215 protein-coding genes, 3 tRNA genes, 2 pseudogenes and 1 riboswitch (1 of these 221 only partly in view) are annotated in these 229875 nt (G+C 71.3%); of the genes and pseudogenes, 109 read left to right on the top strand and 111 right to left on the bottom strand.

Annotation, left to right across the window (positions count from 1 at the left end):
* Together BGP79_RS07575 and BGP79_RS07570 are read right to left on the bottom strand one after the other, a co-directional pair.
* On the bottom strand, window positions 1-710 hold the start of the coding sequence (locus BGP79_RS07575) for an MDR family MFS transporter (protein WP_083701683.1). 880 nt of this gene lie to the left of the window's left edge; the window shows 710 of its 1590 coding nt (coding positions 1-710); it begins with the start codon at window positions 708-710; the stop codon falls past the left edge of the window.
* Window positions 711-881: 171 nt separating this feature from the next.
* Entirely contained in the window at window positions 882-1427 is a 546-nt protein-coding gene (locus BGP79_RS07570) for a hypothetical protein (protein WP_076694256.1), read from the bottom strand.
* 147 nt (window positions 1428-1574) lie between these two features.
* Here BGP79_RS07570 and BGP79_RS07565 point away from each other — a divergent pair, with 147 nt between their 5' ends.
* Entirely contained in the window at window positions 1575-2957 is a 1383-nt protein-coding gene (locus tag BGP79_RS07565) for an MFS transporter (RefSeq protein WP_076694254.1), read from the top strand.
* Between the two features lie 31 nt (window positions 2958-2988).
* Here BGP79_RS07565 and BGP79_RS07560 read toward each other — a convergent pair whose 3' ends face one another.
* The 4 genes from BGP79_RS07560 to BGP79_RS07545 form a co-directional block, all read right to left on the bottom strand.
* Window positions 2989-3216 (bottom strand): sulfurtransferase TusA family protein, encoded by a 228-nt coding sequence (locus tag BGP79_RS07560; protein ID WP_076694252.1) that lies wholly within the window; start codon window positions 3214-3216, stop codon window positions 2989-2991.
* A 35-nt stretch (window positions 3217-3251) separates the two neighbouring features.
* Entirely contained in the window at window positions 3252-4316 is a 1065-nt protein-coding gene (locus BGP79_RS07555; RefSeq protein WP_076694250.1) for a YeeE/YedE family protein, read from the bottom strand.
* A gap of 96 nt (window positions 4317-4412) precedes the next feature.
* Window positions 4413-6452, bottom strand: a complete 2040-nt coding sequence (locus BGP79_RS07550) for a penicillin-binding transpeptidase domain-containing protein (RefSeq protein WP_083701682.1) — start codon at window positions 6450-6452, stop codon at window positions 4413-4415.
* A 48-nt stretch (window positions 6453-6500) separates the two neighbouring features.
* Entirely contained in the window at window positions 6501-7373 is an 873-nt protein-coding gene (locus BGP79_RS07545) for a shikimate 5-dehydrogenase (RefSeq protein WP_076694248.1), read from the bottom strand.
* A 113-nt stretch (window positions 7374-7486) separates the two neighbouring features.
* On the opposite strand from BGP79_RS07545, the gene BGP79_RS07540 reads away from it, so the two are divergent.
* Window positions 7487-8398, top strand: coding sequence for a cation diffusion facilitator family transporter (locus BGP79_RS07540; RefSeq protein ID WP_076694747.1), 912 nt, complete (start codon window positions 7487-7489; stop codon window positions 8396-8398).
* Between the two features lie 81 nt (window positions 8399-8479).
* Here BGP79_RS07540 and BGP79_RS07535 read toward each other — a convergent pair.
* The 11 genes and pseudogenes from BGP79_RS07535 to BGP79_RS07490 all read right to left on the bottom strand — a co-directional run bounded on the left by BGP79_RS07535 (window position 8480) and on the right by BGP79_RS07490 (window position 18073).
* Window positions 8480-9978: pseudogene (locus BGP79_RS07535) on the bottom strand (aminobutyraldehyde dehydrogenase).
* 52 nt (window positions 9979-10030) lie between these two features.
* Window positions 10031-10915 carry a dihydrodipicolinate synthase family protein gene (locus BGP79_RS07530; protein ID WP_076694246.1) on the bottom strand — a complete coding sequence of 295 codons (885 nt, stop codon included), beginning with the start codon at window positions 10913-10915 and terminating at the stop codon, window positions 10031-10033.
* Window positions 10912-12387 carry an NAD(P)/FAD-dependent oxidoreductase gene (locus tag BGP79_RS07525; RefSeq protein WP_083701732.1) on the bottom strand — a complete coding sequence of 492 codons (1476 nt, stop codon included), beginning with the start codon at window positions 12385-12387 and terminating at the stop codon, window positions 10912-10914. Before BGP79_RS07525 ends, BGP79_RS07530 begins: the two co-directional genes overlap by 4 nt.
* Before the next feature lie 131 nt (window positions 12388-12518).
* Window positions 12519-12827: an MFS transporter gene (locus tag BGP79_RS17035; RefSeq protein WP_255363072.1), complete on the bottom strand. Its 309-nt coding sequence runs from the start codon at window positions 12825-12827 to the stop codon at window positions 12519-12521.
* Window positions 12809-13933, bottom strand: coding sequence for an MFS transporter (locus BGP79_RS07520; RefSeq protein WP_255363071.1), 1125 nt, complete (start codon window positions 13931-13933; stop codon window positions 12809-12811). Before BGP79_RS07520 ends, BGP79_RS17035 begins: the two co-directional genes overlap by 19 nt.
* A 265-nt stretch (window positions 13934-14198) precedes the next feature.
* Window positions 14199-14921: a GntR family transcriptional regulator gene (locus BGP79_RS07515; protein WP_076694244.1), complete on the bottom strand. Its 723-nt coding sequence runs from the start codon at window positions 14919-14921 to the stop codon at window positions 14199-14201.
* A 117-nt stretch (window positions 14922-15038) separates the two neighbouring features.
* Window positions 15039-15323 (bottom strand): YciI family protein, encoded by a 285-nt coding sequence (locus BGP79_RS07510; protein WP_076694242.1) that lies wholly within the window; start codon window positions 15321-15323, stop codon window positions 15039-15041.
* 122 nt (window positions 15324-15445) lie between these two features.
* Complete coding sequence (locus tag BGP79_RS07505; RefSeq protein ID WP_076694240.1) at window positions 15446-16126, bottom strand: VOC family protein; 681 nt, start codon at window positions 16124-16126, stop codon at window positions 15446-15448.
* A 165-nt stretch (window positions 16127-16291) separates the two neighbouring features.
* Window positions 16292-17140: an NAD(P)-dependent oxidoreductase gene (locus BGP79_RS07500; protein WP_076694745.1), complete on the bottom strand. Its 849-nt coding sequence runs from the start codon at window positions 17138-17140 to the stop codon at window positions 16292-16294.
* Between the two features lie 32 nt (window positions 17141-17172).
* Entirely contained in the window at window positions 17173-17427 is a 255-nt protein-coding gene (locus tag BGP79_RS07495; RefSeq protein WP_076694238.1) for a hypothetical protein, read from the bottom strand.
* Between the two features lie 25 nt (window positions 17428-17452).
* A complete protein-coding gene (locus tag BGP79_RS07490; protein WP_076694744.1) occupies window positions 17453-18073 on the bottom strand; it encodes a MarR family winged helix-turn-helix transcriptional regulator in 621 nt (206 codons plus the stop codon).
* A 101-nt stretch (window positions 18074-18174) separates the two neighbouring features.
* On the opposite strand from BGP79_RS07490, the gene BGP79_RS07485 reads away from it, so the two are divergent.
* Window positions 18175-20403, top strand: coding sequence for an MMPL family transporter (locus BGP79_RS07485; protein WP_083701681.1), 2229 nt, complete (start codon window positions 18175-18177; stop codon window positions 20401-20403).
* 83 nt (window positions 20404-20486) lie between these two features.
* Here BGP79_RS07485 and BGP79_RS07480 read toward each other — a convergent pair whose 3' ends face one another.
* From BGP79_RS07480 to BGP79_RS07465, 4 genes are all read right to left on the bottom strand, one after another.
* A complete protein-coding gene (locus tag BGP79_RS07480) occupies window positions 20487-21347 on the bottom strand; it encodes an anti-sigma factor (RefSeq protein WP_076694235.1) in 861 nt (286 codons plus the stop codon).
* On the bottom strand, window positions 21328-21897 hold the full coding sequence (locus BGP79_RS07475; RefSeq protein WP_076694233.1) for an RNA polymerase sigma factor: 570 nt from the start codon (window positions 21895-21897) through the stop codon (window positions 21328-21330). Before BGP79_RS07475 ends, BGP79_RS07480 begins: the two co-directional genes overlap by 20 nt.
* Window positions 21898-21979: 82 nt before the next feature.
* Window positions 21980-22738: a class F sortase gene (locus tag BGP79_RS16150; RefSeq protein ID WP_083701680.1), complete on the bottom strand. Its 759-nt coding sequence runs from the start codon at window positions 22736-22738 to the stop codon at window positions 21980-21982.
* Window positions 22739-22877: 139 nt separating this feature from the next.
* The gene (locus BGP79_RS07465) at window positions 22878-23693 is read right to left on the bottom strand and encodes a DUF4397 domain-containing protein (protein ID WP_076694231.1); all 816 of its coding nucleotides are present in this window, start codon (window positions 23691-23693) and stop codon (window positions 22878-22880) included.
* A 230-nt stretch (window positions 23694-23923) separates the two neighbouring features.
* Here BGP79_RS07465 and BGP79_RS07460 point away from each other — a divergent pair, with 230 nt between their 5' ends.
* The gene (locus BGP79_RS07460; RefSeq protein WP_198928444.1) at window positions 23924-25150 is read left to right on the top strand and encodes a multidrug effflux MFS transporter; all 1227 of its coding nucleotides are present in this window, start codon (window positions 23924-23926) and stop codon (window positions 25148-25150) included.
* Window positions 25151-25218: 68 nt separating this feature from the next.
* On the top strand, window positions 25219-25548 hold the full coding sequence (locus BGP79_RS07455) for a hypothetical protein (protein WP_076694229.1): 330 nt from the start codon (window positions 25219-25221) through the stop codon (window positions 25546-25548).
* Between the two features lie 2 nt (window positions 25549-25550).
* On the opposite strand, the gene BGP79_RS07450 is transcribed toward BGP79_RS07455, so the two are convergent.
* Entirely contained in the window at window positions 25551-26498 is a 948-nt protein-coding gene (locus BGP79_RS07450; RefSeq protein ID WP_076694227.1) for a phosphotransferase family protein, read from the bottom strand.
* A 75-nt stretch (window positions 26499-26573) separates the two neighbouring features.
* Entirely contained in the window at window positions 26574-26864 is a 291-nt protein-coding gene (locus BGP79_RS07445; RefSeq protein WP_076694225.1) for a DUF1905 domain-containing protein, read from the bottom strand.
* Window positions 26865-27010: 146 nt separating this feature from the next.
* Between BGP79_RS07445 and BGP79_RS07440 the strand changes: the two genes are divergently transcribed.
* Window positions 27011-28444 (top strand): D-alanyl-D-alanine carboxypeptidase family protein, encoded by a 1434-nt coding sequence (locus BGP79_RS07440; protein ID WP_083701679.1) that lies wholly within the window; start codon window positions 27011-27013, stop codon window positions 28442-28444.
* 100 nt (window positions 28445-28544) lie between these two features.
* Complete coding sequence (locus BGP79_RS07435) at window positions 28545-29192, top strand: 4a-hydroxytetrahydrobiopterin dehydratase (protein ID WP_076694223.1); 648 nt, start codon at window positions 28545-28547, stop codon at window positions 29190-29192.
* A 75-nt stretch (window positions 29193-29267) separates the two neighbouring features.
* On the opposite strand, the gene BGP79_RS07430 is transcribed toward BGP79_RS07435, so the two are convergent.
* Complete coding sequence (locus tag BGP79_RS07430) at window positions 29268-30284, bottom strand: alcohol dehydrogenase (protein WP_076694736.1); 1017 nt, start codon at window positions 30282-30284, stop codon at window positions 29268-29270.
* A 114-nt stretch (window positions 30285-30398) separates the two neighbouring features.
* Between BGP79_RS07430 and BGP79_RS07425 the strand changes: the two genes are divergently transcribed.
* Complete coding sequence (locus BGP79_RS07425) at window positions 30399-31184, top strand: DUF899 family protein (RefSeq protein ID WP_083701730.1); 786 nt, start codon at window positions 30399-30401, stop codon at window positions 31182-31184.
* A complete protein-coding gene (locus BGP79_RS07420) occupies window positions 31181-31675 on the top strand; it encodes an SRPBCC family protein (RefSeq protein ID WP_076694221.1) in 495 nt (164 codons plus the stop codon). Before BGP79_RS07425 ends, BGP79_RS07420 begins: the two co-directional genes overlap by 4 nt.
* On the opposite strand, the gene BGP79_RS07415 is transcribed toward BGP79_RS07420, so the two are convergent.
* On the bottom strand, window positions 31672-32448 hold the full coding sequence (locus BGP79_RS07415; protein ID WP_076694218.1) for a phosphotransferase: 777 nt from the start codon (window positions 32446-32448) through the stop codon (window positions 31672-31674). The two genes, BGP79_RS07420 and BGP79_RS07415, sit on opposite strands and share 4 nt — an antisense overlap.
* Before the next feature lie 11 nt (window positions 32449-32459).
* A complete protein-coding gene (locus BGP79_RS07410) occupies window positions 32460-33101 on the bottom strand; it encodes an NAD(P)-dependent oxidoreductase (RefSeq protein ID WP_076694216.1) in 642 nt (213 codons plus the stop codon).
* Between the two features lie 178 nt (window positions 33102-33279).
* Here BGP79_RS07410 and BGP79_RS07405 point away from each other — a divergent pair, with 178 nt between their 5' ends.
* Window positions 33280-34710, top strand: a complete 1431-nt coding sequence (locus tag BGP79_RS07405) for an MFS transporter (RefSeq protein ID WP_076694214.1) — start codon at window positions 33280-33282, stop codon at window positions 34708-34710.
* A 316-nt stretch (window positions 34711-35026) separates the two neighbouring features.
* Here the strand turns inward: BGP79_RS07405 and BGP79_RS07400 are convergent, their stop codons facing one another.
* Both BGP79_RS07400 and dnaB read right to left on the bottom strand, forming a co-directional pair.
* Window positions 35027-36742: an RNA-binding domain-containing protein gene (locus tag BGP79_RS07400; RefSeq protein WP_076694211.1), complete on the bottom strand. Its 1716-nt coding sequence runs from the start codon at window positions 36740-36742 to the stop codon at window positions 35027-35029.
* A 99-nt stretch (window positions 36743-36841) separates the two neighbouring features.
* Window positions 36842-38212, bottom strand: a complete 1371-nt coding sequence (dnaB, locus tag BGP79_RS07395) for a replicative DNA helicase (RefSeq protein WP_076694209.1) — start codon at window positions 38210-38212, stop codon at window positions 36842-36844.
* 559 nt (window positions 38213-38771) lie between these two features.
* On the opposite strand from dnaB, the gene BGP79_RS07390 reads away from it, so the two are divergent.
* Complete coding sequence (locus tag BGP79_RS07390; protein ID WP_083701678.1) at window positions 38772-39119, top strand: hypothetical protein; 348 nt, start codon at window positions 38772-38774, stop codon at window positions 39117-39119.
* Between the two features lie 138 nt (window positions 39120-39257).
* Here BGP79_RS07390 and BGP79_RS07385 read toward each other — a convergent pair whose 3' ends face one another.
* Entirely contained in the window at window positions 39258-40037 is a 780-nt protein-coding gene (locus BGP79_RS07385; protein ID WP_083701677.1) for an IclR family transcriptional regulator, read from the bottom strand.
* A gap of 120 nt (window positions 40038-40157) precedes the next feature.
* On the opposite strand from BGP79_RS07385, the gene BGP79_RS07380 reads away from it, so the two are divergent.
* The 5 genes from BGP79_RS07380 (at window position 40158) to BGP79_RS07360 (ending at window position 45315) form a co-directional block, all read left to right on the top strand.
* Window positions 40158-41489, top strand: a complete 1332-nt coding sequence (locus BGP79_RS07380; protein ID WP_076694208.1) for a CaiB/BaiF CoA-transferase family protein — start codon at window positions 40158-40160, stop codon at window positions 41487-41489.
* 28 nt (window positions 41490-41517) lie between these two features.
* Window positions 41518-42318: a crotonase/enoyl-CoA hydratase family protein gene (locus BGP79_RS07375; RefSeq protein WP_076694206.1), complete on the top strand. Its 801-nt coding sequence runs from the start codon at window positions 41518-41520 to the stop codon at window positions 42316-42318.
* Window positions 42319-42383: 65 nt separating this feature from the next.
* Entirely contained in the window at window positions 42384-43127 is a 744-nt protein-coding gene (locus tag BGP79_RS07370; protein WP_076694204.1) for an acetoacetate decarboxylase, read from the top strand.
* On the top strand, window positions 43124-44101 hold the full coding sequence (locus tag BGP79_RS07365) for a 3-hydroxyacyl-CoA dehydrogenase NAD-binding domain-containing protein (RefSeq protein WP_083701676.1): 978 nt from the start codon (window positions 43124-43126) through the stop codon (window positions 44099-44101). The genes BGP79_RS07370 and BGP79_RS07365 overlap by 4 nt, the downstream gene beginning before the upstream one ends.
* Window positions 44098-45315 carry an acyl-CoA dehydrogenase family protein gene (locus tag BGP79_RS07360; RefSeq protein ID WP_083701675.1) on the top strand — a complete coding sequence of 406 codons (1218 nt, stop codon included), beginning with the start codon at window positions 44098-44100 and terminating at the stop codon, window positions 45313-45315. Before BGP79_RS07365 ends, BGP79_RS07360 begins: the two co-directional genes overlap by 4 nt.
* A 77-nt stretch (window positions 45316-45392) precedes the next feature.
* Here the strand turns inward: BGP79_RS07360 and rplI are convergent, their stop codons facing one another.
* The 11 genes from rplI to BGP79_RS07310 form a co-directional block, all read right to left on the bottom strand.
* The gene (gene rplI / locus BGP79_RS07355) at window positions 45393-45842 is read right to left on the bottom strand and encodes a 50S ribosomal protein L9 (protein WP_076694202.1); all 450 of its coding nucleotides are present in this window, start codon (window positions 45840-45842) and stop codon (window positions 45393-45395) included.
* A gap of 18 nt (window positions 45843-45860) precedes the next feature.
* Window positions 45861-46100 carry a 30S ribosomal protein S18 gene (gene rpsR, locus BGP79_RS07350; protein WP_076694200.1) on the bottom strand — a complete coding sequence of 80 codons (240 nt, stop codon included), beginning with the start codon at window positions 46098-46100 and terminating at the stop codon, window positions 45861-45863.
* A 156-nt stretch (window positions 46101-46256) separates the two neighbouring features.
* On the bottom strand, window positions 46257-46862 hold the full coding sequence (locus BGP79_RS07345) for a single-stranded DNA-binding protein (RefSeq protein ID WP_076694198.1): 606 nt from the start codon (window positions 46860-46862) through the stop codon (window positions 46257-46259).
* 67 nt (window positions 46863-46929) lie between these two features.
* A complete protein-coding gene (gene rpsF, locus BGP79_RS07340) occupies window positions 46930-47235 on the bottom strand; it encodes a 30S ribosomal protein S6 (RefSeq protein WP_076694196.1) in 306 nt (101 codons plus the stop codon).
* Between the two features lie 225 nt (window positions 47236-47460).
* Window positions 47461-48324, bottom strand: a complete 864-nt coding sequence (locus BGP79_RS07335; protein WP_076694194.1) for an ABC transporter permease — start codon at window positions 48322-48324, stop codon at window positions 47461-47463.
* On the bottom strand, window positions 48321-49250 hold the full coding sequence (locus tag BGP79_RS07330) for an ABC transporter ATP-binding protein (protein ID WP_076694192.1): 930 nt from the start codon (window positions 49248-49250) through the stop codon (window positions 48321-48323). Before BGP79_RS07330 ends, BGP79_RS07335 begins: the two co-directional genes overlap by 4 nt.
* 50 nt (window positions 49251-49300) lie before the next feature.
* Window positions 49301-50500, bottom strand: coding sequence for an MFS transporter (locus BGP79_RS07325; protein WP_076694190.1), 1200 nt, complete (start codon window positions 50498-50500; stop codon window positions 49301-49303).
* A 131-nt stretch (window positions 50501-50631) separates the two neighbouring features.
* Window positions 50632-51036: a hypothetical protein gene (locus BGP79_RS07320; RefSeq protein WP_076694189.1), complete on the bottom strand. Its 405-nt coding sequence runs from the start codon at window positions 51034-51036 to the stop codon at window positions 50632-50634.
* Between the two features lie 60 nt (window positions 51037-51096).
* Window positions 51097-52581: a glycosyltransferase family 87 protein gene (locus tag BGP79_RS07315; RefSeq protein WP_076694187.1), complete on the bottom strand. Its 1485-nt coding sequence runs from the start codon at window positions 52579-52581 to the stop codon at window positions 51097-51099.
* Window positions 52582-52785: 204 nt separating this feature from the next.
* Window positions 52786-52908, bottom strand: a complete 123-nt coding sequence (locus tag BGP79_RS17030; protein WP_255363069.1) for a hypothetical protein — start codon at window positions 52906-52908, stop codon at window positions 52786-52788.
* Between the two features lie 683 nt (window positions 52909-53591).
* Entirely contained in the window at window positions 53592-55040 is a 1449-nt protein-coding gene (locus BGP79_RS07310) for a CCA tRNA nucleotidyltransferase (protein ID WP_076694185.1), read from the bottom strand.
* 120 nt (window positions 55041-55160) lie between these two features.
* Between BGP79_RS07310 and BGP79_RS07305 the strand changes: the two genes are divergently transcribed.
* From BGP79_RS07305 to trxA, 4 genes are all read left to right on the top strand, one after another.
* On the top strand, window positions 55161-55664 hold the full coding sequence (locus BGP79_RS07305) for an NUDIX hydrolase (protein ID WP_076694183.1): 504 nt from the start codon (window positions 55161-55163) through the stop codon (window positions 55662-55664).
* A gap of 47 nt (window positions 55665-55711) precedes the next feature.
* On the top strand, window positions 55712-57454 hold the full coding sequence (gene murJ / locus BGP79_RS07300) for a murein biosynthesis integral membrane protein MurJ (RefSeq protein WP_233121251.1): 1743 nt from the start codon (window positions 55712-55714) through the stop codon (window positions 57452-57454).
* A 184-nt stretch (window positions 57455-57638) separates the two neighbouring features.
* On the top strand, window positions 57639-59288 hold the full coding sequence (locus BGP79_RS07295) for a hypothetical protein (protein ID WP_076694181.1): 1650 nt from the start codon (window positions 57639-57641) through the stop codon (window positions 59286-59288).
* 167 nt (window positions 59289-59455) lie between these two features.
* A complete protein-coding gene (gene trxA / locus BGP79_RS07290) occupies window positions 59456-59782 on the top strand; it encodes a thioredoxin (protein WP_076694179.1) in 327 nt (108 codons plus the stop codon).
* Window positions 59783-62022: 2240 nt separating this feature from the next.
* Here trxA and BGP79_RS07285 read toward each other — a convergent pair.
* The 8 genes from BGP79_RS07285 to rpmH form a co-directional block, all read right to left on the bottom strand.
* Window positions 62023-63225 (bottom strand): ParB/RepB/Spo0J family partition protein, encoded by a 1203-nt coding sequence (locus BGP79_RS07285; RefSeq protein WP_369800179.1) that lies wholly within the window; start codon window positions 63223-63225, stop codon window positions 62023-62025.
* A 761-nt stretch (window positions 63226-63986) separates the two neighbouring features.
* Window positions 63987-64844: a ParA family protein gene (locus tag BGP79_RS07280; RefSeq protein ID WP_076694727.1), complete on the bottom strand. Its 858-nt coding sequence runs from the start codon at window positions 64842-64844 to the stop codon at window positions 63987-63989.
* Between the two features lie 600 nt (window positions 64845-65444).
* Complete coding sequence (gene rsmG / locus BGP79_RS07275; RefSeq protein WP_076694725.1) at window positions 65445-66068, bottom strand: 16S rRNA (guanine(527)-N(7))-methyltransferase RsmG; 624 nt, start codon at window positions 66066-66068, stop codon at window positions 65445-65447.
* Between the two features lie 95 nt (window positions 66069-66163).
* Window positions 66164-66823, bottom strand: coding sequence for a R3H domain-containing nucleic acid-binding protein (locus BGP79_RS07270; protein WP_083701672.1), 660 nt, complete (start codon window positions 66821-66823; stop codon window positions 66164-66166).
* The gene (gene yidC, locus BGP79_RS07265) at window positions 66820-67779 is read right to left on the bottom strand and encodes a membrane protein insertase YidC (RefSeq protein WP_076694177.1); all 960 of its coding nucleotides are present in this window, start codon (window positions 67777-67779) and stop codon (window positions 66820-66822) included. Before yidC ends, BGP79_RS07270 begins: the two co-directional genes overlap by 4 nt.
* A 14-nt stretch (window positions 67780-67793) precedes the next feature.
* Complete coding sequence (yidD, locus tag BGP79_RS07260; protein WP_076694175.1) at window positions 67794-68213, bottom strand: membrane protein insertion efficiency factor YidD; 420 nt, start codon at window positions 68211-68213, stop codon at window positions 67794-67796.
* Window positions 68210-68551, bottom strand: coding sequence for a ribonuclease P protein component (rnpA, locus tag BGP79_RS07255; RefSeq protein WP_076694724.1), 342 nt, complete (start codon window positions 68549-68551; stop codon window positions 68210-68212). The genes yidD and rnpA overlap by 4 nt, the downstream gene beginning before the upstream one ends.
* Before the next feature lie 46 nt (window positions 68552-68597).
* A complete protein-coding gene (rpmH, locus tag BGP79_RS07250; RefSeq protein WP_076694722.1) occupies window positions 68598-68735 on the bottom strand; it encodes a 50S ribosomal protein L34 in 138 nt (45 codons plus the stop codon).
* A 552-nt stretch (window positions 68736-69287) separates the two neighbouring features.
* On the opposite strand from rpmH, the gene dnaA reads away from it, so the two are divergent.
* From dnaA to BGP79_RS07180, 15 genes are all read left to right on the top strand, one after another.
* Entirely contained in the window at window positions 69288-70721 is a 1434-nt protein-coding gene (gene dnaA / locus BGP79_RS07245; protein WP_076694173.1) for a chromosomal replication initiator protein DnaA, read from the top strand.
* 537 nt (window positions 70722-71258) lie between these two features.
* Window positions 71259-72383 carry a DNA polymerase III subunit beta gene (gene dnaN / locus BGP79_RS07240; protein ID WP_076694171.1) on the top strand — a complete coding sequence of 375 codons (1125 nt, stop codon included), beginning with the start codon at window positions 71259-71261 and terminating at the stop codon, window positions 72381-72383.
* Between the two features lie 89 nt (window positions 72384-72472).
* Complete coding sequence (gene gnd, locus BGP79_RS07235; protein WP_083701671.1) at window positions 72473-73438, top strand: phosphogluconate dehydrogenase (NAD(+)-dependent, decarboxylating); 966 nt, start codon at window positions 72473-72475, stop codon at window positions 73436-73438.
* A 4-nt stretch (window positions 73439-73442) separates the two neighbouring features.
* Window positions 73443-74642 carry a DNA replication/repair protein RecF gene (recF, locus tag BGP79_RS07230; RefSeq protein ID WP_076694169.1) on the top strand — a complete coding sequence of 400 codons (1200 nt, stop codon included), beginning with the start codon at window positions 73443-73445 and terminating at the stop codon, window positions 74640-74642.
* A 131-nt stretch (window positions 74643-74773) separates the two neighbouring features.
* Window positions 74774-75313 (top strand): DUF721 domain-containing protein, encoded by a 540-nt coding sequence (locus BGP79_RS07225; RefSeq protein WP_076694167.1) that lies wholly within the window; start codon window positions 74774-74776, stop codon window positions 75311-75313.
* 410 nt (window positions 75314-75723) lie between these two features.
* The gene (gene gyrB, locus BGP79_RS07220; protein ID WP_076694720.1) at window positions 75724-77769 is read left to right on the top strand and encodes a DNA topoisomerase (ATP-hydrolyzing) subunit B; all 2046 of its coding nucleotides are present in this window, start codon (window positions 75724-75726) and stop codon (window positions 77767-77769) included.
* A gap of 124 nt (window positions 77770-77893) precedes the next feature.
* Window positions 77894-80617, top strand: a complete 2724-nt coding sequence (gene gyrA, locus BGP79_RS07215) for a DNA gyrase subunit A (protein ID WP_076694165.1) — start codon at window positions 77894-77896, stop codon at window positions 80615-80617.
* Entirely contained in the window at window positions 80614-81288 is a 675-nt protein-coding gene (locus tag BGP79_RS07210; protein WP_233121249.1) for a DUF3566 domain-containing protein, read from the top strand. The genes gyrA and BGP79_RS07210 overlap by 4 nt, the downstream gene beginning before the upstream one ends.
* Before the next feature lie 157 nt (window positions 81289-81445).
* Window positions 81446-82318 carry an iron uptake transporter permease EfeU gene (efeU, locus tag BGP79_RS07205; RefSeq protein WP_076694163.1) on the top strand — a complete coding sequence of 291 codons (873 nt, stop codon included), beginning with the start codon at window positions 81446-81448 and terminating at the stop codon, window positions 82316-82318.
* 3 nt (window positions 82319-82321) lie between these two features.
* Window positions 82322-83512 (top strand): iron uptake system protein EfeO, encoded by a 1191-nt coding sequence (gene efeO / locus BGP79_RS07200; protein WP_083701669.1) that lies wholly within the window; start codon window positions 82322-82324, stop codon window positions 83510-83512.
* A gap of 40 nt (window positions 83513-83552) precedes the next feature.
* On the top strand, window positions 83553-84794 hold the full coding sequence (efeB, locus tag BGP79_RS07195; protein WP_076694161.1) for an iron uptake transporter deferrochelatase/peroxidase subunit: 1242 nt from the start codon (window positions 83553-83555) through the stop codon (window positions 84792-84794).
* An 81-nt stretch (window positions 84795-84875) separates the two neighbouring features.
* Window positions 84876-84949 (top strand) — tRNA-Ile (locus BGP79_RS07190).
* A 29-nt stretch (window positions 84950-84978) separates the two neighbouring features.
* Window positions 84979-85098, top strand: coding sequence for a DLW-39 family protein (locus BGP79_RS16915; protein ID WP_233121247.1), 120 nt, complete (start codon window positions 84979-84981; stop codon window positions 85096-85098).
* A gap of 11 nt (window positions 85099-85109) precedes the next feature.
* Window positions 85110-85182 (top strand) — tRNA-Ala (locus tag BGP79_RS07185).
* Between the two features lie 134 nt (window positions 85183-85316).
* On the top strand, window positions 85317-86102 hold the full coding sequence (locus BGP79_RS07180; protein ID WP_143588337.1) for a GAF domain-containing protein: 786 nt from the start codon (window positions 85317-85319) through the stop codon (window positions 86100-86102).
* Between the two features lie 227 nt (window positions 86103-86329).
* On the opposite strand, the gene BGP79_RS16395 is transcribed toward BGP79_RS07180, so the two are convergent.
* From BGP79_RS16395 to BGP79_RS07165, 3 genes are all read right to left on the bottom strand, one after another.
* The gene (locus BGP79_RS16395; protein ID WP_143588336.1) at window positions 86330-86557 is read right to left on the bottom strand and encodes a hypothetical protein; all 228 of its coding nucleotides are present in this window, start codon (window positions 86555-86557) and stop codon (window positions 86330-86332) included.
* A 123-nt stretch (window positions 86558-86680) separates the two neighbouring features.
* Window positions 86681-89239: an AAA family ATPase gene (locus BGP79_RS07170; protein WP_076694156.1), complete on the bottom strand. Its 2559-nt coding sequence runs from the start codon at window positions 89237-89239 to the stop codon at window positions 86681-86683.
* Window positions 89240-89552: 313 nt separating this feature from the next.
* Window positions 89553-90275, bottom strand: coding sequence for a hypothetical protein (locus BGP79_RS07165; RefSeq protein WP_076694154.1), 723 nt, complete (start codon window positions 90273-90275; stop codon window positions 89553-89555).
* A 160-nt stretch (window positions 90276-90435) separates the two neighbouring features.
* On the opposite strand from BGP79_RS07165, the gene BGP79_RS07160 reads away from it, so the two are divergent.
* Together BGP79_RS07160 and BGP79_RS07155 are read left to right on the top strand one after the other, a co-directional pair.
* A complete protein-coding gene (locus BGP79_RS07160; protein WP_076694152.1) occupies window positions 90436-90978 on the top strand; it encodes a peptidylprolyl isomerase in 543 nt (180 codons plus the stop codon).
* Window positions 90979-91071: 93 nt separating this feature from the next.
* The gene (locus tag BGP79_RS07155; protein ID WP_369800173.1) at window positions 91072-91857 is read left to right on the top strand and encodes a rhomboid family intramembrane serine protease; all 786 of its coding nucleotides are present in this window, start codon (window positions 91072-91074) and stop codon (window positions 91855-91857) included.
* Between the two features lie 235 nt (window positions 91858-92092).
* Here BGP79_RS07155 and BGP79_RS07150 read toward each other — a convergent pair whose 3' ends face one another.
* The 3 genes from BGP79_RS07150 to BGP79_RS07140 all read right to left on the bottom strand — a co-directional run bounded on the left by BGP79_RS07150 (window position 92093) and on the right by BGP79_RS07140 (window position 96126).
* Entirely contained in the window at window positions 92093-94669 is a 2577-nt protein-coding gene (locus BGP79_RS07150) for a glycoside hydrolase family 65 protein (protein ID WP_076694149.1), read from the bottom strand.
* Window positions 94666-95376: an HAD family phosphatase gene (locus BGP79_RS07145; RefSeq protein WP_076694147.1), complete on the bottom strand. Its 711-nt coding sequence runs from the start codon at window positions 95374-95376 to the stop codon at window positions 94666-94668. The genes BGP79_RS07150 and BGP79_RS07145 overlap by 4 nt, the downstream gene beginning before the upstream one ends.
* A gap of 309 nt (window positions 95377-95685) precedes the next feature.
* Window positions 95686-96126, bottom strand: coding sequence for a VOC family protein (locus tag BGP79_RS07140; RefSeq protein ID WP_076694145.1), 441 nt, complete (start codon window positions 96124-96126; stop codon window positions 95686-95688).
* Between the two features lie 140 nt (window positions 96127-96266).
* On the opposite strand from BGP79_RS07140, the gene BGP79_RS07135 reads away from it, so the two are divergent.
* From BGP79_RS07135 to BGP79_RS07115, 5 genes are all read left to right on the top strand, one after another.
* The gene (locus tag BGP79_RS07135; protein ID WP_076694143.1) at window positions 96267-97856 is read left to right on the top strand and encodes an MFS transporter; all 1590 of its coding nucleotides are present in this window, start codon (window positions 96267-96269) and stop codon (window positions 97854-97856) included.
* Window positions 97857-97965: 109 nt separating this feature from the next.
* Window positions 97966-98631 carry an SDR family oxidoreductase gene (locus tag BGP79_RS07130; protein ID WP_076694141.1) on the top strand — a complete coding sequence of 222 codons (666 nt, stop codon included), beginning with the start codon at window positions 97966-97968 and terminating at the stop codon, window positions 98629-98631.
* 161 nt (window positions 98632-98792) lie between these two features.
* Entirely contained in the window at window positions 98793-100664 is a 1872-nt protein-coding gene (locus tag BGP79_RS07125) for a Na+/H+ antiporter (protein ID WP_143588335.1), read from the top strand.
* Window positions 100665-100707: 43 nt separating this feature from the next.
* Complete coding sequence (locus BGP79_RS07120; protein WP_076694139.1) at window positions 100708-101991, top strand: M18 family aminopeptidase; 1284 nt, start codon at window positions 100708-100710, stop codon at window positions 101989-101991.
* 63 nt (window positions 101992-102054) lie between these two features.
* Complete coding sequence (locus tag BGP79_RS07115) at window positions 102055-102819, top strand: TipAS antibiotic-recognition domain-containing protein (RefSeq protein WP_076694716.1); 765 nt, start codon at window positions 102055-102057, stop codon at window positions 102817-102819.
* Between the two features lie 24 nt (window positions 102820-102843).
* Here BGP79_RS07115 and BGP79_RS07110 read toward each other — a convergent pair whose 3' ends face one another.
* Window positions 102844-103698 carry a hypothetical protein gene (locus BGP79_RS07110; RefSeq protein ID WP_083701668.1) on the bottom strand — a complete coding sequence of 285 codons (855 nt, stop codon included), beginning with the start codon at window positions 103696-103698 and terminating at the stop codon, window positions 102844-102846.
* Window positions 103699-103838: 140 nt separating this feature from the next.
* Between BGP79_RS07110 and ribA the strand changes: the two genes are divergently transcribed.
* The 3 genes from ribA to BGP79_RS07095 all read left to right on the top strand — a co-directional run bounded on the left by ribA (window position 103839) and on the right by BGP79_RS07095 (window position 106870).
* On the top strand, window positions 103839-105161 hold the full coding sequence (gene ribA, locus BGP79_RS07105) for a GTP cyclohydrolase II RibA (protein ID WP_076694137.1): 1323 nt from the start codon (window positions 103839-103841) through the stop codon (window positions 105159-105161).
* The gene (locus BGP79_RS07100) at window positions 105158-106324 is read left to right on the top strand and encodes a hypothetical protein (RefSeq protein WP_076694135.1); all 1167 of its coding nucleotides are present in this window, start codon (window positions 105158-105160) and stop codon (window positions 106322-106324) included. Before ribA ends, BGP79_RS07100 begins: the two co-directional genes overlap by 4 nt.
* 144 nt (window positions 106325-106468) lie before the next feature.
* The gene (locus BGP79_RS07095) at window positions 106469-106870 is read left to right on the top strand and encodes a hypothetical protein (protein ID WP_076694133.1); all 402 of its coding nucleotides are present in this window, start codon (window positions 106469-106471) and stop codon (window positions 106868-106870) included.
* A 69-nt stretch (window positions 106871-106939) separates the two neighbouring features.
* On the opposite strand, the gene BGP79_RS07090 is transcribed toward BGP79_RS07095, so the two are convergent.
* From BGP79_RS07090 to BGP79_RS07075, 4 genes are read right to left on the bottom strand one after another with little or no spacing between them, the layout of a single operon-like run.
* Complete coding sequence (locus BGP79_RS07090; RefSeq protein WP_076694132.1) at window positions 106940-107812, bottom strand: hypothetical protein; 873 nt, start codon at window positions 107810-107812, stop codon at window positions 106940-106942.
* A 31-nt stretch (window positions 107813-107843) separates the two neighbouring features.
* Window positions 107844-109010: a glycosyltransferase gene (locus tag BGP79_RS07085; protein ID WP_076694130.1), complete on the bottom strand. Its 1167-nt coding sequence runs from the start codon at window positions 109008-109010 to the stop codon at window positions 107844-107846.
* 9 nt (window positions 109011-109019) lie between these two features.
* Window positions 109020-109412: a 6-carboxytetrahydropterin synthase gene (locus tag BGP79_RS07080; protein WP_076694128.1), complete on the bottom strand. Its 393-nt coding sequence runs from the start codon at window positions 109410-109412 to the stop codon at window positions 109020-109022.
* A gap of 13 nt (window positions 109413-109425) precedes the next feature.
* A complete protein-coding gene (locus BGP79_RS07075) occupies window positions 109426-110415 on the bottom strand; it encodes a zinc-binding alcohol dehydrogenase (protein WP_076694126.1) in 990 nt (329 codons plus the stop codon).
* A 135-nt stretch (window positions 110416-110550) separates the two neighbouring features.
* Here BGP79_RS07075 and argE point away from each other — a divergent pair, with 135 nt between their 5' ends.
* Window positions 110551-111732, top strand: coding sequence for an acetylornithine deacetylase (gene argE / locus BGP79_RS07070; RefSeq protein ID WP_076694124.1), 1182 nt, complete (start codon window positions 110551-110553; stop codon window positions 111730-111732).
* 50 nt (window positions 111733-111782) lie between these two features.
* Complete coding sequence (locus BGP79_RS07065; protein WP_076694122.1) at window positions 111783-113108, top strand: MFS transporter; 1326 nt, start codon at window positions 111783-111785, stop codon at window positions 113106-113108.
* Between the two features lie 124 nt (window positions 113109-113232).
* Here BGP79_RS07065 and BGP79_RS07060 read toward each other — a convergent pair whose 3' ends face one another.
* Window positions 113233-113973: a transglycosylase family protein gene (locus tag BGP79_RS07060; RefSeq protein ID WP_233121245.1), complete on the bottom strand. Its 741-nt coding sequence runs from the start codon at window positions 113971-113973 to the stop codon at window positions 113233-113235.
* Between the two features lie 520 nt (window positions 113974-114493).
* Here BGP79_RS07060 and BGP79_RS07055 point away from each other — a divergent pair.
* Complete coding sequence (locus tag BGP79_RS07055) at window positions 114494-115120, top strand: hypothetical protein (protein WP_076694118.1); 627 nt, start codon at window positions 114494-114496, stop codon at window positions 115118-115120.
* A gap of 5 nt (window positions 115121-115125) precedes the next feature.
* Complete coding sequence (locus BGP79_RS07050) at window positions 115126-115767, top strand: DNA-3-methyladenine glycosylase I (RefSeq protein ID WP_076694116.1); 642 nt, start codon at window positions 115126-115128, stop codon at window positions 115765-115767.
* Window positions 115768-115782: 15 nt separating this feature from the next.
* On the opposite strand, the gene BGP79_RS07045 is transcribed toward BGP79_RS07050, so the two are convergent.
* The 6 genes from BGP79_RS07045 to BGP79_RS07020 form a co-directional block, all read right to left on the bottom strand.
* Window positions 115783-116361: a hypothetical protein gene (locus BGP79_RS07045; RefSeq protein ID WP_076694114.1), complete on the bottom strand. Its 579-nt coding sequence runs from the start codon at window positions 116359-116361 to the stop codon at window positions 115783-115785.
* A gap of 29 nt (window positions 116362-116390) precedes the next feature.
* On the bottom strand, window positions 116391-116972 hold the full coding sequence (locus BGP79_RS07040) for a DUF6286 domain-containing protein (protein WP_076694112.1): 582 nt from the start codon (window positions 116970-116972) through the stop codon (window positions 116391-116393).
* Window positions 116969-117361, bottom strand: coding sequence for a hypothetical protein (locus tag BGP79_RS07035; protein ID WP_143588334.1), 393 nt, complete (start codon window positions 117359-117361; stop codon window positions 116969-116971). The genes BGP79_RS07040 and BGP79_RS07035 overlap by 4 nt, the downstream gene beginning before the upstream one ends.
* Entirely contained in the window at window positions 117358-117549 is a 192-nt protein-coding gene (locus BGP79_RS07030; protein WP_076694108.1) for a DUF2273 domain-containing protein, read from the bottom strand. Before BGP79_RS07030 ends, BGP79_RS07035 begins: the two co-directional genes overlap by 4 nt.
* A complete protein-coding gene (locus BGP79_RS17115; RefSeq protein ID WP_369800172.1) occupies window positions 117546-118394 on the bottom strand; it encodes an Asp23/Gls24 family envelope stress response protein in 849 nt (282 codons plus the stop codon). The genes BGP79_RS07030 and BGP79_RS17115 overlap by 4 nt, the downstream gene beginning before the upstream one ends.
* A gap of 348 nt (window positions 118395-118742) precedes the next feature.
* On the bottom strand, window positions 118743-118976 hold the full coding sequence (locus BGP79_RS07020; protein ID WP_143588333.1) for a hypothetical protein: 234 nt from the start codon (window positions 118974-118976) through the stop codon (window positions 118743-118745).
* Between BGP79_RS07020 and BGP79_RS07015 the strand changes: the two genes are divergently transcribed.
* Window positions 118966-119529 carry a hypothetical protein gene (locus BGP79_RS07015; RefSeq protein ID WP_143588332.1) on the top strand — a complete coding sequence of 188 codons (564 nt, stop codon included), beginning with the start codon at window positions 118966-118968 and terminating at the stop codon, window positions 119527-119529. The genes BGP79_RS07020 and BGP79_RS07015 overlap by 11 nt on opposite strands.
* A gap of 95 nt (window positions 119530-119624) precedes the next feature.
* On the opposite strand, the gene BGP79_RS07010 is transcribed toward BGP79_RS07015, so the two are convergent.
* On the bottom strand, window positions 119625-119921 hold the full coding sequence (locus BGP79_RS07010) for a cell division protein CrgA (protein ID WP_076694103.1): 297 nt from the start codon (window positions 119919-119921) through the stop codon (window positions 119625-119627).
* A gap of 221 nt (window positions 119922-120142) precedes the next feature.
* Between BGP79_RS07010 and BGP79_RS07005 the strand changes: the two genes are divergently transcribed.
* Window positions 120143-120781 carry an aminodeoxychorismate/anthranilate synthase component II gene (locus BGP79_RS07005; RefSeq protein WP_076694101.1) on the top strand — a complete coding sequence of 213 codons (639 nt, stop codon included), beginning with the start codon at window positions 120143-120145 and terminating at the stop codon, window positions 120779-120781.
* 116 nt (window positions 120782-120897) lie between these two features.
* Here BGP79_RS07005 and pknB read toward each other — a convergent pair whose 3' ends face one another.
* The 7 genes from pknB to BGP79_RS06970 all read right to left on the bottom strand — a co-directional run bounded on the left by pknB (window position 120898) and on the right by BGP79_RS06970 (window position 130937).
* The gene (gene pknB, locus BGP79_RS07000) at window positions 120898-123018 is read right to left on the bottom strand and encodes a Stk1 family PASTA domain-containing Ser/Thr kinase (protein WP_076694099.1); all 2121 of its coding nucleotides are present in this window, start codon (window positions 123016-123018) and stop codon (window positions 120898-120900) included.
* Window positions 123019-123134: 116 nt separating this feature from the next.
* Window positions 123135-125099, bottom strand: coding sequence for a protein kinase (locus BGP79_RS06995; RefSeq protein ID WP_076694097.1), 1965 nt, complete (start codon window positions 125097-125099; stop codon window positions 123135-123137).
* Entirely contained in the window at window positions 125096-126535 is a 1440-nt protein-coding gene (locus BGP79_RS06990) for a penicillin-binding protein 2 (protein WP_076694095.1), read from the bottom strand. The genes BGP79_RS06995 and BGP79_RS06990 overlap by 4 nt, the downstream gene beginning before the upstream one ends.
* On the bottom strand, window positions 126532-127995 hold the full coding sequence (locus tag BGP79_RS06985; protein ID WP_076694092.1) for an FtsW/RodA/SpoVE family cell cycle protein: 1464 nt from the start codon (window positions 127993-127995) through the stop codon (window positions 126532-126534). The genes BGP79_RS06990 and BGP79_RS06985 overlap by 4 nt, the downstream gene beginning before the upstream one ends.
* A complete protein-coding gene (locus BGP79_RS06980; protein ID WP_076694090.1) occupies window positions 127995-129674 on the bottom strand; it encodes a PP2C family serine/threonine-protein phosphatase in 1680 nt (559 codons plus the stop codon). The genes BGP79_RS06985 and BGP79_RS06980 overlap by 1 nt, the downstream gene beginning before the upstream one ends.
* A complete protein-coding gene (locus BGP79_RS06975) occupies window positions 129674-130147 on the bottom strand; it encodes an FHA domain-containing protein (protein ID WP_076694088.1) in 474 nt (157 codons plus the stop codon). Before BGP79_RS06975 ends, BGP79_RS06980 begins: the two co-directional genes overlap by 1 nt.
* A 1-nt stretch (window position 130148) precedes the next feature.
* The gene (locus BGP79_RS06970; protein ID WP_076694086.1) at window positions 130149-130937 is read right to left on the bottom strand and encodes a DUF3662 and FHA domain-containing protein; all 789 of its coding nucleotides are present in this window, start codon (window positions 130935-130937) and stop codon (window positions 130149-130151) included.
* 282 nt (window positions 130938-131219) lie between these two features.
* Between BGP79_RS06970 and BGP79_RS06965 the strand changes: the two genes are divergently transcribed.
* Window positions 131220-131306, top strand: a tRNA-Leu gene (locus tag BGP79_RS06965).
* A 330-nt stretch (window positions 131307-131636) separates the two neighbouring features.
* Window positions 131637-133562, top strand: coding sequence for a hypothetical protein (locus tag BGP79_RS17065; protein WP_076694084.1), 1926 nt, complete (start codon window positions 131637-131639; stop codon window positions 133560-133562).
* Window positions 133563-133690: 128 nt separating this feature from the next.
* On the opposite strand, the gene BGP79_RS06955 is transcribed toward BGP79_RS17065, so the two are convergent.
* Complete coding sequence (locus tag BGP79_RS06955) at window positions 133691-134434, bottom strand: MBL fold metallo-hydrolase (protein ID WP_076694082.1); 744 nt, start codon at window positions 134432-134434, stop codon at window positions 133691-133693.
* Between the two features lie 208 nt (window positions 134435-134642).
* Here BGP79_RS06955 and BGP79_RS06950 point away from each other — a divergent pair, with 208 nt between their 5' ends.
* From BGP79_RS06950 to BGP79_RS06930, 5 genes are all read left to right on the top strand, one after another.
* A complete protein-coding gene (locus tag BGP79_RS06950; protein WP_076694080.1) occupies window positions 134643-135473 on the top strand; it encodes a VOC family protein in 831 nt (276 codons plus the stop codon).
* Window positions 135474-135600: 127 nt separating this feature from the next.
* Window positions 135601-136320 (top strand): SOS response-associated peptidase, encoded by a 720-nt coding sequence (locus tag BGP79_RS06945; protein ID WP_076694078.1) that lies wholly within the window; start codon window positions 135601-135603, stop codon window positions 136318-136320.
* The gene (locus tag BGP79_RS06940) at window positions 136317-137642 is read left to right on the top strand and encodes an AI-2E family transporter (protein ID WP_233121242.1); all 1326 of its coding nucleotides are present in this window, start codon (window positions 136317-136319) and stop codon (window positions 137640-137642) included. Before BGP79_RS06945 ends, BGP79_RS06940 begins: the two co-directional genes overlap by 4 nt.
* Before the next feature lies 1 nt (window position 137643).
* On the top strand, window positions 137644-138291 hold the full coding sequence (locus BGP79_RS06935) for a phosphatase PAP2 family protein (protein ID WP_083701665.1): 648 nt from the start codon (window positions 137644-137646) through the stop codon (window positions 138289-138291).
* 92 nt (window positions 138292-138383) lie between these two features.
* On the top strand, window positions 138384-139043 hold the full coding sequence (locus tag BGP79_RS06930; protein WP_076694076.1) for a DUF1345 domain-containing protein: 660 nt from the start codon (window positions 138384-138386) through the stop codon (window positions 139041-139043).
* A gap of 23 nt (window positions 139044-139066) precedes the next feature.
* Here the strand turns inward: BGP79_RS06930 and BGP79_RS06925 are convergent, their stop codons facing one another.
* Window positions 139067-140101: a diacylglycerol kinase family protein gene (locus tag BGP79_RS06925; RefSeq protein WP_076694074.1), complete on the bottom strand. Its 1035-nt coding sequence runs from the start codon at window positions 140099-140101 to the stop codon at window positions 139067-139069.
* A 102-nt stretch (window positions 140102-140203) separates the two neighbouring features.
* On the bottom strand, window positions 140204-142834 hold the full coding sequence (locus tag BGP79_RS06920) for an ATP-dependent DNA ligase (protein ID WP_076694072.1): 2631 nt from the start codon (window positions 142832-142834) through the stop codon (window positions 140204-140206).
* A gap of 82 nt (window positions 142835-142916) precedes the next feature.
* On the opposite strand from BGP79_RS06920, the gene BGP79_RS06915 reads away from it, so the two are divergent.
* From BGP79_RS06915 to BGP79_RS06905, 3 genes are all read left to right on the top strand, one after another.
* Window positions 142917-143798, top strand: a complete 882-nt coding sequence (locus tag BGP79_RS06915) for a Ku protein (protein WP_076694070.1) — start codon at window positions 142917-142919, stop codon at window positions 143796-143798.
* Between the two features lie 175 nt (window positions 143799-143973).
* Window positions 143974-145287: an ATP-binding cassette domain-containing protein gene (locus tag BGP79_RS06910; RefSeq protein ID WP_083701664.1), complete on the top strand. Its 1314-nt coding sequence runs from the start codon at window positions 143974-143976 to the stop codon at window positions 145285-145287.
* On the top strand, window positions 145287-146147 hold the full coding sequence (locus BGP79_RS06905) for an ABC transporter permease (protein WP_076694068.1): 861 nt from the start codon (window positions 145287-145289) through the stop codon (window positions 146145-146147). Before BGP79_RS06910 ends, BGP79_RS06905 begins: the two co-directional genes overlap by 1 nt.
* Window positions 146148-146251: 104 nt before the next feature.
* Here BGP79_RS06905 and BGP79_RS06900 read toward each other — a convergent pair whose 3' ends face one another.
* From BGP79_RS06900 to BGP79_RS06890, 3 genes are all read right to left on the bottom strand, one after another.
* Complete coding sequence (locus BGP79_RS06900) at window positions 146252-147352, bottom strand: NADH:flavin oxidoreductase/NADH oxidase (RefSeq protein ID WP_076694066.1); 1101 nt, start codon at window positions 147350-147352, stop codon at window positions 146252-146254.
* A 120-nt stretch (window positions 147353-147472) separates the two neighbouring features.
* Window positions 147473-147880 carry a hypothetical protein gene (locus BGP79_RS06895; protein ID WP_076694064.1) on the bottom strand — a complete coding sequence of 136 codons (408 nt, stop codon included), beginning with the start codon at window positions 147878-147880 and terminating at the stop codon, window positions 147473-147475.
* Window positions 147877-148461: a hypothetical protein gene (locus BGP79_RS06890; protein WP_369800171.1), complete on the bottom strand. Its 585-nt coding sequence runs from the start codon at window positions 148459-148461 to the stop codon at window positions 147877-147879. The genes BGP79_RS06895 and BGP79_RS06890 overlap by 4 nt, the downstream gene beginning before the upstream one ends.
* Window positions 148462-148549: 88 nt before the next feature.
* Here BGP79_RS06890 and BGP79_RS06885 point away from each other — a divergent pair, with 88 nt between their 5' ends.
* The 5 genes from BGP79_RS06885 (at window position 148550) to BGP79_RS06865 (ending at window position 152389) form a co-directional block, all read left to right on the top strand.
* Entirely contained in the window at window positions 148550-149425 is an 876-nt protein-coding gene (locus BGP79_RS06885) for a CPBP family intramembrane glutamic endopeptidase (protein ID WP_233121239.1), read from the top strand.
* A gap of 172 nt (window positions 149426-149597) precedes the next feature.
* A complete protein-coding gene (locus BGP79_RS06880; protein WP_076694705.1) occupies window positions 149598-150638 on the top strand; it encodes a low specificity L-threonine aldolase in 1041 nt (346 codons plus the stop codon).
* 39 nt (window positions 150639-150677) lie between these two features.
* Entirely contained in the window at window positions 150678-151235 is a 558-nt protein-coding gene (locus BGP79_RS06875; RefSeq protein ID WP_076694063.1) for a DUF456 domain-containing protein, read from the top strand.
* Window positions 151236-151295: 60 nt separating this feature from the next.
* Entirely contained in the window at window positions 151296-151862 is a 567-nt protein-coding gene (locus tag BGP79_RS06870) for an NUDIX hydrolase (protein ID WP_198928440.1), read from the top strand.
* On the top strand, window positions 151859-152389 hold the full coding sequence (locus BGP79_RS06865; protein ID WP_233121236.1) for a metallophosphoesterase family protein: 531 nt from the start codon (window positions 151859-151861) through the stop codon (window positions 152387-152389). Before BGP79_RS06870 ends, BGP79_RS06865 begins: the two co-directional genes overlap by 4 nt.
* 211 nt (window positions 152390-152600) lie before the next feature.
* Here the strand turns inward: BGP79_RS06865 and BGP79_RS06860 are convergent, their stop codons facing one another.
* The 6 genes from BGP79_RS06860 to BGP79_RS06835 all read right to left on the bottom strand — a co-directional run bounded on the left by BGP79_RS06860 (window position 152601) and on the right by BGP79_RS06835 (window position 157124).
* Entirely contained in the window at window positions 152601-153965 is a 1365-nt protein-coding gene (locus tag BGP79_RS06860) for a molybdopterin molybdotransferase MoeA (RefSeq protein WP_076694061.1), read from the bottom strand.
* Entirely contained in the window at window positions 153962-154369 is a 408-nt protein-coding gene (locus BGP79_RS16145; protein WP_076694059.1) for a DUF6457 domain-containing protein, read from the bottom strand. The genes BGP79_RS06860 and BGP79_RS16145 overlap by 4 nt, the downstream gene beginning before the upstream one ends.
* Window positions 154366-155160, bottom strand: coding sequence for a molybdenum cofactor guanylyltransferase (locus tag BGP79_RS06850; RefSeq protein WP_198928439.1), 795 nt, complete (start codon window positions 155158-155160; stop codon window positions 154366-154368). Before BGP79_RS06850 ends, BGP79_RS16145 begins: the two co-directional genes overlap by 4 nt.
* Window positions 155157-155414, bottom strand: a complete 258-nt coding sequence (locus tag BGP79_RS06845; protein WP_198928438.1) for a MoaD/ThiS family protein — start codon at window positions 155412-155414, stop codon at window positions 155157-155159. The genes BGP79_RS06850 and BGP79_RS06845 overlap by 4 nt, the downstream gene beginning before the upstream one ends.
* Window positions 155415-155416: 2 nt before the next feature.
* The gene (moaA, locus tag BGP79_RS06840) at window positions 155417-156502 is read right to left on the bottom strand and encodes a GTP 3',8-cyclase MoaA (RefSeq protein WP_076694057.1); all 1086 of its coding nucleotides are present in this window, start codon (window positions 156500-156502) and stop codon (window positions 155417-155419) included.
* A 76-nt stretch (window positions 156503-156578) separates the two neighbouring features.
* Window positions 156579-157124 (bottom strand): thioesterase family protein, encoded by a 546-nt coding sequence (locus BGP79_RS06835; RefSeq protein ID WP_076694055.1) that lies wholly within the window; start codon window positions 157122-157124, stop codon window positions 156579-156581.
* Between the two features lie 116 nt (window positions 157125-157240).
* On the opposite strand from BGP79_RS06835, the gene modA reads away from it, so the two are divergent.
* The 9 genes from modA to BGP79_RS06790 all read left to right on the top strand — a co-directional run bounded on the left by modA (window position 157241) and on the right by BGP79_RS06790 (window position 165616).
* Window positions 157241-158044 carry a molybdate ABC transporter substrate-binding protein gene (modA, locus tag BGP79_RS06830; protein WP_076694053.1) on the top strand — a complete coding sequence of 268 codons (804 nt, stop codon included), beginning with the start codon at window positions 157241-157243 and terminating at the stop codon, window positions 158042-158044.
* 100 nt (window positions 158045-158144) lie between these two features.
* Window positions 158145-158987 carry a molybdenum ABC transporter permease gene (locus tag BGP79_RS06825; protein ID WP_083701663.1) on the top strand — a complete coding sequence of 281 codons (843 nt, stop codon included), beginning with the start codon at window positions 158145-158147 and terminating at the stop codon, window positions 158985-158987.
* Between the two features lie 75 nt (window positions 158988-159062).
* A riboswitch (guanidine-III (ykkC-III) riboswitch) is annotated at window positions 159063-159127 on the top strand.
* An 11-nt stretch (window positions 159128-159138) separates the two neighbouring features.
* Complete coding sequence (locus BGP79_RS06820; RefSeq protein ID WP_198928437.1) at window positions 159139-159453, top strand: multidrug efflux SMR transporter; 315 nt, start codon at window positions 159139-159141, stop codon at window positions 159451-159453.
* 117 nt (window positions 159454-159570) lie between these two features.
* A complete protein-coding gene (glp, locus tag BGP79_RS06815; RefSeq protein ID WP_076694696.1) occupies window positions 159571-160890 on the top strand; it encodes a gephyrin-like molybdotransferase Glp in 1320 nt (439 codons plus the stop codon).
* A 177-nt stretch (window positions 160891-161067) separates the two neighbouring features.
* Entirely contained in the window at window positions 161068-161625 is a 558-nt protein-coding gene (locus BGP79_RS06810; RefSeq protein ID WP_076694049.1) for a dihydrofolate reductase family protein, read from the top strand.
* Window positions 161626-161777: 152 nt separating this feature from the next.
* Window positions 161778-162278: a cyclic pyranopterin monophosphate synthase MoaC gene (gene moaC / locus BGP79_RS06805; RefSeq protein ID WP_076694047.1), complete on the top strand. Its 501-nt coding sequence runs from the start codon at window positions 161778-161780 to the stop codon at window positions 162276-162278.
* Entirely contained in the window at window positions 162275-162814 is a 540-nt protein-coding gene (locus tag BGP79_RS16735; RefSeq protein WP_076694045.1) for a MogA/MoaB family molybdenum cofactor biosynthesis protein, read from the top strand. The genes moaC and BGP79_RS16735 overlap by 4 nt, the downstream gene beginning before the upstream one ends.
* Window positions 162804-163298, top strand: coding sequence for a molybdenum cofactor biosynthesis protein MoaE (locus BGP79_RS16730; RefSeq protein WP_198928436.1), 495 nt, complete (start codon window positions 162804-162806; stop codon window positions 163296-163298). Before BGP79_RS16735 ends, BGP79_RS16730 begins: the two co-directional genes overlap by 11 nt.
* A gap of 128 nt (window positions 163299-163426) precedes the next feature.
* Window positions 163427-165616, top strand: a complete 2190-nt coding sequence (locus tag BGP79_RS06790) for a catalase (RefSeq protein WP_076694043.1) — start codon at window positions 163427-163429, stop codon at window positions 165614-165616.
* Between the two features lie 210 nt (window positions 165617-165826).
* On the opposite strand, the gene BGP79_RS06785 is transcribed toward BGP79_RS06790, so the two are convergent.
* Entirely contained in the window at window positions 165827-167011 is a 1185-nt protein-coding gene (locus BGP79_RS06785; protein WP_076694041.1) for a zinc-dependent alcohol dehydrogenase, read from the bottom strand.
* 321 nt (window positions 167012-167332) lie between these two features.
* Window positions 167333-169909 carry an ATP-dependent Clp protease ATP-binding subunit gene (locus BGP79_RS06780; RefSeq protein WP_076694039.1) on the bottom strand — a complete coding sequence of 859 codons (2577 nt, stop codon included), beginning with the start codon at window positions 169907-169909 and terminating at the stop codon, window positions 167333-167335.
* A gap of 127 nt (window positions 169910-170036) precedes the next feature.
* Here BGP79_RS06780 and BGP79_RS06775 point away from each other — a divergent pair, with 127 nt between their 5' ends.
* Together BGP79_RS06775 and BGP79_RS16895 are read left to right on the top strand one after the other, a co-directional pair.
* Window positions 170037-170501, top strand: a complete 465-nt coding sequence (locus BGP79_RS06775) for a cyclase family protein (protein ID WP_233121234.1) — start codon at window positions 170037-170039, stop codon at window positions 170499-170501.
* 30 nt (window positions 170502-170531) lie between these two features.
* Window positions 170532-170669 (top strand): hypothetical protein, encoded by a 138-nt coding sequence (locus BGP79_RS16895; RefSeq protein ID WP_233121232.1) that lies wholly within the window; start codon window positions 170532-170534, stop codon window positions 170667-170669.
* 21 nt (window positions 170670-170690) lie between these two features.
* On the opposite strand, the gene BGP79_RS16595 is transcribed toward BGP79_RS16895, so the two are convergent.
* Window positions 170691-173522: a right-handed parallel beta-helix repeat-containing protein gene (locus BGP79_RS16595; protein WP_076694038.1), complete on the bottom strand. Its 2832-nt coding sequence runs from the start codon at window positions 173520-173522 to the stop codon at window positions 170691-170693.
* Between the two features lie 269 nt (window positions 173523-173791).
* Between BGP79_RS16595 and BGP79_RS06765 the strand changes: the two genes are divergently transcribed.
* A complete protein-coding gene (locus BGP79_RS06765) occupies window positions 173792-174088 on the top strand; it encodes a hypothetical protein (RefSeq protein ID WP_233121230.1) in 297 nt (98 codons plus the stop codon).
* A 167-nt stretch (window positions 174089-174255) separates the two neighbouring features.
* Entirely contained in the window at window positions 174256-175533 is a 1278-nt protein-coding gene (locus BGP79_RS06760) for an APC family permease (protein WP_076694036.1), read from the top strand.
* A 54-nt stretch (window positions 175534-175587) separates the two neighbouring features.
* On the opposite strand, the gene BGP79_RS17060 is transcribed toward BGP79_RS06760, so the two are convergent.
* The 3 genes from BGP79_RS17060 to BGP79_RS06745 form a co-directional block, all read right to left on the bottom strand.
* Window positions 175588-177369 carry a hypothetical protein gene (locus BGP79_RS17060; RefSeq protein ID WP_076694034.1) on the bottom strand — a complete coding sequence of 594 codons (1782 nt, stop codon included), beginning with the start codon at window positions 177367-177369 and terminating at the stop codon, window positions 175588-175590.
* Entirely contained in the window at window positions 177366-177857 is a 492-nt protein-coding gene (locus tag BGP79_RS06750; protein WP_143588331.1) for a hypothetical protein, read from the bottom strand. The genes BGP79_RS17060 and BGP79_RS06750 overlap by 4 nt, the downstream gene beginning before the upstream one ends.
* A 191-nt stretch (window positions 177858-178048) precedes the next feature.
* A complete protein-coding gene (locus BGP79_RS06745; RefSeq protein WP_076694030.1) occupies window positions 178049-178636 on the bottom strand; it encodes a hypothetical protein in 588 nt (195 codons plus the stop codon).
* Window positions 178637-178862: 226 nt separating this feature from the next.
* On the opposite strand from BGP79_RS06745, the gene BGP79_RS06740 reads away from it, so the two are divergent.
* Window positions 178863-179348 (top strand): DUF2231 domain-containing protein, encoded by a 486-nt coding sequence (locus BGP79_RS06740; RefSeq protein ID WP_076694028.1) that lies wholly within the window; start codon window positions 178863-178865, stop codon window positions 179346-179348.
* A 28-nt stretch (window positions 179349-179376) separates the two neighbouring features.
* On the opposite strand, the gene BGP79_RS06735 is transcribed toward BGP79_RS06740, so the two are convergent.
* Both BGP79_RS06735 and BGP79_RS06730 read right to left on the bottom strand, forming a co-directional pair.
* On the bottom strand, window positions 179377-179697 hold the full coding sequence (locus BGP79_RS06735) for a putative quinol monooxygenase (RefSeq protein WP_076694026.1): 321 nt from the start codon (window positions 179695-179697) through the stop codon (window positions 179377-179379).
* Between the two features lie 10 nt (window positions 179698-179707).
* Entirely contained in the window at window positions 179708-180421 is a 714-nt protein-coding gene (locus BGP79_RS06730; RefSeq protein ID WP_143588330.1) for a hypothetical protein, read from the bottom strand.
* Between the two features lie 267 nt (window positions 180422-180688).
* Here BGP79_RS06730 and BGP79_RS06725 point away from each other — a divergent pair, with 267 nt between their 5' ends.
* The 3 genes from BGP79_RS06725 (at window position 180689) to BGP79_RS06715 (ending at window position 183784) form a co-directional block, all read left to right on the top strand.
* Window positions 180689-180973 carry an FmdB family zinc ribbon protein gene (locus BGP79_RS06725; protein WP_076694022.1) on the top strand — a complete coding sequence of 95 codons (285 nt, stop codon included), beginning with the start codon at window positions 180689-180691 and terminating at the stop codon, window positions 180971-180973.
* Between the two features lie 44 nt (window positions 180974-181017).
* Entirely contained in the window at window positions 181018-182268 is a 1251-nt protein-coding gene (fmdA, locus tag BGP79_RS06720; RefSeq protein WP_076694020.1) for a formamidase, read from the top strand.
* A gap of 382 nt (window positions 182269-182650) precedes the next feature.
* Window positions 182651-183784 carry a glutathione-independent formaldehyde dehydrogenase gene (locus tag BGP79_RS06715; RefSeq protein ID WP_076694018.1) on the top strand — a complete coding sequence of 378 codons (1134 nt, stop codon included), beginning with the start codon at window positions 182651-182653 and terminating at the stop codon, window positions 183782-183784.
* Window positions 183785-183867: 83 nt separating this feature from the next.
* Here the strand turns inward: BGP79_RS06715 and BGP79_RS06710 are convergent, their stop codons facing one another.
* The 5 genes from BGP79_RS06710 to BGP79_RS06690 all read right to left on the bottom strand — a co-directional run bounded on the left by BGP79_RS06710 (window position 183868) and on the right by BGP79_RS06690 (window position 186495).
* Window positions 183868-184083 (bottom strand): hypothetical protein, encoded by a 216-nt coding sequence (locus BGP79_RS06710; protein WP_076694015.1) that lies wholly within the window; start codon window positions 184081-184083, stop codon window positions 183868-183870.
* Window positions 184084-184114: 31 nt separating this feature from the next.
* Window positions 184115-184333, bottom strand: a complete 219-nt coding sequence (locus BGP79_RS06705) for a hypothetical protein (protein ID WP_076694013.1) — start codon at window positions 184331-184333, stop codon at window positions 184115-184117.
* Window positions 184334-184456: 123 nt separating this feature from the next.
* Window positions 184457-184888: an OsmC family peroxiredoxin gene (locus tag BGP79_RS06700; protein ID WP_076694011.1), complete on the bottom strand. Its 432-nt coding sequence runs from the start codon at window positions 184886-184888 to the stop codon at window positions 184457-184459.
* A gap of 120 nt (window positions 184889-185008) precedes the next feature.
* Window positions 185009-185749, bottom strand: coding sequence for an MgtC/SapB family protein (locus tag BGP79_RS06695; RefSeq protein ID WP_076694692.1), 741 nt, complete (start codon window positions 185747-185749; stop codon window positions 185009-185011).
* On the bottom strand, window positions 185749-186495 hold the full coding sequence (locus BGP79_RS06690; protein ID WP_076694009.1) for a VOC family protein: 747 nt from the start codon (window positions 186493-186495) through the stop codon (window positions 185749-185751). Before BGP79_RS06690 ends, BGP79_RS06695 begins: the two co-directional genes overlap by 1 nt.
* A 165-nt stretch (window positions 186496-186660) precedes the next feature.
* On the opposite strand from BGP79_RS06690, the gene BGP79_RS06685 reads away from it, so the two are divergent.
* The 7 genes from BGP79_RS06685 (at window position 186661) to BGP79_RS06655 (ending at window position 195052) form a co-directional block, all read left to right on the top strand.
* Window positions 186661-187245: a GNAT family N-acetyltransferase gene (locus tag BGP79_RS06685; RefSeq protein ID WP_076694007.1), complete on the top strand. Its 585-nt coding sequence runs from the start codon at window positions 186661-186663 to the stop codon at window positions 187243-187245.
* Window positions 187246-187459: 214 nt separating this feature from the next.
* Complete coding sequence (locus BGP79_RS06680; protein ID WP_076694005.1) at window positions 187460-188569, top strand: DUF1524 domain-containing protein; 1110 nt, start codon at window positions 187460-187462, stop codon at window positions 188567-188569.
* 478 nt (window positions 188570-189047) lie between these two features.
* A complete protein-coding gene (locus tag BGP79_RS06675) occupies window positions 189048-190493 on the top strand; it encodes an MFS transporter (protein ID WP_076694003.1) in 1446 nt (481 codons plus the stop codon).
* Between the two features lie 30 nt (window positions 190494-190523).
* Window positions 190524-191516 carry a nucleoside hydrolase gene (locus tag BGP79_RS06670; RefSeq protein WP_076694001.1) on the top strand — a complete coding sequence of 331 codons (993 nt, stop codon included), beginning with the start codon at window positions 190524-190526 and terminating at the stop codon, window positions 191514-191516.
* Window positions 191513-192463 carry a ribokinase gene (locus BGP79_RS06665; RefSeq protein ID WP_076693999.1) on the top strand — a complete coding sequence of 317 codons (951 nt, stop codon included), beginning with the start codon at window positions 191513-191515 and terminating at the stop codon, window positions 192461-192463. Before BGP79_RS06670 ends, BGP79_RS06665 begins: the two co-directional genes overlap by 4 nt.
* 88 nt (window positions 192464-192551) lie before the next feature.
* Window positions 192552-193790 (top strand): M20 family metallopeptidase, encoded by a 1239-nt coding sequence (locus tag BGP79_RS06660; protein WP_083701660.1) that lies wholly within the window; start codon window positions 192552-192554, stop codon window positions 193788-193790.
* Window positions 193791-193819: 29 nt separating this feature from the next.
* Window positions 193820-195052 (top strand): alpha-hydroxy acid oxidase, encoded by a 1233-nt coding sequence (locus tag BGP79_RS06655; protein WP_076693997.1) that lies wholly within the window; start codon window positions 193820-193822, stop codon window positions 195050-195052.
* A 77-nt stretch (window positions 195053-195129) separates the two neighbouring features.
* On the opposite strand, the gene BGP79_RS06650 is transcribed toward BGP79_RS06655, so the two are convergent.
* Together BGP79_RS06650 and BGP79_RS06645 are read right to left on the bottom strand one after the other, a co-directional pair.
* Window positions 195130-195690: a hypothetical protein gene (locus BGP79_RS06650; RefSeq protein ID WP_143588329.1), complete on the bottom strand. Its 561-nt coding sequence runs from the start codon at window positions 195688-195690 to the stop codon at window positions 195130-195132.
* Window positions 195687-197630, bottom strand: coding sequence for a primary-amine oxidase (locus BGP79_RS06645; protein ID WP_076693993.1), 1944 nt, complete (start codon window positions 197628-197630; stop codon window positions 195687-195689). The genes BGP79_RS06650 and BGP79_RS06645 overlap by 4 nt, the downstream gene beginning before the upstream one ends.
* A gap of 151 nt (window positions 197631-197781) precedes the next feature.
* Between BGP79_RS06645 and BGP79_RS06640 the strand changes: the two genes are divergently transcribed.
* The 4 genes from BGP79_RS06640 to BGP79_RS06625 all read left to right on the top strand — a co-directional run bounded on the left by BGP79_RS06640 (window position 197782) and on the right by BGP79_RS06625 (window position 202718).
* Entirely contained in the window at window positions 197782-198384 is a 603-nt protein-coding gene (locus BGP79_RS06640) for a TetR/AcrR family transcriptional regulator (RefSeq protein ID WP_076693991.1), read from the top strand.
* Window positions 198385-198592: 208 nt separating this feature from the next.
* Complete coding sequence (locus tag BGP79_RS06635) at window positions 198593-199570, top strand: helix-turn-helix domain-containing protein (RefSeq protein ID WP_076693989.1); 978 nt, start codon at window positions 198593-198595, stop codon at window positions 199568-199570.
* 135 nt (window positions 199571-199705) lie between these two features.
* Window positions 199706-201226 (top strand): APC family permease, encoded by a 1521-nt coding sequence (locus BGP79_RS06630; RefSeq protein ID WP_076693987.1) that lies wholly within the window; start codon window positions 199706-199708, stop codon window positions 201224-201226.
* 67 nt (window positions 201227-201293) lie between these two features.
* Complete coding sequence (locus tag BGP79_RS06625; RefSeq protein ID WP_076693985.1) at window positions 201294-202718, top strand: aldehyde dehydrogenase family protein; 1425 nt, start codon at window positions 201294-201296, stop codon at window positions 202716-202718.
* 484 nt (window positions 202719-203202) lie between these two features.
* On the opposite strand, the gene BGP79_RS06620 is transcribed toward BGP79_RS06625, so the two are convergent.
* Window positions 203203-204204 (bottom strand): AsnC family protein, encoded by a 1002-nt coding sequence (locus BGP79_RS06620; RefSeq protein WP_076693983.1) that lies wholly within the window; start codon window positions 204202-204204, stop codon window positions 203203-203205.
* A 121-nt stretch (window positions 204205-204325) separates the two neighbouring features.
* Between BGP79_RS06620 and BGP79_RS06615 the strand changes: the two genes are divergently transcribed.
* From BGP79_RS06615 to BGP79_RS06605, 3 genes are all read left to right on the top strand, one after another.
* Window positions 204326-205603, top strand: coding sequence for a M20 family metallopeptidase (locus BGP79_RS06615; protein WP_076693979.1), 1278 nt, complete (start codon window positions 204326-204328; stop codon window positions 205601-205603).
* A 62-nt stretch (window positions 205604-205665) separates the two neighbouring features.
* Window positions 205666-207045: an MFS transporter gene (locus tag BGP79_RS06610; protein ID WP_076693977.1), complete on the top strand. Its 1380-nt coding sequence runs from the start codon at window positions 205666-205668 to the stop codon at window positions 207043-207045.
* Window positions 207046-207179: 134 nt separating this feature from the next.
* Window positions 207180-208043: an SDR family oxidoreductase gene (locus tag BGP79_RS06605; protein WP_076693975.1), complete on the top strand. Its 864-nt coding sequence runs from the start codon at window positions 207180-207182 to the stop codon at window positions 208041-208043.
* A gap of 69 nt (window positions 208044-208112) precedes the next feature.
* Here BGP79_RS06605 and BGP79_RS06600 read toward each other — a convergent pair whose 3' ends face one another.
* The 7 genes from BGP79_RS06600 to BGP79_RS06570 all read right to left on the bottom strand — a co-directional run bounded on the left by BGP79_RS06600 (window position 208113) and on the right by BGP79_RS06570 (window position 217660).
* Complete coding sequence (locus BGP79_RS06600) at window positions 208113-209615, bottom strand: amino acid permease (protein ID WP_076693973.1); 1503 nt, start codon at window positions 209613-209615, stop codon at window positions 208113-208115.
* Window positions 209616-209671: 56 nt separating this feature from the next.
* A complete protein-coding gene (locus BGP79_RS06595) occupies window positions 209672-210883 on the bottom strand; it encodes a zinc-dependent alcohol dehydrogenase (RefSeq protein WP_076693971.1) in 1212 nt (403 codons plus the stop codon).
* A 68-nt stretch (window positions 210884-210951) separates the two neighbouring features.
* A complete protein-coding gene (locus BGP79_RS06590) occupies window positions 210952-212328 on the bottom strand; it encodes a glycosyltransferase 87 family protein (RefSeq protein WP_083701659.1) in 1377 nt (458 codons plus the stop codon).
* Window positions 212329-212339: 11 nt separating this feature from the next.
* Window positions 212340-213743 (bottom strand): 23S rRNA (adenine(2503)-C(2))-methyltransferase RlmN, encoded by a 1404-nt coding sequence (rlmN, locus tag BGP79_RS06585; RefSeq protein ID WP_369800168.1) that lies wholly within the window; start codon window positions 213741-213743, stop codon window positions 212340-212342.
* Between the two features lie 106 nt (window positions 213744-213849).
* The gene (locus BGP79_RS06580) at window positions 213850-215136 is read right to left on the bottom strand and encodes a glutamate ligase domain-containing protein (protein ID WP_076693967.1); all 1287 of its coding nucleotides are present in this window, start codon (window positions 215134-215136) and stop codon (window positions 213850-213852) included.
* A 116-nt stretch (window positions 215137-215252) separates the two neighbouring features.
* Window positions 215253-216989 carry an MDR family MFS transporter gene (locus BGP79_RS06575; protein WP_076693966.1) on the bottom strand — a complete coding sequence of 579 codons (1737 nt, stop codon included), beginning with the start codon at window positions 216987-216989 and terminating at the stop codon, window positions 215253-215255.
* On the bottom strand, window positions 216986-217660 hold the full coding sequence (locus tag BGP79_RS06570) for a TetR/AcrR family transcriptional regulator (RefSeq protein ID WP_083701658.1): 675 nt from the start codon (window positions 217658-217660) through the stop codon (window positions 216986-216988). Before BGP79_RS06570 ends, BGP79_RS06575 begins: the two co-directional genes overlap by 4 nt.
* Before the next feature lie 327 nt (window positions 217661-217987).
* On the opposite strand from BGP79_RS06570, the gene BGP79_RS06565 reads away from it, so the two are divergent.
* The 12 genes from BGP79_RS06565 (at window position 217988) to BGP79_RS06510 (ending at window position 225896) form a co-directional block, all read left to right on the top strand.
* The gene (locus BGP79_RS06565) at window positions 217988-218629 is read left to right on the top strand and encodes an ABC transporter permease (protein ID WP_076693963.1); all 642 of its coding nucleotides are present in this window, start codon (window positions 217988-217990) and stop codon (window positions 218627-218629) included.
* Window positions 218622-219899, top strand: a complete 1278-nt coding sequence (locus BGP79_RS06560) for an ABC transporter ATP-binding protein (RefSeq protein WP_076693962.1) — start codon at window positions 218622-218624, stop codon at window positions 219897-219899. Before BGP79_RS06565 ends, BGP79_RS06560 begins: the two co-directional genes overlap by 8 nt.
* Window positions 219896-220723 carry an ABC transporter permease gene (locus BGP79_RS06555; protein ID WP_083701657.1) on the top strand — a complete coding sequence of 276 codons (828 nt, stop codon included), beginning with the start codon at window positions 219896-219898 and terminating at the stop codon, window positions 220721-220723. Before BGP79_RS06560 ends, BGP79_RS06555 begins: the two co-directional genes overlap by 4 nt.
* Before the next feature lies 1 nt (window position 220724).
* Complete coding sequence (locus tag BGP79_RS06550) at window positions 220725-221723, top strand: glycine betaine ABC transporter substrate-binding protein (protein ID WP_076693960.1); 999 nt, start codon at window positions 220725-220727, stop codon at window positions 221721-221723.
* A 391-nt stretch (window positions 221724-222114) separates the two neighbouring features.
* Complete coding sequence (locus BGP79_RS06545) at window positions 222115-222636, top strand: Asp23/Gls24 family envelope stress response protein (protein ID WP_076693959.1); 522 nt, start codon at window positions 222115-222117, stop codon at window positions 222634-222636.
* Entirely contained in the window at window positions 222633-222824 is a 192-nt protein-coding gene (locus BGP79_RS06540; protein ID WP_076693957.1) for a DUF2273 domain-containing protein, read from the top strand. Before BGP79_RS06545 ends, BGP79_RS06540 begins: the two co-directional genes overlap by 4 nt.
* Window positions 222821-223135, top strand: a complete 315-nt coding sequence (locus BGP79_RS06535) for a hypothetical protein (RefSeq protein WP_076693955.1) — start codon at window positions 222821-222823, stop codon at window positions 223133-223135. The genes BGP79_RS06540 and BGP79_RS06535 overlap by 4 nt, the downstream gene beginning before the upstream one ends.
* A complete protein-coding gene (locus BGP79_RS06530; RefSeq protein ID WP_076693953.1) occupies window positions 223132-223713 on the top strand; it encodes a DUF6286 domain-containing protein in 582 nt (193 codons plus the stop codon). The genes BGP79_RS06535 and BGP79_RS06530 overlap by 4 nt, the downstream gene beginning before the upstream one ends.
* Window positions 223714-223751: 38 nt before the next feature.
* Window positions 223752-224330 (top strand): hypothetical protein, encoded by a 579-nt coding sequence (locus BGP79_RS16885; protein ID WP_233121227.1) that lies wholly within the window; start codon window positions 223752-223754, stop codon window positions 224328-224330.
* A 35-nt stretch (window positions 224331-224365) separates the two neighbouring features.
* Complete coding sequence (locus BGP79_RS16880; RefSeq protein WP_233121225.1) at window positions 224366-224944, top strand: RNA polymerase sigma factor; 579 nt, start codon at window positions 224366-224368, stop codon at window positions 224942-224944.
* A complete protein-coding gene (locus BGP79_RS06515; protein ID WP_143588328.1) occupies window positions 224941-225531 on the top strand; it encodes an Asp23/Gls24 family envelope stress response protein in 591 nt (196 codons plus the stop codon). Before BGP79_RS16880 ends, BGP79_RS06515 begins: the two co-directional genes overlap by 4 nt.
* Complete coding sequence (locus BGP79_RS06510; protein ID WP_076693947.1) at window positions 225528-225896, top strand: hypothetical protein; 369 nt, start codon at window positions 225528-225530, stop codon at window positions 225894-225896. Before BGP79_RS06515 ends, BGP79_RS06510 begins: the two co-directional genes overlap by 4 nt.
* 295 nt (window positions 225897-226191) lie before the next feature.
* On the opposite strand, the gene BGP79_RS06505 is transcribed toward BGP79_RS06510, so the two are convergent.
* Complete coding sequence (locus BGP79_RS06505) at window positions 226192-229641, bottom strand: DEAD/DEAH box helicase (RefSeq protein WP_076693945.1); 3450 nt, start codon at window positions 229639-229641, stop codon at window positions 226192-226194.
* Window positions 229642-229726: 85 nt separating this feature from the next.
* A pseudogene (locus BGP79_RS16390) lies at window positions 229727-229875 on the bottom strand (integrase core domain-containing protein); the annotation flags it as partial.

Raw genomic sequence — 229875 nt, 5'->3', positions numbered from 1 at the left:
GCGCCGTAGGCCAGCGCGGCGAGCGCGATCGGCAGCACGAAGACGAAGACGAACCGCCAGGAGAAGGACTGCAGAATCAGACCGGACACCGTCGGGCCCAGCGCCGGGGCGACGGAGATGACGATGCTGAGGTTGCCCATCACGGCCCCGCGACGGCTCAGCGGGACGAGGGTGAGGATCGTCGTCATCAGCAGCGGCATCATCATCGCGGTGCCGCCGGCCTGGACCACGCGGGCGACCAGCAGCACCCCGAAGCCGGGGGCGAGCGCGGCCAGCAGCGTGCCCGCACTGAAAAGACCCATCGCCGTGACGAACACGGCCCGGGTGGAGAACCGCTGCAGCACGAAGCCCGTGATCGGGATGACCACGGCCATGGTCAGCAGGAAGCCGGTGGAGAGCCACTGCACGGTCGTGGCGCTGACGCCGAGGTCGACCATCAGGCGCGGCAGGGCGACGTTGAGGATGGTCTCGTTCAGGATGACGACGAACGCGGCCACGAGCATGGTGACGATGACGGCGACGCCGCCGGCCGGGATCTTCTCCTGCTCGGCGGGGCTCGCGCCGGCCGGTGAGGACAGGGTGCCGCCAGCGGCGGTGTCGACGGAGGCCGCCGGGACGATCGGCTGGACCCCGGACTGCGGATCGGGTTCGCAGATGACCTGGGTGCGGCCGGTGCGGGGCGCCGGATCCTCGGGCAGGGCGGAAGGCATGAGTCGTCCTCAGAACGAAGGTGGGGAGTCGATGAGGGCAACGCCGCCCGCGCTCCCATTCTTCCCCATGACGCCCGTTCCCGTCCCGGGCGACGGGTGTTCGATCAGGGAGACGACGACGGGGCCCGGTGCGGCTGATGCGCACCGGGCCCCGTCGGTCGGGCAGAGGCGTCAGCGACGCTTCTTGAGCAGGCCCTTCGCCACGTTGGTGGGACGCTGCTGCTCGCCCTGCTGCGCGCCGAGCACGATCACGGTGCCGCTGACCACGGGAATGGCCCACTGCAGCACCTTCAGCTGCTGCTGCGCCGACTTCAGCTCCGGGGAGGCGTCCGGCCGGGGCTCCGTGGCGCCGACGGCACCCTGGTCGGCGAGCTTCGCGATCTTCTGGCCGAGGAGACCGGAGTAGAGCGAGAGCCCCATGCCGACCACCGTGACGGCGCTCTTGACGACGGTGTTGGCGCCGGCGCCCTGCTGACCGACGACGCGGCCCTTGTTCTCGATGATGAGGCCGATGCCGCCGACGGCGTGGGCGGCGAAGGCGCCGATCACGACGGGGGTCCACTTGCCCCAGCCGACGGTGGAGAGCCGGGTGCGCTCGGCGGGGTCCTTGGCGGCGGCGGCGGCGCCGTTGACGCCGACGGCGCCCATCAGCGAACCACCGAACCAGGCGGCGGCGCTCAGATCGTGGAGGGAACGGGAGAACAGTGCGTTGGCCATGGAATGCTCCTGGGGTTGACGAACAGGTTCACCACCCACACTAGTCAGTGTGCTGATGTTTCGTCCATCGAGAGACCCCTCGGTTTTGAGTGGTTGCTCACCTGTTCAGCCGCCGGCTTCGTCGGTGGTCCGCTCTAGGCTGGCGCTGTGCAGGCTCCGGCCGCGTTCGCGCCTTTCAGGAATCGCCAGTACCGCGTGCTGATCGCGGGACTCTCGGCGTCGATGGTCGGCGCCGGGATGTGGGCTGTGGCGATGGTCTACCAGGTGATCGCCATCGGCGGCGGTGCCCTCGAGCTCTCCGTCGTCGCCACCGTCAACAGCGTCGGCATGATTGCCTTCATCCTGCTGGGCGGTGTCACGGCCGACCGGCTGCCCCGTCGCCGCGTCCTGATCGCCGTCGAGGCGGCCAACCTGGTGGCGGTGAGCTTCACCGCGGTCCTGTCCGTGACGGGCGTCCTGACCCTGGCGCCGCTGTGCGTGTCCGCGTTCGTGCTGGGGGTGTCCCTGGCCTTCTTCTACCCGGCGTACTCGGCGCTGCTCCCCCAGATCCTGCCGGCCCGGCAGTTGCTCGCGGCCAACGGCATGGAGGGTACCGTCCGGCCGGTGCTGCAGCAGGCGGCCGGCCCGGCGCTGGCGGGCGTCCTGGTCGCGGCGCTCACGCCGGGTCCGGCGATCCTCGCCATCGCCGCCTGCCACGCCGTCGCGCTCGTCGTCCTGACCGCGGGCCTGCCGCGCGCCCTCGACACCGCACCGCTGCGCTTCGAGGACAACGCGCCGACCCCGTCCGGCCCGGTCGCGGACCCACGGATTCCGGCGCCGATGGACGGTCCGGTCGAGCAGAGTGCGGACGGCGACGACGACGCCGAGCACGGCGATCCAGCGCCGCCGCGCTCGGTGTGGGCGGACCTGCGTGAGGGCGTCGCGTTCACCGTGCGCACCCGCTGGCTGTTCTGGACGCTGTGCTGGGCGGTGTTCGTCGTCCTGCTGTTCATCGGCCCGCTCGAGGTCCTCCTGCCGTTCCTCGTGCGGGACCAGCTCGGCGGAGGCAGCCAGACCTTCGGGTTCCTGCTGGCGATCTACGGGGTCGGCGCCGCGGCCGGATCCCTGCTGACGGCATCGCTGCCCCTGCCGCGCCACTACCTGACGGTGATGATCGCCGTCTGGGGCTTCGGCATGCTGCCCCTCGCCGTGCTCGGCTACACCGACCGATTCGCCGTGATGGCCGTGGCCCTGTTCGTGTGCTCCTTCACGGGCGGCGTCGGTCAGGTGATCTGGGGGACCCTGCTGCAGCGTCGGGTGCCCCCGGCGCTGCTCGGACGCATCTCGAGTCTGGACTTCTTCGTCTCGCTCGCCCTGATGCCGGTGTCGATGGCGCTGGCCGGCCCGGTCGCGCAGGTGGTCGACGTCGGGACGATCTTCGTCGTCGTCGCCGTCGCGTCCCCGCTCCTCGGCATCATCGCCCTCGTGGCCGGCCGGCTCCGCCGTGACGAGCGCGAGCACCCGCTGCGGGAGGAGGCCGCCCTGGCGTGACCCGACCGGACGGTGATGGTCGGTCTGGGGCTCAGGCCTTCTGCACCGTGATGGTCCACTCCGCGGCGCCGCGCTTGGCGAAGTTCGTCACCGGGTAGCCCTCGTCGGCGGCCCACTGCGGGATCGCCTCGGTGGCCTGGGTGCAGTCGAAGTTGATCACCAGTTCGTCGCCGAGGGGCAGGGCGTCGATCGCCTGCTTCGCCTCGACGAGCGGGAACGGGCAGACCTGACCGTCGGTCTCGAGAACGTGCTGCGTCATGGGACTACTCCTTCGTCAGGGAAAGCGGGCCTGGTTCAGGCCGGGACCGGTGCAACGGACGCCGCCGTCGCCGTCGAGCGCGTGCGACGTCGGCCGGTGATGAAGATGCGGGTCGCGACGCCGGTGCCGAGCACCATGAAGATCAGCGACACCCAGCCCTGGTAGCCGAAGGTCGCGGTGTTGACCATGGCGTTGCCGATGGTGCAGCCGCCGGCCCACGAGGCGCCGAGGCCCATCAGGGCACCGCCGGCGATCGAGCGGACCGTGGTGCGGGCGTCGGGCACCCGGATCTTGAACTCGCCGCTGGCCTTGGCCGCGATGAACGAGCCGACCAGCAGGCCCGCGATGAGGAACACGCCCCAGTCGATGAGGTCGGTGTCGCCGGTGGTGAGCCAGGTCAGTGCGTTGGCGGACGGGGTGGTGATGCCCAGCCCCGAGTGCCGCCCGGTGGCCCAGCTCAGCGGCCACGCGGCGATCGCGAGGACGCCGATGACGACGGCGGTCGCGAAGGGGTGCCACGGCTTCTCGAGCAGGAGGTGCGCGAGGCCGGTGCGCTCCGGCGGGAGGGTGGCGACGACGCGCCTGGGCCGGGTCAGGTGGTGCCGGACGGCGAGCCCGACGCCGGCGACGAGCAGCAGCACCAGCAGCCACGGGGAGACGCCGAGCGATCCGGTGATGGTGGCGGCGGGCACGGAGACGGACCGGAACGCCTTGGTCGACGGCCCGAGCGGCCCGTACTTGGCGACGGCCGCGACCAGCATGTACATCGCCAGGGCGATCCAGGAGCCGACCAGGCCCTCCCCGGACCGGTAGAACGTGCCGGTCGCGCAGCCGCCCGCGAGGACGATCGCGAACCCGAAGACGAACGCGCCGACGATGGTGGCCAGCCAGGCGAAGTCCGGGGTGGTCAGGTGGATGACGCCGAGCCCGTCGAGCGCGAACACCCCGACGCTCTGGATCGCGACGACCACCATGAACGCCGTGAACCATCGCGTGTTGCGGGTGATCCACAGGTCCCGGAACGCGCCCGTGACGCAGAAGCGCCCGCGCTGCATGACGAAACCGAGGGCGGCACCGACGGCCAGACCGGAAAGAAGCATTCGTCGAGGCTAACCACGCGCCCCGCTCCCGGTCACGGCCGTGTGAACCCGCGTGACGCAGGCCGGCCTCACCTCACCGCGTCCTGACCTGAGCCGCTACTTCGCCAGGTCCGTGAACATCCGGGCCGCGATCGGGGCGCTCGTGATGGCGCCGTGGTCGCCCACCTCGACGAACACCGCGACGGCCAGGTCGCCCTGGTACGCGATGATCCACGAGTGCGTCTGCGGGGGTGAGTCGTTGCCGAACTCCGCCGTGCCGGTCTTGGCGTAGACCGGGCCGCCGGGCACGTTCTTGAGCGGGTCGACACCGCCACCGGTGACGACGGACCGCATCAGCGTGCGCAGACCGGCGACCTCGCCGCCCGTGAGCGGGACCGCGGGAGCCGCCGAGGCCGACGGGGCGGCGGACGGTGTCGTGGACGGTGTCGCCGACACGGATGCGCTCGCCGAAGCCGAGGCCGACGCCGACGCCGCGGGAGGCGCCGTCGTCGCGTCCGTCACCAGCCGCGGCGTGACCGTGGCTCCGTGCGCCACCGAGGCGGCCATCGTCGCCGCCGCCAGCGGGGAGACGAGCACCTTGCCCTGGCCGATCATCGACGCGGCGTGGTCGGTCTTCCCGACGCCAGTGGGCACGGACCCGAGGAACGCGGCGGCACCGGTCTGGTTGGGCCGGCCGACGCCGAGGCTGGCCGCCGCCGAGGTGAGCGCGGCGTCGTCGATCCGGACCTGCTGCGAGATGAACGCCGTGTTGCAGCTGAAGGTGATCGCGGTCTGTAGCGGGACCCTGCCGAGCGCCGAAGCCGGGTAGCCGGGGAAGTTCTTGAAGGTGCGCCCGTCGACGGTGACGCTCGGGGTGCAGGGCACGGCCGTCTTCGGCGTCGCCCCCGTGCGCAGCAGGCCGAGGGAGGTGGCCACCTTGAACGTCGATCCGGGGGCGTACTGCCCGAGCATCGCGGTGTTGTATCCCTTGCTGCCCGGACCGCTGGCGGCGGCGAGGATCTCCCCGGTGCTCGGCTTGATCGCGACGAGCGCGCTCGCGGGCTCCTGGTCGGCGAGCAGGCTCTCGGCCAGGGTCTGCAGCGTGGGGTCGAGGGTGGTGCGGACGTCGGACCCGGGCTGGGGCTGGTTCTCGAACAGGACGCGCGGGTCGCCCTTGGCGGGCACGGCGAGGACCCGGGCGCCGGGCGTGCCGGCGAGCCGGTCCTCGTACTGCGCCTGCAGGCCGGAGAGGCCCGCGGTGTCCCCGGCGCGGTACCGACCGTTCGACTGGGCGACCATCTCGGCCGTCACGGGGCCCACCGTGCCGAGCACCGCCCGGGCGAATCCGGACGTCGGGGCGAGCGGGATCGTGTCGGCGACCTCGACGGCGCCTGTCACGGCGGCCGCGCGGCGGCGTTCGGCGTCGTGGTTGCTGTCGTCCCGGTAGGTGATGGCCTCGACGAACGCCTGCTTGCCGGCACCCTTGACGGCGGCGGCGTAGGCGGCGCCATCGATGTCGACGGCGGCGGCGAGCGCCCGGGCGGACCGGTCCTGCTGCGCCGCGGGCACCTTGGCCTTGTCCAGCCCGACGTGGACGACCGGGCGGCCCGTGACGATCCGTGCGTTGCCGGCACCGAGGATGTCGCCGCGCTCGGGGGCGACCCGCCGCAGCGCGAGCTGCTCCCCTGACTCGAGCGACGGGTCGATCAGCCCGTCGCCGTTGGTGACGGACCAGTGCCCGTCCTTCCGGGCCAGCTGCGCGGTGACGGTGTAGACCCAGTCCCGGTCCGTGGCGTCGACGTCCCAGGTGACGTCGAGGGCGACGTTCGCCGCGTCGTCGTCGGGCCGGTCCACGCGGGCGACCGTGACCTTCGGTGCGAGACCGCCGAGCTGCTCGGACCGGGTGGCCAGCTGCTTCGTGACCGCCGCGCCGGTGGTGCCCGTGAAGGCGATCTGGTCCGCGTTGCGCGCCGAGAGGGCGGCAGCCAGCCGGTCCGCGGCGGGCTGGATCGGATCCCCGTTGTCCGTGCACGCGGTCAGCGAACCGGTGAGCACCCCGACCGCGACGATCGCGACGGCGACTCTTCGCGCGCGGAGGCGGCGCGAGGACGGAGTGCGCCGCCGGGCGCGCGGTGCCGGTGCGGTCGTGGGCTGCATGGCACCAGTCAAGCGCATGGAGCCGGTGATTCGGCTCGGTCCACGCCGTCAGCCGGCGGCCGCGTACGCCTCCGCCGCATCGACCTGCTCGGGGGTGGGGCGCGTGCCGGTGTAGAGCTCGAACTGGGCCGCGGCCTGGAGCGCGATCACCTCGCCGCCCGTGATGACCGTCTTCCCCGCCGCCTGCCCGGCGACCACCAGCGGCGTGCGGACCGGCATCGCGACGACGTCGAACACCACCGTCGCCGCCTCGATCACGGCGGGGTCGAAGGAGAGGGCGCCGGCATCCTCGCCCGCCATGCTCCGCTCTCCGGCCATGCCGATGGGCGTCACGTTCACGACGACGTCGGCCCGCGCGTCCGCGCTGTCCGCCGCGTCCGCGGAGACCCGGTGGGCGAAGCCGTAGTGGGTCGCGACGGCGGCGCCGGCGTCGGCGTTGCGCGCGAGGATCGTCACGTCGGTGAAGCCGGCATCGGCGAAGGCCGCGGTCACCGCCTTGGCCATGCCGCCGGAGCCGCGCAGCAGCACCGAGGACGCGGGGTCGACGCCGTGCGTCGCGAGCAGGGACGCGATGGCCAGGTAGTCGGTGTTGTAGGCGGTCAGCCGGCCGTCGTCGTTGACGATCGTGTTGACCGAATCGATCGCGGTGGCGGAGGCGTCCATCTCGTCGACGAGCGGGATCACGGCCTCCTTGAACGGCATCGAGACGGAGCAGCCGCGGATGCCGAGCGCCCGCACGCCGCCGATCGCCGCCGCGACGTCCGTGGTCGTCATCGCCTTGTAGACGAAGTCCAGGTCCAGTTCGTTGTAGAGCCAGTTGTGGAATCGCGTGCCGTGGTCGGAGGGGCGCGCGGCCAGCGAGATGCACAGCTGCGTGTCCTTCGTCAGCGCGCGGGCGTGAGCGGCGGGGTTCTCGGGCATGGTCCTATCCTGCCGGACGGCCGACGGAAGTGACCCGCATCGCGTGGCGCCCGCCCGGATCGGCGGTCACACTGGAGGCAGACTGCTGAGCTCGACGACGGAGGGAGGTGACCGTGGCGCACGATCACGCGCACGGCCACGCGGGCGCCGACCGCGGCCGGCTGCTCGTCGCCTTCGGCATCACCGCACTCATCCTCGTCGCGGAGGTGATCGGAGCCGTCGTCACCGGCAGCCTCGCCCTGCTCGCCGACGCCGGCCACATGTTCACCGACGCCGCCGGGCTGCTGATCGCCGTGATCGCGGCGACCCTCGTGCGCCGGCCCCCGACCATGCACCGCACCTGGGGCTACGCCCGCGCCGAGGTGCTGGCCGCCGCGCTGCAGGCCGGCCTGCTGCTGATCGTCGGCGTCTTCGTCATCGTCGAGGCGATCCGCCGTCTCCTCGAACCGCCCGAGGTGGCGTCCGGCGCCATGGTCTGGTTCGGCGTCGCGGGCCTGGCGGGGAACATCATCGCGATGACGGTCCTCGCCGGTGGCCGCGGCAACTCGCTGAACACGCGGGCGGCGTTCCTCGAGGTGGTCAACGACGCGCTCGGGTCCATCGCCGTCATCGTCGCCGCCCTCGTGATCGCGGCGACGGGCTGGACCGGCGCCGACTCGATCGCGTCCCTGCTGATCGGGGCGCTGATCATCCCCCGCACCCTGCGGCTGCTCAAGGAGACCACCGACGTGCTGCTGGAGAGCACGCCGCGCGGGCTCGACCTCGGCGACGTGCGGGAGCACATCCTCGCGATGCCGCACGTGGTGGACGTGCACGACCTGCACGCGAGCCTCGTCGGCAGCGGCACACCGGTGCTGTCCGGTCACGTGACCCTGGAGGACGAGTGTCTCCGCGACGGGCACGCGCCGGGCATCCTGTCCGACCTGCAGCGCTGCGTCGCCGAGCACTTCGCGGTGCCGGTCGAGCACTCGACGTTCCAGCTGGAGACGGCCGCTCACCGGGACCAGGAGCACATCCCTCACTGAACCGGGATGGACACGGGACGGCCCGCGGTGCCGCTCATCGACGCGCACCGCGGGCCTCTCCCCGACAACCGTGACCCTCCCCTACCCCCGGGCGAGGCTGTGCATCACGTGCTTCGTCCGCGAGTAGTCGTCCAGCGCGTACAGCGAGAGGTCGCGCCCGTAGCCCGAGCTCTTGAAGCCGCCCCAGGGCGCCTCGGTCGCGATCACGAGGTGCGTGTTCACCCACACCGTGCCGAAGTCGAGCTTCGCGGGGACCTGGAGGGATCGGCGCGCGTCCTCCGTGAAGACGGACGCCGCAAGCCCGTAGGGAACCTCGTTCGCCCGGCGGATCGCCTCCTCCTCCGACTCGAACGTCTCGACGGTGACGATCGGCCCGAACATCTCCTCGAGCGCGCACTCGGCATCACCCGGGACGTCGACGAGGACGGTCGGGGCGATGAAGAAACCGGGGCCGTCGAGGGGCTCACCGCCCACCGCGGCGCGGATGCCGGCGTCCTTCGCCCGCTCCAGGAACCCCTTCACCCGCTCGAAGTGGGCCTCGGAGATCATCGGCCCGAGTTCGACATCGTCGGCCCCGGGCTCCCCCACGACGATCTCCGAGACCTCGCGCACGAGGTGCTCGGTGAACTCCGCCGCGACCGAGGAGTGCACGAGCACCCGGCACGCCGCCCCGCACTCCTGTCCCGAGTTCCAGTACCCGGCCGACCGCAGGCTCGCCGCCGCGGCCTTCAGGTCCGCATCCGGGAAGATCAGGACGGGCGCCTTGCCGCCGAGTTCGAGGTGGACGCGCTTGAGCGACTCCGCCGCTGCACGCGCCACCGCGCGGCCCGAGCCGACGGAACCGGTGATGGCGATCATGTCGATGTCCGGGTGGTTCGACAGGCGCGCGCCGACCACGGAGCCCACGCCGTGACGACGTTGAGCACGCCCGCGGGCAGCAGGTCGGCGGTGAGCTCGGCGAGCTTGAGAGTGGTCAGCGGCGTCTGCTCGGACGGTTTGACGACGAGCGTGTTGCCGGCCGCGAGGATGGGCGCGATCTTCCACACGCCCATCAGCAGCGGGTAGTTCCACGGCGTGACCACACCGATCACGCCGAGGGGCTCGCGCAGGATGACCGAGAGGTGATCGGCGGCGTAGTTGCCCGCGGCCTCGGAGGTGATCGCGCGCGCGGCGCCGGCCATGAACCGGAACGAGTCGATCGTGCTGGTGATGTCGTCCTCGGTCACCGCCGCGGGTTTGCCGGTGTTGGCGGCCTCGAGCCGCTCGAACAGGTCGCGGTTCTCCTCGATGCGGTCGGCGACGGCGAGCAGGACGCCGGCACGATCCCGCGGCGTGAGCGCCGCCCAGCCGGGCAGGGCACCGCGTGCGACCGCGACCGCCTCGTCGACGTCGGCGGCCGTGCCGCGCGGGGTGCGGGCGATGGTCTCGCCGGTCGAGGGGTCGACGACGTCGAACGTCTCACCGGAGGCGCCGGCGCGGAAGACGCCGCCGATGAAGTGCTCGGTCGGCGGCAGATCGCCGTCACGCAGCAGGGGCGTACCGGTCCCGCGACGGATGCGGGTCTGGGTGTCGGGGCTCATGGTGATCTCCAGTCGGTGGTCTCGGTCGACACAGGTCTCGGATCGAGGCGGGTCAGCGGAACGTGCTCGCGAGGGCGCGGATGTGCTGGGCTTCCTCGCCCCCGAGCGGCAGGAAGGGCTCCCGGGGATCGCCGACGGGGAAGCCGACCGCCTCCATGGCGAGCTTGACGGCCCCGACGAAGTTGACCTGCAGCGTGGCGTCCAGCAGCGGGTAGATCCGCGCCCAGTGCTCGCGCGCGAGATCGAGGTCGCGCGCCTGTACGGCGTCGTACACCGCGACGATCTCGGCCGGCACGATGTTGGCGGTGCCGGTCATGACGCCCGCCGCTCCGGTCGCGAGCGAGGCGAGGATCAAGCTGTCCCAGCCGACGAAGGTGCCGAGCAGATCGCCGTAGTGGGTGATCAGCTGTGTCGACTGCGCCATGTCCGGAACCGTGTTCTTGACGTAGCGGATGTTCTCGACGTTGGTCGCGAGCTTCGCGATCGTGTCGGGCTCGAGGTTGACGCCCGTCGCCGCCGGCAGGTTGTAGACCATGACGGGCACGCTCACGGAGCTCGCGACGCGGGAGAGGTAGCGGACGGTCTCGTCGATCGAGAGCGCCTCGTAGAAGGGGGCGACGGGCATGACGACGTCGGCGCCGGCGGCCTCGGCGTGCCGGGTCAGCTCGATCGCGGTGGCCGTGCTGGTGGATCCGGTCTGCGCGACCACGGGCACGCGGCCCGCGGTCTGGTCGATGACGGTCTCGACGACGAGGCGTCGCTCGGCGTCGGTGAGAGCGGCGAACTCGCCGGTCGAGCCGCAGGCGACGACGCCGTGCACGCCGCCGTCGATCGTGCGGTCGACGACCTGGCGCAGTCGCGCCTCGTCGACGGCGCCGTCGGGGGTGAAGGGGGTCGCGAGGGCGACGAGGACACCGTGCAGGGAGGAGGAGGTCATGAGGCGTGCCTTTCGGAGCTGGAGCTGATGGAGGTCTGGTGCTGACGCGGGTGGCCGACGACGGCGGGCGGGGCGGGCACGGCGGGCTGAACCTGCTGAACCACCGGCCGGCCGGCTCGCTGGCGATCGGTCGCGAGCAGGCTCATGGCGTCCTGCGCGGCGGAGAAGCCCGTCGTGATCGACGTCTCGGTGTAGAGCGTGCCGAGGTAGTCGCCGGCGAGGAAGACGCGGCCGGAGGGCCGGGTGAGCGCGGACTGCAGGGTGCCGCGGCCCGGGAAGCTGTAGGGCGAGCCCTGCGCCCAGCGGGACGCGTGTGCCTCGACGACGCTCGAGGAGAAGTTCCGGTCGAGCACCTGGTCGAGGTCGCGCAGATGGCTCTCGACGATCTCCTCGTCGCTCTTGTCGAGCAGGGCCCGGCCGAGGTTCGCCGGAGAGAAGGTCATGATGCTGCCGCCGGGACGGCGTTCCGACTCGGTGCCGCGCACGATGCTCGCCTGATTCAGCGCGATGGCGAACGAGCGCTTGGGCGCGGCGATGGCGTAGACGTCGTCCCAGCGCCGTGGTCCCTGCTCGTCGGTGAGGAAGGCGGCGCTGACGTGCGGCCCGTAGACGATCCGACCGAGCGCGTCGCGCACGTCGTCGGGCAGGTCGACGGCCACCCGGTGCGAGACGTTCGCGGTGGTGGCGAGCACGACGGTGCGCGCCTCGGCCTCGTGGTCGACGCCGTCCTGCCGGTAGCGCACGAGCACCGAGTCCTTCCGGTGCACGACCTCGTGCACCTCGGCGCCGAGCTGCACCCGGTCGCCGATCGCCGCCGAGATCGCCTCGATCAGCGTCGACGGCCCGCCCACGATGCCGCGGTCGAGGCCCGCGCCGAAACCGAGCACGAGGCTGAAGTAGCCGATGCCGGCACCGGCCGAGATCTGGTCCATCTCGCCGGCGGAGCGCGTGACCGTCGTCTTGATCAGTTCGGTCGCGTCCGGCGGCATCGCGCCGACGAAGTCCGCGAAGGTGCGGCTGTTCTCGAAGTCGTAGATGCGCTGCTGGCGCTGAGCACCGGACTCCCCCGGCCGCACCCGCACGACGTCGGCGACATAGCGCAGCACCGACGCGGCGATCTTCGCCCCCTTGGTCAGGACCGCGAGCCGGGCGTCCAGCGGCATGGGCACGCGCAGCGGGTACGTCGCAATGCTGCCGCCGCGCAGGAGCCGGCCGTTCATCGACAGTCCGGCGAGCGAGCCGGGCAGGGCGACGGCGGTGACGCCGACCTCGCTGAGCAGCAGGTCGGTCGACGTGCCGGCGCCGGCGAAGAGGTGGCCGCCCCAGTTGAGCCAGTACGCGCCCCGTCGCTCGGACCGGATGCGCCCACCCAGCCGCGTGTCCGCCTCGAGCACCTCGATGTCCCAGTGCCGCAGCCGCCAGGCCGCGGACATGCCGGCGAGCCCGCCGCCGATGACAATGACGTCCTTCATGAACTGCTCGTCCTTCTCTGGCTCGTGGACCGGCCGCCGGGACGGCGACATCGGTCGATCGGGTCGATCCGACGGCGCCACGGGGGTGTCCGGCTCCCGCGGCGCCGTCGGATCGAGTGAGTTCAGTGGATTCAGTGGGAGAAGCCCTGGGCCGTCTCGGCCAGGGACTTGCCCTTCGTCTCGGGGGCGAGCCACTGCGAGAGCAGCGCACCGACGAGGGCGAGGCCGGCCGCGATGACCATGGTCGTGCCGGCTCCGAGGTTCGTGATCGACCACGGCAGCGCGAAGGTCCCGAGAGCGGCGCCGATCCGGCTGACGGCGGCGGCGAAGCCCATGCCGATGCCGCGCACCTCGCTCGGGAACAGCTCCGACGGGTAGATCTGCGTGAGCGTGTTGTACATCGCGTTGACGAACGAGAACGTCAGGAACAGGACGAGCACGAGCCAGGACGGCGCGCCCGACCACAGGCCGATGATGAGCAGCAGGCCCGTCGCGACCACTGCGTGGGCACGGTCAGGACGCGCCGGCCCACCTTGTCGACGAGGAGGACGCTCGTGACGACGCCGGCAGCCGCCAGCGCGGACAGCCCCACGCCGCTGGCCCACGTGTTGTCGAGGCCGTAGTTCTTGAGCACCTCGACGGCGAAGGTGGCGATCGCGAAGTACGGCGTGACCGCGCAGAACCAGAATCCCGCGGTGAAGAGGGTGGCCCGCCAGTACTGCGGCGAGAACAGGGTCGCGAAGGACGCGTTCTTCAGCTGCGTCTTGTCCCGGGCGGCCTGCTCCTCCCGGATGAGCCGGAGGTCGATCTCCTGGGTGATGCTCTCGTGCATCTCCGTCGACTCCACGTAGCGGCGGGCGATGGTGAGGGCCTCGTCGCGGCGGCCCTTGGTGATCAGCCAGCTCGGCGATTCCGGCAGGCCGAGCCGGGCGACGAACAGGACGAGTGCGAGCAGCGTGCTGGTGCCGATGATCACCCGCCACGGCACGCCCATCTGCTGCAGGAGCGTGCCGACGATGAAGGCGATCATGAAGCCGACGTACCAGGCGACCACGGTCACGCCCAGCAGGCGTCCGCGCAGCTTGGGCGGCGCGAACTCGGACAGCAGCGGCCACCCGATCGCGTACTCCCCCCCGATCGCGATGCCCATCGCGAGCCGGATGAGGAACAGCTGGATCGCTGCTCCCTCGCCCGACGTCACGAAGAACTGGAGCGCCGAGGCCACCGTGAACAACCCCATGTCGAGGATGAACATCGGCTTGCGACCGAACTTGTCGGTGGCCCAGCCGGCCAGGGGTGACCCGATGAAGATGCCGAAGAGGGGACCCGCGGCGATGAGTCCGATCCAGATGTCGTCGAGATTGACGTCCTCGCGGATGAGCCCGGTGATGGGGCCCAGGATGCCGAGGATGTAGCCGTCGAGCACCATGCCGCCGATGAGCACGGCGATCAGCCGGACCATGAAGCGCTGCTTGAACTGGGGCGTTGTCGTCGAGCCGGCGGCGGTCGCCACGCCGACGGTACTTCCGGGTCGATTCACTTCCATGACACTGATCCGTTTCTGTGGAGTGGTGGTCGCCGCCCCCTCGTGGATGAGGAGGCTCCTGTCTGCATCAGTTGGACCGCGGCCCCTCCCCCGAGCTGCGCCCGTCCACGCTTCCCCGGTGCTGCAGCACTCCACCGACGGGTGAGAGCCGCGCGAGTGGTCGGAGTGTGGGATGGGTCTCATCGTACGCATGTGATCACAGATCACACAAGAGGCGAAACGAAGACGGCGCTGATCCACTCATCGGTCATCTCGGGTGGCGATGTCAGCGGACGTGTGCCGGCGAAGCAGCTCCGTCGACGCGGCTGTGCGAGGACTCCGAGCGCAGCAGCGCGTCCCGGATGCGGTCCGTGGCGCTGACCAGGGACTGGTTGTTGATGTCGGCGGCGGCGTCGGCGTCCTGCCCGGCGACCGCCTCGATCAGACGTTCCTGGAAGGCCGACAGGATCGCGGGGTCCCCGGCTTCGAGCGTGTTGCGAGCACCGACGATCTTGTAGGGACGGCAACGACGCCAGAGCGTCCGGATCGTGTCGACGATGACGCGGTTGCCGGAGGCGGCATAGAGGATGCTCAGCAATTCCTCGTCATGGTCCAGGAGGGTGACGACCCGGCCCTCCTCGAGCGCCTGGCACATGGCTCGGTAGTGCTGCCGCATCCGGTCGACGTCAGCGGTCGACACCCGTGCGGCCCCCAGACGCGCCGCCTCGACCTCGAGCAGGCGGCGGACGTCGTAGACGTCGAGGAGTTCCTCCAGGCTCAGCCCCTTGACCACGGCCCCCTTGTAGGGAACCTTCTCGGCCAGGCCGGCCTCCTCGAGTCGATTGATCGCCTCCCGGACCGGCATGACGCTGGTGCCCAGCTCCTCGGCCAGATCCCGGATCCGCAGCCGGTACCCGGCGGGGAGGTCACCCTTCATGATGCCCTCGTGGATGGCGTCGAAGACCTGGTTCGCCAGGGACGTGCCGGGTTCGAACTTCTGCAGCGCCATGGTCCTCATTCTAGATTTCGCCGCGGCCCACTCCGGCACGCGGCGGGAGGCGTTCCGGGGCCATCGACGGCGCGGCGGGCGGGCCGACGCGGGACGGTCAGTGCCGGCCGGGCCGGCTCACTCGGTGTCGAGGCTGCCGATCACGATGGTCCAGGGCTGGACGGTGCGCTCGGCGATGAGGCCCTCGAGCCGGAACGGGTCCTGATCCAGGTCGGTCTCGACGGCCTCGGCACTGTCGGCCTCCATGATGATCAGGGCGGTGGCGCCGCTGTCGGTCGGTCCGGACAGTCGCAGGCGGCCCTGCTCGTGCAGCCCGCGCAGGAAGGCCCGGTGGGACGGCCGGTGCTCGTCGAGGCGGGCGGTGTCGTCGGCGTAGCGGTAGGTGACGGCGAAAACGGCCACGGTGGGCTCCTTCGGTGGGTGGACGGTGACCGGGCGCCAAGCGGCACCCGACCCTCCGCCCATCCTGCCGCCGGTACGGCGATCCGCCCAACGGTGACCAGTCCGGCGGGACGGCTCACACGTCAGGCGACGACCGTCGCGGCGCCGAGCCTCACGGTCACGGCGCTCACCCCGGGCTCGTCGCGGTCCACCCGGATGGTCGACGGTGCCGCGACGGCGCGCCGATCGCGGGTGGGAAGCCAGGGGCGGCCCTCCTCGGCGAGGATGAGCAGGCCGTGGTCGTCCCCGACGGCGGCGAAGTCAGGTCCCTCGGTGCCGGCGAACGGGGTGAGGCCGGCCGTCTCGGCGAGCGTACGGACGGCGGCGGGCACATCGGGCACCGCGATGCCCACCTCACTGATGCCGAGCAGGTACTCCGGCCCGAAGGGCGCGCTCCCTGCCCGGTCGGGCAGCCGGCGGCGGGCGATCAGTTCGAGGACCGCCCCCGACGGCCCGACGAAGTAGAGGGAGCGGCTGTCCCAGCCCGGCGGCCCGTCGAACTCGTCCTGGCCATCCCGGTCGAGCAGGTCGCATCGTTCGGTCAGCCAGCGCCGGGCGGCGTCGAACGCGTCGGCGGGGATCGCGAGCGCGAGGTGGTCGGCGACCGGGCCGTCGGGCCGCAGCTCCAGTGTCAGCGACGTCGTGCCCACGCTCACGTGCAGGGCGCCGTCGACCCGGTCGACCGGCAGCCGCAGCACGTGACGCCAGAACCCCTCCGCCTCGTCCAGATCGGTGACGGTGGTGGCCACCTCGGTGATCAGCATGGCTCGGAGGCTACGCCCGGCCGCGCCACCGGGACCAAGGGCTACACCGAGTGGGACCGGTGGGGCGGCTGTGACGCCGACGGGCTGGCTCGCGCCACTCCCGTCACACTCGGTGTGGCCGTTGCATCGGTTTCAGGTCGACGCGATTCCGACGCCCGACCGGGCTCAGACGTGGTCGCGCCAGGAGTGCTCGGGCGCGTAGCCGAACAGCCGCTTGGCCTTGGCGCTGGAGAGCAGGCTCTCGTGCTCACCGAGCTCCTTGGTGACCTTCACGTCCGGGAACCGGGTGGCGGCCAGCTCGGCGCTGCTGCGGGACATCACGCTGTCGTCGTTGGCGATGACGAACGTCTCGTACCCGGTGTGCTGCCAGGTCAGCGCCTTGCGCACCGCCTGGGCACCGTCGCGCCGGTCGATGTAGGCCCACAGGTTCCAGTCGCGGGAGGTCGGATCGGCGTCGAAGCCCGGGAACTGGGCGTAGTCCTCGACCGCCATCACGTTGGAGAACCGCAGCCCGACCATCTTCAGATCCGGGTTCCAGCGCACGAACTGGTGCGCCATCGTCTCCTCGAGGTGCTTGACCAGCGAGTACGTGGACTCGGGCCGCACCGGGTACTCCTCGTCGACGGGCAGGTACGGCGGGTCCTGCGCGAAGGGGATGCCGAGCAGGGTCTCGCTCGAGGCGTGCACGATGTTGCGGATGCCCAGGCGCAACGCGGCGCGGAAGACGTGGTAGCTGGCGAGGATGTTGTTCTCGAAGGTCGTCACGTCCGGCGCGAGACCGGCCGAGGGCAGTGCGGCCAGGTGCACGACCGCATCGATCCCGTCGTACCGGTCCTCGATACCGCCGAGGGCGTCCACCGTCTGGCCGTAGTCGGTCAGGTCGACGCGGGCACCGGTAGACGGGTCCGCGGGCTTGACCTGGTCCAGGGTGATGACCTGGTGCCCGTGGGCGGTCAGGTCCTCGACGACGGCGACGCCGAGCTTGCCGGACGAGCCGGTCACCGCCACCCGCAGCGGGGTGTCCGAGTGCGTGCTGGTCTCCTGGGTCACGTGCGATCTCCTGTCTGAAGAACCGGGGTCGCGGCTGCGACCTCGGAAGGCATGCGTTCCGCACCCGCCGCGAAGCCGTACCCGGCGTCGGTCAGGGCCACGCGCAGCAGGCGCATCGCCTTCGGGCCGACACCGTGCAGCGAGGCCACCCAGGCCTCCGGGTAGGTGCTGAGTTGTTCGAGCGTCGCGATGCCCTGCGCGGTCAGGGCCCGGTGAGCGGGGGCGCTGGTGACCGGCAGGGGCGTGCTCATGTGCCGACGCTAGTGCACGCCGCGCTCACGGCACAGGGCCGTCCACCTGCCGACCTCGCCCGCCGCCACGGCTCGGGTCCGCAGCGGATCCGGGCGCGTCGGCCTCCGGTCCGGCGAGCGCCGTGGCGGTCGCGTCGAGGAACCGGATCACCGTCTCCCGCTCGTCCGGCGTGAGGTCCGCCGCCGCCCCGTAGCGGCGCGACTGCACCCGCCCGACCGTCGTCGTCGCCGCCTCCTGCGTCCGTGGAGTGACGCGGACCGCCTGCGACCGCCGGTCCGTCGGGTGGGCCGTACGGGTGATGTGGCCGCCGGCCTCGAGCCGGTCGAGCAGCTTGGTCGTGGACGCGCTCGCGATGCCCAGGTAGCGAGCCAGTGCTCCGGGGGTGACGGCTTCGTCGCGGTACGCGGCGACGACGAGGAAGTGGATGGCCCGCATGTCCGTCGCGTTCAGGCGCATGTACTGCTGGGCCTGGTCGGCCATCCGCCGTTCGACGTCGTTGAGGCGCCCCACCGCAGCCATCAGCCGGTCGATCTGGGCGACGTCCGCGGTGGTCAGGCCCGTGCGGTCGACGAGGCGACCGTGCGGGTCGCTCGCGTCGAGCCGGTAGACCGAAGCGGCATCGAGCTCCGCGTCCTGCTCCGTCATCGCCATCACCTCCGGCGACCATGGTAAGCCGGGCTTCCATCTCGCCGAGCGATTTGCTAGCTTGGCGAGAGATCAGACGAGGTCGACGAGAGAGCAGAACGATGAGCACGCGAGCACCGGACGTCACCCGAACGAGCAGGGGGACCGGCTGGCGCCCCGGCGGCCGCGTGGTCCGCGTCGTCGTCCCGGCGCTGCTGATCCTGATCTGGCTGGTGGCCGCCGGGGTCGGCGGACCGTACTTCGGCAAGGTCGACGAGGTCTCCTCCAACGACCAGACGAGTTTCCTGCCCGCGAGCGCCGACGCCACGAAGGTGCAGAACCGGCTCGGCGACTTCACTTCCTCGGACGCCCTGCCCGCCGTCGCCGTCATGACGGCCGATCGGGCGCTGACCGCGCAGGACCGGCAGGCGCTGACCACCGCCGTCGCCGGCCTGACGGAGGTCGACGGCGTCGAGGACGGCGTCTCCCCCGTGATCCCCTCGGAGGACGGGCGCGCCGTCGAGGCCTTCGTCCCGGTCAGTTCCTCGGGCGAGATCGCCGACGTCGTCGACCAGATCCGCGAGCGCCTCACCGAGGCCGCTCCCGACGGCGTGACCGTGCACGTCACCGGGCCGGCCGGGTTCACCGCGGACCTCGTCGGCGCGTTCGCCGGCATCGACGGGGTGCTCCTGCTGGTCGCCCTGGCCGCGGTGCTCGTCATCCTCGTCATCGTCGACCGGTCCCTGCTGCTGCCGGTGGCCGTGCTCGCCACCAGCATGTTCGCCCTCTGTGTCGCCCTGCTGGTGGTGTGGTGGCTGGCGAAGGCCGGCATCCTCACCCTCACCGGCCAGACCCAGGGCATCCTGTTCATCCTCGTGATCGGCGCGGCGACGGACTACTCGCTGCTCTACACCGCCCGCTATCGGGAGGAGCTGCGGTCCAATCCGGACAAGGGGGCCGCCACGCTCGCGGCCTGGCGCAGCGCCGTCGAGCCGATCGCCGCCTCCGGGGGAACCGTGATCGCGGGCCTGCTGTGCCTGCTGCTCTCGGACCTGAACTCGAACAAGTCGCTCGGACCGGTTGCCGCCCTCGGCATCGTCTTCTCCATGCTGGCCGCCCTCACCCTGCTGCCTGCCCTGCTGTTCGCCTTCGGCCGCGCCGCGTACTGGCCGCGCCGGCCGAGGTACGAGCCGGAGCACCGGCACAACGCGATCGACCCGCGCGGCCTCTACGCCCGGGTGGGCCGGCTCGTCGCCCGCCGGCCGCGGACGGTGTGGATCACCTGCGTCGTCCTGCTGCTCGCCGGGGCCGCCGGCATCACCGGCCTGCGCGCGGACGGTGTCCCGCAGAGCGACCTGGTGATCGGCACCTCGGACGCACGCGACGGACAGAAGGCTCTCGCCGAGCACTTCCCCGGCGGCTCCGGTTCGCCCGCCTCGGTGATAGTCGCCCGCGGGGACCTGCAGCGCGCGGCGGACGTGCTGCTGGCCAACGACGGCGTCGACGCCGTGACCGTGACCAGCGCCGACTCGCCGTCGGGTTCCGCGCCGGTGACGGAGCGGGGCATCGGCGCGGTCGGGCGGCCCGGCACGCCGGCGCCGGCTCCGACGGTCGCGGACGGCGACGTGCTCCTCCAGGCCACCCTGACCGATCCGGCGGACAGTGCCGCCGCCGAGAGCACGGTGCGCTCCCTGCGCTCCGACATGGCCGGATTCGCCCTCGTCGGCGGCGAGACGGCGACGGCGATCGACACCAACGACACGTCGATCCACGACCGGACGCTGATCATCCCGATCACCCTGGTGGTGATCCTGCTGATCCTGATGCTGCTGCTGCGATCGGTGCTGGCCCCGGTGCTGCTCATCCTCACCACGGTGATCTCCTTCGCGACGGCGCTCGGCGTCTCCGCGGTGGTGTTCAACCAGGTGCTCAACCTGCCGGGTGCGGACCCGTCCGTGCCGCTGTTCGGCTTCGTGTTCCTGGTGGCGCTGGGGATCGACTACAACATCTTCCTCATGACGCGGGTGCGGGAGGAGTCGTTGCGACACGGCACCCGGCCGGGCATCCTGCGCGGGCTCGCGGTGACGGGCGGCGTCATCACGTCCGCCGGCGTGGTGCTGGCGGCGACGTTCGCGGCACTTGCGGTGATCCCGGTGCTGTTCCTGCTGCAGATCGCGTTCATCGTGGCGTTCGGCGTGCTGCTCGACACCTTCGTCGTCCGCACCCTGCTGGTCCCGGCGCTGACGTACCAGATCGGGCCGGCCATCTGGTGGCCGGGCCGGCTCTCGCGCCCGTCCGGCCGGCACGCCGCGGCGGAGCCGCCAGCGAACCAGGCGCCGGCTCGTCAATAGATGTCGGATCCGGGCGGAATTCGGGCTCGTTCGTGCCTCTGTTGACGAGTTGGCGGGTCCTGCAGCCGACGTGAGGGCGTCTGTCAGAACGCGAGCGAGCCACGCAGGATCGAGTCGCCGGAGTGGGCCGGATTTCCGTCGAAGGGCTCGTCCGAGACGTCCACGGTGGCGTAGTCGTGCACGTCCAGGCCGGCCGGCACCGGCAGCACCGCCGACCCGCCCTGCAGCGTGCCCAGGCTGACCATGCGCTTGCCGTCCTTCGCGATGAGCCACACCTCGGGGTAGCCGCGCACCCGGTCGCCGTCGGTCTGCAGCCGCAGTTCCTCGACGCCGTCGGCCGTCCGTTGCAACTCCGCGGAGCCGGAGCCGGTCGAGCCGGTGGAGGAGGCCAGCGGGGCCAGATGGGCGGAGGCGAGGACCTGATCGGTCGGCCGGACGGCGATCGTCCAGACGACGGCGACGACGACGAGCGCGGCCACGACCGCACCAGCCAGGAAGCTCCAGGTCCGCGCCCCCGGGCGGCGCCGACGGCGGCCGGGCGGCCGGGTGGACGACGAGGCTGCCGCCCGGGATCGCGACGCGCCCGGTTCGGCGGGCGGGCCGGCCGGCCGTGCGCCCGGCCGGGACGCGGGCCGAACGCTTGCCTGCCGGGACGTGGCGGCGGCCGACGGCTCGGCCCCGGCGACACCGGGATGCTCACCGGCCGCGCCGGCCCCGGCGTCGTCGTCGATCCGCGTGCGGATCCGCGCCCACACGGCGTCCGAGGGCGGCTCGAGGTCCGGGCCGGAGCCCGGTCGCGCCGCCCGCGCCGCGTCGGTGAGGGCGCGCAACTCGGCCACCTCGGCCCGGCAGCGGGCACAGCCGTCCAGGTGGGACCGGGCGTCGGCGCCGACGTCCTCCCCGAGGGCGAGGAGAGCGATGGTCTCACCATCCAGATGATTCACGGCTCGCCTCCATCCGTCGTCTCAGGTCGAGCAGCCCCCGGCGCAGGTGGCTCTTCACCGTACCGAGCGGGACGCCCGTGCGGTCGGCGATCTGCCGGTGGGTCAGGTCCTCGTAGAAGGCGAGGTGCAGGAAGGAGAGCGGCGGGTCCGGCAGGGTGGCGAGCACGTCGCGGACCACGAGCCTCGTGACGGCCGACTCCACCTCGTCCTCGGTCGGCACGGCGGCGTCCGTCCCGGGGTCCAGGTCCGTCGTCCGGTCCCGGTCGCTGGCCACCTGCCGTGCCCGGTCGACGATCACGCGGCGGGTGATGCCGATGATCCACGCGGGCAGAGCAGCCCGTTCCGGGTCGAAGCTCGCCCGATAGGTCCAGGCGCGCACGAACACGTCCTGGACGACGTCGTCCGCCAGGTGCGGGTCGCGGACCGCGCGCAGGGCCAGGCCGCGCACGACGGCGCCGCAGTGCCGGAACGCACGCTCGAGCACCTCCGGGTCGCCCTCCCGGAACCGCGGATCGGCCGCGGCGTCCCACACCGGCGCGGTGTGCGTCATGCCGACTCCCGTGCTCGACCGCCCCGATCCATGCAGTCGGGGCCGGACGCGTGCCTGCTTGCGGGCGAGTATACGGAAGACCTCACCGGAGGGGTTCGGCGGTGACGACGACGTTGTCACGGTAGTCCTGCCGGTCCGGCAGCCACGGGCCGCCGCAGGTGACCAGGCGCAGCACGGGTGCACCGTCGCGCCGGAACAGATCGGTGTCGCTCAGGCGCGTCTTCGCGACGGCGTCGACGGCCCGGACCCGGTACGGCAGCACCCGGCCACTGCTGAGCAGGACGTCGACGGTGTCGCCGGGCCGCAGATCCTTGATCCGGTACAGCGGCGTCTTCCCCCAGGGCGCATCGACGTGACCGGCGAAGACGGCAGACCCTGCCGTGTCACCCGGCGCCGGCCCGTACCGGTACCAGCTGATCCGCCCCGGTGTCCGCGGGATGGCCAGGGCACCGCGGTCGTCGACGCCCATCGGGTCGACGGGCAGGACCAGGTCCTGGCCGGCGGCGCGCACTTCGACCGGCGTCGCGGTGACGCGGGGCGGGCGGGGCGCGGCCGGGACCACCGGAATGCGGCCGAGGACGAGCGACTGCGGCGCGGCGGTCGGCCGGACCGGCGGCTGGCTCGAGAGTGTCGGCCGGCCCGGTGCCGGCACGCTGGCGGACGACGACGTCGGGGCGGCGAGGGTGAGTCCGTCGGGCGCGCCCGGTTCGGGCGCCGGGAGTGCGGCCACCGAGACGGATCCGAGCAGGGTGAGACCGGCGACGGCGAGCGCGGCAGCGCCGCGGGTCGGGAGGAAGGAGGGGAGCGGGCGGTCCTGCGGGTCCCCGCCGCTGCCCGCCATCGCACGTGGGGCATCGCGGAAGGCCCACGCACGGGCCCTGGACGCGCGGGCCCTCGACGGGGAGGGAGAACCCTGCCGGTGCCGTGGGGGAACGGCACCGGCAGGGTCGTGGGGATGGGTCACGGACCGGAGCCGGGCGTCAGGCGCGGGCGCGGGCAGCTCGCCGGGAGAGCACGAGCGCGCCGCCGAGCGCCGCCACACCGAGGATGCCGCCGGCCACCAGCGCCGGGCTCGGTTCGGCCGCGGCACCGGTCGTGCCCGCCGGCACGCCGTTCGGGTTCTGCTGCATGCCGCCGACCGTCTGGGTCGCCAGCGCGAGGTTGCCGTCGGCGGCCGAGCCCCACGCGTACACGACGGTCGTCGTGCCCTCGCCGAGGGCGAGGTCCGCCGGCCCGATCACCGGCTGCGTGGTGCCGGCGAGCGCGACGGCCGCCGGGACGGTTCCCGCGGGCACTTCGAGTGATGCCTCCTTCGGGTTGGTCAGCCCGCTCAGCACGGCCTTGCCGCCGGCGAGCACGTCGACCGCGGGCGCGGCGGCGACGTGCCGGACGGTGAGCCGCGCCTGACCGGCGGGCACCGTCGACGTGTCGTTGGTGAACAACGTCGCCCCGGGCTTGCCGGCGGCGGTGAGGTGCGCGACGGCCGTGTAGTCGCCGCCGGCCTTCAGGTCCGCGGCGACCGGTCCGATGATCGGCGACGACGCGTCCGCGGCGTCGGGCGCGGTGATCGCCAGCTGATGGGAGCCGGCCGGCACGGGTAGCGGCCCGGCCAGGGAGCCGGGGGTGAAGTCATCGAGCGTGAGCGCACCGTCGACGTAGACGTCGACGGTCGTGCCGGGCACGGCGTGCAGGACGGAGAGCTGGGCGTCACCGTCGGCGGCGGTGGCGGGAGCCGCGGCGGCGAGGGTGACGGTGGCGAGGCCGAGAGCGGCCGCGGCGGCGAGGGTGGTGCGCATGGTGGTTCCTCCGGGAGAAGGGAACCGGCGCGTGAGCCGGTCCGAGGGGGTCGGGACACTCCTGCTACCGCCCGCGGGTCCCCTCCGGATGCACCCACCTCCCTGTCCGCTTGGGGAGGCGTCAGCAGGCTCGCGGCCGTGCGGCCGGTCACGAGGTGCCGCGGACATCCACGGTCCGCGGCCGGCGTGCTAGAGATGGAGGCGACGCGCCTCCCTGCCCGAAGGACCCCATGACCTCCGCGACCCCCGACGAGCCCGTGCAGTCCCGCCTGCGTCTGACTGGCGGCCGGGATCGCGCGGTGCTGATCGGTGCGCTCGGGATCCTCAGCGCGGTCAGCCCCCTCGCCACGGACATGTACCTGGCGTCGATGCCGGGGTTGAGCACCTGGTTCGGCACCTCCGCCTCGGCCGTGCAGCTGACCCTGACGACGTACATGGTCGGCATGGCCCTCGGCCAGTTCTTCATCGGACCCGTCTCGGACGTGCTCGGTCGCCACCGGCTGCTCGTCGCCGGCAACGCCCTCTTCCTGCTCTGCTCGGTGCTCATCGTCTTCGCGCCGAGCATCGGCGTGATGATGGCGCTCCGGGCCCTGCAGGGCGCGGCCGGGGCCGCCGGCGTCGTCATCGCCCGGGCCATCGTCGCGGACATCGCGACCGGTCGGCAGGCCGCCAAGCTCTACTCGATCCTGGCCACGATCACCTCGGTGTCCCCCGTGGTCGCGCCGCTGCTCGGCGGGGTGATCGCGACGGTGGCCCCGTGGCAGGCGGTGTTCTGGGCGCTCACCGTCTTCGGGCTGCTGATGCTGGTCTGCTCGGTGGTCGTGGTACCCGAGACCCTGCCCCCGGCGGCCCGGCACCACGCGCTGCGCAGCGTCCTCGGCCTGTCGATGCGGGTGATGCGGAACGGGTCCTTCATGGCGTACGCCCTCACGTTCGCCTTCTCGTTCGGCTCCCTCTTCTCGTACATCTCCGCGTCCTCGTTCGTGATCCAGAACGTGCTCGGCTTCTCCGCCCTGGCGTACTCCGTGGCGTTCGCCGTCAACGCGTGCGGCGCCATCGCCGGCGGCCTGATCAACGCCCGCCTCGTGGATCGCGTGGAGCCGGCAGCCATCCTGCGCGTCGCCGTCACGGTGATGGCGGCCGTCAACCTCGTCGGCCTCGTACTCATCCTCAGCGGCATCACCGGGTGGATGACCCTGGTGCAGCTGCTGATCGGGCAGACGGCCATCGGTTTCATCATGGGCAACGCGGTGGCCCAGGCACAGAGCCGGGTGCCCGGGCTGGCCGGCGCCGGTGCGGCGGTGCTCGGCCTGCTGCAGTTCGTGCTCGGCGGCCTGGTCAGCCCGCTGACGGGCATCGCCGGGCAGCACACCGCCGTCCCGATGGCGCTCTCGATGGCGGTGTGGTCCGTCCTCGCCCTCGGCACCGCGTTCCTCGCGCGCCGGCTCAGCCGCTGACGCCGGCACGGCACGGGCACAACCCCGGGCATGGCATGACCTCGGCACGGCGGCGGCATGATGGAGCCATGACCACCTCCGCCTCGACGGGATCACTCGCCTCCCTGGGCTCCGCCGGGTCCATCGCCTCAGCAGGCTCCATCGGGTCCATCGCCTCGGCAGGCTCCATCGGGTCCATCGCATCGATCGGCTCCATCGGCTCGGTCGCCTCGATCGGATCCGTCGCATCGATCGGCTCCACCGGCTCGATCGCGTCCATCGGGTCGGTCGGGTCGGTCGCGTCGATCAACAGCTTCGGCGGCATCGGCGTCATCAACGGGATGCCGGTGCTCGTCCTCGCCGGCCTCGCGGCGATTCCGGCCGCCCTGCTCCTGCGGGCCCGGCGGCGCCGGCACTGACCTCAGGTCCGGTCGCCGATCCAGGCGGCCAGGGTCGCGGTCTTGGGCCTCCAGTCGGCGGGCCGGTCGGTGATCACCCAGGCCCACTCGGACGCCATCCGCAGCACCACGTGCAGGGTGAGCCGGGACTGCGCGGCGTCGTCCAGACCGCCGTACGCCTCGAGCAGCGTCGACACGAGGCCCTCCTCGCCCTCGTGCATCAGGTGGATCACCGTCAGCGCCAGGTCGTGGACCGGGTCCGCCCACTCGGCGCGCTCGAAGTCCACGACTCCGCTGATCCGGGGAGGTCCTCCGGGATCACTGCTCAGCAGGATGTTGCCGCCGTTCAGATCCTGATGGCAGAACGCCGGCGGCACCGCGTCGTCCAGAACGGTCGCCGCCGCCAGCCGTTCGACACCGGATGCCAGGTCGTCCGGGCCGCCGGCGGCCCGGAACGTCGCGACCGTCCCCTCCACCAGGGCCCGGGTCCAGTCGGTCAGCGACGGGTGGACACCACCCCCGCCTGCGAACGGGCCGAAGCGGTCGTCGGTCACGGCGTGCAACCGACGGGCGAGCACGCCGACCTGCGCGACCACACTCGCGCGCTCCGCCGTCGTCAGGGCGGGTCGCCGGTCCGCCCAGCGGTCCCCGGGCAGTCGGCTCATGAGGAGGAAGGACGTGCCGCCGGGCAACCGGCCCTCGGTACGGACCCGGGGCACGATGCCGCCCGGCAGGCCTGCGGTCGCGATCGCTCGGGCCTCGGTGACCGCCCGGTCCCGGGCGGCCGGCGGGAAGAGCTTGACGACGAGGGGAGCGTGCTCGGCCTCGAGGCGCATGCCGAGCAGATGGCCGACGGCGCCCTGCACCGGCGGACGCCAGCCGGGGTCCAGGCGCGCCGCACGGCCGGTCGCCACCGTCACGGCCGCGGTCAGCGCCGTGACCAGCTCGTCCGTGATCGTCGTGGTGGCCATCGCTCGATCGTCCCACGCGACCGCTTCACCGCAGCCGAAGGTGTGCAGCGGAGTCAGCGCCGGAGCCGACGCGGCTCACGTGCCCGGGACGTCGAGGAGGACGGTGACGGTATCCCCGAGGTCGATGCTCTCCGCCCGCCGCACCGCGTCCTTGACCGGGAGCGCGTACGTACCGTCCTTGGCATACATGGCCGTCGACCACGTCGTCGCGCCGATCCGTGCGCGGGCAGGGATCATGCCCCAGCCGTAGGTGACGTCAGCGGCGAGGTCGCGGACCTGCTCCGCGACCGCCGGCGGGAGGCTGACGAAGTGGAAGGGCGCGGGGCCGCGCCAGTGCCAGACCTCCGCATCGAACCGGCTCTGCATGGTCGCCCTCCCATCGCGAACGGCCGCGTCATCCGTCCGCGCCCATCCTGTCCCGCCGCCGGTCCCGCCGCCACCCTCCGCGAGTAGGCTGACGGCGGGTCGCACCGCCAATGGGGGCGTGTGCATCGAGTCGATGAGGCATCGCCATGGTCGCTGCTGACCACCTTCTCCCTTGTTCCTCGAACCCGGCGGCCGTGGGGCGCCGCCGCTGGTCCGCCGTCGCGCCGCGTCGTCTCGCGGCGCTCGTCGCCGTGGTCGTCGCGGCCCTGCAGCTGGTCGGCATCGGCGGTGCCGTCGCGGCCACGCCGATCAGCGACCCGACCAACGTGCAGGTGCTGGTGAACAAGCAGCGGCCGCTCAACCCGCTGCGCTACGTGCCGCCGGACCTGGTGTGGGGTCCCGGCGGTCACCAGATGCGGTCGGTCACCTCGTCCGCCCTCGGTCGGCTCTACGCCGGCGCGGCCGCGGCCGGGTCGCCCCTGGCAACGGTCAGCGCCTACCGCTCCTACGACCAGCAGGCCGCCCTGTTCGCCAGCTACGTCAACCAGTACGGCCTGGCGTACGCCGAGACGATCTCCGCGCACCCCGGGCACAGCGAGCACCAGACCGGACTCGCCGTGGACGTCGGCAACGCGGACGGCAGCTGCTTCGGCAACACCCCGGGTGGCCGCTGGGTCGCCGCGAACGCGTGGCGGTACGGCTTCATCGTCCGCTACCCGAACGGCTACACCGCGATCACCGGGTACACGTGGGAGCCGTGGCACCTGCGCTACGTCGGCCCCGCCCTGGCCGCGGACATGCGCAACCGCGGCATCGCGACCATGGAGCAGTACTTCAGCACGCCGCCACGTCCCGCCTTCGCGACGGCGGCCGACCTCGGCGCGATCGACCCCGCGGGGACCCTCTGGAGCTATCCGGCCACCGGGCGCGGGACGCTGGGAGCCCGGGTCGCGGTCGGCACCGGCTGGGGCGGCGTGACCAGCGGCGCCGTCGTCGACTGGAACGGTGACGGCCGGCTCGACGTGATCGGCCGCCACACGGACGGCACCCTCTGGTTCTATCCCGGTCGATCGACGCCGGGCCTCGGCGCGGGAGTCCTGCTGGGCACCGGCTGGAACGGATGGGCCATCACGCCCGGCCCCTGGGTCAACGGACGCGCGACGTCGATCATCGCCCGCGGCCCGGACGGGGTGCTGTACCAGTACCCGAACGTCGGCAACCGGCTCGGCGCCCGCACGGTGATCGGGCGCGGGTGGGGCACGATGACCACGACCATGGTCGACGTCGACGGGGACGGCCGCCAGGACCTCATCGCCAAACGCACCGACGGGCTACTGCTGCTCTACCGCGGCAACGGCGCGGGCGGCTTCGTGCCGGAAGCCCGGGCCGTGCTGGGCCGTGGCTGGAACGGCATCTCGTCCGTCTCCGTGGTGTTCGGCTTCGCCGGAGCCGGCAGTACGGGTGTCCTCGCCCGGACGGCGGTGGACGGCGGCCTGTCCTACTACCCGCTGATCGGTGGCCGGTTCGCACCGCGCATCCTCGTCGGATCCGGGTGGAGCACCTACCGCATCCTCACCTGAGGCACCCGCTCGCCGGCGAGCGGGAGGACGGTTCCGCACCGCGGACCGGAACTGACCGCCCTCCCTGTCCGCGTGCGCCGATCCCTGCCACGATGACGGCATGGAGACCCTCACCGTCAGCCAGATCCTCGACGCTTCCCTGACCGACTGGCGGCGCCTCGCTCAGGGCCTGCACGCGCGCTACCGGACGCGGGAATTCCGCACCGGGCTCGCGCTCGTGGAGGCCGCGGGACAGGCGGCCGAGCAGGCCGATCACCATCCGGACATCAGCCTGCACTACGGCTCGGTCGAGTTCCGCCTGCTCAGCCACGACGCCGGCGGGGTGACCGACCGCGACGTGGACCTGGCGCGTCGCATCAGCGAGATCGCCGCCGGGCTGGGCGTCGAGGCGACGCCGCACAAGCTGGCCCTCGTCGAACTCGGACTGGACACCGCGGACGTCGCCGCGCTCGGGCCCTTCTGGGCGGCCCTGCTCACGGGGTCGGCCAAGAACGTGGACGGCGAGGACGTGGTGGACCGGACCGGACAGACGCCGCTGGTCTGGTTCCAGCACACGGATCCGCACGAGACGCCGCGGCAGCGGTTCCACCTCGATGTGTGGGTGCCGCACGACGTCGCCGAGGAGCGCATCGCGGCCGCCGTCGCCGCCGGGGGCACGGTCGTCGACGACTCCCCGGCACCCACCTTCACCGTCCTTGCGGACGCCGAGGGCAATCGAGCGTGCGTGTGCACCTGCCTGGGCCGCTGAGTAACGGGGACGGAGAAGGGACATGCCGTATGCCCCATGAGGCATACGGCATGTCGCCTACTCAGTCGTCGGCGATCACTCGCCGGTGGTGAGCACCATCCGGAACCGCGCGTCGCCGGCCATCATCTTGTCATAGGCCGCCTGGGCGTCCTTGAGCGGCATCGTCTCGATGGAGGGCCGAACGCCCGTCAGGACGCTGAACTTCAGCGCGTCCTCGGAGTCCTTCGAGGTGCCGGAGGCGTGACCCTGGACGGCGGTGGACCCGGGGATCAGCGCGAAGGGCGGCACCTGCATCGGGTCGGCGGAGGCACCGACGACCACGAGCTGGCCGCGCGGGCGCAGACCACCGAGGGCCGGCGTCATCGCGTCCGGCACCGTCACGGTGGCGAGCACGACCGACGCGCCGCCGAGCTTGTTCAGTTCCTCCGCGACGTCCGACGCCGTGGAGTCGATGTAGTGATGGGCGCCGAGGTCGCGGGCGAGGGACTCCTTGTCGGTGCCGCGGGCGATCGCGACGGTCTCGAAGCCCATCTTGGCGGCGTACTGGATGCCGAGGTGGCCGAGGCCGCCGACGCCGAGGATGGCGACGACGTCGCCGGGCCGGGCGACCGACTCACGCAGCGCGTTGAACGTCGTCACACCCGCGCACAGCAGCGGGGCGGCGTCGACGTCGGAGAGGTCGTCGGGGATGCTCACCAGCGCCTCGGCGGGCGCGATCATGTACTCCGCGTAGCCACCGTCGTAGGCGATGCCGGCGACCAGACCGTTCTCGCAGGAGATGAAGTCGCCGCGGCGGCAGGAATCGCAGGTGAAGTCGCAGCCACCGAACCAGCCGACGCCGACCCGCTGGCCGGCCTTCCAGGCGCTCACCCCGTCACCCAGGGCATCGATCTCGCCGGCCACCTCGTGGCCGGGCGCGCGCGGGAAGTCGTTGCCCATGGCACCGGCCACGGTCAGGGAATCGGAGTGGCACACACCGCAGGCGCGCACGTGCACGCGGACCTGGCCGGGACCCGGTTCGGGGACCTCGACCTCGGTGATCTCGAAGGGAGCGTTGGCCTCGGGGACCCGGGCAATCGTCATGGTGGTCATGCTGGCGATGCTACCCATTGAACCTCCGCCAGGCCTGTGCCACTGTATGTGTACAGTGTCCACATTGGCGCTGCATCCGGCGATCTGTGACTCACGACCGATGAGGAGATGGACATGAACGCCACCCCTACCGCACTGCCTCCGGTGGTCGACGCGGACACCTGGCGGGAGCAGCTGGACGAGCTGCGCCTCCGCGAGAAGGCGGCGACCCACGAGCTGGACGCCATCGCCGCCCAGCGCCGCCGGCTGCCGATGGTCCGGCTGCCCGAGTACACCCTCGCCGGTGAGGACGGACCGGTACGGCTGGCCGACGTCTTCGAGGGCCGGTCCCAGCTGATCACCTACCACCACATGTGGTTCCCCGGGGAGCAGTGGCAGTGCGGCGGGTGCACCGGCTTCACGTCCCAGTACACGAGGCTGGACTTCCTGGACACGTACGACGCCCGGTTCGTCGTCGTCACGCAGGGGGCGATCGACGAGGCCCTGGCCTACCGCGACACCGTGGGCAACAAGATGACCTGGTACTCCACCGCCGACAGCCCGTTCGGCGCGGACATGGGCGCCCCCGCGGGCGCCGGGTTCGCGGTCAACGTGTTCCTGCGCGACGGGGACACCGTCTACCGCACCTGGCACACGGACGGTCGCGGCACCGAGCAACTGACGCACACCTTCCCGCTGATCGACCTGCTCCCGTGGGGCCGGCAGGAGGAGTGGCAGGACTCCCCCGCCGGGTGGCCGCGCAACACCACGTATGAGGGGTGGCTGGACTCCCCCGACATCGCGCGGCTGTACGGACCGGACGGCACGTCCGATCCCACGCCGGCGCGCACGAGCGGCACGACCAGCACCGCTGCCACCGCCGGCGAGCGCGGCGCGGTCGCCCCGCAGGTGACCCGATGACGCAGGCGCCCCCCGAGGAGCGGTACGTCCGCTCCCGCACGATCGATGCCCCGCCCGCGGCGGTCTTCGCCGTCCTGACCGACCCGTCCCGCCACCAGGAGACCGAACCTACCGACTGGGTGCGGGACGCGCGGGACACGGAGCGGCTGACGGCGGTCGGTCAGGTGTTCGCGATGAACATGTTCCACACCGGGGCGGGCGGGGACTACGTCATGCACAACACGGTGATCGCGCTCGAACCGGACCGGACGATCGCCTGGCGGCCCGGCCAGGAACACGACGGCGCCGTCCGCTCCGGCGGCTGGACGTGGCGATACGACCTGCAACCGACCGGCACCGGCACCGGCACCGGCACCGAGGTGACGCTGACCTACGACTGGTCGGCCGTACCCGAGAAGCTGCGTCAGTACGTCAACGTCCCGCCGTTCGAGCCCGAGTTCCTCGACCGGTCCCTGGCGGCGCTGGAGACGGCGGCGACGACGCCCCGCTAGGGGGCCGACAGCCGGGCCCGGATGGCCATCGCGTCGCGTTCGTAGAGCGCGGCGTGGTCGGCCAGCTCCGGGTTGTCCAGCTCGACCGCCTTCGCCACGGAGAACACGGCGAGCTCGTCGAGTCGCTCGGCCGCCGTCTCGAGCAGGCGATCGGCGGTGATGGCCGGCTCGCCGTACGTCGTCAGCACACGGTTCAGGCGCGCCTGGCGCTGGGCGTCGGTGAAGCCGTCCGCCCGGTCGATGGTCAGCGGGACGATCCGGTACGCGAGGTAGGCGAGGTCCCAGATCCGCGGACCGGGCGAGGCGTGGTCGACATCGATCAACCCCACCGCGCGGCCGTCCCGGAACACCATGTTGTACGGAGCCGCGTCGTTGTGGCAGACGACCTCGACCGGCTCGTGGACCGCCGAGCGCCACGGGCCGGTCCGGTCCGCGGTCGCGGACACCCGATGGAAGCGGCGCAGCAGGTCGACGGCGGAATCGAGGGCCTCGGGGGTCCACGACCAGGGCGGCATCGGGTAGGCGGGCACGTCCCCGTCGACGTACTCGAGCACCTCCCGCTCCCCGTGCCGCTCGTCCGTCTCGACGCCACGCGGCTCGGGCACGCCGTCCATCCCCTGCGCACGGCAGTGGGCGAGCAGGTGGTGGACCGCCGGGGTCCACGGGCCGGTGGTCCGCAGGACGACGTCGCCGCGCCGGCTCACCGGTCCCATGTTGCCGCCGGCGAGCACCCGCTCGGCCTCGTGCGCGTGCTCGCCGCCCGGCGTCGTCATCGGCAGCGGCCTCAGTACGCGACCGTGAACCGCTGCCGGTGGTGGACCGGCTGCTCGATCTCGTCGACGATCGCGGTCGCGAGGTCGGCCCCGGAGAGATCCGACTGGCCGTTCTCGTCGGTCAGCAGCACGTCGCCGCCGGTGCGATAGGTTCCGGTGGCCTCACCGGGCGCGTAGGCGCCGAAGCCGGCGGCCGGGCTGACGAAGAACCAGTCCAGCGCCTCGTCCTGCTGCTGCAGCCAGTCGAGGACGTCGGTCAACTCCTCGGCCTCGGCCTTGAAGGCGTCGGGGAACTCGGCGGTGTCCATCAGCCGGGGTCCGTCCGGCGCCACCCGCAGCGAACCGGCCCCGCCGATGATCCCGAACCGGGTGCCGTTGCGCTGCGCGTGCCGGGCGACGTTCTCGGCGGCGGGCGCCACCTGCCCGGCCATGGTGCCCCGCGGGGAGACGGTCACGATGACGACGTCGGCGTCCACGGCGGCCGCGGCGACGGCGTCGTCGGTGATGGATCCCGCCCGGTAGGTGACGCCGTCGAGCTGCTCGTCGGGGACGGTGCGGCTGATCGCGGTGACGGTGTGTTCGCGGCGGGCGGCCTCGGCGACGAGGTGGGCGCCGGCGTACCCGGTGCCGCCGATCACGGTGATGCGTGCCATGTGTTCTCCTTCACGATGGAGCGGGATGCTCACCCATCACAAGGCCGCCCGGAGGCCCGGCATTCCCGGGATGGGGGACGTTTTCACGGCGTTCCGGGCCCCTGCCGGCCGATCCCGCCCGGGCGTAGGGTGGACCTGCTCCGCCCGGGAGTGGTTCCCACGAAAGGCAGCGGTCCCCATGTTCGGTCCCGATAACGTCCGTCGACGGTGGCGCGTCGAGGACATCACCGTCACGAAGCCCGACGTGATCAAGCGGGCCATCGCGGCCGCCGCCATCGGCAATGTCACCGAGTGGTACGACTTCGGCGTCTACGGCTACCTGCAGACCACCATCGAGGGGGTCTTCCTGCCCAAGGACGCGGGGGTGGCGGGTGGCATCATCGTCGCGGGTCTGTTCGCCGTGGCCTTCCTGGTCCGCCCGTTCGGCGGGATGTTCTTCGGACCGCTGGCGGACCGCATCGGGCGCAACAAGGTGCTCGCGGTGACCATGATCATGATGGCGCTGGGCACCTTCGCCATCGGCGTGCTGCCGAGCTACGCCGCCATCGGGATCGGCGCCCCGTTCCTGCTGCTGGCCTGCCGGCTGGTGCAGGGCTTCTCGACCGGCGGCGAGTACGGCAACGCGATGACGTTCATCGCCGAGTACGCGCCGGACCGCCGCCGCGGCTTCCTCGGCAGCCTCCTCGAGGTCGGCACCTTCGTCGGCTACCTCCTCGGCGCCACCATCGCCACCCTCGTCGGTCTCCTGCTGCCCGCCGAGGCGCTGACGTCCTGGGGCTGGCGGCTCCCGTTCTTCCTGGCCCTGCCCCTGGGTTTCGTCGGCGTCTACCTGCGGTCCAAGCTCGCGGACACCCCCGCGTACCTGCAGCTGGAGAAGGAGTCGGAGGACCGCGAGAAGGAGCACAAGGTCGCCGGCGAGTTCAAGAAGATCTTCTCCCTGTGGCCGAACCTGCTCGCCTGCATCGGCCTCGTGCTGGCGTGGAACGTCACCAACTACATGCTCACCGCGTATATGCCGACCTTCTTCCCCGACATCGAGCGGGTCCAGGGCTCGGTCAGCATCTCCCCGGTGACGTCGCAGATCCTGCAGATCATCGTGATGGCCGTGTGCGTGGTGATGATCCCCATCATCGGCAGGCTCTCCGACCGGTTCGGGCGGAAGCTGATCGTCCGCATCGGCTCGGTGGCCCTGATCGCGCTGTCGATCCCGTCCCTGCTGCTGATCCGCGGCACCGGTGAGGTCAGCGTCCTCGCCGGGCTGCTGATCATGGGCTTGAGCCTGATCTGCTTCAGCGCGACGATGCCGTCGACGCTGCCCTCGCTGTTCCCGACCGTGGTGCGGGCCGGCGCCCTGTCGATCGCGTTCAACATCTCCGTCTCGCTGTTCGGCGGTACGACGTCGACCGTGATGAAGGCGCTCGTCGGCGCGACCGGTGACCTGATGTGGCCGGCCTACTACCTGATCACCGCCGGCGTCATCGGCCTGGTCTCCATCCACCGGGTGCCCGAGTCCAACGGGCAGGCCCTGTGGGGCTCCACCCCGTCCGCCGGGTCGAAGCAGGAGGCCAAGGAGATGGTCGCGGACCTGAAGGCGGAGGCCGCCGGCTGAGCCGGTGGTGTGTCGTAGGCGCCTGCCATCGCCGCCGGACCGTCGCGGTCGGATGGCTTGGAGGTAGCCCGCGTTGTGATCTCGGGCGGTGCGTTCCTTCACCGCGGCGAGGTCGGACGGCCTTTCACGGTGTCTCGTTCAGTGGTGCCACGATCGACAGACCTTCCCGTGAACCTTGTGCAGCGTCACAGACACCGGACGCCGTTGGTTCTGGCAGCGGCCGGCATCATCGGCCTCGTTATCGTCCGCCGACCGGACGGTGCTGCGGCTCGAGACACAACTGCTGACAGGTCCGGTCACACAGCACCCCTCTCCATCATCGGTCCTTCTTCGCCTTTGCTGGGAGCCAGCGGATCGCGGGGCCCCGGTTCGGACCGTCAGGATCTTTGACCAAGACGTTGGCCGCTCGAAGCTCATTGAGGACTTGATTGGCCTGTTGAACGTCCAGGTCGAACATGTTCCGAATCGTCTTGTTGGTGATCCAGCCGTACTCCCTCAAATGCGCCTCCACGCGCGGTCGTGCCGAACTCGCACGTGCACGATGCTGCACAGCGGTTCCCAGTGCGCGCGCGACGTTGGGCCGTAGTCTCCATCTCTCGCCCCGGCGTGCGTCGCCATCGCGATCAAGCAGAGCCGAGGGACCCGAAGCCAGCCCATCGAGTCGATCTCGCGCTTCGGGTGCGGTGACCTGCAGTAGCCGGGTGGCGTCGATCAGCGTCAGGGTCGAGCGTTGGCACAGGTGCACCAGCGAGAGCATGGCATCGACGTTCTCGCGCAACGAAGTTGGCAGAGTCGCTATGTAGCCAGCGAACGCTCGGTTTGGAGCACCGCTGGAGAAGTAGACCTCAAGCGAGTACTCATCAGCGCGAATCCCTGGAACCTGCTGACCAACACGCACTTGCTCGCGGAACATTCGATCGATGCCGCGGGAGGCGCGCTCCGCCAGTCCGAGTTGTTGCATGGCCGACATGAGCGTTGGGTTTCGGGGCGTCGAGACGGTGCTCAGCAGTCGATCCTCCGTGACGCCGAAGGGCAGACCACCGGGAGACCATACACGCAAGGCTGTAGGGGAATGATCGATCACCACCCGCTCGGGCCGGGAGTAATCGCGATGTACGAGTGCGTTGGTGACCGCCTCGTCTACCGCGATCGGAGAGAAGTCGGGAAGTGCAACCTCCTGTCCACCGCTCAGACCGATATGCGCCACTTCCGGATCGATGCTGCCCCGCGTCGCTTCGAGCGCGCGAGGTAGGAGCAGCACCAGGGGTTCGCGCAATCGGCGAACGGAGGGCTCAGCACCCGCAGCTGATCGGGTCAACAGGTCAAGCGCGTCCTGCTCGGGATCACAAAAGAGGGTCTCGCCGGCGATCAACAGTCGATCGTCGCGGTCGACCACGTTGAGTGCTCGGAGCAGTGTCAGGTCATCTAGGTCTGCCATCTGGTGCCGGAGGTCGGTCATCCGCTTCAGGAATTCTCTCGCCTGCCGCATCGCTGCCGCGGATACGTCGCGCCAACTTCGATCGGACGGACGGGCTGTGAGATCAGGATTGCGACGTTCGTGGGCCAACGCCCGCCTGGCATCCTCGGACAGGGGCGCGCAGGACGTTCCATTACGACCCAGCGCCTTGCCCTTGGTGTCAGTGACCAAGTCAAGACCCTCAGGAACCGTGATCACGAGAAGGCGGGTGCCCGCAAACTCCACCTCGTCGATCGGTACGGTCAGCTGTGGCCTGGTGTTGTTGTAAACCTTGCTCCGCAGGAATGCGGGGTCGACCTTAGTGCCGAGAAAGGCATCCGGGCCTGGCAAGCGATCGTCGACTCCGAGTACGATCCGACCCCCTCGAGCGTTGGCGAAGCAGACCACGGCATCGACCAACTCCTCGACAAGGCGTGCTTGAGGGTTGCCCGGCGCCCCCGGGCCGGTCACCGTGTGCGGATCTCGCTTGAAGTCCAGCACGTCGGTTTCAAGAGAACCTGCGGTGGCGCCGTCGACGATCTGCTGGAGCGAGTCCGCCAAGGTGGCAAGTTTCATGGGAAGTTTCTATCACGACATGACGCTCGATGAAGACAGAAACTCACGAGAAACTCAGCGCGTTGCGCGCACGGACCCTGCATCCGGGCTTCGCGGTCCCTACATCCCATCCGGGGCCATGTTGTTGAACCGCGAGTAGTGGCCCTGGAAGGCGACCTCGATGTTCTTCGTCGGGCCGTTACGGTGCTTGGCGACCATGATGTCCGCGCTGCCTGCCTTCTCCGACTCCTTGTTGTAGAGGTCCTCGCGGTGCAGCAGGATCACCATGTCCGCGTCCTGCTCGATCGAGCCGGACTCACGCAGGTCCGAGACCATCGGCCGCTTGTCGGTGCGCTGCTCCGAGCCACGGTTCAGCTGGGAGAGGGCGATCACCGGGATCTCCAGCTCCTTGGCCAGCAGCTTCAGCGCACGGGAGAACTCGGAGACCTCCTGCTGACGCGACTCGACGCGCTTGCCCGAGGACATCAGCTGCAGGTAGTCCAGCACCACGAGCTTGAGGCCGTGGTTCTGCTTGAGGCGCCGGCACTTGGCGCGGATCTCCATCAGCGACATGTTCGGGGAGTCGTCGATGAACAGCGGCGCGTCGTTGAGCTTCTGCGACACGGCCGCGATCTTGGTCCAGTGCTCCTGCCGCAGCGATCCCTTGCGCAGGTCCTGCAGGTTGATGGTCGCCTCTGCTGAGAGGATGCGCATGGCGATCTCGTTGCGGCTCATCTCAAGAGAGAAGACGACGGTGGGCAGCTCGTGCTTGATCGCCGCGGACCGGGCGATGTCCAGGGCGAACGTCGACTTGCCGACCGCCGGACGTGCGGCGATGACGATCATCTGGCCGGCCTGGAACCCGTGGGTCAGCTCGTCGAACTCGTAGAAGCCGGTGGGCACACCGAGCATGCCCTCGCTGCGGCCCGACGCGGACTCGATCTCGTCGATCGTGTGCTCCATGATCGCCGAGAGCGGCGCGTAGTCCTCGTTGGAGCGGGTGTCCGCCACCGAGAAGATCTCCGCCTGCGCGGCGTTGACCAGGTCGTCGACCTCGCCGTCGCTGGAGTAGCCGAGCTGCACGATCTTGGTGCCCGCGTCCACGAGCCGCCGCAGCACCGCACGCTCACGGACGATCTCGGCGTAGAAACCGGCGTTCGCGGCGGTCGGCACCGAGGAGATGAGGGTGTGCAGGTAGGCGGGGCCGCCGATGCGGGACAGCTCGCCGCGCTTGTTCAGCTCGTCGGCGACGGTGACGGCGTCGGCCGGCTCGCCCTTGCCGTAGAGCGTGACGATCGAGTCATAGATGTTCTCGTGCGCGGGCCGGTAGAAGTCGCTGCCCTTGAGCACCTCGACGACGTCGGCGATGGCGTCCTTCGAGAGCATCATGCCGCCGAGGACGCTCTCCTCGGCCACCAGGTCCTGCGGCGGGGTGCGCGAGAACTCGTCCTGCCTCGACCGCTGTTCCCGATCCAGTTCCCCGATCGACACGCCGACCCCTCTGCTCCTGATGTACGTCCTGCTGTCTGTCCTCACGACGGGCGTCCGCGAGGACTCCGTCCGTGGTACTCCCGGTCTACCGCCGTCCACCGACAGAACCCGCAACCCCATCCCGCACCCGATCGATCACGGCGATCCGGAAGGCGATCACGAGGGTCCGATCGAGCCCATCACGAAGGTGTGGACGACGACTGCCGAGGGGAGGACAGGGCCACGCTAGCCCCCACCGGCGGGAGCACCAACCTCACCGTCCACCGCCCGGCGGCTGCCCTGTGGGCGACACGCCGCACACTGTGGAAAACGCCGTGGACAACTGTGCACGCCATGGGGACGACGATGTGGATTCACCAGTGGATAACTTCGCATACCCGCTCTGACAAGGGAAAAGACGGCGCACATCCTGTGGACGACGAATACCTTGCTGGCGTGTCCGATCCACAGCAGGCTTGTTGACAACGAGGCACTCCGCCCCGTATCACGGTCTGAACAGCACGCGATCCACCGGCCCGAGAGGTGCATCACGACGACCCCAAACGCCGGAGTCCGCTACGTGCGCGCTCTGGCAGCGAAGGACCGCACCGCCTTGGCCGCGGTGCTCTCCCCCGACGTCGACTTCCGGGCCATGACGCCGCACCGCTTCTGGGAGGCGGACCACGCCCAGGAGGTGGTGGACGTCCTGCTCGGCCACTGGTTCGAGGACGCTGACGAGATCACCGCCGTCCTCGGGACGAGCGAGGACGACGTCGTCGACCGGCACCGGATCAGCTACCGGATGACCGTCCGCAATCCCCGAGGTGACCATGTCGTGGAGCAGACGGCGTACTACGACCTCGACGGCGACCGGATGACGCTGCTGCGCGTGATCTGCTCCGGGTTCATCCCGACCACCAGTCCCTGAGACCGGCCCGCACGCGGGCACCGACCTCGCACCCGGTCCCGAACTTCCATACCGATTGCGGGGATCTGGCGCGAGGCCCCGAACAGGGACGAACGTACTCGGGACCTGATGCGGCTCGGGCGGCATCCGGGGACCGCGTCAGCGCTGCGCCCAGCGTTCCGCCTCGGCCCGCAGCAGCCGTCGGTGCGCCGTCAGGGCGCGGTCGCTCACCGAGGAGCGGTGATTGGTCAACGACACCGCCGCCACGGCGTGGCCGCCCTCGAGCACGGGCACCGCGATGGCCCGGGCCTCGGGCAGCCGCGCGCCGGAGAACCCGAGTTCGTACCCGCTCTCGCGGATACCGGCCAGCCGATCCAGCATCCGGACCGCCTCCTCGGGCGGCAGGTGCGCCGCGACGATCCGACGCCGCTCGCCCGGCTCGAGGTGGGCGAGCAGCACCCGACCCACCGCCGTTTCGGTCAGGTGCGCCCGGCTCTGCATGCTGATCTGGAAGCTGAAGGCCTCGTCCGTGCTCGCCCAGTCCATGTACACGGACTCCGCGCCCACCCGCACCGCCAGGATGGCCGAGGCCCCGGTCTCCGCCCGCAGCCGTTCCAGGTCGGCGTGCCGCACGCTGAGCACCGGTGGCCGCGCGGCGGCGCGGTGCGTCAGGTAGAAGACCGCCGGTCCCAGCGTGAAGCGGTGGTTCGACTCCGTCACGTACCCGGTCGCCACCAGACCGTTCACCAGCTTCTGCACCGAGGACACCGGTGCTGTCAGCTCCCGCGCCAGCTCGGTCAGCGTCGCCCCGTCCGGCACCGCGACGACGAGTTCGAGGATCCGCACGACGCGGTCCACGGTGCGGTGATGCGTCCGCCGCGTCGAGTCGCCCGCGTCCGTGCTTCCGCCGGTGCCAGCGTCGCCGTCGTCCTCAGCCATCCATTGAGCCTAGCTCCGCGGGTTACCCATATGGGTAGCTTTATCGCCATTTGCGAAAGATTACGCCTAGCGTGATTCCTGGATTCAGTGAGACAACCTAAGCATCACGAAAGGTGCGGCATGACGCCCGACCAGACCCCCCTCACCCCCGGCGCCCTCGACGGCGTCCGGGTCATCGACCTCTCCACCGTCGTGATGGGCCCCTACGCCACCCAGCTCCTCGGCGACCTCGGCGCCGACGTGATCAAGGTCGAACCGCCCGCCGGCGACGTCAGCCGCCGCACCCAGCCCCAGCCCGGGGAGGGCATGGGGCCGCTCAGCCTCAACGTCAACCGGAACAAGCGCAACGTGCGGCTGAACGCGAAGGACCCGGACGGCCGGCAGGCGATCCTCGATCTGATCGCGACCGCCGACGTGCTCGTGACCAACATGCGACCCGCCGCCCTTCGCCGCCTCGGCTTCGACCACGAGAGCCTCGCCGAGGTCAACCCGAAGCTCATCCACTGCAGCGCGCAGGGCTTCCGCTCCGACTCCGCCCGCGCCGACCACGCGGCGTACGACGAGATCGTCCAGTCCGCCGGCGGCATGACCGACCTGATGCGCCGTGCGACCGGCAGCCCCACCTACGCCCCGACGATCCTGGCCGACAAGGTGTGCGCCCTGACCATCGTCTACTCGGTCCTCGCCGCCCTGCTCCACCAGCGCGCCACCGGCCGCGGCCAGCACATCGAGGTCCCCATGACGGACGTCCTGCTCTCCTTCAACCTGGTCGAACACCTCGCCGGGCAGACCTTCCAGCCGGCACTCGGCCCGGCCGGCTTCCCCCGGTCCCTCTCCGCCGGCCACAGTGCCTACGAGACCGCCGACGGCTGGGCCTGCATCCTGCCCTACACCCCGAAGAACATCCACGACTTCTTCGCCGCGCTCGGGGAGGACGACCTCGCCGACGACGAGCGGTTCTCCACCAACGCCGCCCTCGCCCGGCACTACGTCGACCTGTACGCCCTCATCCGCGAGCGCGCGTCCCAGCGGACGACCGCCCAGTGGGAGGAGCTGTGCGTCGCCCGCAGCATCCCCTTCGCCGCCGTCGCGGACCTGGACACCGTGATGGACGACGACTACGTCACCAGCGGCGGCCTCGTGCCCGTCGTCGAGGACGAGACGCTCGGCGCCTTCCGGTCCCCACTGCCGGGCATGATCTTCTCCGACACCCCGGTGACCATCCGCCGGACCCCGGCCGCTCTGGGCGCCGACACCGTCGACGTCCTGCGCACCCTCGGCTACGACGACGCGAGGATCGCGGCGCTGACCCGCGAGGCCGAGGACAGCACCGCCGGCCGCACGCCGATCACCGCGACGGCCACCGCCCGCGAACACGGCGACGAAGACACCGAATACACCGCCACCGACGACGCCGCGACCGGGCTGGCCGCGACCGGCACGTCCCACTGACGACCCTCGACACCCGGAGAATCGCCCCATGAACAGCACCGACGTGAACCCCACCGACACCACCGACGACCGCCCGCTGCTCGTCACCGAACACGGCGCGGTGATGGTGATGACGATCAACCGCCCGCACGCCCGCAACGCCATCGACCTCGGCCTGGCCACCGCCCTCGCGGAGGCGACCACCGAACTCGACGCCCGGCCGGACCTGCGCGTCGGCGTCCTGACCGGCAGCGCCGGCGTCTTCAGCGCCGGCATGGACCTCAAGGCCTTCGCCGCCGGGCAGACCCCCACCGTGCCCGGCCGCGGCTTCGGCGGCCTGGTCGAGGCGGAGGTCGCCACCCCGCTGATCGCCGCGATCGAGGGATACGCCCTCGGCGGCGGACTCGAGCTCGCCCTCGCGTGCGACCTCGTCGTCACCGCCCGGGACGCCCGGCTCGGGCTGCCGGAGGTGACCCGCGGCCTCGTCGCCGGGGCCGGCGGCGTCTTCCGCCTGCCGCGCCGCATCCCGCGCGCCCTCGCCCTGCAGATGATGCTCACGGGCGAACCGATCGACGGCGCCCGGGCCGCCGAGCTCGGGCTGGCCGTCGAGGCCACCGAACCCGGCCAGTCGCTCGAGGCCGCCCTCGACCTCGCCGAGCGCATCGCCACCAGCGCACCGCTCGCCCTCGCCGCCGTCACCCGCATCCTGCGGGAGACCGAGGGCCTCTCCGACGCCGAGGCGTTCGCCGTCCAGCGGCCCATCATCGCGTCGCTCAAGGACTCCGCCGACGCCGCCGAGGGCGCCCGCGCCTTCGCCGAGAAGCGACCCCCGCAGTGGACCGGTCGCTGAGGAATCCCTCGCTGACCGGCCCCGTCCCACCAGAACACCAGCACCACCACCGAGAGAAGCTGAGCATGACCCTCGACGACGTCATCGCCGCCGGCTCGACCCCGCTGACCGCCCCCGCGTACTCGCGCCGGCCGCACCGGTTCACGAACCGTGAATACCTGACCATCACCTACCGCACCGATCCGGAGGCCCTGCGCGCCGCCGTCCCGGAGCCCCTCACCCCGCACCCGGACGCGCTCGTCCGCTTCGAGGTGATGCGGATGAACCAGGTCACCGGCTTCGGCCCCTACACCGAATCCGGCCAGGCCATCCTCGTCACCTTCGACGGCGAGGAGGGCGAGTACCTGCACGCGATGTACCTGGACCACTTCGGCGCCACCACCAGCGGCCGCGAGCTGTCCGCCTACCCGAAGGCTCCCGGCAGCCCGCGCCTGCGCATCGAGGCCGAGGCCCTGGTCGGGACGCTCGACATCGGCAGCGAACGGGTGGCCACCGCCACCATGCGCTACCAGGACCGGCCGCTGGACCCCGCCGAGGCCGCCGCGCAGATCGGTGTCCCGACGTTCATGGTCAAGATGATCCCGGGCTACACCGGGCCGACGGCCGTCGACCTGGTCCGCACCCGGATCACCGACCTCACCGTCACCGAGGCGTGGACCGGCGACGCGCGGCTCGCACTCCACCCTCACGTCCTCGCCCCGCTGGCCGACCTGCCCGTCCGGGATATCGTCGCGACCAGCCACATCCTCGCCGACCTGACCCTCGCACCGGTCCAGCCGGTCTTCTCCTACCTGGAGGCAACCCGATGAATCACTCCACCCCGTCCGCCGTCCTGCCCTCGCGGGCAGCGATCGTCGGCGCCGGCACGATCGGCCTGTCCTGGGCCCGGCTGCTGGCCGACCACGGCATCGACGTCCGCATCAGCGACCCGCGGCCCGACCTGGCCGAGGCCATCGACCGGGCCTTCACGGCCGACGGGACCACCTCCCCGGCCGCGGCCCGGTCCCGGGTGAGCACCGCCGACGACGTCGAGACGGCCGTGGCCGGCGTGGACCTGGTCATCGAGGCCGGCCCCGAGCGCCTGCCGTTCAAGCAGGAGCTCTTCGGGCGGATCGCGGCCGCCGCGCCCGCCGAGGCCCTGCTGACGACGTCGACGTCGGGCATCCTGCCCACGGACATCGCCCGGGACCTGCCGGACGACGCCGCCGCCCGCCTGCTCGTCGCCCACCCGTTCAACCCGCCGCACGTGCTGCCGCTGGTGGAGATCGTGCCGGGTGAGCGCACCGCCCCGCCGGCGGTCGAGAGGGCCATGGCCCTGTTCGCGGCCCTGGGCAAGGAGCCCGTGCTCGAGCGCCGGGAGATCGAGGGCTTCATCGCCAACCGGCTGCAGTCGGCGATCCTGCGGGAGTCGTTCTGGCTCGTCCAGCAGGGCTACGCCACCGCCGCGGACCTCGACCGCATCGTCACCGCATCACTGGGCCCCCGCTGGGCCGTGCACGGACCCTTGGCCAGCTTCCACCTCGGCGGCGGCGCCGGCGGCGTCCGGCACATGCTCGACCACCTCGGACCCGGCATGCTCGCCAAGTGGGACACCTACGCCAGCCCGGACCTCGCGCCCGAGGCGGTCGCCCCGATCATCGCCGAACTCGAGCAGACCTATCCGCGGGACGGGTTCGCCGCGACCACGGCCGCGCGTGACGCCGCCCAGCTCGCCGTGATCGCCGCCCGCGACGGCAGCGCCAACAGCGCCAGCAGCACCACCATTCCTCAGGAGGACGCATGACCGACACCATCACCACACAGACCAGCCAGACGGAAACCGCCTTCGCCCCGCACCTCTCGGACAGCTTCGGCTACGAGAACCTGCTCGACGACCAGCAGCGCGAGATCATCCTGCGCGTGCGGGCGTTCCTGCGGGAGAAGGTCGCCCCGATCGCGGACGACGCCTGGGAGCGGGCCGAGTTCCCGCACCACCTGATCCCCGAGTTCGGCAAGCTCGGCGTCGTCGGCCTGACCTACCCCGAGTTCACCGACCGGGTGCAGAGTCGGCTCTTCTCCGGCTTCCTCAACCTGGAGATGTCCCGGGTCGACCCGTCGATCAACACCTTCTTCGGCGTCCACTCGGGCCTGGCGCTGTCCAGCATCTACCTGTGCGGCTCGGCCGAGCAGCGCGAGCGGTGGATCCCGTCGATGCTGGACTTCGGCACCGTGGGCGCCTTCGGCCTGACCGAACCGGAGCACGGCTCCGACGTCGCCGGCGGCCTGGCGACCACCGCCCGCCGGGAGGGCGACACCTGGGTGCTCAACGGCGCCAAGCGCTGGATCGGCAACGGCACCTTCGCCGACCTCGTCGTCATCTGGGCGCGAGACGAGGAGACGAACAAGGTCCTCGGCTTCGTCGTCGAGAAGGGCACACCCGGCTTCTCCGCCACCGCCATCACGGGCAAGATCGCCCTGCGCACCGTGCAGAACGCGGACATCGTGCTCGACGACGTGCGGATCCCCGCCGCCAACAAGCTCGCGAACGCCAACTCGTTCCGGGACACCGCCCGGGTGCTCAAGGTGACCCGCGGCGGCGTCGCCTGGGGTTCCGTCGGCCTGCAGATGGGCGCCTACGAGAAGGCGCGGCAGTACGTGCTGGACCGGCAGCAGTTCGGCCGACCGCTCGCGAAGTTCCAGCTGGTGCAGGAGCACCTGGCCACGATGCTCGCGAACATCACCACGTCGCTGGGCCTCGTCGTCCGGCTCGCGCAGCTGCAGGACGCCGGTGAGGACACCGACGACCAGGCGGCCCTGGCCAAGTCCACCGCCACCCTGGCGATGCGGGACACCGTCGCCCGCGCCCGGGAGGTGATGGGCGGCAACGGCATCGTGCTCGAACACGGCGTCGCCCGCTTCTTCGCCGACGCGGAGGCGATCTACTCGTACGAGGGCACCAAGGAGGTCAACCAGCTCATCGTGGGCCGGGCGATCACCGGGATGGGCGCCTTCGTCTGATCCGCACCGGGACGCACGAAGGGCCGGGCACCGTGACGGTGCCCGGCCCTCGACGTGGAACCGTCAGGTGAGTCCCGTCAGAGGGGGACGACCTGCAGATCGATCGTGGCGGAGACGTCCTCGTGCAGACGGACGGTCGCCTGGTAGGTGCCGGTGGACTTGATGTGTCCGGGCAGCTCCAGCGTGCGCTTGTCGATCGAGCCCAGCCCGGCCGCGGACACCGCCGTGGCGACGTCGTCGGTCTTGACCGTGCCGAACAGGCGGCCGGACTCGCCGGTCTTCACCTTGATCTGCACGGGGGTGGACGCGAGCTTCGCGGCCAGCGCCTGGGCGTCGGCCAGCGAGGCGACGGCACGGGCCTTGCGGGCCGCGCGGATCGACTCGACCTGCTTCTCGCCACCGCGGGACCAGGCCAGCGCGAAGCCACGCGGGAGGAGGTAGTTACGGGCGTACCCGTTCTTGACCTCGACCACGTCGCCCGCGGTACCGAGCCCGGTGACTTCCTGGGTCAGAATCAGCTTTGCCATGGGAATGGTTCCTTTCGCTCAGCCGCGGCCGGCGCCGGAGTAGGGCAGCAGGGCGACTTCGCGCGCGTTCTTGATCGCCAGCGCGATCTTGCGCTGCTCCTGGACGGACACGCCGGTCACGCGACGGGCGCGGATCTTTCCGCGGTCGGAGATGAACTTGCGCAGGAGGGCGACGTCCTTGTAGTCGATCACAGTGACGTCGGCCGCCTTGAGCGGGTTCTGCTTCGGTTTCGGCTTGCGGATCTCAGCCTTGGCCATCGTGGTGCTCCTTCATCTTTCGTGGAGCCCGCGGACACGGTCCGCGGGATGGGGTGAATGGTGATGATGGGGTGACGACGTGCGTCACCCGTTCGTCCCGGCGCGGGGCCGGGACGTGACGATCGGAAGGGCCGCTCGACGAGGGGCGGCCGACGATCAGAACGGAGGCTCGGAGTCCGCGCCGTTGCCCCACCCCGAGGAGGTGGAGGTCCCGGGCGTGGCCCACGGGTCGTCGCCGCCCTGCTGGCCGCCGCTGGAGTTGCCGCCGCCGTAGCCACCCTGACCGCCGCCGGAGTTGCCTCCGAAGCCGCTGGAATTGCCGCCGGCGTTGCCACCGCCACCGCCGCCGAAGCCGGAGTTGCCGCCGCCGAAGCCGCCGCCTCCCTGGCCGCCGCCGCGGGCGTTGCGGTTGATCTTGGCCGAGGCGTACCGCAGCGAGGGGCCGATCTCGTCGACCTCCAGCTCGATGACGGTGCGCCGCTCGCCTTCCTTGGTGTCGTACGACCGGGACTTCAGGCGACCCTGGGCGACCACGCGGGTGCCCTTGGTCAGCGTCTCGGCGACGTTCTCGGCCGCCTCACGCCACACCGACGCGCGGAGGAACAGCGTCTCGCCGTCCTTCCACTCGTTGGCCTGGCGGTCGAACGTCCGGGGGGTGGACGCGATCGTGAAGTTCGCGACGGCGGAACCGGACGGTGTGAACCGCAACTCCGGATCGGCCGTCAGGTTGCCCACGACGGTGATGACGGTCTCGCCTGCCATCTGCCCTGCCTTCCGTGATTGACGTGAGTGGATCGATTCGACCGGGTCGGGTGACTCGGTCGCGGGATCACTCGGCGCTGACGCGCTGCTCTTCCGGACGGGTGATCTTGGTCCGCAGGATCGTCTCGTTCAGGTTGAGCTGACGATCGAGTTCCTGGGCGCCGGCGGGGGTCGAGTGGAAGTTGACGACGGCGTAGATGGCCTCGTTCTTCTTCTGGATGTCGTAGGCCAGGCGACGACGGCCCCAGATGTCCACCTTGTCGACGGTCCCGCCGTCGTTGCGGACGACGTTGAGGAACTTGTCCAGCGACGGCTGGACGGAGCGCTCCTCGACCTCGGGGTCGATCAGAACCATCAGTTCGTATTCACGCATGTGTGAACCCACCTCCTTCGGGCTAACGGCCGCGGTCCTTCCGCAGCAGGAGGTTCGTGCGTTGGTCGGTGCGGGCGGGTGATCGCGTCGCGGCGGCCATGGACGGACGCGCGCGGACAGGACCGTGCCCAGCACAGACTTCCCCATCCTACCAGTCGGGCGTCGCCGCGGCAGACGGGAGGTCGGCCGATCGGAGGCGCCACCGGGCGCGAGACCGCCTGCGGGTCAGACGTCCCGCGTCTGGATGAGTGCGATACCGGCGCCGATCAGGACGACCGGCCAGGCCGCGATCACCGCCCAGGAGCCGGCGGCGTCGAGCTTGCCCGACGCGGTGGGGTCCAGGGCCTGGGTGTGCGCGGTGCTCGGCAGGAACGCGGCGACCCACTCGACCCAGTCCTGCCGGAAGATGGCGACGAGGATCGGGAAGACGAGCAGGATCGCCACGAGGACGACGATCGCCGCCGCCGTGTTCCGGATCAGGGCGCCGAGGCCGAGGCCCATGACCGCAACGGCCGCGGCGTAGAGGCCGGAGAGGAAGACGATCTGGGGCACGAGCCGCGCGTCGAACGGGAAGTCGAGGTCCGCCGGGGCGAGCAGCGGCTGCGCGACGACGTAGCCGAGCAGCTCGCACACGGTGATCGTCACCCAGGAGACGACGGTGAGGACGATCGCCTTGGCGATCAGCACGGGCCAGCGTGCGGGCACCGCGATCATCGTCGCCGTGATGGACCGGTTGCCGAACTCGCCGGAGACGAACATCGCCCCCATCGAGCCGAGCACGAGGATCGCCAGGGTGAGTCCGGACGACGGGACGGTGTGCACGAAGTCGGTCCCGCCCGCGGCGGCCGGGCCCCCGGGGCCACCGGGACCGGCGCCCCGGCTGTCCTGGCTGAAGGAGGCGATGCCCCAGGCGCTGAGTGCGGCGAAACCGACCATCAGGACGACGGTGACGAGCAGCAGCACCCAGGTGGAGCGCAGGCCGAAGAACTTGATGGTCTCGGCGGCGAGCACCCGGCCGAAGGACGGGCCGGCGCCGGGCCGGCTGCCGGCGCGGTGCGACGGTGCGGGGGCGGAGGTGGCGGCGCTCATCGGGTCTTCCCTTCGGCGACCGGCTCGGTCGCGCGGTAGTCGACGTGGTCGTGCGTCAGGCGCAGGTAGGTGTCCTCGAGGGACGCGCGCAGGGGCGTGAGCTCGCTCAGCAGGAGGCCGTGGTCCAGAGCCGCCCGGGAGATCTGCAGCGGGTCCCGGCCGGTGACGACGAGGGCGCCGTCCGTGCGGGTCTCGACGGTGACGCCGTCGCCGTCGATCGCGTGGCTGAGCCGCTCCGCGTCGGGGGACCGGACCAGCACCCGGGCCTGTCCCTCCCCCGCGAGCATCTCCTCGATCGGGGCGTCGGCCATCAGCCGGCCCTGCGCGACGACGACGAGGTGGTCCGCGGTCTGCGCCATCTCGCTCATCAGGTGGGAGGAGATGAGCACCGTGCGCCCCTCGGCCGCGAGCGCCCGCGCGAGGTTGCGCACCCAGATGACGCCCTCGGGGTCCAGCCCGTTGACCGGTTCGTCCAGCACGAGCACCCCCGGGTCGCCCAGCATGGCGGTGGCGATGCCGAGCCGCTGCCCCATGCCGAGCGAGAAGCCGCCGATCCGCTTGCCGGCGACGTCGGAGAGACCGGTCAGACCGAGCACCTCGTCGACGCGGCGGGTGGGGATGCCGTGCGTGGCGGCGAGGGCGCGGAGGTGGTTGCGGGCGGTGCGGCCCGGGTGGACGGCGCGCGCCTCGAGCAGGGTCCCGACCTCACGCAGCGGGGAGGCGAGCTCCTGGTAGCGCTTGCCGTCGAAGGTCACCGATCCGGACGTGGGCCGGTCGAGGCCGACGGCGACGCGCATGGTGGTGGACTTGCCGGCCCCGTTCGGGCCGAGGAACCCGGTGACGGAACCGGAACGGACGGTGAAGGAGAGGTCGTCGACGGCGACCTTCTCCCCGAATCGCTTGGTCAGGTGGTCGACCTGGATCATGCCGCTGCCTCTCGTGTCCCTCGTGGGGTGACGGGTCGGTGGTTCCCACGCTACCGAATGCGGTCGCCGCTCTCGACGGTGGGCTGCGGCACCGGGTCGGGCCGCGCGGCCCGGACCGCGAACGTGGAGGCGAGCGCGACGGCCCCGACGGCCAGCAGGGCGGTCCGGATGCCGACGTGGTCCCCGAGGAACCCGAGGAGGGGCGGCCCGGCGAGGAACGCCGAGTACCCGATCGTCGTGACCACCGAGACGCGGGCGGCGGCACGCCGGGGCTCGTCCGCGGCGGCGGAGATGCCCAGGGGGAAGCCCATGGCCGCGCCGGCGCCCCACAGCACGGCGCCGATCAGGGCGGGCACGATGCCGGGCCCGAGGACGAAGAGCACGACGCCGATCAGCCCGGTGGCGAAGCTGGCGTAGAGCACGACCACCCGGCCGAACCGGTCCACCAGGGCGGAGCCGGCGTACCGGAACACGGTCATGGACAGGACGAACGCGGCGAAGGTCAGCGCACCGGTCGCCTGGTCGACGCCGAGGCCGTCGACCGCGGCCTTGGCGATCCAGTCGTTCGCGGCGCCCTCCGTCAGCGCGGCGCCGAGCACGATCAGGCCGAGCACGAGAGTGCGGGGTTCCTTCCACGCATCGAGCCGTCCGGGGGCCGGACCCTGGTGGGGTTCGTGCACGGTGTCCGGCAGGAACCAGCGCGGGATCACGGCCATCGCGACGATGGCGAGGACGACGATGCCCCACAGGTGCGCGGGGAGGGCGACCCCTGCGCCGGCCATGCCGGCGCCGACGAGCGCGCCGATGAAGGCGCCGCCGGAGAAGCCGGCGTGCAGCTTGGGCAGCACGGTGGCCCGCAGGGCCCGCTCCACCTCGGTGCCCTGGATGTTCATCGCCACATCCCACAGGGCGATCCCGGCGCCGAGGACGAAGAGGGCGACGCCGGTCAGGGGAACGGAGGCGGCGGTCAGGGCCCCGCCGAGCGCCGCGGCACCGACCGCGGCGATGACCGCGCCCACGCGGACGCTGGACGCCGATCCGAGGCGGTTGACGATCGCGCCGCTGAGCGGCAGGGAGATCAGGGAGCCGACGGCGCCGAAGAGGAGCAGACCGCCGATCTGGCCGGAACTGAGGTGGAGCAGTTGCGCGGCGGCGGGGATGCGGGCGGCCCAGCTGGCGAAGAGGAAGCCGTTGAAGACGAAGACGACGAAGGTGGCGACGAGTGCGGCGCGGGTCGAGCGGGTGGACACGCGTCCAGCCTAGGGCGACCCGGCGTGGCCGGACCGCTCCGCGTCGTCCCGGGACGCCGATCGGCGCACCGCCGGGACGAGGCGGTGCGCCGATCGTGATCACTCAGGGAGGAAGGGAAGCCGTCGATGAATCACCCCCGTCCCTTGCGCGGGGGCAGGGAAGCGGTGGACCGCACCAGCTGGATGGGAACCGTGAGGGTGGCCGGCTGCTGCTGCGCGATGACGGGGGACGACGAGGCACTGCGCGCGGCGTCGGAGGCCGCCGCCTGGGCCGGCAGGGCCGAGCCGGTGGCCAGCGTCGCGGTCAGCACGGCGGCGGCGCCGAGCCGGCGCCACAGGCGGCGCGGGCGCTGCCGCGCCGCAGGGGTGGCCCTACCGGTGCGCGGCCGGGTCGCGGCGGACGCCGCGTCGGCACGGTCCATAGCGATCGAGCCCGTGGTGACCAGGCCGTTGGCGGCGACCAGGGACGGGGTGTGGGCGTAGCTGATGAGGGCTCGCGGCTGGGTCGCTCCGTGACGGCCTGGGTGCTCTGACATGACGTCCTCCGGTTCTGCTGGGCTGGTGTTGTCCATTCCAGGTCCCGGAGTTGGGTCGGGTCACAGACGGGGCTGTGGGTCTCCTGTGTCCGTCGGAATCCGCGTCGTACCGGCCTCGACCGTGCCCGCGCTCCGCGTCGCCGACGTCGCCTGACGCCGTCTCACGGTGATCCAGGGCAGCACGTCGACCGCACGGGAGAACGGTCCGCCCTGGGGGTCGTCGATGCCTTGCTGGCGCACGACGTCGAGGTCCGGGCGGAGCATCTCCCGGACGACGGCGGCCATCAGGTAGAGCAGGGCGACCATGTGCGCGATCACGGCGAGGGAGTAGTAGAGCTTGTCGATGTTGTGCTGGGCGTTCCCGCCTGAGGTGAGCTGGCCGAGGTAGAGCCAGGTCGCCGCCCAGTGCTGCACCTCGATCACCTGCCACCCGAGGAAGCTGCGCCAGCGTGGCCGCGCGAGCGCCAGGAGCGGGACCAGCCAGAGCACGTACTGCGGGGAGTAGACCTTGTTGGTCAGCACGAAGGCCGCGACGACGAGGAACGCCAGCTGCGCGATCCGGGGGCGCCGGGGGCTGGTCAGACCGAGCAGGGCGACGGCCAGGCAGCACAGGACGAACAGCCCGGTGCTCAGGGTGTTGACGGTGTCGATCGGCAGCGCGGCCAGATGGAAGCGGTCCGCCATCACCTCCTGGACGTACCAGAAGGAGGAGAAGCCGGCAGGCCGGTCGCGGGTGAAGTCGAGGAAGTACCGCCAGCCCGGGTAGTCGATCAGCATGAGCGGCAGGTTCACGGCCAGCCAGCTCACGGCCGTCCCGAGGGCGGCGAGCGCGAGCGGGCGCCAGCGCCCGGTGCGGATCGCGAGGACGAGGATCGGCCCGAGCAACAGCAGGGGGTACAGCTTGACGGCGGTGCCGAGCCCGATGAGCACGCCGGCGAGCACGGGCCGCTCCCGCGCGAACGCGAGCATGGCCAGCGCGGCGAGCATCACCGCCCAGAAGTCCCAGTTGATGGTCGCCGAGATGATCACCGCCGGCGCCACGGCGAGCATCGCCGCGTCCCACGGGCGGCGGTGACTCATCCGCGCGGTCGCCACGACGGCGACGATCCACGTGGCAGCCACGAGGACGGCGTTGATGTCGAAGTAGGCGGTGCTGCGGGCCACCGATGCGCCGCTGCCGGGCACGACGAGTGCGGTGAGGCCGGCGAGGGCGCCGAGCAGCACGGGGTACTCGAACCGCTGCCCCGGCGTGATGAACGGCAGGACCCCGGTGTCGAGGCCACGCTGGTGGAACAGCTCGCCCCAGTCGGAGTAGCAGGCGGCGTAGAAGTGGTCGGGAGTGTGCCAGCCGTTGACGCGGCAGTACTGCTTGACGACGACGGAGAGCACCGCAGCGAGCACCGTCAGGAGAACCAGGACGCGCTCGACGGTGAAGAAGCCGGGGGCGACGAGCCCGGGGGCACTGTGGCGGCCGAGGACACCGCCCACGCCCTCGCTCAGCCGGCGCAGCACCGGGTCGGCCCGGGTCGGGCTGACGATGCGCATCACGCGGAGGCGACCCGGCCGCGCAGGCCTGGACGGGCGCCGACGGCCGGAGGGGCCGTTCGTCCGACCCGGAGGGTGCTGCGCGGTCATCACGTCCTCTCGGGCTCGGGCCCGGCCCCGGTCGGGGTCGGACGGCGTCGGGTGGGCCGGGCACGACGCGCGTGCCCGGCCCACCGGACGGTCTCGGTTTCGAGCCTACGGCAGTCACCGGATCTGCATCCGGTGCAGCGGGTGCAGGTGATCGGCCGGGCGCGTCGGCGAGGGAGCCTCGGCCGGAGCGGCCAGGGCGACCAGCAGCCGGTGGAGCAGGCGAGCGAGCGTGTGCATCGTGTCCTCCTCTCGGGCACGAATCGGAATGAGGCGTCGCCCCGACCCGGGATCGGGCAGCACGACATGGCCCCGGCGACGGCGAGAAGAAGCGTCGAGGGCACAACGGAGAAAGCGTGAACAATGGCGGCGGGAACGCACCGGAAATGCCCGGACAGAAATGGGCGTGCGCCATCACGGAAAGAGGAAGCGGAATAAATCGAGCGATATCCGCCGATCACCTGAACCCAGGTAGGGGTGAGGCGATCGGACGAGATCGATGCTCGATCGATCAGGACGGCGGCCGCCCGCGACCCGGCAACGACGACGCGCTCGGCGCACCACCGGTCGAGTCGGCGGAGGTCGTCAGCGAGTCAGCGGCTCAACTGAGCGGTGCGACTAGTCAGCGGTGCGACTACCGAGCGGCACGACGGCGGGTCGAGCGGCACGATCGGCCACGGGACGCAGGGCCACCAGTACGGTGGCGTCGGGACGGCTCTCAGCAGCCGCCCGTAAAGCCACCACGCCGGCGGTCAGCAGTCATGGTCGGAAGAGAACGACGGATGATCATCACCTGGCTGCCTCCTTGGGACATCGACGTGGCGGGAAAGGCGGGAAAAACGTTCTCCCGGCCGGTGAATTCCGTCAGGGAATCACCGGAATCGACAGTACGGCATCATGCCGGAAGAAAGCAACGGTCGGCGCTATTCTTTTTCGTCCTTCGCCGGCGTCATGAATTCGTCGTGATGCTCGGCCCACCAGCCGCGCAGCAGTTGTTCCACCTCGTCGGCCGGAAGAGGACCCTGATCCATCCGCACGCCGAGCAGGTACTGGTACGCGCGGCCCACCACGGGCCCCGGCGGGATGTCGAGGATGCGCATGATCGCAGTGCCGTCCAGGTCCGGACGGATGGACGCCAGCTCCTCCTCCTCGGCGAGGGCCGCGATCCGCTGCTCGAGGTCGTCGTAGGCGAAGGCGAGCCGCTCGGCCTTGCGGCGGTTCCTCGTGGTCACGTCCGAGCGCGTGAGCCGGTGCAGCCGCTCCAGGCTGTCCCCGGCGTCGGTCACGTACCGGCGCACGGCGGAATCGGTCCAGCCCGCCTCGCCGTAGCCGTAGAACCGCATGTGCAGCTCGACCAGGTGCGAGACCGCCTTGATCGTGTCCTTGTCGAAGCGCAGGGCCCGCATCCGCCGCTCGGTCAGCTTGGAGCCGACGACGTCGTGGTGGCGGAAGCTGACCGCCCCGCCGGGCTCAAACCGTCGCGTGGCAGGCTTGCCGACGTCGTGCATCAGGGCGGCGAACCGCAGCACGAAGTCGGGCCCGGGCACGGGTCCGTCTGGTCCGGTCTCCAGCTCGACGGCCTGCTCGAGCACCGTGAGGGAGTGCTCGTAGACGTCCTTGTGCCGGTGGTGCTCGTCGGTCTCCAGCCGCAGGGCGCTGACCTCGGGGAGGATCCGGTCGGCGAGGCCGGTGGAGACGAGCAGGTCGATGCCGGCGCGCGGGTCGCGGCCCCGGATCAGACGCACGAGTTCCTCCCGCACGCGTTCGGCGGAGACGATGTCGATCCGGTCCGCCATCGCCGCCATCGCGGCCTGGACGTCGTCGTCGACCGTGACCATGAGCTGGGAGGCGAAGCGGGCCGCTCGCATCATGCGCAGCGGATCGTCGGTGAAGGAGGACTCCGGACTGCCGGGCGTGCGCAACCGGCGTTCGTGCAGGTCCCTGACGCCGCCGAACGGGTCGACCAGGTCGAGGGAGGGCAGGCGCAGCGCCATGGCGTTGACCGTGAAGTCGCGGCGGGAGAGGTCCTCGGTGAGGGAGTCCCCGAAGGCGACGACCGGCTTGCGGGAGTCCGGGTCGTACGCCTCGGCCCGGTAGGTGGTGACCTCCAGCGTCAGGCCGCGCCGACGCATCCCGATGGTCCCGAACTCGCGCCCGATCTCCCACCAGGTGTCGGCCCAGGGCTTGACCAGGGCGACGATGTCGTCGGGTCGGGCGTCGCTGGTGAAGTCGAGGTCCGGGGAGGTGCGGCCGAGGAACAGGTCGCGGACGGGGCCGCCCACGAGGGAGATCTCGTGGCCCGCCGAGCGGAAGAGGTCACCGAGTTCCAGGACGACCGGGTCGATCCGGTTCGCGTCGATCAGCTGCGCCATAGTCCTTCAAGGGTGCCAGACGGCCGGGCCCCCGCGCGCCGCGACCGGGGCACGCAACCGGGTGCCGGGCCCGGCCCGGCGGGTTCAGGCCGGGATGCGATCCTCGTTACAGTGGGGGGCATGGCCCATCCCGTCCCCAGCGCGCCGAAACGGAACTCCTTGTTCGTTTCCGCCGCGCTGCCGACGGTCGAGGAGGTGTCCGCCGGCGGCGTCGTCGTCGACCTGGAGGACGACGGCCGGCGCGTGGCCATCATCGCCCGGATCAACCGGGGCGGTCGCCTCGAGTGGTGCTTGCCGAAGGGCCACCCCGAGAACGAGGAGAGCGCCCAGGAGGCCGCGACCCGCGAGATCGCGGAGGAGACGGGCATCGAGGGCCAGATCATCGCCCCGCTGGGGAGCATCGACTACTGGTTCACCGTCACCGGACACCGCGTCCACAAGACGGTGCACCACTTCCTGCTGCGGGCGATCGGGGGCGACCTGACGATCGAGAACGATCCCGACCACGAGGCCGTCGACGTCGCGTGGGTTCCGCTGGCCGATCTCGCGGCCCGCCTGTCGTTCCCGAACGAACGCCGCATCGTCGACCTCGCCCGCGGGGTCCTCGCCGACGACCGGGGCTGAGCATGTCGGATCGGCCTGACGCCGCCGAACCTGAGACGATGACGACGATGTCCACCGACGAGCGCGCCTTCTCCCCCGAGGGGAACACAGCACAGAACACGGCAGGGAACTCGCCGGAGAACCCGCCTCCGCCACCGACCGCCGCCCGTTCCAGCGCCATCATGGCGGCCGGCACGCTGGTGTCGCGGATCCTCGGCTTCCTCAAGGTGATCGCGCTGGGGTACGCCCTGAGTGCCACCTCCGCGCTGTACGACACGTTCTCGGCGGCCAACAACCTCCCCAACCTCGTCTACGTCATGCTCGCGGCCGGGGTGTTCAACGCGGTCCTCGTGCCGCAGATCATCCGCGCGAGCAAGCAGCCGGACGGGGGCGTGGACTTCACGAGCCGGCTGGTGACGCTGATCGTCCTGCTGCTCGCCGGCCTGACCGTCCTCGTCACCCTCGGCGCCGGCGTGCTGATGCACCTGACCACCCAGGGGTGGACGGACGTGCAGCTGAACCTCGGCATCGCCTTCGCCCTGTGGTGCCTGCCCCAGATCTTCTTCTACGGCCTGTACGCGACGCTCGGCCAGATTTTGAACGCCCACGGGCGGTTCGGCTGGTACATGTGGGCGCCCGCGGTGAACAACGTCGTCGCCATCGCCGGCCTCGTGGTGTTCGTGCTGACCATGGGCCGCAACGGTGACGCGACGCCGCACACGGTGGCGACCTGGACCCCGGCCCAGACGGTGCTGCTGGCCGGCAGCTCGACGCTCGGGGTGGTGTGCCAGGCGCTGATGCTGCTCTGGCCGCTGCGCCGGCTGCGCCTGGGGCTGCGGCCTCGGTTCGGATGGCGCGGCATCGGCCTGGCCGCCACGGGTCGGGTGGCCGGCTGGACCATCCTCACCATGATCGTCAGCAACGGCGTCTTCCTCTTCGCGACCTACCCGACGGCGTCGATCGCATCCGGTGCGAAACGGGTCGGCGACAACATCGCCGGTCAGGGCGTGCTGGACACGGCGAGCATGATCTACACCCTGCCGCACGCGATCGTGGCGCTCTCGATCGCGACCGTGCTGTTCAACCGGATGTCCGCCGCCGCATCGAGTGGCGACGTCGTCGCGGTCCGGGCGGCTCTGTCCCGGGGACTGAGGACGACGGCCGTGGCGACGGTGTTCGGTGGGGCCGCGCTGCTGGTCCTCGCCGGTCCGCTCGGCATGCTGTTCGCCGGTGGCCGGCCGGCCGACGGCGCGATCATGGGGCAGACCGTGGTGCTGCTGGCCGTCGGGGCCCCGTTCTTCAGCATCGCCTACCTGATGGGCCGCGTGTTCTACGCGGAGGAGGACGCCCGCACGCCGTTCTTCATCCAGTGCGGCCTCGCGGTCTTCGGGATCGCCGCCGCCGTCGGCATCCAGGTGGCCTACCACGCGGGCGTGCTGCCGGCGAGCCGGCTGATCTTCGCGCTCGCCCTGAGCTACACCGTGCAGAACATCCTGGCCGTCGTCATCACCCACCCCCTGATCAAGCGCCGGCTCGAGGGCGACTACGACGGGGCCCGGATCCTCGACTCCCACCTGAAGATGAGCATCGCTGCGCTCGTCTCCGCGCTGGTCGGCGGCGCCCTGATGCACCTCGCGGGCGGGTTCACGGTCGGCGGCTTCCCCTGGCACAACCTGCTCACCGCGTCGGTGACCATCGCCGTGACCGGGCTCGTCATGCTCGGCGTCTACCTGCTGTTGCTTCGCGTGCTGCGGGTGCGGGAACTGGGCAGTTTCCTCGACCCGATCCTCGGCCGTCTGCGCCGTCGCTGACCGCGGCGCGGGGTGACGAACCGGCGAGGTACGGAACGTCTCCTGGACCGGCCCACCGGTGTTCGATGGCGCGCCGCGCCGCACCCGAGCCGCAGGGTCGGCCTTCGGTAGGATCGGAACGATCATCGACTGATCGGTGGGTCCGGCCGGTCCCGCCGTCCACCGAGAGGAAGCGGGAATCTCCGTGACGCAGCCTGTCGACGTCGGCGCCATGCTCGGCGGACGTTACAAGGTCACTGGACAGGTGCTCGTGTCGGCCGACGCCGACTACGTCTTCGACGGTGTCGACCAGACCCTCAGTCGCAAGGTCTCGATCCTCGTTCCGGCCGAGGAGCACGCGGAGGACATGGCGCACCACGCTCGCCAGGTGGCCGTGGGCGAACGCAGCGACCCGCTCCAGGTGCTCGACCTCGGTCGCACCCAGGGACACCCCTACCTCGTCACCAATCGCGCTTCCGCCGCCGAGCTGCTCGACCTGCTGCTCGCGGAGGAGGCCGCCGAGTCCGACGACGATCACCACGACGGCCGGCCCTTCGACGTCGAGCGCGGCGTCGGCGCCTCGGCCGCCCCGGCCACCGAGATCACCCCCGTCTCCCGCTACCGGCCCGAGGAGCGCGACGAGGACGATCGCCGGCTCGAGTCCGAGATCCTGGACGACGACGAGTCGGGTGACCGGGCCCAGGACGACACCGACGTCCGGCCCGCACGTGGCCGTGGCCGCTGGGGCCTGGGCCGCTTCGGTGCCGCGGCCGCCGCGGGTGCGGCCGCCGGGGCGATCGGGTCCCGGGGGCGCACGGCGGCGCCGGAGTTCGAGCGCGATGACAGCGCCGACGCCGTCGACACCACCTCGTTCGACACGATCGACCACCGCGGCGACACCGACCAGGGCGACGCGGACTACCGGGACGCCGACTACCGCGACGAGGGCGAGACCTGGGACGAGGACGGGTACGACGACGAGAACGGCTATGCCGACGTCGACGACCGTGACCGTCGTGAAGACGACCAGGCTGATCTGGACGACGACCTGCGTGACGACGAGGATCTGCGCGATCGCCGTCACCGGGACGAGGCGTGGGACGACGATGCCGCCGCCGGCGCGACGGGTGCCGGTGCCGCGGCGGCGGGAGAGCGGTACGACGATGACGACGACGAGCTGGAGGACGACGACCGCGAGAACGACCCGCGCTTCTCCCGTGCGCTCGTCGGGCTGCTCGTCGTCGCGCTGATCCTGGCCGGTGTCTTCTTCGTGTTCACGCAGCTGGGCAACCTCACCGGTGGAGGGACCCCGGCCGCCCAGGCGTCGTCGGGAAGCGCGCCCGCCTCCGCGGCGGCCACGCCCCGTCCGTCCGGCGCGTCCAGTACACCCGCGGCACCGACCGCTCCGCCGCGCATCATCGGCGTCGCACGCGAGATGAAGAACAACCAGTACCCGGACATCGCGTCGCTGGACCGCCTGCTGCCCCGCCTGTACGACGGCAACGACACGACCGACTGGTTCAGCTCGACGTACTCCAGCCCGGCTTTCGCCGGCCTCGCGGACAACCTGGCGCTGGTCTTCACGCTCCAGCAGCCGGCCAAGGTGTCCCGCGTCGACATCACCCAGCAGGGTGGTCAGGGCGGCAGCTTCCAGATCATGGTCAACGACCAGCCGACGATCGACGGGGCGCGGCAGGTGGCGCAGGGCAGCTTCACCTCCCCCAACGTCTCCGTTCCCCTGCCCGGTGGCACCCCCTCGGGCAAGTTCCTCATCGTCAACTTCACCGAGCTTCCGCGCATCAACGGGGGGCAGTACCCCTACGGCGTGCGGATCAGCGAGATCGCCCTCAGCTGACGTCGGATGCACCGACTCGGGCGGTGTGGACGCAGTGTGGATAAGACTGTGGATTTCCGCATCGGAATACCGGCGGTGGACGCGCCGTTGAGCAGACAGAAGGTGATCGACCCGCCGTGCAGACACAGCCGGCACCGATCACCGCGACACTCACACGAGGAGGCACCATGAGCAACGCCAAAGAGGTCACCGATAGCAGCTTCCAGGCCGACGTCCTGCAGGCGGACAAGCCGGTGATCGTGGACTTCTGGGCAGAGTGGTGCGGTCCGTGCCGCATGCTCTCGCCGATCCTCGATCAGATCGCCGAGGAGCACCAGGGGAAGGTCGAGGTCGTCAAGGTCAACGTCGACGACAACCCCGGTGTCGCCTCGAAGTACGGCATCACCTCGATCCCCGCGGTCTACGTCTTCAAGGATGGCGACGTGGCGGCCACCAGCATCGGCGCCCGTCCGAAGCAGCACTTCGAGCAGGCGTTCGCCGAGTTCCTCGGCTGACACACTCGGTCGGTTCAGGTCATCGCGACCAGGGACCGCTGGAGCATGACGAGGGGGCGGGGTCCGACGGACTCCGCCCCTTCTGCTGTGTCAGGCCTTCCGGCGGCCACGGGTCCCGATCTCTCCACAATTCACCATGGCGCTGTCGATCAACTGAGATCGCTTTATTCTGGCGCTCTTGGCCTGTGCACTAGCCGATTGACGGTGACGGCAACGATTGGCCGGCGTCATCGACTCTCAGGTCGCGCGGTGTTCGAACACTGATGTCCTCGTCCGCCGTCCTCGGCCCACCGTAAGGCCTGAGTTCTCCTGCCGTCGGCTGGAACCGACAGCCGGGGATGATTCACTCGATGAGGCCGGTGTCACCGTGAGTCGATGCGAGCGTGGCCGGTACGCGGGATTCATCGGCGGTCGCCCGGCTGTGTCGTACGCTGCTCGTGACGGTCCCATAATGACGAGCTGTACGCCCGTCACCCTGCCGACCGTCATGTGTCCTGACGAACGACGAGCTTGATCGGCCGGTATCAAGCCGTCGGCCGCTGCGCGCGTGACCTTGCCCTGGGCCGCCGGCGCCTCGAGAATCTTGCGCTCGACTTGCCCACCAATGCACGACCCCGCTTCGGTCCATGGGCCGTCACCGACGGTGCACCGTGTGCGAGAGGCGCACGGTGTTTCACGTGAAACACGCTGCGAAGTCGACGGTCGGGTACAGCGCGTGGCACCTACGCATGTTCGCCATCGTCCTGAACAAGCTGGATGGTCTGCTGATGGGAGCAAGGCCGAGTGGCGAAGCGTGGTCATCTCGTCATCGCGCGATGGAGAGGTCAAGGCGCCGAGGATTCGGGGACAGCCCGGCCTGCCGGGAGATTCGATGCGGCCGCCTGGCACCGGAAAGAGCTGCCCGTGTGCAGCGCGCGGCCGGCAGCTATCAGTGGGCGCTGCCCACTCGCCGGCATTCATGTCGGCTGCCTCCGACACCGCTACACTCAAGCAGGCCATTCGGCCCTCATGTGCACGAGTCCTCGCGTCGACGTGGCGATCGATATCGGGAAGTGGCCTCGGACCGCTTCCCGCACCACGGCTAGGGTCCGACGACATCCGGGCAGCTGGGCGTCGGCACGAACGGCCTGGCCGTCGGCTATAGCGTGCCGAGGACCGATTCCCTGAACAGACGGGGCGTGTGCTCGGTTTCACGTGAAACCGACCGCGGCGTCCTCCTTGAATCGATGATCGGGGTTTGAACTGGCTGACTATCGACGTTTCACGTGAAACACACTACCGGGCTCACTCACGGCGCCTGCCACGCCACATCCAGGCTCAGCACACCAGCGGATCGCGACCCATTGTGCGATCAGCGGCGAAGCTCGACGTGATCAGGGCACAGCGGCGAGCTTCAGGAGCATCTCGGCGATAGGTCGGATAACCAGGACGGCCACCTCCGCGGGAAACCGTGCGATGGACAGCGACCGCACCGCCTCATTGACCGAACTCTGACAAGAACCAGCGGCCCGATCACGGCTGTCGACACACGTCGGCGGTATGTCCATCACGTCTGCAAGTCGTCCGCCGACCGTAAGTTTGACGCCATCACTGGCGTGCGGCGGCCGCAACGATCATCCACCTGGTTTTCGAAGGAACCCGCGTCCTTTGGCAGTCGCGGTAACACCCCGATTCCGCCAGTATGCTCGGCTCGACGCGCTACCCACACGGGCCAAGGGCGCGACCAAGAAGCGTCTGGTCAGAAGAGTGCTGATGCCATCGCGACACCCCTGGCGCTCAAGCAGAGCCGACAGCCCCCGCGCCTGGTTGAACCGTCATGTTTCACGTGAAACCGACCGGAGTCTGCACATGCGCCCCCAGCACTCGCTGCACTACGTCATCGATCATTGGCACTGGTCTGTGGCCGGCGCAGCAGACACGCGGGCGGTGCCTCATCGGAGCATCAACCATGACGATCCGTTGGGTCATCGTGACGGTTTCACGTGAAACGCCGAGGCGCTTGGCGGCGGCTGGCGCGGTCATGAACCCCAAGTCGACCAATAAGCTCTGTGGCAACAGCGTCAAGGACAGATACGGAAACGATCGATGAACCGCGCAAACAACGCTCCTGGACCGTGCGCCGTGCTCGGCCTTCAGCCGGTACCGCCAACGATCGTATCGAATTGAGGCCACCCCCAACCCACCTGGATACGAAGAAGGTCCAGTTTCACGTGAAACAGGACCTTCCGTGGTGATGCAGACTACTGGCGAACGTCCGGGCTGATCATGTCGATGATGCGGTTCAGATCCTCGACACTACCGAACTCGATGCTGACCTTCCCCTTGCGCGCCCCCAGGCTCACCTTGACGCTGGTGTCCAGGTAGTCGGAGAGCGATGTCGCGAGGTAGTCCAGACGCTCATGACGCACGGAGTTCCTCGGGCTCGACGCTCGAGGGGCTCGCTTCAATCCGTCCGACAGTGCCACGGCTTCCTCGGTCGCTCGCACGGACATGCCCTCGGCCACGATGCGCTGAGCCAGCTTCTCGATCTCCGCGGCGTCCGCGAGCGACAGCAGCGCCCGCGCATGGCCGGCGGACAGCACACCAGCTGCAACCCGACGCTGGACCAGCGGAGGCAGCTGCAGCAGACGAAGCGTGTTCGAGATCTGCGGACGCGACCGGCCGATCCGCGTGGCCAGCTCTTCGTGCGTCGTAGCGAAGTCGTCGAGCAACTGCTGGTAAGCGGCAGCTTCTTCAAGTGGATTCAGTTGACTGCGATGCAGGTTCTCGAGGAGCGCGTCGCGCAGCATGTCGGTGTCGTCGGTAGTGCGCACGATGGCAGGGATCGTGTCCAACCCGGCCCGCTGGGTTGCACGCCACCGACGCTCGCCCATCACCAGCTCATAACCGGTTCCGGTCGTGCGGCGCCGCACCACGATCGGCTGCAGCACCCCGATCGTCCGGATGGAGTGGACGAGTTCACCCATCTCGTCCTCGTCGAACACGGAGCGAGGCTGGCGCGCGTTGGGTTCGATCTCTCCGACGGGGATCTCCGCGAACACGGCACCCGGGACCTCGACGAGCGTTTCACGTGAAACCTCGGTCTCCGTGTCCTGCACGCTTTCCCCGACGTTGTCCACAGATGTGGACAGTGCCGGGGAACGATCGTCGCGCGCGTCCACGGATGTGGAGGGAGAAGCGGACGTCGTGTCCTCGTCGTCGTCGTTCGTTTCCGACGCAATGTCTTCTTCCGGCGCGGTTGTGCGCGGACCGAGCGAGCGACCCGCTCGACTGCCTCGGGCCAGCGCGTTCTCCATCGCCTCGGCCGAGACGGCACGCCGACCGCGTCGGTTAGGTGACTTCCCCGACCTTGCGGCGGCGGACGGGTCGTCTGCCTCGTTCTCGTTCGCCTGGTCCTCGTCCGCACGGGCACGGGTCGGTGCACCGTCGAAGAAGATATCCACGGGGCGCTTCGGTCGAGAGGTTCCGCCCCGCGGCGCCTCGCCCCGCGTTGTGGAAGCCGAATTGTCGTCCACTGCCGGCGGCGCCGCGTCCTCGGCCGGCGCGTGACTCCTCGGGGGAGTGCGTCGACGATCAGCGGCCTTCGATGACGCCGAACGGGTCGTCGTCTTCTCGGCTGCGGCCGGCCCCGACACTGGGGCATCAGCGCGGTCGTCGTCGTCCACCGTGACCGACGCCTGAGCGGTCGTGCTGGTGGGCTCCTCCGTCGTCGTCGGGAGGTCCGCCGCGTCGGCGGTCGCCGGAGCTGCGCCCGCGTCCTCCTGTGGTGTCGAAGGGATGAGCGCACCCAACCCGCGTCCGAGGCCTCGTCGCCGTTCCGCCATGTGTGCCGTCCTGTCCTACCGCCCTGAAACGTACCGACTCAGTCTAGTGTTCAGGATCCCGGGCCGCCCGCTGCGCCACCTGTCCGCTGTCCGCACGACTTCCTGCGCTGGCATGCTGCGGGATCACGAAGATCAAGTGAAGACAGTTGATCAACAACCTCGAGCAGCATCGATGGTCGCGGTTTTCAGGGATCCCATCAAAGCCGCGAACGCCACCGGTAGCCACCGCAGCGACCGGTCGCACCGACAATCAGGCATTCATGACCACCGACACCACGGCACTCTGCCTCGACCCATCCAGGGCGACGTCTCACGAGAGCCGGCGCGGCGCCCTCCTGGGGAGCAGGAGGTTCAGCAACCTCGCGGCGGGCGGAAGGCGATCAGGAGGAAGCGGAACGCTCGTTGATCTCCGTCGCCGCTTCCTGGTAGGACAGCGCACCGGAGGAGGAGGGGTCGTACGTGATGACCGTCTGCTGGTAGCTGGGTGCCTCGGAGATCCGCACCGAACGCGGGATCACGGCGTCGAGCACCTCGTGCGGGAAGTGCTCGCGCACCTCGGCAGCCACCTGCGCGGCCAGGTTGGTGCGGCCGTCGTACATCGTCAGCAGGATGGTCGAGACCTTGAGGTTCGCGTTGAGGTGCTTCTGGATCATCGAGATGTTGTTGAGCAGCTGGCTCAGGCCCTCGAGCGCGTAGTACTCGCACTGGATGGGGATCACCACCTCGCGGGCGGCGACGAAAGCGTTGACCGTGAGCAGCCCCAGGCTGGGCGGGCAGTCGATGATGACGTAGTCGAGCCGCTCCTGGCCGCTGTCCGCCCGGTGGGTCTCGTACTGGTCCAGCGCGCGGCGCAACCGCTGCTCCCGCGCCACCAGCGATACGAGCTCGATCTCGGCACCGGCCAGGTGGATGGTCGCCGGCGCGCACAGCAGGTTCTCGATGTCGGGGCAGGGCACGAGCACGTCCGCCAGGGGCACGTCGTCGAGCAGCACGTCGTAGATGCTGTCGACGTCGGCCGAGTGGGGGATGCCGAGCGCAGTGGAGGCGTTGCCCTGGGGGTCGATGTCCACGACCAGGACGTTCAGCCCCGCGCGCGCCAGTGCCGCGGCGATGTTGACCGCCGTCGTCGTCTTGCCGACGCCGCCCTTCTGGTTGCTCACCGTGAGGTAACGAGTGGCCGGCGGGCGCTTGATGTCCTTCGCCTTCAGCCGCTCGCGGCGACGGTTCTCGTTCGCCAGCTGACGGGCGAGCGGGGTGCTCTCGTCCGTGGCGGGCGACGGAGCCGCTGCCGGAGCCGCCGCCGCAGGTGCGGCCGGGGTATCGGTGGCTACCGGGGTGATGGCATCGGCGGCGTCCTCACCGGTCGATCCGTCCGTTGACGCATCGGAGGACGACGTCGGCCGATCGGCCTCGTCGGATTCGGCAGCGGCGGCGTCGGGGTCTACGGAAGCCGGGTCGGCCGACGTGGGCTCTGCTGCGGGGGTCGCGTCGACGGTCGGTTCCGCCGCGGCGCCAGCCGTGTCGGGGGAACCGGTCGAGTCGCTGGCCGCCGTCGACGCCTTGACTGCGTCGGCCGGAGCGGTCGCCGTTTCCGGCGCGGTCTCGACCGCCGCCTCCGTCGTCTCGGCCTCAGCCGCCGTGGTCTCCGATGTCTGCACGCGGGTCCTCTGCTCGGGGTGGCGGTCGGACGCCTGGCGACGGCCGGTGAGGAATGAACTCAACGACGCGAAGGTGGGGACGCGCTGCCCCGACTCGGTACTGCTCACGTGCTCGCTCTCCTCGTTGCGGTCGGCTTCCAGCCTAACGGTGCCGCGACCCCGCCCCGGGGAAGCGGGGGGTCATCGCCCCGCGCGCGTGGACGGAGCCCGTCCGGGAACAGCGTCGACGGACACCACGGTGGTCGGCACCGGCAGCAGGCCCTCGCCCGCGGTGAGCACCCGGGGATTCGCTCCGCCGGCGCGGCGGATCGCCTTCTCGGCCTTGACGATCTCCTCCGTGGCACTGCGGCCCTTGATCGCCAGCATCCGGCCGGACCCGTGCAGCAGCGGCATGCTCCACGGCACGAGCGTGGTCAGGGCGGAGACCGCCCGAGAGGTGACGACGTCGACGTCGATGGTCTCCGCGACGTTCTCGGCGCGGTCACGGTGCACGCTCACCTGCGTCAGCCCCAGGTCCTCGATCACCTCGCCGAGCCACCGCACCCGCCGTTCGAGCGGTTCGATCAGCTCGATGCGCAGGTCCGGTCGTGCGATGGCCAGGGCGACGCCGGGCAGGCCGGCACCGCTGCCGATGTCCGCGACGTGCAGGTCGGCGGGAATCAGCTCGCCGAGGACGGCGCAGTTGAGCACGTGCCGCTCCCACAGTCGCGGGACCTCCCGCGGGCCGAGCAGTCCTCGCTCGATCCCGGACGTGGCCAGGTGAACGACGTAGCGCTCTGCGAGCTCGAGGTGCGAGCCGAACACCTGCGCGGCGGCACGCGCTTCCTCCGCCGTCGGCGCCGGGGGCGCACTCGGGACGGCGGTCGGGGCGGCGGCTGTGCGCCGGTCGGCGGATCCGGTCACTGCTCGGGCAGCGACACCACGACGTGACGGGAGGCGCCCTCGCCCTCGGACTCGCTGATCATCCCGAGCTCGGCGATCGCGTCGTGCACGATCTTGCGCTCGTAGGCGCTCATCGGCTTCAACGCGACGGCGTCGCGGGTGTCCCGCGCCCGGGTCACTGCCTCCTCGGCCAGGCGCTGCAGCACGGAGGCGCGATCACCGCGGTAACCGTTGATGTCGAGCACCAGTCGGCTGCGGGTGTCGGTCGAGGCGAGGACCGCCAGCCGGACCAGTTCCTGCAGCGCGTCCAGCACGGCGCCGTCACGGCCCACGAGCGCCTCGAGGGGGGCGTTGTCCCCGTCGCTGACGATGGACAGGTGGGTGCGGCCGGCGCGGACCTCGATGTCGATGTCGCCGTCGATGTCGGCGATGTCGAGCAGTTCCTCCAGGTAGTCGGCGGCGACGTCGCCCTCCTCCTCGAGGCGCCGGCGGGTCGTGGACCCACCCTCCTCGGCGGGGGCGTCCGCCCCTTCGGAGGTCTCCGCGGAATCCTCGTCGGAGGAGGACTCGGCAGTCGCGTCGGTCGTGGCGTCAGCGGTGTTCTCGTCGACGGTGTCCGTCGTGGCCTCGTCGGGGGCCGAGGGGGCCTGCGGCTCCGTCACGCTGTCGGCGTTCATCGCTTTCTCCTGTTCTTCCGCTGCGGCTGGGTCCGCTGCGGAACGCGAGGCAGGGTCTCCGCCTCGGCCGTCGCGACCGTCGCACCGGGCGTCTTCTTGGTGGGCTCGAGCTTGCCGCGGGCCCGCTGGCGCTCCTGCCAGGCGCGGTAGGCGGGCGAGCCGGGCGTGGGCATGTTCCGGATGACGACGAACTGCTGGACCATCGTCCACACGTTCGTGGCCGTCCAGTAGATGAGGACGCCGATGGGGAAGTTGATACCGCCGACGGCGAAGACGAGCGGCAGGACGTACATCAGCATGCGCTGCTGGCGCATGAAGGGGCTGGCCAGCGCCTGCTCGGACATGTTCTTCGACATGATCTGCCGCTGCGTGATGAACTGCGACGCCGTCATCGCCAGGATCATGATCACGCTGAGCACGATGACGGTCGCGTTGCCGCCGTTGTTCAGGAACGTCGAGGACAGCGGCGCACCGAAGATGGTGGCGGCGTTGAACTGCTGGACCTGCTCCGGGTTGAGCGCACCGATGTGGCTGTTGTTCTGCGCCGCGTGGCCGATGCCATTGAGCACCGTGAACAGGGAGAAGAAGAACGGCATCTGCACGATGAGCGGCAGGCACGCCGAGAACGGGTTGGTCCCGTGCTTCTTGTACAGGGCCATCTGCTCCTGCGCCATGGCCTGGCGGGAGAGCTGATCGGTCTTGCCCTTGTACTTCTTCTGCAGGGCGAGCAGTTCGGGCTGCAGCTCCTGCATGCCGCGCTGCGCCTTGATCTGCTTGACGAACAAGGGGATCAGGGCGCCGCGGATGACGATGACGAGGCCGATGATCGACAGCGTCCAGTTCCATCCCGAGGCGTCGGAGATGCCGATGAAGTTGAACGCCTCGTGGAAGCCGATCAGGATCACCGACACGATCCACCGGAACGGCGTCAGGATCATGTCAAAGAAGTCGAACATTCAGCTTTCTCTCCTCAAGCCGCGCGATGGCGGTGCTCGATCGGGGATGTCGCATCCGGCCCGTCCTGATCGGCGGGGATCGGGGGATGGTTGAGCACGACGATGCGGGGCGTGTGGCCCTCGGGCCAGCTCCGCTCCCCGTGGGGCACGTGATCCACTCCACCGCGGTGGAAGGGATTGCAGCGCACCAGACGCCGGACGGTGAGCCAGGAGCCGCGCACGGCGCCGTGCACCGTCACTGCTTCCAAAGCATAGGCGGAACAGCTGGGATAGAACCGGCACACCGGTCCGTAGAGGGGCGAGATCACGGTGCGCCACCCGATCAGCAGTCCCATCAGGATCCACCGCGGCACCGAGACGATCGCCCGGACACCGGAGCGCAGGGCCGTCGCGACGCGTGCTGAGCCCGACGCCGGGGCCGGTCGGGCCGTCATCGCCGGTCCCGGGCGGCACGCCGCCAGGCGCGATCGACGTCCTCGGCCAGCTCGTCCCAGCTCACCTGGGCGGCCGCCGGGAGGGCGCGCACGACGACGTCGGCGTCCGGGTCGTCGGACCAGTGGCTGCTGATCAACGACCGGAGCCGGCGCTTGACGAGATTGCGGGTGACGGCATTGCCGACGGCCCGGGAGACGATCAGCCCCGCACGCCCCGGCTGGGCCGCTTCCGGACGCCGGAGGTGGAGGACGACGCTTCGCCGGGCAGCCTTGTGCCCACCACGGATCACCGTGGTGAAGTCGGCCGGGGTCTTCAGACGCCGATCGGCCGGGAACATCAGCACACCGCCGGCGGCGCGGAGTCAGCGCGAGGCGTGATCCGGATCAGGCGGAGAGCTCGGTGCGGCCCTTGGCGCGACGGGCGTTCAGGATCGCGCGACCGGCACGCGTCCGCATGCGAGCACGGAAGCCGTGCTTCCGGGCCCGACGACGGTTGTTCGGCTGGAAAGTCCGCTTGGTCACGGTGTTCACTCCAAAGCTTCATTCGGCGCCGAGTCGAACGAGGGGAAAGCAGATCCGGCGCGGTGTGCGGCGACCCGGGGTCCGTGCCCTCGTCGGGTCGACGAGACGCGATCCGGTCAGCTTCCCTCGCGGGGCGACACGGGCCGGCTCGGGCGATCGAGAACAGCACGAACTGTGGTCACACAGGACCATCCAACGCTAGTGGACGCGTCGCACGGCGTCAAACCGGCTCGCCGCCGTCCAGGCCGCCCACAGGCCGCGGTGCCGGGGGTTCTCATTCTCCGTCCACAGGCGCGCGAGCAGCCGATTCCGCATGGCCCCGCGCCTGGACCGGCCCGCCCGACGAGGACCGGACGTGATTGTCCACACGCGGTGGACAACCCTGTGGATTACGGTGGCATCGGAAACGTGGTGGACAATGGACGCCGGATCGCGTGACCGTTGACAGCGTCCCCGCGCCCCCGGAGCATCGGTCTGCACACCCGGCGCCGCGCGCCGCAACAGCGCCCATCAGCAGCACCACGACGCACGTCTTTCAGGAGGATCGGCCGCATGAGCCAGGACGATACGGATGACCTCGGTACATCCTGGCGACGTGTGGTCGCGGCCCTGGAGGACGACCGCCGGGTCAGCGGCCGTCACCGCGGCTACCTCCCGCTGGTCCAGCCGCAGGGGATGTTCGGCAACACCCTGATCATCTCGGTGCCGAACGAGACCACGCGCGACGTCTTCCAGAACAACCTGCACCAGCCGCTCACCGACGCCCTGCGGGCCGAGCTGGGCCAGGAGATGCAGGCCGCGGTGGTCATCGACACCGAGATGTCCCCGCCCGAGGCCCCGCGGGCCGAACCGGAGCCGGCGCGTGCTCCCGACCCGGCTCCCGCCCCCGCGACCTCGAACCGTGCGCCCAGTCGCTCGATGCCGCCCGCCGACGTCGACGCCCCGGACATGGGCCGGCTGAATCCGAAGTACATCTTCGACGCCTTCGTCATCGGCCAGTCCAACCGGTTCGCCCACGCGGCGGCGGTCGCGGTCGCCGAGGCGCCGGCCAAGGCGTACAACCCGCTCTTCATCTACGGGGACTCGGGCCTCGGCAAGACCCACCTGCTGCACGCCATCGGTCACTACGCCCGACGGCTCTACCAGGGCATCCGGGTGCGGTACGTGAACTCCGAGGAGTTCACCAACGACTTCATCAACTCCATCCGCGACGACGAGGGCACCAGCTTCAAGCAGCTCTACCGCAGCGTGGACATCCTGCTCATCGACGACATCCAGTTCCTCGCGGGCAAGGAGCACACGCAGGAGGAGTTCTTCCACACCTTCAACGCCCTGCACAACCACGACAAGCAGGTCGTCATCACCTCGGACCTGCCGCCCAAGCAGCTGACCGGGTTCGAGGAACGCATGCGGTCGCGCTTCGAGTGGGGCCTGATCACCGACGTGACCATGCCCGAGCTGGAGACCAGGATCGCGATCCTGCGGAAGAAGGCGATCCTCGAGGGGCTCAAGGCGCCCGACGACGTCCTCGAGTACATCGCGTCGCGGATCTCCACCAACATCCGCGAGCTGGAGGGCGCCCTGATCCGCGTCACCGCGTTCGCGTCGCTGAACAAGCAACCGGTGGATCTGCCGCTCGCGGAGATCGTGCTCAAGGATCTGATCACCGAGGACGGGGCGAAGGAGATCACCTCCGCCACGATCCTCGGACAGACCGCGGCCTACTTCCATCTGAGCCAGGAGGAGCTGTGCAGCAAGTCGCGCACCCGCACCCTGGTGACCGCCCGGCAGATCGCCATGTACCTGTGCCGTGAGCTCACGGACATGTCCCTGCCGAAGATCGGGCAGGAGCTCGGCGGCCGCGACCACACGACGGTCATCCACGCGGACCGGAAGATCCGGCAGCTGATGGCCGAGCGTCGGCACATCTACAACCAGGTGACCGAGCTGACCAACCTGATCAAGCAGACGCAGCGCGACGGCTGATCTCCGCCGCGATGTCCCTCACATCGACGGACGCCCGGGTGCCGATGCGCCCGGGCGTTCGTCGTTTCATCAGCATCCTGCTGTTTTCCACGCCTGTGGACAACGCTGTGCAGAACCGGGTGCCGGCCGTGGACAACCGGTCGAAGAACCTGCCCCCTGGATGTGGACGCGGAAACCGCCCTCCCTCGTCGTCCACCGGTGAGGGACGGTGCGCCCCGTCGCCGACCACAGCTCGTCCACACCCCGATTCGGCGTGCGACCGGCCTCGACGCCGCTTCTCCACAGGATCCACAGCTGTTAATACCTCTACGAATCCTAGAAATTCATGAGGTTCTTCCGAGAACATCTTCCCGACCGCCCCACGGACCAACGCCCTGCGAGCATCCTTCGGGCAGGCCGGTGCCCGTCCCGTCGACCCTTCGCTAAGCTGTCCCCGGACACCGTCCCGGCCGTCAGGCTGCCGCGACGGGATCGACCTGCCGCACCGGGAACCGTGGGCTCCCGACATGACAACGCTGAAAGGCGGATGCATTCTCCGTGAAGTTCTCCGTTGACCGGGATGTCCTCGCCGAGGCTGTCACCTGGACCGCACGCTCGTTGTCCCCCCGTCCGCCGGTCCCGGTCCTCTCGGGGCTCCTGCTCAAGGCCGAGTCCGGAGCCGTGAGCCTCTCGAGCTTCGACTACGAGATCTCCGCGAATCTGCAGTTCGCCGCGGACGTCGCCGAGGAAGGCACCGTGCTCGTCTCGGGTCGCCTGCTCGCGGACATCTGCCGCAGCCTGCCCTCCGCGCCGGTCGAGATCGCCACCGACGGCGCGAAGATCACTCTCAGCTGCCGCAACTCCCGGTTCAACCTGGCGACGATGCCGGAGAACGACTACCCGGAGCTGCCGGCTCTGCCCCCGATCGGCGGCGTCGTCGACGGTGGTGCGTTCGCGCAGGCCGTCTCGCAGGTGATCATCGCCGCGAGCCGCGACGACACCCTGCCGATTCTCACCGGCGTACGGATCGAGTTCGAGGGCGAGACGATGACGCTGCTCGCCACCGACCGGTACCGGCTGGCCATGCGCGAGCTGACCTGGCGGCCGAACAGTGCCGGCCTGTCCACCAGCGTGCTGGTCAAGGCCCGCACCCTGAGCGAGGTCGCCAAGACCCTCGGCTCCGGTGGGGACCTGTCGATCGCGCTCTCCGACGCCAACGAGCTGATCGGCTTCGAGAGCGGCGGCCGCCGCACCACATCGTTGCTCGTGGACGGCGACTACCCGAAGATCCGCTCGCTGTTCCCCGACGTGACGCCCATCCACGCCTCCGTGCGCACCGCCGATCTGGTGGAGGCCGTCCGCCGCGTCGCCCTCGTCGCCGAGCGCAACACCCCCATCCGGATGGCCTTCACCGAGGGCACGCTGTCCCTGGATGCCGGCACCGGTGAGGACGCGCAGGCGTCCGAGGCCATCGAGGCGAACCTGACGGGCGATCCGATCACCGTCGCGTTCAACCCGCACTATCTCAGCGAGGGCCTGAACGCGTTCGGGACCGAGTACGTGCGGTTCTCCTTCACCACCCCGCCCAAGCCGGCGGTCATCTCGGCCCAGCAGGAGTCCGAGGGCGACGAGCAGGACGACTACCGGTACCTGCTGATGCCAGTTCGCCTGCCGAACCAGTGACGCTGCCCAACCAGTGACGCGACTGCGCTGAGCCGGCACCGACCCGGCGCGGGGACAGACCCAGGGAACCGACGGAAGGGACGGACACGATGCACATCGGCATGATCGGGCTCGGCAAGATGGGCTTCAACATGCGGGAGCGGCTGCGTCGCGGTGGCGTGGAGGTCACCGGGTACGACCGCAATCCCGACGTCACGGACGTTCCCGACACGGACGCCCTCGTGGCGGCGCTGCCGTCACCCCGCGTCGTGTGGCTGATGCTGCCGGCCGGCAAGATCACGGCGGACGTGGTCGACGAACTCGTCGGCAAGCTCGACTCCGGTGACATCCTCATCGACGGCGGCAACTCCCGCTTCACGGACGACCAGGCCCATGCCGACCACGCCGCCGAGCGCGGCATCGGCTTCGTCGACGTCGGTGTCTCCGGTGGTGTCTGGGGCCTCGAGAACGGCTACGGCATGATGGCCGGCGGCACCGACGAGGAGATCGCCACCCTGATGCCGGTGTTCGACGCGCTCCGCCCCGAGGGCCCCCGCGAGGAGAGCTTCGTGCACGTCGGCGCGGTCGGCTCCGGCCACTACGCCAAGATGGTCCACAACGGCATCGAGTACGGCGTGATGCAGTCCCTCGCCGAGGGCTACGAACTGCTGGCCAAGAAGAGCATCGTCTCCGACGTCACCGGCACGTTCCGCGCGTGGCAGAAGGGCACCGTCATCCGGTCCTGGCTGCTGGACCTGATGGTCCGGGCGCTGAACGACGACCCGGGACTGGAGAAGATCTCCGGCTACGTCGAGGACTCGGGCGAGGGGCGCTGGACCGTGGAAGAGGCGATCGCCAACGAGGTCGCCGCCCCCGCGATCACCGCCGCCGTGTTCGCCCGGTTCGTGTCCCGGCAGGACGACTCCCCCGCGATGAAGGCCGTCGCCGCCCTGCGCAACCAGTTCGGTGGCCACGCCGTGCGGCCCGCCGGGCAGCGCATCGAGGGCTCGGGCACCCCGAGCCCGGGCAGCGAGAACACCGGGACCGATCCGTCGACGGCGGCGGGCCCGAGCTGACGACGTGCACCTCGCGGCTCTCTCCCTCACCGACTTCCGCACCTACGCCCAGCTCGACCTGACCCTCGAGCCCGGCGTCACCGTCTTCGTCGGCGCCAACGGACTCGGCAAGACCAACATCGTCGAGGCCGTCGGCTATCTCGCGACCCTCGGCTCGCACCGGGTCAGCCAGGACGCCCCGTTGATCCGGTTCGGCGCCGACCAGGCGCTCGTGCGGGCCCGCCTGGTGCGCCGGACGCAGCAGCTGAGCCTGGAGATGGAGATCAACGCCCGCGGCGGCAACCGGGTGCGGATCAACCGGGCCAACCCGGTCCGTGCCCGGGACGCGCTCGGCCTGTGCCGCACGGTGCTGTTCGCGCCGGAGGACCTCGAGCTGGTCAAGGGAGACCCGGGCAGCCGTCGGCGGTTCCTCGACGAGCTGACCGCGACGCTCTTCCCGTCCCAGGCCACCCTGCGGGCGGAGTACGACCGGGTGCTCAAGCAGCGCAACGCCCTGCTCAAGTCGGCGCGGGCGGCCGGGCGCTTCACCGAGAACCACCGGGCCACGCTGCAGGTGTGGAACGAGCACCTCGCGGCCACCGGTGCCCAGCTGCTCCAGGCGCGCGTGACGCTGCTCGAACGGCTCGCTCCGCACCTGGCCGACGCGTACCGGCGGCTCACCGACGGGAGCAAGGAGCTGACGGCGCGGTACCGCAGCACCGTGGTCGGCCACGGGCAGGACGACGGCGACGACGTGCTCCCGCCCGGCTCGGCCGGCCTCGCGGACGCGGGGTCCGACCTGGCGGGCCTGGACACCGAGACCATCCGGCGCGCCTTCCTCGACGCGCTCGAGGCCGGGCAGAACCGGGACCGGGAACGCGCGTTGACGCTGACCGGACCCCACCGCGACGACGTCGAACTCGTCCTCGGGCAGGCGCCGGCCAAGGGATACGCCTCCCACGGCGAGTCCTGGTCGGTGGCGCTCTCCCTGCGGCTGGCGGCGTACGAACTGCTGCGCGAGGACGCCCTGACCGAGGGTGGGGAGCCGATCCTCCTCCTCGACGACGTGTTCGCCGAGCTCGACGCCGACCGCCGCAACCGGCTGGCCGCCATCGCCGCCGACGCCGAACAGGTGCTCATCACCGCGGCCGTCGTCGAGGACATCCCCGCGAGCCTCATCGACCGGCAGCTGCGGGTCGGGGCCGGGGTCGTGGAGGCGGCATGAGTCCCCGGGCCGACAGCGGGAGGTCTCGTCCCCGCGGTGCGGCGACCACGCCCGCCGGGGCAGCCGAACCGACGCCTGCGGCCGGTCCGGCCGGTGGGCGTGATGCGACGGCATCCGGGAACACTCCGGCCGTGAACGAATCCGGCGTCGGCCAGAGCGCGCCGGAGGAGGCCATCGACGCGGCCGCGGCCGCCCTCCTGCGGGCCCGCGCCGCCGCGGAGGCCCGTGGCGAACGGCGCGTCCGCTCCGCTGCGGCCCTGCGCCGCAGTGCGGACCGCGCGGCCGCTCGCACGGGTGCGTCCCGCCGCCGTACCGGCCGGGATCCGCTGAACCTGGGCTCGGTCGTGGACCGGATGGTCAAGGACCGGGGCTGGAGCACGCCGGTGTCGGTGGGATCGGTGATCGGCCGCTGGCCGCAGATCGTCGGCCCGGACATCGCCGCCCACTGCCACCCCGACGCATTCCGGGAGACGACGCTGCACGTCGTGTGCGATTCGACGGCCTGGGCCACCCAGGTGCGGCTGCTCGTGCCGACCTTGCTGGCCCGGTTCGACGCGGAGATCGGCGCCGGTATCCTGACCGCGATCAAGGTCTCCGGACCCACGGCGCCGAGCTGGCGGAAGGGTCCCCGGACCGTGCAGGGCCGCGGTCCGCGCGACACATACGGGTGACCGCAGGAGCCGAATTCGGCGGACGCCGAAATCCGCCGAGAGAGCGTCTGGGACCCCGGCGGACGAGGACGGCCCCGTCCGGACCTCTGTTGATCGGCCAGATCCGGCAAAGAATTGTGCCCAGGGCATGATGAGCGCGTTCCCGCCCCAACCACACAGTAGAATGGTCAACGTGTGCCGGAAGGTTACCGTGCGGTAGCCCCTGTGCCCTCCCTCTGGAGGCGCGCCACGGCACGTGTCATGGTGCGCGCGGCTACCGCCGTCGCGCACGTCTCGATCACGAGGAGCCGGACGCGCCTGTGTCAGCGAACCTTCCCGACGACGGAACCAGTCAGCCCCAGCCCACGGATCTCCCGGCCGAGTCCCCGGCGTCGCCGTCGTCGGAGGTGAACGGCGCAACCCCGACCTCGGTGCAGGACGACGCTCCCGCGACCACGCCGTCGCCCCGCCCCGGGATCACCGACGGCCAGTACGGCGCCAGTGACATCACCGTCCTGGAGGGCCTCGAGGCCGTGCGCAAGCGGCCCGGCATGTACATCGGCTCCACCGGTCCCCGCGGTCTGCACCACCTGGTCTACGAGGTGGTCGACAACTCCGTCGACGAGGCCCTCGCCGGTCACGCCACCCACATCGAGGTCACGCTGCTGGCCGACGGCGGCGTCCGCGTCGTCGACGACGGCCGTGGCATCCCCGTCGACATGCACCCGACCGAGAAGAAGTCCACCGTCGAGGTGGTCATGACCATCCTGCACGCGGGCGGCAAGTTCGGCGGCTCCGGCTACGCCGTCTCCGGCGGCCTGCACGGCGTGGGCATCTCCGTCGTCAACGCCCTCTCCCGGCGGGTGGACACCGAGGTCCGCCGCCAGGGTCACGTGTGGCGCCAGTCGTTCGGTGACGGTGGTCAGCCCCGGACCGACCTGGTCAAGGGCGAGGTCACCGATGCCACCGGCACCACGCAGACGTTCTACCCCGACGACTCGATCTTCGAGAGCGTCGACTTCGACTTCGAGACCCTTCGCGCCCGCTTCCAGCAGATGGCCTTCCTGAACAAGGGCCTGAAGATCACGCTCACGGACGAGCGGACGCTGGAGGAGGCCGGCGAGGAGATCGCCGAGGCCGAGGACGCGTCGGCCGAGCCCGCCGAGGCGAAGCACCGCGAGGTCGTCTACCAGTACGAGAAGGGCCTGCTGGACTACGTCACCTTCCTCAACTCCTCCAAGCGCACCGAGGTCATCAATGACGAGGTGATCGCGTTCGAGTCCGAGGACAAGGAGCGCAAGATCGCCCTCGAGCTCGCGATGCAGTGGACCACGGCGTACTCGGAGAGCGTGCACACGTACGCCAACACGATCAACACCCACGAGGGCGGCACCCACGAGGAGGGCTTCCGCGCGGCGCTGACCACCTTGGTCAACCGCTACGCGCGCGAGAAGAACATCCTGCGGGAGAAGGACGACAACCTCACCGGCGACGACATCCGCGAGGGTCTGACCGCCGTCATCTCCATCAAGCTCGGCGAGCCGCAGTTCGAGGGGCAGACCAAGACGAAGCTCGGCAACTCCGAGGCGAAGACCTTCGTCCAGCGCGTGGTCTCCGACCAGCTCGGCGACTGGTTCGAGCGCAATCCCGGCCCGGCCCGCGACGTGATCCGCAAGGCCATCCAGGCGTCCCAGGCCCGCATCGCCGCCCGCAAGGCGCGCGAGTCGACCCGCCGCAAGGGGCTGCTCGAGTCCGGTGGCATGCCGGGCAAGCTCAAGGACTGCTCGTCGAAGGACCCATCGAAGAGCGAGATCTACATGGTGGAGGGCGACTCCGCGGGCGGGTCCGCGGTCCGCGGCCGGGATCCCATGACCCAGGCGGTGCTGCCCCTGCGCGGCAAGATCCTCAACGTCGAGCGGGCCCGGCTCGACAAAGCGCTGAACAACGCCGAGGTCCAGTCGATGATCACCGCGTTCGGCGCCGGCATCGGGGAGGACTTCGACATCACCAAGGCGCGGTACCACAAGATCGTGCTGATGGCCGATGCGGACGTGGACGGCCAGCACATCACCACGCTGCTGCTGACCCTGCTGTTCCGGTACATGCGTCCCCTGATCGAGCACGGCTACGTCTACCTGGCGCAGCCCCCGCTGTACAAGATCAAGTGGTCCAACGCCGCGCACGACTACGTCTACAGCGACCGGGAGCGGGACGCCGTCGTCGCCGACGGTCTCTCCCACGGTCGCCGGATGCCGAAGGACAACGGCATCCAGCGCTACAAGGGTCTCGGTGAGATGGACTACACCGAGTTGTGGGAGACCACCATGGACCCGGACCACCGCACGCTGCTGCAGGTGACCATGGACGACGCCGCCGCGGCGGACCAGGTGTTCGCGGTGCTGATGGGCGAGGACGTCGACTCCCGGCGTGCGTTCATCCAGCAGAACGCCAAGGACGTCCGCTTCCTGGACATCTGACCGGCGCCGACAGCTGACCGCCGCCGGTCATCCCCGCACCGCACCCGTCACCGTCGAGCCGCCGTCCTGCACGGCACCGGTCCGCACGTGAGCCGAGAGACGTAGAAGAAGAAGGATCCCGAGTATGAGCGACGAGACCCCGGAGAACCCCGAGGGCATCGAGGAGCCGACCCCGGTCGAGGGCGAAGTGCTGACGGATCGTGTCGAGCAGGTCGACCTGCAGACCGAGATGCAGCGCTCGTACCTGGACTACGCGATGGCCGTCATCATCGGCCGCGCGCTGCCCGACGTGCGTGACGGCCTCAAGCCCGTGCACCGGCGCATCCTCTACGCGATGTACGACGGCGGCTACCGGCCGGACCGGGCGTTCAGCAAGAGCGCCCGCGTGGTCGGCGACGTGATGGGTACCTACCACCCGCACGGTGACCTGGCGATCTACGACGCCCTGGTCCGGCTCATCCAGGACTGGACGCTGCGCTACCCGCTCGCGCTCGGGCAGGGCAACTTCGGTTCCCCGGGCAACGACGGCGCGGCTGCCCCGCGGTACACCGAGACAAAGATGGCTCCCCTGTCGATGGACCTGGTCCGGGACATCGAGCAGGAGACCGTCGACTTCCAGGACAACTACGACGGCCGCGACCAGGAGCCGACGGTCCTGCCGGCGCGCTTCCCGAACCTGCTGGTCAACGGCTCCTCCGGCATCGCCGTCGGCATGGCCACGAACATCCCGCCCCACAACTTGCGGGAAGTGGCCGACGGTGTCCAGTGGTACCTCGAGCACCCCGAGGCCACGAAGGACGAGCTGCTCACCGAGTTGCTCAAGCGGATCAAGGGCCCGGACTTCCCGACGCACGCCCAGATCCTGGGCCACAAGGGCATCGAGGACGCGTACCGCACGGGCCGCGGGTCCATCACGATGCGCGCCGTCGTCAACGTCGAGGAACTGCAGGGCCGCACCTGCCTCGTCGTCACCGAGCTGCCCTACCAGGCCAACCCGGACAACCTCGCGATCAAGATCGCCGAGCTGGTCAAGGACGGCCGGATCTCCGGCATCGCCGACCTGCGGGACGAGACCTCGGGCCGCACCGGCCAGCGTCTGGTCATCGTGCTCAAGCGGGATGCGGTCGCGAAGGTCGTGCTGAACAACCTGTACAAGCACACGTCGCTGCAGGAGAACTTCTCCGCGAACATGCTGGCGATCGTCGACGGGGTGCCGCGCACGCTCTCGCTCGACGCGTTCATCCGGCACTGGGTCACCCACCAGCTGGATGTCATCGTCCGGCGCACCCGGTTCCGGCTGCGCAGGGCCGAGGAGGAGGCGCACATCCTGCGCGGCCTGCTGGCGGCGCTGGACGCGCTCGACGAGGTGATCGCCCTGATCCGGCGCTCGTCCACGGTCGAGGACGCCCGGAACGGGCTGATCGAACTGCTGTCCCTCGACGCGCTGCAGGCGCAGGCCATCCTCGACATGCCGCTGCGCCGCCTCGCCGCCCTCGAACGGCAGAAGATCCAGGACCGGTTCGCCGAGCTGGAGGCCGCGATCGCGGACTACCACTCCATCCTCGAGTCACCGGAGCGGCAGCGGCGGATCGTCAGCGAGGAGCTGGCGGAGATCGTCGACCGGCACGGGGACGACCGGCGCACCCAGATCATGCTCGGCTACGACGGCGACATGAGCATGGAGGACCTGATCCCCGAGGAGGACATGGTCGTCACCATCACCCGGGGCGGGTACGTCAAGCGCACCCGCACCGACCAGTACCGCACGCAGCAGCGCGGCGGGAAGGGCGTGCGCGGGGCGCAGCTGCGCGCCGATGACGTGGTCGACCACTTCTTCGTCACCACCACCCACAACTGGTTGCTGTTCTTCACCAACCTCGGCCGGGTGTACCGGGCGAAGGCGTACGACCTGGTGGAGGGCGGCCGTGACGCGCGCGGCCAGCACGTGGCCAACCTGCTGCCGTTCCAGCCGGACGAGACGATCGCCCAGGTGCTGGCGCTGAAGGACTACACGCAGGCGCCCTATCTCGTGCTCGCCACCCGCAACGGCCTGGTCAAGAAGACCCGGCTCGCGGACTACGACACGAATCGGGCCGCGGGCGTCATCGCGATCAACCTGCGCGACGGGGACGAGCTGGTCTCGGCCAAGCTGGTCTCCGAGGAGGACGACATCCTGCTCGTCTCCCGCAACGGCCAGTCCCTGCGATTCGCCGCGACGGACGAGGCGCTGCGGCCGATGGGCCGCGCCACCTCGGGCGTCACCGGCATGAAGTTCCGCGACGGCGACGAGCTGCTCGCCGCAGACGTCGTCACCGAGGACTCCTTCGTCTTCGTCGTGACCGACGGCGGCTACGCCAAGCGCACCCCGGTCGACCAGTACCGCGTGCAGGGCCGAGGTGGCCTGGGCATCAAGGTGGCCAAGGTCGTCGAGGAGCGCGGCGAGCTGGTGGGCGCGGGCATCGTGCAGGAGGACGACGACGTGCTCGTCATCATGGAGCGCGGCAAGGTCGTCCGCTCCGCCGTCAGCGGTGTTCCCGCCAAGGGCCGCGACACGATGGGCGTCATCTTCGCCAAGCCGGACAAGAACGACCGGATCATCGGCGTCGCCCTGACCTCCGAGTCGCGGATCGAGGAGGAGGTCGCGGCCGCCGACGGGGTGCCCGTCGACGGAGCCGACACCACGGCCGGGACGGCTGTCCCGACCAAAGCTGCGGGTACTGATGAAGTACCGTTGGACCAGCAATCCGAGGCGGTCGCGACCGCCGATCCCGACGACGGCGACAGCGCGGACGGCTCGTCCGCCGATGCGTCGTCCGACGGCAGCGTCGACGACGGAGGTAGGCAGTGAGCTCCAACAAGCCCAGCGGTGACGGCCGCGGCGGATCCGGCCAGCGGTCGGATGCCCTGGAACGGATGAAGGCCAAGAGTGCCGGCGTCCGCGACACCGCCACCGGTCGCGCGCCCAGCCGACCCGATCGCGCCCCGTCGACCTCCGGTCGTACCGGCACCAGCGTCCGCTCCGCGGCTCCGTCGTCCGCGGCCCGCACGCAGACCGCTCGGCCGGCCGCCCGCCCCGCCGCTGCGGCCACGTCCGGCCGGGACGGCCGGGAGAGCGCCGCACGGCCCGCGCCGAAGCTGGTGCGCCCGCCGCAGAAGACCAAGGTGCGTCGCGCCCGCCTGCTGGTGAGCAAGATCGACCCGTGGTCGGTGCTGAAGATGGCGTTCCTGCTGTCCGTGGCCCTCGGCATCATCACCGTGGTCGCCTCGATCGTGCTGTGGACCGTGCTGGACCTGACCGGCATCTTCTCCCGGATCAACCAGATGCTCGGGGAGGTGGGCGGCAGCAACAGCTTCGACCTGCGCACCTACGCCTCGCTCGGCCAGGTGGCCTCGTTCGCGACCGTCGTGGCCGTGACGAACATCTTCCTGCTCACCGCGCTGTCCGTGCTCGCGGCCGTGCTGTACAACATCACCTCGACGCTGGTCGGCGGCATCGGCGTCACGCTCACCGACGACTGATCAGGCTGGACCGGCCGCCCGCGCGGCCGGTCCTGCTCATCCTGTCCACCGGCGCTGACGCAATACGGAAGCTTCGTGTTGTGTAATGTGCCCGTGGCGGTCTAGTCTCGCTTTCGGGTGAGGTAAGGCTCACCTGAGTTGAGGTGAGGAGACCACGGTGACCGGGAACTACCTGATCGGCCTGCGCGAGGGGCTGGAAGCAGCCCTGCTGCTCGTGCTGCTGCTGGCGTACCTGCGCCGGACCGGGCGGACCGCCCTGATCCCCCGGCTCTGGGCCGGCGTCGCCGTCGCGGTCGTCCTCAGCGCCGCCTTCGGTGCTTTCCTCACCTTCGGCCCCCAGGGCCTGACGTTCGAGGCCCAGGAGGCCATCGGCGGCGGCCTCTCGATCCTCGCCGTCGCCCTCGTCACCGGCATGGTGTTCTGGATGGCGCGCACGGCTCGCACCCTCGGCAGCACGCTGTCCACCCGGATGGACGCCGCCACCACGGCCGGCGGCTGGGCGGTGGCCGTCGTCGCCGCCGTCACCGTCGGGCGCGAAGGCCTCGAGACCGCGCTGTTCCTCTGGGCCGCGGCCCAGTCCACCGGCCAGACCTGGCAACCGCTCGTCGGCTCTCTGGCCGGCATCGCCACCGCCGTCATCATCGGCTGGCTGATCGGGCGCGGCACGATCAAGCTCAACCTCGGCGTCTTCTTCCGCTGGACCGGGGCCCTGCTCATCGTCATCGCCGGTGGCGTGCTCGCCTACGGGATCCACGACCTGCAGGAGGCCCGCATCCTCCCGGGCCTGAACGCGCTGGCGTTCGACCTGACGTCCGCCATCCCGCCGGCCAGCTGGTACGGCACCCTGCTCAAGGGCGTGTTCAACCTCTCCGCGGAGACCACGTGGCTGCAGGCGGTGGCGTGGGTGCTCTACGTCGGCATCACGTTGGCGATCTACCTGCGCGTGGTCCGCCGCCCCTCGGGCAGCAGCCCCGCTGTCGCCCGCTCCCGCACCGTCCGTGCGGGTCTGCCCGTCGCGAAGGAAGCCTGATCCGTGCCGCTCGTTCTCCGTCGCTTCGGCCTGCCCGCCGTCGCTGCCCTGGTCGCCTCGGCGGCCCTGGCGCTCACGGGCTGCACCTCGAACACTCCGCAGGCCGCCTCGTCCGGCGGTAGCGCCGAGGCCGGTGCCGTGACCGTCACCAGCACCGACGACGCGTGCACTCTCTCCGCGACCCAGGCGCCCAGCGGCAACGTGACCTTCCGCGTGTCCAACCAGGGCAACCAGGTCACCGAGTTCTACGTCTTCGCGCAGGACGGGGTGCGGATCGTCGGGGAGGTCGAGAACATCGGGCCGGGCCTGAGCCGCGACCTCATCGTGCAGGCCCCCGCGGGCAGTTACAGGACGGCGTGCAAGCCGGGCATGAGCGGCGAGGGCATCCGTGCCGGCTTCACCGTGACGGACTCCGGCAAGCCGGTGTACGCGGACGCCTCCTCGCAGCAGCTGCTGACCTCCGCCACGACGCAGTACCAGGCGTACGTGAAGGAGCAGACCGAGCAGCTGGTCACCGGGACGACAGCGTTCGTCACCGCCGTCAAGGCCGGGGACACCGCGGCCGCACGCAACCTCTACGCGTCCACCCGCAGCCACTGGGAGCGGATCGAGCCGGTCGCCGAGTCGTTCGGCGATCTCGACCCCCGGATGGACGCCCGCGAGGCGGACCTGGAGAAGGGCCAGACGTGGACGGGCTGGCACCGGCTGGAGAAGGACCTGTGGGCACCCGCGTCCGGCTACACCCCGCTGACCGCCGCTCAGCGCACCAAGGTCGCGGACCAGCTGATGGCGGACACGAAGGAACTCGCCACCCGGACGAAGTCCGTGAAGCTGACGCCCGCGCAGCTGGGCAACGGCGCGAAGGAGCTGCTCGACGAAGTGGCCACCGGAAAGATCACAGGCGAGGAGGAGACCTTCTCCCACACCGACCTGTGGGACTTCCAGGCCAACGTCGACGGCGCCCGGATCGCCTTCACCAACCTGCGACCGGCGCTCGAGGCGAAGGACAAGGCCCTGGCGACCACGATCAGCGCCCGGTTCGACGCGCTGCAGAAGGAGCTCGACCGGTATCGGAAGGGCGACGGGTTCGTCTCCTACACCGCGCTGACGCCGGCGCAGGTGAAGGCCCTGTCCACCCGGGTGGACGCCCTGAGCGAGCCGCTCGCGAAGCTCACCGGCGCCGTCGTCGCGTGATGCGTTCGTTCGTCGAGGCCCGCTCGCTGCTGGGTTCGTCGTGAGTCGTCTCGGTCGGCGCTCCTTCCTCGCCCTGGCCGGTACCGGTGGGGTCACCGCGGCCGTCGGCGCGGTCGCCGCCGTCGCGTCCGGCGGGGACCGAGCGCGGGTTGCCGCTCCGGTCGCGTCCGTCGTCCCGTTCCACGGCGAGCATCAGGCCGGCATCGTCACGCCCGCGCAGGACCGGCTGCATCTGGCTGCGTTCGACGTCGAGACTGACTCGCGGGACGAGCTGATCGCGCTGCTGCAGCAGTGGACGGACGCCGCGGCGACGCTGACCGCCGGCGGTTCTCTGACGCCCGACGCCGGGTACGACTCCCCGCCCACCGACACTGGTGAGGCGCTCGGGCTGAACGCGGCCAACCTGACCATCACGATCGGCTTCGGCGCCGGTCTGTTCACGAAGGACGGCAAGGACCGGTTCGGCCTGGCGAAGCACCGACCCGCGGCACTGATCGACCTGCCGCACTTCCCCAAGGACGCGCTCGAGCCCGCGCGCACGGGCGGGGACCTCGTCGTGCAGGCATGCGCGGACGACCCGCAGGTGGCCGTGCACGCGATCCGCAACCTCGCGCGGATCGGCTTCGGCACGGTGAGCGTGCGCTGGTCGCAGCTCGGCTTCGGCCGCACGTCCTCGACGAGCACCGCACAGGCGACGCCGCGGAATCTGTTCGGTTTCAAGGACGGCACGGCCAACCTCAAGGCCGAGGAGTCGGACTCGCTGGCCGAGCACGTGTGGGTGGGCGGTGACGCCGGCTGGATGGCCGGTGGAACCTACCTCGTCGCCCGGCGGATCCGAATGCACATCGAGACCTGGGATCGCACCTCGCTGCGCGAGCAGGAGCAGGTGGTGGGGCGGGACCGCACCGAGGGGGCGCCACTCTCCGGCGGCACGGAGTTCACCGAGGCCGACCTGACGCGGGCCGGGAACGATGGCGCGCCGTTGGTCGCGCGGACGTCCCACGTGTCAATCGCTCATCCGTCGCGGAACGACGGCGTGCGGATGCTCCGGCGCGGGTACAACTACACGGACGGCTCGGACGGGCTGGGCAAGCTCGACGCCGGGCTGATGTTCCTTGCGTTCGTCACCGACCCGCGGACGCACTACGTGCCGATGCAGACGGCGATGGCACGCAACGATGCCATGGCCGAGTACCTCCGCCACACCGGCTCCGGACTGTTCGCGGTACCCGGTGGGGTGGCCCCCGGCGGGTACGTCGGACAGCGGCTGTTCGAGGCCTGATCCCGGGGCTCGCACGGTCCCGCGGATTTGGGAAGGTGCCCGGCGATACGGTATCGTCGTGTCTCGGCCCAACGGGTCTGGGGGCGTATAGCTCAGGCGGTTAGAGCGCTTCGCTGATAACGAAGAGGTCCCAGGTTCAAGTCCTGGTACGCCCACTCCCACCCTCTCGTCTCGTGAGGAATCCATGAAGAAACTGCTGGCCATCGCGGCCGCGGCCACCGCCGGTGTCGTTGCCTGGCGCCGGTACCAGGATGCCGAGGCCGAGAAGAAGAAGTGGCGCGACGCCACGGACACCATCGACTGACCCACCTACCCGGGGACTTAGCTCAGTTGGTAGAGCGGTAGCTTTGCAAGCTTCAGGTCAGGGGTTCGATTCCCCTAGTCTCCACGCACGTTGAACACGAAGGCCCGGTCCACTGCGGACCGGGCCTTCGTCGTGAGTTCTGACGCAGAGTTTATTACATTCAAATTGGATGCGCATGGCTCGACCGTGATCTGGACTCGAGGGCATAGAATCCGCCTGTGCCTAAGAAGAGACCCCGCGGGTGGGTGTGGGACGTGGTATCCGTGGTCCTCCCACTGCTCGGCACCTTTGGTGGCGCTCAGCTGATTTCGTGGGGAGTTCGAGAATCGGGAGAGCGCCAGGTTCAGCTTTACTGGCTTGGCTGTTTAGCGCTTGTCATCGCAGTTGGCATTACGGCGGCCGCAAAGATTGTCGACTTCAAGCGAGGCGTATTAGCTGACGACGCGAAGCGGACTCAAGTCGTTAGACTGAAGGATGAGTTGATGCCGTTTGCATCTACCATGGCTGAAATGGCCATTCAGCCGCACTCTGTTCGACTTGCGTATTTAATGGCCGTATCGAAGACAGCGGCAAATGCTCTTCGAAACCTGGTGGGTGAGCACGTGGCTCGACCACGTGCAGTTGTCTATATGCTAGACGCTGATGCGAACCCTGTGATCATGGACCCTGTTGGCCACAGCGGACGGGGGGAACGTCCGGGTCCCTTTAGGGCGGGGACACCTAGAGGAGATTTCGCTCTCCAGTTCCTCAACAGGCGAAAGACAATGCACTTCGCTGACTTGAATAAGAAGAAGCCGAATGGTTACGACGGGTCAATGGCGGGATATAGGACGTTTGTTGCCGCGCCGATATGGACTGAGACGGGAGTGTACGGGATGGTAACGCTCGATGCGCCGACACCCAAGGCGTTTGACGAAGGAGATGTCGCTCTTGTGGAGCTGACGGCGGAGATGATGTCGATCGCATTCGAGATCGGCCAGGACCAAGACGCGACGGGGCACTGACGGTGCTCCGTTCGATTGTCCTCTGTGGCGCGTAGAGTGGGACATATGGCGAAGCAAGGTAGTTGGCAAGTCGTCAAGACCTCAGGCGGGTACGGGGTGCTGAAGAGCACGTCGGGGTCGCGAGTCACGAAGTCCACTGTCGTCCGACCGACGACAGTCGGGAAGAACGAGCGGAGTGCCCCGAAGTCATAGCTGTGTGTGTCGGCCCTTCTCCTACAGCCACGGTGTCAGGACTGCAAGGTGCCCGTCGTGCCCGAGGTCGGCGCCTGAGCGCCTGGGGCCGGAGCCGCCGGGATGGTGGAGGCGGTGTCCGCCATGTGCTTGCGGTCGCCGCCGGAGACCGTGGTGGTCACCCGCGGGGAGGCAGGCTGCGCGGTCTTCCGTGGGTCCTCGACCGGCTTGGAAGCGCGCCAGGCGGAGACGCCCGCGACGCCGGCGGCTTTAGGAGGCTTCACGCCAGACGACGAGTACGGGAGCTAACCAGGCGACGCCAGCCTCGTTACAAGACGCCTGCGTCTACGCGTTGAACCGGAGGACGTAGTGCCGGGACGCCGCTGGCGGGTGCGCACCCACTCACGTCAGCTCGCCTGGTATCTCTTGACGCTCTTCAGCCACTCATCGAGCACGTCGATCTCGGCAGTGAGGGTGTCCACCGATGGTGGCGTGTAGTTCAGTTCGGGGTGAGGATCGTGACGGGAAGCCCAACCAGAAATCCTGCTGTAGGAATCGTCGTACGTTTTGATGTCGTTAGTAGTGACTCGTCCGATCACCCTCAATTTCCCCACGCGGACTTCCAGGGCTCGATAGTCCACAAGCGGTTCGGCCAGCACTTGGCTAATAATGCGTTCCCATGTCTGGGACATGTGACCCGCAATCTCCTCGGTGGCGCGCTGGTAGTCCGGATCGGACATGCCTTCCTCGTGACGGCGCAGCGAAGCGACTTCTTGCCTCAGAGTCTCCACGCGTTGCGCGGCGTCCTGCGCCGTCCAGGGATGTTTGAGAGTGGTGAAGCCGGGGCCAATCTTTCGCTTGCGTTCGATGCCGCGGGTCGCGAAGGGGACGTCCGCTGCTTCTGCTGTCTTTCGAAGGACCATCGTGAAGGCGATGTCATGCGTGAAGACGATGACCTGCCGTTCTCCCGCCAGGTCGACGATCCGGTTGGCGACCGCCTCTCGCCGCATATGGTCGAGCGAGGACACGGGGTCGTCGAACACCAGCGCCGACTTGCTGGTGTCGAAGTGTACTTCGGTGAGGAACCCTGCGAAGCCGAGCGCCGTCTGTTCGCCCTCGGAAAGTACGTCGCCGAGGCGCGCGCCCGCACGCGCGTTCAAGAAGTCGGCCTTGTGAAGCAGGCCCATCCCTTGGCGCGACCTGGTTGCCTTGAAGGTGACCCGCTCCAGTTCGAGCCGGTCTGTCTCGCGAGTGAAGCGGTCTCGGGCTTCTTCGGTCACGTACTTCCTCGTCAGCTCGCCCACCTTGTCGGTGATTGCGCGCGTGTTTGTCTCGGAGAATTTGTCACTGAGCACCGCTAACTCGAGCAGGCGGGCGCGTTCCGACTCGATCAGGGGCCTCCCCTCCCGCATCGCAATCTGGTCGCGCAGCCGGTTCTCTTCAGTCTGCGCCTGAGCGAGACGTCCGGCGAAATCAGCGGCATCGATGGAGCCGGCCTGGTCGCGGAGGCCCCTCTCCTGGGCGGCAAGCGTGGCGACCTCCGCTGCGACGCTTACGTCCGCCGGCTGCTCATCGGCGATCATGGCTGCCTGACGCGCACGGAATGCGTCGAACAGCCTCTGGACCCGCTTGGCGAATCCCGGTTCAGACTGATCGAACGAGGCGATGGCGACCGCCACGGTTTGGCTCTCGACCGGCTGCCGGCCGAGAGCCGCGACGAACGCTTCGAGCGCCTTCTTGGCCGACTCGGCGTCTCTAGCTGTCGCGTCCGAGACGAACTTGTGAAACCGCTTCAGCCGCGCCGCCCCTCCTCCGTTGAGGGACTGCTGGCATAGCACGCAGACTGCTCCGTCGTCTGAATGCGGGAAGTCGTGTTCCGGGTAGACGACGCGCGAGTAATCTTCCGCCGCTTGCCACAGCGCTTTCCAGACCGGCGATCCGATGGCGGCGAGTGGCTCGTCTCCGAACGTGGTCAAGGAAGCCGCGTCCGCCGCTTCCTGGGCCGACTTCGCGCTCGCGCGCAGCGCTTTGAGCTTCTCGTGCACCGCGGAACCGAACGAGCTGTCGAGGCCGGCGAGGTGACTCGCGACCCGATTAAGCGCATCGGCCGCGCGGATCAGCTTCTGCTTCTCCTGCCGAGGATCAGCGGTCCGGAGCCGAGCCACTTCCTCGACCTGATTGCTCAGCTTCTGGTCGACGTCGTGAGGGCAAGCGGTGGCCGCGTCGATCTCTGCGTCCGTCGTCTTGGTCGTGAGAGCGCTCAGGAATGTCGCCGCCGATCCGCGATCGTCGACGACGGGGAGAGTTCCGGGCGCGCCCTTCCCGGTCTTCCATCCGTCGATGACACGTCGCACGCCGGCGGTCACTGTCGAGAGGTCGTCAAGAAGTTGCACCGCAGAAGGCCGGTAGGAGATCTCTGCTTCCGAGTTGAGGTACGTGTCTCCGCAGTGCTCGTCATAGAGGGCGACGCGCCCGAGAGCAGGATCGGCGGTGGACCCGAGGGACGAGGTGAACTCGGTCGCCGAGACGAGGAATGTCACCTCGCCCGACTGCTCCCCCGGGGACTCAGCGAAGACGTCAGGGAGGATGTCGGCCCGGTGGCGGGCGCGCACCATGGACTGCAGGATGCGCGCGTACCCAGACTTCCCGCTGCCGTTGTTGCCGTACACGACGGTCAGGCCTTCAGGCGCGAACGTGAGCTCCTGATTCTCAGCGAGCCGATTGACATTAGACACGCCTCTAACGGAGAGGATCCGCACCGGCTCGTCATTCGTGCTCTGAGGAGCGGTGACCGACGCGAGCCAGCCCCCCTCCGGACCAGCGGGCGGCTTCTCGAACAGGCTCTTGGCGATCTCCTCGTACTCGATCTCGCCGATCGTTTCACCGCTCGCGATGCGCGCCAAGGCGCGCTGCTGCCACCAAGGTCGGGTAGCGATCCAGTCGAGTACGTCTTCGTAAGCGGTCACTCTGTCTCGTTCTGTCGGAGGGCGTTGCCGGGGAAGGCTCTGCGCACGCTGCTGGACGTGCTGAAGTGGACGGTGCTCACGGTTTCGCGAAGGCGTTGTCGGCCACCTTCAGGGCGCTCGTGGCTTCCCTGACTAGTCCAGGCACACTTCCGCCGACAGGACCACGAAGGTCCAGCCGAGACCGCAGGGACTCTCGACCGTGCATCGCGACCGCGCATTCGTCATGGTACGACGCGCGACCGATGCCGCAGGAGACACAGAAGGGCCCGGTGACCGTGATAGTCACCGGGCCCTTCTCGTTGGAGCTACGGCGTCACGCCTGCGGCGCGCTCGGGTTGCTCGGCGGCACCTGCGCGCCCGCGGCCGGGGCCGTCGGGGCGGTGTCCGCCACGTGCTTGCCGTCGCCACCGGAGACCGTGGTGGTCACGCGCGGGGCGGTCGGCTGCGGCGTCTTCCACGGGTCCTCGACCGGCTTGGACGCGCGCCAGGCCGAGAAGCCCGCGACGCCGGCGGCGGTGATGGCGCCGAGGACGAGCCAGCCCTTGCCCGTCTTGCCGCTGGAGCGCCGGGCGTTCTTCGACGTCGTCTTGGCAGCGTCGACCAGGGCCTTCTGCGCCTTCTTGACGGCCTTCTTGTCACCGGTGATCTTCGCCACGATGAAGTCGAGCTGCTCCGGCGTCTCCACGCCGCCCAGCTTCCTGGCCACCTGCGCGGCGATGTCGCCGATCTTCAGCTGCGCGGCCGGGATGTACTGGTCGACCACCTTGTCGCGCGCGGTGTTCAGCGCGGGGGTCGCCCGGTCCAGCTGCTTCTGCAGGGCGGGGCCGGCGTTGTCCATGGCCTTGGAGATGCGCGGACCGGCAGCGTCGAGGCCGTGCTGCAGCTTCGGCGTCAGGGTGGCGACACCGTCGGCCAGCTCGTGACCCGCGCGGCGGGCAGCATTCTGGACGGCGGGCGAGGCGGTGTCGATCCCCGCCTGCACGCGGGAGACCGCCCACTCCAGGGCGCCCTCGGGGGATTTGACCTTCTTGCTCACATCTACCTCCGTCAAAGGGTGTGGTTGTCCGCCCCTAGCCTACGGGGTCGCGTCAGACTCGCACTATCGGCCGCGGACGCCGTTTCACTGTCCGCTGAACGGGGCCGTGAGAGCCGTCCTGACCGGGATCCTGTCAGTGCCGCATGGAACAATCGGGCCCATGAGTGCACAGGCAACGCAGAAGGCGACCATCCACACCACCCAGGGCGACATCGTCGTCGAGCTCTTCGGCAACCACGCCCCGAAGACCGTGGCGAACTTCGTCGAGCTGGCCACCGGCAAGCGCGAGTGGACCCACCCGGCCACCGGCGAGAAGACCACCGACCCGCTGTACGACGGCGTGATCTTCCACCGCATCATCAAGGACTTCATGATCCAGGGTGGCGACCCGCTCGGCCGCGGCGTCGGCGGCCCCGGCTACGAGTTCGACGACGAGATCGCCCCCGACCTCGACTTCACCCAGCCCTACAAGCTGGCGATGGCGAACGCGGGCAAGCGCGGCGGCCACGGCACCAACGGCTCGCAGTTCTTCATCACCACCGTGCCCACCACCTGGCTGCAGGGCAAGCACACCATCTTCGGTGAGGTCACCGACGCGGACTCCCGTGCCGTCGTCGACAAGCTCAACAACGTGGCCACGGACCGGGGCGACAAGCCGGTCGACGACGTCAGCATCACCAGCATCGATGTCGAGGACGTCTGAGTCCGGCCTGAGGACGACGCGACGATGAGCTTCGGACAACCGGCGGTCGGCGGGACCGACACGGAGCCGCGGTGCCCTCGGCACCCGGACGCCGTGTCGTACGTGCGCTGTCAGCGCTGCGGGCGACCCGCATGCGCCCAGTGCCAGCGTCCCGCCGCCGTCGGTGTCCAGTGCGTCGACTGCGTCGCCGAGCAGGCGGCCGCCACCCCGACCCCGCGCACGTCCTTCGGCGGTGCGGTGCGGGAGGGGCGGCCCGTGGTGACGTGGAGCCTGATCGGCGTCTGCGTCGTCGTCTTCCTCCTGCAGTACCTGCTCCCGGGCCTGACCTATCAGTTCGGGTACGCGCCCGTGCTCACGGCCAGCGAGCCGTGGCGGATGATCACCAGCGGGTTCCTGCACTCGCCGGGCCTGCTTCTCCACATCCTCTTCAACATGTACGCGCTGTGGGCGCTCGGCCAGACCCTCGAGCCGGCGCTCGGCCGCGCCCGCTTCCTCGCCGTCTACGGGCTGGCCCTGATCGGCGGCGGCGTCGGCGTGCTCTGGCTCAGCGATCCGCTGGTCCTGGTGGTCGGCGCGTCCGGTGCCATCTTCGGCCTCTTCGGCGCCCTGTTCGTGATCCAGCGCCGCATCGGCGCGGACACGAAGGGCCTGCTGATCGTGCTCGCCATCAACGCGGCGCTCGGTTTCTTCTACACCTCGATCTCCTGGCAGGCCCACCTCGGCGGCCTGCTCACCGGCGCACTGGCGGCCGTCCCGCTGGTGTGGGCGCCACGCGGGCCCAGGCGCGCCCGTGTGCATTGGCTCGGGCTGGCCGGCGTACTCGTGCTGCTGGTCGCCCTGACCCTGCTCCGGCTGGCCCTCGCCCCCGGGCTCGCCTGAGTCCGCCGGTTCGAACCCATCGATCCGAGATCCATCCACGCCCCCGGCTGCTGCCGGGGGCGTTCGGCGTTCCCGGCTCGAACCGCCGTCGTCGTTGTCCACAGGACCGTCCACACTGTGCACAAACCACAGCGGTGTCATTCGGTACGGATCGCCGTGTCCCCGCCGGTGTGCCGTTGTCCACGCCTGTGCGCGACACGCCCACAGGTTTATCCACAGGTGTGGACGACGGACCTCAGGCGCGTTCGGGGGTCGGCCGCTCGTTCGGTCGGATCTGCTCCAGAGGAGCGGTGTCCGTGGGCAGGGCGGCGGTGATCACCGAGCCGTCCTCGCGCGTGCCACCGAGCACCGGGGTGCGCGGACCACGTCCGTGCCGTGGCCCCTGCCCGTTCAGCGCGACGACGAGCGGGACGTCCTCGGTCACCTGCAGCTGCTCCCCGCGGACGGTCAGGTCCACCGGACCGGCCCCCTCCTCGATGGAGATGGTGAGCTGCTCCTGTTCGACCTCGACGCGCATCCGCACCCCGACCCGGCGGATCCGGAAGGTCAGCTTCGACCAGGACTCCGGCAGCCGGGGGTCGAAGCCCAGGCCCACGCGCAGGTCCATCATGCCGCCGAACCCGTACACCAGGCAGTTCCACACCCCGCCGGCGGAGGCGATGTGCACGCCGTCGACGGTGTTCCGATGCAGGTCGGCCAGGTCCACGTACAGGCCGTGCAGGAAGTAGTCGAGCGCGGACCGCTCGTAGCCGACCTCCGCGGCGATGATCGACTGGACCACCGCGGAGAGGGTCGAGTCCCCCGTGGTGATCGGGTCGTAGTAGTCGAAGTTCGCCTTCTTCTGCGCCTCGGTGAAGCGGTGCCCCTGCAGGAACATGGCGAGCACGACGTCGGCCTGCTTGAGCACCTGGAACCGGTAGATCACCAGTGGGTGGTAGTGCAGCAGCAGCGGCCGGCGGTCCTCCGGGGTGGCCGGCAGATCCCACAGTTCGCGGTCGAGGAAGTGCTCGTCCTGCGGGTGGATGCCCAGTTCCTCGTCGTACGGGATGGTCATGTGCGCCGCGCAGTCCAGCCACCGCCCCGGCTCGGCGGGGTCGAGATCGAGCCGGTGCACCATCCGCTCGTAGGCGGCCGTGTCCGACTGCCGCAGCGTGCGCACCGCCGCGGCCGCCCGCTCGAGGTTGTACCGGGCCATCACGTTGGTGAACAGGTTGTTGTTGACCACGGTGGTGTACTCGTCCGGGCCGGTGACCCCGTGGATGTTGAAGACGCGGTGCTCGTTCTCCCGCCAGAAGCCGAGGTCCTCCCACATCCGGGCGGTCTCGACCAGGATGTCGATGCCGTTGACGCGCATGAACGCGACGTCCCCGGTGGTGTCCACATAGCGGCTGACGGCAAAGGCGATGTCCGCGTCGATGTGGTACTGCGCGGTGCCCGCGGCGTAGTACGCGGACGCCTCCTCGCCGTTGATGGTCCGCCACGGGTAGAGCGCGCCGCGCTGAGCGAGCTCCCGGGCGCGTTCGCGGGCCTTGTCCAGTTGGTTGACGCGGAACCGGAGCGCGTTCCGGGCCAGGCCGGGACAGGTGTACGAGAGGAACGGGATGACGTACACCTCGGTGTCCCAGAAGTAGTGGCCCTCGTAGCCGGAGCCCGTCACCCCCTTGGCCGGCACGCCGAGCTGATCGGCGCGGGCGGAGGCCTGCGCCAGTTGGAACAGGTTCCAGCGGATGGCCTGCTGGGTCGCGTCGCTGTCTCCCTCCGGCCCGCCGTCGCTCTCCACCTCCACGTCCGCGTCCGCCCAGAACCGGTCCAGCCACGCGCGCTGCGCGTCGCGGCTGACCTGGGCCCCGTCGGCGCGGAACCGGTCCAGGGTGCGGCGGCAGCGGTCGAACAGCTCCCGCACCGGCACGCCGCGCGAGGAGTGGTAGGCGACGGCCTTGGTGATGGTGATCGGCCGGCCGGCGGTGGCGTGGATCCGGTAGACCTTCTTCCCCAGGTCCGGCTCCGTGCTGATGAGTTCCTCGAACTCGTTCTCGGTCTCGATGTGGTGATCGGCGCCGACCGCGAGCGTCATCCTCGACGACGCGCACTGGTAGCCGAGGATCATCCGCCGCCCGCTGGCCCAGTCCCCGCGCGGCTCGAGCACCCGGGTGTGCAGCCGGGCACCCTTGCGGGGGTCCGTCCCCTCGCCCATCGCGGCCGCCGCCACGTGATACTCGTCGACGCCGTCCTGCCGGTTGAGGATCTGCGAGGAGACGGCCACCGGGGCGTCGCCGTCGAGCATCGTCACCTTCAGCGTCATCACCGCCAGGTGCCGCTGATCCAGCGAGATCATCCGGGTCGACTCGACCATGACGCGCTGGCCCGCCGGTGTGCGCCAGATGAGGTTGCGCCGCAGGACGCCGTCGCGGAAGTCCAGCGACCGCTCGTAGTGTTCCAGGTCCGCGACCGAGAGCAGCAGCGGTTCGTCGTCCACGTAGAGCTTCATCAGCTTCGAGTCCGGGACGTTGACCATCGTCTGCCCGGTGGTCGCGAAGCCGTAGGCGGACTCGGCGTGCCGGATGGGCCACGTCTCGTGGAAACCGTTGATGTAGGTGCCGTGCGTGTGCGCGTCCCGGCCCTCGGGCGGGTTGTCCCGCATCCCCAGGTAGCCGTTGCCGACGGCGAAGAGGGTCTCCGTGAGCGGCAGATCGGCCGTGGTGGGCCAGGTCTCCGTCAGCCGCCACGGGTCGGCCGGGAAGCGGTCCCGGTTCAGCGGGTCGGTGAACGGGTTCGCCCCGTCCTCGACGCCGCGCGTGTGCCCCGGGTTCACGGCAGCACCTCGTCCAGCTCGGTCACGACGACGTCGGCACCCGCGTCGGTCAGCGCGTCCGCGCCGGCGCCGCGGTCGACGCCGATCACGCGTCCGAAGTGCCCGGCCCGTCCGGCGGCGACGCCCGACGTGGCGTCCTCCACGACGACGGCGCGGGTGGGGTCGACGCCGAGCAGCGCGGCGGCGCGCAGGAAGGTGTCCGGGGCGGGCTTGCCCGCTAGGTGCTCCGTGTCCGCGACCCGGCCGTCGACCACGCACGCGAAGTCCCCGGCAATACCGGCCGCGTCGAGCACGGGCCGGGCGTTGCGGGAGGAGGAGACGACCGCGAGGGCGGTGCCACGCTTCCGCAGAGCCTCCAGCAGCTGCACCGACGCGGGATAGGGGGCGATGCCGTCGCGGGCGAGCACCGCGTTGAAGGCGGCGTTCTTGCGGTTGCCCAGGCCGTTGACGGTGGGCGCGTCCTCCGGGTCGTCCGGATCGCCGTCGGGCAGCGTGATGCCGCGCGAGCCGAGGAAGGCGCGCACGCCGTCGGCACGCGGACGCCCGTCCACGTGGGCGAAGTAGTCCGCGTCCGAGAACGGAGGCTGATCACGTCCCTCGAGGAAGGCGTCGAACATCTCGGCCCACGCGGTCCGGTGGATCTGCGCGGTCGGGGTCAGGACGCCGTCGAGGTCGAACAGGACGGCGTCGAAGTCGCTCCAGTTCACGGCACCATGCTAGAGGCGCGCTGACGCCCGGTGAAAGCGCTTACGTTCCACGCGCGTCGGCGCTCGCGACGATCGAGGCGGCAGTTTCCCACAGGAGTTGTCCACAGTGTGGAGAACTTACACGGCTGTGATTCGCGAGAGCGATGGGCGAGCGGGATCGGGACGCTGCCGCCATCCAGGCGCACGACACCGGAATCCGCCCCGTTCCGGCCCGGAACGTTGTCCACATCGTGCACAACCTGTGGAGAACAGACGGTGTGGAACCTGTTGACGACGCGCGGAGGCCGGGGGACGCCCCTGCACGCGGGCTCACGCCGGCGCCGGTTCCGGCTCGTCGAGGAACAGGCAGAACGGGTGACCGGCCGGGTCGAGCATCACTCGGACGTCCTCCTGCGGCTGGAACGCCGCGACCCGTGCCCCGGTGCGTTCGGCGAAGACGACGGCGGCGTCGAGGTCGTGGACCGCGATGTCGAGGTGGATCATCATGGCGGGATCGCCCTCGCCGGCGGGCCAGACCGGCGGCACCCAGTGGGCCTCGTACTGGAAGGACAGGCCGGCACCGGAGGGGGAGCGCAGGGTCACCCATTCCGGTTCGCGGCTGCCGTAGGACCACCCCAGCAGCCGGTGGTAGAAGTCCGCCAGCGCCGGGGGATCGTCGCTGTCGAGCACGACGCCGGTCAGCTCGAGGAACGGACGGTCGACAGCGGGTTCGTCCGAGGGGGTGTGGTCGCCCTCCGGCTGTGTCACCATGCCCCGAGCGTAGGGGACGGCGACACGATCTGATCCGCGCCAGCACGGGTCTACGGACCGGGTCTGTCCGCATCTCGAATAGGAGACCGGTCCACCTCCCGGTAGGCTCGACGGGTTTTGTCAACGACCCGAGAGGTAACATGCCGCCCGAAGCCAGCAGTCCCCAGCAGTCCGACCATCGCCCCGACCACGCAGCCGAGAGCGGCGCCGGACGCCGTCGCGCCCGGCGCCGGGAGCTGACCGTCGCCGACGTCAACGTCGTCGACCCGCCCCAGTTGCGCAAGGCCGTCAGCGGCACCGTCGTCGGCAACGCCATGGAGTGGTACGACTTCGGCATCTACGGCTACCTCGCGGTGACCATGGGCCAGGTGTTCTTCCCGGCCGAGGATCCGGGCGCCCAGCTGCTCGCCTCCCTGGCCGCCTTCGCCGTCAGCTTCCTGATGCGCCCCCTCGGCGGTCTGGTGTTCGGCCCGCTCGGCGACAAGATCGGGCGGCAGCGCACCCTCGCGGTGACCATGCTGATGATGGCCGCCGGCACCTTCGTGATCGGCCTGCTGCCCTCGTTCGAGCAGGTCGGCGTGCTCGCGCCCGTCCTGCTCGTGCTGATGCGCATGATCCAGGGCTTCTCCACCGGTGGCGAGTACGCCGGTGCGACGACCTTCGTCACCGAGTACGCCCCCGACCGCCGCCGCGGCTTCCTCTCGTCCCTCCTGGACGTGGGCAGCTACCTCGGCTTCGCCGTCGGTGCGGCCACCGTGTCGATCTTCCAGATCGCCCTGGGCGAGCAGGGCATGCTCGACGGCGGCTGGCGCTGGCCGTTCCTCATCGCCGGCCCGATCGGCCTCATCGGCCTGTACTTCCGCCTCAAGATCGAGGAGTCCCCCCAGTTCGAGGCCAGCCAGGCACTGCGTGAGAAGACCGAGGCGGCCGCGTCCTCGTCGGGTGACGCCGCGGCCGAGCCGCGACTCGGCCTCGTCGGCATCGTCCGCGCCCACTGGCGCGAGCTGGCCATCGCGATGTTCCTCGTCGCCGCCGCCAACACCGTCGGCTACGCGCTGACCTCGTACATGCCGACCTACCTGACCGACACGCTCGGGTACGACGCGCTGCACGGCACCGTGCTGACCATCCCCGTGCTGATCGCGATGTCCGCCGGCATCCCCTGGACCGGCCGGCTCTCCGACCGGTTCGGCCGCCGCCCGGTGCTCGCCACCGCGGCCATCGCGACCATCGTGCTCATGATCCCGGCGTTCAGCCTGCTGGCCGTCGGCGAGCTGTGGTCCACCATCCTCGGCCTGTGCCTCGTGGCGCTGTGCGTGATGCCGTACGTGGCCAACCTGGCCTCCTCGCTGCCGGCCCTGTTCCCGACGGCGAGCCGGTACGGAGCGATGGGCGTGGCGTACAACTTCGCCGTCGCCATCTTCGGCGGCACCACGCCGCTGCTGGTGCAGGGCCTGATCCAGCTGACCGGGCAGGACATGGTGCCGGCCTGGTACCTCATGTTCTTCTCCGTGCTCGGCCTGATCGCCATCTGGCGGATGCCCGAGACCGCCGGCCGGCCCATGCTCGGCTCGATGCCGAACGTGCAGTCCGAGCAGGAGGCCGCCGAGCTCGTCGCCGGTCAGCACGACAACGACCGGCTGGACCTGGAGGCCCTGCCGTTCGACGACACGGTGTCCTCGAGCGCGACGCCGGACCCCGACGCGGGCACCCTCACGCCCAGCCGCTGAGGCGGCAGGCGCCTCCATCGAGCGCCGCAGCAGCACGGGCCGGGAATCGAATGATCCCGGCCCGTGTTGCCGCCTGCGGAACCCCCACTCGATGACACGGAGGAGAAGCATGTCCCGCATCGCCATTCTCGGCGGCCACGGCAAGGTCGCCCTCCTGCTCGCCCGTGACCTGACCGACGCCGGTCACGAGGTCACCTCGCTCTTCCGCAACCCGGAGCACACCGACGAGGTCGCCGGCACCGGTGCGACGCCCGTCGTGTTCGACCTCGAATCGGCCGGCACGGACGAGATCGCCACCCGGCTCTCCGGGCACGACGCCGTCGTCTTCTCCGCCGGTGCCGGCGGTGGCAGCCCCGAGCGCACGTACGCCGTCGACCGCGACGCCGCGATCCGCTCCATCGACGCCGCCTCCACGGCCGGCGTCCACCGCTACGTGTTGGTGTCCTACCTGGGCGCCGGGCCCGACCACGGCATCGACCCGTCGGACGGGTTCTTCGCCTACGCCGAGTCCAAGGCCGCTGCGGACGCCTACCTGCGCGAGAGCTCCCTGAACTGGACCATCGTCGCCCCCGGGTCGCTGACCCTGGACGAGCCGACGGGCGCCATCGAGGTCGACCCGTCGGCGGATCGTGCCGACCGTGCTGGCTCCTCACGCGCCAACGTCGCCCTCGTCATCGCCGCCGCCCTGGCCGACTCGGCCTCCGTCGGACGTACGATCGGCTTCACGGACGGGTCGACGCCGATCGAGCAGGCCGTCGCCGCTCCCTCCGCCTGACCGGGTCACGCGCCCGGAGACACCGGCCGGTGCGCTGACCCGTCTGCTCACCTGCGCGTGGAGCGCACGCACGACCCGGACACCGCCCTGCCACCGCGGGCGGACCGGCACACACTGATCAGCACCGGACGCATTGGTGCGTACCGAGGGAAGGAGGGCGCGTGGGCGAGGGCATCTGGATTCTCCTCATGATCGCCGCGGTGCTCGTCGTGGCCCCGCTCGCCCGGCGCCTCGGCGTCGCTGCCCCGCTCGCGCTCATCGTCGTCGGCATCGGCGCGTCCTTCCTGCCGTTCGTCCCGCACGAGCCGATCGACCCGGAGATCATCCTCACCGGGTTGCTGCCGCCCCTGCTCTATGCCTCCGCGATCGGCGTCTCGCTGCTCGACGTGCGCTCCGAGGCCCGGCCCATCCTGCTGCTCTCCGTCGGCCTCGTCGCGTTCACCGCGTTCGGTGTCGGACTGACCGTGTGGTGGCTGCTGCCCGTCGGCTTCGCCGCCGCGCTCGCGATCGGCGCCGTCGTCGCGCCCCCGGACGCCGTGTCCGCCTCCGCGATCGGCCGCACGATCGGCCTGCCCCGGCGCGTGCTGACCATGCTCGAGGGCGAGTCCCTGCTCAACGACGCCACAGCGCTGGTGCTCTTCGGCACGGCCCTCTCGGCGATGACCGGGGCGGCCTCCTTCGGCTCCGTCACCGGCGGCTTCCTGCTCAGCGCCCTCGGCGGCGCGGGCGTCGGGGTCGTCGTCGCGTGGGTGATCGGCCAGGTGCACGTGCGCGTGGCCAACCCCTCGGTGAACACCGGGCTGTCCTTGATAACCCCGTGGCTCGCGTTCGAACCGGCCGAGGCGATCCACGGCTCGGGCGTCCTCGCCGTCGTCGTCGCCGGCCTGATCATCGCCCACCGCTCCCCGATGCAGCAGAACGCCCTGAGCCGCATCAGCCAGACCACCAACTGGCGCACCGTCCAGTTCCTGCTCGAGAACCTCGTCTTCCTGATCATCGGCCTGCAGCTCTCCACCATCCTCGCGGCGGTGGGCGAGACGCAGATCGGCGCCCTCGACATCATCCTGCTGTGCGTCGCGGTGTTCGTGGCCGTCGTCGCGCTCCGTTTCATCTGGGTGTTCGTCACCCGGTACGCCGTCGTCCTCGGTCGCGGCGCCGAGGGCCGGCCGCTCAGCGTCCCCGAGTCGTCCGTCCTGGCCTTCGCCGGCATGCGCGGGGTGGTGACCCTGGCCGCCGCGTTCGCGCTGCCGCCGGAAACGCCGCGCCGCGAGGTGCTCGTGCTGATCGCGATGGTCGTGGCCGTCGGGTCCGTGATGATCGAGGGGTCGTTGCTGCCCGCGTTCTCCCGGTGGGTGGGCGTGCGGGGTCCCGGCCGCTCCGAGGACGCCCTGCAGGAGGCCCATGCGGTGCAGCGGGTGATGGAGGCCGGGGTGAAACGCCTCGACGAGATCGACGAGGCGCACGCCCTGGACCCCGACACCGTCGACGAGCTGCGCAGGATGGCCGAGCGCCGCATCAACCGGTCCTGGGAGGCGCTCGGCTCGCAGACCGCGCACAAGACCCCGGCGCAGACCTTCCGCGCGCTGCGGATCAAGATGCTGCGCGCCGAGCGGGAGGAGGCCCTGCGGATCCGGGCCGACCGCGGCGTCGACCACGCCGTCCTGCAGCGGGTCATGACCTCGCTCGACATGGAGGAAGCGGTCGTGCTCGCCGCCGGCGAGGAGGTGGACACCGAGGAGGAGGACGACGTCGTCACCCCGGACAGCATCGCGGGCGAGTGCGAGCACCTCGACGAGGCACGCGACCGCGACCAGCCCGACGCCAACGCGGACCACTGCCTGGACTGCGACCGGGAGGGCACCCCGACCGTCCACCTACGCATGTGCCTGACCTGCGGCAATGTCGGCTGCTGCGACTCCTCGCCCGCGACGCACGCGCGCCGCCACCAGGAGGAGACCGGCCACCCCGTGATGCGCAGCATCGAGCCGAACGAGGCGTGGCTGTGGTGCTACCCGGACGAGCTGCTGGGCTGACCGTCCGCGCCGACCGGTCCGGCCGTCTCCCTAGACTGGCCTCATGACGGAGCAGCCGAGCGTGGACGAGTACATCGACGACCTGAGCGCGTTCGTCACCGCTTCTCCCTCCTCCTTCCACGCGGCCGCCGAGGGCGCACGGCGGCTCCAGGAGTACGGTTTCACCGCCCTGGACGAGCGCGACGACTGGTCCGATCTCGGGCCGGGCCGCTACCTCGTGGTCCGGGACGGTGCCCTCGTGGCGTGGGTCGTGCCCGACGGTGCCGTCTCCACGACGGGGTTCCGCGTCATCGGCGCCCACACCGACTCGCCCGGCTTCATGCTCAAACCGCACCCGGACGTCGGGGTCCTCGGCTGGCAGCAGGCCGGCGTCGAGATCTACGGCGGCCCGCTGCTGAACTCCTGGCTGGACCGGGAACTGTGTTTCGCCGGCCGGGTCACCACGCGCGACGGCGCCGAGCACCTGATCGCGACCGGACCCGTTGCCCGGATCCCGCAACTGGCCATCCACCTGGACCGGACCGTCAACGAGGGCCTCGCCCTGGACCGGCAGACCGGCGTGCAGCCCGTGTGGGGAGCCGGCGATCCCGGAGGCCTGATGGACCGGCTGCTGCGCGACAGCGGCATCGATCCGGACGACGTGGCCGGCTGGGACATCGTCGTCGCCGACACACAGCCGCCCCGCCGCTTCGGCGGCGCCGAGGAGTTCCTCGCGTCCGGCCGGCTGGACAACCTCTCCGCCGTGCACGCCGGGCTGCGGGCGCTGATCGCCGCGCCGAGCGACGGCCCCGTGATCCCGGTGCTCGCCGCCTTCGACCACGAGGAACTCGGCTCGCAGTCCCGGTCCGGGGCGTCCGGTCCGCTGCTGGCCGACATCCTCGAGCGCGTCACCGCGGGGCTCGGCGGCGACGCCGTCGACCTGCGCCGGGCGCTCGCCGCGTCGCTGTGCCTCTCCGTGGACGCCGGGCACCTCGTGCACCCCAACCAGCCCGGCCGGCACGACCCGGTCAACCGCCCGCGGCCCGGCGGCGGTCCGCTGCTGAAGGTCAACGCCAACCAGCGGTACGCCACCGACGCCGTCGGCGCGGCCGTGTGGGCGCGCACGTGCGCCGCCGCCGGCATGCCCTGGCAGGACTTCGTCTCCCACAACGGGGTGCCCTGTGGGTCCACCATCGGACCGCTGACGGCCACCCGGCTCGGCATCCGCACCGTCGACGTCGGCCTCGGGCTCCTGTCGATGCACTCGGCGCGGGAGATGTGCCACGTCGACGACGCGGTGGCCCTCGGCGCCGCCGTCACGGCGTACCTCACGCTTCCCGTCGACTGAGGATCCTGCCGCCGCAGACCGCCCCTTGACCTTGACGCAGCGTCAACTCCTAGCGTGGTGGTCATGGAATGGTCCATCCACCAGCTCGCGCGACTGGCCGGCACCACCAGCCGCACGCTGCGCCACTACGGGGACGTCGGCCTGCTCGAACCGAGCCGGGTCGGCGCCAACGGCTACCGCTACTACGACCAGACGGGCCTGCTGACCCTGCAGCGCATCCTGCTGCTCCGCCAGCTCGGGCTCGGCCTGCCCCGGATCCGCGAGGTGATGGCCCGGCAGACCGACCCGGACGAGGCCCTGGCCGGACATCTGCGGTGGCTCCGCCTCGAGCAGCAGCGGCTGGACGACCAGATCACCGCCGTGCAGGCCACCCTGCAGCGGCTCGCGGAAGGAGAGGGCCTCATGGCCGAGGAATCACTGCACGGATTCGACCACACCCAGTACCGACAGGAGGTCGTGGAGCGCTGGGGCCAGGAGGCGTACCGCAGCTCCGACGCCTGGTGGCGGGGGAAGAGCGAGAAGGAGCGGACGGACTGGCAGCAGGCCAGCGAGCGGCTGCAGCGGGACTGGGCGGACGCCGCAGCCGCCGGTGAGGACCCGGACGGCGAGATCGCCCGCGCGCTCGCCGCACGGCAGGCCACCTGGCTCGCCTCGATCCCGGGCACGCCCGGCGCGTGCACGGGAGCCCCGGACGCCGGCTACCTGCGCGGCCTGGCCGAGATGTACGTCGCCGACGAGCGCTTCGCCGCGAACTACGGCGGGGTCGAGAACGCCACCTTCGTCCGGGACGCGCTGCTCCGCTATGCCGACGGTCTGGACGGCGCGTAGAGAAGGCCCGTGACGGGTGGGGCGTCAGGCGCCCGGACGGCGCCGGCGGTCCCAGCCCGCGGCGGCGCGTGTCGCCGCCATCGCGGCCGCGCTGCCGAGTGCGTCCGCCGACCGGGCGACAGCGCGCTGGGCGTTCTGCGCCAGCTCCTGCGCGAGATCGTTCCACGCACCGGGGGCCGGCGACGCGCCTCCAGTCGACGCGCGGCCGGTCGCGCGGCGCAGCGCGTTCTGCTCCGCGGCGTCGAACGCCCGCGCGAGGCGCCGGACGGCCTGCCGGTAGGCCGCGAACTCCGCGGGCGTCATCGTCGTCTCGGGCGACGTCGGCCGCAACCGTCCCGCGTACGCCTGCTCGCGCAGGAACGCCCCGGTCAGCGGCGCGCGCGGATCGGTCATCTCGGGATGCGCCACGGCCTGAGCGGGATCGGTCTCGTACGCCATCCAGCGCACCATCACGGCGTCGTGCGCGCTGACCAGACGCGGAAGGGGAAGCGCACTGCCGGCCCGGGCCGCGGGCAGCGCCGCTCGAGCGGCGCGGATGTCGGCACGGTGGGCGCTGACCTGAGCGGCCGCGGCCCGGCGATGGGACTGCGAGGCCTGCAGCGCGGTGCGGGCGGCGGCGACGTCGGCGGCCGAGGCGCGGGCACTGAGCCGTTCGGCCTCCATCCGGGCGACCTCCGCGCGGGCGGCTTGCACGTCGGCGCGGCAGCGGGCGGCGTCCACCCGGGCTGTGCGCAGTTCCCAACGGGCCGCGTCGAGCTCGAGGCGCCGCGTGCGCGAGGTCCGGCGGGTCCGCAACCCGGCCCAGCCGGCGACGCCGGCCCCCGCCGCGGCCGGCACCGCCCACCACGCCGTCTCGAGCATCGCCAGGATCGGGTCCACGCGGTCATGCTACGTCGGCGCGCTGGACGGCGTCTGAGACGAGTGGCTGGAGCGAGTGTCCGGACCGGCGCAATTCCCGCGCACGGGTGGCCGCCGGGGCCGTCTTGGGGCCGTCCGGATCGATGTGGAAGGCTTCACCCATGACCGCCCACTCGTCCGTGGTGACCCAGGTCGCCACCACCTCACTGCCCTGCCGGCACGGCGTGTTCGACATGCTCGGATTCGTCGACGACGCCGGCATCGAGCACGTCGTGCTCTCCCAGGGCGACCTGACCAGCGACGTCGCCGGTCCGCCCATGGTCCGGGTGCACTCCGAGTGCCTCACCGGCGACGGGTTCGGCTCCTGGCGCTGCGACTGCGGGGACCAGCTGGACGCCGCACTCGCGACCATCGCCGCCGTGGGCCGCGGCGCCGTCGTCTACCTGCGCGGCCACGAGGGACGCGGCATCGGGCTGGCGGAGAAGCTGCGCGCCTACGAACTGCAGGACGCCGGGATGGACACGGTGGACGCCAACCTCGCCCTCGGCCACGAGGAGGACGCCCGCACCTATCACGCGGCCGCCGCGATCCTCGCCTCGCTCGGCGCCACCCGGATCAGCCTGCTCTCGGGCAACCCTGCCAAGCAGCTCGCGCTCGAGGCCCTCGGCATCGAGGTCGTCGGCCGGCACAACCTCGCCGTGCCCGCCCGCGCCGAGAACGAGCGGTACCTGGCCACCAAACGAGCCCGGATGCGGCACGACCCGGCCGCCGCCGCCGATCCCGAGCTGATCGGCCGGTACGGCGACATCACCGGGTCGGACCACGTCGTCATCGCGCAGATGGGGCAGAGCGCCGACGGGTTCATCGCCGCCCGTGGGGGCGACGGGGCCGACCTGACCTCCGTCGAGGACCGCGAGCACCTGCACCGGCTGCGTGCGCTCGCGGACGCCGTCGTCGTCGGGGCCGGCACGGTCGTCGCCGACGACCCCCAGCTGACCGTGCGCTCCGTCCCCGGCACCAACCCGGTGCGGGTGGTCGTCGACCCGCGGGCGCGGATCAGCCCGGCCGCCCGGGTGCTGAGGGACCCCGCCGCCCCGACCCTGTGGCTGGTGGGTGCGCAGGCGACGATCCCCGACGTCGCCGCCCACGTCACGGTGATCCGGCTGGCCGACGGTCAGGACGGCTTCGCGCCCGCCACGATCCTCGCCGGGCTGGCCGAGCGCGGTCTGGGCCGGGTGCTGATCGAGGGCGGCGGGCTGACCGTGTCCCGCTTCCTGGCCGCCGGGGCCATCGACCACTTGTTCCTCACCATCGCGCCCGTGCTCATCGGCGACGGCGTGCCCGGTGTCCGGTTCCCCGGCGCCGAACGCCTGGACGGTGCGCTCCGGCCCCCGTCCCGCACCTTCCCCCTCGGGCCGGACACCTGCCTGCACTTCGACCTGCGACCCGACCAGCGGCTCGCCGCGGTGGAGTCGACCGCATGAGTGAGGACACCGCGTCCGGCACGGACCGTCTCGTCGTCGGCATCGTCGCCGACGAGGGCTTCCCTGCCCGGATCGCCGAGTCGCTGATTCCGACGGCGGAGGAAGCGGCGCGGGCGGCCTTCGGGGGCCGGCACGAGGTGGCCGTCGAGAGCATCGTGGACTCCCTGCCGCTGAACGAGAAGGGGGAGATCCCGCTCGGCGAGGCCGGCGCGACCCTGCGTGCCGAGCACGGCTGGGACGCCGTCGTCTACCTCACCGATCTTCCGCGCCTGGCGCACGAGGGCCCGGGCCTGGTCGGCGACTTCGACCACGGGAACCGGATCGTCCTGCTCTCCGTCCCGTCCCTGGGGGTCTTCGGGGTCCGCCGGCGGGCGCGGCGGGTGGTGAAGGAAGGGCTGCGGGTCGTCCTGGCGGATGACGTGGCCGTCGCCGACCCGGTCCTCATCAACAACCCGGTCGAGGCGCGACTCGCGCCGATCCGCCGCACCACCGCGCCGGACGCGGAGTCCTCCCTCTTCGAGCTGACGGGGTTTCGCGGCTACCTCCAGCTCTTCGCGGGCATGGTACGCAGCAACCGGCCGTGGCGGCTGCTGCCGTCGCTGTCCGGGGCGCTCGCCGCGTCCGCCGCCGTCGGCGCGTTCGGCGTGTTCTACACGAGCGTCTACCAGATGTCGGACTCCCTCACCCCCGAGCGGCTGAGCGGCATCAGCCTGTTCGCGGTGGCCGTCTTCGTGGTCTGGCTCATCGTCCACAACTCGCTGTGGGAGCGGCCCTCCGGGCCGGCGCCGAACCGCCGCGCGGTGCTCTACAACGCGTTCACCGTGGTGACGATCGGCATGGGCGCCGTCATCATGTACGCCACCCTCTACCTCATCCTCCTGGTGGGCGCCGTCGCCGTGATCGACGGAGACTACTTCGCCAGCCAGCTCGGCCATCCCGTCAACTTCACCGACTACCTGGACCTCGCCTGGCTCTCCAGCTCACTGGGAACGGTCGCGGGCGCGCTCGGCTCCAGCTTCGACGACGAGGAAGCGATCCGCAGTGCCACGTACTCGCGGAGGGAGAATGAACGTCATCGGCTGATCGAGCACCTCGACGACAAGCACAGCGACAAGCACCCCGCCCAGCGGGACGGCAGTCGAAGCCCCGACCGGCAGCAGTAGACAGCGGGAGACGACGTCGGGGAGCCCGTGCGACGGGGCGTCCCCGGTGGCGTCCCGGGGGGCACTGTGGGAGGCTGACACCACCAGATGTCTCGAAGATCGAAGGATCAGGTCGCAGAAGAGGCAACCGTCGAGGAGGGCACGATGAGCAGGTCAGATCCGCAGCACCCCGAGCACCACGAGGGACCCGATCCGGCGGCGGACAGCGACGCCACCGGATGGCCTCCGCGGACCAGCCCCGGCATCGACCCGGGGCGGGAGGCCGATGAGGGTGAGGCGACGGTGCGCGACGACGACGGGATCTCGCGCGGCGAGGACGGTGAGGAGTTCGTCGCCGGTCAGCCGACCAAGGCCTCCCAGGGCCTCGGTGCCGTCTGGGGCGATCCCGAGTGGGCCCCGGTCGACGAGCCGATGAGCGAGCGTGCTCGGCAGGAGCGCGACGACGCCACGGCCACCGCGTCCACCGTGTACGAACTGCACGAGACGGAGAGCGGCGAGCGGTACCTGACGGACAGCGGCACCGGCGAGGACGACGCCACCAGCTGACCGCGTCCCACACCGGACGACGATCGCCGTCGGTGGCCCGAGACGGTCGGCAGCCCGAGACTGCCCGCGTCAGGCGGCCGGGGTCACCAGTACATCCCGGTGACCGACGCGCACCCGCAGGTCACCGTCGTGCACGGCGGACAACCGCGACGCCAGCCACGCGTCGACGTCCTCGCCGCTCAGTCCGGTCGAGGACCGGTCGACGTGCTCGCGGACGGCGATGGCACGGTCGCGCAGCAGCCGTTCGATCAGCGCCCGGTCCGCCGGGTCGGTCGCGTCCAACCGCCAGTCGGTCTGCTGGACCGTCACGTCCGGCTTTGCTCCGTCGCCGGCGTGAAGCGCCCGATGCAGCGCCGGGAAGCCGTCCGGGCCGAGGTGCCCGTGCCGCTGCTGGTGGGCGTTGAACGCCGCCTGGACCGCGTCGTCGAGCGGGGCGGCGGGCTCCAGGTCCCCGGCCCCGTCGACGCTGAGGCTGAACAGCCCGTGGGCGCCGGTCTCCCGCAGGGTGGTCGCCAGCTCCGCCACCGTGGACCCGTCGAGCAGGTCGAGCAGCGCGGCGCAGGTGATCAGCACCGGTTGACCGGGGCGACGGTGGTGCGCGAGGACGTCGGGCAGGTGCGCGACGTCGGAGGTCACGGGCTCCCACGGCGCCGTGACGCCGGCCAGGAGATCGGTCAACTCGGCGAGCAGATCCTCGTCGTGATCGACCAGCAGCCAGGTCTGGGCGAACGGCAACCGCGGCATCAGCCAGCGCGGGTTGGCGCCGGTCCCGGTGCCGAGGTCGACGCACAGCACCGGTACGTCACCGGCCGCGCTCGCGTGCGCGGCGAGGGACCGCGTCAGCGGCGGCAGCAGCGCCGTCGTCGTGACCGCCCGCGCACGGTCGTCGGCGGGCTCGCGCAGGGCGAGCCAGTCGGAACTGATCGGGTCGAGCTGCGTCATCGCGTCCTCATCTGTCGTGGTCGTCGTCCGGTCATCGTGCGCTCCGCACGGTTGTCGAGGAGTGCATGGCCGCCAGGACGGCGGTGGTCGCCGGCTCCCACCCGGGCAGGCGCGTCACGGCGGCGGCCTCGCGCCACCGGACCCGCACGCCGGGATCGGTGAGCCAGCGGCGCAGGACGGCGGCGAGGGCGGCCGGGTCCGCCGCGTCGACCACCGCACCGGGAAGGGCCGCGGACGGATCCCCGGCAGCCACGTCGTGCCCGTGCGCCGGCCAGGGGCCACTGCCGCGCGGACCGGCCAGCGCCTCGCCGGCTCCGGTGCCGTCGCCGACGACGGCGGGAATGCCGTGGCGCAGGGCCTCCGTCACCACCATGCCCCAGCTCTCCCAGGTGGAGGGCAGCACGAGCAGATCGACGTCCGGCCACCGGTCGGTCATCGCCGTCGCGCCCAGCTCGCCGGTGACGCGCACCCGTGCACCGAGCGGGGCGGCGGCCCGCCCCACCCGCGCCGCGTACGCCGGGTCGGCGGTCGCGCTCCCGATGAGCTGCGCGGACCAGGGGAGGTCGGTGAGCCGGGTCAGGGCGCGCAGCAGGGTCACCTGGTTCTTGTTCGAGGTCAGGGCGGCGACGCAGGCGAGGACCGGGGATGAACCGTCGGCCTCCGGGACCGGCAGGGCAGCGGGGGAGGCCGCGTCATCAGCCGCGCCGTCAGCTGCCGGGCCGTCGGTGCCGGCCGTGCCCGGGCGGGCGAGGACGAGCTTGGCGCTCAGCTCTGCGGCGGGCCTGCCGGTCAGGGGCCACGCGTGCGCGAGCAGCCAGCGCCCGGTCCACGCACTGGGGATGATCACGACGTCGGCGGCTGCCAGCGCTCCCGCCTGGGCGGCACCGCCGTGCCGCTCGGGCAGGTGGACGAGCAGCCCGGTCCGGATGCCCCGCCGGGTCAGAGCCGTGATCACCTCGGGACTGCGCCCCGCGATCAGGCCGTCGACGAGAACCCTCCGGTACCCGGTGGCGGCAGCGCGCACCCGCGCCGCGGCCTGCCGGTCCGGCTGGGGCCACCGCCCCGGCACCGGGACGACGACCACCCGCTGCCCGAGAGCGGCCGCGTGGGCGGCGACGGCCCGGTTGAACAGGGTGCCCCCGCTGCGGTGCCGGACGTTCGCCGGCGTCAGGAGGGCCAGGCGGTCCACCGCGCGCACCGGACGGGCTCAGTCCACGGGCCGGGTGTAGCCGGCCCAGGCGTCCGGGTGTTCCCGCAGCACGACGTCCAGCTCGGTGACCCCGTGGCCGGGCAGGTCCCGCGCCAGGTGCTCGGCGAGACGATCGGCGACGAACCGGGCGAGGTGCTCCGTCGTCGTCAACCGGCCCGCGAACGCCGGGTGGTCGTCGAGGTTGCGGTAGTTCAGGTCCGCCAGCACCGCGCCGAGGGCGGCCGTCGCGACGCCGATGTCGAGCACGATCGCCTGCTCGGTCAGCTCGGCGCGGTGGAACGTCGCCTCGACGACGAACGTGGCGCCGTGCAGGCCCTGGGCGGGGCCGAACGCGGGGTCGGGCAGGGAGTGGGCGATCATCACGTGATCGCGGACGGTCAGGCGGTACATCGGCGTCCTCGGCTCAGGGGGTGTCGGTGGCGGGGTAGTCGATCACGTGGCACATCGCCGTCGAGTCGGCGGCGGTGATGCGCGCCATCGTCGCGGGCAGGTCCGCGAATGGGCTGCTGCCGGTGAGGAAGACGTCGAAGCGGTCGTCCGCGAGCAGGCGCAGCGCCAGCTCGAGCCGCTGACCGCGGGTGCGCCGGGCCCGGCGGGAGAGGGCGACCTCGCCCACCTGGCTCGCCCGCAGCTGCAGCCGCCGGGCGTGGAACGCCCCGCCGAGCGGCACCCGCGGGGAGCGGGTGCCGAACCAGGACATCTCGACCAGCTCCGCATCCGCGCCCGCCAAATCCAGGGCGGTGGCCAGTCCCGCCTCGGTGCCGGAGGCGTGCACGACGACGTCGCAGTCCCCGGCGGCGTCTTCCGGGACCACGAGGTCCAGGTCGAAGGCCTCCGCGAGGGTGCGCCGGCCGGGATCGGGGTCGACCAGCTGCAGCCGGTCCAGCGGGAAGCCCGCCAGCAGGGCCGCGACGGCCCCGCCGACCATCCCGCCGCCGACGACGGCCACGCGGTCGCCGAGCCGTGGCCCGGCTTCCCAGACGCCGTTCACGGCGGTCTCGACGGTGCCGGCGAGGACGGCGCGGCGGGCGGGGACGTCGTCGGGTACCACGTGCACGTCCGCCGCGGGCAGCACGAGCCGGTCCTGGTGGGGCGCGAGACTGAAGACGGTGCGGCCGGCCAGCTCGGCCGGGCCGCGCTCGACGACGCCGACGTTGAGGTAGCCGTACTTGACCGGGCCGCCGAAGTCGCCCTCCTGGTGCGGGGCGCGCATCTGGTCCGCCACCTCCGGGGGAACCCGGTCCTGGAAGACGGTGGTCTCGGTGCCACGGCTGATGCCGGTGTGGACCGTGCGGACGAGCACCTCGCCGTCACCGGGCTCGCGCAGCGGCTCCTGCCGCAGTTCGCCGCGACCGCACCCCGTCACCCAGAACGCCGTCGTCACCGCACTCATCCCCGCAGTCTTGCAGATGGGGCGCCGCTGGCGAGGGCGGAGCAGATCGACAGGGTACTTCCTTCCCCTGCGTAGACTCGACACAGCCCATGACGAGCCGGACCGATCCGGATCAGATCAGGAGAACGGAATTCCATGAGCGCAGCGACGACCGAACAGGACCTGACCTCTCTCGACTGGACGCGACGACTGATCGCGATCGACACCACCAGCCGCAACTCGAACCTCGAGCTGATCGACCTGGTGGCTGAGGAAGTGCGGCGACTCGGCGTCGAACCGCTGCTGGTGCCGAACGAGGAGAACACCAAGGCGAATCTGTTCGCAACCTTCCCGGCCGCCGACGGCAGCACCGAGGGCGGCATCGTCATCTCCGGCCACACCGACGTGGTGCCGGTCGACGGGCAGGCGTGGTCCACCGAGCCGTTCACGGCCGAGGTCCGCGACGGCCGGCTGTACGGGCGGGGCGCGGCGGACATGAAGAGCTACATCGGAGCCGCCCTGACGCTGCTGCCGCGCATCGCCGAGGCCGAGCTCTCCACCCCCGTGCACCTGGCCCTGAGTTACGACGAGGAGGTCGGCTGCGTCGGTGCCGGACGACTGGTCGAGGAGCTGAAGCGGCGCGGCATCCGGCCCGAGTTCTGCATCGTCGGCGAACCCACGAGCATGCGGGTGATCGCCGAGCACAAGTCCGTCAACGTCTTCCGGGCGACCTTCACCGGGGTCGCCTCGCACTCCTCCCTCACCCCGGACGGCGTCAACGCCATCCACCACGCGTCCCGCTTCGCCGTCGCCTTCGCCGACCTGGTCGACGGGTGGCGCCAGGACGGCCCGTTCGACGAGGGCTACGTCGTGCCGTTCAGCACCGGCGGCGTCAACCTCGTCCGCGGCGGCATCGCGTCGAACACCGTGCCGGACCAGTGCGTGATGGAGTTCGAGTTCCGCACCGTCGCGGCGCTGGACGCGAACGAGGTGACCGCGCGGGTGCGCGCCGCCCTGGACGAGACCGACGCGAGGATGCGCGCGGAGAACCCGGACGCCGGCGTCACCGTCGAGGTGGTCGGCCAGGTGCCCGGGCTGCTCACCCCGGCCGGCAGCACCGTGCTGGACCTGGGCGCCGAGCTCGGTGGTCTGCCGAGCGATGAGAAGGTCACCTACGGCACCGAGGCCGGGCAGTTCACCGGCATCGGCATCGGCACCATCGTGTGCGGCCCGGGCGACATCGCGCAGGCGCACACCGCGAACGAATGGATCGAGCTCGAGCAGATCGCCGCGTGCGAGGCGTTCTTCGACGCCCTGCTCGCACGCGTCACCGCCTGACGACCCTCCGGGCCGCCCGCCCGGCGGCCCCCCGACGGCAAGGAGCCGCCATGCAGCACGACCCCGCCTCCGCCGGTTCCGGCACGGCCACGGCGACCCAGGTCACGCCGGAGCAGCGCGCCACGGCGCGCCGCGCCGTCGTCGCGTCCTCGATCGGCAACGCGCTCGAGTGGTTCGACATCATCGTCTACGCCTCGCTCGCGGTGGTGATCTCCGCGCTGTTCTTCCCGTCCGCGGGCGAACAGGGCGCGGTGCTCGGTCTGCTCCTGACCTTCGGCACCTTCGCGGTGTCCTACCTGATCCGCCCGGTCGGGGCGATGGTGCTCGGCAGCTACGCCGACCGCCACGGACGCAAGAAGGCCCTGACCCTGACGATCGGGCTGATGATGCTCGGCACCGCGCTGATGGCGTTCGCGCCCACGGCGCAGCTGGTCGGGCCGGCCGCAGCGGTCGTCATCCTCCTCTCGCGCCTGCTGCAGGGCTTCTCCGCGGGCGGCGAGTTCGGCACGGCGACGGCGTTCCTGATCGAGAACGCCCCCACCCGCAAGGCGTTCTACGGCTCGTGGCAGGTAGCCACGCAGGGTGCCGCGATGCTGCTGGCCTCGCTGTTCGGCCTGGGCCTGAACACGTTGATCAGCCACGACGCGCTGTACAGCTGGGGCTGGCGGGTGCCGTTCCTCGTCGGCCTGCTGATCGGCCCGGTGGGGCTCTACATCCGGTTGCGGATGGACGAGACCCCGGAGTTCGTGGCGGTCGCGGCGGACAAGGTCGAGTCCTCCCCGCTCGCTCAGACGCTCGTCCACCACGCACCGCGCTGGCTGGCGGCGACCGCGACGGTCGGGCTCGCCTCGATCTCCGTGTACCTGATCCTGTTCATGCCCACGTTCGCGGTCTCGAACCTGCACCTGCCGTCGTGGGCCGGCTACCTCGGCGGCATCATCTCGGGCATCGTCAGCCTCGTCGGCTGCCCGCTCGTCGGCAACCTCGCGGACCGGGTGGGCCCCGCCCGGGTGATGACGGTGGCGGCGGTCGCCGCGGTCGTGCTCGCGATCCCGCTGTTCGCCCTCATCGTCGCCGTCCCCACCGTGGCGATCCTGACCCTGGTGCAGGTTGTGCTCGGCCTGCTGATGGCGTTCTACTTCGGGCCGCTGCCCGCACTGCTGGCCGCGATGTTCCCCACCCGGATCCGCACCACCGGCATGTCCATCGCCTACAACCTCGGCGTCACGCTGTTCGGCGGTCTCGCCCCGCTGATCCTGACCGCGCTGATCGCCGGCCTGGGCACCCTGATGGCACCGGGTTACTACTACGCCGTGGTCGCCGTGATCTCCTTGGCCGGCATCATCGTGTGCCGGCGGGTGTTCGGCCAGCGCTGACGCGGGACACCCGCACCGATCGGCCGATACCACGACGAAGCGCCGCACTCCCGAAGGAGTGCGGCGCTTCGGCCGAACAGGGATCCTGTCGACGGCCCTAAGCCGCGACGGGAGACCGGAGTGATCAGGCAGGCAGGTTCAGCGTCTGGCCCACGAAGATCAGGTTCGGGTTGCTGACGGTCGCCAGGTTGGCGTCGGCGAGGGCCTTCCAGCCACCCTTGACGCCCAGCTTCTCAGCGATCTGGCTCAGGGTGTCGCCGGCCTTGACGGTGTAGGTGCCGCTGACCGCGGGGGCCTGCTGCACGGGCGCAACCTGGACCGGGGCGGCCTCGACCGGAGCGGCCTGGACGGGCGCCTGCTGGACCGGGGCGGCCTGAACCGGCGCCTGGACCTTCGGGGCCAGCTGGACCGGGGCGGCCTGGACCGGGGCCTGCTGCACGGGGGCAGCCTGGACCTGGACCTTCGGCGCGGCCTGGACCGGCGTCGGGTTGGCGGAGGAGCCGGTGGCACCAGCCTGCACGGAGCAGACCGGCCAGGCGCCCCAGCCCTGGCCCGCGAGAACGCGCTCGGCGACGGCGATCTGCTGCGCCTTCGAGGCGTTGGCCGCGCTGCCGGTCCCGCCGAAGCTCTCCCAGGTGGACTGCGTGAACTGCAGGCCGCCGGTGTAGCCGTTGCCGGTGTTGATGGACCAGTTGCCGCCGGACTCGCACTGCGCGACGCGGTCCCAGGTCGCCTCGGAGGCGGCGTTGGCCTGCGTGCCGGTCACGGCCACGCCGGCGCCGGTGAGGGCGATGACGGCGGCACCGCGACGGAGGTTACGGGACAGAAGAGAGGAGTTGTTCACAACGATGCTCCAGGAGGTCACCTGCGCTCCAACCGTCCAAGGCTGTTCTGCGCGCCATCGCCAACCGCGACTGATCGAGGTCATGGAAGCTGCCCCGCCTCATGGCGATGTCCGGTGAAGAAGAGGGGCCGTGCATGTTGGGCTGCATAGAGAACGGATGCAGCCTCGGGATTCCCCGCCTAGCGGGGCTAACCATGACAGTAGACGATCGTTTCGTTATCCATCAAGAGCATTCGTTATCTTTCTGTGATCGCCGGTCGATCACCGGAGACGAGCGACTGGCACGGATCCGCGCGCTGACGCCGATCGGGACGGCCGCACCGGGGTGGCTGTGAAGTGCCGCACAGACGGTGTGTCGCGGTCGCTTCGCGGCTCGACGAGGACTACGCGCGAGGCGCGTCGAGACCGTCGGGACGCCGGAGCCCGGCCGGCCGGGCTCGAACGCACGAGACCGGCCGAGACCGACCGAGACCGTGGCGAGACCTGCCCGTCCCCGTGGGTCACGGACGGACATACGCGCAGGTCGGCCTACGATGAGCGCATGACTCCGACGCACGCGGTGACGTGGCCGGCGGGCCGGCTGATGATCCTGGCCGGCGATGCCCGGGAGACGGAATCCGCGTGGCTCCCGACGCTGCTGGCCGCCGTCGGCTCGCCCGACGCCCGGCCGGAGGTGGAGCGCCTGGCGCCCGTGATGGCCGACGACCAGCTCGGCCGCCGCCGTCGGCTCCGCGACCTGCTCGACGGGATCGACGAGTCGACAGCCGTCCTCGCCTTCAACAGCGGGGCGACCACGGTGCTCGAGCACCTCGAGTCCCGCACGGACGACTGGCGGCTCGGCGGTCTGCTCCTGTACTTCGACCAGGCCTTCGCGGCCAACCGCGGGGCGAGCGGCTCGTTGTCCGGGCTGGTCCCCGCCCTGTCCACCCTGCGCACCCGGGTGCTGCGCCGGATCGTGGCCAGCGCCCCGGGACGCACCCACGTCCCGGCGGGCGCTGCCGCAGAACTGGCCCGGCTGCTGGGCGCGGAGTACCACGCGCTCGTCGCCCCGCCCGTGGACGACGACTCCCGTGCCGGGGGCGCGGCCGCTCTCGCACCGCTGGTCGCACGACTGACGGCCCCGGTCGACGCACCCCGCCCGGTGATCGACGGCGAGCCGGACGCCTGAGCGGCATGCCTGACCAGCGGGACGACGCCCCGCACTCCGACCCGTCGCCGGCCCCGCCCGCCGACGTCGTCGTGGGCACGGACGGACTCGCCCGGCCGCGCTGGGCGTCCGTCGACCCCCTGCTGCGCACCTACTACGACACCGAGTGGGGTCTGCCGGTGCGCGACGAGCGCGGCCTCTTCGAACGTCTCAGCCTCGAAGCCTTCCAGTCCGGCCTGTCCTGGGCGACGATCCTGCGCAAACGGCCGGCCTTCCGGGCGGCGTTCGCCGACTTCGAGCCCGAGACGGTCGCCGCGTTCGGCGACGCCGACGTCGAACGGCTCCTGGGCGACGCCGGCATCGTGCGCAACCGGGCGAAGATCCTGGCCACGATCGGCAACGCCGGCGCCACGGTGGCGCTGCGAGCCGACGGCGGTCTCGGCCGCCTGATCTGGTCCTTCCAGCCCGAGGTGACGCCGCAGCCCCGCACCCTCGCGGAGATCCCCACCACGTCGCCCGAGTCGCGGGCGCTCTCCGGGGCCCTGCGTGCACGCGGCTTCCGGTTCGTCGGCCCGACCACCATGTACGCCCTGATGGAGGCGGTCGGCATCGTCGACACCCACCTGCTGAACAGCCACCGTCGCGGAACCTCCGGCGTCTGGGGCTGACCGGTCAGCAGCGGGTCACTGCACTCGTTCGGTGCGCGACAGGCGGGCGCGAGCACCGCTGCTGATGCGGATCAGCACCGGCACGTGGGTCCCCGTGAGCCGGTCCAGGCCGGTGACGAGGTCGCGAGCCGTGCGCAGCGTGTCGCTCAGCCAGACCCCCTTGCGGACCTGCAACCGGATGTTCAGGCCGTCCGCGTTGCCGACGCGCCAGCTGCTGACCTGCGAGGACAGCACCTGTTCGTCGTGCTCGACGGCCTGGTCGACCGCATCCGCGACGAGCGACGTGCGGATCCGCGTACGGCCCGGAAGATCGCCGTCGTGGAAGCCGATGGCCATCTGGTTCGTCCGGCCGCCTCCCTGCGAGAAGATCCACACGAGCATGAAGATCATCGCCGCGACGAGGATCACGAGCAGGATGAGGGAGACCCAGCTGGACTGGCCTCCCGGCATCGGCGCCGAACGCACCAGCCCGATCAGCCCGTCCCACCACTGGTGGGCGACGACGAGCCACCGCTGCGACGCGTCGGCGCTGAAACCCACGAGGGCGGCGAGCAGACCGGCGCCGAGCAGGACGAGCCCGACGAGCGCGAGCATCACGCGGTTGAGACCGCGGGGAGTCCGTCTCACACGCCCACCGCCCCGCGGGACGCGACGGCGACCGAGACGGTCGGCATCGGGTCGAGGCCGTAGGAGTCCAGTTCGCGCACGACCGCGACGCGGACCGCTTCCTCGTTGACCGGCAGACCGGACGTCGGGTGCACCTGCACCTCGATCGCCCGGCGCGAGGCCCACGAGTGCACCTGATCCGTGGACACTCCGGCGGCCGTGCGCGCGACCCGGGACGCGGCGGAGGCGACGACCTCGTAGTCGACGATGATGGCGTTCCGCTCGTCGGTGACGACGTACCGGGGGCGGTTGCCCGGCAGGATGGCGAGGGCGAGCAGGAGCAGACCGACGAGGGCGACGAGCAGGCCGACCACCGCGAGCACGGCGCCCGGCGCCTGCCGGGGCAGGTCGGCCAGCCACGCGGCGGCGGTCAGCGGGGAGAGCAGGAGCGGCGGTGCCCCCGAGACGGAGAGCGCGGTCTCGAGGAACAGCCACAGCAGGGCGAGCAGGACGATGACGGCGGTGACGACGGACGGCACGCTGCGGGAGGAGTGGGTCTCGCGGCGCAGGAGGCGCCGTGTGCGGCGATCCTCGGTCACGACAGCCGACCCGGCGACCGCCGGTGGATCCCGGTCAGATCGACGTCGACGCGCCCGATCACCGCGCCGGTCAGTTCGCTCGAGCGTCGTGCGATGCCCACGCGGGCGTGCTCCGACCGGGCGATCAGGGTGTTCTGCCGGTCACCGGCGTCCCCGGTACCGCGGGCGAGGTCCAGCAGGGACGGTGCGCGGACCGGCAGGGCCACCTGCAGGTGCAGCCGGCCGGCGTCGTCGAGCAGCCGGGTGCGCACGGTGGAGACCGGCACACCGAACTCCTCGGCGGCCACGATGGTCACGACGCGGGAGATGGCCTGCTGGGTGATCCGGGTGTGACCGGGGAGAGCGCCGGTGGCCGTCCGGCCCTCGATCACGGTCCCTGCGACGCTCATGAAGAGGAGCGCTTGCCGCGCAGTGAGTCCGCCACGGCGCTGAGGTCGAGGCGGCCGTCGGCCACCCGACCCACGACGGCACCGATCAGCATGAACACGGCGGTGAGCAGGAAGCCCCAGAAACCCCAGGCGAGGGCGACGACGGCCAGGACGGCGCCGACGGCAATGCCGGTGACGGTCGGACTCATGGGATGCGACGCTCCTTCGGCTCGGCGTGGGCTCGTCCGGCCGCGGCACGGTCGGGATCGGGGACGTCGATGTCCGTGATGGTCACGTTGACCTCGGCGACGTCCTTGCCGATCAGCCCCTCGACAGCATCGTAGACCGCGGCCCTGACGTTCCGGGCGACCTCCTGCAGCGGCCACGGGTAGTCGGCCACCAGCGTGACGTCGACCGCGACCTGCCGCTCGCCCACCTCGACCGAGATGCCCTGCGCGTGGTCCGACTGCCCGACGACGTCGCGGATCTGACCGAGCGCGCGCGCGGCGTTCGTGCCGAGGGCGTGCACTCCGGGCACCTGCCGCACGGCGACGCCGATGACCTTGGCGATGGCGGACTCCGCGACGGTGGTGGAGCCGCGTTCGTGGCCCGTCGGAACGGGAGCGGCGGCGGGCGGCGGGGGAGCGGCTGCGGAGGAGACGGGAGCGGCGGGCGGCGGCACCGGGGTGGCTCCGGCCACGACGGGGCCGGCCGTGGCGGGCGCCGGCGGAACCGGGGCCACGGATCCGCCGAGGTCGGACTCGGCGAGGTCCGGCTCGTCGAGTTCGGACCCCTCCAGCCCGGACCCGGCGAGATCCGGCTCGTCGAACTCGGACCCCTCGAGTCCCTGCTCCCCAAGGCCCTGCTCCCCGTGACCTGGCCGGTCGAGCGACGGGGCGGTGACGCCGGGCAGGCCGGCACCGGGGACGGGCGGAGCGGACTCCGAGGCATTCGCCGGCTCGGGCGGCAGCGGGATCTCGGGTGCGACCGAGGGCTCCGGGATCACCGCCCCCGGGCGGCGTCCGGCAGTGTCCTCGTGCTCGGGATGACTCACGTCCCCTCCTCCTGTCCGGCCGCGGGCGGCGGCGATGAGACCACGCTATCCGTCGTCACCGACAGAATCGAGGCATCGTCGGGTCCGGTGACGCGCGGGGACCCCCGGCGCTACCTGGGAACCGCGCCGACCGGCCGTGACCACGGCCATGGCGTCGCATTGTCAGCCCTGACCAGCGCCGATACGATCAGGGCAGCGACCCGCCATCGGAGCCGGTCGCGTTCGTGGAGGGGGATCCATGTCACCGTCGGTCCGTGCTCTGTCCTGTGCGTCGGCCAGCGCCGTCGCCGCCGTTCTGCTGCTGTCCGGGTGCGGTGGCAGCGGCGCCGTCACCGGGGGATCGACCAGTCAGTCCGCCGCCTCGTCGAGCTCGGCATCGTCCGCATCGAGCTCGTCAGCGTCGACCTCGTCCGCGTCGACCGAGTCCGGTTCCGCGTCGTCGAGTCCGACGGATTCCGCTGCCTCGTCCTCGGCCTCCACCAGCGAGAGTGCGAGCGCGAGCGCCAGTGCCAGTCCCAGCGCGAGTGCGAGTGGTACCGCCGGCGCGGCGAGCGACGAGGCGGCCGCCTCGGTGATCAGCAAGCTCACGACGCCGGGCGGGGGCAAGGTGACCCCGGTCCCCGCCAGCAAGGTGCGCCAGGCGGCCAGCGCGACGAACGCGGCGGCGAAGTCGGCGGAGGTCACCCCGGCGGCGTGCCGGGCGCTGACCCTGAAGGCGAGCAGCATCCCGGACGACGCCGGCGTCGGCATCGGCACCGCGTCCGGGGGCAAGGTGATGGTCTCGGTGATCCTCGGCAAGGATGGCGCGGACCTGAAGTCGCGCGTCTCGGACGCCCGTCAGCTGCTGTCCACCTGCGCGAAGGTGACCCTCAAGACGGCGAAGGGGACCACGCAGCAGACGCTGTCCCAGCTGTCGGCTCCGAAGGTCGGCGACGACTCGGTGGCCGTGCTGAACACTCAGTCCAGCTCCGGCATCACGGTCACGCTCACCCAGATCTCCGCCGTCAAGGGCAAGCGGCTCGCCACCATCACCGCCGTCGGCAAGCCGAGCAACGCGTCCGACCTGGCGCTTCTGGCCCAGCTGGCGAAGAAGGCGCTCGACACGCCGGCGACCGGCGGCGGCGCGACGGCCTGAGCCGGCCCGTCGAGGAACCTCTGCTCACCGGGCCCGGCCGCGGGAACGCTTGCGGCCGGCGCCCGGTGCGGCGCCGGCACCGGTTGCGGGAGAGGTCAGCCGCGCCAGCGGGTGGTCATGATGAAGCCGACCATGGCGATGCCGAACCCGATCACGATGTTCCAGGCGCCGATGGTGGGGATGGGCCACTGGCCGAGGGTGGCGTAGAAGACGATGACCCACAGCAGGCCCAGGATCATCAACGTGACCATCAGGACCTTGTACCAGGTGGGGTTCGGGCCGACACGGCGTGCCGCGGCGCGCTCCTCGCGCTCCCGCTTCCGCTCGCGGACCTGCTCCGCCGCGGCGCGGCGAGCCGGGTCCCCGCTCCGGGTTGCTTCGGACTCGGCCACGTCTCCTCCTCGGGCGGCGTCGCCGCCGCTTCGCTGGGGCGCGCCCGGGCCGGGCCGCCGCACGCATTCACCTGCTGATGGTCAAGGGCTCAGTGTAGCCAACGGACCGGGTGTCGGCCCGCGGGTCGGCCGTTCTCGGCTGGCGCGGACGGGGCGCGCCGTGCTTGGCTGGTGGGGCGGCCGTGCGGCCGTGTCACCGCCTCGCGAAGGAACCGTCTCCGATGAGCACCCGCATCCTCGTCATCGACAACTACGACAGCTTCGTCTACACCCTGGTCGGCTACCTGCAGGAACTGGGCGCCGAGACCCTGGTGGTGCGCAACGACGACGTCGATCTGGCGGAGGCGACCCGGCTGGCGCAGGAGCGCGACGGTGTGCTCGTCTCGCCCGGGCCGGGAGCTCCCGCGGACGCGGGCGTGTGCATCGACCTGATCCGCTGGTGCGGTGAGCACGACAAGCCGATGCTCGGCGTGTGCCTCGGCCACCAGGCACTCGCCGAGGCGTACGGCGGCACGGTGGGTCACGCCGCCGAGCTGATGCACGGCAAGACCTCGCAGGTCGAGCACGACGGGGCGACCGTGTTCGCCGGGCTGCCCAGCCCGCTGACGGCCACCCGCTACCACTCGCTGGCTGCCGACGCGGCGACCGTGCCGGACGTCCTCGAGGTCACCGCGACGACGCCGAACGGCATCGTCATGGGCCTGGCCCACCGCTCCGCGCCGCTGTGGGGCGTCCAGTTCCACCCGGAGTCGGTGCTCACCGAGGGCGGGTACCAGATGCTCGGCACGTGGCTGGAGTCGCTCGGCCTGACCGGTGCGGCACAGCGCGCCGCCGGCCTGAGCCCGCTCATCACCCAGTGACGTTCCGGCGCGACCTGTCCCCGGACCCGCTCGCGTCCTGACACCCGCGTCCTGACTCCGGGCCCGCGACCCGCGCGGCGGCCTCCGCCGCGCCGGCACGGCCGCCCGATCGCCGGTCAGCCGCCCTGGTCCTTCTTCTGCTGACCCGGTGCACCGCTCCGACCCGTGCCCTGGCCGGGGCCGGCCGCACTGCTGGAGCTGCTGGTGCTCGGCGTCGGCGTCGGCGTCGGACTCGCGCTCGCACTGGGCTTGCTGGTCGGCGACGGCGACGGCGAGGGCGAGGACGGAGAGGGCGTCGGCGACGGGCTCGCTTTCGCTGGAGCCCGCGCGACCGTCAGCGTCACGGTGGTGCCCTGGTCGACGTTGCCGTTCGCCGGGGCCGACTGCGCGGTGACGGTGCCGGGCTTGACCACGGCGTTCTCCGCGGTCTCGATCCTGACGGGCAGGGCGACATCCGCGGCGGAGAGCTTCGCGCGGGCCTGCGCCTCGGTCAGGCCCACCACCTGCGGCATCGTGACCCTACCGGTGGAGATCACCAGGTCGACCCGGCTGCCGGCCGGGACCTGCTTGCCGAGCGCCGGCACCGTGTTGATCAGGGCGCCCTCGTCGACCGTCGCGCTGTTCTGCGTCGTGGTCTGCAGCGGGTCCAGCCCGAGCTGGCGCAACTCGTCGCGGACCTGGTCCGCCGGCCGCCCCGCCAGATCGGAGGGGATGGTGACACGTGCCGGTCCGCTCGAGACGAGGAGCGTCACCTCGCTGCGGGGACTGACGCGCGTACCGGAGTGGGGGTCGGTACTGATCGCGTCCCCGTTCTTCACGGTGGTGCTGTTGGTCCGGTCCAACCGGATGCGCAGGTTCGCGTTGGCGAGGGTGGTGGACGCGTCGGCCTGACTCATGTTCGCCACCGCGGGCACGGTCACCATCTCGGGCGGGGCCGAGCGCGCGACGAGGAGGTTGGTGAAGTAGACGGCGACGGCGCCGAGCACGAGGACGAGGGCGATGATGCCGGTGATCAGCCATGCCCGCCGGCGCGCCCGCGTGTCCGGGTGGACCTCGTCGTCGGTGCCGATGCCCAGCACCAGCGGCGCCGCGTCGGTGCCGGACGGGTCCTCGTCGTCGTCCGCGCTGGTCAGGGCGGTGGTCGCCGGTGACGCCCCGGCCTGGTCAGGCCGGCCCAGCGCCTCGGTGGCGGTGGCGTCGGTGGAGGCGGTCGGTGATCCGCCGGCCAGGGCCGCCGCGGCCAGACCGGAGCCGGCGGCGGCACCGGCCGCCGCGCCCACGGCCGTGCGGTCACGACCCTCACGCTCGCGGGGCGTGTCGCTGGCGGAGGACGGCGGCATCTGCAGCGTGTCCTCGTCGACGCCCGTGACGAGCGGCTGGTAGACGACGCCGTGCGCCGCCGCCCGCAGCGCCTCGCCGAACTCGGCGGCGTCCTGGAACCGGTCCTGGCGGTCCTTCTCCAGGGCGTGCAGCAGGACGGAGTCGATGGCGGGCGTGACGTCCGGGTTCAGCGTGCTCGGGGCGGGCGGGAGCTCGCGGACGTGCTGGTAGGCCACCGAGACGGCGGAGTCGCCGCGGAACGGGGGGCGGCCGGTGACCATCTCGTAGAAGAGGCAGGCCGCCGAGTACAGGTCGCTGCGGGCGTCCACCCGCTCCCCACGGGCCTGCTCGGGGGAGAGGTAGGCGGCGGTGCCGAGGACGGCCTGCGTCTGGGTCAGCGTGGCGGAGGAGTCCTCGATCGCGCGGGCGATACCGAAGTCCATCACCTTCACGGCGCCCTCGTCGGTGACCATGACGTTGGCCGGCTTGATGTCCCGGTGGACGATGCCAGCGTCGTGGCTGTACTGCAGGGCGGACAGGACGCCGTCGGCGTGGGCGAGGCTCGTGCCGATGGTCAGGCGCTCGTCGGTGATCAGCTGGCGCACGGTGTGCCCGGTGACGTACTCCATCACGATGAACGGGGCGTCGACCGCGCGCCCGGCGGCGTCGACGATCAGCTCCTCGCCGGTGTCGAAGACGCCGACGACGTTCGGATGGTTCAGGGCGGCGACCGCCTGCGCCTCGCGCCGGAACCGGGACTGGAAGCTCGGATCACGCGCCAGGTCGGACCGGAGCAGTTTGATCGCGACGGGCCGACCGAGCCGCGTGTCGTGCCCGGCATGGACGTCGGCCATGCCGCCGCGTCCGATCAGCCCGTCGACCCGATAGCGGTCGTTGAGCAGCCGTGCTTCACTCACGGATCCAGCATTCCCTTCGATCGGCGTCTCTCGCTGCCCCCCGTCGACCGGCCCGTGGCGGCCGGCCTGTCGACCACCACGTCGACCGTCGGTGTGCCGGCCTCGGCCGGGGCCGGTCAGCCCTGGGCGGCGCTGGTCGGTGACACCGCCGGCAGGGGCTCGGCCGCGGCACCGGTGGAGCCGGTCGCGGCCGGTGAGGGCACCGCGGCGGGAGCTGCGGCCGCCTCGGTGGTGGTGCTCTGCCCGGGTGACCCGGCACCGTTCGTCGAACCGTTCCCGTTGCCGCCGTTGCCGTTGCCGTTGTTGCCGGTGGCACTCGGGGAGGACGTGCTCGGCGACGGCGACGGGGCCGCAGAGGACGTCGACGGTGACGGCGACGTTGACGGTCCGCGGGAGACCCGGACGGTGACCGACGACCCGGCGTCGACCTTCTGCCCGGCGTCGGGGACCTCCACGACGGTACCAGCCGCCCGGTCGCTGTCGACGACCTCCTCCGCGTACGTCAGGCCCAGCTGCTGCAGTGCCGACTGCGCCTCGGCCCGCGTCTTCCCCACCAGATCGCGGGGCACGGTGACCTGCTCCGGTCCGGTCGAGTACGTCACCGTGATCGCCGATCCGGCGGTCAGAGTGCCGGTCGGATCAAGCCCGGTGACGAGGTTCTGGGCGACGTCGTTCGAGGGCTGCGGGTTCTCCCGCACCTGCAGGCCGAGCTGTTCGAGTTCGGCCCGCACCTCGCGGATCGGCCGCCCCTCGTAGGCGGCGGCCCGCACGTCGACCGTCTTGGCGGCCGCAGTGGTCGGAGCGGACGCCGTCGTCGGCGGGGTGGAGGGTGGGGTGGACGGCGGCGTCGTCGTCCGCGCGGCGGCGGCCGTCGTCGTGCTCGCCGGGGTGGAGACGCGGCCGGTGAACAGCCCGTTCGAGGCCAGTGCGGCCACCAGGACGAGCAGGATGAGCACGATCAGCGCGACGAGCGGCCAGGTCCACGGGCTGCGGGCGCGGCGGCGATCCCGCCCGGCGTCCTGGCGTTGCTCCCACGCCTGGTCGGCCAGCGCCGGATCCGCGGCGCGGGACGCCGAGACGCCGGCGGCGGCCCCGGCCGCTCCCGCGACGGGCAGGGAGGCGGTGTTCGGGGTCCGGTTCTGGGTGGTGACGGCCCGGGTCCGTGCGGTCGCCGGACGCCGGATGGTCTCCGTCCGTCCCGTCGGAGCGCCGCCGAGGCCGAACGCGGCCAGGGTCGGCACGGCGCGCAGCGCGTCGTCGTACTTGCCGGCGCGGATCGCGTCGACGGCGGCGGCCAGGGCGCTGGCACTGCCGGGCCGCTGCTTCGGGTCCTTGGACAGCATCGACATCAGCAGGGCCCGCACGGGTGCCGGGATGGACGGATCGAGCGGCGGCGGGTCGTCGTTGACCTGCGCCAGGGCGATCGCGATCTGGGACTCGCCGGTGAAGGGCCGGTGACCCGAGACGAGCTCGTACCCGATGACGCCGAGGGAGTAGATGTCCGAGGCACCCGTGGCCGTCTGCCCGGTCGCCTGCTCGGGGGAGAGGTACTGGGCCGTGCCCATCACCTGGCCGGTGGCGGTCAGCGGCACCTGGTCCGCGAGCCGGGCGATGCCGAAGTCGGTGACCTTGACCCGGTTGTCCGGCGTGATCATCAGGTTGCCGGGCTTGACGTCCCGGTGCACGAGGCCCTTCGCGTGGGCGGCGGAGAGCGCCCGGGCGGACTGCCCGACGATGTTCAGCGCCCGGTCGGGGGAGAGCACCCGCTCGCGCTCGATGATCGTCGAGAGCGGCTGACCGGGCACGTACTCCATCACCAGGTAGGCCGATCCCTCCTCCTCGCCGTAGTCGAAGACGTTGGCGACGCCGGGATGGTTCAGTAGCGCGGTGTGGCGGGCCTCCGCCCGGAACCGCTCGAGGAAACCGGGGTCGCCGGTGTACTCCTCCTTGAGGATCTTGATGGCGACGATGCGGCCGAGCACCTGGTCACGGGCCTTCCACACCTCGCCCATGCCGCCGATGGCGATCCGATCGGTCAGCTCGTACCGGTCGCCCAGGGTGATGCCTCCGGTGGGCCTCACTTGTTCAACACCGCCTCAAAGAGCTTCTTCGCCGTCGGACTGGTCAGGGAGACCCCCGTGGCCACATCAACATTCTCCACGACGATCGCCACCGCGATCTTCGGGTCGTCGGCCGGTGCGAAACCGGTGAACCAGGCGTTGTTCAGGCCCTGCGCCGAGAGTTCGGCGGTGCCGGTCTTGCCCGCCACCTTCACGCCCGGCACGGCGGCACCGCTGGCGATGCCCTTGTCCACCACGTTCACCATCCAGTCCTTGATCTGGTTCGCGGTCTGCGCACTGGTCGGGGTGCGCAGTTGCTCCGGCTTGAAGGTACTGATCGGCGTCAGGTCGGGAGCCCGCACCGCCTTGATCAGGTTCGGCTTCATCTGCACGCCGTTGTTGGCGATCGCTGCGGACATCATCGCGATCTGCAGCGGGGTGGCCCGGACGTCGAACTGGCCGACGGAGCTCTGCGCCAGCTGGGCGGAGTTCAGCTCCTCCGGGAAGATCGACGGGGTCACCGACAGCGGGATGCCCAGCTGCTCACCGAACCCGAACTTCTTCGCCTCGTTCGCGATGGCGTCCTTGCCGAGGTCGAGCGCGATCGACGCGAACGGGGTGTTGCAGGACTGCTCCAGGGCGAACGAGAAGTCGACCCTGGTGCGGGCCGAGCAGCCGCCGTACCGGTAGTTCGGCAGGGTCGCGTTCGTGCCCGGCAGATCCAGCTCGGCCGGATTCTCCAGGACGCTGTCGGCGTTGTACTTGCCGGAATCCAGGGCCGCCGCGGTGTCGATGATCTTGAACACGGAACCGGGTGAGTAGAGGTTGCCGCCGATCGCCCGGTTGAAGAGCGGGTTCGCCTCGTTCTGGGCGAGCGACTCGTACGCCTGCTTCGCCTTCTTCGTGTCGTGCGTGGCGATCGCGTTCGGGTCGTAGCTCGGCTTGGAGACCATCGCGAGGATTTCGCCGGTCTTCGGGTTCAGGGCGACGATCGCGCCCTTCTGGTCCCCGAGCGCGTCGTAGGCGATCTTCTGCAGCTGCGGGTCGATCGTCAGCTCCACGGACGCGCCGCGGGGCTGGTTGCCGGAGAGGATCTGGGTGATCCGGTCGTAGAAGAGCTGGTCGGAGCTACCGGTCAGCAGCGGGTTGAGCTCCTGCTCCAGGCCCGTCATGTTCAGCAGCGAGTAGAACCCGGTCAGCGGCGCGTACAGCTGCGCGTCCCGGTAGACCCGCTGATAGTCGTACTGGTCGTTGCTGCGCCGCGAGTAGGCGATCTGCTGACCGTCGACGAGGATCGGCCCCCGGTCGCTGGAGAACTGCTGCAGCAGGTTCCGGCTGTTCCAGGGGTTGGCCTGCAGGCGTCCGGCCTCGAAGAACTGGACGTAGGTGAGGGATCCGAGGATCAGCACGAGCAGGGCAGCGGCCACGACCCAGGTGTGACGAATGGCCTGATTCACGAGGCGCTCCCTCCTTGACGAGTGCGGGCGGCCGGGGCCGGGGTGGCTCCCGTGGTGGTCCGGACGGCGGCGGTCGCGGCGGTGCGCGGTTCGACGACGTCGATGCCGGACGCGGGTAGATCGCTCTCCCGGATGGGGCCGGTGGGCGCCGGCCGGCGGGCGGCGTTCGAGATCAGCAGCAGCAGCGCCACGATGATCCAGTTGGCCAGCAGGGACGAACCGCCCGCGGACATGAACGGGGTGGTGAGGCCGGTCAGCGGGATCAGCCGGGTGACGCCGCCCATGATGACGAAGCACTGGACGGCGACGGCGAAGGCCAGCCCGCACGCGAGCAGTTTGCCGAACGCGTCCCGGGTGCCCAGCGCCGCGCGCATGCCGCGTGAGACGAGGATGACGTACAGCAGCACCACGGCGACGACGCCGATCAGGCCGATCTCCTCGCCGAGCGCCGCGACGATCATGTCGGAGTTGGAATACGTCACCAGATCCGGGCGGCCGAGGCCGAGGCCCGTGCCGAACAGGCCACCGTTGGCGAGCCCGAACAGACCCTGGACGATCTGCCAGCTGCCGCCGGCGGCGTTGAACACCTCCGGATCGAACGCGTTGCGCCAGCCGTCCACGCGGGCCTGCACGTGGCTGATGTACGTGTAGGCGAAGACCGCACCGGCCGCGACCAGCACGAGGCCGATGAGAATCCAGCTGGACCGGCTCGTCGCGACGTAGATCATCACCATGAACAGGGTGAAGAACATGACCGACATGCCGATGTCGCTCTGCACCACGAGGATGCCGAGGCCGATCAGCCAGGCGACGACCATCGGCGCCATGTCCCGGGCGCGGGGGAACTGCAGCGGCCCGATCTTCTTGCCGGCCAGCAGGATGAGGTCCCGGTTGGTCGACAGGTAGCCGGCGAAGAAGATCGCGAGCGTGATCTTGGCGATCTCCCCAGGCTGGAAGGAGCCGAAGCCGATCCGGATCCACACCCGGGCGCCGTTGATCTCCTGGCCGAGGCCCGGGACGAGGGGGAGCACCAGCAGGACGGCGCTGAGGGCGAACGAGATGTAGGTGTAGCGGCGCAGTACCCGGTGGTCGCGCAGCACCACGAGGACCGCGACGGCGGCGGCGACCGCGATCGCCATCCACACGAGCTGCCGGGTGGCGGCGTCGTCGTCGTTGGCGATGTCGAGGCGGTGGATCATGGCCAGGCCGATGCCGTTGAGCGCGGTGACGACCGGAAGCATGACCGGATCGGCATATCTCGCCCGAAGGCGCAGCACCACGTGCAGCACCAGCGGCAGGGCCGCGAACACGACGACGCGGGTGATCCAGGCCGAGCCGAACGGCTGGCTGAGATTGATGGTGACGAGCGTGTCGGCACCGATGGCGATGGCCAGGGCCAGGACCAGCAGCACCAGCTCGGTGTTCCGGCGGGACCGCGGTGCGGTGTACAGCTGGGACATCAGCGCTGCCCTCCACAGGGGGTCACGGACGGGGACGGGGTGGCGCTGCCGGAGGCACGGGTCTCGGCGCTCGCGCCGGGCCTGCTGCTCGCGGTGGACCGCGGCGACGGGCTGCGGGTCGGTTCCCCGCGGGCCTCGGCGGACCGCGACGGCGTCGGGGTCGCCGTGCGGGACGGCGACGGCGAGGCGCTCGCCGACGGGCTCGGCGTGCAGCTGGGCGTCGGCAGCGGGTTGTCCGGCCCGGGCAGGCGCAGGTCGGCGATGATCTGCCGGGCCCGGTCGGGACTGTCCGCCGGGACGGTCATGTGCACCCGTTCCTGCGAGTACTCGGGCAGGGCGTCGACCGGGATGCCGGTGCGGGACTCGACGTGCGAGAGCTTGAGGGGGCCGAGCGCCTGCGAGACGCCGTTGTAGATGGCCACCTCGCCGTCGGCCTCGCCGACGTAGTAGCGGCTCTGCGTCCACGCGTAGCCCCAGCCGGCCGCGGCCACGAGGGCGAGGATCGCGATGACCGCCACGATGGCGACCAGGGGCCGGCGGGAGCGGCGCCGCCCGGTGGAGCCGCCGGCCGCGTCGCCGGCGCCGCCCTCACCGTCGTCGTGGTGCAGCAGGGCAGCGGCCCGGCGATCGGCGCTGCGCTTGGCGACCGTGGGCAGCCGGCCGGTCTCGGTGGCGAGAGCCGCGGCGCCGACGAGCACGTGCGGGTGACCGGCGAGCTCCTCGCGCAGCGCGCCGGCGCTGACGGCCTCCGCGGCGCGCTCGCCCGTGGGCCCGGTCTCGCTGGTGACGATCGGCTCGGACGAGCGCTCACCGGCGCCGTCACCGGCTGCACCCGCACCTGCGGCGGCGTCGGGCCCGTCCGCTGCCGGCTCTGCGTCGCGGCGCCGGCGCGGCAGCACCCGCAGACTCGACGGCGGCAGCACGGCCAGTCGCGACGTGCGGGTGTCGCCGGGATCGCCCTCGACGATCTCGATCATGACCACGGTGACGTTGTCCGGGGCGCCGCCCGAGAGGGTGAGGTCCACCAGGGTGTCGACGATGTCCTGCAGCCGCCCGCCGCCGCGGACGATGTCGGCGAGGACGCCGCTCGGGACCACGGCGGTCAGGCCGTCCGAGCACAGCAGCCACCGGTCGCCGATCCGGGTGTCGTACGCGTGCAGGTCCAGTTCCGGGCTGGCGTCCACGTCGCCGAGTACCCGCATCAGCACGTTCTTGTGGGGGTGGTACTCGGCGTCCTGGGGCCGCAGGCGGCCCTCGTCGATGAGCCGCTGCACGAACGTGTGGTCGATGCTCATCTGCTCGAAGACGCCGTCACGCAGGCGGTACGCCCGGGAGTCGCCGATGTGGGCGAAGCGCAGCGTCTCGCCGGTCAGCAGCAGGGCGGTGACGGTGGTGCCCATGCCCGCCAGGCGGGGATTGGCGTCGACGAGCTCGTTGAGCAGCGAGTTGGCCGTCTGGATCTCGTCGGCGAGGACCGTCTCGCCGTCGTCGTCGTGCTTGTGGTGGTCGAGGTGGACCAGGTCGAGCACCGTCGACGCGGAGGCGACGTCCCCGCCCACGTGGCCGCCCATGCCGTCGGCGACCACGGCGAGGAACTGACCCGCATAGGCGGAGTCGTCGTTCTTCGCGCGGACCTTGCCGACGTCGGACCGCGCCGCGTAGCGGAGCACTCGCGCCATCACGGCCTCAATTCGATGACCGTCTTACCGATCCGAATGGGGGTCCCGGGCTCGATCGGCACGGCGCGGGTGAGCTGCTGGTTGTTGACGAAGGTGCCGTTGGTGGAGCCGAGGTCCTCGAGGAACCACCGGCTGCCCTGGGGGAAGAGGCGGGCGTGCCGGCCGGAGGCGTAGTCGTCCTCGAGCACGAGCGTGGACTCCTGGGCGCGGCCCATCATGACCGGGCCGGCCGCGAGGTCGATCACCGTGCCCTCCTGCGGGCCCTCGACGACGACGAGGCGTCGGGCCTGCTGCCGCGGAGGGGCGGCCGGGGCCTCGGGTCCGGGCGCGACCTGCGCCCCGCGGGCCGCGGACGTGCGCGCCCTGCGACCCACCGCCAGATCGCGGCGCATGGCGATCAGCACGGAGAAGATGAGGATCCACAGCAGGGCGAGGAACGCGAAGCGGAGGACGGTGGCGGTCAGTTCGCCCATGTCAGCGGCTCCCGTCCCCGGAGGAGAGCAGGCGGAAGGTGATCTTCGTCCGGCCCATGGAGATGACGGACCCGTCCGCGAGCGGAGCGCTGCCGTGGATCTTCTGGCCGTTGACGTAGCTGCCGTTGGTCGACCCCAGGTCCACCGCCTCGCTCTGCCCGTCCTGCGTGTGGATCTGCAGATGCTTGCGGGAGACGCCGGTGTCGTCGACAAGGATGTCGGCCTCGGAGGACCGGCCGAGCACGATGGTGGGCGCGTTGAGCGAGTAGCGCTGCCCGTGGATCTCGAGCACGGGCCGCTTCTCCTCGACCTCCTTGCGCCACGGACCGCCCGTCACCGAACCGGACCGCGAACTGGTCCGTCCCGCTCCGGTTCCTCCCGCTCGGCCTCGTCCCGCATCGCGCGGACCGCGGTTCTGCTGCTTCTCGGTCCGGGAGTCGATCTCGAAGACGCCCGTGCGCAGCACCGGGTCGTGGAGGAAGGAGAAACGGACGGGACCGAGCAGCGCGTACCCCTGGCCCTGCGCGTGCTTGATCACCACCTCGCAGAGCTCCTCGGCCAGCGCGGTGCCCCACTCCTGGGCCGTCTCGAAGTCGGCGTCCGAGAGCCGGGCGTCGAACACGTTGGGCGTGATGGTGCGGCCCTCGGTCAGGGCGATCGCCTTGAGGTCCATCTCCCGGCGCAGGGCGCTGGCGATCTCGACCGGCTCCACGCGCCGACCACCGCCGCGGGAGAACACGCCACGGACGATCTTCTCGAGGCGTCGTTCGACGTCGTCGAGCCGTCCCATGGGCGGTCCTCCTGTCGGCGGGTGCACGGACTCGTGCCCGGTTCCGGGCACGACTCGCAGCAGTGTACAGATCGTCACTGCCGATACTACTGGCGCGGGCTGGGCTGATCCGGGGTCCCGCGCGGCGCGCCCCGCGGCGTCGAGCCAGCGCCCCGGGCCGTGGCGGTGCCCGTTCGTTTATGAGTTCGTCGCGGGTCTGGGCTATGCTGGTACCTGCTGTTCTCCGGGCGGCGGGTTCACGGTCTTCCCGACCGAGAGTTCGATCTCGCAGGAGAGTCACTGGCGCGAGTGGCGGAATTGGCAGACGCGCTGGCTTCAGGTGCCAGTGCTCGAAAGGGCGTGGGGGTTCAAGTCCCCCCTCGCGCACCAGCAACGAAGGCCCCCTTCCATCGGAAGGGGGCCTTCGTCGTGTCCGGGTTCGGTCACGCGCTCGCCGACGCCCGGTTCGGGCCGCAGGAACCACTTTTCGGAAACTTTCTTCCGTTACCGGGTTGTGTTGTTACTGACCAGTAGGTACAACTGTAAGCAGCATCACATCAGCTCGCCGAGTGTGACCGATCGATGGCGGCGTCACCGACGCCGGCCCGGTCCCTCGAGCAGTCGGGACGATCTTCCGGCCGCTGCCCCGCACAGCCCGAGCGTGCCTTCGGCGCGCCGTCGAACGGGTCCGGCACCGTCGCCGGCCCGGTGAGGAGCTCCATGAATGCCCATCTCGCGCACCGGCAGCACAGCCGGATGCACCGCACCATCACGATCGTCCTCGCCCTGCTGCTCGTCGCCGCCGTCGCCGTCTGGGCACTGATCAGCTCCCAGGTGGCCAGCGGAGCCGCGGCGCTGGACGACGGCATGGCGAAGGCGCAGGACGGCGTCGGTCGGCTCGACGACGGCGCCGGCCGTGCCTCCGACGGGGCCCAGCGGCTCGCGGACGGCGCCGGCAGGCTGCGGGACGGCTCGAAGGAACTGGCCACCGGTGCCACGAAGGCGCGCACGGGGTCCGGCGCGCTCGCCGACGGTGCCGGCCGGCTGCAGGACGGCACCGGCAGGCTCGCGACCGGGGCGACCAGCCTCCAGGAGGGCTCCGTCAAGATCGTGGACGGCGTCACCCGGGCGGACAACGCTGCGAAGAAGCTCGACGCCGGTGCCCTCAAGCTCGCCGCCGGTGCCCAGGACGCGCAGTCCGGGGCGCAGCGCCTCGCGACCGGCAGCGGCACGCTGGCGGCCGGCGCGGACCGGCTCGCCGGCGGAGCGCAGCGCCTCGCGGCCGGGGTGACCGCGGCGAACGCGGGGTCCTCCCTGCTCGCCGACGGCAACGCCGCCCTGGCCGCCGGCATCACCAAGGCGTCCACCGCGGTCAGCGGTCAGCTCGACCCGGGCGCCAGGCAGCTGGCCGCCGGCAACGCGGCCCTGGCCGCGGGGACGACGAAGGCGGCGACCGCGGTGACCGGTCAGCTGGATCCCGGGGCGAAGCAGCTCGCCGCCGGCAGCGCCGCCCTGGCCGACGGTGCCGCCCGGCTCCACGCCGGTACCGCGCAGCTCGCCGCGGGAACCGGCCCGTCCGTGAACGACGCCCACCGGCTCGACGACGGGGCGAAGCAGCTGCAGGACGGCGTCGAGCAGCTCAAGGCCTACGTGGGAGCCAGCCCGCACGGACTCGACCCCATCCTTGTCGACGGGCTCAAGAAGCTCGCCGCCGGTGCGTCCCAGCTCAAGGGCGGTACCGCACAGGTCGTGATCAAGTCGACGCAGCTCGACGCCGGTTCGGCCCAGCTGAACGCGGGCGCGGCCGCCGTCGACGCCGGTTCCGGCAAGGTCCGGGACGGCTCCGCGGCGCTCGCCGCCGGGACGGGCACCCTGGCCGACGGCATGAAGCAGCTCGACGCCGGTGCGGGCCGGGCCCGGGACGGGTCTGCGGCGCTCGCCGCCGGGACGGGCACCCTCGCTGCCGGGATGAAGCAGCTCGATGCGGGTGGCGGCAAGGCCGCCCGCGGCGCGCACGACCTGCGCGCCGGACTGACGAAGATCGACGCCGGGATCCGGTCGACCGACCCGCAGCAGCCCGGCCTGCTCGCCGGGACGGCGGCCCTGCGGGACGGTACCCACCAGGTCGCCGACGGGTCACGGCAGCTGGCCGACGGCAACGGCCGCCTCGCCACCGGCGCCGGCACCCTGCAGGCGGGCACGTCCGAGCTCGCGGCCAAGACCCCCGCCCTGCTGGTCGGCGCGCAGACCGCCTCGGACGGCGCGACCCGTCTGGCGACCGGTGCGGGCACGCTGAACGACGGCGCCACCACGCTCTCCTCCGGTGCCGGTCAGCTCGCGACCGGCCTGAAGACGCTCGACGGCGGCGCCAGCCGGCTCGCCACGGGCGCCGCGGCCGCCAACACGGGCGCCGGCAGCCTGGCCGCCGGCAACAAGCAGCTGGCCGACGGGACGACCCAGCTGGCCGACGGGTCCACCCAGCTGGCCTCGGGAACGCAACGGCTGCGCGGAGCGACCGATGCGGTGTCCCTCGCCTCGATGCTCGGCCACCCCTCGGGGCTGCTGCTGCTCATCCCGCTGGCCCTGCTCGCCGTGCCCGTCGTGCTCCTGATCGCGGCGCGGCGGCGGATGCGTCAGGCCGACTGAGCCGCCGAGCGTCGTCCGGCAGCCTCGTCCGGCGGCTCGTCGACGGGTGTCGCCTCCGGGTGCTGACCCGGGGTGTGGCGTCCGTCGACTGAGTCGGAGGCGTGCGGCTCCCTGCAGGAGGGAGCGCCTCAGGTGATGGGCTGGCGCCGGGCCTGGGCCACGGCGTCGGCCACCCGCCCGCGGAACGGGTCGCCGTGACCGGGCAGGGCGATCTGCGCGTCGAGACCGGCGATCGCGTCCAGGGAGGCCACGGCCTGCCGGGTGTCCGCCGTCGCCGCGGCCGAGACGATCTGCGGGCCGGTGGCCCCCGTGTAGGGGTCCAGGGTCACGAGGGCGTCCCCCGTGATCACCGTGCCGCGCTCGGGCAGGTGCAGGGCGACGTGCCCCGCGGTGTGACCCGGGGTGGCCACGAGAACCGGCCGCCCCGGCAGGCCTGCGGCCGCCTCCGCGTCGAGGGGCCGCAGGTTCCTCACCCCGCGCACGGCCAGGGCGCCGGCCAGGGTCATCCGGGCCAGCACCGGCACGCCGCCGGGATACCGGAACGGGTAGAACAGCCGGGCGCGCTCGTGCCGGTACCGATAGGGGTGCGCGGCGATCCAGGCGTCGGCGGGGTCCAGCAGGACGGGCACGTCGAGGTCCTGTTGCAGGCGCAGCGCGAATCCGAGGTGGTCGAAGTGCCCGTGGGTGATCGCCAGCGCCTCGATGTCGCGCGGCGACCGGCCCAGTCCCCGCAGGGCGGCGCGAACCATCGGCCACATCGCCGGCAGACCGGCGTCGACGAGCAGCAGCCGGGAGCCGTCCTCGACGAGATAGCAGTTGACCCCCGCGTGCTCGACCCGGTGCACGCCCTCGGCCTCGTTCGGATGGAACACGGGACATCCTTTCATCAGCATGCTGTCGGTTTTCCGAATCTACCCGCCCCGCAGCCGTGCCGGAAGCGCGGCGCTGGACCCTTGTCGCCGTCGGCCGATTCTCGTAGGGTGAGCAGCGTCACCAAGTGGACAGCGTTCACATAGGCCGGTCGCGGCTGCGGCGGTGTCCACCTTCCTCGGACCCGTTCGCCCGAAAGGCAGCACTTCCATGAGCGCACATCCCGACAAGTGGCCCGCCGGCACCCCGTGCTGGGTCGACATGATGGTCCCCGACATCGCCCGGACGCAGGCGTTCTATCGCGCCGTCCTCGGCTGGGACTTCTCCGAGCCGGTCGCCGAGTTCGGCGGCTACAGCAACGCATCGGCGGGCGGTCAGCTCGCGGCGGGCCTGAGTCCCCAGATGGAGGGGATGGAAGGCGCCCCGACGGTCTGGACCACCTACCTGGCCACCGACGACATCGACGCCACCCACCGGGCCGTCACCGACAACGGTGGCCAGGTGATCGCCCCGCCGATGCAGGTCGGCGGGATGGGGTCGATGGCGCTGTACACCGATCCCACCGGTGCCTCCTTCGGCGTGTGGCAGGCCGGGCAGCACACCGGGTTCAACGCGGTCGACGAACCGGGCACCGTGGCCTGGGACGACGTGATGAGCACGGACTACGACGCCGCGCGCCGGTTCTATGCGGCCGTCTTCGGCTTCACCTACGAGGACCTGGACATGGGCGGCATGAAGTACGCCATGTTCTCCGTCGCCGGCGGCGAGCGAGCTGCCGGCGGCATCGGCGAGGGCGCCGGAGCCGGCGGCTCGATGTGGAACGTGGCGTTCAGCGTGGCCGACGTGGACGCCGTCGTCGCCACCATCAGCGAGGCGGGCGGCACTGTCACGGAGCCGCCCTCGGACTTCGAGTACGGCCGGATCCTCAGCGCCACCGGCCCGGACGGAGAGCGGTTCCAGCTCGTGTCCCCGGAGAAGAAGGACGACGCCGGGGCGGGAGAGCAGGGAGAGCAGGCGGGGCGGCAGACCGCCGACGTCTAGGCGGCACCCTCTCCACGTCCGCCCCGGGCCGGTTCCGTCCCGGGGCGGACGTCGTCACGAGCACCGTGGGCATCAGCGGTGGAAATGCAGCGGCGGGATTGCAGCGGCGGGAATGCACAATGGGGTCATGTGCGGACGCTTCGCGATGGACAAGGACGTCGACGACCTGATCCAGGCCTTCGTCGCGGACGGGGGCCGGGCCCAGGACTGGCGGCCCACCTTCAGCATGGCCCCGACCATGGTCGCGCCCCTCGTCCGGGAGCACCGCGGCACGGACGGCCAGCTCAAGCGCGAACTCGAGCCGGCCAGCTGGGGCTTCACGCCGGGGTGGGGCAAGCCCGGCGGTCGCGCCCCGATCAACGCGCGGCTGGAGACCGTGGCCACCAACGGCCTGTTCAAGCGGGCCTTCGCCGGCGCCCGCGCCATCCTCCCGATGAGCGGCTACTTCGAGTGGGAGCAGCAGGACGACGGCAAGCAGCCCTTCTACCTGCACGGCCCGGACGGCGCATCGGGCCTGCTCGCGGCCGCCGCGGTCGGCGCCGCTCGCAAGGAGGGCGACGGCTGGGCGATCAGCTTCGCCATCATCACCCGGGAGGCCCGCGACGCCTCGGGCGAGGTGCACGACCGGATGCCGGTCTTCCTCGCCCCGGAGACCTGGGAGCGGTGGCTCGACCCCGAGCCGGTCGAGGGGAAGGCGGCCACGGACCTGGTGCAGCTGCTCGAGGACACCTCCTCGACCGTGGCGTCCACGGTGACCCACTACCCCGTGGACCGGAAGGTCAACAGCACCCGGACCGTCGACCCCGAGGACCCGACCCTGATCCAGCCGCTGGAGGACGCGTCGTGAGTGACCGCGACCGGCCCGGCACGCATCCCACCGCTCTCGACGGCGGCCGATCCCACGACGACGCCGGCGACGTCGGTGCCGACAGTACCGGCGACACCGGGTCGAGCGCCGTGTCCGCCATGCCCGCGAACGCGGCGCCCGCGGACACCGGGCAGGACGACGACACCGAGGCGCCCGCCGACACCGGACAGGACGACGACGCCGGACCGCGGGCGTCAGCGCCGGTGACCGGCCCGGCGGACGACCGGACCGACCGGGGAGCCGCCCCGCACCGCCGCGTCCCCCGCTTCCTCACCGTCGTCCTCGGCCTGGCCGGCCTGATCGTCGTGCTGCTCTTCGTGCAGGCCGCGAAGGACGTCGTCGCCCCCGTCTTCCTGGGCCTGAACCTGCTGATCGTCGTCTACCCGCTGCAGCAGTGGCTCGAGCGGTTCGTGCACCGGCTCATCGCGGCGACCGTGTCCCTCGTCATCGTCGTCGGGATCATCCTCGGCTTCTTCCTGCTCGCCGGCTGGGCCGTCAGCCAGCTCGTCATCGAACTGCCGGACCACAACGACGCCTTCGTCTCGCTCTGGCGGCAGGCGCTCACCTGGCTGGACGGGCTCGGGTTGAGCGCCTCGATGATCCAGCAGGGCCTGAGCGGGGTCAACGCCGGGAGCGTGATGAGCCTGCTGACCCCGGTGCTCTCCAACGTCACGGCGGTCAGCGGCGCCGTCGCGACCCTCATCCTCGCCGTCTTCTTCCTCACCCTCGACTCGGTGTCCCTGCCGCACCGGCTCGGTCTGATCGCCCGGAGCCGCCCCCACATCACCACCGCGCTGCGGTCCTTTGCCCAGGGCGTGCGGCGCTACTGGCTCGTCACCACGGTGTTCGGGCTGATCGTCGCGGTGCTCGACGTCATCGCCCTCTCTCTGATCGGGGTCCCGCTGATCTGGGCGTGGGGGGTGCTGGCGTTCCTGACGAACTACATCCCCAACATCGGGTTCGTGATCGGCCTCGTGCCGCCCGCCCTGCTCGCCCTGCTCGACGGCGGCTGGGTCTCCGCGCTCGCCGTCGTGATCGCCTACAGCCTGCTCAACTTCGTGATCCAGTCGATCATCCAGCCGAAGTTCACGGGCGAGTCCGTTGGCGTGACGCCGGCGATGTCGTTCCTGTCGCTGATGTTCTGGTACTGGGTGCTCGGGTGGATCGGCGCGCTGGTCGCGCTGCCGGCGACCCTGCTGCTCAAGGCGCTGCTCGTGGATGCCGACCCGCGGGCGCGCTGGGTGAACGCCTTCATCTCCAGTTCCCCACGGGCGCCCGACGACGCCGCACCGGCGGGCTGACATGCCGCGGACGCCCGGGCCCGGCATCCCTCCCGCGACGGGACGCTCGACGTCGCCCTCGGCGTCCACGACGGCCGCGGACCGGCTCGCCCGGGTGGCGTCCGAGGTCCTCGCACCGCCGGTGCTCGCCTCCCTGCTGATGGCGATCGCCGCCCTCGCCCACGGCGTCACGGCCCGCACCCTGCTGGCCGCCGTCGTCGCCGTCGGCTTCACCATCGCGCTGCCGATGACGGTGATCGTCGTGCTCGCCCGGCGTGGCCGGCTGAGTGGCCACTACGTGCCCGAGCGCACCGAGCGGACGCCCGTGTACATCGGCACGCTCGTCTCCGGTGGCGTCGGCATGGTCCTGCTCGTGGTGCTGCACTCGCCGGGCGCCCTCTACGTCGTCATGGGCGGCATCGCCACGGGCCTGGTCGTGGTGCTCGTCGTCAATCTGTGGTGGAAGATCTCCGCCCACGCCGCCGTCGCCGCCTCGGTGTCCGTGACGCTGGCCGGGTGGCTCGGCGGGCCGTGGTGGGCGATGCTCGCCGTGCCCGTGGTGGTGGCGTGGTCCCGGGTGCGGATGCGTGTGCACACCCGCGCTCAGGTGATCGGCGGCGTGGCGCTCGGCGTCGTCGTCGCGCTCGCCTGGCTGCCGATGCTGCACTGACGGCCACCTCTCTCGCCCGGGTTCGACCTGTCGGTGTCGATCCTCGGGCGTCGTCCGGCCCGGGGGCAGGCGCCTGTGTCATCATCGCCCCCATGAGCGGTCCCTCCCCCCGACGATTCGACACCCCCCGCCACCACTCGCGGCTGCGGCTGAGCGTGATGGTCGTCGTCGGCCTGGCCGTGGCGGTGCTGGTGACGGTGCTCGGCGACGGGGTGTACGCCCCGGTGTTCGGCTGGGCCGCGGCCTCGGCGACCTACCTGATCTGGGTGTGGGCCGTGATCGGTCGGCTCGACGCCACGGCGACGTCGGCGCACGCCCGGCGGGAGGATCCGGGGCGGGGGCTCTCCGACGCCCTCGTGCTCACGGCGACGGTGGCGAGCTTCGCCGGCGTGGGTCTCATCCTCATCGACGCCTCCCACGCCGACGGGAACACCAAGAGCCTGATCGTGGCGCTGGCCCTGGGCAGCATCGCCCTGTCCTGGTTCCTCGTCCACACGCTCTTCACCCTGCGGTACGCGTCGCTCTTCTACCGGGACCGCGCTGGGGTCGACTTCAACCAGGAGAAGCCCCCGATGTACGCGGACTTCGCGTACCTGGCGTTCACCGTGGGCATGGCCTTCCAGGTCTCCGACACCGCGCTGAAGACCGACGCCGTGCGGGGCACGGTGCTGCGGCACGGGCTGCTCTCCTACCTGCTCGGCGCGATCGTGCTGGCCACGACGATCAACCTGGTCTCCGGGCTGACGCACTGACGCACCGGCTCGCCGGCGACCCGTCAGGCGCGTGCCGCCCAGACGCGCAGGGCACCCGGGACGACGGTGACCTCGACCGGCAGCGGGCCGATCCGCTCCCCGTCGGCGAAGGCGACGACGTCCTCCGCCTCGATCCGCACCCGCGCGGCGCGGCGGATGGTCACCCGCCGATCGGTCACGTGGGTGCCGGAGAACACGCGCGGGAAGATGCGCAGCAGCGCGAGCCGGCCGAGCGGTGCGACGACCATGACGTCGACCAGCCCGTCGTCCAGGCGCGCATCCGGCGTCACCCTCATGCCGCCGCCCAGACTCACGCCGTTGCCGATGCTGACGAGGACCGCGGGCGTCTCCCAGCGCTGCCCGTCCAGGTCCAGGCGGTAGGCGACGGGCCGCAGCCGGGCCAGCTCGGCGAGCAGGGCGACGACGTAGCGGGACCGGCCGGAGGGCCGACGCATCCGGTTGGCGCGGTCGTTCACCCGCGCGTCGAACCCGGCCGAGAGGGAGCAGGCGAACCAGCGCTCGCCCGTCGCGGAGGTGATCAGGGCGGCGTCCACGACGGCCGGACCGGTGCTCACGGGTCGGCCGACGGCGGTTCCCGCCGCGGCACCGGCCGGGCGCTCGCCCGCCCGGGAGCCGCCGCCCGCGGGGTCAGCGCTCTCGGGATCGCCGGCCAGGGCGGCGAGCAGCAGGTCCATCGCGGCGTCCGGGGCGGCGTGCGGGATGCCGAGCGTGCGGGCGAAGTCGTTGCCGGTACCGGTGGGGATCAAGCCGATCGGCACTCCGGTGCCGGCCGTCGCGTTGGCGGCGAGGTTGACCATGCCGTCCCCGCCGACGACGACGAGTGCCGCCGGGCCGACCGCCGAGCCGAGCCCGGCGACGGCCTTACGGGCGGCGGCGAGCAGGGCCGCCCAGTCGTCGCGGACCAGGGTGCTCACGCGGTGCCCGGCGTCCTCGAGTCGCTGCGCCACGCGGGCACCGACGTCACCGTGGCGGCCGAAGGCAGCGGTGGGATTGACGGCGACGACGATGTCGGCGGGGGCGCCGGCCTGGGGTTTCACGCACCCATGGTGCCGGTCGCGGCCGCTGCAGCCGCGGCGCCATCTCGGCGCGTCTCGGCGTGTCCCGGCCGGCGTCACGGGCCGTTCGTCACCGTCCGTGCGTCAGGGGATCTCCCACGCGACGTCGGCCGCGTCCTTGTCCGGCCGCCAGCCCCGCCACACGGGGTGCCGCAGCCGGTGGTCGCGGGTCAGCTCGCCGTAGCTGACCTCGGCGACCCGGTCCGCGCGGATCCAGGTCGCGTCCCGTGCGTCCGCGGCGGGCACCCCCTCGGCGGCCGGGGTCTTCCGTTCGGCGGCGGCGAAGTCGTGCCGCATCGCGGTGAGCGTCTCGTCGTTCAGGCCGCTGCCGACCCGGCCCGCGTACCGCAGCACACCGTCCTCGTCCGGCACCGCGACGAGCAGGGAGCCGATGCTCCCGGTCCGTCCGCCCTTGCCCGCCCGCCAGCCGATGACGACGACCTCCTGGTGGGTCTGGTTCTTCAGCTTGATCCAGGTGCGGGCGCGCTGGCCGGGCTGGTAGACGCTGGCGAGCTTCTTGGCGACGACGCCCTCGAGCTTCAGCTCCTGACTCGCTTCGACGGCCTCCTCCACGGAACCCTCGAACGCGTCCGGGACGTGCACGTGGCCGCCCTCCCGGACCGCCTCGGCCAGCAGCGCACGCCGCTTCCGGTACGAAGTGCGCAGCAGGGACCGCCCGCCCAGGTGCAGCACGTCGAACAGCATGACGTGCACGGGCGTGCGGCGCATCGCCGCGGTCACGTCGCGCGGACGGGTGAGGCCCATCCGATTCTGCAGCCGGCCGAAATCCGGCCGATTGCCGGCGCCGAGCGCGACGACCTCGCCGTCGAGCACGACCGGACCCGCGGCGAGGACCTCGGGGTCGATCCGCTCGGCCAGTTCGGCCAGTTCCGGGTAGGTGGCGGTGGTGTCCGCGCCGTGCCGGGCGGCCAGCGTGACGCCCTCGGTCGTCACCGTGGCGATCACCCGGACGCCGTCCCACTTCATCTCGAAGGCCCAGTCCGCTCCCCGCAGATCCTCGACCGCGCCGGCGGTCGCGAGCATCGGGGCGATCGGCTCGACGTCGGCCGTCGGCTCGTCGTCCGCGGGGGACGCCGACGGGTGCTCCGGTGCGTCCGACCGTGACTTCGGCTTCCGGGCCGGCGTCGTGTCGCTCGCCGTGCCGGACTCCGCACCGCTCGTCGTGCCGGACTCTGCCTGTCCGTCCTCGTCGCCGGGCTGGTCCTTCATCAGGTGCAGGAGCCAGTTCTTCGCGTCCCCGCCCATGCCGGTCGCGTGGATGAAGGCGAAGCGGCGCGGCACGCCGCCGAGGCCGCCGTCGGGCTGCCCGTGCACGACGGCGATGACCTCCTTGCCGTCCCGCCACTTCTGCAGCTCGTACGTTCCGTGGTCCCAGATGGTGACCTCGCCGCCGCCGTACTCGCCCTTCGGGATGGTGCCCGCGAACGTGCCGTACTCGAGCGGGTGGTCCTCGGTCTGCACCGCCAGGCGGTTCTCGCTCGTGCTCAGCGGCGGACCCTTGGGGACCGCCCAGGAGACGAGGACGCCGGCGTGCTCGAGCCGGAAATCCCAGTGCAGCCGCCGGGCGTGGTGCTCCTGGATGACGAACGTGGGCGGGTTGTCCGCGTCGGAGCCGGCGGTGGGCTGCTCGTGCTTCCCCCGGGCCGGCGTCTCCGGCACCGGCTCGGGCGTCTTCCCCGCATCACGCTTGGCCCGGTAGGTGGCGAGCAGATCAGCGCCGGCGTCGTCCTCGGACTCGTCGTCGGACCCGTCCGCGGCGCTCGACCTCGCGCCGGCGGTGCGCACGTGCTCCGTCGTGAGGGAGCCGACCCAGCCCTGCGCGGCGATCGGGTCGAGCCCGTCGGCTACCCGCTCGAGCACCGCGTCGAGATCCAGCTGCTCCAGGCCGGGGTCGTCCAGCTCCTCCCAGGTCCGCGGGGCGGCGACCATCGGGTGCTCGCGGCCGCGCAGGGAGTAGGGGCACACCGTGGTCTTGTTCGCGTTGTTCTGGCTCCAGTCCACGAGCACCTTGCCGGCCCGCAGCGTCTTCTTCATGTCGCTGACGACGAGGTCCGGGTGGTCCGCCTCCAGTGCCCGGGCGAGTTCGTGGGCCACCTGGCTGACCTGCTCGGACGTCGCCGTCCCGGCGAGCTCGGCGTACAGGTGGATGCCCTTCGATCCGGACGTCACCGGCACCGCGTCGAGGTCCATCGCGTCGAGGATCTGCCGGCACAGCCGGGCGACCTCGGCGCACTCCGCGAGTCCCGCGCCGGGGCCGGGATCCAGGTCGAGGACCATCCGGTCCGGGTTGCGGGGCCGGAATGCCGGGTCGAAGCGCCACTGCGGGGTGTGGATCTCCAGGGCCGCGAGCTGACCGAACCACGCCAGGACCGCCGGCTCGTTGGCCAGGGGGTAGACGTTGGCGCTGGTGCGGTGCTCGATCCGCCCGCGGGGGATCCACTCCGGTGCCGCGTCCTCGAGGTCCTTGCGGAAGAAGACCTGGCCGGGCTCGGACGCGGTGCCGACCCCGTTGACCCAGCGCTTGCGGGTCACCGGTCGCCAGGCGGCCTGCGGGATCAGCACGTGCGCCACCTGCGCGTAGTAGTGCAGCACCTCGGCCTTCGTCGTGCCCGTCGCGGGGTAGAGCACCTTCTCCAGGTTGCTCACCCGCAGCCGTCGCCCGCCGATCTCGACCGTCTGCTGCCCTGCCGCCATCGTGCCTCCCTCGGTGCCCCTCGTTCCCGCGATGCTGCCCGTTCCTGTACGACGTGAACGCCGTGGTGTTTCAATGATGCCCATGAGACCCATCTGGACCGGCGCCATCACGTTCGGACTGGTGAACGTGCCGGTGAAGCTGTACGGCGCCACCGAGGACCACGACGTGAAGTTCCACCAGGTGCACGACGCCGACGGCGGCCGCATCCGCTACGAGCGGCGTTGCGAGGTGTGCGGGGAGAAGGTCGAGTACCAGCACATCGACAAGGCGTACGACGACGGCGACCGCACCGTCATCGTCACCGACGAGGACTTCAAGTCCCTGCCGGCCTCGGAGCACAACGAGATCGACGTCGTCCAGTTCGTCCCGAACGACCAGGTCGACCCCATCATGTTCGAGAAGCCGTACTTCCTCGAGCCGGTGGGCAAGTCCCCGAAGTCCTACCTGCTGCTGCGCGAGACGCTGGAGAAGGCGGATCAGACCGCGATCGTGAAGTTCTCGCTGCGGCAGAAGACGCGGCTCGGCGCGCTGCGCACCCGCGGCAAGGTGATGGTGCTGCAGGCCATGCTGTGGGCCGACGAGGTGCGCGAGGTGGACTTCCCGGCGGTCACGAGCAGGGCGAAGATCTCCCCGCAGGAGCTGAAGATGTCCGCCGCGCTGGTCGAGCAGTTCAGCGGCGACTTCCATCCCGAGGAGTTCGAGGACGACTACCAGGCCGAGCTGCAGCACCTCATCGACGAGAAGCTCGAGCAGGGCGACGCGTTCGACACGTCCACCACGTTCGGCAAGGCCGACGAGGACGAGTCCGACGAGGGCGGCGACGTGGTCGACCTGATGGAGGCGCTGAAGAAGAGCATCGACCGCAAGCGCGGTGCCGGCGCGGGGGAGAAGAAGGCGGCCGCCTCCTCCGGGGCACGGGCCTCGAAGACGGCGTCGAGCGCATCGAAGAAGAAGGGTGCCTGACGCCGGCTGCACCGGAGCGAGCGCAGCCGGCGGCCCGCGGACACGACCTGTCCGCAGCCTGATCCGCCGACGGATGTGAACACTGTACACACCGGCGTCGGCGTCCCTAGGATGGCACGATCCCCAAGACAGACCGCCCTGTGACGAACCGCCTGCCACCATCCCCGAGGACGTCATGGCCACGATCCAGACCCGCGGCATCACCAAGACCTATTCCTCCCGCTCCGGACCCGTCCACGCCCTGACCGGGGTGGACCTGACCGTGGAGCAGGGCACCGTCCGCGGCCTGCTCGGCCCCAACGGCGCGGGCAAGACCACCGTCGTCAAGGTGCTCACCACCCTGATCCGGCCCGACGACGGGACGGCGAGCATCAACGGCATCGACGTCGCGCGCCATCCCCAGCAGATCCGCAGCATCATCGGGGTCTCCGGCCAGTACTCCGCCGTCGACGAGAACCTCACCGGCCTCGAGAACCTGGAGATGGTCGGCCGGCTGTACCACCTCGGCCGGAGGCAGGCCCGGGCGCGGGCGAAGGAACTGATCGACGTGTTCGGGCTGGCGGAGGCGGGCGACCGGCCCGTCAAGGGCTTCTCCGGCGGCATGCGGCGGCGCATCGACCTCGCGGGTGCCCTCGTCATCAACCCGCAGGTGCTGTTCCTCGACGAGCCGACCACCGGCCTCGATCCGCGCAGCCGGCTCGGCCTCTGGGACGTGATCCGGGACCTGGTGGGCGGCGGTACGACGGTGCTGCTGACCACCCAGTACCTCGAGGAGGCGGACCAGCTGGCGGACGCCATCTCCGTCATCGATGCGGGCCGGGTGATCGCCGAGGGCACCGCCGACGAACTCAAGGCGCAGGTCGGCGGGCACCGGGTCGCCGCGACCCTGGTCGACCCGGCGGACATGGCGGTGGTGCGGGACATCATGGCGCGGCACGGCAGCGGTGAGCCCCGCGTCGACGCCGCGGGCCGGCAGGTGGACGTCGCCGTCGAGCACGGCCCGATCGCCCTGCAGCGCGTGCTCGCGGACCTGGACACGGCGGGTGTGCGGGTGCACGACGCCGGCATCCGCCGCCCGACCCTGGACGACGTGTTCCTCCGGCTGACCGGGCACGCGGCTGCGGAGGCCCAGTCGGCGGACGAGCCGGACGGGGACGGCAGGCGGCGTCGCCGGCGGGGAAAGGACGGGCCGACCGCTGACGACGGTGGCCCTGGTGGCCCGGAGGCCACGACCGCTGACGACGGTGCCGGTCCTGATGCCGGGCGCGCTCACGGCGATGGCGGCGGTGCTCGTGGTGGAGCGGTCGCGGGCGCCGCGACCGGCGTCGCCGGCCCGTCACCGTCCGACGGTGACGGCCGCGACACGGTCACCGACCCTGCCGCCGGACGAACGGCCACCCGACACGGCGGCGGCCTCATGACGGACGACTCCCCTGACGGGGAGCGACCCCGGGAGCGGGCCCGTCACCGGGCCGGAGCGGAGCGATGATGAGCGCAGCGACAGGCACGGCGCCGACCACCGCGGCCGGGCCGCTGACCCCGTCCGTCACCGGTGGCCTGCAGACGCTGCTCGCGGACGGCTGGACGGTCACGTGGCGGAACCTGCTCAAGATCAGGCGCACGCCGGACATGCTGATCTTCGCGGTGCTGCAGCCGATCATGTTCGTGCTGCTGTTCAGCCAGGTGTACGGCGGGTCGATCCGGGTGCAGGGGACCGACTACACCCAGTTCCTGATGGCGGGCATCTTCGGGCAGACCATCGTCTTCGGGGCCACGTTCTCCGGGTCGGCGATGGCGCAGGACCTGAAGGAGGGCATCATCGACCGGTTCCGCACCCTGCCGATGAGCCCGGCCGCGGTGCTGATCGGCCGGACGAACGGCGATCTGGTGCTGAACGCGATCTCGATGGTGATCATGATCCTCACCGGGTTCCTCGTCGGCTGGCGGTTCACGACGTCGGTGTGGTCGTTCCTCGGCGGGGTCGCCCTGCTGCTGGTGTTCGGCTACGCGTTCAGCTGGGTGATGGCGCTGATCGGCATGTCCGTCCGGTCCCCGGAGGCGATCAACAACGCGTCGTTCATGATCCTGTTCCCGCTGACGTTCATCTCCAACGCGTTCGTCCAGTCCCAGACGCTGCCCGGCCCGCTCGAGTTCTTCGCCAACTGGAACCCGGTGTCGGCGCTCGTCCAGGCGGCGCGCCAGCTGTTCGGCAACCTCGGGTCGGCGCCCGTGCCGGACGCGTGGCCGATGCAGCACCCGGTGCCGACCGTGCTGATCGGCTCCGCGGTACTGCTGGCCGTGTTCGTGCCGCTGTGCGTGCGCAAGTTCCAGCGGATCAGCTCCCGCTGAAACGCCCCCTCACGACGCCAGCTCGTCAATGGATGCACTGAACCGGCGAGAATCCGGCCGGATGGGACATCTATTGACGAGCTGGCGACGAGGACGTGCGGGGGTCAGAAGACCCGGGACGGGCTGACGCGCTCGTACTGCGGCACCCACGACAGTTCGTGGCCGAGCCGGTAGGCGGCACGCAGCCACCAGCGGGGGTCGGCCAGCGCCGCGCGAGCGACCGTGATGACGTCCGCCTGGCCCGAGAGCAGGATGTGCTCGGCCTGGACCGGGTCGGTGATCATGCCGACGGTCGAGGTGGGCACCTTGGTGTCCCGCCGGATCCGCTCGGCGAAACCGGTCTGGTACCCGGCGCCGCCGCGGACCTTCGGAGCGCCCAGGTTGCCGGCGGAGCTGACGTCGACGAGGTCGACGCCGTGCTCGTGGGCGAGGGTGACGAACTTCGACGTGAACGTCAGATCCGCCTCGATGTCCTCCCAGTCGGTCGCGGAGACGCGCACCAGCAGTGGCATGGAATCGGGGATCGCGGCGCGGACGGCGTCGATCACGGCCAGCGGCAGCCGCATGCGGCCCTCGTCGTCGCCGCCCCAGCCGTCGGTGCGGTCGTTGACCAGCGGGCTGAGGAACTCGTGCAGCAGGTAGCCGTGCGCGGCGTGCAGCTCGACGGTGTCGAAGCCGGCGTCGACGGCGCGGCGGGCCGCGGCGGCGAAATCGTCGACCACGGCGAGGATCTGCTCCTCGGTCATGGCGGTCGGGGCGGCGTACCCGTCGAACGGGGCGTCGGTCGGGCCGAGCGTGGTCCAGCCGTGCTCGGACTCGGGCACGGAGCCGTGCTGACCGGCGAACGGCGCGTAGGTGGACGCCTTGCGTCCCGCGTGGGCGAGCTGGACGCCGATCTTCGTGTCGATGCCCTGCGTGTGGACGAAGTCGACGATGCGGCGCCACGCGGCGGCCTGCTCGTCGTTCCAGATGCCGGCGTCCTGCGGGGAGATGCGTCCCTCCGGGTTCACGGCGCTCGCCTCGGTGATGATCAGCGCCGCACGGCCGAGCGCGAAGGCGCCCAGGTGGGCCAGGTGCCAGTCGGTGGGCACGCCGGGTGCGGCGACCGGGTCGCACGAGTACTGGCACATCGGTGCCACCCAGCCGCGATGGGCCAGGGTCAGGTCGCGCAGCGTGATCGGCTCGAACAGGGCGGGGACGGTCATGGTTCCTCCGGTCGGGGTGACGGCATTCTCGTCATCCTCAACGAGGGCATGCCGGTCAGAATTCCGCCGGTGGTGCCGGTCACGCCGTATCAGGACGCTCGGCACGACGCCGGCGGACCCTCAGCGGCGCCGCCGGCCCGACCCGCTCAGCGCCCACCAGGCCCACAGCACGAGCAGGGGCTGGAGCAGCAACCGGACGAATCGGCGACGCTGATCGGTGACCCCGAAGGCCCGGATCCGATGGGTGAACTGGTGGACGTTGCCGGGGAAGACGGCGACGAAGAAGCCGGCCATGACCGCCCGCATCACCGGTCGGTGGCCTCCGCGGGCGAGGACCGCCGTCCCGAGACCGAGCTCGACCACGCCGGAGGCGACGACGACGCCGTCCGGCGTGCCGGGCACCCACGGCGGGACGATCCGCGCGAACTGGCCGCGCATCGGCTGGCGCAGATGGGCGACGCCGGCGGTGAGCATGAAGCCGCCGAGCGCGAGCCGGCCGAGGGTGCGCGCCACGCGACTGCCGTTCACGCGCGCCGCTTCCCGATCGCGCCCATGGACCACAGCGCCCAGGCCATCAGCACGGGCTGGCCGAGCAGCCGGGCCGCCCGCTTGTTGTCCGTGTCCAGCCCGAAGCCGTCGCGCCGGCCGACGAACTGGGCGAGGTTGCCCGGGAAGACGGCGGCGAAGAAACCGGCGGTGAACCGCCCCATCCCGGGCCGGCGGCCCCCGCGGGCGAGGATCGCCGCTCCCAGGGCGATCTCCACCCAGCCGGAGCCGACGACGACGGCGTCGGGGTCGAGCCCCAGCGTCCGCGGCACCTGGGCCCGGAACTCCTCCCGCGCGAAGCTGAGGTGGCCGATGCCGGCGAACACGAGGACCGACCCCAGGGTCACCCGGGCGAGGTTCTGCAGCGGGCTGACCCGGCCGCGGCGCGGGCGCCGGCCCACGGCGGGGATGGCGACGGAGGTCACGGCGGAGACCGGGGCCAACTCCGGGACGGCGGTTGCGACGGCGGCCGGCGTGGGCGGTGTCGTCGCCGGGGTGAGGGTGGGGGTGCTGTGCCGGCGGGAGGCGCGCAGTCGCGCGGCCCGGCTGATGTGGGTACGCATGCTCCGGAGGCTACGCCCGCTCGGCTACCGGCCGGTAACTCCGCGGCTCCGGAAGGCCCCAGAGGACCGGGTGGGGAGAATGGCGTCCATGGAGTCGAACCGCGAACCTGCCGTGACCGGTGTCGACCCGGGCGCGGGTACGGGCACGGGTGCACGGTCCGCCGGGCCGCGCCGGCCGGGATGGAGCGTGGCCCTGGTGCCGGCGCTGCTGGTGTGTCTGTCCGGCTTCTTCCTGTTCGCCCTCGACTGGCGGCCCGTCGGCTACCTCGCGATGGCCGCCGGCATCGGCCTGTGCGTCTGGCTGGACCGGGTGCTGCTGCGGGACCTGCTGCTCGTCGCCGTCGGGCTGGTGATCGTCTCCACGGTCTCGGTGCGCGCCGACGTCGGCTGGGCCAACATCGCCCTGCTCGGAACGGTGCTGACCCTGGCCGTCGCCGTCCCGTACCTGCAGTCCCGGTTCGGCTACGGCGATCACGCCGTCCGCTTCCGGTGGCTCTCGGGGCAGCGGTGGACCCGCGGGATGATCGCCTACCTCGTCGCGGTGCCGGCCATCGGCTGGGTGGTGCTGCCGCTCTACTTCGTGCGCAGCGGCGCCTACCTGAACTGGCCGCCGCTGGCCGAGGGCACCGAGGTGGGGCGCTTCCTGGTCGGCGTGACGTACATGGGCTCGTGGGACGAGTTCTTCTTCATCTGCACCGTCTTCGCGCTGCTGGCCCGACACTTCTCGTTCTGGCACGCCAACGTGCTGCAGGCGATCGTCTTCGTCAGCTTCCTGTGGGAGCTCGGGTACCAGGCGTGGGGACCGGCCCTGACCATCCCGTTCGCCCTGCTGCAGGGCTACCTCTTCATGCGCACCCGGTCCCTGCTCTACGTGCTGTGCGTCCACCTGCTGTTCGACGTCGTCGTCTTCCTCTCGATCCTGCACGCCCGGCATCCGCAGGCCCTGCCGATCTTCTGGTCCTGACGGAAGCGACGGGCGGCCGGATCGGCCCGAGAAATTGGGCGATCCGTGCGGCATCGGTCACAGTAGGAGCGTGACTGAAAACCCGCGCGTCGCGCACGGCTCCGAGGCCAGCGAGCACTCCGAGTCCGACTTCGCCCCCCTCTCCACCAGCGATCAGGCGCCCGGCACCGATCTGCCGCCCGGACACGCCCGGACCTTCGCCTCCGACAACTACGCGGGCGTGCATCCCGAGGTGCTCGACGCCGTCGTCGCCGCCAACGCCGGCCACCAGATCTCGTACGGCGAGGACGAGTACACCGAGCGGCTGCAGGAGGTGCTGGGCCGACACTTCGGCACCCCGACGTTCGCGTTCCCCGTCTTCAACGGCACCGGCGCGAACGTCGTCTCCCTGCAGTCCCTGCTGCCGCGCTGGGGCGCCGTCGTGTGCGCCGAAACGGCCCACATCAACGTCGACGAGAACGCGGCGCCCGAGCGGGTCGGTGGGCTGAAGCTGCTGACCGTCCCGACGCCGGACGGCAAGCTCACGCCTGAGCTGATCGACCGCCAGGCCTGGGGCTGGGGCGACGAGCACCGGGCGCAGCCGCTCGCCGTGTCCATCACGCAGACCACGGAGATGGGCACCTGCTACTCCGTGGACGAGATCCGCGCGATCGCCGACCACGTGCACGAGCGCGGCATGAAGCTGCACGTGGACGGGGCCCGACTCGCCAACGCGGCCGCGACGCTCGGCGAGGGGCTGCACGTCTTCACCCGGGACGCCGGCGTGGACGCCATCTCCTTCGGCGGCACGAAGAACGGCCTGATGTTCGGCGAGGCCGTCGTCGTCTTCGACCCGGAGCTGGCCACCGCGCTGCCGTACCTGCGGAAGATGGACATGCAGCTGGCCTCGAAGATGCGGTACATCTCGGCCCAGCTCGTCGCCCTCTACGAGGGTGATCTGTGGCTGACGTCCGCCCGGCACGCCAACGCGATGGCGCAGCGGCTGCGGGCAGGCGTCGAGGCGCTCGACGGCGTGCGCGTCACCCAGCCGACGCAGGCCAACGCCGTGTTCGCCGTGCTGGACCGCGACGTCGCCGAACGGCTGCGGGCCCGGTTCCGGTTCTACGACTGGGACGAGCACACCGGCGAGGTGCGCTGGATGTGCGCGTGGGACACCACCGAGGCCGACGTCGACGCATTCGTCGCCGCGCTCGCGGAGGAGCTCGGCCGCTAGGCTTCCCTGCCCTTCGACGGGGCGTGAGACGATGCGGCCATGATCCCGTCCGCGCTGCCCACGCTCACGACGGTCGCCGCGACCGCGCCGCCCCTGACCTCGGGGCAGGTGCTCGCGACGGTGATCGCCGCGCTGGTGCTGCTCGTCGGACTGATCGGCATCGTCGTGCCCGTCCTGCCCGGCAGCATCCTCATCGTGGTCGGGCTACTGATCTGGGCGATCAGCATCGGCTCGACCACCGGGTGGGTCGTCTTCGCGGTCGGCACGGTGCTCGCCGCGGCCGGGATGTCGGCGAGCTGGGTGCTCACCGGACGCCGGTTGAAGGCACGGCGCATCCCGAACCGGTCGATCCTCGTCGGGCTGGTCGCGGCCGTGGTCGGCGCCTTCCTGATCCCCGTGGTCGGCCTGCTCGTGGGATTCGTCGGCGGCCTGTTGCTGAGCGAGCTGGCGCGGCAGCGCGATCTGAAGGCGGCGCTGAGCACCAGCTGGGCTGCGGTCAAGGCCACCGGCATCGGCATCCTCGTCGAGTTCGGCTGCGGGTGTCTCGCGGTCAGCGTCTTCGCCATCGGGGTGTGGGTGCAGGCCGCAGCGGGGTAGCACCTGCCGTGTGACGTCATCCAGCCGCCGCGGATGGCGGCACAGGTGAGACGCTGGAGCATGGCCGTCCCCGAGATCCACTTCTGCCGCCGCTGCGGTCACGCCGTCGAGCAGCGCATCCCGCCGATGGAGGACCGGCTGCGCGCCGTGTGCCCGAACTGCGGCTACATCGACTACGTCAATCCCATCAACGTCGTCGGCACCGTGCCGGTGTGGCAGCACGAGGACGGGGAGCCGCGCATCCTGATCTGCCGACGCGCCATCCAGCCGCGGCGGGGCTACTGGACGTTGCCCGCCGGTTTCATGGAGGTCGGGGAGACGGCCGCCGAGGGCGCCGCGCGGGAGACCCGCGAGGAGGCGGGCGCGCACATCGAGCTCGAGGGCCTCTTCTCGGTCCTCGACGCCGTGCACGTGCGCCAGGTGCATCTCTTCTACCGGGCCCGGCTGCTCGACCTCGACCTCGCGCCCGGCCCCGAGACGATCGAGAACGCCCTCGTGCGCATCGAGGAGATCCCGTGGCGCGACCTCGCGTTCCACAGCGTCCGTCGCGTGCTGCAGGACTGGGTGGCCGACCACCGCAGCGGCTCCTTCGGGGTCCACACCGGCAGCGTGGAACGGACCCGGTGACGCGCCTGCGGGTGCTGGTCCTCTCGGACACCCACGCGCCCCGGTTCTGGAAGGGCGTCCCGGCGGGGTTGCACGAGCCGCTGGCCGCCGCCGACGTCATCCTGCACGCCGGAGACGTCTGCACGCCGGGCGTGCTCGACGACCTGGCCGCGCACGCCCCCGTCCGTGCGGTGCTCGGGAACAACGACGGCGACGACGTGGCGGCCTGGGACGGCGGACCGGACGGCGAGGTGCCCGAGACGCTGGAGCTGGACCTCGCCGGGCTCGCGGTCGCGATGATCCACGACGCGGGCCCACGCCAGGGGCGTGACCGGCGGATGCGACGCCGCTTTCCGGACGCCGATCTCGTCGTCTTCGGCCACTCCCACATCCCGCTGGACGAGCCTGCCGGGGCGGTGCCCCTGTTCAATCCGGGCTCGCCGACCGACAAGCGCCGACAGCCCCACGGCACCTGGGGCGAACTCATGATCGAGGACGGCGTGCTGCTGCAGCACACGATCCACCCGCTGCCGCCGCGGACTCCTTGACTGGTGCTGCCGGCTCTGGATGAGGGGTCGGGCACGCTCGGGCTCGGCAGCGATCCGATGGCTACACCGAGTGTGACGGATGGGGCGGGTGTGGCGCTACGGACGGCTCACCAGTCACACGCGTCCCACTCGGTGTTGTCCTTGCACCGCTCCGGCCGCCGGGCGATCCGCTCTCCGATCAGATGCTGCCGCTCCGGAGGGCGCTGCCGGCTCAGATCCGCGGTCCCTCGACCCGCACGACCGGCCTCGCCGCGGTCTCGGGCTCGAGCGCCGCGTCGTCACGGGGAGACCACGCGTCGCTCCGGCCGGCGGCCTGGTCCTCCCGGATCACCGATGCCGCGGTGTCGACCTGCTGCCGGGCCCACGGCAACGCGACGGCCTCCGCCTCCCGCCACGCGATCAGTCCGCGCGCCGGGACGACGAGCACGACGTCGGCGTCGGCGAGACCGCGCAGCATGCCGGCGCCCGCGTGCCCGCACGGAGCGACGCCGTCCGTCCCGGGGACGCGCCGCGCGGGGACGAGGCGGGTGGTGCGGCCCGGCGGCAGATCGACGGTGCTGCGCGCCAGCACGGACCCGGGCCGCGGCCGGCCGAGCAGGCCCGCGAGCACCGGCTGGGCGAGGGTGAGCAGCGTGAGCATGGCGGCGAGCGGGTTACCGGGCAGGGCGACGACGAGCGGGCCGTCCGGGAGCCGAGCGAGGACCGCCGGGTGGCCGGGCCGGACGTCGATGCCGTCGATGATCAACTCGGCGCCGAGATCGATCAGTCCTGACCGGACGTGGTCGGCGCTCGAGCGGCCGGTGCCGCCGGTGGTGATGACGACGTCGGCCGCCGCCGCGGTCAGCGCTCGCGTGACGGCGTCGCGGTCGTCGGGCAGCCGGTGCACGGCGGTGGTCCGGCCGCCGAGCAGACTCACGACGGCGGGCAGCTGCGGCCCGAACGCGTCGCGGACCTGTCCCGGCGCGGGAACGCCGGCGGTGATGACCTCGTCGCCGGTCAGCAGCACGGTCACGGCGGGCACGGGCCGAACGGTGAGCGTGTCGGCGCCGACGACGGCGGCGAGGGCCACGTGCGCGGGCGTCAGCACCTCACCGGCGCGGATCAGCACGTCACCGGCCACCGCCTCCTCGCCGGCGGGCCGGATGTGAGCGTCGGCCGGAACGGGTACAGGGCCGGTGTCGACGAGCAGGGCGGCTGCGCGCTCGCCGCTCCCGGCCGGTCGGTCGAGGCGGCCGTGCTCGCTGCGCAGCACCGCCGTGGTACCGGTGGGCACGGCGCCGCCGGTGAGGATGGGCACCGCTTCGCCGGCGCGGAGGGCGGTCTCGGGCGACCGGCCGGGGTCGTCCCCCAGCCGCCACGGGCCGGCGCCGGCCACGGCCCAGCCGTCCATCGCCGAGGACGCGTAGTGCGGCAGGTCCGTGGGAGCGGTGAGGTCGGAGGCGAGCAGGCAGCCGAGCGCCTCGGTGAGAGGGACGTCGCGAGCCTCCAGCAGCGTTCCCGCGGTGTGGGCGAGCGCGTGCGCCTGCTGCCAGGTGGGACGGGGGGCGGGGGAGTGCGGTGCGGCTGGGCCGCTCACGAGGCCGTCTCGTCCGGGGCCGGCCGGGGCGCGTCCGGCGCGGAGCCGTGCGTGACGGCATCGCCGTCGGAGCCGTCCACGGACGCCTGCCCGGAACCCGGCTCGGACGACGCTCCGTCGGCTGCTTCCCGCTCCGCCGCGACCTTCTCGGCGAGACGGCGGGCGGCGTCAGCGTAGGTGTCCATCGCCGTGCCGGGACGATCGGTCTGCCCACCGGCGGCCGCGAGTCCGGCCGCGAAACCGACGATGTACGTGGTCAGCGGCGCCGCCGGCCGGATCACCTGGTGGGCAGCGACCCCGGCGAGGGCGAGGATGTCGTCGACGGGGACCTGCTCGAGCGGGACGCCGAGCTGCTCGGCCAGTCGCCGGGCCCAGTCCTGCAGGATCTCGTCCTTCTCGCTCATGCGTCCTCCTCGGGTCGGGCTCGCTCGTCCGGCGAGTGCGGCAGACGCACCCCGGTCCGGTGCGCATCCTCCACCGTATCGACGTCGGCGCTCGCCGCGCTCGTCAGCGGCACCTCCATCACGCTCAACTCACCGGTCAGATCCCGCATCGAGGCACCGGTGAGACCACCGCGCGAGGCGGTGAGGGCGGCGACGGCGGCCGCAAGGGCACCACGGCGGTAAGCGGCGGTCAGGGGCTGGTGACGTCCGTCCGGGTCGACACCGACGACGGCGGCGTCCGTCGTCTCCGCCGCCGACCGCACCGCGGGCAGCAGCGCCTCGACGGCGTCATCGGGGTGGACGAGGTCGCACGAGAGCAGGAGCACCCAGGCGTCGGGATCGTCAGCGTCGTCGTCCGGCTCTGTTGCGAGGGCCCCGAGGCCGGCGGCCGTGGCGGCGGCCGGGCCACCGAACGGCGGGTCCTCCCGCACGAGACGAGGGCCTCCGTTCCCGGAACGCCCGGGCCGGTCGAGAGGGCCGGCCGGCAGCACGTCGTCGAAACCGACGATCGCGATCCGCCCGGCTGCGACGCCCGCCCCCGCGACCGCATCCAGCACCCGATCGAGCAGGCGCCGCCCGTCCAGGGTGAGGGACGCCTTGTCGACACCGCCGAGCCGGGAGCCGCGCCCACCGGCGAGCACGACGGCGCTCAGACGCAGTCCGCCGCGCTCCCGCTCGCCGCCGTCGTCGGCCGCGCCGCCCTGCTGCCCGCCGTGAGGGAGGGCGCCGCCGGGTGGGGAAGTGGCCGTCACCCGCCGGCGAACGGCGGCAGGACGTCGAGGGCACCGGCCCCGTCCAGCACGCGGGCGTCGTCGCGCACGGCCAGCCCGTCGAGGAGGAAGGAGGAGCGGGTCAGCACGTCGTGCAGCACCGGCTGTCCCGGCACGGCCGGGTGCGCGGCCGCGAGCCGCTGCTTGAGTTGCCCGAACGTCAGGCCCGCGGTGTCGACCGTCTCCGCGGTCGTGCCCGCCGCGGCCGCCGCCCCGGCGTAGTAGTTGATCTGCACGCTCAGCCGCCGATCGCGCTCATCGAGCGGTCCGGCTGCACATAGCCGGAGGCATCGAGTCCCTCTGTGCCGGGGGAGTCGGTGCCGTGGGCGAGCGGCTTGACCCACATCGCCTGACGCCACCGCTGGGCGATCTGCGCGTCGTCGGCGTCACCGCGGAGCAGGTGCAACAGGTCGATCTCCTCGTGGGAGAACAGGCAGCTGCGCACCTTGCCGTCGGCCGTGATCCTCGTGCGCTTGCAGTCGGCGCAGAAGGGCTCGGTGACGGACGCGATGATGCCGAGCGTGCCCCGCATCGCCGGATCCGTGCGGGAGACGGCGTGGTACCGCTCGGCGGGGGCACCGTCGCGTTCGGCCGGATGCGGGGTGAGCACGAAGTCCTGTTCGACGAGCGCCCGGATCTGCGCGGCGGTGATCATGGTGTCCCGCCGCCAGCCGTGATCGGCGTCCAGGGGCATCTGCTCGATGAACCGCAGTTCGTAGCCGCGCGCCAGGCACCAGCCGGCCAGCTCGCTCGCCTGGTGCTCGTTGAAGCCCCGCATCAGCACGGCGTTGATCTTCATCGGGGCGAGCCCGGCCGCGTCGGCGGCGGCGATCCCGGCCAGGGTCCGCTCGAGCAGGTTGCGGCGGGAGAGCGCGACGAACGTCTCCGGGCAGAGGGTGTCGAGGGAGACGTTGATGCGGGTCAGCCCGGCATCGCGCAGGGTCCGCGCGCGCCGGTCGAGGCCGACGCCGTTGGTCGTCAGGGAGATCGGCAGGTCCGGGTGGTGGCCGCGCACGCCCGCGATGACCTCCTCGAGGTCCTTGCGGATCAGGGGTTCCCCGCCGGTGAGCCGCAGTTCGACGACGCCGAGCTCGTCCACCGCGATGTCGACCAACCGGGTGATCTCCTCGGCGGTCAGCAGCTGCCGACCGGGCAACCAGTCCATGCCGTCGGCGGGCATGCAGTAGGTGCAGCGCAGATTGCACTTGTCGGTCAGGGAGATGCGCAGATCGGTGGCGACCCGGCCGTACTGGTCGGCGAGCCCGCCGTGATCCGGCACGCCGGCGGTCGGGAGGACGCGCGGGATGCCGAGGGACACTGCCATTCGTCCATGCTACGGCGTCCGATGATCAGCCTGCTGCGGACCCCCGCCGACCCAGCCCCCGACGCGGGACCGGCGGTCACCAGACGTGCGGGGCGGGCTTCCGGGTCGATGGCAGCGCGGTCCGTTCGCGCCATTCGTGCAGCCAGGCGGGCACCTCGCGGTCGGCCGGCATCGGATCGCCGATCGCGGCCAGGATCTCCTCGTTGGACACGGGGCCGGAGCGGGAGACGAACCGGGCGGCCTGGTAGGCGCGCACGTGGATCTCGCCGTCGGCGACGACGCGCTGCTCGATGTAGACGCACTTCTCGTCGAGGCCGAGGATCTTCGTCTCCTGCGTGAACCGCTGACCGAGCACCACGGACTTCCGGAACGTGATGGTCTCCGCCTGCACGACGGGGGACCAGCCGCGCCGGCGCATCACGTCCCAGAAGCCGGCGCGCACCATCAGGTCGAACCGACCCAGGTCGAACAGCGAGAAGTACATGCCGTTGTTGATGTGCCGGGCGATGTCGATGTCGGTCAGCCGGGCGCGCATCGGCAGTGTCGCGGTGTCCCAGATGGACAGCTTCGGCCGCCGGCGGGAGACGATGAGCCAGTAGAGCGTGCGCAGCAGCAGGTGCATGACGCCAACCCTACTCGCGGGTAACTTAGGCGGCCATCCCGTGTCCCACCCGGCGACGACCGCGGACCGAGCGGGGGAGCAGCAGGCTCGTCGGACCGTCCGCCTAGCATGGGGGCATGAGGCCCCGTCCCGCCCGCGCCGTCGTCCTACCCGTGCGCGCGCTCTCCGTGGCCGCCGCCCTGCTGCTGACCGCGTGCGCGTCGACGCCGGGCGCCTCCGGGTCGACGGGCTCGGGTAGCGGCCAGTCGACCGGCCAGCAGACCGTCACCGTCTTCGCGGCGGCGTCGTTGACCGACGTCGGGCCGAAGCTGGCCGAGGCGTACCGGGCGTCCCACCCCGGCGTCGAGGTGCGATTCAACCTCGCCGGGAGCCAGGCGCTCGTGAGCCAGCTGATCGCCGGGGCCGACGCCGACGTCCTGATCATGGCGGACCAGGAGTCGCTCGAGCCGCTGTCGGGCAAGGACATCCTCGCCGGGGATCCGACCGTGGTCGCCGTCAACCACCTCGTCCTCGCCGTCGACCCGTCCGCCGGCATCACCGGGCTCGCCGACCTGGCGAAGGAGGGCGTGCGGACCGCGATCTGCGCGGCCGACGTCCCGTGCGGCCGGGTCAGCCGGGACGTGCTGACGAAGGAGAAGGTCACGCCCTCGGCGACGACGGAGGAGGAGAACGTGCGCGGCGCGCTCACCAAGCTCACCTCCGGGCAGGTGCAGGCGGCGCTCGTCTACCGCACGGACGCCACCACGGCCGGTGACAAGGTGCGCATCATCGAACTGCCCGACGCCGGGGGCAACCCGTATCCCGTCGCGCTGACGAAGGACGGCGCGACGCATCCGGCCGCCGCCGACTTCGGGACCTGGTTGACCGGCGCGGAGGCCCGGGCGGTGCTCCAGCGCGCCGGGTTCGACGCCCCCTCGTGACCGTTCCGCCGACGCCGGACGGCCGCTTCGGCATCGTCCGGGGCAGCGCATTCCGCCCCGGCGTCGAGCCGATGCTGGACCGTCCGCACCGGGTATCCGGATGAGCGCACGCCTGGACGCACGCCCATCCGCTCGCCCGTCCGGCCGCCTCAACCGGGCGACGACGCCGGGGTGGCTGTGGGTGCCGTTCGCGCTGGTCCTCGCCCTGACGCTCGGGCCGCTCGCCGGTCTGCTGCTCAACGTCCCGTGGGCTCAGTTGCCCGGGCTGCTGGCCGAGCCCGAGGTGCAGCGCTCCCTGGCCCTCTCGCTCGGCACCGCGGCGATCTCCACCGGGCTGTGCGCGGTGCTCGGCGTCCCGGTCGCCGTCCTGATGACCCGGCTGCGCGGCACCGCCGTCGACCTCGCCCGCGGCGCCCTGCTCGTCCCGCTCGTGCTCTCCCCGGTGGTCTCCGGGCTGGTGCTGCTGTTCTTCTGGGGCCGGTACGGACTGTTCGGTTCCCTGCTGGACACCCTCGGTATCCGGGTCGGGTTCAGCCCGGCCGCCGTCGTCATCGTCCAGGTGTTCGTCTCGCTTCCGTTCTTCATCGTCTCGGTGATGACGGCGCTCGCGGGCATCGATGAGGAGCTCGAGCTCTCGGCCGCGACCTGCGGTGCCTCGGCGAACCAGGTCCTGCGGTACATCACGGTGCCGCTCGCGGCGCCCGGCATCCTCGTCGGCACCCTGCTCGCCTTCGCCCGCTCGCTGGGGGAGTACGGCGCGACCATCACCTTCGCCGGCAGCATCGACGGCCAGACCCGCACGCTGCCCCTGCAGATCTCGCTGGCGCTGAACTCCGCGCGGCCGGACCAGGCGCTCGGGGTGTGCCTGATGCTCGTGGCGATCTACCTCGTCGTCCTCGTCGCCGCGCGGTTCGCCGGCCGGCTGACGGCCGTGTGGAGATGACCGCGGTGGAGGTGACCGCGGTGGTGACGCTGCCCACCGTCCATTGCCCGGTGTACCGGGGTGTGCGAGCCTGAGAAGGAGCCCATGACGGGCCACCGGACGAGGGGTGCCGTACCCGGCGAGCGACAAGACGGCCCACAGGAGGTTCGTCATGTCGTGGTTCGTTCTGGTGATCGCCGGGGTGCTGGAGGCCGTGTGGGCCGTGGCCCTGGGCCGGTCGGAGGGCTTCACGAAGCTGGTGCCGTCGCTCGTCTTCGGCGCGGGCCTGATCGGCAGCATGGCCGGCCTCGCGTGGGCAATGCGCGACCTGCCGACCGGCACCGCCTACGCCGTGTGGGTGGGGATCGGCGCTTCCCTCACCGTCATCTGGGGCATGCTGACCGGCGCGGAACCCGTCTCCGTCATCCGGCTGGTACTCGTGGCCGGCATCGTCGGCTGCGTCATCGGGCTGAAGGTCACCGCCTGAGTCACCACTTCCGCCAGGTCGTCAATAGATGTCGCATCCGGGGTCGATTCGACGGCCGATGGAGCATCTATTGACGAGCTGCCGCGTCCGGTGAACGACGTCGGTACGCTCGGACCGATGACTACTCCCCGGGCCGACCCGTGGCCGCACGCGGCCCGCACCGTCGAGCAGCATGCCGCCGCGGTGCTCGCGCTGCTGGACGGGCTCACGCTCGATCCGGTGACCGTCCCCCTCGCCGAGGCGGGCGGCCGGGTGCTCGCTCAAGACGTCGTCGCGGGCCTGGAGCTGCCGCCGTTCGACAACGCCCAGATGGACGGGTACGCCGTTCGCGCCGCCGACCTCGCGCGGACCCCGGGCGGTCCGGTCGCCCTTCCGCTCACCGCGGCCGTCCCGGCCGGAGCGGTTCCGGCCCTGCTGCCGCCCGGAACGGCGGCGGCCATCATGACCGGCGCGATGATCCCGGCCGGTGCCGACGCCGTCGTCCCCGTCGAGGAGACCGACCCCGCACGGTTCCCCGACTGGGTCGGTGACGCGCTCGAGCCGCCCAGCGGTGCGCACGTGCAATTCGTGGACGACGCGGCCTCGACCACCACCGGCCGTTTCGTCCGCCCCGCCGGCTCGGACCTGGCTCGCGGCGCCACCGCCCTGACGGCCGGCACCCGGCTGACGCCGGCGGCGGTCGGCGTCCTCGCGGCGCTCGGGTCGGCCGACGTGGTCGTCCGCCGGCGCCTGCGCGTCCTGCTCTACAGCACGGGCAGCGAGGTCGTCGCCCCGGGATTGCCGCTGGGCGCGGGCCAGATCCACGACGCCAACACCGCGATCCTGCGTGCAACGCTGACCGCCTGCGGGGCCGAGGTCGTCACGGCGCGGCTGGTCGCGGACGAACCGGCCGCACTGCTGGCCGCCGTCGCCTCCGACGTGCGGGAGACGGCCCCGGACCTGCTGATCAGCAGCGGCGGCATCAGCCGGGGCGCCTTCGAGGTGGTCAAGCAGGCGCTCGGCCGACGCGGCGTCGTCTTCGGCCCGGTCGCGATGCAGCCGGGCGGGCCGCAGGGCGCGGGTCTGCTCGCCGTCGGAGGCGGGGACAGGTCAGCGCCGGTGCCGTTCCTCGCCTTCCCCGGCAACCCCGTCAGCACGCTCGTCTCGGTCGAGATGTTCCTCCGGCCCGCGCTCGCGACCCGGTTCGGCGCACCCGCGCGGCCCCGCTTCCGGGCGGTCCTCGCCGAGCCGGTGACGCCGCTGGCGGGCAAGCAGCAGATCCGCCGCGGCGTCCTCGATGCCAGCGGTGACGACGGTGAGCCGACGGTGCGCCTGGTCGGCGGCCCCAGCTCGCACCTGCTGCACGCGGCGGCGACGGCGGACGTGCTCGTCCACCTGCCGATGACGGCGGACACGCTGCCGGCCGGCACCCCGGTCACCGTCACCCCGCTCGACTGAAGTCCCGGGCCGAGATCGTCGACCCGAGCATCCGGCAACGGCGCCGCGGGCTCGCCCATCGCTGTCTCACCGCTGTCCCACCGGGACGGATCCGGCCGTGACGGAACATCTCTTGACGAGCCGGCGCGGAGCGGAGGAGGGTCGGTGCGAACCGTTCCGCCGAGCGAAGGAGCCACCGTGGGCCAGCTGATCTACTCGTCGATCGCCTCCCTCGACGGGTACACCGCCGACCGCGACGGCAGATTCGCCTGGGCGGCACCCAGCGAGACGGTGCACGCCTACGTCAACGACCTCGAACGCCCGATCGGGACCTACCTCTACGGGCGGCGGATGTACGAGACCATGCGGGTCTGGGAGACGGACGCGGACTTCGCCGCCGACTCGCCCGTCACGGCCGAGTACGCGCGGATCTGGCAGGCCGCCGACAAGGTCGTCTACTCGACGACGCTGACCGGCGTCGACACCGAGCGCACCCGCCTCGAGCACACGTTCGATCCGGACGCCGTCCAAGAACTCGTCGCCTCCGCCGAGCAGGACGTGTCGGTCGGCGGCCCGCACCTCGCGGCCGCCGCCCTGGAGGCCGGCCTCGTCGACGAGCTGCAGGTGTTCCTCGTGCCGGTCGTCGTCGGAGGTGGGACGCCGGTCGTCCCGCTCGGCCTGCGTCGCGATCTGGTCCTGGTGCAGATGGAGCAGGTCGACGACGTCACCTGGCTGCGGTACCGCGTCGACCGCTGACCCTGCCGCGCTGGGACCCCGCCACCCGCGCCAGCTCGTCAAGAGACGCTCCATCCGGGCACGAATCAGCCCCCGATGCGACATCTGTTGACGAGCTGGCGGTGGGAGGCAATGGGGACGGCCGGCGGGAGCGTGCGTGAGACGATGACGGCATGCGCGCAGGCGAGAACACCCCGGACCACGCCCCCACCCTGACGCACCTGCGCGCGGACGGGTCGGCTCACATGGTGGACGTCTCCGGCAAGCCCGAGACCACCCGGACGGCGGTCGCCGCGAGCGTGCTGCGCACCACCGCCGCGGTGCGCGACGCGATCATGGCCGGCTCGCTGCCGAAGGGCGACGCCCTGGCCGTCGCGCGCGTCGCCGGCATCATGGCCGCCAAGCAGACGCCGGCCCTCATCCCGCTGTGCCACCCGCTGCCGCTGGCGAAGGTCACGGTCGACTTCGCGCCGCTGGACGACGACGCCGTCACCATCGAGGCCCGCGTGACCACCCGCGGCGTCACGGGCGTCGAGATGGAGGCGCTCACGGCCGCCTCGATCACCGCCCTGACCCTGTACGACATGATCAAGGCGGCCGACAAGGGCGCCACCATCGAGACCACCCGGGTGCTCGCCAAGTCCGGCGGCAAGAGCGGGGACTGGACCCGATGAGCGAGCACACCACGCCGACGCCCGGAACGGCGCAGCCGCACGCCACGGATCCCGGCAGCGCGCACCGGCACGCCGTCGTCATCGTCGCCTCCACCCGGGCCGCCGCCGGGCAGGCCGAGGACACCACCGGACCCGTCCTGGTCGCCTGGCTGCGCGACCGCGGCTTCGCCGTGCCCGACGCCGTCGTCGTCGCCGACGGGGAGCCCGTCCGGGACGCGCTGCTCGCCGCGCTGACGAGCCACCCGCGGGTCATCGTCACCACCGGGGGCACCGGGCTGAGCCCCACCGACCACACCCCCGAGATGACCGAACCGCTCCTCGAGCGCCGCCTGCCCGGCCTCGTCCACGCTCTCGCCGCCCGCGGTGCGGAGTCGACGCCGACGGCGGTGCTCAGCCGGGGTGCCGCCGGGACGGTCGGCCGCACGTTCGTCGTCAACCTGCCGGGCTCGACCGGAGGGGTCCGCGACGGCATCGCCGTCCTCGACCCGATCCTCGACCACCTGTGCGGGCAGCTGGAGGGGCGCCATGAGCACTGAGCCCAGCACCGATCGGGCTACCGAGTCCCATGCCGACCAGCCCGGCGCAGACCGTACCGCGGCGCAGTCCGTCGTCGTCCACGCGGAGGTCACGGACCGGCCGCTGGACCTGGCGGCGACCATCGCGGCGGCGGGTTCGGACCACAGCGGCGCCGTCGTCAGCTTCAGCGGCGTGATCCGGAACCACGACGGCGGCCGATCGGTCGAACGGCTGAGTTATTCGGCGCACCCGGGCGCGGGTGAGGCCATCGCCCAGGTCGCGGCCGACGTCGCCGCCGCCCACGCCGGAGTGCGCATCGCCGTCGCCCACCGGACCGGGGACCTGACGATCGGCGACGTCGCCCTCGTCGCCGCGGTCGCCGCGGCGCACCGCGCCGAGGCCTTCGCCGCGTGCGAGGACCTGATCGAGACGGTCAAGGCGCGCGTGCCGATCTGGAAGCAGCAGTGGTTCCCGGACGGCACCAGCGAGTGGGTCGGCCTCTGACCGGCCCTCACTGGTGAACCTCAGGCAGCGGCGTTAGGCTGGCGATTCATCAGGGTGCTTATCGATCGTCGGGGATCCACCGCGATCGAAACACCCGGAAATGGTCGCCGCCAAGCTGAAGGAGCACCATGTCCGAGAAGAACCTGCCCGGGGTCCCGACGACCCAGCCCGTCTCCTACGACGAGCCGACGACGCCGACGGATCCGCCGAAGCCCAAGCCCGATCAGGCCGGACCCGCGAACCTCTCGGCCACCGGTGCCGACTACGGTGCGGACCCGACGACCAACGCCCAGCAGGGCCCGCGGCTGACCACGTCGGTCGGCATCCCGCTGCGCAACACCGACCACTCCCTCACCGCCGGGCCGCGCGGGCCCATCCTGCTGCAGGACCAGCACTTCCGGGAGAAGATCTCCCACTTCGACCACGAGCGGATCCCCGAGCGCGTCGTCCACGCCCGCGGCGCCGGCGCCCACGGCGTGTTCGAGGCCAACGGTGCGGCGGAGAAGATCACCCGGGCCGCGTTCCTGAAGAAGGGCGTGCAGACGCCCACCTTCACCCGGTTCTCCACCGTCCTCGGCTCCCGCGGGTCCATGGACACCGCCCGGGACACCCGGGGCTTCGCCACGAAGTTCTACACGACCGAAGGCAACTACGACCTGGTCGGCAACAACATCCCCGTGTTCTTCATCCAGGATGCGATCAAGTTCCCGGACGTCATCCACGCCGGCAAGCCCCACCCGGACCGGGAGATCCCGCAGGCCCAGAGCGCGCACGACACGTTCTGGGACTTCGTCTCCCTCCACACCGAGGCGCAGCACCACACCATCTGGAACATGTCCGACCGCGGCATCCCGCGTTCCTACCGGACCATGGAGGGCTTCGGCATCCATACGTTCCGGCTGGTCAACGACGCCGGGGAGACGACGCTGGTGAAGTTCCACTGGAAGCCGAAGCTCGGCGTGCACTCCACCACCTGGGAGGAGGCGCAGATCGCCGGCGGTACCGACCCGGACTTCCACCGGCGGGACCTGGCGGACGCCATCGAGGCCGGTGCGCACCCGCAGTGGGACTTCGGCGTGCAGACCTTCCCGGACAACGAGGACCAGATGTTCGAGGGGATCGACCTGCTCGATCCGACGAAGATGGTCCCCGAGGAGCTCGCGCCCGTGCAGATCATCGGCACGCTGACGCTGAACCGGAACCCGATCAACTACTTCGCCGAGACCGAGCAGGTCATGTTCAACCCGGCGAACCTGGTGCCCGGCATCGACGTCACCTACGATCCGCTCCTGCAGGGCCGCCTGTTCTCCTACCAGGACACGCAGCTGACCCGGCTCGGTGGGCCCAACTTCCAGCAGATCCCGATCAACCGGCCGCACGCGCCGGTCAACGACATGCTGCGGGACGGGTTCCACCAGGACGGCGTGCACGGCGGGGTCGCCGCGTACCACCCGAACTCGCTGGATCAGAACAACCCCCTGCCCACCCCGCCCGAGGAGGGCGGCTACATCGAGGTGCCGCAGCGCTTCGAGGCGGTCACCGACCGGAAGAAGGCCGCGACCTTCGACGACCACTTCAGCCAGGCCGGCCTGTTCTTCCGGTCCCTGACGCCGGTCGAACAGCAGCACGTGATCAGCGCCTACACGTTCGAGCTCTCCAAGTGCTGGGACGAGACCATCCGCAAGCGTGAGCTGCAGGCCCTGGCGAACGTGGACACGCGGCTGGCGACCGAGGTGGCCACCGGTCTGGGCCTCACGGCGCCGTCCGCCACGGAGTCCTCCGACGACACCACCACCAGCCCCGCCCTGTCCCAGATCGGCGGCGAATGGCCCGTCGACGGGCGGCAGGTCGGCATCGTCGTGGACAGCAGCAGTGACCTCTCCGCGGTCAGCAGCCTCCAGTCCACCCTGCTCGCCGCGGGCGTGGTGCCGCTCGTCGTCGCCCCGACCGCCGGTCAGCTCGGCGACGGGGTCGTGGCGAACCGGACGTGGGCCAACGCGTCCTCGGTCGAGTTCGACGCCGTGATCCTCACGACGCCGGCGGCCCCGGCGCCGGACGCCCTGACGGCGCGCGACGCCAAGGCCGGGCAGGACACCGCGCCCGGGGTCGACCCGCGGGTCGACAAGCTGCTCGGCGAGGCGTGGCGGCACGCCAAGGCGATCGGCGCCGTGCCCGACGCGCAGGCCACCCTCGCCGCGGCCGGCGTGGAGGCCGGGGCTCCCGGCGTCCTCGTCGGAGCTGCCGGTGACCTCGGCACCGGTGTGCTCGCCGCCCTCGCGAAGCACCGGGCCTGGGAGCGGTTCCCCGTCGCGGTGTGACCGGGTGACGCGCGGATGAGCGCATGAAGAAGGGGCCGGATCCTGGCGGATCCGGCCCCTTCTCGTTCCCTCCACCGAGGCCAGGGAGTTCCCCGGCGAGGATTCTGTGCGGGCGGCCGCCCGGCGCTCAGACGCCGCGCGGCTGCGTCTTCACGCTCAGACGCCGCGCGGCTGGGCGTTCGCTCACACGCCGCGCGGCTTGGCGTTCGCTCACACGCCGCGCGGCTTGAGCACGACCTTGATGCAGCCGTCGTCCTTGTGCTGGAACGTGCGGTACAGGTCCGCCGCGTCGTCCAGGCCGCCGGTGTGCGTCGTCAGGTCCTTCACGCCCAGCGGGTCCGACGAGTCGGAGACCAGCGGCATCAGCGTGTCCGTCCAGCGGCGCACGTTGGCCTGACCCATCCGCAGGTTCACCTGCTTGTCGAACAGCTTCATCATGTTGATCGGGTCCTTGGCGCCGCCGTAGACACCCAAGATGGAGACGGTGCCGCCACGGCGGACGGCGTCGAATGCCGAGTTCAACGCCGTCAACGCGTCGACGCCGATCGTCTCGGTGGCCTTCTGGGCGAGCTTGTCCGGCAGCAGACCGGCCACGTTCTGCATCGTCCGGCCGAGCGGTGCGCTGTGCGCCTCCATGCCGACGGCGTCCACGACGCCGTCCGCGCCACGGCCGTAGGTCTCCTCGCGGATCTGCTCGGCGACGTCGTCGCCCCAGGGGATGGTCTTCACGCCGTGGCGCTCCGCCATGGCCCGCCGGTCCGCCTCGGGCTCGACCGCGATCACCTGGTAGCCGCGGTGCACGCCGATCCGGGCGGCGAACTGGCCGACCGGGCCGAGCCCGAACACCACCAGGGTGCCGCCCTCGGGGACGTTCGCGTACTCCACGCCCTGCCAGGCGGTGGGCAGGATGTCCGAGAGGAACAGGTACTGCTCGTCCGGGCCGTCGGCCGGGATCTTCTGGGCGCCGTAGTCGGCGTGCGGGACGCGCAGGTACTCGGCCTGCCCGCCCGGGACCGCGCCGTAGAGCTCGGAGAAGCCGAGCAGGGAGGCGCCCGTGCCCTTCTCCCGCACCTGGGTGGTCTCGCACTGGGACTGCAGGCCGTTCGTGCACATCCAGCAGTGACCGCAGGAGATATTGAAGGGAATGACGACCCGATCGCCCTCGGAGAGATTGGTGATGCCTGAACCGACCTCGCGCACGATGCCCATCGGCTCGTGGCCGAGGATGTCGCCGGGGGTCATGTACGGGCCGAGCACCTCGTACAGATGCAGATCGGAGCCGCAGATCGCGGTCGAGGTGACCTCGATGATCGCGTCGGTGGGCTGCTGGATGGTCGGGTCCGGCACCGTCTCGGTCGAGACCTTGCGCTTGCCCTGCCAGGTGACTGCCTTCACGTCGTCCTCCTCATGCGTCGGATCGGTCCTCGTGGGACCGCGTGTCGTCGATCCTCAGCATACTGAGTAAGGCCGGGGATGCGCGAGCCGGACCTCGCCGCCGGCAGGCGAAGGCGCTGACGGCGGCGGTGCCGGGTCAAGGGCGACACCGACTGGGACGGATGTGACGGTTGTCGGGTCGATGTCGTCACAGCGGCCCCACGGGTCACACTCGGTGGAGCGGTTGCTCCGCGGGCGCGCGTGAACCAGGCCGCGGACACGCCAGAGGCCGACCGGAACGTGGTGTTCCGGCCGGCCTCTCGGTCGGTGCGTGCCGGTGAATCAGGCGGCCAGCGGCGCCTCCACCCGGGCGGCGGAGACCGTCAGCTCGCCGTCCGCGACGCCGACGACGGCGGTGCCGCCCTCGTGCAGCGCTCCGGCGACCAGCAGGTCGGCGACGGCGTCGTCGACGTGGCGCTGGATCACCCGGCGCAGGGGCCGGGCGCCGTATTCGGGCTCGTACCCGGTGTCGGCCAGCCAGTCGATCGCGTCCAGCTCGACCGTCAGGGTGATGCCCTGGGCGGCCAGCCGGGTCCGGGTCCGGCCCAGCTGCAGGCCCACGATGGAGCGCAGCTGATCCGTCTCGAGCTTGCGGAACAGCACGATGTCGTCGATCCGGTTGATGAACTCGGGCCGCATGGTCTCACGCAGCCGGCCCATCACCCGGGCCCGCAGCTCCTCCTCGGAGCCGAACCCGTCGGCGTTGCCGGTGTGGAAGCCGAGCGCGCCGCCCTTGCTGGCGAGGAACTCGGAGCCCACGTTGGACGTCATCACCACGACCGTGTTGCGGAAGTCCACGGTGCGGCCCTGACCATCGGTCAGCCGGCCGTCGTCCAGGACCTGCAGCAGCAGGTTGAACACGTCCGGGTGCGCCTTCTCGACCTCGTCGAGCAGGATCACCGAGTACGGGTTCCGGCGGACCTTCTCCGTCAGCTGCCCGGCCTCGTCGTAGCCGACGTACCCCGGAGGGGCACCGACCAGCCGGCTGACGGTGTGCCGCTCGCCGAACTCGCTCATGTCGAGGCGGATCATCGCGGACTCGTCACCGAACAGGGACGCGGCGAGCGCCTTGGTCAGCTCGGTCTTGCCGACGCCGGTCGGGCCGAGGAACAGGAAGCTGCCCACGGGCCGGCCGTCGTCGCCCATCCCGGTGCGGTTGCGGCGCACGGCGCGGGCGATCGCGGTGACCGCGTCCTCCTGGCCGATGACCCGCTCGTGCAGGTCGGCCTCCAGGTGGGACAGCCGGGACTTGTCGTCCTCGGTCAGCCGCGCGGCGGGGATGCCGGTGGCGCGGGAGATGATCTGCGCGATCAGGTCCTCGTCGACGGTGCGGTCGGTGTCGAAACCACCGGCCGCGTGCTTCGCGGACAGCTCGGCGTCCGCCACCTTGCCCCGGGCGACCTCGACGGCGTCGCGCAGCGTCGAGGCCTCCTCGTAGCGCTCGTCCGCGACGGCGTCCTCCTTCTCGGACTCGAGCCGGGCGACCTCGGCGCGCAGGGCGTCGACGTCCACGGCGGGGCCGCGGCGCAGGCTCAACCGGGCACCGGCCTGGTCGATCAGGTCGATCGCCTTGTCCGGCAGGTACCGGTCGGTGACGTAGCGGTGGGACATCTCGACGGCGGCGCGCAGGGCGGCGTCCGTGTAGGTGACCCCGTGGTGCTCCTCGTAGCGGTCCTTCAGCCCGGCCAGGATGAGCACCGCGTCCTCGACGTTCGGCTCCCCGACGGTGACGGGCTGGAAGCGGCGCTCCAGGGCCGGGTCCTTCTCGATCTTCCGATACTCGCCCAGGGTCGTCGCCCCGATCAGGTGCAGCTCGCCGCGGGCCAGCTTCGGCTTGAGGATGTTGCCGGCGTCCATGCCGCCCTCGGAGCCGCCGCCGCCGCCGGCGCCGACGACGGTGTGCAGCTCGTCGATGAAGACGATGACGCCGTCCTGCTCCGCCGCGATCTCGTCGAGCGTCTTCGTCAGGCGCTCCTCGAAGTCACCGCGGTAGCGGGTGCCGGCGATCATGCCGGGCAGGTCGAGGGAGATGACGCGCTTGCCGGCCAGCTGCGCGGGCACCTCGTCGGCGGCGATGGCCTGGGCCAGGCCCTCGACGACGGCGGTCTTGCCGACTCCGGCCTCACCGATCAGCACCGGGTTGTTCTTGGTGCGGCGGGCCAGGATCTCGATGGCCTGCTCGATCTCGTCGGCGCGGCCGATCACCGGGTCGAGTTCGCGGTTGCGGGCGCGCTCGGTCAGGTCGGTGCCGTACGTCGCGAGCATCGACTCGCCGGTCTGTCCCGCGGCACCGGCCAAGCCGGACTGCTGAGCGCCCTGCTGACGGGCGGCCTCCTCCGCACCGGCCTGCTGCAGGGACTGCGGCGTGATGCCGGCACCGGTGAGGATCTGCCCCGCGGGAGCGTCCTGATTGAGGACGAGCGCGAAGAAGACGTGCTCGGGGTCGATGTAGGTGGAGCCGAAGGAGCGGGCCACCTGGTACGCGTCCAGCAGCACGCGCTGGGCGGAGTGGGTGAGGGACGGCGTCGCGTCCACGGGGCCGTCGGTCTTCTCCGGCAGCCGGGCGTCGATGGCGCGCACGACGTCGGCCGGGTCCGTGCCGAGGTGGCGCAGGCCCTCGCTGATCTCGTCCCGCTGGACCATGACGCGCAGCACGTGCAGCGCGTCGACGTCGTGGTGGCCGTGCTCGGCGGCGAACCGGACGGCACTGGCGATCACGTCGTGGGTGCGGCGGGAGAGCAGGCGGGTGAGGTCGACCGGGCGTCCGGCGCGGGACGTCCGCTGGCCCTGCAGGTACTGGGCCAGGAAGTCCTCGAACGATCCACTACCGGCGGCGGCGGGTCCGAAGAACATGGGCATGGGGTTTCCTCCTGATGAACCGAAGTTGAGTTCACCCGTATCAACGTCGTGCATCGAAGGATATTCCCCGGCGACCGAGAAGTTGAGTTGCCGAGACTCAACTCACGCCGAGCGCCACACTGGAGGCATGATCGTGGACCTCACCCTGCCGATCCGCCCCGGGATGACGAGCGTCCCGGGCGACCCGCCGGTGACGATCCGCCCCGCGCTGACCCTCGCGGAGGACGGCGTCGCGGTCATCGCGGTCGGTCTCGGCTCCCACACCGGTTCGCACCTCGATGCGCCCGCCCATCTCCTCGCCGACGGGCGCACCGTCGATCGGGTCGCTCTCGAGGAGTTGGTCGGGGAGGCGCTCGTGCTGCGGGTCGAGGCGACGCCGGACGAGATGATCACGCTGGACCGGATCGGGGAACTGCCGGCGACGGTGCCGTCGATCGTGCTGGTGGCGACGGGCTGGGACCGGTTCGCCGAGGATCCGCAGCGCGCCCTCCACCACCCGGCGCTCGCCGAGGACGCGGTGCGGACGTTGCTGGACCGTGGGATGCACGTGCTCGGCGTCGACACCCTCAGCCCGGACCCGACGCTTCAGTAGGGCCTGCTCGACCTGCCCGTCCACGCCGCGGTGCTGGGCGCGGACGGGCTGATCGTCGAGAACCTCACCGGCCTCACCGATCTGCCCGCCCGCGTCCGGGTCGGCTTCTTCCCGGTGCCGCTGGCCGGGGCCGACGCCGCGCCCGTGCGGGCGGTGGCGTGGACCTGATCCGGCCGGCGGCGTTCCCGGTCAGTTGCGGGGGAGGGCCCCCAGATCCCGGCTGCCCGTCGCGCTGACGCCGAGGGCGGCGGCGACGTCGGCCGGCAGGGTGCCCGCCGCTCGCGAGCCGGCGCTGGTGGTGGCCAGAGCGTAGTCACCCGTCGCGACCTTCGGCAGGACGGTGTCGAGCGTCCCGATGAGCCAGGTCGAACGAGATTCGAAACCGCTGTAGCGACCACCGAAGGTGGCGCGTTCACCGGCGCGGTAGTACACCGCGCTCGAGGCGTCGTCGGCCCGCCAGGCGGCGAACATCGGGTTGGTGCCGGCGTTGGACACCACGAGGTTGTCGTCGAAGGCGGAGAAGTACTGCGCCGGGATCGTGTTCGTGGCCGCCGCGGCCGTCCGGTCCGGGTTCACGGCGTAGGCCATGTGATCCGAGTCGGCGATCACGTTGTACTTCACCTCGACGTTGCGCGTGTCCGGCCCGATGTCGTTCCAGCCGTTGACGCCCATGCTGCGGTTGTCGTCGTACACCCGGATCGGGACGTCCTTGCGGATGTGCAGGAGGGTGTTCTGGTAGACCTTCGTGTTCGCCGAGGTCACCTGGATCCCGACGGCGGCGCCGTCGACGACGTTGCCGGCGATGATGCCGGTGTCGGACACCTCGTGGAAGATGCCGGCCCCGCCGATGTTGCGCACGGTGTTGTAGGTGTACGACCCGTTGCGGCAGAGCAGGTCGCACCACAGGCCGCCGGCGGTGCCGCCGCCGTTCTCCACCAGGTTGCGCGTCAGCGTGAACTTCTGCATGTGGGCGAGCTTCACGGCGGCCTGGGCGCAGGAGACGGTGCAGCTGGTGCCGAGACCCTCCCACACGTTGTGGTTGAAGACGCTGTCGGAGATCGTGAAGTCCGAGTCCCGTCCGGTACGGGACTGACCGTTCGCGCCGACGGGCGTGTTCCCGTTCCACGCGAAGATGCTGTGCCTGATCACCGTGCCGGGCTGCGGGCTGCTGAAGGCGAGTGCGCCGGCGGAGTTGGCCGCGAACGCGGTGTTCTCCACCGTGGTGACCCCCCCGCCGATGTAGATGGCACCGGCAGCCAGGCCGTCGTTGGCGATGCTGGCGTAGCGTCGGACACCGATTCCCTTGAGCGCCCAGGGCGTGACGGAGCCGGAGGAGGTCCCCAGGATCAGCGCCTGAGCGCGAGCGCTCAACTCGATCCGGTGCCCGACGGGGTCGGTGCCGAGGATGAGCGAACGGGCCGACCAGTCGTAGTAGAACGTGCCCGGTCGAACACCGGAGAGGCTCGCCACCTGCACCTGGGGTACGCCGTCGATGAAGGCCTGCTGCGGGTCGGAAGGCAGGGTGTCTCCCGCGCCGACGACGGCGAAGTCCTTGTGTGCGCACGGGCCGGTGTTGTCCGGGTTCTGGGCGAGAGGGGCCCGCTCGTAGTAACGGCCGTCGCAGAACGTCGGCGTCGACCACGGGGTGGACCAACCGGTACCGGACTTGACGAACTGGCTCGCCGCGACGGTGTCCGAACCGTCGAGCCAGGGCTGCTCGTGCGGGTAGGCCTGCAGGGTGAACGCCTTGCTGGCGATCTTGGTCGCGGTGCCCACGCCGCCCTGCGTGTAGGCGTCACGGTAGGTGCCGCCCCGCAGCACGATGGTGCCGCCGACGGGGACGACGGCGATGGCCCGGTTGAGCGTGCGCACCGGGGCGCCGACCGACGTGCCGACGTTGGTGTCACTGCCCTGCGGCGACATGAAGATGGCGCCGGCGGGGATGGCGTACGCGGTGTCGGGGATGCTGTTGCCGCTGTCATCCAGTCCGGCCGCGGACGGGGCCACGGTGACCGGAAGGGCCGCGGCCGGGGCCGGCGCGGGAGCCGGGGCGGCGGTGGCGGTCGGGGTGGCCGTGGGCGTCGGGGTCGGGGTGGCGGTGGGGGTCGCCGTCGGGGTCACCGTCGGTGTCGCGGTGGGCGTGGCGGTGGGCGTCGCCGTCGGCACCGGCACCGGCACCACGATGGGCGCGACGGTCGGCGTGGCGGTCGGGACCGGAGCGGGCGCGGGGGCGACGGTCGGCGTCACCGTGGGCGTGGCCGTGGGGACCGGCGCCGGGGTGACGATCGGAGCCGGTGCCACGACCACCGGCGACGGCGTCGGCGTGGGCGTCGGGGTCGGCGTCTTGGTGGGCGTCGGGCTGGGGCTGGGCGTCGGTGCCTTCGTGGGCGCGGGGGTCGGTGCCTTGGTCGGGGTGGGCGTCGGCGTCGGCGCCTTGGCGGGAGCGGCGGCGACCGGTGCCGTCACCGCGGTCATCGAGGCACCCCAGAACGGCGTGCCGACCCGCTTCCACGCGTGGGTGGCCAGGTAGGTGGCCAGCGCGGTGTTCCGGACGGCGATGCGGTGGTGGCGCCCGGTCGCGTCGGTGTACTCGTCGACCGCGACCTGGCAGGTGTCCACCTGGGTCGGCGTCCCGTAGAAGTTCACGCCCTGGTCGATGTACCCCTGGGTCTTCATCTTCGTGATGGCCGCGGGGTCGAGGGACCAGCGGAAGTCGTTGATGCCGCCGGACTTGTACAGCCGGTGCACCGGCTTCGTGCCCGAGACCGCCGTGACGGCGGTGCGCACCACGCGGCCACGGTCCTGCACGAACCCGTTGCGGGTGATGGACAGCCGGGACTCGCTCTCCCATCGGGTCAGCAGGGAAGTACCGCTCTTGGGGTTGTCGGTCTGATAGACCGGCGTCGTCATCGTGCGGCACACGGCACCGGTGCGCGAGATCGGTGTGGTCGTCACCGCCTCCGCGCCGGCGGCCGTCGGGACGATCCCGGCGAGGACGAGCGCGCCGAGGACGAAGGTCACGGGAAGGCGACGACGGAGACGTCGCCGGGGAGTGACGACATCACGAGGGACGGCGTCGGGGGAGACTGCAGGGGGCAGAGGCATGGAGACACCTTCGATGGGACGCTGACGGCGCGATCGGCCGGACGCAGGGGACTCTCGACCGGCGTCACGACGCGGAAAGACGGGTCACGAATCACGTTTTCGTAACGCACGCTGACCTGTGCGTTTACCGCGGCTGAGTAGGCTCGGAGAGGTATCCGAACCACCCATTCCCAGGAGATCGACCCGTGAACGTGCTCGTGCCCACCGCCATGACCGCCACCGGACTGTTCGGCGGATACGCCGCCGCCCGGCTCAGCGGAGTCCGCGCCGTCGGCGGCGTGGTGCTCGCCGCCGCCGGGGCGGCCGCCTTCGCCGGCTGGAAGCAGAACGTCGGCACCGGCCGGGCCGCGGCCCTGACCGGGGTGTACCTCGCGGCGTTCGGCGGGTCCCACCCGCTGGCGAAGCGGCTGGGTGCCTGGCCGTCCGTCGCCACCGTCGCGGGTGCGACGGCGATCGCGTCGCTGGCCGCCGGCCGGCGCTGAGCGCCGACCGATCCCGTCCGATCCCGTCCGTGGGTGCCGGACCGTCATGACCGGACGACGTCACCGTCGGGGCCGTGCGACGCCGTCCGTCGTCGCGATGGAGTCGGCTCCGTCGTCGCCGCCGTCGTGCACGCCTGCGTCCACGCCGGTCGCGGAGCGATGACGCGATGAGCGGCCCGGGTCAGCTCGCCCGCCGGCTGGGTCTGCGCGACGCCGTGGTGATCGGGGTCGGGTCGATGGTCGGCGCCGGCGTGTTCGCGGCGTTCGGTCCCGCGGCGCGAGCGGCCGGGGGCTGGCTGCTGCTCGGCCTCGTGATCGCGGCGGTCATCGCCTATGCGAACGCGGTCGCGTCCGCCCAGCTGGCCGCCGCGTACCCGACGTCGGGCGGCACCTACGTCTACGGCCGGGAGCGGCTCGGTGCCTGGTGGGGGTTCACCGGGGGCTGGGGATTCGTGGTCGGCAAGACCGCCTCCTGCGCCGCGATGGCCCTGACGTTCGCGGCCTACGCCGTCCCCGGCCCCGCCTGGCTGCAGCGCGGCGTCGCCGTCCTCGTCGTCCTCGCACTCGCCGGCCTCAACCTGCGCGGGATCACCCGCACGGCGGTCGTGACCCGGGTGCTCGTGACCATCACCCTCCTGTGCCTGGCGGTGCTGGTGATCGGCCTGTGGGTCGGTAACGGCGCGGGCTTCTCCCGCATCGTCCAGGACTCCGGTATCGACCCGGGTGGGCCGCTCGGCGTGCTGCAGGCGGCCGGACTCCTGTTCTTCGCCTTCGCCGGGTACGCCCGCATCGCGACGATGGGGGAGGAGGTCGTCGAGCCACGCGTCACCATCCCCCGGGCGATCACGCTGGCCCTGGGCATCGCCGTCGTCGTCTACGCGGTGGTCGGCGTGTCCGCGCTCGCGGCCGCCGGGCCCGCGACGCTCGCCGACTCGAGCGCGCCGCTCGTCGACGCCGTCCGGGCCGTCGGTGCCGGCGGGCTCGACCCGGTGGTGCGGATCGGTGCCGCGGTCGCGAGCCTCGGTGCCCTGCTCGCGCTGATCGCCGGTATCGGCCGGACCGGCCTGGCGATGGCCCGCGGCCGCGACCTGCCGGGCTGGCTCGCCGCGGTCCATCCGGTCCACCACGTGCCGCACCACGCCGAGATCGCCCTCGCCGGCGTGATCAGCCTGCTCGTGCTGATCACGGACCTGCGCGGCGTCATCGGCTTCTCCTCCTTCGGCGTGCTGATCTACTACGCGATCGCGAACGCCTCCGCCTTCACCCAACCGGCGAAGGACCGCCGGTGGCCCCGGGCGCTCAACCTGCTGGGTGTCGCCGGGTGCCTCGTCCTCGTCGTCACCCTGCCCGGCAGCTCCGTGCTCGCCGGCATCGCGATGTTCGCGGTGGGACTGGCCGGCCGCGCGGTCGTGCTGTGGCGCCGGTCGACGCGCGCGCAGCCCTGAGGGGCGACGCCGTGTTCGCGGAGCCGCCCCTCGGAGTCGGTCGGCGCCGGGCCGTCAGCGGAAGAGTGCCGAGGAGACGCCCATGATGATCCGGTCGCCGGGAGAGGACTTGCGGATGTAGTCCACGACGGCCCAGTCGTCGAGGGAGATGCACCCGGCGGTCGGCACCTTGTTCTCGTGCAGGAAGATCGCGAAACCGGCGTCCTGCACGATGGTGGGCCGGTTGTAGTCGATGACGACGCCCTGCCGGTAGTCGTGCGTGGGCCGCGTGGCGAAATACCACATGTTCTCGTCCCAGCCGACCCACGCGTCGGACTCGTGGTACCGGTTGTAGGTGACGGTTCCGGGGTTCCCGCCCCAGCGGGACTGCGGGTCGAGCAGGCGGTAGGAGAGCTTGGTCCCGGGGTTGCCGAGCCCGAAGGCCTCGTTGACGGTGAAGGATCCGGTGGGGGAGAACTCGTACCGGGTGGGGCCGGAGGGCACGCCCGGCGGCTTGAAGCCGTGACTGCCGACGTAGGCGTCGGTGCGCCAGTCCGTCACCCAGGTGCCGAGGATCTTCCGGCAGTACACGGCGGTGGCGTGCGACTGCTGGTAGCCGGCCGTGAAGGCCAGCAGCACCCGGCCGGCCGTCCCGGTGGAGTACCGGGACCGCCCGTTGTTCAGGTTCTGGCACTCGCTGGTCTCGTGCGCGGTCGCGACCGATCCCGCGGACCAGCTGAGCTGACCGTGCGCGAACCGCTGCAGGCAGGCTGAGACGGCGCACTTCTCGCCCGCCACCGGGTAACCGAGCCAGGAGCCCGGACCGGTGAGCCACAGGTAGCTGATCAGGATGGCGCCCCGGACGATGCGGGCTCCCGTGGTCGCGGACCAGTAGACCCGGCCGCCCTGGAACTGCTGGTAGCAGCCCCCGCCGACCTGTCCGCAGGTCTCCCCGCTGTTCGGGTAGTGCAGCACGCCCCGCGGACCGCCCGTGGCGGCGAACAGGGCGCCGATCGCACCGCGGACGACGCGGGCACCGGCGGCGGAGGACCACACGATGCGGCCGTGCTCGAACTGCTGCGAGCAGCCGCCCGCCGGCAGGTCGCAGGCCTCGTTCGACGTGGGGTAGCCGAGGACGCGGTCGGCGCCGAGCGCGAACCACGCGGGACCGGTGTGGCCGGCCCGGCTGAACACGGCCCACGCGCGCCCGGTGCCGAGAGCGACGACGCGGCCGCCGGTGAAGTCCTGCCGCACCCCGGTTGCGAACCGGACGGCCGCCGCTCGGGGAGCCCCGAGCACTCCCTTCGCGCCGCCGAGGGCGGACCAGGTGACGGCGATCGCCCCGGTGACGGGGACGGGCGGCACGGGCTTCGGTGTCGGCTTCGGGGTGGGGGTCGGTGTGGGCGTCGGGGCGACGGTGGGCTTCGGCGTGGGGCTCGGCGACGGCGTTGGGGACGTCGTCGCCGTCGGCGTCGGGGCGGGGGTCGTCGGAGTCGTCGTCGGGCTCGTCGTCGGGATGGTGGTGGGAACGGTCGTGGGGCTCGCGGTGGCGCTGGGCGCGGGCGCGGGGTCGGTGGTCGGGCTGCTGGTCGGGGTGGTGGTGGGATCGGTGACCGGATCCGGCGCGAGCGTCGGGTCGGACGTGGGCGTGGGCTCAGCCGTCGGGCTGGTGGTGGGATCGGCGGTCGGGTCGGAGGACGGGCTCGCCGTCGGGTCCGCGGTCGCCGTGCTGGTGGCGGAGGGATCCGGGACCGTTCCTTCCGCCATGGCGGGGGCCATCCCGCCGGCGATCAGGCCGACGAGCAGGGCACCGACCGAGAGCGTACTCACCGTCCGGCGCAGCCGCAGCGCGCTCACGCTGCCTCCTCCGCCGAGACGACCGTCTCGCACGCGGCGGAACCGCGTAGGGTGGCGAATCCGGCGGAGCTCACGGTGCGCTGGGCGCCCGCGGGCACCGTCACGGACGTGAGGCCGTGCCCCACGACGGAGGCTCCGCGGGTGAGCGCCAGGGCGACGGTGTAGCGCTTCGCCGAGGCGCTCGTGTTGTGCACGGTGCCGTGGAAGGACCAGGAGCCGGCGGGGTCGGCGGCGCAGGAGATGCCGTGCAGGGCCGTGGTGGCGTCGGCGCTCGCGCCGGGCAGGGGAACCTCGGGCGACGTCGTGCGAGCGGTGCCCGCGGCGGTCATGGCACCGGCGAACCCGGCGAAAGCAGCGGTCGGTGCGGCGGACGGTGCGGTGGCCGGTGCGGTGGTAGCTGCGTCGGACGCGGCGGTTCCCGGGTTGGAGCAGCCTGCGCAGATCAGGACGGTGGCGAGCAACGCCGCCGGGATCCACTCTCGTGGCACGGTTCCCCCTTGCTGCGGCTCGCTGTCCGCCCTGTGGCGACGGCACGTGGTGTGCCGTCGCTGGGACCATCGACACCGAGGAGGCCGGCGTAAGCGGGCCCGCGCAGCCGCGCGGCGGGGCATCGACACGGGTCCGGGCACGACGAAGGGGCGCCGCTGCGGTGGCAGCGGCGCCCCTCGGGCGTGGTGGATCAGCGGTGGGTGGACGGTGCCACGGCACCCGGCTTCTTCGGGGTGGGCTTGATGGGAACAGGCTTGACCGGGTGAACGGGCTTCGCCGGGTGGACGGGGTGGACGGGCTTCGCGGGAACGGCCTTCTTCGGGCCGGGGGTCGGCTTGGCGGGAGCGGGCGTGACGGGCTTCGCCGGCACCGGCTTCTTGGGGCCGGGGGTGGGCTTGGCCGGGACGGGCTTCTTCGGGCCCGGGGTCGGCGTCGCCGACGGGGCCGGCTTGGCGGTCTCGGACGGTTCCGCCGTCTCGCTCGGCTCCGGGGACGCCGTCGTGCTCGGCTCGGCGGTGGGCGCCGTGGTCGGGTCGGCGCTCACGGTCGGGTCGGCGGTGGCGGTGTCGGTCGGGTCAGCGGTGGGAGCCGCGGTCGGATCGGCCGAGGCGGTGTCCGTGGGGGTGGGGTCGGCGGTCGCGGTGGCGGTGACCTCCGGGGTCGGGTCGGCCGCGGTGGCGGGGCTGACCGCACCGAGGACGGTGATGCTGGCCAGGACGGCGCCCACCGACACCGTCGCGATCGTGCGGCGCAGGGCCGGAACCGAGTGTCGTTCCATAATGTCTCCCTCCCGCGGCTCTCGTCCGCGGACTGTGGACGGCACGGGAGTCGTGCCTCGGAGGGCACCATCGGCATCGGGGCAGGGCAGGTAAGGCACGACGGCGCGCGCCGTCGTCCGTCTTCCTTGGACGTTCCTGAGAACGAGCACTCTAGAGTTTGCTCGTCGGTCGACACTCGAGTCCGACAACCGCCCCGCGGGCGGTCCCCGTCGCGAAAGGCAGTCCGTGCTCGAGTTCTTCGGCCTTCCCACCCATATCCTGCTGCTGCACGCCGTCGTGGTGTTCTCGCCGCTGGCCGCGCTCGGCGGCATCCTCTATGCCGTCGTGTCCCGTTGGCGGCGGGCCACGGAGTGGCCGGTGGCGGTGCTGGCCGTCGTCTCGGCCGGCTTCGCGGTGGTGACGGCCAGCGCCGGCGAGCGGCTGGAGGAGGCCCTGCCCTCCGAGCCCCTGATCCGCGAGCACGCCGAGCACGGAGATCTGCTCAAGGTCGTCGCCGTGATCTTCGCCGGGCTCGTCATCCTCCTGGTGCTGGAGACGGGGCCGTGGACGGCACGTCGACTGCCGCAGCTGGACCGCCTCCGCGCCCTGCCGTGGCTGCGGATCCTGCTGCAGGTGCTCACGGTGCTCGGTGGCCTGTTCCTGATCTACCAGACGATCGTCACCGGTCACTCCGGCGCCGCGGCCACCTGGGCGGACTGGAAGAAGGGCTGACCCCGGCCGCGTCCGGAGCGGGGTCGGCTCAGCCGACCTGCAGCTCGCCCATCTCCTCCCAGCCGTCGCCGTCCACCTGGCGGGAGACGATCTTCGGCGTCGCCGCGAGATACTGCGGGAACTCCGCCTTCATCGTCTCGAAGTGCGGGGAGTTGACGTGGGCTCCCGCGGCGTCGTCGTCGAACGCCTCGATCAGGACGTACTCGTTCGGGTCCTCGACACTGCGGGACCAGTCGAACCACTTGTTGCCGGGCTCGGCGCGGGTGGCCTCGGTGAACGAGCGGCTCAGCTCCGGCCACTGGTCGGCGTACTCGGGCTTCACGGGGAACTTGACGCAGATGACGATCATGGTCGCCAGCCTAGGCCTGCGGCTGGAGCTGGCGCACACCCAGCAGTCCCCTCTTGCTGGCCTGGAAGAGCGCGTACTCGATGACGTGCGTCGGCTCGTCGGGACGCCACAGGGCCTGCAGCTTCTCGCAGAAGTCGAGATAGTAGAGGTATTCGTCCACGGACCAGGCCCACCGCCGGTACCCGATGGTGGCGGCCACCCGCTGATCTAGGATCAGCGGTGCCGGCCCCCAGGAGGCGTCCCACGCGTCGTAGGCGCTGAAGTACAGCCACCGCGTGAAGAAGGAGGCGCCGAAACCCTTCACGCGGTACTCGCCGCCCAGCTGCATCTGGGTGAAGGCCTCGGCCGTCTTTCCGGTACGCACCAGCTGGTGGGCCTCGAGCAGCCGGTCACCGACACCGACGGCGGACAGCGCTCGCGCCGCCCGCCACGTCGGATAGGGCCGCGTCTCGCAGCCCCAGCCGGACATGCGCATGTACAGCTCGACCGCCTGCGTCGGCGTCTGCAGGCCCACTGCTCCCTGGTACAGGTCGCTCCGGCTGATCGACCGCCGGGCGTCCGACGTGGACACTGCCTCCGGTTGGTCGAGCCCGGACGGCCACCATCGCCGCCACTGACCCGGGCTGTAGGTGAAGGCCTCGGCGCGAACGGTCGCGTCGGTGGGCGGTGTGCGGTCCCCCAACCACACGTCCAGATCCCGGCCGATCTCCTCTGTCGTCTTCATCGTCATCTCCCCCCGCGAATGCTCCCCCCGAAGCATGTAGATGCAATCGCATACTAGTGACGGACGGCGGACCGGAACAGAGTAGTCAGTCGCTCTTGAGTGGTGGGCGTGTCGTGATCCGGATCACGTTGTCCGACGCTTCAGGACGATGCGCGGGTCCAGCGAGGACATGGTTGACGCACCCCGACCCGGTCGATTGAATGGCGAGCACGAGTCGGTCGCGGAAACGCCATCAACCCGCGACGTCCTCCACGGAACGGAGCGAGTGTGCCGAGCTACGACTTCCGGTGCGACGAGCACGGCCTGATCACCGAACGCCATGCCATGAGCGAGGTGCCGGCGTGTTCGGTCTGCCCCGCGTGCTCCGGTCCCACCCGCCGCGTCTTCTCCGCCCCCGCACTCGGCCACCCCGGCAGCGCTGCCATGCGCGCCATCGACGCCACGAAGCAGACGGCCGAGTCACCGCGCGTCGTCTCCGCCCTCCCGGGGAACCGGCAGCCGTCGCGCCCGGTCTCCCGCGATCCCCGACATTCCCGCTTGCCCCGCCCGTAGGTCGTCAGGAGTATCCGTTCGTCCGGAACAGCAAGGAGCGCACCATGCCCGACGTTATCTTCCCCCTCGACTCCACGAAGCCGTTCACCGAGCAGGAGATCCTCGGCCACAACCGGTGGCATCCGGACATCCCCGCCGCGGTGTCGGTCAAGCCCGGGCAGAGCGCCCGCATCGAGTGCCGCGAGTGGTTCGACGGCGCCATCAAGAACGACGACTCGGCCGACGACGTCCGCGACGCCCCGCTGAACACGGTGCACCGGCTCTCCGGGCCCGTCCGGGTCGAGGGCGCGAAGCCCGGAGACCTGCTCGTCGTCGACATTCTCGACGTCGGTCCGATCCCGCAGGAGGAGGGTCCCCTCGCGGGGCAGGGCTGGGGCTACACGGGCATCTTCGCCCGGCGCAACGGCGGCAGTTTCCTGGTCGACCAGTTCCCCGACGCGTACAAGGCGATCTGGGACTTCGCCGGCGGCAGGGCCACCAGCCGTCACGTGCCCGGTGTCGAGTTCACCGGCCTGATCCATCCCGGCCTGATGGGGACGGCGCCGTCGACGGACCTGCTGAGCACCTGGAACACCCGCGAGGCCGCGCTCATCGCCGCGGACCCCGACCGCGTCCCGCCGCTCGCCCTTCCGCCGGAGCCCGACGGTGCGATCCTCGGCTCGCTGTCCGGGGCGGACGTCGAGCGGGTCGCGTCCGAGGCGGCCCGCACCGCACCGCCACGCGAGAACGGCGGCAACCAGGACATCAAGAACCTGTCGAAGGGCACGCGCATCTTCTACCCCGTGTTCGTGGACGGCGCGAACTTCTCCGTCGGGGACCTGCACTTCTCGCAGGGCGACGGCGAGATCACCTTCTGCGGCGGCATCGAGATGGGCGGCTACCTCGACCTGCGCTTCGACCTCATCTCCGGCGGCATGGACACCTACGGCGTGGCCGAGAACGCCATCTTCCTGCCGGGCAACTCGGACCCGCAGTACTCCGAGTGGATCTCGTTCTCGGGCACCTCGGTCACCCTGGACGGGGAGCAGCGCTACCTCGACTCGCAGCTGGCCTACCAGCGCGCGTGCCTGCACGCGATCGACTACCTCACGAAGTTCGGGTACTCACCGGAGCAGGCGTATCTGCTGCTCGGGGCGGCGCCCGTCGAGGGGCGGTTCTCGGGCGTCGTCGACATCCCCAACTCGTGCGCGACGATCTACATCCCGACGGCGATCTTCGACGTCGACGTCCGGCCTAGCGTGAGCGGCCCGGCTCGCATCGACCCCGGGGTTGGGGCGCCGCACTCGGCGTTCTGAGCGGCGCTTCCGTCGGGACGGGGCGGGACGCGCGAGTGGGATCGGTCAGCCCGCTCGCCCCACCACCCGGGCCACCATCGCGCGGCCGTCCGCTTCGAAGGCGGCGTCGCCGTCGTCGTGTGCGCAGACCGCCATGCCCACCGACTGCAGCAGGTGGTCCAGCAACCAGGCGTCCGGGTTCTCCGTCGGAGATCTCTCCCGTAGCAGGGCACGGTGCTCCGCGGTCAGGTTTCCGGCATGGCCCCGAATGCACGCCAGCGTGCAGGGGAAGCCTTGTCCGAAACCATCAGCATGCTTACGGTGGGGTCAGAGTGTCCGCGCAGCCGCGACGGCGCGGCGTCGATCGGCGTCGCACCCGGGCACCTCGAAGGAGGAAATCGACGTGAAAGCAGTAGTCTTCAAGGCTCCCTACGAACTGTCCGTCGAGAACGTCGACGATCCGCGCATCGAACAGCCCAACGACGCCGTCATCCGCATCACGACGGCGAACATCTGCGGGTCCGATCTGCATCCCTACGAAGGGCGGGCGGAGCTGGACGCCGGTATGGTGCTCGGCCACGAGAACATGGGCATCGTCGAGGAGGTCGGCCCCGGGGTCAACCACATCGAGGTGGGCGACCGGGTATCCGTTCCCTTCAACCTCGCCTGCGGCAGCTGCAAGAACTGCAACAACGGCTTCACCAGCGCCTGCCTGCGCGCCAACCCCTCGGGCATGCCCGGCGCCGGCTACGGCTACCCGAACATGGGTCCCTACTGGGGTGGGCAGGCCGAACTGCTCCGCGTTCCGTGGGCGGACTTCAACCTGCTGCGGCTACCGAAGGGCACCGAGCACGAGAGCGACTTCACGATGCTCTCCGACATCTTCCCGACCGGGTACCACGGCGCCGAGATGGCGCAGGTCGGTCCGGGCAAGACGGTCGTCGTGTTCGGGGCCGGTCCGGTCGGCCTGATGGCGGCGCACAGTTCCTATCTCAAGGGCGCCGCGCGGGTCTGGGTGGTGGACAAGGAGCCGGACCGGCTCGCGCTCGCCGAGAAGATCGGCGCGGAGACCATCAACTTCGCCGACACGGATCCGACCGAGGCCATCATGGAGGCCACCGGAGGCTTCGGTGTCGACTGCGGAGTGGAGGCCGTCGGCTACCAGGCGCACGATCACACGGGCCAGGAGCATCCCGAGATGGTGCTGGACAAACTGGTCGAGACGGTCCGCGCCACCGGCAGCATCGGCGTCGTCGGCGTCTACATGCCCGAGGACCGCGGTGGGGCGACCGAGGAAGCCAAGCAGGGGCGCATCCCGTTCGAGTACGGACAGCTGTTCACCAAGGGCATCAGCATGGGAACCGGTCAGTGCCCGGTGAAGAAGTACAACCGCGAACTGCGGGACCTCATCATCGCGGGGCGGTCCGATCCGTCCTGGATCGTCTCCCACGAGCTGTCCCTCGACGAGGCCGTGAACGCCTACGACAAGTTCGACAAGCGTGAGGACGGATGGACCAAGGTGCTGCTGCACCCGTGATCCACTCCTGACACCGAGAACGGGCGGCGCCGGAAGTAGCCGTCACCGCCCGTTCTCGGTGTGTTCGGGAGCTCGCGGCGACGTCAGTCCTTCGACGAGGCCGTCGGCTGCTCGGACTGCTCGCCGAGCACGTCGTCGAGAGCCTCACGGACCGCCTGCCGGGTGGCCAGGCGCACGCTCGCGGCGCTCTGCTCCTCGGCGGTCCCGCCCCCGGCGATCCGGTCCAGCTCTTCCTGCTCCTGGGTCAGGGCGTGGTCGCGGGCACGTCGGATGCCGTCCCGCAGATCGTCCTCAGCCATGGCGCTCCTCTCCTCGCGTCCGATCGACGACTCAGTCGTCGATCTCCTCCAGCTTGAGCGCGACGCCGAGGGCGAAGAAGCTCGGTGCCCAGTGGCCGACGAAGATGCCCCAGCGATCCGACTGCGCCTTCGAGTCGCTCGGCTTGGCCCGGCTGACGCCCCAGGCGATGAAGGACAGGGCGATGGAGGCGAAGCCTCCGGCGTAGGCCCACTCGCTGCGGACCCCGGCCTCGTGCAGTTTCTCGATCATGGTGGCCTCCTCTCGACTCCGGACGAGCACGCGGCTGCGTGGTCCGGTCACGCCCAACCTACCTCGTGGAACGAGATATCAGTAGGGTGACCATCGACCAGCGCCGCCGCGTGTCCGGGCCGGTCAGCCGAGGGTCGCGGTCAACGTGATGTCGACGGCCTTGAGCGCCTGCGAGACCGGGCAGTCGGTCTTGGCCGCGTCCGCCAGACGGCTGAAGTCCTCCGCGGAGATGCCGTCGACCTGACCGGTGACGGACAGCGCGATGCCGGTGATGCCCTTGCCCACCTCGAAGCTGACCTCGGCGCTGGTCTGCAGCGTGGTCGGCGGGGTGCCGTTCTCCTTGAGGTTGTTCGAGAACTGCATGGTGAAGCAGGTGGCGTGGGCGGAGGCGATGAGCTCCTCCGGGGTGGTGGCCGACCCGGACTCCTCGGCGCGCGCCTTCCAGTTGACCGCGAAGGTGCCGGCGCCGGAGGTCTCCAGCGTCGTCGTGCCGGAGCCGGTGAAGAGATCGCCGTTCCAGGTGGTGCTGGCCTTGTTCACGATGGGCTTGGGCATGAGGGATCCTCTCGATTGCGGGACGGTCCGGACGCGGGTCGCGTCCACGGTCATCGTAGGCATCTCGTGCCGGTTCGTCAGCCTGCTGTCGGATTCGGCGTCATGTGCACCGGCGAGCCGTCAGGCGTCGTCGTCCTCGTCGTCCTCGTTGGCGGTCGTCCCGCTGACCGTCTTGAGCTGGACGGCCTCGACGCCGGGCAGCTCGAGCAACGGGGGGACGAGGGCCGGCACCGGCGCACGCCCGATGAAGCGGATGTCCATCGAGATCAGGGAGCGTCCACCCGAAGTGCTGCGGGAGCTGCGCTGGATCGAGGAGGCGAAGCCGAGGTCGGTGGCCAGGCCGAGGATGGTCCGGAGCGCGCCCTGCCCATCGACATAGGTGATGCGCAGGACCCGCCGTCGGTCCTCCGTGGGGATCCGGCGGACCAGTGGCGCCACCCCGACGAGGGTGACCAGGTACAGCACGGAGAGCACGATGGCGAGGGAGAGCATCCCGGCGCCGCAGGCCATCCCCACGGCCGCTGCCACCCAGATGGAGGCGGCCGTGGTCAGACCGCGCACCACGTCGCGCCCCTTGAAGATCACCCCCGCGCCCAGGAAGCCGATGCCGCTGACGATCTGCGCCGCGATACGGGAGGGGTCCAGGTTGACGTCGCTGCCGAGCACGGCCGTGAAACCCCAGCCGGAGACGAGCGTGAACGCGCAGGAGCCCAGCCCGACGAGGACGTGCGTGCGGTAGCCGGCCGCCTTCTGGTGCACCTGCCGTTCGATGCCGATGAAGGAACAGAGCACGAAGGTGGCCAGGAGCAGCTCGATCTCCAGCAGCGTGGTGTCGCTGACGATGCCGATCAGTCCGTGCATCACACCAGCTCCTCGTCGGGATCGTTGGGCGTCGTGCAGAACACCATCTCGGCCGCATCCTGCAGCACGACCCAGCGGCCGCAGTCGGTCACTCGGGCGGCGCCGAGGTGTTCGAGCCGCTCCGCGTCGCGGGGGACGTCGGTGGTGCCGAGGTCCACGTGCGCCCGCACGGGACCGGTGTCCTCGCCGAGCCGCTGGAACAGCAGCTTGACCGTGGAGCCGGCGCCGGGGTGGAGCTTGCCGATGAGCCCTTCGCTCGTCGATTTCGCCCAGCGTCCCGGTATCGCGGCACGCCAGAAGGCGACCTCGGTGTCGACCGCGTCGGCCGGCGCGTCGATGCACACCTGCACGAGCCGCTCCCGCAGTCCGTCTCCGACGTCGACGCCGTCGGGACGGACGCGGTCCCCCCGGCCGGCGACGACGCAGACGGGCAGGCCGCCAGGGCTGGCCAGCACCTGCCAGGCGCCGGCCGGTTCGCGGTTGCGCGCGGTGGCGCCGAGGGCGACCAGCCGGGCCACCCCGGCGTCGAGGTCGTCCACCTCCAGATCCAGATGGACGCCGGGTCGCGCGCTGCCGACGCGCTGGACGTGCACGTACGCGTCGCCGGTCAGGGGGAGGAGGCTGCGGAACTCCGGGTGGCCGGCCCATGGATCGCCCAGCGGACAGCCGAGTGCTGCGGCCCAGAACGCGCTCGCGGCGTCGAGCCGGTCGGCGGGGACGTCGATCACCGTGTGCAGCCAGACCATGGCTGGCAGCGTACCGCCGTGGTCATCGAGCCTGTGGGGGCGCAGGTCGTCCGGGCGCGCGCGAGTACCGTGGGTCGCGAGGGTCCGCCGTCACCGTCGACGGGGTGCCCGACCGCCGTCGAGGGGAGTGCCGATGCGCACGTCACCGGTCGAGCGGACCCGGCCATGAGCTCTCACGTGATCAGACCGCTCACGCTCGAGACCTTCCCGGCGTGGCTCGCGCTCGCGCAGAAGCACCACGGCGTCTGGGGCGGCTGCTACTGCTCCTACTTCCACGGGGACACGGCCCAGACGGTCAAGCGGGAGTACGACGGGCCCACGTTCAAGCAACGCCTCGTGGCGGAGGGCATCGCCCATGCTGCGCTGGTCCTCGACGGCGACGACGCGATCGCGTGGTGCGAGTACGGCAGCCCGGCCGAGCTGCCGAACATCTACCACCGCAAGGAGTACGACGCGGGCGAGGCCAGCCCGGCGCCGTGGCGCATCACCTGTTTCTTCGTCGACCGCGACCACCGGCGGTCCGGCGTGGCACGGGAAGCCCTCGACGGCGCCGTCGCGCTGATCGCGCAGGCGGGCGGCGGCGAGATCGTCTCCTTCCCCAATGAGCTCGTCCCCGACAAGAAGACGTCGTCGTCCTTCCTCCACAACGGCACCCGCGCGATGTTCGAGAAGGCGGGCTTCACGTTCGAGCGCCACATCGGCAGACGGAAGACCGTGATGCGGCGGACGGTCGCACCGGCCCGCGACTGACACGCGCTTCCGTCGCGGGAATCGCCGCACGCCAGCCCTAGAATCGGTCGGGTCTCGCACGACCACATCCGCGGTCTCGCTGCACGTCTTCGAGGGAACCATGACCACGCCCGGGCTCCGCCCTGCTGACCGTTCGGGTCGCTCGACCCGGGACGGCTCGATCACGGGACACCTCCGCTCGAACGAGGGAGGAGCCGTCGCTCATCGCCGGCCGATGCACCGGGCGGTCGGGTCCGCCGTGGTGGCGCTCGCGCTCGTGCTGCTCACCGGATGCGCCTCCGACGTCGCCGTCTCCCCGCCGGCGGCCACCGCACCGGCGTCCTCGAGCGCGGCTTCCTCCGTCCGCGCCACCGATCACGCCGGGGCCGCCTTCGCGACACCGACCTCACGGACGTCGACTGCGCCGCGCCCGACGGCGTCGCCGACGCCCCGGCCGTCCTCTTCCCGGCCGTCCTCGACTCCATCGCTTCCGGCGCCGGCCGCCGGGACGGCGCTCGCGCAGCTCGGCACACTGCCGGTCAAGGGCCGCTCCCCGAAGACCGGCTACCGCCGGGACCAGTTCGGCTCGGCCTGGACTGACGTCGACCGGAACGGCTGCGACACCCGCAACGACATCCTCGCCACGCAGCTCACCGGCATCGCCTGGACGAACAGCGGCCACTGCCGCGTGGCGTCGGGGACGCTCGTCGACCCGTACACCGGCACCGCGGTCGCGTTCGTGCGCGGGCAGGGCACCAGCGAGCTCGTGCAGATCGACCACGTCGTCGCCCTCTCCGACGCCTGGCAGAAGGGGGCACAGCAGCTCACCGCCGAGCAGCGCATCGCCTTCGCCAACGACCCGCTCAACCTGCAGGCCACCACCCGCGCCGCGAACAGCCAGAAGAGCGACGGCGACGCCGCCACCTGGTTGCCGGCCGTCCGGGCCTACCGGTGCACGTACGTGGCCCGGCAGATCGCGGTCAAGTCCACCTACCGGCTCTGGGTGACCGCCGCCGAACGGGACGCCATGGCGCGCGTGCTCGGGGCGTGCTCGGACCAGCCGGTGGCCGACCGGACGACGGCGTCGGCTCCCGCCGCTGCGGTTCCGGCGCCGGCGCCGGCGCCGGCCGCACCTGCACCCGCCGCACCTGCGCCCGCGGTCCCGGCTCCTGCGCCGGCCGCGCCGGTGCAGCCCGCGATCCCCGCACCCGCGGCACCCGGCTCCTCCGTCTACTACCCCAACTGCCGGGCCGCTCGTGCGGCCGGAGTCGCCCCGCTGCACCGCGGAGACCCGGGCTACCGCTCCGGGATGGACGGTGACGGAGACGGCATCGCCTGCGAGTGAGCCGCTGAGCCGCCACTCCCTCGTCGAGTGTGCGGATGACGCAGCGAAAACGGCCGGATGGGAACGTTATCCGCCCACTCGGCGCATCGGGCGGTGGGCGGATGAGTCCCGGCCGCGCAGCCCCGCGGCTTCCCGTCGAGTGTGCGGATGACGCAGCGAAATCGGCCGGATGGGAACGTTATCCGTCCACTCGGCGCATCCGGCGCGGCGGCCGAAGAGGTCCCGGCCGCGCAACCCTTCGGCTTCCCGTCGAGTGTGCCGATGACGCAGCGAAACCGGCCGGATGGGAACGTTATCCGTCCACTCGGCCACTCGACGTAACGGCGCCGTCGAGTGTGCGGGGTGATGTCTCGAAGGGCACCGAATGGTGACGTCGACCGTCCAGTCGGCGAGGACAGAGCAGCCGGCTCGCACCCGAGACCGTTGTCGGTGTCCGGACGTAGGCTGAGCGCACCCGACCGAACCCGGGAGGTGCCCCATGCCCGAGCCGCCCACCGCTGCCGTCAAGACCACCAACGTCACCGGTCTCGTCATCGCGCTGCTGGTCGCCGTCTTCGCCTTCCAGCTCAACGCCTCGATGCTCTCCCCGGCGCTCGCCACGATGGAACGCGAACTGGACACCACGACGGCGCAGATCGGCGTCAGTCAGACGGCGTTCTTCACCGCCGCCGCCCTCTTCTCCCTCTTCCTGCCCCGCTGGGGCGACCTGATCGGCCGCCGCCGGGTCCTCACGCTGATGCTGCTGGTCACCGGCATCGGCTGCGTCGTCTCCGCCGTCGCCCCGAGCGTCGGCGTCCTGTTCGTCGGCCGGATCATTCAGGGCGTCGCCGGGCCGGTCGTGCCGATCTGCCTCATCATGCTGCGCGTCCAGGTGCCCGACCCCAAGCTGTACGCGACGCTGCTCGGCGTGCTGACGGCCGTGAACGGTGGCATCGCCGGCGTCGACGCGCTCGCCGGCGGCTGGCTGGCCGGGTCGTTCGGCTTCCGGTCCATCTTCTGGGTGATGGCGGTGATCTGCGTGATCGCCGTCGTCGCCGTCCGCGGCGCCACCGTCGAGTCGACCGCCGTCGAGACGCCGCCGATGGACTGGAAGGGCGTCGCGCCGCTCGTCGTCGCCATCGGCTGCGCCCTGGTCGCGTTCAACCAGGCCGGGGAGCTCGCGACGGCGAACTGGGTACTCGTGATCGTGCTCCTGCTGGTCGCGGCCGCCGCGTTCGGCGTCTTCTGGCGGATCGAGGACCGGTCGCCGCACCCGCTGGTGAGCACGCACTACCTCCGCCAGCGCCGCACCTGGGCGCTGCTCTCGACGACCCTGCTGACCATGACCGGCGTCTTCGCCATCATGAACGGCCTCATCCCCAACCTCGCGCAGGATCCCGCCGCCGGCCCGGGCATCGGCGCGGACGCCGTCTCCTGGGTGACCCTCACCCCGTACGCGCTCGCCGGCCTCGTCATCGGACCCGTCGCCGGACGCCTGGCCGGGACGTTCGGCTACAAGCGCGTGCTGCAGATCGGGCTGATCGGCACGGTCGTGGGCGTCGGCATCGCCGTGCTCACCGCGTCGTCGCCGTCGCCCGGGCTGCTGCTGGTCGTGTCGCTCTTCATCGGCGTCACCTATGCGGGCATCTCGAACATCATGCTCAACGGGCTCGGCATCGTCCTCAGCCCCGAGGACAACCCCGGGTATCTGCCCGGCCTGAACGCCGGCGCCTTCAACCTCGGGGCCGGCATCAGCTTCGCCGTCCTCTTCGCCGTGGACACCCTCGTCGCCACCGGATCCGGGCCTCGCGCCGGGTACACCGCCGGTATCGTGACGGGCGGGGTCCTCGTCCTGCTCGCCCTCGCCGTCTCCGTCCTGATCCCCCGCCCGGATCCGTCGGCGGTCGCCGCGCGGATCGAGGGCGCCGGGCCGGCTTCACACTGACACCGACACCCGTCGAGAGGAACGCGCGTCATGGCCCGCAAGATCATCCTGGACTGCGACCCCGGGCACGACGACGCCGTCGCCATGATCCTGGCCCTCGGTGACCCGCGCATCGACCTGCTCGGCATCACCACGATCGGCGGCAACCAGACCCTGGCCAAGGTCACCCGGAACGCGCAGAGCATGCTGGCCGTGTGCGGGCGGGAAGACGTGCCGATCCACGCCGGTTGCGTGCGGCCGCTCGTCCGCGACCTGATGGTGGCGCCGGGCATCCACGGGGAGTCCGGGCTCGACGGCGTGGAGCTGCCGGAGCCGACCGTCGCCGTGCAGGACCAGCACGCCGTCGACTTCATCATCGACACCGTGATGGCGCACGAGCCGGGCACCGTGACCCTCGTCCCCACCGGGCCGCTGACCAACATCGCCCTCGCCGCGCGCAGGGAACCGCGCATCGTCGAACGGGTGCAGGAGGTCGTGTTGATGGGCGGCGGTTACCACACGGGCAACTGGAGCGCGGTCGCCGAGTTCAACATCATCGTCGACCCCGAGGCCGCCCACATCGTCATCAACGAGCCGTGGCCGCTCACCATGGTCGGACTCGACCTGACGCACCAGGCGCTGGTCACGGCCGACGTCGAGGAGCGGATCCGCGCGATCGGCTCGGGCTGCGCCGACGTGGTGCTCGGGCTGATGGCCTTCTTCCGGCAGGCCTACCGCGACAACCAGGGGTTCGACGACCCGCCCGTGCACGACCCCTGCACCGTCGCCTACCTGATCGACCCGCAGGTGATGACCACGCGGAAGGTCCCGCTGGACGTCGAACTGCGCGGCGGGTTGACCCTGGGCATGACCGTGGCGGACTTCCGGGCGCCCGCACCGCAGGACTGCACCACGCAGGTGGCCGTGGACCTTGACCGCGAGCGGTTCTGGGACCTGATCGTGAACGCCATCGACGTCGTGTCCCGCCCGGGTCACGACGGCACCGCCAGTGAGAACACCACCACCGAGGGAGCGACCCGATGAGTCCCACCACCCCGTCCGACGCCGTGATCGCGGTCGTCGGGTCCATCAACGCCGATCTCTTCGTCCGGGTCGAGCGGCACCCGAAACCCGGGGAGACCGTGCTCGGCACCGGCGGGTCCATGGCCCAGGGCGGCAAGGGCGCCAACCAGGCGGTCGCCGCCGCGCGCCTCGGTGCCCGGGTGCGGCTGGTCGGTGCCGTGGGCGAGGACGCCCACGCCGACCTGGCGCTCGCCCTGCTCAAGGACGCCGACGTCGACCTGAGCACGGTCGCCACCACCGACGCCCCGACCGGGCTGGCCATCGTCGAGGTCGACCACGCGGGTGAGAACAGCATCGTCGTCGTGCCCGGCGCCAACGGCGCGGTGGACGCCGCGATGGTCGACGCCGCCGCCGCGGTGATCCGGGACGCCGCGGTCGTGGTGGTCCAGGGTGAGATTCCGGTGGACGGCATCGAACGCGCCGCCGGGCTGTGCACGGGCCGGCTCATCTTCAACACCGCGCCGGTGCCCGAGGGCATCGACCTGGACATCGTGCGGGCGGCCGATCCCCTGGTCGTCAACGAGCACGAGGGGCTGCAGCTGCTCGGGCAGCTGGACCCGCCGCCCACGGGACCGGGGGAGCGCGGGCACCGGGACCTGGAGGCCGCGCAGGTCGTGCAGCGGCTCCGGGACAGCGGGGTGCGCTCCGTCGTGATGACCCTCGGCGGTGCCGGCGCCCTCGTCACGGAACGCGACGCGATCGTCCCGGTGCTGGCGCCCACCATCGACGCCGTGGACACGACCGGCGCGGGCGACGCCTTCGTGGGTGCCCTCGCGATGGGCCTGGCCCGCGGGGACGCGCTGATCGACGCCGCCCGGGTGGCCGCCCGCGTCGGGGCCTTCGCGTGCCGCGCCGCCGGAGCGCAGCCCTCCTACCCCTGGGCCGCCGACACGCTGCCCGACGTGTGAGCTCGACGCGGGCTGCCGGACGCCCCTGACGAGGGACGGAGGACGCGAGTAGGGTCGGAAGACCGACTCCCGGATCCGAAAGGGCACCGTGAACGCCTCCTCCGCCGATCTGACCGCCTCCCTGCTCGACGACGCCCAAGCGCTGCATCCGGACATCGCCGATCTCCGCCACCGCCTGCACCGGGAGCCGGAGGTGGGCCTGGACCTGCCCCGCACGCAGGAGAAGGTGCTCGGCTGGCTGGACGGCCTGGGCTACGAGGTGACCACGGGCACCGACACCACCTCGGTCACCGCGGTGCTGCGGGGCCAGGGCGCCGCCGAAGGCGAGGACCGGCCCGTCGTGCTGCTGCGCGGTGACATGGACGCCCTGCCCGTGCAGGAGGAGACCGGCCAGCCCTTCACGTCGGAGATCGACGGGATGATGCACGCCTGCGGGCACGACCTGCACACCTCGATGCTCGCCGGTGCCGCGACCCTGCTCTCCGCCCGCCGTGATCGCCTCGCCGGCGACGTCGTGCTGATGTTCCAGCCCGGCGAGGAGGGCTTCGACGGGGCCGGCGTGATGCTGCGCGAGGGCGTGCTGGACGCCGCCGGCCGCCGGCCGGACGCCGCCTTCGGCATGCACGTGGCCAGCGCGCTCGCCCCCACCGGCGTCGTCTTCTCCCGCCCCGGCACCATGATGAGCGGATCCGCCGGGCTCGACGTGACCGTCAACGGCGTCGGCGGCCACGGGTCCATGCCCTTCAAGGCGAAGGACCCGGTCACCGTCGCCGCGGAGATCGTGACCGCGCTGCAGAACCTCGTGACGCGCCGGTTCGACGTCTTCGACCCGGTGGTCATCACCGTCGGCTCCCTGCACGCCGGCACCAAGCGGAATATCATCCCCGACGACGCGCGGATCGAGGCCACGCTGCGGTCCTTCTCCGACACCGCGCGTGCCCGGCTCGCCGAGATCGTCCCGCCGCTCGTGCGGGGCATCGCCGAGAGCCACGGGCTGACCGCGACCGTCGAGTACCACGACGAGTACCCGGTCACCGTCAACGATCCGCACGAGAGCGACTTCGCCCGCGGCGTCGTCACCGAGCTGCTCGGCGACCGTCGGTACGCCGCCATGCCGAACCCGCTGGCCGGCTCGGAGGACTTTTCCCGCGTCCTCGCCGAGGTCCCCGGCGCGTTCCTGTTCCTCTCCGCCGTGCCCGACGGCGTCGACCACGAGACGGCGGCGTTCAACCACTCCGCACGGGCGACCTTCGACGACAACGTGCTCGCCGACGGCGCCGCCCTCTACGCCCGGCTGGCCATCGACCGGATCGCCGCCGGCCGCTGAGCCCATCGGTTCCACCCGAGGAGAACGTCGTGCAACGCCACCTGCCCAACCTGCGTGAACTGCGTCCGCTGCTGCGCGTGGAGCCGCCCCGACTGGATCGCCGGGCCCGGCTGGCGAAGACCGTCGACGTCCCCGATCTGCGCCGGATGGCCCGCCGCCGCACACCGCGGGCGGCCTTCGACTACGTCGACGGTGCCGCCCAGCGGGAGCTGACCCTGGCGCGCAGCCGGGCGGCCTTCGACGCCGTCGAACTGCTGCCGCGCATCCTGCACGGGACCGCGACGGTGGACCTCTCGACCACGATCGCGGGCCGGACGTCGGCGCTCCCGTTCGGCATCGCGCCCACCGGCTTCACCCGGTTCATGCAGGCGGAAGGGGAGGACGCCGGGGTGGGCGCCGCCGCGGCGGCCGGCATCCCGTTCACCCTCTCGACGATGGGCACCCGTTCCCTGGAGCAGGTGGCCGCGGTCGCCCCGGGCGCCCGGCGCTGGTTCCAGCTCTACCTGTGGAAGGACCGGCAGAAGTCCCTGGACCTGCTCGAACGCGCCCAGGCGTCGGGGTTCGACACCCTGCTCGTCACGGTGGACACGCCCGTCGCCGGTCAGCGGCTGCGCGACACCCGGAACGGCATGGTCATCCCGCCGCGGCTGTCGCTGGCGACGATCGCCGACGCGTCGTACCGCCCGGCCTGGTGGTTCAACTTCCTGACGACGGAGCCGCTCGCCTTCGCGTCGCTGTCCGGGTCGAGCCAGGACCTGCCGTCCCTGATCAACTCGATGTTCGATCCGACCCTCTCCCTCGACGACCTCGGCTGGATCCGATCGGTGTGGCCGGGCCGGCTGTTCGTCAAGGGCATCCTCACGCCCGAGGACACCCGGCGCGCGCTCGACACCGGGGCCGACGGGCTCGTCGTCTCCAACCACGGCGGCCGGCAGCTCGACCGGGCGCCCGTCTCGCTCGAAGCACTGCCGGCGGTGCGCGCGGAGGCCGGCGACGACGTCGAGATCATCCTCGACTCCGGCATCCTCTCCGGCGCCGACATCGTCGCTGCCCTGTGCGCCGGCGCGGACTTCACCCTGATCGGCCGCGCCTACCTGTACGGCCTGATGGCCGGTGGCCGGGCGGGGGTGGACCGGGTGATCGAGCTGCTCGCCCGGGAGATCGAGGTGACGATGCAGCTGATGGGCGCCGCGAGCATCGCCGACCTCGGTCCCCACCTGCTGGGAACCCGTCGATCGGACGCCGCCGCGCCTGTCCGCTGATCCGGGTGTTCCCGTCGCTGCGGGTCGGTGCCGGCCCACCCGTCCACCGGTGGCGGACGGACCTGTCGGTGCCGCCGTCAGCGGGAGACGCGCAGGGCGAGCGCGGCGACCCAGGCGATGACGACGTCGAGGGCGGCGACCGCGAGCATGGCCGCGGAACCGGGCAGCGCGACAGCGGCGGGCGTGCCCGATACCCCTCCGGCCGCCCCGTGGTGGGCGAGGTGCACGGGACCGAGGGCGAGGACGACGTACGCCACCGCCATCGCCAGGCTCATGCCGATCACCGTGCCGAGCGCTTGGGGGCCGGGCGAACGCCAGGCCGTCGCGGCGCATCGCGCACACCCGAGCGTCATCAGGGCGAGCACGACGGCGACAACGGGCGCGTGCCCGCCCGCCGCCAGCAGCGCGGCGTGCGCGAGGACGCCGAGCGCCGCCAGCCCGACCGCACCCCGCCGCAGCAGGGCCGCGAGCCCGGAGACGGAGGCCCGTCGGCCGCCCCCGTCGTGAATCCGTCGGTTCTCCCCTGAGTCCGCCGGAAGAGACCGGGGCGTTCGGGCGGAACCGGCGGACTCACGCCACGGCTGAGACGCACCCGGCGCGGCGGGCACGGAGGTGACGGCCACCGCCGAGGCCGTCATCGGTGGCAGTGGCCGCCGGAGGAGGGCGCCGGCACGTCGAGCACCGGGGACCGGTCGAAGAACCCCTCGGGCCGGAGCCGGAACCCGACGGTGTCCACGGGCATGATCGGCCAGTCCTCCACGCGCGGGAAGTGGGTGAGCCCGAAGGTGTGCCAGACGACGACGTCCTGCGTGTCGATGTCCCGGTCCGCCTCGATCCACTCCGGGATGCCGCCACCGCCGGCGTGCTGGTTGACGAAGTCGCCGGTGGGGTAGTGCTGGTCCTCGTCGTACCGGGTGACCCACAGAGCCTTCGTCGTGAACGCCGCGCGCCGGCTGATGGACGAGTCGTCGTCGGCCAGCAGCGTCGGATTGCCCTCCGCGTGCAGTTTGTAGCCGACGGGCTCGCCCAGCCGGTTGCGCGACTGCGGGTTGGTGACCACCCAGGACCGGCCGACGCCGGGCGCCGCATCCCGCGCTGCCTCGGACTCGCGGGCCAGCACGGTGCGCTTGCGGGTGAAGGCGTTGCCGCGCAGGTTGTCCGGCCCGGTGGGCACGCGCACGGCGTCCTCCTCCTCGACCCGGCTCGGTCCGTCGTCGAGCGCGAAGTCCAGCCGCGCCCCGAACAGGTGCTGGTGGAACGGAGCGCCCAGGCCCGGCGCCATCTCGGAGGCGTAGGGATAGCCGTCGCCCGGGTAGGCGCTGGTGAAGACCACGCCGGTGGCCTTGGCCTCGAACTCGATGGTGCCGTCCAGGTAGAGGTACCAGTAGAACCCGTAGTCGTAGTTGCCGACCGTGGTGAAGAAGGAGATCACCAGACGCCGGTTGCGCCGCGTGTAGGCGATGCCGCTCCACAGGTCGGTGTGCTTGGCGAGGATCGAGGCGTCCTCCTCGTGCAGGCAGATGCCGTTGCGGATCTCCCGCGGCCGCCCGTCCGCGCCGGCGACGACGGGGGAGAGGTAGTGGATCTCGCCGAGGCAGTCGCAGCCGAGTTCCAGGGAGTTGGCGAACTGGCCGACCAGATACTCGCCGGTGTCGAAGTAGTTCTGCCACGAGCGGGTGGGCGCGGGGTCGCCGTAGGGCACCACCATCTCGGCGATGGACGCACGCCGCAGGATCGACCGGACGCGGTCCCCGTCGCGGAAGCCGATGTCGTGCAGGACGATGCCCTCGCGCACGTCGAAGCCGATGTCCAGGCTCCACTTCTCCCACTCGACGTGGTTACCGTCGGTGACGGTGAAGCTCGGCCCCTCCGGCTGGGTGATCTCGATGGGCTTCTGGGTGGTGCGCAGCGGCCCGGTCAGCTCCGGGTCGGTGTAGTTGCCGTGCTCGGCGGGCACCGGGACGACGCCGAAGTCGAGCACCTGATCGACGGTCTTCGCCGCGACGTCGACGTAGGCCACCAGCCCGTCGACGGGGTGGGCCCACGCGGAGTCCGTCTCGTGGTGCTGGACGAAGGCGAGGCCGCGCAGGATCCGTCGCCCCTTCTCCTCCGGGTACTCGAAGACGCCGGCCGAGAGCGGGGCCACGCGGACCTGCGCGACGTCGAGCCCGCGCTTGCCCAGGGCAGCCAGCCAGTCCGGGTGGGTCGACAGGATCTGCTCGACGACCTCGAACTCCTCCTCGAGCACGGGCAGTTCGCCGGTGACGGCGGTGTCCAGCTCGATCACCTCGTCGACGGTGCCGCGGGTGACGGAGAGGCGGACGTCCTTCGGCGCGGCGCCCTCGGTGTCCAGGAGGAACACACGGAACCGGCGGTCGGCGGCGCCGTCGTCCGCCGACGGGGAGTCGCCGCGCGGGGGATCGATGAGGCCCAGGTAGGCGACGCGGACGGATCCGGGCAGATGCCCGGCGTCCGCGAGGATCTCCCGGGCGCGGGTGATCTCCTCGGTGCTGATCAGCCGGTGCCGGCCGTCGGCGGAGGTCGGGGCGGCGGTGGCGGTCGGGCGGGTCTCGGTCATGGGGCGGCCTTCGTCGAGAGGGAACACGGCCGGTGTGATCCACGCCGCATGTTTTTTTCTATGGTTGTAGAGAATAAAGAGCCGGTCCGGCCCTGCGCAAGGGGTCGCGTAGATTCGACAGCACCGGCGAGGCTGACGAGGGAGGGGACCGATGCCCAAGGTGGTCGACCACGACGCGCGACGGACCCACCTGGTCGAGGCGACCTGGCGGATCATCGCCCGCCGTGGACTGGAGCGGGCGACGCTGCGGGAGGTGGCCACCGCGGCGGGCTTCGCCAACGGCGCGCTCAAGCCCTACTTCCCCACCAAGTCCCACCTCGTCGAGGCGACCTACCGGTACGTCTTCGCGCGCACCAATGAGCGCGTGGCCGCCACCACGCGGGGTCTGGACGGGCTCGACGCCCTGCGCGCCTTCGCCCTCGAGGTGCTGCCGCTGGACGAGGAGCGGCTCGACGAGGCCCGCGTCGTCATCCCGTTCTGGCAGAGCGCGGTGCACGACGAGGCCCAGGCCCGCGTCAACGCCACCGCCATGGAGCAGTGGCGCGGCTGGATCGCCGGCTGGCTGACGGTGGCGCGCGCCGACCGGGGCGGCGGGCAGGGCGTCGGCGCCCGGGATGCGGCCACCGACGCCGAGGCCCTGCTGAACTTCCTGCTCGGCGCCCAGATCAGCGCCGTGCTGGCCGGCAGCGCCCCGACCACCCCGCTGCCGGAGCAGCTGGACGCGCTGCTCGACGCGCTGACAGGGTCGGACTGACCGGTTCCGGACCGCCCACGGTTCCGAGGTGGACGATCCGTCGTCCCAGCTGGATGCCCTGCTCGCCTCCTGAGCCGGGCCACAGGTTTATCGCCGGTTGGAGAAAAACCCGTGACACGGGCGTGAGCGCGGCGTACGGTGGTCGCACGGCGCTCCACCGCCCTCGATCCCGCGCCGCCGACAGTGCCCACCCGTCCGGAAGTGGCCCATGTACGAGATCCAGCACGCCGACTCCTTCGCCGCCTGGCGTTCCCTCGTCTCGTCCTCGTTCGTCCCGCTGGAGACCGACCCCGTGCGGCCCGGCCCCTTCTCGGGGCGGCTCGGCGGTCAGGTGCTGCGCGACGTCGGGCTCATGCGTGTCGAGGCCGGCCCGCACACGGTGCGGCGCACCCCGGGTCTGGTCGCGTCCGCACCCGCGGCGAACTACAAGCTCAATCTCCAGCTGAGCGGACACGGGCTCCTGCTGCAGGACGGCCGCGAGACGGTGCTGCGGCCCGGCGACCTGGCCATCTACGACACCGAGCGGCCCTACACCCTCACGTTCGACGGCGACTTCGAGACGCTCGTGCTGATGTTCCCGCACAAGCTGCTCGGCTTGGCCGCCGAGGACGTCCGGCAGGTCACCGCGGTGCGGATGGACGCGGGGCAGCGGCTCGGCCGGGCGGTCGCCCCCTTCCTCAACCAGATCGCCGCCATGCTGCCCGAGCTGGAGGGGCCGGTGGGGCAGCGGCTCGCGCTCAACGTCGTCGACCTCGTCGGTACCGTGCTGACCGACGAGTTCTACTCACGGGCCGGTCAGGGCCTGGACGACAACGCTCGGGCGGTCCGCCGCATCCAGCACTACATCGACGTACACCTGCCGGATCCGGCCCTGGACCCCGGGACCGTCGCCGCGGCCCACTTCATCTCCACCCGCACCCTGCACAAGCAGTTCGCCGCGACCGGGCACACCGTGGCCGGCTGGATCCGGGAGCGGCGGCTCGAGCGCTGCCGCCGCGACCTCGTGGACCCATTGCACGCGGACGTGCCGGTCGGCGTGATCGGCGGCCGCTGGGGACTGCCGGACGCGTCCCACTTCAGCCGCCTGTTCCGCACGGCCTACGGCGTCTCGCCCGCCCAGTACCGGCGCGATGCCGACGGCCAGCCTCGTTCCACGGCGGTCGCCACGCCCGCGCTGACCGGCTGAGAGCGGCCGAACCGGCGCGTTTCGTCAACACCCGTGCCCGGAACGTCAAGACCGGCACCCGCCCCTCGCGGAAGAGTGAGACACCTCACGATCTCACCGTGTCCGGCCGTTCCCGGACGCAGAAAGCGGGTCACCATGACGGACGTCCGCACCCCCGCCCCGGTCCAGGAGGCGCAGCTGGGCACCCGGCGTCTCGGCGTCCCGGCCCTGGTGTTCATGATCATCGCGGCCTCCGCGCCGCTCACCGTCGTCGCCGGCGGCGTCACCAGCAACTTCGCGGTCACCTCCGTGCTCGGGGTGCCCCTCTCCTTCCTCGTCCTCGGTGCCGTGCTCATCGTGTTCTCGGTCGGCTACTCGGCGATGAGCCAGCACATCCACAACGCCGGCGCCTTCTACGCCTACGTCGCCCGCGGCCTCGGCAAGCCCGCCGGTGTCGGCTCCGCCTGGGTGGCCCTGGTCTCCTACAACACGATGCAGATCGGCATCTACGGTCTGTTCGGCTACGCGCTCGCGTCCCTGCTGCAGTCCCTCACCGGCGCGGACCTGCCCTGGTGGGGCTGCGCGCTGGCCGGCTGGGTCGTCGTCGGGCTGCTCGGCATCACCAAGGTCGACCTCTCGGCGAAGGTGCTCGGCACCCTCGTGGCGCTCGAGTTCGTGGTCGTCACGGTCTACGACCTGATCGCCGTCGGCGCCGCTCCCGAGGGCGTGAGCCTGCAGTCCTTCGAGCCGTCGTCCCTGTTCACGACGGGGGTCGGCGCCGTGCTGTCCTTCAGCATCGCCGCGTTCATGGGCTTCGAGTCCGGCGCGATCTACAACGAGGAGGTCAAGGATCCCCGGCACACCGCGCGCCGGGCCACGACCATCGCCATCGTCGTCATCGCCCTGTTCTACGCCGTGTCGGCGTGGGCGATGACGGTCGGGGAGGGCCCGAGCAACGTCGTCGCGCAGTCGGCTGAACAGGGTCCGGGCCTCGTGTTCGTCTTCCTCGGCCAGTACCTGCCGGTCTGGGCGGTCGACATCGCCAACGTCCTCTTCGTGACCAGCCTGTTCGCCGCCCTCGTGGCCTTCCACAATGTCGTGGCGCGCTACTTCTTCTCGATGGCGCGGGAGGGCGTCCTGCCGCGCGCTCTCTCGCGGACCAACCCCCGCACCCAGGCCCCCGTCGCCGGCTCGGTGGCCCAGTCCGTGCTCGCCCTCGTGGTCCTGATCGTGTTCGCCGTCGCCGGTGCCGGCAGCGAGCTCGGTCCCCTGTACCCCGTGCTGACACTGTTCACCTGGCTGACCAACATGGGCGCGTTCGGCCTCGTGCTGCTGATGGCGGTCACGTCGATCGCCGTCGTCGGCTACTTCCGCCGCCACCCCACGTGGTACGGCCTGTGGACCCGCAGCGTGGCCCCGATCATCGGCGCCGTCTGCCTGACCATCGTGTTCGCCCTGATCGTCGCCAACTTCACCGTGCTCATCGGGGCGCAGGGCGACGCGGTGCTCGGCTGGCTGCTGCCCGCCCTCGTCATCGTGCCCGGCATCGTCGGCGTGGCGTGGGCGTGGCGCCTGCGCACCACCCGACCGTCCGTCTACGCCGGCATCGGCCGGGGCGGCACGCTCGATGACGACACCTCCGTCTCACCCGTCGTCCCGGCGCCCGATCGCGTCTGACCCGCAGTTCTCTTCGTCTCCTCGTCCGACATCCCGACTCCCGTCTCGCCGATCCCAGGAGGATCCCATGACCAGCACCACCACCGCGTTCTCCACCGCTGCCGACCTGCTCGCCGCCGTCACCGACGACGCCGGCCGGACGATCACCGACCCAGCGACCGGGGAGGAGGTCGGCCGGGCGCCCGAGCGGACCGCCGCGGATCTCGACGCCGCCGTCACGGCCGCCCGCGCCGCCCAGCGGGGGTGGGCGGCGCTGTCCCACCCCGAGCGCAGCGACTACCTCAACCGAGCCGCCGACGCCGTCGAGGCCTCCGCCGAGGCGCTCGCCGAACTGCTCTCCCGTGAGCAGGGCAAGCCGCTGAACGGGCCCAACGCGCGGTTCGAGGTCGGCGCCTGCGCGGCCTGGCTGCGGACCACGGCCGGACTCGAGCTCGCCCCCGAGGTGCTCGTGGAGGACGGCGACGCCCGGGCGGAGCTGCACTACCGGCCGCTCGGCGTCGTCGGCGCGATCGGCCCGTGGAACTGGCCGATGATGATCACCGTCTGGCAGATAGCCCCCGCCCTGCGGATGGGCAACACCGTCGTCGTCAAGCCCAGCGAGTACACGCCGCTGAGCGTCCTCGCCCTCGCCGCCGTGATCAACGAGGCGCTGCCGGACGACGTGCTCACCGTCGTCTCCGGGGGCCGCGAGGTCGGCGAGGCCCTGGCGTCCCACCCCGGCATCGACAAGGTGATGTTCACCGGCTCGACGGCCACCGGCAAGGCCATTATCCGGTCCTCCGCGGACACCGTGAAGCGGCTGACCCTCGAGCTCGGTGGCAACGACGCCGGCATCGTGCTGCCGGACGCGGACCCGGAGGCCATTGCCGAGGGCCTGTTCTGGGGCGCCTTCATCAACACCGGCCAGACCTGCGCGGCACTGAAGCGGCTCTACGTGCACGAGGACATCTACGACGACGTGTGCACCGCGCTGACCGAGGTCGCGAAGCAGATGCCGATGGGCCACGGCCTGGACGAGCAGAACGTGCTCGGCCCGCTGCAGAACAAGGCGCAGTACGACATCGTGGCGGGCCTCGTGCAGGCGGCGAAGGACGGCGGTGGCCGGGTGCTCGTCGGCGGGGAGCCGGAGGCCGGGCAGGCCGGCTACTTCTACCCGACCACCCTGGTGGCGGACCTGGACAACGACAACCCGCTCGTCACGACGGAGCAGTTCGGCCCGGCGCTGCCGATCGTCAAGTACGCCGACGTCGACGAGGCCGTGGCCATGGCGAACGGGCTCGACGTCGGGCTCGGCGCCTCGGTGTGGTCGGCCGATCCCGCTGCCGCCCGCGAGGTGGCCGGCCGGATCGAGGCCGGCACGGTGTGGATCAACAAGCACGGCGAGGTGAACCCGCTCGTCCCGTTCGGCGGCGCCAAGCAGTCCGGTTACGGGCTCGAGTTCGGCGTCGAGGGCCTCAAGGCCCTGGGCAACCCGCAGGTGATCAACGGGTAGTCGGCGTCTGGCGGGCGTCGGGCGGGTGGCCGTCTCGGCGCCGTTGCCGTGAGTTAGCCGGTCCTGCCCGTCCCATCTCGTGAGTTAGCGGGTCCCGCCCGAATACGGTGCTCTTTGAGCATGGCTCTCGGGCAGAACCGGCTGACTCACGCGTCGGTGGGAGCATCACTCGCTGATCAGCGGTGAGTCCGTCACTTCTGCCCTGCGTATCTCGTGAGTCCGTCACTTACGCCCTGCGTATCTCGTGAGTCCTTCACTTACGCCCTCAGGCCCTGGTCAAAGACCGGGGCGAATGGGCGGAACTGACGGACTCACGGGCGGGGGGGCTCACTCAAGACGTCGCCCGCGTGCGGTCATCATGCGTCTGCGTGAGTTAGTCGGTTCTTCCCGAATACGGTGCTCTTTGAGTGGGGCGTTCGGGCAGAACTGACGGACTCACGCGCAGGACGCAGCCGATGCCGCACGCAGAACGCACCGTGCGGCGTCACTCCCCGCCGGGCACCGGGACGACGCGGCCGGTGGCGGTCGAGTCCTCCCGCAGGTACCAGCCCATCCGCTTGTGGGTGCGCACCCCGACGTCGGACTCGATCACCTGAGCGCCGGGCGCGGCCGCCTGCATGCCGGCCTCGACGTCGGCGATCTCGGCGGGACTGCGCAGCCACAGGAAGAAGGTCAGGTTGGTGTCGCCCGTGGTCGACGCGCACAGCCGCAGCGTCCGGTGGCCGCGCAGGAACGCCAGTGCGGCGTCCAGCTGGGCTGGGGAGACGCGCACGTACCACTGGCATGCGACCGGGTAGCCGGAGAACTCCTGGGCCAGCTCGCACCGGACGGCGACGAGCCCGGTCTCGATCGCCTGCCGGATGTGCCGGGCCGCCGTCGTGGGATGGCTGCCGGTGGCGGCGGCGACCTGCGTGGCGGTGGCCCGTCCGTCGCGGGAGAGTGCGACCATCAGCTCGGCCAGGTGCGGGGGCGTCGCCCCGGGCGGCCGGGGGTGCACGGGCGCCAGCGCCGCCGTCCGCCGCTGCTGGGCGGGGGAGAGCACGTCGAGGCGCCAGTTGTTCCCCATGGCGTACAGGCGGCTGGCGACGGTCACCTGGGTGCGCAGGATGGCCGGATCGGCGCGCACCAGCGGCAGCACCTCCCGGGTGAACCGCTGCCACGTGCGCGTGAGCACGGTCAGCCGCACGTCCCACGAGCGGGCCGACTCCTCGACAGTGGCGATCTCGGGAACGGCGCACAACCGCTCGATCACCTCGGCGCGATGCCCCGGCCGGCACTCGATGCTGACGAAGGTGACGCACCCGGGATTGCTCACCGATCCGAGGTGTCCCGTGACCCACGCGCGGCCCTCCGCGTGCATCCGCTCCCAGCGCGCGGCGAGCGTACTCGGGTGCCGGCCCAGCACGTCGGCGAGCTGCGTCCAGGTCGCGCGCGGGGCGATCTGCAGCGCGTGGATCAGCTCCAGGTCCTCCAGCGGCGATTCCATGCAGGATCCTCCGGTTCCAGCGACTGTCGGTGCAGTATTCCCACGATCTCACGATCGGTGACCCCGCTCACACCACGCTCGGGGGAACCGCGACATCGTCCGATCGAAGGAAACCCCGCGCATGAGCCTCCCCTCGTCCTCCGCCGACCTGACCGCCGGGCTGCTCGACGACGCCCGGGCGGTGACCGGCGACGTCGCCGACCTGCGCCACCGGCTGCACCAGGAACCGGAGATCGGGCTGACGCTGCCGCGCACCCAGGAGAAGGTGCTCGAGGCGCTCGACGGACTCGGCTACGAGATCACCACCGGGACGGAGACGACGTCCGTCACCGCGGTGCTGCGCGGGACCGGCAGCCCCAGCAGCACCACCAGCACCGACGGCACCGACGAGGCGGACGCCGCTCGTCCCGTCGTCCTGCTGCGCGGCGACATGGACGCCCTGCCCGTCCAGGAGAAGACCGGGATGCCCTTCACCTCCCGGATCGACGGGGCCATGCACGCGTGCGGGCACGACCTGCACACCGCCATGCTCGCCGGGGCCGCCCGCGTGCTGGCCGGCCGCCGGGACCAGCTCGCCGGCGACGTCGTGCTCATGTTCCAGCCGGGGGAGGAAGGGTTCGACGGCGCCGGGGTGATGCTGAAGGAGGGCGTGCTCGACGCGGCCGGCCGGCGCGCGGACGCCGCGTTCGGGCTGCACGTGATGAGTTCGATGGCCGACGGCGGCACGCTGATGTCCCGGGCGGGCTCGACGATGAGCGCCTCCGACGGCCTCATGGTGACCGTGCACGGCGCCGGCGGCCACGGCTCGGCGCCGTTCGCGGCGAAGGACCCCGTGACTGTCGCGGCCGAGATGGTGATGGCCCTCCAGTCGATGGTCACGCGTCAGTTCGACGTGTTCGACCCGGTCGTCGTCACCGTCGGGGTCCTGCAGGCGGGCACCCGGCGCAACGTCATCCCCGAGACGGCCCGGTTGGAGGCGACCATCCGCTCCTTCTCGGCGGCGGCCAAGGCGCGGCTGAAGGCATCGGTGCCTCAGCTGCTCGAGGCGGTCGCCGCCGGCCACGGGCTCACCGCGACCGTCGAGTACATCGAGGAGTACCCGCTCACCGTCACGGACGAGACCGAGAGCCGGTTCGCCCGCACGGTCGTCGGGGAACTGTTCGGGCCGGACCGGCACCAGGACATGGCCCACCCGCAGGCCGGCTCGGAGGACTTCTCGCGTGTCCTCGCCGAGGTACCCGGTGCGTTCCTGTTCCTCTCGGCGGTACCCGCGGGCGCCGACCACACGACCGCCGCATACAACCACTCCCCGTACGCCCTCTTCGACGACGCCGTGCTCGCCGACGGCGTCGCCCTCTACAGTCGCCTCGCGATCGACCGGCTCGCCTCGCTCGCCTGATCCGCCGCACCCGCCCGATCCGCCGCACCCGCCCGCACCACGCTCACCCCAGGAGAAACCCCATGGTCACCAACGCCCACCCCGCCGCGCCCCCTCCGGGCGGCGGCGCCACCTCCACCGCGACGGCCACCCCGAAGCGCGCCGGTCTCGTCCAGACCCTGATCGGCACCGGCGCGGGCAACGCCGTCGAGTGGTACGACTGGGCGATCTACGCGACGTTCGCCTCGTTCATCTCGACCCAGCTGTTCAGCAAGGCCGACCCGTCCAGCGCCTTCCTCGCGACCCTGGCGATCTTCGCGGTCGGCTTCGTCGCCCGCCCCTTCGGCGGCTTCCTGTTCGGCTGGATCGGCGACCGCCTCGGCCGCAAGACCGCCCTCACCCTGTGCGTGGGCCTGGGCTCCCTCGGTTCGCTCGCGATCGGCCTGACGCCGACGTACGAGTCCATCGGATCCTCCGCCTCCCTCATCCTGCTCATCGCCCGCCTGGTGCAGGGTCTCGCCCACGGCGGTGAACTGCCGAGCGCCCAGACGTACCTCTCCGAGATGGCGCCCGCCTCACGTCGCGGTTACTGGGCCTCCCTGATCTACGTCTCCGGCACCATCGGCATCCTGGTCGGCACGCTGCTCGGCGCCGTCCTGTCGACCGTGCTGCCCACCTCCCAGATGGCCGCGTTCGGCTGGCGCATCCCCTTCATCCTCGGTGCCGTCCTCGGGCTCGTCGCCCTCGTGATGCGGGCCCGGATGGATGAGTCCGAGGTGTTCGAGGCGGAGAAGACGGCCGCCCTGCCGGTCGTCGGCCAGGACGGTACCGCGGTGGCTCCGGCGCGAACCGGCCTGTTCGCCGACCTCGCCGCGCACTGGCGGCAGGCACTGCAGGTGATCGGCCTGACGGTGGGCGTCACCGTCGTCTACTACGTCTGGGGTGTCTCGACTCCGGCGTACGCCATCAACGTGCTCAAGATCGAGCCGACCGGCGCCCTGTGGGCCGGCGTCGTGGCCAACATCGTCTTCATCGTCGCGCTGCCCTTCTGGGGGAAGCTCTCGGACCGGATCGGGCGCCGGCCGGTGCTCGCGATCAGCGGGCTCGGCTCGGCCGTGCTGTTCTTCCCGGCCACCTGGCTGGTGCACGACGCGGCCTGGCAGCTCGGCCTCGGCATGTCCGCCATGCTCATCTTCATCGCCGGCGCCGCGGCGATCGTGCCCGCCGTCTACGCCGAGCTGTTCCCGACGTCGGTGCGCACCATCGGGGTCGGCATCCCGTACTCCATCGCGGTCGCGGCCTTCGGTGGCACCGCCGCATACCTGCAGGCCGGGTTCGCCACCTGGTTCCCCGGCGCGGGCACCACGGTGTTCGGCATCTACACGATCGTCCTGCTGCTGGTCAGCTCCGCGACCCTGCTCACCGTCCGGGAGACGAAGGGCAAGGAGCTGCACGGCGCCTGAGCGGAAGGCGGCGTGATCATCCGCCGTCAGGGAACGGTCGGACGCGGCCCGTAGGCTGGCCCGAGCGCGGCCGTCCCCGGCTGCGGAAGGACATCCGGGCCGATCGGTCCGGCACCCACGACGAGGGAGCGGCCATGAGCGAGTCACCCACGAGCAGTACGGCGGACGACGGCGCGGACGGCGGCCGGCGGACGGTCGTCGTCACCGGCGCCAGCGACGGCATCGGCGCCGCGATGGTGCGCAGTCTGGCCGCCGCGGGGGACCGGGTGGTCGTCGTCGGGCGCTCCCCGGAGAAGACCCGGGCGGTCGCTGCGGAGATCGACGCCCCGTACCTGTTGGCCGACTTCGCGGACCTCGCGCAGGTGGAGCAGCTGGCCGTGCGCCTGGCCGACGAGTACCCGCGCATCGACGTGCTCGCCAACAATGCCGGTGCGGTGTTCAACCAGCGCACCCTCACCGGGGACGGTCACGAGATGACCTTCCAGGTGGACCACCTGTCCCCGTTCCTGCTGACCACGCGGTTGCTGCCCGTGCTGACCGCCAGCCGGGCGCGGGTGATCACGACGTCGTCCGCGGCGAACCTGTGGGGCCGGGTGCGCATCGACGACCTGGACAAGGAGCAGGGCTACAGCTCGCAGGCCGCCTACGGGGCGGCCAAGCTCGCCAACATCCTCTTCACCCGCGAGCTGCACCGGCGCCACCACGGGGACGGCATCACCGCCACCGCGTTCCACCCGGGCGGGGTGGCGACCAACTTCTCCGTCGAGTCCGGCAACTGGTTCAGCTGGGTCTACGGGCCGCTGTTCAACCGGTTCCTGCTCAGCCCCGCGCAGGGCGCGGACACCGGCGTCTGGTTGGCCACGGCTCCCGAGGGGGAGTGGACCTCCGGGCAGTACTACGCCAAGCGCAAGCCTGCCCGCACCAACCCGCAGGCCAACGACGTCGTGCTCGCCCAGCAGCTGTGGAACCGCAGCGAGAAGCTGATCGCCACGGCCTGACGCCGAGAAACCGCGGGCCCGTCGTCGGACGGGCCCGCGGATTCGGTCGATGCCAGGTCGAGCGCCGGGTCAGCGACGGCCGGACGGAGCTCCCGCCTCGGTGTCGTCGGCCGCCGTGTCACCGGTTGCCGCGACCTCGGGCAGCCCGTGCCGGTGCACGTGCCGCTTCGAGAACTCGTACCCGAGGTTCGTCCCGACGACGATGACCACGCCCGCGATCAGGCTGTAGTACCAGTGCGGGTTGGACTGGTCGAACATGATGTACAGCGCCACCGCGCCGAGGAACACCAGCGCGATCACGTTCGTCGCGGGTGCGCCCGGCAGCCGGAAGTCGACCGCGTGGGCTCGTCCCCGGGCGACCGCGCGCCGGTACCCCAGGTGGGAGACCAGGATCGAGATCCAGCCGAAGAGGATGAACACCGCACAGGCGCTGAGGATCACCTCGAAGGCGGTCGAGGCGCCGAGGGCGAAGATCAGCACGATGCCCAGCAGGTAGACGCCGAGCACGGACAGGATCGCCCCGGCGGGCACCCCGCGGGAGGAGACCCAGACCGTCGCCCGCGGGGCCTGGCCGTGGGCGGCCATGTTCCGCAGCACGCGCACGCTCGAGTAGAGGGTGGCATTCACCCCGGAGATCGCTGCGGTGAGCACGACGAAGTTCATGATCCCGGCGATGCCGGAGATGTTCAGCGACGCCAGCGCGGTGACGAACGGCGACTCGTCGCCGGAGTAGCGGTCGGCGGGCAGCAACAGCGAGAGCACGAGGATGGACCCGAGGTAGAACAGGCCGATCCGCAGCACCACCGAGTTGATCGCCCGCGGCATCGAGCGGGCCGGGTCGGCGGCCTCCCCGGCGGACACGCCGACCGTCTCGATCGCGGAGAAGGAGAACACCACGCCGCCGAGCACGACCAGCAGCGGCAGCAGCCCGCTGGGCGCGAAGCCGCCGTCGGCCCACAGGTGGGAGATCGACGCGGTGGTGGGGGCGTGGAAAACGTCGCCGGCGACGACGAGGACGACGCCCGCCGCGAGGAACAGCAGGATGGCGAGGACCTTGATGGACGAGGCCCCGAGCTCGATGGCACCGAACCACTTCACCGACAGCAGGTTGCAGCCGACGATGGTCAGGGCCGCCACGAGTGACGGGATCCAGCCGGGCAGGTCCGGCCACCAGTACTGCACGTACACCGCCAGGGCGGCGATCTCGGCCACGCCGGCCACGGCCGCGAGGGTCACGTGGATCCACCCGGTCATGAAGGCGAGGCGGTCGGAGACGAACTCGCGGGCGTAGGACACCCAGGCCCCCGTCGTCGGCCGGTAGATCACCATCTCCCCGAGGGCGCGCATCATCAGGTAGACGACGACGCTCACCACCAGATAGGCGAGGATCAGGGCCGGGCCTGCGGCGGCGAGGCGCTGACCGACGCCGAGGAACAGGCCGACGCCGATCGCTCCGCCGATCGCGATCATCTGGATCTGCAGGTTGCCGAGGGACTTCCGGTAGCCGACGTCACCCCGGTCCTCGTACGTGGGCATCGGCCCCGTGGCCGGCTCGCTGGGATCCAGGCGCATGGTCCTCCTCGACGATGGCAGGCCGCTCACGCCGCGGGTGCGGCGGGCGGAACCGCTCAGCCTACCGTCAGCTCCGTCTTCAGCCATCCTTCCTCCCGCCGGTCGAAGGACTCGTAGGCCTCGACGGCGCTGGTGAGGGGCTCGTGCTGGGTGATGAGCTTCGTGGGGTCGAACAGCCCGGCCGCGACGATGTCGAGCAGCGGCGGCGTCACCGTGTGGTGGTTGCAGTTGCCCATCTTGACGATGAGGTTCTTGTTCATCGCCTCACCGATCGGGAAGGACGTCAGCGCCGGCGGGTAGACGCCGATGATGCCGAGCCGGCCGCCCTTCGCCACCGAGCCGACGCTCCACTGCAGGGCCTGCGACGGCGCGTCGCCGGGCACCCAGTTGTCGCCCTGGACGTTCGTCTCGGGCGCGACCTGCTCGCGCTCGGCGTCGAACTGCTCGGCCTGCTCGTCGCCGGCCTTCTTCGCCGGGCCGTCCCACGGCCGCTGGGCGTCCACGCCGACGGCGTCGATCACCGCGTCCACGCCGATGCCCTGGGTGGTGTCGAGGATCGCCTGCACCGGGTCCTCGGCGTTGAAGTCGATGATCTCCGCGTTCTGCCCGAGGGCGGTCGCGAGCCGGGACGGCTGGCCGTCGACGGCGATCACGCGGCCCGCGCCCTGACGGAACGCGGAGGCGATGGCGAACTGGCCGACGACGCCGGCGCCGAACACGGCGACCGTGTCGCCCCGGTTCACGCCCGCGAGCTCGGCCCCGAACCAGGCGGTCGGGAAGATGTCGGAGAGCAGGATCGCCGCGTCGTCGGAGACGTTGTCCGGTAGCGGGATGAGGGTGTTGACCGCCCACGGCACGCGCACGTACTCGGCCTGCAGGCCGTTGACCGGGCCGGTGGCCTGGGGGCCGCCGAAGAAGGACGTGCCCGCGAGCGGGCCGTTGGGGTTGGCGACGTCGCACTGGGCGGTCAGGCCGCGACGGCAGTTGCGGCAGGCACCGCAGGAGATCGTCGAGTTGATCAGCACGCGGTCGCCGGGGGAGAAGCGGCGCACGGCCGGGCCGACCTCGGTGACGACGCCGACGGCCTCGTGCCCCAGGATGGTGCCCTCGACCATGCCGCTCATCGTGCCGCGGATGAAGTGCAGGTCGGTGCCGCAGATGGCGCTGCGGGTGATCTGCACGATCGCGTCGGTGGGTTCGAGGATGCCGGGATCGTCCACCGTGTCGAGCCGGATGTCACCTTCGCCGTGCCACACCACTGCCTTCATGGGTCTGTCCTCTCGCCGTGGGTCACCGGGGCCACGAGGCCGCCGATCTCCCGTCCCACGCTACACAGTCAGCATGCTGATGGTAAGGCCACCGAGAGATCGGCTCGCCGAACGGCCAGGCGGCGCACGCCGACCACCCAGCAGGCCAGCAGCGTGACGCCGCTGATCCCGCCGAGTGAGGCGAGCACCGCCGAGAGGCGGCTGGTGCTGACGTCGACGTCCGAGCCCGTCCACAGGGCGAGGACCTTGGGGGAGATGAGGAAGAAGACGGTGAACACCGTCAGCGCCGTCGCGTGCACCCGCTGCCAGGCCCGGGGCGAGGCCGAGCCCGGCGTCTTGCCTGCTGCCCGGATCCGGCGGTGCACCAGCACTCCGGCCGCGGCGATGAGCGGCCACCACACCCAGTGGTGCGACCACGAGATCGGCGAGACCAGCAGCATCAGCAGGGCGGCCGTGGCGATGCCGAGCCACGGGGCGTCGAGGCGCTCGCTGCCGCGGATCACCCACCACGCGGCCACCACCAGCGCCGCAACGATCGGGATCCAGACGATGCCGGCGACGGACGTGCTCAGTCCCAGCTGCTCGAGCGCGCCCCGCACGGCGACGTTGTCCGCGTACTCGAACCCGCCGATGCGCCCGGTCTCCCGGATCGTCTCGGACCAGAACTGCGCGCTCGGTCCGGGGAAGACGAGGAACGCCAGCGCGACCGTGCCCGTGAAGCCGCCGGCCGTCCACGCCAGCCCCCGCAGGTCGCGACGGGCCAGGAACCAGAGGCCGAAGGCGAGTGGGGTGAGCTTGATGCCGGCGGCGATGCCGATCAGCACGCCGCGGGCCCGGCCGGTCACCCCGAGCAGGTCGACCAGGCACAGCAGGGCCAGGGCCGCGTTGATCTGCCCGAAGAACACGGTGTCCCGCCACGGTCCGGAGACGAGGATGACCACGGTCAGCCAGATCACCGGGACGACGGCGTGAGCGAGGCTGCGCGGTGCGGCGTCGGCGTGCTCGGCCCGCCACCAGCGGGTGATCACGACGGCGGCGAGGACCGCGGCGAGGACCGTCACGGCGACCATCAGGTGCAGCCCGTCCCCGTAGGACAGCAACGCCGTCGGCCCCAGCGCCATCGCCGCGAACGGCGGATAGGTGAAGGGCATGCCGCGGGGCCCGTGCAGGCCCTCGGACGGCCAGTACAGGTCGCCGTTCATTCCGAGCAGCCCGTAGAGGGTGGCAGCGCCGGTGCGGTAGACGCCGTAGTCCAGGCCCTGCGGCGGCCGGACGGCCGTGAACCACCAGATCAGCAGGACGACGGCCGCGGCCAGGTGGAGCACGACGGCGAACGGGGAGGTGGTGGCCGGTCCACGGAGGGCGGCGATGCGGCCGGCGAGGGACGCGCGCGGGGCCACCGGCGCGGGCGGCCCCTGCGGTGCCGTCACTCGCTCGCTGGTCATTCGCTCACCGGTCACTCGCTCGCTGCGAGCTGGCCGCACGCGCCGTCGATCTCCTTGCCGCGGGTGTCCCGCAGCGTGGTGGGGATCCCGGCGGCCTCGAGCCGGTCGACGAAGGTGGCGGTGACGTCGGGATCCGAGGACGTCCAGATGGAACCGGGCGTCGGGTTGAGCGGGATCGGGTTGACGTGCACCCAGCCGCGGCCGCGGGCGTTGAGCTTCTCCGCCAGCAGATCAGCCCGCCACGCGTGGTCGTTCATGTCCTTGATCAGGGCGTACTCGATCGAGACCCGCCGCCCGGTCTTGAGGTAGTACCGGTGGGCGGCGTCGATCGCCTCGTCGACCTTCCAGCGGGAGTTGACCGGGATCAGGTCGTCGCGCAGCTCGTCGTCGGGCGCGTGCAGCGACAGGGCGAACGTGACCGGCAGGTCCTCGGCGGCCAGCTTGTCGATGCACGGCACCAGGCCCACGGTCGAGATCGTGATGCCGCGGGCGCTCATGCCCAGGCCCTCGGGCGCAGGGGCGACCATCCGGCGCACCGCCGTCATCAGCCGCTTGTAGTTGGCCAGGGGCTCGCCCATGCCCATGAACACGATGTTGGAGACCCGCTCGTCGGGGTGGCGCTGCCCGCCGAGACCGCCCTCGGCGATCACCCGGTTGGCCTGGACCACCTGGTCGAGGATCTCCGCGGCGGACATGTTGCGGGTCAGCCCGGCCTGGCCGGTGGCGCAGAAGGGGCAGTTCATGCCGCACCCGCACTGCGAGCTCACGCACAGGGTGATGCGGCCGGTGTAGCGCATCAGCACGGACTCGACGAGGGAGCCGTCGAACAGGCGCCACAGGAATTTGATGGTGCGGCCGTCGTCCGTGGTCAGCCGCTTCACCTCGGTCAGCAGCGGCGGCATCAGCGTCTCGGTGAGCTGGGTGCGCGCCGCAGCCGGGAGGTCGCTCATCTTCTCTGGGTCGGTCGTCCAGTGCGTGAAGTAGTGAGTCGAGAGCTGCTTGGCGCGGAACGCAGGCTGGCCGAGCTCGACCAGCTTTTCCTGCCGCTCGGCCAGGGACAGGTCGGCCAGGTGCATCGGCGGCTGCGAGACGCGGGGGGAGCGGAACTGCAGCAGGGGCCGGCCCTCCGCCGTCGTCTGCTGCTCCCAGCCCTCGGTGGCCGGCCGGATCTGCCGCCGATCGGCCTCCTCGCGATCGGCGCGGACCGTGCGCGCCCGCTCGGCCGGCGACGCGGCTGTCAGGGGGACGCCGGGGGTGGTGCCGGCGGGGCCGGCAGGCGGCGCGTCCGCCGCGGGACGGGTCCCCTCGGCGCCGCGCACCCCGCGCAGCGGGCCGGCCGACGGGGAGTCGGGGCGCTCGGCGTGGGCGCGGGAGGTACCCGTGCGGTGATGGCGGGAGGAATCCTGGGACGACACCCTCCCGATTCTCCCATGCCCGGCGGAGGCGGCCGGGAGCGGGGCGGGCGTCCGTCGATCCGGAGGACCAGGGCCTGCGGCTGCGGACCGTCGGGCGACCACCGGATCACGGCGAAGCGACCGGCGGGGGAGGGGCGGCACCGCTGTGCCGATCCCATGCCGCCTGGATCTCCTCGGTCTCGACGAACGGCACCAGGGCCTCGTGCGGGCCGATGTGCTGGAACCGATCGGGACCGAGGCCGAAGAAGCCGATCGCACCGTCCGGCCCTGCCTCAGAGAGAGTGACCTCCAGTGCCCGCCGGCGGCCCTCGACCACCTCGATCACCCGCGGCTCTGCCCTTCTCGCAGCGCGCAGTTCCGTGAGGGCCCCGCGTACCCCGCGCAGGATGGCGGCCCGGATCGTGGCGGGATCCTCGGTGCGGGGGTGGTCGTCGGTGACCACGAGGACGTCCGCACCGCTCATCGCAGCCGCTCGGCCGATGAGCTCTCGCTTGCCCGCGTCCCGGTCTCCCCCTGCACTGACGGTGAGCACGGGCCGCCCGGCGTGCCGGTGACGCAGAGCGGCCGCCGCCCTGGCCATCCCGTCCGGCGTGTGGACGAAGTCGACGACGGCCACGGGAGCGCCGGGGCCGAGATGGAGCCGTTGCATCCGTCCCGGCACGTCGACCGGTCCGGCCAGGGCGCCGACCACCTGCTCCGCCGACACCCCGAGCTGCAGGAGCAGGAGGGCGGCGACAGCGGTGTTGACCCGGTTGTGTTCGCCCGGCAACGGCGTGTGGAGACGGAGATCGCCGTCGGGCCCGTGGAGGACGAAGTCGTCGGAACCGACCTCACCCGTGAGGTGCCAGGTCGCGGATCGATCATCCCCGTTGTCCGCCGCGTCCGGATGAGGGATGCTCCGCGAGAGGTCCGCGAGCGTGATGACGGGGATGCGCGACTCGGCCGCCAGCCGGCGACCCCAGGCGTCGTCCACGACGATGACGGTGCCGGTCACCCCGACGAGGGTCAGATCCGCCGCCGGATCGCCGTGAACGGCGGCGGCCACGGGACCGAGGACGACGGCCGGGTCGCCGACGACGAGGCGCGGCACGGGCAGCCCGGATCGGTCGACGAGCCGGGCACCGACGGAGTCGGTGAGCACGGCGACGGCACCGGCGGCGACGGCGTCGGCCACGTGGCGGGCGCCGTGGGAGGACTCGTGCCGGTCCGTGCTCGGCAGGGCGACGAACAGGTCGCCGGGGCGCACCGACCGGCTGTCCAGCGTGATGCCCGCGACGGGCGGATCCCCCGGCCCGGCCATGACGGCCTCGCCGCACCGGAGCGCGACGGCGGAGAGCAGCAGGATCGCCTCGCGTGCCCGCCCGTTCCGGCCGTCAGGCCCCGTTCCGGTCACGAACCCAGTCTAGGGACGGCCGCAGTCGCTACCGTGGCAGGACTGAGCGCGGTGAAGGCCGCCTGCCCCGGACGGTGGGTCGGGGCAGGCGGCTCGTGAACGATCCCGTAGCGGGATCAGACCGTCGTGTCGGGGTGCTGACGCGGGCCGGCACCCGCAGCGCCTCCGGCCGGCGTCGCATCGTCGGCGACCGGCGTCGCGGCACCGACGACGCTGGGAAGGCCGGCGACCACGTCGATCGCGCCGGTGACCGCAGCCTCCCCGTGGATGCCGTCGATCGCCTCGCCGCGGGCCACCATGCCGGCGATGTCCGAGAGCGGGATCTGCTTGAGGAGCAGGGCGAGGACGAACGCGATCAACAGGAACGGGATCAGGTACCAGAACACCGGGGCGAGCGAGTCCGCGTACGCCCCGACGATGCCGTCCCGCACGGCCTGCGGCAGGGCGTTCAGCGTCTGCGGGTCGAGCGAGGCGGTGGCCTGGCCGGCCTGGGCGGCGCTGGCGCCGGAGGACGCGAACACGTCGGTGAGGTTGGTCGTCAGGTTGTTGGTGAAGATCGCCCCGAAGACCGCGACTCCCAGGGACGCCCCGACCTCACGGAAGTAGTTGTTGGTGCTGGTGGCTGTCCCGATGTCTGCGGGGTCCACGGCGTTCTGGACCACGAGCACGATCACCTGCATGATGCAGCCGAGCCCGACGCCGAACACGAACAGGTAGACGCAGATCAGCCAGATCGGGGTGTCGGCGGCGAGCGTCGTCATCGCCAGCATCGCCGCGGCGGTGATCAGCGTCCCGGCGATCGGGTAGCTCTTGTAGTGACCGGTGCGGCTGATCAGGATGCCGGATCCGATCGCGGTGATCATCAGCCCGCCCATCATGGGCAGCATCAGCAGACCCGACTGCGCCGCCGAGGTGCCCGAGGACATCTGCAGGAACGTCGGCACGAAGGCGATGGCCGCGAACATGCCCAGGCCCAGGGTCAGGCCGATGGCGGTCGCGTTGACGAACACCCGGTTGCGGAACAGGGAGAGCGGGATGATCGGGTCCTCTGCGCGCCGTTCGACGGTGATGAAGCCGATCACGGCGACGGCCATCCCGGCGAACCACGCCCACGTCTCGAGGGCGTCCCAGCCGTGGTCCTTGTTGCCGCCGAACTCGGTGAAGAAGATCAGGCAGGTGGTGGCGGCCGAGAGCAGGACGACGCCGAGCCAGTCGATGCGCCTGGTCGCCTTCTTGCTCGGCAGCGTCAGCGCGAACCAGGCGATGCCGAAGGCGATGACACCGACCGGGATGTTGATGTAGAAGGCCCACTGCCAGGTCAGGTGGTCGACGAAGAAGCCGCCCAGCAGCGGTCCGGCGACGGCCGAGAGCCCGAAGATGGCGCCGAGCGGGCCCATGTACTTGCCGCGCTCCGAGGCCGGCACGATGTCCGCGATGATCGCCTGCGAGAGGATCATCAGGCCGCCGCCGCCGAGGCCCTGGATCGCCCGGAACACGACGAACATCCAGAAGTCGTCCGCGAACGCGGCGCCGACGGAGGCCAGGGTGAACAGCCCGATCGCGATGAGGAAGAGGTTGCGCCGGCCCAGCACGTCGCCGAACTTCCCGTAGATCGGCATCACGATCGTGGTGGCGAGCAGGTACGCCGTGGTGATCCAGGCCTGGTGCTCCACGCCGCCGAGCTGGCCGACGATGGTGGGCATGGCGGTCGAGACGATGGTCTGGTCGAGGCTGGAGAGGAGCATCCCCGCGATGAGGGCGCCGAAGATGGTCCAGATCCTCCGGTGGGTGAGCACGAGAGGACCGTGGGTGGTGCCGGGTCGTCCCGCTACGGGCCGATCGGTAGTGGTCATGACGGGGTGTCCTTCGGGTCGTCAGCAATGGTGGTGGAGGGGCGGGAGAAGAGTTCGGCCGCGAGTCGGACGTGTTGGTCCAGCAGGCGATCGAAGTCGCTAGGTGAAACCGGATGACCGGTGGCCCGGGGCGCGTGGAGTTCCATGAATCGGTGCATGGTGTAGCCCGCGAGGTGCGAGAGCATGGCGGCGGCCAGGCCGGGGAAGGGGTCGTCGAGAGGGGCGTCGACCCGACGACGGATCAATTCTGCGAGCTCCGCCACGCCGCTCTGCATCATGGTCAGCACCCGCTCCGCGAGCACCGGCTCGTGTCGGATCAGCGTCATCAGCCGCGCGGGTCCGGTGGGGTCGTCGGCGTTGGCGAACGAGTGACTGATCAGGTCGGAGACATCGTCGACCAGGTCGCCGCCTGCCGGACCCCTCGCAACGAACTCCTCCCCGAGAAGCTCCAGCGGATTCCGTGCCGGGGTGCCGATGACGGCGTCGTCCTTCGAAGCGAAGTAGTTGAAGAAGGTGCGGCGGGAGATACCCACGTCCTCGCACAGCTGCTCGACGGTGAACCCGAGCAGCCCGTGCTCGGTGGTCAACTCCCGAGCACGGCTGATCAGGTTTCGCCGGGTCCGCCGCATGCGGGCGTCCCGTCGCTGGTTGTGCTCCGCCGGGGTACTCATGGACCTAGATATTTGCACTATGTGCCTACCAGTGCAATTCGGATCAGATGGGATACTGATCCGTCCGCGACTACTCGGCCTCGTTGTACGGCACCTCGGCCGTCGTGCCACACCTCCCGTTCGTCGTCCCCTTGGCGGCTACCATGCGGTAACGAGTCGGTCTCGTTCTCACCGTTCGCGCCCTTCTGGCTGGAGTTCACCCCGGTCGGCCTTGCTAGCGTGGAGAACGGCCTGCAGCTCGTGGGCCGCCGATCGCTCGCGGATGCCGATCACGCTTCTGCGGTCCGCGCCCCGTCGGACGGAACGAGAACGAGGCAGGTCGTCGATGTGATCGAGTACGTGAACGAGCGGTTGCCCCAGATCCTCTTCGCGGCGTGGCAGCATGTCTCCCTGGTCGTCCAGTGCCTCCTACTGGCCACCCTCATCGCCGTCGTCATCGCCGCGCTCTGCTACCGCAACCGGGCCCTGACGGCCGCCGCGAACGCGGTCTCCGCCGTCGGTCTGACCATCCCGTCCTTCGCGCTCATCGGCCTGTTGATCGCACCGCTCGGCTTCGGCGTCGCGCCCGCCGTCGTGGTCGTCACCTTCTTCGCCGCGCTCCCCATCCTGCGCAACGCCGTCGTCGGCCTCGCCGGCATCGACGGGAGCCTCGTGGAGTCGGCGCGCGGCATCGGGATGAGCCGGATGCGGACCCTGCTGCGCGTCGAGCTGCCCCTGGCGTGGCCCGTGATCCTCACCGGGATCCGCGTGTCCGCGCAGATGGTGATGGGCATCGCCGCCGTCGCCGCGTACTCGCTCGGGCCCGGCCTCGGCGGGTTCATCTTCTCCGGGCTCTCCCGTCTGGGCGGGGCGAACTCGCTCAACTCCGTCGTCGTCGGCGTCGTCGGCGTCATCGTCCTCGCCCTGATCCTCGACCTGCTCCTCGCCGGCCTCGGCCGCCTCACCACCTCAAGGGGTCTCCGTGTCTGAATCCACCACCACCGCCACCGGGGAGCCGGACCGCACCGTCTCCGGTGCCGAGATCCTGCTGCAGAACGTCACCAAGCGCTACGCCGGCCAGGACAAGCCGGCCGTCGACGGCCTGACCATGCAGATCCCCGCGGGCAAGATCGTGATGCTCGTCGGCCCGTCCGGCTGCGGCAAGACGACCACGCTGAAGATGATCAACCGGCTGATCGAGCCCACCGAGGGCTCGATCGTGCTCGGCGGCGACGACGTCACCCGGATGAACGGGGACAAGCTGCGCCGTCGGATGGGCTACGTGATCCAGGCCGGCGGCCTCTTCCCGCACCAGAGCGTCGCGGCCAACATCGCCGTCGTGCCGAAGATGCTCGGCTGGGACAAGGCCCGCATCGACGCGCGCGTGGACGAACTGCTCGAACTCGTCTCCCTCGACCCGCAGGTGTACCGCGACCGGTACCCCAAGGAACTCTCCGGCGGCCAGCAGCAGCGCGTCGGCGTCGCCCGCGCGCTCGCCGCGGACCCGCCCGTCCTGCTCATGGACGAGCCGTTCGGCGCGGTCGACCCGATCACCCGGCAGCGGCTCCAGGACGAGCTGATCAACATCCAGGCCGAGGTGCAGAAGACCATCGTCTGCGTGACCCACGATTTCGACGAGGCGGTCAAGCTCGGCGACTGGATCGCCATCTTCACCGAGGGCGCGCAGCTGGTGCAGTACGACACCCCGGAGCGGATCCTCGCCGAGCCGGCCAACGCCTTCGTCGAGAACTTCATCGGCTCCGGCGCCGGGCTCAAGCAGCTGACGCTCACCCGCGTGGCCGACGTGCCCCTGGCCGAGGCCGAGCAGGCCCGGCCGGGCGACGACGCGGCCGCGGTGCTGGGCCGGATGAAGGAATCGGGACGTCACCACGTGGTCGTCCTCGACGAGCGGGACCGGCCCCGGCAGTGGCTCTCCCGCAAGCAGGTCGGACGGGTCGAGACGATCAGCGACGACCTCGACCAGCACCTGCCGGTCGTCAGCGACCGGTCCACCCTCAACGACGCCCTCGACACGATGCTGGTCTCCAGCGCCGGGGCGGCCCTGGTCACCGGGCGCCGGGACGCCTTCATCGGCGTCATCGACGTCGACTCGGTGATGGAGGCCATCGCGGCGGCGCGCGAGTCCACCCGCTCCGGTGACTACAGCGCGCCGGTCGGCACCAACACCGGCGTGATCCCGGCGAGCGACGGCGACGGCCGCGGCGGCGCGCACGCCGTGACCGCCGGGGAACCGTCATGAGCGCCGACGCCCTCGCTCACACCGGCGAGCTCGCGACCGATCCCGGCGCGCGCGGCCGCACCGGCGGCTCGGGCGGTCCCGCCGGCCGGAGCCGGCTGCGGCGCGGGTTCCCCGTGGCGCTCGTCGTGCAGCTGGCCGTCATCGTGGTCGCCTTCGCGGCCGTCGCGCTCTGGCTGGCCAACGCGCCGCTGACCCCGGTCGAGGCCACCACCCTGGCCCCGTCGGCCCTGTGGGGGTACACCGTCGAGCACCTGCGGCTGACGTTCACCGCCGCCGTCATCGTCCTCGTCATCGCCCTGCCGCTCGGCATCCTGCTCACCCGGCGGCGCACCCGGTTCCTCGCCGGGCCGGTGGCCGCCGTCGCCAACATCGGGCAGGCGGCCCCGGCCATCGGCCTGATCGTGCTGCTGGCGTTCTGGTTCGGCTTCGGGTTCTGGGCCGCGATCGTCGCCCTGACCGTCTACGCCGTGCTCCCGGTGCTGCGCAACACCGTCGTCGGGCTGCAGCAGGTGGACCAGCGTGTGATCGAGGCGGGCCGCGGCATGGGCATGTCCGCCATGGCCGTCCTGTTCAAGGTCGAACTGCCGCTCGCGGTGCCGATCATGCTCAGCGGCATCCGCACGGCCCTCGTCCTGCTCGTCGGCACCGCCACGCTGGCCACCTTCATCAACGGCGGGGGACTCGGCATCCTCATCACCACGGGGGTGAACCTGAGCCTGACCACGGTGCTCGTGGCCGGATCCCTCCTGGTCGCCCTGCTCGCCCTGCTCATCGACTGGGTGGGCCGTCTCGTCGAGTTCGTCGCCACCCCGAAGGGACTGTGACATGAGGAACCGACAGCGCTCGCCGCGCCCTCTCCGCGCGGCCGTCACCGCGGCCGCGGCGGTTCTCGTGCTGGCCGTCTCCGGCTGCGGACTGGAGCCGGCCACGGCCTTCGTCCCGGACGTCAAGCCCGGCTCCATCGCCCCGGTCGCGGGACTGCCGGAAGGCACGAAGCTGACCGTGACGAGCAAGAACTTCACCGAGCAGCTCATCCTCGGCAAGATCGCCGCGATCGCCGGTCGGGCCGCCGGGTTCGACGTCGTCGACCTCACCAACGTCCCCGGCAGCACTCCGGTCCGCCAGCTGATGGTCCAGGGCGACGCCGACTTCACCTACGAGTACACCGGCACCGCGTGGCTGACCTATCTCGGCAAGGAGAAGCCGATCCCCGACCAGCGCCAGCAGTGGCAGGCGGTCAAGGACGCCGACGCCGCCAACGGCCTGACCTGGGGTCCGCCGGCGCCGATGAACAACACCTACGCATTCGCGATCCGCAGTGCGAAGGCGAAGGAACTGGGCGTGACGAAGCTGTCGGACCTGGCGAAGATCCCCGTCTCCGAGCGCACGTTCTGCATCGAGGCGGAGTTCAACTCGCGGCCCGACGGCATGAACCCCATGCTCAAGACGTACGGGCTGCCCCGCGGCTCGGCGGTCCCGAACGGGCAAATCGGCATCTACGACACCGGCGCGGTGTACACGGCGACGGCCAACGGCGACTGCAACTTCGGCGAGGTGTTCACCACCGACGGCCGGATCAAAGCGCTCGACCTGACGGTGCTGAAGGACGACAAGCGGTACTTCCCGGCCTACAACGTCTCCCCGGTGTACAGCACGAAGACGCTGCAGGCGCACCCGCAGCTGGCGCAGGTGTTCGACAAGATCTCCCCGAAGCTGACCGACGCCGAACTGCAGGAGCTCAACCTGCAGGTCGACGTGCAGGGGCGGGAGCCGGCCGACGTCGCCGCCGACTGGATGGTCAAGGAAGGTTTCGTCACCCGGTAGGGGCTGCGGTGGCGGTCATCCGGGCGCAGCAGCACTACCGAGGCTTTCCTCGGCGGTTGGGACGCGGGCGTCTCCGATCTTCACCAGTCCGTGTTGCAGAAAAGGGCCCCTCATCGGGCATGCCATCGGGCGGGTCTATCGTGCACCTCAGGTCCAGCAGCCGCGGGCGAGGTCGGGGAGTGGGGGAGCGTGCGTTAGACGTTCGTCTAACGGGCGTCTGTTCAACTCCAGCGCTTCTATTGCCTGACACCGTCGACGATGCGGCATAAGTGACGGAGATCACCTTCTTCTCGTGTGCCGATTGGCTCTTTCGTTCCGTCTTATCTCTGTACGAGTGATCGCGGTGTCGACCGAGCGTCGGCTCCACCACAGGAAGAGAAGGACTGCAGCGATGAGCACACCGAACACCCCGGCCAAGCCTTCCGGCCCCGTCAAGCCCTCCGATCTGACTCCGACCGCCGGCGCCCGGTCGACCGACAGCCTCGCCGAGGAGAACTCGCCGCTGGTCACCTCCCGTGGCACCACACATGTTGCCGACGGTGTGGTGGCGAAGATCGCCGGTATCGCCGCCCGCGATATCGAGGGAGTCCACGAACTCGGTGGCGGAGCGGCCCGTGCTTTCGGGTCGCTGCGGGAGCGCGTCGGTCAGACCGACCTGTCGCAGGGAGTCCACGTCGAGGTGGGCAAGACCCAGGCCGCCGTGGACGTCACCGTCGTTGTCGAATACCCCCACCCCCTGCACGAGGTCGCCGCTCGCGTCCGCGATGCCGTGTTCGAGGCCCTCGAGGAGCTCGTCGGCCTGGAGGTGACCGAGGTCAACGTCGACATCACGGATGTCCACGTCCCGTCCGAGGATGACGATCGGGATCGCGAGCAGAGCCGTGAGCAGACCCGCGAGAGCCGGCTGGCGTGAGCCCGACGACAACCGGCATCGCCGTCGGCGCGGTTCTCGCGATCGTCGGACTGGTCTTCGGGTTCTGGGGCTTCCTGCTCACGGCGGTACTGATGGCGCTGGGCGCCCTGATCGGTCGTGCCGTGACCGGGAAGCTGGATGTTGCCGGCGTGGTGGACGCGCTCCGCGGTAAGCGCACCTCCGCATGAGCATCGACCGGCCTGGCCACACGCGCATCTCGAGGGCGGCGCTGACGCACACGGTCCAGGCCGTCGCGTCAACCGCCCTCGAGGTGCCGGGGGACCGCGTGTCGGTACAGGTCCAGGACGACGACGGCGGCCTCGCGGTCCAGCTCTCGACCCCGATGAGCGGTGATCGAACGCGCAGCGTGTACGAGCGGATCGATACCGGGCGGCAACGCATCGGAGCGGAAGCCGAACGCATCACCGGCTCGAAGCTCAGTCGCATCGACGTCACCGTCACCGGCCTCCTTCCCCGAACCAGGGCGGTGCCACGATGAGTGTTCCCACCAACATCCGGCGAGTCGTCCACCGGGAGATCCGCTCATCGCGGTCCGTTCCCGCCATCATCGCAGCGCTCATCCTGCTGCTGGTGGTCCTCTGGGTCGGGACCGAACTGGTTCTCTCCGTCTTCGGGCAGCCGGCCCTGGTAGTGGCGCCGACGCAGATGCTGCAACAGATCTCCGGGTTGCCCGGTTCGGTGCAGCCGGTGTGGCTTGCCGCTGCAGGAGCCGTGCTGATCATCATCGGCCTCATCCTGGTGGTACTGGCAGTGAAACCGGGCCATCGTGGGCGGCATATCGTGAACGATGACCGGCTCGGTGTGGTGGTCGATGATCGAGCCATCGCTTCGGCCCTCTCGGCCGCGGCCAGGCGCGCCGCCTCCCTGGCACCCGATCAAGCGGTCACCACCGTCAGCAGGCGGAAGGTCCGGGTCCTGCTCCACCCCACCTCGGGAAGCGCGGTGGACGAGGCGGATGTCACTGCTGCGGTGCAGGAGCAGTTGGACCAGATGAACCTTCGACCGGAGCCGCGACTTCGCATCGAGATCAGCCCGAGAGGAGTGATCGGCGCATGAACGGGACCCCCCGTACGTTGAACCGTTGCCTTCTGTTCGTGATCGGGCTGCTCGCCATGGCACTCGGCGCGGTCGCCATGGCGGGGGCGCTCGTCCCCGCAATCGCGCAGCAGTGGTCGGCCCTGTCCAACGCCGCGAGTACATGGGTCGAAGACACGCTGCCGACCGCACCGGTCGGGTCCACGAGCACGAGCTGGTGGACCCTCGGGCTGATCGTCGTGCTACTGGTCGTCGCTCTGCTGTGCTTGCGGTGGATGATCGCCCAGGGTGGTGGCCGCGCGTCCACCGTGACCGAACGCACCACACCGACCGACCAGCACGGCTGGGGCGGTACCACGGCGGTGACCGCGCGGTTCGCGGAAGACGTGCTAAAGACCGCGTTCAAGGAGGACCCGCAAATCCTCTCCGACGCCGTCGGTGCACGTCGGACTCGGCGCCATACCGGCCTGAAGGTGTCCCTGCAGGCGAAGAAGGGTGCGTCACCGGCGTCCATCACGCAAAGTGCCAACCGGGCCCTCGCCGAGCTGGACGCGGCGCTCGGTGTGCAGGTCCCAGTGCTGGTCCGCATCCGCACCGGCCTGCGGACCGCGGTGGGCGGGGCGGACCGCGTCTCGTGAGACCGTCCACGCGAGAATCCGTGGCGGGGGCATCGGTGGATACCGCTGCCCCCGCCGGGCCGCGTGTCATCGACCCGGATGCGATCCCGGATGCGTTGCTGGTCGATCGCGCGGCCGGCGGTGACACCGGTGCCTTCACCGTCCTCGCCAGCCGCCATATGGCGGTCCTGCGTGGCTACGCCCGCAGACTGACCGGCTCCGATGCTGATGCCGACGACGCCGTCCAAGACGCCATGGTGCGTGCCTGGTCGACCATCGACACGCTGCGCGACCCGCAGGCAGTTCGTTCCTGGCTGATCCGTATCGTCTCCCGCTGCGCGGTCGATCTGATCCGTGCCCGTCGCCACCACGCCGACCTGGAGGCCATCCCGGACCCGGCTGATCCTCGCCCGGGGCCCGAAGCCCACGTCGTTGCCGCCAACGGGCGCGAGGCCCTGGAGAAGGCGCTCCAGAGGTTGCCCGAGGGTCAACGCCAGGTGTGGATCCTGAAGGAGATCGGCGGACTATCGATCCCGGAGATCGTCGAACTGACCGGGCTACCGCACCCCACCGTGCGGGGCCGTGTGGCCCGGTCCCGTGCCCAGCTGATGGAGGAGATGAAGGGATGGAGATGAGCGCCCGACCCGCCGAACCGTCCTGTGGAACCGATCTGAGCGACATCACCCGGTATCTCGCCGGCGACAACCCCGCCCAGAGCGCGCACATTGAAACGTGCGCTCAATGCCAAGACGCCATCCGTTCTCTGCAGCGGCTGGAGGACTTCACCCACCAGCTGGCCGTCGCAGACACCGAGAAAGCCGACGACCCGGCCTGGTTCCACCGGCTCATGTCCGGCCTTCACCTCGAAGGCCGCCCGGGCCGCAGCATCCCCTACACCGACGCCGGCGACGCTGACCTGGCCGTCACCGAGGGGGCCGTTCGCGCGCTCGTCCGCGCAGCGGCCGACACCATCGACGGCGCCCTGATCGGCCAGTGCGTCTTCACAGGTGACGTCACAACCCCTGGATCCCCCGTCGAGGTGAACCTCAGCCTGGCCGTCATCTACGGGCACCCGATCCAGAGCATCGTTCACGACGTGCGCACCACCGTCGACCAGCTGCTCCGACGGCACACCGAACTGGTCATCACCGACGTGAACATCACCGTCATCGACGTCATCAGGGAAAGCCGAGCCGACCCCTCGAAGACCGGTACGTCATGACCACCAGAGACCAGTTCACCGTCGACAGCGAGGCCACTGTGGAAACACTGACCGACCAGATCAACGACCGTCTCCTCGACGTCGACGGCGTCCACGAGCTCTACCCGCCGCACCACCACCGACGGCCCGCCGCGTTCACCAGCACCACCCGCACCGCCGAGCTGCGAGCAGACGGGTCGCGGACCGACGTCACCGCTCGCCTCTCGGTCACCTCGGACCGGGCCGGCGGCGATGTCGCGCGCGACGCCGCCGCCGCCATCCGCGCCGTGCTCGCCCACTCACACGTCACCTGCGGTCAGATCACCATCACCATCGTCAGCATCGACGACCAGGCCGTCTCCTCAGCGGGGCCCACTCAGAAATGACCGTTTCCGACACCTGCCGGTGGACTTGAGCCACGAGTCGCCGGGTCAGAATCCCTGTCCAATTCGTTACTGGGTCAGAATTCGGTCGAGTTGGAATTTGACACGTTCGGGGAGTGGGATGCCGTCACGCTTGACGGTGGCCGACGGGACTGGCCGGGACGTCGAGGCCGAAGGGCCGAGAATCACATCCGACTGCGTCAACGCCTGTCGACGAGGGACCAATCGATGGAGCTGCAACGCCGAGCTCGGGCGGCCACCCCTCGGCCGTGGAGAAGACGGGCATCGACCCGTCGGGCTAGGCCAACAGGGAGCGGATGTCCTCGGCGGTGACGGCGGAGGAGAAGGCGTTCTCGTCGTCGATCACCGAGGCGAACAGCGCGGCCTTCTGCTCCTTCAGCGCCATCACCTTCTCCTCGATGGTGTCCGCGGAGACCAGCCGGTAGACCATGACGTTGCGGGTCTGACCGATCCGGTGGGTCCGGTCGATCGCCTGCTCCTCCGCGGCGGGGTTCCACCACGGGTCGAGCAGGAACACGTAGTCCGCTTCGGTGAGATTCAGGCCGAAGCCGCCGGCCTTGAGGCTGATCAGGAACACCCCGGCGTCGCCCTGCTTGAACGAGTCGACCACCTCGCCGCGCTTCGTCGTCGACCCGTCCAGGTACGCGTACCGGATGCCGGCCTCGTCGAGTCGGTCCGCGGCCCGGCCGAGGAACGACGTGAACTGGCTGAACACCAGCGCCCGGTGCCCCTCGGCGAGCACGTCGTCGAGCTTCTCCATCAGCGCGTCCAGCTTGGCCGACGGCACACCCTCGTACTCCTCGTCGACCAGCGCCGCGTCCAGGGACAGCATCCGCAGCAGGGTCAGGGACCGGAACACGATGAACCGCTGCCGGTCCAGGTCGTCGAGCAGGCCGAGGATCTTCTGCCGCTCGCGCTGCAGCTGCGTCTCGTAGATCCGGCGGTGCGCCTCGTCCAGCTCCACCTCGAGGGTCTGCTCCTGCTTCTCCGGCAGGTCGCGGGCCACCATCTCCTTGGTGCGGCGCATCATCAGCGGCCGCACCCGGGTCCGCAGGCGGTCCAGCATCCGCGTGTCGGCCACCCGCTCGATCGGCTTGACGTAGTCCTCGGTGAACACGCGCGACGTGGGGAACAGGCCGGGCGCGGTGATCGCGAACATCGACCACAGCTCCATCAGGTTGTTCTCCATCGGGGTGCCCGTGATCGCGAGCTTGAACGGGGCCGCCAGGTCGCGGGCGGCCTGGTGCACGCGCGCGGTGCGGTTCTTGACGAACTGCGCCTCGTCCAGGATCAGCCCGGCCCACTCGCGCTTCTGGTACGCCCGCTCGTCCAGGCGCAGCAGGGCGTAGGAGGTGATGACGATGTCGGCGTCGTCCGCCGCGCCGGCCAGGGACCCGGCCGCCTTGCCCTCGGTCTGGGTGAGCGCGCGGACACTCAGGCCCGGCGTGAAGCGCGCGGCCTCGGCCACCCAGTTGTGCACGACGGACGTGGGGGCGACGACGAGGAACGGTGCCGCCCGCTCCGTGTCCGTGCCGGTGCCCGCGTCCGGGTGCTCGCGCGCATGCGCGATCAGGGCGAGCGTCTGCAGCGTCTTGCCGAGGCCCATGTCGTCGGCCAGCACCCCGCCGAGCCCGTGCGCGTGCAGGAAGGTCAGCCACGTGAAGCCGTCGCGCTGGTAGGGCCGCAGGTCGGCGTGCAGCCCGGCGGGGAGGGCGGGCGCGGGGACGGCGTCGACGTCGAGCAGGCCGGAGACGGTCCGCGCCCAGGAGTCCGCCTCGTGGGTCTCCCAGGCGAGCTCCTCGAGCTCCTCCCACAGCCCGGCCTGGAACCGGCTGATCCGGGGTCCGGTCTCCCACTCGCGCAGCTCCCGCGCGTCGTCGATCAGCTCGCGCAGCCGGTGGAACTCGGGTCGGTCGATGGAGAAGTAGCTGCCGTCGACGAGCAGCACCTTGGTCTTGCCGCTGCTGAGGGCCTGGAAGATGTTGCGGAACGGGATCTCGTGCCCGGCGATACGCACCATCAGGCCGAGGTCGAACCAGTCCCGCTCGGTGGAGTCGACCGTGCTGACCACGAGCCGCGGGGTCTCGTCGAGTTCGCGGAAGTCGGGTCGGGTGCCGAGGTCGTGCACCTCGACGCCGTCGGTGGCGACCAGGCGCGGCAGGGTGTGCTCGACGAACTCGGCGGCGTCGATGTCCACCAGCATCCGGTCCGCGACGGTGACCGGACTCGCGTCGGGGCCCGCGTCCGGGTCGGCCAGGGCGGCGGCGGTGCGGTCCAGGACGGCGTCCTCGGCGTCGCGGTCCCGGTGCCCGGGCGCGCCGGGGGAGCGGCGCAGCGGCCGGCGGGTGACGCGGGCGCCGTGGACGTACTCCCAGTGCCAGCGGGTCTGCACGGCCGGACCGTCGGTGTACTCGACCTCGACCACGAGGGTCGGCGGCTGGGGGACGGGCAGCGGCACGGACCCGTCGGTGCTGGTGACGAGGATGCGATCGGCCAGCGCCGGGTAGACGTCCCGGACGAATTCGTCGGCGTCGGCCGCGGGGATCACCAGGCCCGCGGGCTGGGTGAGCAGCTCCTTCTGGGTGGTGCCGAGCCGCTCGTCCAGCGGGGCGAGCAGGATCTCCGCCGTCGCGCCGGTCGAGCTGCCCGCTCCCTGCGGGTCGGGCAGGTTCCGGCGCACGTAGATGCCGTGGTCGGCGATCGTGCTGACGCCGGTGAGATCGGAGGTGCGGCCGTCGACGTCGAGCACGGGGACGACGCGGACGTCGCCGCCCTGCCCGTCGGCCGGCTCCTGGTCACCGTCGGCCCGCTCGCTTCGCTCCTCGGTCTCGCCGTGCTCGACAGCATCGCCGGGATCACCGCGGTCGACGCGCTCGGCGTCGAGGCTGATCCGGGCGCGCCGGCCGATCCGCACGCTGAGGTCCTTCGCGGAGGAGACCATGGCGATGCCGAGGCGATCCGCCTCCTCCAGCAGCTGCCAGAGCAGGGGATTGGCGAAGTCGTCGAGGTAGAGCCAGGAGTCGTTCTGCCCGAAGTAGCCGACGCCGGTGGCGCGGTGCAGACCGGGGAACTGGGAGAACCAGCGGTGCTGGTCGGGGTCGAACGTCAGGCCCTGCGTCTGGAAGGCGATGTTGGACCAGGCCAGCTGGTTGCGGACCCACCGGCCCTTCTCGTTGCGGATGACGGGGCGGACGCCGAGCTTGTGGTTGGCGCTGCGGCGCTTGATGCCGCGGCTGGCCGCCCAGCGGGAGAACGTGTCGCCGAGTTCGCGCAGCTCGAACTGCAGGGCCAGGGGCGTGGGGGCCGCGTCGTCGGCGTCGGTGGTCTCCTCGGGCGGCATCAGCGCCTCGACCTGCTCCCGCCAGTCCGGCTCGCTCGTGCGGGCCGCCTGCGCGCGGTCGCGCTCCGCCCGGTGCCGCTCGCGGGCATGGTCCGCGTTGGACTGCAGGGCGGTGGCGGCGACGTGCTTGCACCCGCTGCCGACCGGGCAGTCGCACGACGTCGAGGCGATCCGGTGCCGCCCGTCGCGCAGCGGCTTGAGGGTCAGCCGGGCGCGGTAGGGAACGGGCTCGCTGCCCTGCACCCGGCTGCTGAGCTTCCCGCCGTCGGCGTCCCAGTCGAGGGAGACGACGGCGCCGTCCCGCATGTAGGCCTTGCCGCGGTGCATCGCGGGACCGCCGACGACGCGCAGCAGGTCCTGGGCATCGATCAGCGGCACGGTGGGCATCCGGTCATTCTCTCACCGCCCGTCCCCCGGCCGCACACAGCGGCCGCCGTGCCGGACGTCGAAGACCGTCGCCAGCTCGTCGATAGATGTGGTGTTCAGGGAGGTTGGTCAGTCGGGTGATGGGTGGTTGGCCTCCGGTTGCGGTGTGGGGTCGATGGTGATTGTAGAAGTGGAGCCAGCCCGGTAGGGCTTCTCGTCGTTCGGTTTCGGTGGGGTAGAAGCGGGCGTAGGCCC

This window comes from Tersicoccus sp. Bi-70 (assembly GCF_001968825.1).
Classification (GTDB): domain Bacteria; phylum Actinomycetota; class Actinomycetes; order Actinomycetales; family Micrococcaceae; genus Tersicoccus.
Note: the sequence above shows the minus strand (reverse complement) of the source record. Positions and strands in the feature narration are given on the sequence as shown.

Bases quoted from the DNA above. Each gene is read 5' to 3' on its own strand.
- BGP79_RS07570 (WP_076694256.1), bottom strand. From the start codon at position 1,427: ATGGCCAACGCACTGTTCTCCCGTTCCCTCCACGATCTGAGCGCCGCC.
- BGP79_RS07560 (WP_076694252.1), bottom strand. From the start codon at position 3,216: ATGACGCAGCACGTTCTCGAGACCGACGGTCAGGTCTGCCCGTTCCCG.
- BGP79_RS07555 (WP_076694250.1), bottom strand. From the start codon at position 4,316: ATGCTTCTTTCCGGTCTGGCCGTCGGTGCCGCCCTCGGTTTCGTCATG.
- BGP79_RS07550 (WP_083701682.1), bottom strand. From the start codon at position 6,452: ATGCAGCCCACGACCGCACCGGCACCGCGCGCCCGGCGGCGCACTCCG.
- BGP79_RS07545 (WP_076694248.1), bottom strand. From the start codon at position 7,373: ATGCCCGAGAACCCCGCCGCTCACGCCCGCGCGCTGACGAAGGACACG.
- BGP79_RS07530 (WP_076694246.1), bottom strand. From the start codon at position 10,915: ATGACCTCCTCCTCCCTGCACGGTGTCCTCGTCGCCCTCGCGACCCCC.
- BGP79_RS07525 (WP_083701732.1), bottom strand. From the start codon at position 12,387: ATGAAGGACGTCATTGTCATCGGCGGCGGGCTCGCCGGCATGTCCGCG.
- BGP79_RS07520 (WP_255363071.1), bottom strand. From the start codon at position 13,933: ATGGAAGTGAATCGACCCGGAAGTACCGTCGGCGTGGCGACCGCCGCC.
- BGP79_RS07515 (WP_076694244.1), bottom strand. From the start codon at position 14,921: ATGGCGCTGCAGAAGTTCGAACCCGGCACGTCCCTGGCGAACCAGGTC.
- BGP79_RS07505 (WP_076694240.1), bottom strand. From the start codon at position 16,126: ATGCTGATCACCGAGGTGGCCACCACCGTCACCGATCTGGACGAGGCG.
- BGP79_RS07495 (WP_076694238.1), bottom strand. From the start codon at position 17,427: ATGAGCACGCCCCTGCCGGTCACCAGCGCCCCCGCTCACCGGGCCCTG.
- BGP79_RS07490 (WP_076694744.1), bottom strand. From the start codon at position 18,073: ATGACGGAGCAGGACGCGGAGCTCGATGCCGCTTCGGTCTACCGGCTC.
- BGP79_RS07485 (WP_083701681.1), top strand. From the start codon at position 18,175: ATGAGCACGCGAGCACCGGACGTCACCCGAACGAGCAGGGGGACCGGC.
- BGP79_RS07475 (WP_076694233.1), bottom strand. From the start codon at position 21,897: ATGACGCACACCGCGCCGGTGTGGGACGCCGCGGCCGATCCGCGGTTC.
- BGP79_RS16150 (WP_083701680.1), bottom strand. From the start codon at position 22,738: ATGGCGGGCAGCGGCGGGGACCCGCAGGACCGCCCGCTCCCCTCCTTC.
- BGP79_RS07465 (WP_076694231.1), bottom strand. From the start codon at position 23,693: ATGCGCACCACCCTCGCCGCCGCGGCCGCTCTCGGCCTCGCCACCGTC.
- BGP79_RS07460 (WP_198928444.1), top strand. From the start codon at position 23,924: ATGACCTCCGCGACCCCCGACGAGCCCGTGCAGTCCCGCCTGCGTCTG.
- BGP79_RS07455 (WP_076694229.1), top strand. From the start codon at position 25,219: ATGACCACCTCCGCCTCGACGGGATCACTCGCCTCCCTGGGCTCCGCC.
- BGP79_RS07450 (WP_076694227.1), bottom strand. From the start codon at position 26,498: ATGGCCACCACGACGATCACGGACGAGCTGGTCACGGCGCTGACCGCG.
- BGP79_RS07445 (WP_076694225.1), bottom strand. From the start codon at position 26,864: ATGCAGAGCCGGTTCGATGCGGAGGTCTGGCACTGGCGCGGCCCCGCG.
- BGP79_RS07440 (WP_083701679.1), top strand. From the start codon at position 27,011: ATGGTCGCTGCTGACCACCTTCTCCCTTGTTCCTCGAACCCGGCGGCC.
- BGP79_RS07435 (WP_076694223.1), top strand. From the start codon at position 28,545: ATGGAGACCCTCACCGTCAGCCAGATCCTCGACGCTTCCCTGACCGAC.
- BGP79_RS07430 (WP_076694736.1), bottom strand. From the start codon at position 30,284: ATGACCACCATGACGATTGCCCGGGTCCCCGAGGCCAACGCTCCCTTC.
- BGP79_RS07425 (WP_083701730.1), top strand. From the start codon at position 30,399: ATGAACGCCACCCCTACCGCACTGCCTCCGGTGGTCGACGCGGACACC.
- BGP79_RS07420 (WP_076694221.1), top strand. From the start codon at position 31,181: ATGACGCAGGCGCCCCCCGAGGAGCGGTACGTCCGCTCCCGCACGATC.
- BGP79_RS07415 (WP_076694218.1), bottom strand. From the start codon at position 32,448: ATGACGACGCCGGGCGGCGAGCACGCGCACGAGGCCGAGCGGGTGCTC.
- BGP79_RS07410 (WP_076694216.1), bottom strand. From the start codon at position 33,101: ATGGCACGCATCACCGTGATCGGCGGCACCGGGTACGCCGGCGCCCAC.
- BGP79_RS07405 (WP_076694214.1), top strand. From the start codon at position 33,280: ATGTTCGGTCCCGATAACGTCCGTCGACGGTGGCGCGTCGAGGACATC.
- BGP79_RS07400 (WP_076694211.1), bottom strand. From the start codon at position 36,742: ATGAAACTTGCCACCTTGGCGGACTCGCTCCAGCAGATCGTCGACGGC.
- BGP79_RS07385 (WP_083701677.1), bottom strand. From the start codon at position 40,037: ATGGCTGAGGACGACGGCGACGCTGGCACCGGCGGAAGCACGGACGCG.
- BGP79_RS07380 (WP_076694208.1), top strand. From the start codon at position 40,158: ATGACGCCCGACCAGACCCCCCTCACCCCCGGCGCCCTCGACGGCGTC.
- BGP79_RS07375 (WP_076694206.1), top strand. From the start codon at position 41,518: ATGAACAGCACCGACGTGAACCCCACCGACACCACCGACGACCGCCCG.
- BGP79_RS07370 (WP_076694204.1), top strand. From the start codon at position 42,384: ATGACCCTCGACGACGTCATCGCCGCCGGCTCGACCCCGCTGACCGCC.
- BGP79_RS07365 (WP_083701676.1), top strand. From the start codon at position 43,124: ATGAATCACTCCACCCCGTCCGCCGTCCTGCCCTCGCGGGCAGCGATC.
- BGP79_RS07360 (WP_083701675.1), top strand. From the start codon at position 44,098: ATGACCGACACCATCACCACACAGACCAGCCAGACGGAAACCGCCTTC.
- rplI (WP_076694202.1), bottom strand. From the start codon at position 45,842: ATGGCAAAGCTGATTCTGACCCAGGAAGTCACCGGGCTCGGTACCGCG.
- rpsR (WP_076694200.1), bottom strand. From the start codon at position 46,100: ATGGCCAAGGCTGAGATCCGCAAGCCGAAACCGAAGCAGAACCCGCTC.
- BGP79_RS07345 (WP_076694198.1), bottom strand. From the start codon at position 46,862: ATGGCAGGCGAGACCGTCATCACCGTCGTGGGCAACCTGACGGCCGAT.
- rpsF (WP_076694196.1), bottom strand. From the start codon at position 47,235: ATGCGTGAATACGAACTGATGGTTCTGATCGACCCCGAGGTCGAGGAG.
- BGP79_RS07335 (WP_076694194.1), bottom strand. From the start codon at position 48,324: ATGAGCGCCGCCACCTCCGCCCCCGCACCGTCGCACCGCGCCGGCAGC.
- BGP79_RS07330 (WP_076694192.1), bottom strand. From the start codon at position 49,250: ATGATCCAGGTCGACCACCTGACCAAGCGATTCGGGGAGAAGGTCGCC.
- BGP79_RS07320 (WP_076694189.1), bottom strand. From the start codon at position 51,036: ATGTCAGAGCACCCAGGCCGTCACGGAGCGACCCAGCCGCGAGCCCTC.
- BGP79_RS07315 (WP_076694187.1), bottom strand. From the start codon at position 52,581: ATGCGCATCGTCAGCCCGACCCGGGCCGACCCGGTGCTGCGCCGGCTG.
- BGP79_RS17030 (WP_255363069.1), bottom strand. From the start codon at position 52,908: ATGCACACGCTCGCTCGCCTGCTCCACCGGCTGCTGGTCGCCCTGGCC.
- BGP79_RS07310 (WP_076694185.1), bottom strand. From the start codon at position 55,040: ATGGCGCAGCTGATCGACGCGAACCGGATCGACCCGGTCGTCCTGGAA.
- BGP79_RS07305 (WP_076694183.1), top strand. From the start codon at position 55,161: ATGGCCCATCCCGTCCCCAGCGCGCCGAAACGGAACTCCTTGTTCGTT.
- murJ (WP_233121251.1), top strand. From the start codon at position 55,712: ATGTCCACCGACGAGCGCGCCTTCTCCCCCGAGGGGAACACAGCACAG.
- trxA (WP_076694179.1), top strand. From the start codon at position 59,456: ATGAGCAACGCCAAAGAGGTCACCGATAGCAGCTTCCAGGCCGACGTC.
- BGP79_RS07270 (WP_083701672.1), bottom strand. From the start codon at position 66,823: ATGAACGCCGACAGCGTGACGGAGCCGCAGGCCCCCTCGGCCCCCGAC.
- yidC (WP_076694177.1), bottom strand. From the start codon at position 67,779: ATGTTCGACTTCTTTGACATGATCCTGACGCCGTTCCGGTGGATCGTG.
- yidD (WP_076694175.1), bottom strand. From the start codon at position 68,213: ATGACGGCCCGACCGGCCCCGGCGTCGGGCTCAGCACGCGTCGCGACG.
- rnpA (WP_076694724.1), bottom strand. From the start codon at position 68,551: ATGTTCCCGGCCGATCGGCGTCTGAAGACCCCGGCCGACTTCACCACG.
- dnaA (WP_076694173.1), top strand. From the start codon at position 69,288: ATGAGCCAGGACGATACGGATGACCTCGGTACATCCTGGCGACGTGTG.
- gnd (WP_083701671.1), top strand. From the start codon at position 72,473: ATGCACATCGGCATGATCGGGCTCGGCAAGATGGGCTTCAACATGCGG.
- gyrA (WP_076694165.1), top strand. From the start codon at position 77,894: ATGAGCGACGAGACCCCGGAGAACCCCGAGGGCATCGAGGAGCCGACC.
- BGP79_RS16915 (WP_233121247.1), top strand. From the start codon at position 84,979: ATGAAGAAACTGCTGGCCATCGCGGCCGCGGCCACCGCCGGTGTCGTT.
- BGP79_RS07160 (WP_076694152.1), top strand. From the start codon at position 90,436: ATGAGTGCACAGGCAACGCAGAAGGCGACCATCCACACCACCCAGGGC.
- BGP79_RS07140 (WP_076694145.1), bottom strand. From the start codon at position 96,126: ATGGTGACACAGCCGGAGGGCGACCACACCCCCTCGGACGAACCCGCT.
- BGP79_RS07135 (WP_076694143.1), top strand. From the start codon at position 96,267: ATGCCGCCCGAAGCCAGCAGTCCCCAGCAGTCCGACCATCGCCCCGAC.
- BGP79_RS07130 (WP_076694141.1), top strand. From the start codon at position 97,966: ATGTCCCGCATCGCCATTCTCGGCGGCCACGGCAAGGTCGCCCTCCTG.
- BGP79_RS07120 (WP_076694139.1), top strand. From the start codon at position 100,708: ATGACGGAGCAGCCGAGCGTGGACGAGTACATCGACGACCTGAGCGCG.
- BGP79_RS07115 (WP_076694716.1), top strand. From the start codon at position 102,055: ATGGAATGGTCCATCCACCAGCTCGCGCGACTGGCCGGCACCACCAGC.
- ribA (WP_076694137.1), top strand. From the start codon at position 103,839: ATGACCGCCCACTCGTCCGTGGTGACCCAGGTCGCCACCACCTCACTG.
- BGP79_RS07100 (WP_076694135.1), top strand. From the start codon at position 105,158: ATGAGTGAGGACACCGCGTCCGGCACGGACCGTCTCGTCGTCGGCATC.
- BGP79_RS07095 (WP_076694133.1), top strand. From the start codon at position 106,469: ATGAGCAGGTCAGATCCGCAGCACCCCGAGCACCACGAGGGACCCGAT.
- BGP79_RS07090 (WP_076694132.1), bottom strand. From the start codon at position 107,812: ATGACGCAGCTCGACCCGATCAGTTCCGACTGGCTCGCCCTGCGCGAG.
- BGP79_RS07080 (WP_076694128.1), bottom strand. From the start codon at position 109,412: ATGTACCGCCTGACCGTCCGCGATCACGTGATGATCGCCCACTCCCTG.
- BGP79_RS07075 (WP_076694126.1), bottom strand. From the start codon at position 110,415: ATGAGTGCGGTGACGACGGCGTTCTGGGTGACGGGGTGCGGTCGCGGC.
- argE (WP_076694124.1), top strand. From the start codon at position 110,551: ATGAGCGCAGCGACGACCGAACAGGACCTGACCTCTCTCGACTGGACG.
- BGP79_RS07065 (WP_076694122.1), top strand. From the start codon at position 111,783: ATGCAGCACGACCCCGCCTCCGCCGGTTCCGGCACGGCCACGGCGACC.
- BGP79_RS07055 (WP_076694118.1), top strand. From the start codon at position 114,494: ATGACTCCGACGCACGCGGTGACGTGGCCGGCGGGCCGGCTGATGATC.
- BGP79_RS07050 (WP_076694116.1), top strand. From the start codon at position 115,126: ATGCCTGACCAGCGGGACGACGCCCCGCACTCCGACCCGTCGCCGGCC.
- BGP79_RS07045 (WP_076694114.1), bottom strand. From the start codon at position 116,361: ATGCTCGCGCTCGTCGGGCTCGTCCTGCTCGGCGCCGGTCTGCTCGCC.
- BGP79_RS07035 (WP_143588334.1), bottom strand. From the start codon at position 117,361: ATGAGCGTCGCAGGGACCGTGATCGAGGGCCGGACGGCCACCGGCGCT.
- BGP79_RS07030 (WP_076694108.1), bottom strand. From the start codon at position 117,549: ATGAGTCCGACCGTCACCGGCATTGCCGTCGGCGCCGTCCTGGCCGTC.
- BGP79_RS07005 (WP_076694101.1), top strand. From the start codon at position 120,143: ATGAGCACCCGCATCCTCGTCATCGACAACTACGACAGCTTCGTCTAC.
- BGP79_RS06985 (WP_076694092.1), bottom strand. From the start codon at position 127,995: ATGTCCCAGCTGTACACCGCACCGCGGTCCCGCCGGAACACCGAGCTG.
- BGP79_RS06980 (WP_076694090.1), bottom strand. From the start codon at position 129,674: ATGGCGCGAGTGCTCCGCTACGCGGCGCGGTCCGACGTCGGCAAGGTC.
- BGP79_RS06975 (WP_076694088.1), bottom strand. From the start codon at position 130,147: ATGGGCGAACTGACCGCCACCGTCCTCCGCTTCGCGTTCCTCGCCCTG.
- BGP79_RS06970 (WP_076694086.1), bottom strand. From the start codon at position 130,937: ATGGGACGGCTCGACGACGTCGAACGACGCCTCGAGAAGATCGTCCGT.
- BGP79_RS17065 (WP_076694084.1), top strand. From the start codon at position 131,637: ATGAATGCCCATCTCGCGCACCGGCAGCACAGCCGGATGCACCGCACC.
- BGP79_RS06950 (WP_076694080.1), top strand. From the start codon at position 134,643: ATGAGCGCACATCCCGACAAGTGGCCCGCCGGCACCCCGTGCTGGGTC.
- BGP79_RS06945 (WP_076694078.1), top strand. From the start codon at position 135,601: ATGTGCGGACGCTTCGCGATGGACAAGGACGTCGACGACCTGATCCAG.
- BGP79_RS06935 (WP_083701665.1), top strand. From the start codon at position 137,644: ATGCCGCGGACGCCCGGGCCCGGCATCCCTCCCGCGACGGGACGCTCG.
- BGP79_RS06930 (WP_076694076.1), top strand. From the start codon at position 138,384: ATGAGCGGTCCCTCCCCCCGACGATTCGACACCCCCCGCCACCACTCG.
- BGP79_RS06920 (WP_076694072.1), bottom strand. From the start codon at position 142,834: ATGGCGGCAGGGCAGCAGACGGTCGAGATCGGCGGGCGACGGCTGCGG.
- BGP79_RS06915 (WP_076694070.1), top strand. From the start codon at position 142,917: ATGAGACCCATCTGGACCGGCGCCATCACGTTCGGACTGGTGAACGTG.
- BGP79_RS06910 (WP_083701664.1), top strand. From the start codon at position 143,974: ATGGCCACGATCCAGACCCGCGGCATCACCAAGACCTATTCCTCCCGC.
- BGP79_RS06905 (WP_076694068.1), top strand. From the start codon at position 145,287: ATGAGCGCAGCGACAGGCACGGCGCCGACCACCGCGGCCGGGCCGCTG.
- BGP79_RS06900 (WP_076694066.1), bottom strand. From the start codon at position 147,352: ATGACCGTCCCCGCCCTGTTCGAGCCGATCACGCTGCGCGACCTGACC.
- BGP79_RS06890 (WP_369800171.1), bottom strand. From the start codon at position 148,461: ATGCGTACCCACATCAGCCGGGCCGCGCGACTGCGCGCCTCCCGCCGG.
- BGP79_RS06885 (WP_233121239.1), top strand. From the start codon at position 148,550: ATGGAGTCGAACCGCGAACCTGCCGTGACCGGTGTCGACCCGGGCGCG.
- BGP79_RS06875 (WP_076694063.1), top strand. From the start codon at position 150,678: ATGATCCCGTCCGCGCTGCCCACGCTCACGACGGTCGCCGCGACCGCG.
- BGP79_RS06870 (WP_198928440.1), top strand. From the start codon at position 151,296: ATGGCCGTCCCCGAGATCCACTTCTGCCGCCGCTGCGGTCACGCCGTC.
- BGP79_RS16145 (WP_076694059.1), bottom strand. From the start codon at position 154,369: ATGAGCGAGAAGGACGAGATCCTGCAGGACTGGGCCCGGCGACTGGCC.
- moaA (WP_076694057.1), bottom strand. From the start codon at position 156,502: ATGGCAGTGTCCCTCGGCATCCCGCGCGTCCTCCCGACCGCCGGCGTG.
- BGP79_RS06835 (WP_076694055.1), bottom strand. From the start codon at position 157,124: ATGCACCTGCTGCTGCGCACGCTCTACTGGCTCATCGTCTCCCGCCGG.
- modA (WP_076694053.1), top strand. From the start codon at position 157,241: ATGAGGCCCCGTCCCGCCCGCGCCGTCGTCCTACCCGTGCGCGCGCTC.
- BGP79_RS06825 (WP_083701663.1), top strand. From the start codon at position 158,145: ATGAGCGCACGCCTGGACGCACGCCCATCCGCTCGCCCGTCCGGCCGC.
- BGP79_RS06820 (WP_198928437.1), top strand. From the start codon at position 159,139: ATGTCGTGGTTCGTTCTGGTGATCGCCGGGGTGCTGGAGGCCGTGTGG.
- glp (WP_076694696.1), top strand. From the start codon at position 159,571: ATGACTACTCCCCGGGCCGACCCGTGGCCGCACGCGGCCCGCACCGTC.
- moaC (WP_076694047.1), top strand. From the start codon at position 161,778: ATGCGCGCAGGCGAGAACACCCCGGACCACGCCCCCACCCTGACGCAC.
- BGP79_RS16735 (WP_076694045.1), top strand. From the start codon at position 162,275: ATGAGCGAGCACACCACGCCGACGCCCGGAACGGCGCAGCCGCACGCC.
- BGP79_RS16730 (WP_198928436.1), top strand. From the start codon at position 162,804: ATGAGCACTGAGCCCAGCACCGATCGGGCTACCGAGTCCCATGCCGAC.
- BGP79_RS06790 (WP_076694043.1), top strand. From the start codon at position 163,427: ATGTCCGAGAAGAACCTGCCCGGGGTCCCGACGACCCAGCCCGTCTCC.
- BGP79_RS06780 (WP_076694039.1), bottom strand. From the start codon at position 169,909: ATGCCCATGTTCTTCGGACCCGCCGCCGCCGGTAGTGGATCGTTCGAG.
- BGP79_RS06775 (WP_233121234.1), top strand. From the start codon at position 170,037: ATGATCGTGGACCTCACCCTGCCGATCCGCCCCGGGATGACGAGCGTC.
- BGP79_RS06760 (WP_076694036.1), top strand. From the start codon at position 174,256: ATGAGCGGCCCGGGTCAGCTCGCCCGCCGGCTGGGTCTGCGCGACGCC.
- BGP79_RS06745 (WP_076694030.1), bottom strand. From the start codon at position 178,636: ATGGAACGACACTCGGTTCCGGCCCTGCGCCGCACGATCGCGACGGTG.
- BGP79_RS06735 (WP_076694026.1), bottom strand. From the start codon at position 179,697: ATGATCGTCATCTGCGTCAAGTTCCCCGTGAAGCCCGAGTACGCCGAC.
- BGP79_RS06730 (WP_143588330.1), bottom strand. From the start codon at position 180,421: ATGAAGACGACAGAGGAGATCGGCCGGGATCTGGACGTGTGGTTGGGG.
- fmdA (WP_076694020.1), top strand. From the start codon at position 181,018: ATGCCCGACGTTATCTTCCCCCTCGACTCCACGAAGCCGTTCACCGAG.
- BGP79_RS06710 (WP_076694015.1), bottom strand. From the start codon at position 184,083: ATGGCTGAGGACGATCTGCGGGACGGCATCCGACGTGCCCGCGACCAC.
- BGP79_RS06705 (WP_076694013.1), bottom strand. From the start codon at position 184,333: ATGATCGAGAAACTGCACGAGGCCGGGGTCCGCAGCGAGTGGGCCTAC.
- BGP79_RS06700 (WP_076694011.1), bottom strand. From the start codon at position 184,888: ATGCCCAAGCCCATCGTGAACAAGGCCAGCACCACCTGGAACGGCGAT.
- BGP79_RS06695 (WP_076694692.1), bottom strand. From the start codon at position 185,749: ATGCACGGACTGATCGGCATCGTCAGCGACACCACGCTGCTGGAGATC.
- BGP79_RS06690 (WP_076694009.1), bottom strand. From the start codon at position 186,495: ATGGTCTGGCTGCACACGGTGATCGACGTCCCCGCCGACCGGCTCGAC.
- BGP79_RS06685 (WP_076694007.1), top strand. From the start codon at position 186,661: ATGAGCTCTCACGTGATCAGACCGCTCACGCTCGAGACCTTCCCGGCG.
- BGP79_RS06680 (WP_076694005.1), top strand. From the start codon at position 187,460: ATGCACCGGGCGGTCGGGTCCGCCGTGGTGGCGCTCGCGCTCGTGCTG.
- BGP79_RS06675 (WP_076694003.1), top strand. From the start codon at position 189,048: ATGCCCGAGCCGCCCACCGCTGCCGTCAAGACCACCAACGTCACCGGT.
- BGP79_RS06670 (WP_076694001.1), top strand. From the start codon at position 190,524: ATGGCCCGCAAGATCATCCTGGACTGCGACCCCGGGCACGACGACGCC.
- BGP79_RS06665 (WP_076693999.1), top strand. From the start codon at position 191,513: ATGAGTCCCACCACCCCGTCCGACGCCGTGATCGCGGTCGTCGGGTCC.
- BGP79_RS06650 (WP_143588329.1), bottom strand. From the start codon at position 195,690: ATGACGGCCTCGGCGGTGGCCGTCACCTCCGTGCCCGCCGCGCCGGGT.
- BGP79_RS06645 (WP_076693993.1), bottom strand. From the start codon at position 197,630: ATGACCGAGACCCGCCCGACCGCCACCGCCGCCCCGACCTCCGCCGAC.
- BGP79_RS06640 (WP_076693991.1), top strand. From the start codon at position 197,782: ATGCCCAAGGTGGTCGACCACGACGCGCGACGGACCCACCTGGTCGAG.
- BGP79_RS06635 (WP_076693989.1), top strand. From the start codon at position 198,593: ATGTACGAGATCCAGCACGCCGACTCCTTCGCCGCCTGGCGTTCCCTC.
- BGP79_RS06630 (WP_076693987.1), top strand. From the start codon at position 199,706: ATGACGGACGTCCGCACCCCCGCCCCGGTCCAGGAGGCGCAGCTGGGC.
- BGP79_RS06625 (WP_076693985.1), top strand. From the start codon at position 201,294: ATGACCAGCACCACCACCGCGTTCTCCACCGCTGCCGACCTGCTCGCC.
- BGP79_RS06620 (WP_076693983.1), bottom strand. From the start codon at position 204,204: ATGGAATCGCCGCTGGAGGACCTGGAGCTGATCCACGCGCTGCAGATC.
- BGP79_RS06615 (WP_076693979.1), top strand. From the start codon at position 204,326: ATGAGCCTCCCCTCGTCCTCCGCCGACCTGACCGCCGGGCTGCTCGAC.
- BGP79_RS06610 (WP_076693977.1), top strand. From the start codon at position 205,666: ATGGTCACCAACGCCCACCCCGCCGCGCCCCCTCCGGGCGGCGGCGCC.
- BGP79_RS06605 (WP_076693975.1), top strand. From the start codon at position 207,180: ATGAGCGAGTCACCCACGAGCAGTACGGCGGACGACGGCGCGGACGGC.
- BGP79_RS06600 (WP_076693973.1), bottom strand. From the start codon at position 209,615: ATGCGCCTGGATCCCAGCGAGCCGGCCACGGGGCCGATGCCCACGTAC.
- BGP79_RS06595 (WP_076693971.1), bottom strand. From the start codon at position 210,883: ATGAAGGCAGTGGTGTGGCACGGCGAAGGTGACATCCGGCTCGACACG.
- BGP79_RS06590 (WP_083701659.1), bottom strand. From the start codon at position 212,328: ATGACCAGCGAGCGAGTGACGGCACCGCAGGGGCCGCCCGCGCCGGTG.
- BGP79_RS06575 (WP_076693966.1), bottom strand. From the start codon at position 216,989: ATGACCACTACCGATCGGCCCGTAGCGGGACGACCCGGCACCACCCAC.
- BGP79_RS06570 (WP_083701658.1), bottom strand. From the start codon at position 217,660: ATGAGTACCCCGGCGGAGCACAACCAGCGACGGGACGCCCGCATGCGG.
- BGP79_RS06555 (WP_083701657.1), top strand. From the start codon at position 219,896: ATGAGCGCCGACGCCCTCGCTCACACCGGCGAGCTCGCGACCGATCCC.
- BGP79_RS06550 (WP_076693960.1), top strand. From the start codon at position 220,725: ATGAGGAACCGACAGCGCTCGCCGCGCCCTCTCCGCGCGGCCGTCACC.
- BGP79_RS06545 (WP_076693959.1), top strand. From the start codon at position 222,115: ATGAGCACACCGAACACCCCGGCCAAGCCTTCCGGCCCCGTCAAGCCC.
- BGP79_RS06535 (WP_076693955.1), top strand. From the start codon at position 222,821: ATGAGCATCGACCGGCCTGGCCACACGCGCATCTCGAGGGCGGCGCTG.
- BGP79_RS06530 (WP_076693953.1), top strand. From the start codon at position 223,132: ATGAGTGTTCCCACCAACATCCGGCGAGTCGTCCACCGGGAGATCCGC.
- BGP79_RS06515 (WP_143588328.1), top strand. From the start codon at position 224,941: ATGAGCGCCCGACCCGCCGAACCGTCCTGTGGAACCGATCTGAGCGAC.
- BGP79_RS06510 (WP_076693947.1), top strand. From the start codon at position 225,528: ATGACCACCAGAGACCAGTTCACCGTCGACAGCGAGGCCACTGTGGAA.
- BGP79_RS06505 (WP_076693945.1), bottom strand. From the start codon at position 229,641: ATGCCCACCGTGCCGCTGATCGATGCCCAGGACCTGCTGCGCGTCGTC.